The 228,552-nt window shown below is 73.0% G+C and carries 194 protein-coding genes and 1 pseudogene (2 of these 195 cut by a window edge); 89 read left to right on the plus strand and 106 right to left on the minus strand.

The features are described from left to right. Together CNQ36_RS32825 and CNQ36_RS32830 are read left to right on the plus strand one after the other, a co-directional pair. Window positions 1-620, plus strand: partial view of a hydroxyacid dehydrogenase gene (locus tag CNQ36_RS32825; RefSeq protein ID WP_121549352.1) — the 3' portion only. 406 nt of this gene lie to the left of the window's left edge; only the last 620 of its 1,026 coding nucleotides appear in the window; its start codon lies beyond the left edge, outside the window; the stop codon is at window positions 618-620. Then, window positions 617-2,515, plus strand: a complete 1,899-nt coding sequence (locus CNQ36_RS32830) for a DUF2264 domain-containing protein (protein ID WP_121549354.1) — start codon at window positions 617-619, stop codon at window positions 2,513-2,515. Before CNQ36_RS32825 ends, CNQ36_RS32830 begins: the two co-directional genes overlap by 4 nt. Window positions 2,516-2,533: 18 nt before the next feature. Here CNQ36_RS32830 and CNQ36_RS32835 read toward each other — a convergent pair whose 3' ends face one another. Beyond that, the gene (locus CNQ36_RS32835; protein ID WP_121549356.1) at window positions 2,534-3,214 is read right to left on the minus strand and encodes a hypothetical protein; all 681 of its coding nucleotides are present in this window, start codon (window positions 3,212-3,214) and stop codon (window positions 2,534-2,536) included. A gap of 236 nt (window positions 3,215-3,450) precedes the next feature. Here CNQ36_RS32835 and CNQ36_RS32840 point away from each other — a divergent pair, with 236 nt between their 5' ends. Then, window positions 3,451-4,347: a L,D-transpeptidase family protein gene (locus tag CNQ36_RS32840; RefSeq protein ID WP_240659506.1), complete on the plus strand. Its 897-nt coding sequence runs from the start codon at window positions 3,451-3,453 to the stop codon at window positions 4,345-4,347. 24 nt (window positions 4,348-4,371) lie between these two features. On the opposite strand, the gene CNQ36_RS32845 is transcribed toward CNQ36_RS32840, so the two are convergent. The 3 genes from CNQ36_RS32845 to CNQ36_RS32855 form a co-directional block, all read right to left on the minus strand. After that, window positions 4,372-5,841, minus strand: coding sequence for an alpha/beta hydrolase family protein (locus tag CNQ36_RS32845; RefSeq protein ID WP_163013460.1), 1,470 nt, complete (start codon window positions 5,839-5,841; stop codon window positions 4,372-4,374). A gap of 159 nt (window positions 5,842-6,000) precedes the next feature. Continuing rightward, window positions 6,001-6,981: an MASE1 domain-containing protein gene (locus CNQ36_RS32850; protein WP_121549360.1), complete on the minus strand. Its 981-nt coding sequence runs from the start codon at window positions 6,979-6,981 to the stop codon at window positions 6,001-6,003. Between the two features lie 59 nt (window positions 6,982-7,040). Next, complete coding sequence (locus CNQ36_RS32855) at window positions 7,041-7,871, minus strand: PP2C family protein-serine/threonine phosphatase (protein ID WP_121549362.1); 831 nt, start codon at window positions 7,869-7,871, stop codon at window positions 7,041-7,043. Window positions 7,872-8,001: 130 nt separating this feature from the next. Here CNQ36_RS32855 and CNQ36_RS32860 point away from each other — a divergent pair, with 130 nt between their 5' ends. Both CNQ36_RS32860 and CNQ36_RS32865 read left to right on the plus strand, forming a co-directional pair. Then, window positions 8,002-8,352, plus strand: coding sequence for a hypothetical protein (locus CNQ36_RS32860; protein ID WP_040905338.1), 351 nt, complete (start codon window positions 8,002-8,004; stop codon window positions 8,350-8,352). Window positions 8,353-8,502: 150 nt separating this feature from the next. After that, window positions 8,503-10,554, plus strand: coding sequence for a discoidin domain-containing protein (locus CNQ36_RS32865; RefSeq protein ID WP_121549364.1), 2,052 nt, complete (start codon window positions 8,503-8,505; stop codon window positions 10,552-10,554). An 8-nt stretch (window positions 10,555-10,562) separates the two neighbouring features. Here CNQ36_RS32865 and CNQ36_RS32870 read toward each other — a convergent pair whose 3' ends face one another. Both CNQ36_RS32870 and CNQ36_RS32875 read right to left on the minus strand, forming a co-directional pair. After that, window positions 10,563-12,149, minus strand: coding sequence for a glycerol-3-phosphate dehydrogenase/oxidase (locus tag CNQ36_RS32870; protein WP_121549366.1), 1,587 nt, complete (start codon window positions 12,147-12,149; stop codon window positions 10,563-10,565). Next, window positions 12,146-12,754: a TetR/AcrR family transcriptional regulator gene (locus tag CNQ36_RS32875; RefSeq protein ID WP_121549368.1), complete on the minus strand. Its 609-nt coding sequence runs from the start codon at window positions 12,752-12,754 to the stop codon at window positions 12,146-12,148. The genes CNQ36_RS32870 and CNQ36_RS32875 overlap by 4 nt, the downstream gene beginning before the upstream one ends. 74 nt (window positions 12,755-12,828) lie before the next feature. Here CNQ36_RS32875 and CNQ36_RS32880 point away from each other — a divergent pair, with 74 nt between their 5' ends. The 9 genes from CNQ36_RS32880 to CNQ36_RS32920 all read left to right on the plus strand — a co-directional run bounded on the left by CNQ36_RS32880 (window position 12,829) and on the right by CNQ36_RS32920 (window position 21,199). Beyond that, a complete protein-coding gene (locus CNQ36_RS32880; RefSeq protein ID WP_121549369.1) occupies window positions 12,829-14,424 on the plus strand; it encodes an FAD-binding oxidoreductase in 1,596 nt (531 codons plus the stop codon). A 59-nt stretch (window positions 14,425-14,483) separates the two neighbouring features. Then, window positions 14,484-15,365 carry a diacylglycerol/lipid kinase family protein gene (locus CNQ36_RS32885; RefSeq protein WP_121549370.1) on the plus strand — a complete coding sequence of 294 codons (882 nt, stop codon included), beginning with the start codon at window positions 14,484-14,486 and terminating at the stop codon, window positions 15,363-15,365. 158 nt (window positions 15,366-15,523) lie between these two features. Next, on the plus strand, window positions 15,524-15,961 hold the full coding sequence (locus CNQ36_RS32890) for a Fur family transcriptional regulator (protein ID WP_004921575.1): 438 nt from the start codon (window positions 15,524-15,526) through the stop codon (window positions 15,959-15,961). A gap of 33 nt (window positions 15,962-15,994) precedes the next feature. Continuing rightward, complete coding sequence (katG, locus tag CNQ36_RS32895; RefSeq protein ID WP_121549371.1) at window positions 15,995-18,226, plus strand: catalase/peroxidase HPI; 2,232 nt, start codon at window positions 15,995-15,997, stop codon at window positions 18,224-18,226. A 135-nt stretch (window positions 18,227-18,361) separates the two neighbouring features. After that, complete coding sequence (locus tag CNQ36_RS32900; protein ID WP_121549372.1) at window positions 18,362-18,595, plus strand: hypervirulence associated TUDOR domain-containing protein; 234 nt, start codon at window positions 18,362-18,364, stop codon at window positions 18,593-18,595. A gap of 59 nt (window positions 18,596-18,654) precedes the next feature. Next, the gene (locus CNQ36_RS32905; RefSeq protein WP_121549651.1) at window positions 18,655-18,942 is read left to right on the plus strand and encodes a DUF3140 domain-containing protein; all 288 of its coding nucleotides are present in this window, start codon (window positions 18,655-18,657) and stop codon (window positions 18,940-18,942) included. 374 nt (window positions 18,943-19,316) lie between these two features. Next, window positions 19,317-19,565: a hypothetical protein gene (locus tag CNQ36_RS34895; protein ID WP_163013461.1), complete on the plus strand. Its 249-nt coding sequence runs from the start codon at window positions 19,317-19,319 to the stop codon at window positions 19,563-19,565. 79 nt (window positions 19,566-19,644) lie between these two features. Beyond that, window positions 19,645-20,610 carry a YihY/virulence factor BrkB family protein gene (locus CNQ36_RS32915; RefSeq protein WP_121549374.1) on the plus strand — a complete coding sequence of 322 codons (966 nt, stop codon included), beginning with the start codon at window positions 19,645-19,647 and terminating at the stop codon, window positions 20,608-20,610. A 148-nt stretch (window positions 20,611-20,758) separates the two neighbouring features. Further along, window positions 20,759-21,199 (plus strand): hypothetical protein, encoded by a 441-nt coding sequence (locus tag CNQ36_RS32920; protein ID WP_121549375.1) that lies wholly within the window; start codon window positions 20,759-20,761, stop codon window positions 21,197-21,199. A gap of 80 nt (window positions 21,200-21,279) precedes the next feature. Here CNQ36_RS32920 and CNQ36_RS32925 read toward each other — a convergent pair whose 3' ends face one another. Continuing rightward, window positions 21,280-21,702 (minus strand): DUF350 domain-containing protein, encoded by a 423-nt coding sequence (locus tag CNQ36_RS32925; RefSeq protein WP_121549376.1) that lies wholly within the window; start codon window positions 21,700-21,702, stop codon window positions 21,280-21,282. 224 nt (window positions 21,703-21,926) lie between these two features. Between CNQ36_RS32925 and CNQ36_RS32930 the strand changes: the two genes are divergently transcribed. Together CNQ36_RS32930 and CNQ36_RS32935 are read left to right on the plus strand one after the other, a co-directional pair. Further along, the gene (locus CNQ36_RS32930; RefSeq protein ID WP_004921560.1) at window positions 21,927-22,283 is read left to right on the plus strand and encodes a hypothetical protein; all 357 of its coding nucleotides are present in this window, start codon (window positions 21,927-21,929) and stop codon (window positions 22,281-22,283) included. A 167-nt stretch (window positions 22,284-22,450) separates the two neighbouring features. Next, window positions 22,451-23,683 carry a glycoside hydrolase family 16 protein gene (locus CNQ36_RS32935; protein ID WP_121549377.1) on the plus strand — a complete coding sequence of 411 codons (1,233 nt, stop codon included), beginning with the start codon at window positions 22,451-22,453 and terminating at the stop codon, window positions 23,681-23,683. Between the two features lie 81 nt (window positions 23,684-23,764). Here CNQ36_RS32935 and CNQ36_RS32940 read toward each other — a convergent pair whose 3' ends face one another. After that, window positions 23,765-24,892: an acyltransferase family protein gene (locus CNQ36_RS32940; RefSeq protein WP_240659507.1), complete on the minus strand. Its 1,128-nt coding sequence runs from the start codon at window positions 24,890-24,892 to the stop codon at window positions 23,765-23,767. Window positions 24,893-25,051: 159 nt separating this feature from the next. On the opposite strand from CNQ36_RS32940, the gene CNQ36_RS32945 reads away from it, so the two are divergent. Continuing rightward, entirely contained in the window at window positions 25,052-25,609 is a 558-nt protein-coding gene (locus CNQ36_RS32945; RefSeq protein ID WP_121549378.1) for a tellurite resistance TerB family protein, read from the plus strand. On the opposite strand, the gene CNQ36_RS32950 is transcribed toward CNQ36_RS32945, so the two are convergent. Then, window positions 25,586-37,363 carry a non-ribosomal peptide synthetase/type I polyketide synthase gene (locus CNQ36_RS32950; protein WP_121549379.1) on the minus strand — a complete coding sequence of 3,926 codons (11,778 nt, stop codon included), beginning with the start codon at window positions 37,361-37,363 and terminating at the stop codon, window positions 25,586-25,588. The two genes, CNQ36_RS32945 and CNQ36_RS32950, sit on opposite strands and share 24 nt — an antisense overlap. A 134-nt stretch (window positions 37,364-37,497) precedes the next feature. Here CNQ36_RS32950 and CNQ36_RS32955 point away from each other — a divergent pair, with 134 nt between their 5' ends. Beyond that, window positions 37,498-38,949 (plus strand): WGR domain-containing protein, encoded by a 1,452-nt coding sequence (locus CNQ36_RS32955; RefSeq protein WP_121549380.1) that lies wholly within the window; start codon window positions 37,498-37,500, stop codon window positions 38,947-38,949. A gap of 124 nt (window positions 38,950-39,073) precedes the next feature. Then, window positions 39,074-39,793, plus strand: a complete 720-nt coding sequence (locus CNQ36_RS32960) for an FAD binding domain-containing protein (protein ID WP_121549653.1) — start codon at window positions 39,074-39,076, stop codon at window positions 39,791-39,793. A 94-nt stretch (window positions 39,794-39,887) separates the two neighbouring features. Here CNQ36_RS32960 and hypE read toward each other — a convergent pair whose 3' ends face one another. The 14 genes from hypE to CNQ36_RS33025 form a co-directional block, all read right to left on the minus strand. Beyond that, window positions 39,888-40,955, minus strand: a complete 1,068-nt coding sequence (gene hypE / locus CNQ36_RS32965) for a hydrogenase expression/formation protein HypE (protein ID WP_121549381.1) — start codon at window positions 40,953-40,955, stop codon at window positions 39,888-39,890. Beyond that, a complete protein-coding gene (hypD, locus tag CNQ36_RS32970; protein ID WP_121549382.1) occupies window positions 40,948-42,078 on the minus strand; it encodes a hydrogenase formation protein HypD in 1,131 nt (376 codons plus the stop codon). The genes hypE and hypD overlap by 8 nt, the downstream gene beginning before the upstream one ends. Beyond that, window positions 42,075-42,377 carry a HypC/HybG/HupF family hydrogenase formation chaperone gene (locus CNQ36_RS32975; protein WP_121549383.1) on the minus strand — a complete coding sequence of 101 codons (303 nt, stop codon included), beginning with the start codon at window positions 42,375-42,377 and terminating at the stop codon, window positions 42,075-42,077. Before CNQ36_RS32975 ends, hypD begins: the two co-directional genes overlap by 4 nt. Before the next feature lie 42 nt (window positions 42,378-42,419). After that, window positions 42,420-44,798: a carbamoyltransferase HypF gene (gene hypF / locus CNQ36_RS32980; protein WP_121549384.1), complete on the minus strand. Its 2,379-nt coding sequence runs from the start codon at window positions 44,796-44,798 to the stop codon at window positions 42,420-42,422. Next, window positions 44,795-45,490 (minus strand): hydrogenase nickel incorporation protein HypB, encoded by a 696-nt coding sequence (gene hypB / locus CNQ36_RS32985; protein WP_121549385.1) that lies wholly within the window; start codon window positions 45,488-45,490, stop codon window positions 44,795-44,797. The genes hypF and hypB overlap by 4 nt, the downstream gene beginning before the upstream one ends. A gap of 2 nt (window positions 45,491-45,492) precedes the next feature. After that, window positions 45,493-45,888, minus strand: coding sequence for a hydrogenase maturation nickel metallochaperone HypA/HybF (locus CNQ36_RS32990; RefSeq protein ID WP_121549386.1), 396 nt, complete (start codon window positions 45,886-45,888; stop codon window positions 45,493-45,495). Window positions 45,889-45,991: 103 nt separating this feature from the next. Then, window positions 45,992-46,108, minus strand: a complete 117-nt coding sequence (locus CNQ36_RS35895) for a DUF6893 family small protein (protein ID WP_387912898.1) — start codon at window positions 46,106-46,108, stop codon at window positions 45,992-45,994. Continuing rightward, window positions 46,105-46,668: a hydrogenase maturation protease gene (locus tag CNQ36_RS32995; RefSeq protein ID WP_121549387.1), complete on the minus strand. Its 564-nt coding sequence runs from the start codon at window positions 46,666-46,668 to the stop codon at window positions 46,105-46,107. Before CNQ36_RS32995 ends, CNQ36_RS35895 begins: the two co-directional genes overlap by 4 nt. After that, on the minus strand, window positions 46,665-48,074 hold the full coding sequence (locus tag CNQ36_RS33000; protein WP_121549388.1) for a hypothetical protein: 1,410 nt from the start codon (window positions 48,072-48,074) through the stop codon (window positions 46,665-46,667). Before CNQ36_RS33000 ends, CNQ36_RS32995 begins: the two co-directional genes overlap by 4 nt. Beyond that, window positions 48,071-48,709, minus strand: coding sequence for a DUF6084 family protein (locus CNQ36_RS33005; RefSeq protein WP_121549389.1), 639 nt, complete (start codon window positions 48,707-48,709; stop codon window positions 48,071-48,073). The genes CNQ36_RS33000 and CNQ36_RS33005 overlap by 4 nt, the downstream gene beginning before the upstream one ends. Next, window positions 48,706-49,368, minus strand: coding sequence for a DUF5947 family protein (locus tag CNQ36_RS33010; RefSeq protein WP_121549391.1), 663 nt, complete (start codon window positions 49,366-49,368; stop codon window positions 48,706-48,708). The genes CNQ36_RS33005 and CNQ36_RS33010 overlap by 4 nt, the downstream gene beginning before the upstream one ends. Then, entirely contained in the window at window positions 49,365-49,946 is a 582-nt protein-coding gene (locus CNQ36_RS33015; protein WP_121549393.1) for a hypothetical protein, read from the minus strand. The genes CNQ36_RS33010 and CNQ36_RS33015 overlap by 4 nt, the downstream gene beginning before the upstream one ends. Continuing rightward, a complete protein-coding gene (locus tag CNQ36_RS33020) occupies window positions 49,943-51,724 on the minus strand; it encodes a nickel-dependent hydrogenase large subunit (protein WP_121549395.1) in 1,782 nt (593 codons plus the stop codon). Before CNQ36_RS33020 ends, CNQ36_RS33015 begins: the two co-directional genes overlap by 4 nt. Window positions 51,725-51,804: 80 nt before the next feature. Continuing rightward, complete coding sequence (locus CNQ36_RS33025) at window positions 51,805-52,893, minus strand: NADH-quinone oxidoreductase subunit B family protein (RefSeq protein ID WP_121549397.1); 1,089 nt, start codon at window positions 52,891-52,893, stop codon at window positions 51,805-51,807. Window positions 52,894-53,512: 619 nt separating this feature from the next. Between CNQ36_RS33025 and CNQ36_RS33030 the strand changes: the two genes are divergently transcribed. Then, a complete protein-coding gene (locus CNQ36_RS33030) occupies window positions 53,513-53,899 on the plus strand; it encodes a hypothetical protein (protein WP_121549399.1) in 387 nt (128 codons plus the stop codon). Between the two features lie 14 nt (window positions 53,900-53,913). On the opposite strand, the gene CNQ36_RS33035 is transcribed toward CNQ36_RS33030, so the two are convergent. Both CNQ36_RS33035 and CNQ36_RS33040 read right to left on the minus strand, forming a co-directional pair. After that, window positions 53,914-55,392, minus strand: a complete 1,479-nt coding sequence (locus tag CNQ36_RS33035; RefSeq protein WP_121549401.1) for a glutamate-cysteine ligase family protein — start codon at window positions 55,390-55,392, stop codon at window positions 53,914-53,916. Between the two features lie 96 nt (window positions 55,393-55,488). Next, window positions 55,489-55,932, minus strand: coding sequence for an SRPBCC family protein (locus CNQ36_RS33040; protein WP_121549403.1), 444 nt, complete (start codon window positions 55,930-55,932; stop codon window positions 55,489-55,491). Window positions 55,933-56,070: 138 nt separating this feature from the next. Between CNQ36_RS33040 and CNQ36_RS33045 the strand changes: the two genes are divergently transcribed. Further along, the gene (locus tag CNQ36_RS33045) at window positions 56,071-56,514 is read left to right on the plus strand and encodes a DNA-binding protein (protein ID WP_121549405.1); all 444 of its coding nucleotides are present in this window, start codon (window positions 56,071-56,073) and stop codon (window positions 56,512-56,514) included. 16 nt (window positions 56,515-56,530) lie between these two features. Here CNQ36_RS33045 and CNQ36_RS33050 read toward each other — a convergent pair whose 3' ends face one another. Beyond that, entirely contained in the window at window positions 56,531-57,190 is a 660-nt protein-coding gene (locus tag CNQ36_RS33050; RefSeq protein WP_121549407.1) for a lysophospholipid acyltransferase family protein, read from the minus strand. Between the two features lie 452 nt (window positions 57,191-57,642). Between CNQ36_RS33050 and CNQ36_RS33055 the strand changes: the two genes are divergently transcribed. From CNQ36_RS33055 to CNQ36_RS33070, 4 genes are read left to right on the plus strand one after another with little or no spacing between them, the layout of a single operon-like run. Continuing rightward, entirely contained in the window at window positions 57,643-58,056 is a 414-nt protein-coding gene (locus tag CNQ36_RS33055; RefSeq protein WP_121549408.1) for an SRPBCC family protein, read from the plus strand. A gap of 31 nt (window positions 58,057-58,087) precedes the next feature. Further along, complete coding sequence (locus tag CNQ36_RS33060) at window positions 58,088-58,627, plus strand: (2Fe-2S)-binding protein (protein WP_121549409.1); 540 nt, start codon at window positions 58,088-58,090, stop codon at window positions 58,625-58,627. Next, the gene (locus tag CNQ36_RS33065; protein ID WP_121549410.1) at window positions 58,624-59,619 is read left to right on the plus strand and encodes an FAD binding domain-containing protein; all 996 of its coding nucleotides are present in this window, start codon (window positions 58,624-58,626) and stop codon (window positions 59,617-59,619) included. Before CNQ36_RS33060 ends, CNQ36_RS33065 begins: the two co-directional genes overlap by 4 nt. 41 nt (window positions 59,620-59,660) lie before the next feature. Beyond that, a complete protein-coding gene (locus CNQ36_RS33070) occupies window positions 59,661-61,754 on the plus strand; it encodes a xanthine dehydrogenase family protein molybdopterin-binding subunit (protein ID WP_121549411.1) in 2,094 nt (697 codons plus the stop codon). A 45-nt stretch (window positions 61,755-61,799) separates the two neighbouring features. Here the strand turns inward: CNQ36_RS33070 and CNQ36_RS33075 are convergent, their stop codons facing one another. Beyond that, window positions 61,800-62,636 carry a pentapeptide repeat-containing protein gene (locus CNQ36_RS33075; RefSeq protein ID WP_121549412.1) on the minus strand — a complete coding sequence of 279 codons (837 nt, stop codon included), beginning with the start codon at window positions 62,634-62,636 and terminating at the stop codon, window positions 61,800-61,802. Window positions 62,637-62,818: 182 nt separating this feature from the next. On the opposite strand from CNQ36_RS33075, the gene CNQ36_RS33080 reads away from it, so the two are divergent. After that, window positions 62,819-63,790: a pirin family protein gene (locus CNQ36_RS33080; protein WP_121549413.1), complete on the plus strand. Its 972-nt coding sequence runs from the start codon at window positions 62,819-62,821 to the stop codon at window positions 63,788-63,790. Between the two features lie 166 nt (window positions 63,791-63,956). Here CNQ36_RS33080 and CNQ36_RS33085 read toward each other — a convergent pair whose 3' ends face one another. Then, window positions 63,957-65,015, minus strand: coding sequence for an AraC-like ligand-binding domain-containing protein (locus CNQ36_RS33085; RefSeq protein WP_163013462.1), 1,059 nt, complete (start codon window positions 65,013-65,015; stop codon window positions 63,957-63,959). A gap of 294 nt (window positions 65,016-65,309) precedes the next feature. Here CNQ36_RS33085 and CNQ36_RS34900 point away from each other — a divergent pair, with 294 nt between their 5' ends. Next, window positions 65,310-66,005: a hypothetical protein gene (locus CNQ36_RS34900; RefSeq protein ID WP_163013463.1), complete on the plus strand. Its 696-nt coding sequence runs from the start codon at window positions 65,310-65,312 to the stop codon at window positions 66,003-66,005. A 319-nt stretch (window positions 66,006-66,324) separates the two neighbouring features. After that, window positions 66,325-69,060 carry a cation-translocating P-type ATPase gene (locus CNQ36_RS33095; protein WP_121549416.1) on the plus strand — a complete coding sequence of 912 codons (2,736 nt, stop codon included), beginning with the start codon at window positions 66,325-66,327 and terminating at the stop codon, window positions 69,058-69,060. A 26-nt stretch (window positions 69,061-69,086) separates the two neighbouring features. On the opposite strand, the gene CNQ36_RS33100 is transcribed toward CNQ36_RS33095, so the two are convergent. The 12 genes and pseudogenes from CNQ36_RS33100 to CNQ36_RS33155 form a co-directional block, all read right to left on the minus strand. Then, on the minus strand, window positions 69,087-69,764 hold the full coding sequence (locus tag CNQ36_RS33100; RefSeq protein WP_121549417.1) for a CBS domain-containing protein: 678 nt from the start codon (window positions 69,762-69,764) through the stop codon (window positions 69,087-69,089). Between the two features lie 198 nt (window positions 69,765-69,962). Further along, a pseudogene (locus CNQ36_RS35900) lies at window positions 69,963-70,115 on the minus strand (nicotinate phosphoribosyltransferase); the annotation flags it as partial. A gap of 56 nt (window positions 70,116-70,171) precedes the next feature. Next, the gene (locus CNQ36_RS33110) at window positions 70,172-71,002 is read right to left on the minus strand and encodes a universal stress protein (protein WP_121549419.1); all 831 of its coding nucleotides are present in this window, start codon (window positions 71,000-71,002) and stop codon (window positions 70,172-70,174) included. A gap of 126 nt (window positions 71,003-71,128) precedes the next feature. Beyond that, window positions 71,129-71,749 carry a V-type ATP synthase subunit D gene (locus tag CNQ36_RS33115; RefSeq protein ID WP_121549420.1) on the minus strand — a complete coding sequence of 207 codons (621 nt, stop codon included), beginning with the start codon at window positions 71,747-71,749 and terminating at the stop codon, window positions 71,129-71,131. Next, window positions 71,746-73,155: a V-type ATP synthase subunit B gene (locus tag CNQ36_RS33120; RefSeq protein ID WP_121549421.1), complete on the minus strand. Its 1,410-nt coding sequence runs from the start codon at window positions 73,153-73,155 to the stop codon at window positions 71,746-71,748. Before CNQ36_RS33120 ends, CNQ36_RS33115 begins: the two co-directional genes overlap by 4 nt. Then, window positions 73,152-74,909 carry a V-type ATP synthase subunit A gene (locus CNQ36_RS33125; protein WP_121549422.1) on the minus strand — a complete coding sequence of 586 codons (1,758 nt, stop codon included), beginning with the start codon at window positions 74,907-74,909 and terminating at the stop codon, window positions 73,152-73,154. The genes CNQ36_RS33120 and CNQ36_RS33125 overlap by 4 nt, the downstream gene beginning before the upstream one ends. Next, window positions 74,897-75,421: a hypothetical protein gene (locus CNQ36_RS33130; protein WP_121549423.1), complete on the minus strand. Its 525-nt coding sequence runs from the start codon at window positions 75,419-75,421 to the stop codon at window positions 74,897-74,899. The genes CNQ36_RS33125 and CNQ36_RS33130 overlap by 13 nt, the downstream gene beginning before the upstream one ends. Beyond that, window positions 75,418-75,645 (minus strand): hypothetical protein, encoded by a 228-nt coding sequence (locus CNQ36_RS33135; protein ID WP_240659511.1) that lies wholly within the window; start codon window positions 75,643-75,645, stop codon window positions 75,418-75,420. Before CNQ36_RS33135 ends, CNQ36_RS33130 begins: the two co-directional genes overlap by 4 nt. Before the next feature lie 2 nt (window positions 75,646-75,647). Next, on the minus strand, window positions 75,648-76,064 hold the full coding sequence (locus CNQ36_RS33140) for an ATP synthase subunit C (protein ID WP_121549424.1): 417 nt from the start codon (window positions 76,062-76,064) through the stop codon (window positions 75,648-75,650). Continuing rightward, on the minus strand, window positions 76,061-77,563 hold the full coding sequence (locus tag CNQ36_RS33145) for a V-type ATPase 116kDa subunit family protein (protein WP_206278596.1): 1,503 nt from the start codon (window positions 77,561-77,563) through the stop codon (window positions 76,061-76,063). Before CNQ36_RS33145 ends, CNQ36_RS33140 begins: the two co-directional genes overlap by 4 nt. Continuing rightward, complete coding sequence (locus CNQ36_RS33150) at window positions 77,550-78,512, minus strand: V0D/AC39 family V-type ATPase subunit (protein WP_121549425.1); 963 nt, start codon at window positions 78,510-78,512, stop codon at window positions 77,550-77,552. The genes CNQ36_RS33145 and CNQ36_RS33150 overlap by 14 nt, the downstream gene beginning before the upstream one ends. Then, window positions 78,509-78,985, minus strand: a complete 477-nt coding sequence (locus CNQ36_RS33155) for a hypothetical protein (RefSeq protein ID WP_121549426.1) — start codon at window positions 78,983-78,985, stop codon at window positions 78,509-78,511. The genes CNQ36_RS33150 and CNQ36_RS33155 overlap by 4 nt, the downstream gene beginning before the upstream one ends. 449 nt (window positions 78,986-79,434) lie before the next feature. Between CNQ36_RS33155 and CNQ36_RS33160 the strand changes: the two genes are divergently transcribed. Then, window positions 79,435-80,010, plus strand: coding sequence for a CBS domain-containing protein (locus CNQ36_RS33160; protein ID WP_240659513.1), 576 nt, complete (start codon window positions 79,435-79,437; stop codon window positions 80,008-80,010). Between the two features lie 130 nt (window positions 80,011-80,140). Here CNQ36_RS33160 and CNQ36_RS33165 read toward each other — a convergent pair whose 3' ends face one another. Next, window positions 80,141-80,530: an ATP-binding protein gene (locus tag CNQ36_RS33165; RefSeq protein WP_240659515.1), complete on the minus strand. Its 390-nt coding sequence runs from the start codon at window positions 80,528-80,530 to the stop codon at window positions 80,141-80,143. A 454-nt stretch (window positions 80,531-80,984) separates the two neighbouring features. On the opposite strand from CNQ36_RS33165, the gene CNQ36_RS33170 reads away from it, so the two are divergent. After that, window positions 80,985-81,860 carry a helix-turn-helix domain-containing protein gene (locus CNQ36_RS33170; RefSeq protein WP_004921435.1) on the plus strand — a complete coding sequence of 292 codons (876 nt, stop codon included), beginning with the start codon at window positions 80,985-80,987 and terminating at the stop codon, window positions 81,858-81,860. A gap of 24 nt (window positions 81,861-81,884) precedes the next feature. Continuing rightward, entirely contained in the window at window positions 81,885-82,700 is an 816-nt protein-coding gene (locus CNQ36_RS33175; RefSeq protein WP_121549429.1) for an SAM-dependent methyltransferase, read from the plus strand. Window positions 82,701-82,730: 30 nt separating this feature from the next. On the opposite strand, the gene CNQ36_RS33180 is transcribed toward CNQ36_RS33175, so the two are convergent. After that, window positions 82,731-83,711 (minus strand): helix-turn-helix transcriptional regulator, encoded by a 981-nt coding sequence (locus CNQ36_RS33180; RefSeq protein WP_121549656.1) that lies wholly within the window; start codon window positions 83,709-83,711, stop codon window positions 82,731-82,733. 98 nt (window positions 83,712-83,809) lie between these two features. On the opposite strand from CNQ36_RS33180, the gene CNQ36_RS33185 reads away from it, so the two are divergent. Both CNQ36_RS33185 and CNQ36_RS33190 read left to right on the plus strand, forming a co-directional pair. Further along, window positions 83,810-84,388 carry a DinB family protein gene (locus CNQ36_RS33185; protein ID WP_004921427.1) on the plus strand — a complete coding sequence of 193 codons (579 nt, stop codon included), beginning with the start codon at window positions 83,810-83,812 and terminating at the stop codon, window positions 84,386-84,388. Window positions 84,389-84,474: 86 nt separating this feature from the next. Further along, window positions 84,475-85,566 carry a winged helix DNA-binding domain-containing protein gene (locus tag CNQ36_RS33190; protein ID WP_121549430.1) on the plus strand — a complete coding sequence of 364 codons (1,092 nt, stop codon included), beginning with the start codon at window positions 84,475-84,477 and terminating at the stop codon, window positions 85,564-85,566. A gap of 29 nt (window positions 85,567-85,595) precedes the next feature. Here CNQ36_RS33190 and CNQ36_RS33195 read toward each other — a convergent pair whose 3' ends face one another. The 13 genes from CNQ36_RS33195 to CNQ36_RS33255 all read right to left on the minus strand — a co-directional run bounded on the left by CNQ36_RS33195 (window position 85,596) and on the right by CNQ36_RS33255 (window position 101,704). Continuing rightward, on the minus strand, window positions 85,596-86,378 hold the full coding sequence (locus CNQ36_RS33195) for an enoyl-CoA hydratase/isomerase family protein (protein WP_121549431.1): 783 nt from the start codon (window positions 86,376-86,378) through the stop codon (window positions 85,596-85,598). Next, window positions 86,375-87,640, minus strand: a complete 1,266-nt coding sequence (locus tag CNQ36_RS33200; protein WP_004921418.1) for a cytochrome P450 — start codon at window positions 87,638-87,640, stop codon at window positions 86,375-86,377. Before CNQ36_RS33200 ends, CNQ36_RS33195 begins: the two co-directional genes overlap by 4 nt. Window positions 87,641-87,746: 106 nt before the next feature. Next, window positions 87,747-89,093 (minus strand): cytochrome P450 family protein, encoded by a 1,347-nt coding sequence (locus CNQ36_RS33205; protein WP_240659517.1) that lies wholly within the window; start codon window positions 89,091-89,093, stop codon window positions 87,747-87,749. Window positions 89,094-89,152: 59 nt separating this feature from the next. Beyond that, on the minus strand, window positions 89,153-89,755 hold the full coding sequence (locus tag CNQ36_RS33210) for a GTP-binding protein (RefSeq protein WP_004921411.1): 603 nt from the start codon (window positions 89,753-89,755) through the stop codon (window positions 89,153-89,155). Continuing rightward, window positions 89,730-90,104 carry a DUF742 domain-containing protein gene (locus CNQ36_RS33215; protein WP_004921410.1) on the minus strand — a complete coding sequence of 125 codons (375 nt, stop codon included), beginning with the start codon at window positions 90,102-90,104 and terminating at the stop codon, window positions 89,730-89,732. The genes CNQ36_RS33210 and CNQ36_RS33215 overlap by 26 nt, the downstream gene beginning before the upstream one ends. Continuing rightward, on the minus strand, window positions 90,101-90,502 hold the full coding sequence (locus CNQ36_RS33220; RefSeq protein WP_004921409.1) for a roadblock/LC7 domain-containing protein: 402 nt from the start codon (window positions 90,500-90,502) through the stop codon (window positions 90,101-90,103). Before CNQ36_RS33220 ends, CNQ36_RS33215 begins: the two co-directional genes overlap by 4 nt. After that, complete coding sequence (locus CNQ36_RS33225) at window positions 90,499-91,707, minus strand: ATP-binding protein (RefSeq protein WP_004921408.1); 1,209 nt, start codon at window positions 91,705-91,707, stop codon at window positions 90,499-90,501. Before CNQ36_RS33225 ends, CNQ36_RS33220 begins: the two co-directional genes overlap by 4 nt. A gap of 480 nt (window positions 91,708-92,187) precedes the next feature. Continuing rightward, a complete protein-coding gene (narI, locus tag CNQ36_RS33230) occupies window positions 92,188-92,877 on the minus strand; it encodes a respiratory nitrate reductase subunit gamma (protein WP_121549433.1) in 690 nt (229 codons plus the stop codon). After that, entirely contained in the window at window positions 92,877-93,665 is a 789-nt protein-coding gene (gene narJ, locus CNQ36_RS33235; RefSeq protein ID WP_121549434.1) for a nitrate reductase molybdenum cofactor assembly chaperone, read from the minus strand. Before narJ ends, narI begins: the two co-directional genes overlap by 1 nt. After that, entirely contained in the window at window positions 93,662-95,209 is a 1,548-nt protein-coding gene (gene narH / locus CNQ36_RS33240) for a nitrate reductase subunit beta (protein WP_121549435.1), read from the minus strand. Before narH ends, narJ begins: the two co-directional genes overlap by 4 nt. 1 nt (window position 95,210) lies before the next feature. Continuing rightward, window positions 95,211-98,912: a nitrate reductase subunit alpha gene (locus tag CNQ36_RS33245; protein WP_121549436.1), complete on the minus strand. Its 3,702-nt coding sequence runs from the start codon at window positions 98,910-98,912 to the stop codon at window positions 95,211-95,213. Between the two features lie 159 nt (window positions 98,913-99,071). Then, window positions 99,072-100,277, minus strand: coding sequence for a serine hydrolase domain-containing protein (locus CNQ36_RS33250; protein ID WP_121549437.1), 1,206 nt, complete (start codon window positions 100,275-100,277; stop codon window positions 99,072-99,074). Between the two features lie 224 nt (window positions 100,278-100,501). After that, window positions 100,502-101,704, minus strand: a complete 1,203-nt coding sequence (locus CNQ36_RS33255) for a globin domain-containing protein (RefSeq protein ID WP_121549438.1) — start codon at window positions 101,702-101,704, stop codon at window positions 100,502-100,504. A 270-nt stretch (window positions 101,705-101,974) separates the two neighbouring features. Between CNQ36_RS33255 and CNQ36_RS33260 the strand changes: the two genes are divergently transcribed. The 3 genes from CNQ36_RS33260 to CNQ36_RS33270 all read left to right on the plus strand — a co-directional run bounded on the left by CNQ36_RS33260 (window position 101,975) and on the right by CNQ36_RS33270 (window position 105,139). Then, window positions 101,975-103,483 carry a PTS transporter subunit EIIC gene (locus CNQ36_RS33260; RefSeq protein ID WP_121549439.1) on the plus strand — a complete coding sequence of 503 codons (1,509 nt, stop codon included), beginning with the start codon at window positions 101,975-101,977 and terminating at the stop codon, window positions 103,481-103,483. A 78-nt stretch (window positions 103,484-103,561) separates the two neighbouring features. Then, window positions 103,562-104,122, plus strand: coding sequence for a GNAT family N-acetyltransferase (locus CNQ36_RS33265; RefSeq protein WP_121549440.1), 561 nt, complete (start codon window positions 103,562-103,564; stop codon window positions 104,120-104,122). A gap of 144 nt (window positions 104,123-104,266) precedes the next feature. Continuing rightward, a complete protein-coding gene (locus CNQ36_RS33270; protein WP_121549441.1) occupies window positions 104,267-105,139 on the plus strand; it encodes an endonuclease/exonuclease/phosphatase family protein in 873 nt (290 codons plus the stop codon). 5 nt (window positions 105,140-105,144) lie between these two features. Here CNQ36_RS33270 and CNQ36_RS33275 read toward each other — a convergent pair whose 3' ends face one another. Then, window positions 105,145-106,728, minus strand: coding sequence for an MFS transporter (locus CNQ36_RS33275; protein WP_121549442.1), 1,584 nt, complete (start codon window positions 106,726-106,728; stop codon window positions 105,145-105,147). 89 nt (window positions 106,729-106,817) lie between these two features. On the opposite strand from CNQ36_RS33275, the gene CNQ36_RS33280 reads away from it, so the two are divergent. Continuing rightward, the gene (locus CNQ36_RS33280) at window positions 106,818-107,405 is read left to right on the plus strand and encodes a DUF6461 domain-containing protein (protein WP_240659519.1); all 588 of its coding nucleotides are present in this window, start codon (window positions 106,818-106,820) and stop codon (window positions 107,403-107,405) included. A 2-nt stretch (window positions 107,406-107,407) separates the two neighbouring features. On the opposite strand, the gene CNQ36_RS33285 is transcribed toward CNQ36_RS33280, so the two are convergent. Continuing rightward, window positions 107,408-108,739: a family 43 glycosylhydrolase gene (locus tag CNQ36_RS33285; RefSeq protein ID WP_121549443.1), complete on the minus strand. Its 1,332-nt coding sequence runs from the start codon at window positions 108,737-108,739 to the stop codon at window positions 107,408-107,410. A 243-nt stretch (window positions 108,740-108,982) separates the two neighbouring features. Here CNQ36_RS33285 and CNQ36_RS33290 point away from each other — a divergent pair, with 243 nt between their 5' ends. Genes CNQ36_RS33290 through CNQ36_RS33315 form a run of 6 tightly spaced genes read left to right on the plus strand, consistent with a single transcriptional unit; the run spans window position 108,983 to window position 115,401 of the window. Beyond that, window positions 108,983-110,242 (plus strand): ROK family transcriptional regulator, encoded by a 1,260-nt coding sequence (locus CNQ36_RS33290; protein WP_163013489.1) that lies wholly within the window; start codon window positions 108,983-108,985, stop codon window positions 110,240-110,242. After that, window positions 110,229-111,098 carry an ABC transporter permease gene (locus CNQ36_RS33295; RefSeq protein ID WP_004921387.1) on the plus strand — a complete coding sequence of 290 codons (870 nt, stop codon included), beginning with the start codon at window positions 110,229-110,231 and terminating at the stop codon, window positions 111,096-111,098. The genes CNQ36_RS33290 and CNQ36_RS33295 overlap by 14 nt, the downstream gene beginning before the upstream one ends. Continuing rightward, window positions 111,095-111,907 (plus strand): ABC transporter ATP-binding protein, encoded by an 813-nt coding sequence (locus tag CNQ36_RS33300; protein WP_050782305.1) that lies wholly within the window; start codon window positions 111,095-111,097, stop codon window positions 111,905-111,907. Before CNQ36_RS33295 ends, CNQ36_RS33300 begins: the two co-directional genes overlap by 4 nt. Window positions 111,908-111,932: 25 nt before the next feature. After that, window positions 111,933-112,931, plus strand: coding sequence for an aliphatic sulfonate ABC transporter substrate-binding protein (locus CNQ36_RS33305; protein WP_121549445.1), 999 nt, complete (start codon window positions 111,933-111,935; stop codon window positions 112,929-112,931). Between the two features lie 38 nt (window positions 112,932-112,969). After that, entirely contained in the window at window positions 112,970-114,457 is a 1,488-nt protein-coding gene (locus CNQ36_RS33310; RefSeq protein ID WP_240659576.1) for a sulfatase family protein, read from the plus strand. Next, complete coding sequence (locus CNQ36_RS33315; protein ID WP_121549447.1) at window positions 114,454-115,401, plus strand: formylglycine-generating enzyme family protein; 948 nt, start codon at window positions 114,454-114,456, stop codon at window positions 115,399-115,401. Before CNQ36_RS33310 ends, CNQ36_RS33315 begins: the two co-directional genes overlap by 4 nt. A 16-nt stretch (window positions 115,402-115,417) precedes the next feature. On the opposite strand, the gene CNQ36_RS33320 is transcribed toward CNQ36_RS33315, so the two are convergent. The 5 genes from CNQ36_RS33320 to CNQ36_RS33340 form a co-directional block, all read right to left on the minus strand. Next, entirely contained in the window at window positions 115,418-116,035 is a 618-nt protein-coding gene (locus tag CNQ36_RS33320; protein WP_121549448.1) for a TOPRIM nucleotidyl transferase/hydrolase domain-containing protein, read from the minus strand. Between the two features lie 53 nt (window positions 116,036-116,088). Beyond that, window positions 116,089-117,171: a lytic polysaccharide monooxygenase auxiliary activity family 9 protein gene (locus CNQ36_RS33325; RefSeq protein WP_004921375.1), complete on the minus strand. Its 1,083-nt coding sequence runs from the start codon at window positions 117,169-117,171 to the stop codon at window positions 116,089-116,091. A gap of 113 nt (window positions 117,172-117,284) precedes the next feature. Further along, entirely contained in the window at window positions 117,285-118,418 is a 1,134-nt protein-coding gene (locus tag CNQ36_RS33330; protein ID WP_121549449.1) for a glycoside hydrolase family 12 protein, read from the minus strand. A gap of 261 nt (window positions 118,419-118,679) precedes the next feature. Further along, window positions 118,680-119,702 carry a LacI family DNA-binding transcriptional regulator gene (locus tag CNQ36_RS33335; RefSeq protein ID WP_121549450.1) on the minus strand — a complete coding sequence of 341 codons (1,023 nt, stop codon included), beginning with the start codon at window positions 119,700-119,702 and terminating at the stop codon, window positions 118,680-118,682. A 60-nt stretch (window positions 119,703-119,762) separates the two neighbouring features. Then, a complete protein-coding gene (locus CNQ36_RS33340) occupies window positions 119,763-121,439 on the minus strand; it encodes an ABC-F family ATP-binding cassette domain-containing protein (protein ID WP_121549451.1) in 1,677 nt (558 codons plus the stop codon). 199 nt (window positions 121,440-121,638) lie between these two features. On the opposite strand from CNQ36_RS33340, the gene CNQ36_RS33345 reads away from it, so the two are divergent. Both CNQ36_RS33345 and CNQ36_RS33350 read left to right on the plus strand, forming a co-directional pair. Beyond that, complete coding sequence (locus CNQ36_RS33345; protein WP_121549452.1) at window positions 121,639-122,094, plus strand: ribosomal maturation YjgA family protein; 456 nt, start codon at window positions 121,639-121,641, stop codon at window positions 122,092-122,094. After that, complete coding sequence (locus CNQ36_RS33350; RefSeq protein WP_121549453.1) at window positions 122,091-122,321, plus strand: hypothetical protein; 231 nt, start codon at window positions 122,091-122,093, stop codon at window positions 122,319-122,321. Before CNQ36_RS33345 ends, CNQ36_RS33350 begins: the two co-directional genes overlap by 4 nt. A gap of 104 nt (window positions 122,322-122,425) precedes the next feature. Here the strand turns inward: CNQ36_RS33350 and CNQ36_RS33355 are convergent, their stop codons facing one another. The 3 genes from CNQ36_RS33355 to CNQ36_RS33365 all read right to left on the minus strand — a co-directional run bounded on the left by CNQ36_RS33355 (window position 122,426) and on the right by CNQ36_RS33365 (window position 124,300). Beyond that, the gene (locus tag CNQ36_RS33355; RefSeq protein ID WP_004921361.1) at window positions 122,426-122,875 is read right to left on the minus strand and encodes a hypothetical protein; all 450 of its coding nucleotides are present in this window, start codon (window positions 122,873-122,875) and stop codon (window positions 122,426-122,428) included. Between the two features lie 124 nt (window positions 122,876-122,999). Continuing rightward, complete coding sequence (locus CNQ36_RS33360) at window positions 123,000-123,506, minus strand: dihydrofolate reductase (RefSeq protein ID WP_004921359.1); 507 nt, start codon at window positions 123,504-123,506, stop codon at window positions 123,000-123,002. Beyond that, window positions 123,503-124,300 (minus strand): thymidylate synthase, encoded by a 798-nt coding sequence (locus CNQ36_RS33365; protein WP_004921356.1) that lies wholly within the window; start codon window positions 124,298-124,300, stop codon window positions 123,503-123,505. Before CNQ36_RS33365 ends, CNQ36_RS33360 begins: the two co-directional genes overlap by 4 nt. A gap of 195 nt (window positions 124,301-124,495) precedes the next feature. On the opposite strand from CNQ36_RS33365, the gene CNQ36_RS33370 reads away from it, so the two are divergent. Then, a complete protein-coding gene (locus CNQ36_RS33370; protein WP_121549454.1) occupies window positions 124,496-125,317 on the plus strand; it encodes a class I SAM-dependent methyltransferase in 822 nt (273 codons plus the stop codon). Between the two features lie 30 nt (window positions 125,318-125,347). Here CNQ36_RS33370 and CNQ36_RS33375 read toward each other — a convergent pair whose 3' ends face one another. Continuing rightward, window positions 125,348-126,127, minus strand: coding sequence for a DUF427 domain-containing protein (locus CNQ36_RS33375; protein ID WP_121549455.1), 780 nt, complete (start codon window positions 126,125-126,127; stop codon window positions 125,348-125,350). Between the two features lie 220 nt (window positions 126,128-126,347). Here CNQ36_RS33375 and CNQ36_RS33380 point away from each other — a divergent pair, with 220 nt between their 5' ends. Continuing rightward, window positions 126,348-128,414 (plus strand): SpoIIE family protein phosphatase, encoded by a 2,067-nt coding sequence (locus CNQ36_RS33380; protein WP_121549456.1) that lies wholly within the window; start codon window positions 126,348-126,350, stop codon window positions 128,412-128,414. A gap of 31 nt (window positions 128,415-128,445) precedes the next feature. Here the strand turns inward: CNQ36_RS33380 and CNQ36_RS33385 are convergent, their stop codons facing one another. The 3 genes from CNQ36_RS33385 to CNQ36_RS33395 all read right to left on the minus strand — a co-directional run bounded on the left by CNQ36_RS33385 (window position 128,446) and on the right by CNQ36_RS33395 (window position 133,825). Next, complete coding sequence (locus CNQ36_RS33385; protein WP_240659523.1) at window positions 128,446-130,692, minus strand: S9 family peptidase; 2,247 nt, start codon at window positions 130,690-130,692, stop codon at window positions 128,446-128,448. Then, complete coding sequence (locus CNQ36_RS33390; RefSeq protein WP_004921346.1) at window positions 130,668-132,449, minus strand: N-acetylglutaminylglutamine amidotransferase; 1,782 nt, start codon at window positions 132,447-132,449, stop codon at window positions 130,668-130,670. The genes CNQ36_RS33385 and CNQ36_RS33390 overlap by 25 nt, the downstream gene beginning before the upstream one ends. Window positions 132,450-132,634: 185 nt before the next feature. Beyond that, entirely contained in the window at window positions 132,635-133,825 is a 1,191-nt protein-coding gene (locus CNQ36_RS33395) for a carboxylate-amine ligase (RefSeq protein WP_240659525.1), read from the minus strand. Window positions 133,826-134,155: 330 nt separating this feature from the next. Here CNQ36_RS33395 and CNQ36_RS33400 point away from each other — a divergent pair, with 330 nt between their 5' ends. The 6 genes from CNQ36_RS33400 to CNQ36_RS33425 all read left to right on the plus strand — a co-directional run bounded on the left by CNQ36_RS33400 (window position 134,156) and on the right by CNQ36_RS33425 (window position 137,540). Further along, window positions 134,156-134,596, plus strand: coding sequence for an OsmC family protein (locus CNQ36_RS33400; protein ID WP_121549458.1), 441 nt, complete (start codon window positions 134,156-134,158; stop codon window positions 134,594-134,596). 146 nt (window positions 134,597-134,742) lie between these two features. Continuing rightward, window positions 134,743-135,138, plus strand: coding sequence for a hypothetical protein (locus tag CNQ36_RS33405; RefSeq protein ID WP_121549459.1), 396 nt, complete (start codon window positions 134,743-134,745; stop codon window positions 135,136-135,138). Continuing rightward, entirely contained in the window at window positions 135,135-135,752 is a 618-nt protein-coding gene (locus CNQ36_RS33410; protein WP_121549460.1) for a class F sortase, read from the plus strand. The genes CNQ36_RS33405 and CNQ36_RS33410 overlap by 4 nt, the downstream gene beginning before the upstream one ends. Before the next feature lie 101 nt (window positions 135,753-135,853). Further along, window positions 135,854-136,345: an RNA polymerase sigma factor gene (locus CNQ36_RS33415; RefSeq protein WP_121549461.1), complete on the plus strand. Its 492-nt coding sequence runs from the start codon at window positions 135,854-135,856 to the stop codon at window positions 136,343-136,345. Beyond that, window positions 136,329-136,733: a hypothetical protein gene (locus CNQ36_RS33420; protein WP_240659527.1), complete on the plus strand. Its 405-nt coding sequence runs from the start codon at window positions 136,329-136,331 to the stop codon at window positions 136,731-136,733. Before CNQ36_RS33415 ends, CNQ36_RS33420 begins: the two co-directional genes overlap by 17 nt. 45 nt (window positions 136,734-136,778) lie before the next feature. Beyond that, entirely contained in the window at window positions 136,779-137,540 is a 762-nt protein-coding gene (locus tag CNQ36_RS33425) for an IS5 family transposase (RefSeq protein WP_121549462.1), read from the plus strand. Between the two features lie 223 nt (window positions 137,541-137,763). Here the strand turns inward: CNQ36_RS33425 and CNQ36_RS33430 are convergent, their stop codons facing one another. The 4 genes from CNQ36_RS33430 to CNQ36_RS33445 form a co-directional block, all read right to left on the minus strand. Next, complete coding sequence (locus tag CNQ36_RS33430) at window positions 137,764-138,717, minus strand: SGNH/GDSL hydrolase family protein (protein WP_240659529.1); 954 nt, start codon at window positions 138,715-138,717, stop codon at window positions 137,764-137,766. Between the two features lie 661 nt (window positions 138,718-139,378). Next, the gene (locus CNQ36_RS33435) at window positions 139,379-139,855 is read right to left on the minus strand and encodes a translationally-controlled tumor protein (protein WP_163013464.1); all 477 of its coding nucleotides are present in this window, start codon (window positions 139,853-139,855) and stop codon (window positions 139,379-139,381) included. 426 nt (window positions 139,856-140,281) lie between these two features. Further along, window positions 140,282-140,833: a TetR/AcrR family transcriptional regulator gene (locus CNQ36_RS33440; RefSeq protein WP_121549465.1), complete on the minus strand. Its 552-nt coding sequence runs from the start codon at window positions 140,831-140,833 to the stop codon at window positions 140,282-140,284. Between the two features lie 22 nt (window positions 140,834-140,855). Further along, window positions 140,856-141,692 (minus strand): alpha/beta fold hydrolase, encoded by an 837-nt coding sequence (locus CNQ36_RS33445; RefSeq protein WP_121549466.1) that lies wholly within the window; start codon window positions 141,690-141,692, stop codon window positions 140,856-140,858. 153 nt (window positions 141,693-141,845) lie between these two features. Between CNQ36_RS33445 and CNQ36_RS33450 the strand changes: the two genes are divergently transcribed. After that, window positions 141,846-143,300, plus strand: coding sequence for a hypothetical protein (locus tag CNQ36_RS33450; protein ID WP_121549467.1), 1,455 nt, complete (start codon window positions 141,846-141,848; stop codon window positions 143,298-143,300). A 6-nt stretch (window positions 143,301-143,306) separates the two neighbouring features. Here the strand turns inward: CNQ36_RS33450 and CNQ36_RS33455 are convergent, their stop codons facing one another. After that, entirely contained in the window at window positions 143,307-144,347 is a 1,041-nt protein-coding gene (locus tag CNQ36_RS33455; protein ID WP_163013465.1) for a hypothetical protein, read from the minus strand. On the opposite strand from CNQ36_RS33455, the gene CNQ36_RS34905 reads away from it, so the two are divergent. From CNQ36_RS34905 to CNQ36_RS33475, 4 genes are all read left to right on the plus strand, one after another. Then, the gene (locus CNQ36_RS34905; RefSeq protein ID WP_163013466.1) at window positions 144,328-144,480 is read left to right on the plus strand and encodes a hypothetical protein; all 153 of its coding nucleotides are present in this window, start codon (window positions 144,328-144,330) and stop codon (window positions 144,478-144,480) included. The two genes, CNQ36_RS33455 and CNQ36_RS34905, sit on opposite strands and share 20 nt — an antisense overlap. A 674-nt stretch (window positions 144,481-145,154) precedes the next feature. Beyond that, a complete protein-coding gene (locus tag CNQ36_RS33465) occupies window positions 145,155-146,021 on the plus strand; it encodes a peptidoglycan-binding protein (protein ID WP_163013467.1) in 867 nt (288 codons plus the stop codon). A gap of 240 nt (window positions 146,022-146,261) precedes the next feature. Beyond that, window positions 146,262-146,906 carry a peptidoglycan-binding protein gene (locus CNQ36_RS35905; RefSeq protein WP_142167528.1) on the plus strand — a complete coding sequence of 215 codons (645 nt, stop codon included), beginning with the start codon at window positions 146,262-146,264 and terminating at the stop codon, window positions 146,904-146,906. A 138-nt stretch (window positions 146,907-147,044) separates the two neighbouring features. Next, window positions 147,045-148,019: an ion transporter gene (locus CNQ36_RS33475; RefSeq protein WP_121549471.1), complete on the plus strand. Its 975-nt coding sequence runs from the start codon at window positions 147,045-147,047 to the stop codon at window positions 148,017-148,019. Here CNQ36_RS33475 and CNQ36_RS33480 read toward each other — a convergent pair. Together CNQ36_RS33480 and CNQ36_RS33485 are read right to left on the minus strand one after the other, a co-directional pair. Further along, on the minus strand, window positions 147,979-148,479 hold the full coding sequence (locus tag CNQ36_RS33480) for an N-acetyltransferase (protein WP_121549472.1): 501 nt from the start codon (window positions 148,477-148,479) through the stop codon (window positions 147,979-147,981). The genes CNQ36_RS33475 and CNQ36_RS33480 overlap by 41 nt on opposite strands. 77 nt (window positions 148,480-148,556) lie before the next feature. Further along, a complete protein-coding gene (locus tag CNQ36_RS33485) occupies window positions 148,557-149,765 on the minus strand; it encodes a DUF2235 domain-containing protein (RefSeq protein ID WP_121549659.1) in 1,209 nt (402 codons plus the stop codon). 141 nt (window positions 149,766-149,906) lie between these two features. Here CNQ36_RS33485 and CNQ36_RS33490 point away from each other — a divergent pair, with 141 nt between their 5' ends. The 3 genes from CNQ36_RS33490 (at window position 149,907) to CNQ36_RS33500 (ending at window position 154,299) form a co-directional block, all read left to right on the plus strand. Continuing rightward, window positions 149,907-151,010: a P1 family peptidase gene (locus CNQ36_RS33490; RefSeq protein WP_121549473.1), complete on the plus strand. Its 1,104-nt coding sequence runs from the start codon at window positions 149,907-149,909 to the stop codon at window positions 151,008-151,010. A 169-nt stretch (window positions 151,011-151,179) separates the two neighbouring features. Further along, window positions 151,180-153,564: a phosphoketolase family protein gene (locus tag CNQ36_RS33495; protein ID WP_121549474.1), complete on the plus strand. Its 2,385-nt coding sequence runs from the start codon at window positions 151,180-151,182 to the stop codon at window positions 153,562-153,564. 156 nt (window positions 153,565-153,720) lie between these two features. After that, entirely contained in the window at window positions 153,721-154,299 is a 579-nt protein-coding gene (locus CNQ36_RS33500) for a Dps family protein (protein WP_004921323.1), read from the plus strand. A gap of 111 nt (window positions 154,300-154,410) precedes the next feature. Here CNQ36_RS33500 and CNQ36_RS33505 read toward each other — a convergent pair whose 3' ends face one another. Further along, window positions 154,411-154,752, minus strand: coding sequence for an STAS domain-containing protein (locus tag CNQ36_RS33505; protein ID WP_004921321.1), 342 nt, complete (start codon window positions 154,750-154,752; stop codon window positions 154,411-154,413). Window positions 154,753-155,012: 260 nt separating this feature from the next. Between CNQ36_RS33505 and CNQ36_RS33510 the strand changes: the two genes are divergently transcribed. The 6 genes from CNQ36_RS33510 (at window position 155,013) to CNQ36_RS33535 (ending at window position 162,993) form a co-directional block, all read left to right on the plus strand. Then, on the plus strand, window positions 155,013-159,167 hold the full coding sequence (locus tag CNQ36_RS33510; protein ID WP_121549475.1) for a SpoIIE family protein phosphatase: 4,155 nt from the start codon (window positions 155,013-155,015) through the stop codon (window positions 159,165-159,167). Next, on the plus strand, window positions 159,167-159,463 hold the full coding sequence (locus CNQ36_RS33515; protein WP_040905273.1) for an STAS domain-containing protein: 297 nt from the start codon (window positions 159,167-159,169) through the stop codon (window positions 159,461-159,463). The genes CNQ36_RS33510 and CNQ36_RS33515 overlap by 1 nt, the downstream gene beginning before the upstream one ends. Window positions 159,464-159,575: 112 nt before the next feature. Continuing rightward, complete coding sequence (locus CNQ36_RS33520; RefSeq protein WP_240659531.1) at window positions 159,576-160,073, plus strand: hemerythrin domain-containing protein; 498 nt, start codon at window positions 159,576-159,578, stop codon at window positions 160,071-160,073. A gap of 195 nt (window positions 160,074-160,268) precedes the next feature. Further along, window positions 160,269-161,993: a SpoIIE family protein phosphatase gene (locus tag CNQ36_RS33525; RefSeq protein ID WP_163013468.1), complete on the plus strand. Its 1,725-nt coding sequence runs from the start codon at window positions 160,269-160,271 to the stop codon at window positions 161,991-161,993. Window positions 161,994-162,074: 81 nt separating this feature from the next. Then, complete coding sequence (locus CNQ36_RS33530) at window positions 162,075-162,614, plus strand: hypothetical protein (protein ID WP_004921312.1); 540 nt, start codon at window positions 162,075-162,077, stop codon at window positions 162,612-162,614. Between the two features lie 136 nt (window positions 162,615-162,750). Further along, the gene (locus CNQ36_RS33535) at window positions 162,751-162,993 is read left to right on the plus strand and encodes a hypothetical protein (RefSeq protein ID WP_142167521.1); all 243 of its coding nucleotides are present in this window, start codon (window positions 162,751-162,753) and stop codon (window positions 162,991-162,993) included. Window positions 162,994-163,006: 13 nt separating this feature from the next. Here CNQ36_RS33535 and CNQ36_RS33540 read toward each other — a convergent pair whose 3' ends face one another. The 5 genes from CNQ36_RS33540 to CNQ36_RS33560 all read right to left on the minus strand — a co-directional run bounded on the left by CNQ36_RS33540 (window position 163,007) and on the right by CNQ36_RS33560 (window position 167,126). Beyond that, window positions 163,007-164,422, minus strand: coding sequence for an FAD-binding oxidoreductase (locus tag CNQ36_RS33540; RefSeq protein ID WP_121549478.1), 1,416 nt, complete (start codon window positions 164,420-164,422; stop codon window positions 163,007-163,009). Between the two features lie 114 nt (window positions 164,423-164,536). Further along, a complete protein-coding gene (locus CNQ36_RS33545; protein ID WP_050782299.1) occupies window positions 164,537-164,758 on the minus strand; it encodes a hypothetical protein in 222 nt (73 codons plus the stop codon). A 215-nt stretch (window positions 164,759-164,973) separates the two neighbouring features. Beyond that, on the minus strand, window positions 164,974-165,675 hold the full coding sequence (locus tag CNQ36_RS33550; protein WP_240659533.1) for a hypothetical protein: 702 nt from the start codon (window positions 165,673-165,675) through the stop codon (window positions 164,974-164,976). A gap of 150 nt (window positions 165,676-165,825) precedes the next feature. Beyond that, complete coding sequence (locus CNQ36_RS33555) at window positions 165,826-166,923, minus strand: protein kinase family protein (RefSeq protein WP_121549480.1); 1,098 nt, start codon at window positions 166,921-166,923, stop codon at window positions 165,826-165,828. Further along, window positions 166,920-167,126: a hypothetical protein gene (locus tag CNQ36_RS33560; RefSeq protein WP_121549481.1), complete on the minus strand. Its 207-nt coding sequence runs from the start codon at window positions 167,124-167,126 to the stop codon at window positions 166,920-166,922. Before CNQ36_RS33560 ends, CNQ36_RS33555 begins: the two co-directional genes overlap by 4 nt. A gap of 147 nt (window positions 167,127-167,273) precedes the next feature. On the opposite strand from CNQ36_RS33560, the gene CNQ36_RS33565 reads away from it, so the two are divergent. Then, window positions 167,274-167,894: a LysE family translocator gene (locus tag CNQ36_RS33565; protein WP_121549482.1), complete on the plus strand. Its 621-nt coding sequence runs from the start codon at window positions 167,274-167,276 to the stop codon at window positions 167,892-167,894. 30 nt (window positions 167,895-167,924) lie between these two features. On the opposite strand, the gene CNQ36_RS33570 is transcribed toward CNQ36_RS33565, so the two are convergent. Both CNQ36_RS33570 and CNQ36_RS33575 read right to left on the minus strand, forming a co-directional pair. Beyond that, the gene (locus CNQ36_RS33570; RefSeq protein WP_040905258.1) at window positions 167,925-168,560 is read right to left on the minus strand and encodes a CatB-related O-acetyltransferase; all 636 of its coding nucleotides are present in this window, start codon (window positions 168,558-168,560) and stop codon (window positions 167,925-167,927) included. A gap of 110 nt (window positions 168,561-168,670) precedes the next feature. After that, window positions 168,671-169,606 (minus strand): LysR family transcriptional regulator, encoded by a 936-nt coding sequence (locus tag CNQ36_RS33575; RefSeq protein WP_121549483.1) that lies wholly within the window; start codon window positions 169,604-169,606, stop codon window positions 168,671-168,673. A 133-nt stretch (window positions 169,607-169,739) separates the two neighbouring features. On the opposite strand from CNQ36_RS33575, the gene CNQ36_RS33580 reads away from it, so the two are divergent. Then, complete coding sequence (locus tag CNQ36_RS33580; protein WP_121549484.1) at window positions 169,740-170,984, plus strand: MFS transporter; 1,245 nt, start codon at window positions 169,740-169,742, stop codon at window positions 170,982-170,984. 6 nt (window positions 170,985-170,990) lie between these two features. Here the strand turns inward: CNQ36_RS33580 and CNQ36_RS33585 are convergent, their stop codons facing one another. After that, window positions 170,991-171,872, minus strand: a complete 882-nt coding sequence (locus tag CNQ36_RS33585; protein WP_121549485.1) for an alpha/beta hydrolase — start codon at window positions 171,870-171,872, stop codon at window positions 170,991-170,993. A gap of 153 nt (window positions 171,873-172,025) precedes the next feature. Between CNQ36_RS33585 and CNQ36_RS33590 the strand changes: the two genes are divergently transcribed. Further along, window positions 172,026-174,092: an AfsR/SARP family transcriptional regulator gene (locus CNQ36_RS33590; protein ID WP_121549486.1), complete on the plus strand. Its 2,067-nt coding sequence runs from the start codon at window positions 172,026-172,028 to the stop codon at window positions 174,090-174,092. Here the strand turns inward: CNQ36_RS33590 and CNQ36_RS33595 are convergent. Next, complete coding sequence (locus tag CNQ36_RS33595; RefSeq protein WP_121549487.1) at window positions 174,037-174,237, minus strand: type II toxin-antitoxin system VapB family antitoxin; 201 nt, start codon at window positions 174,235-174,237, stop codon at window positions 174,037-174,039. The two genes, CNQ36_RS33590 and CNQ36_RS33595, sit on opposite strands and share 56 nt — an antisense overlap. A 210-nt stretch (window positions 174,238-174,447) precedes the next feature. Here CNQ36_RS33595 and CNQ36_RS33600 point away from each other — a divergent pair, with 210 nt between their 5' ends. The 5 genes from CNQ36_RS33600 to CNQ36_RS33620 all read left to right on the plus strand — a co-directional run bounded on the left by CNQ36_RS33600 (window position 174,448) and on the right by CNQ36_RS33620 (window position 177,474). Next, window positions 174,448-174,945: a flavodoxin domain-containing protein gene (locus tag CNQ36_RS33600; protein WP_121549661.1), complete on the plus strand. Its 498-nt coding sequence runs from the start codon at window positions 174,448-174,450 to the stop codon at window positions 174,943-174,945. A 49-nt stretch (window positions 174,946-174,994) separates the two neighbouring features. Further along, window positions 174,995-175,444, plus strand: a complete 450-nt coding sequence (locus tag CNQ36_RS33605) for a pyridoxamine 5'-phosphate oxidase family protein (RefSeq protein ID WP_121549488.1) — start codon at window positions 174,995-174,997, stop codon at window positions 175,442-175,444. A 149-nt stretch (window positions 175,445-175,593) separates the two neighbouring features. Then, window positions 175,594-176,217: a hypothetical protein gene (locus CNQ36_RS33610; RefSeq protein ID WP_121549662.1), complete on the plus strand. Its 624-nt coding sequence runs from the start codon at window positions 175,594-175,596 to the stop codon at window positions 176,215-176,217. A gap of 328 nt (window positions 176,218-176,545) precedes the next feature. After that, window positions 176,546-176,911 carry a transglycosylase family protein gene (locus CNQ36_RS33615; RefSeq protein ID WP_004921286.1) on the plus strand — a complete coding sequence of 122 codons (366 nt, stop codon included), beginning with the start codon at window positions 176,546-176,548 and terminating at the stop codon, window positions 176,909-176,911. Between the two features lie 41 nt (window positions 176,912-176,952). Continuing rightward, window positions 176,953-177,474: an AAA family ATPase gene (locus tag CNQ36_RS33620; RefSeq protein WP_121549663.1), complete on the plus strand. Its 522-nt coding sequence runs from the start codon at window positions 176,953-176,955 to the stop codon at window positions 177,472-177,474. Window positions 177,475-177,478: 4 nt separating this feature from the next. Here CNQ36_RS33620 and CNQ36_RS33625 read toward each other — a convergent pair whose 3' ends face one another. Both CNQ36_RS33625 and tnpA read right to left on the minus strand, forming a co-directional pair. Further along, on the minus strand, window positions 177,479-178,342 hold the full coding sequence (locus tag CNQ36_RS33625; RefSeq protein WP_121549664.1) for a phosphotransferase enzyme family protein: 864 nt from the start codon (window positions 178,340-178,342) through the stop codon (window positions 177,479-177,481). A 136-nt stretch (window positions 178,343-178,478) separates the two neighbouring features. Beyond that, on the minus strand, window positions 178,479-178,895 hold the full coding sequence (gene tnpA / locus CNQ36_RS33630) for an IS200/IS605 family transposase (RefSeq protein WP_121549489.1): 417 nt from the start codon (window positions 178,893-178,895) through the stop codon (window positions 178,479-178,481). Window positions 178,896-178,922: 27 nt separating this feature from the next. Between tnpA and CNQ36_RS33635 the strand changes: the two genes are divergently transcribed. After that, the gene (locus CNQ36_RS33635; RefSeq protein ID WP_121549490.1) at window positions 178,923-180,170 is read left to right on the plus strand and encodes an RNA-guided endonuclease InsQ/TnpB family protein; all 1,248 of its coding nucleotides are present in this window, start codon (window positions 178,923-178,925) and stop codon (window positions 180,168-180,170) included. A 288-nt stretch (window positions 180,171-180,458) separates the two neighbouring features. On the opposite strand, the gene CNQ36_RS33640 is transcribed toward CNQ36_RS33635, so the two are convergent. The 3 genes from CNQ36_RS33640 to CNQ36_RS33650 all read right to left on the minus strand — a co-directional run bounded on the left by CNQ36_RS33640 (window position 180,459) and on the right by CNQ36_RS33650 (window position 184,641). Continuing rightward, window positions 180,459-181,658, minus strand: coding sequence for an MFS transporter (locus CNQ36_RS33640; protein ID WP_121549491.1), 1,200 nt, complete (start codon window positions 181,656-181,658; stop codon window positions 180,459-180,461). A 134-nt stretch (window positions 181,659-181,792) separates the two neighbouring features. Next, window positions 181,793-183,529 (minus strand): VanW family protein, encoded by a 1,737-nt coding sequence (locus CNQ36_RS33645; protein WP_121549492.1) that lies wholly within the window; start codon window positions 183,527-183,529, stop codon window positions 181,793-181,795. A gap of 155 nt (window positions 183,530-183,684) precedes the next feature. Next, entirely contained in the window at window positions 183,685-184,641 is a 957-nt protein-coding gene (locus tag CNQ36_RS33650; RefSeq protein WP_121549493.1) for a GlxA family transcriptional regulator, read from the minus strand. Window positions 184,642-184,797: 156 nt separating this feature from the next. Here CNQ36_RS33650 and gap point away from each other — a divergent pair, with 156 nt between their 5' ends. Further along, the gene (gap, locus tag CNQ36_RS33655; protein WP_004921274.1) at window positions 184,798-185,808 is read left to right on the plus strand and encodes a type I glyceraldehyde-3-phosphate dehydrogenase; all 1,011 of its coding nucleotides are present in this window, start codon (window positions 184,798-184,800) and stop codon (window positions 185,806-185,808) included. Window positions 185,809-185,833: 25 nt separating this feature from the next. On the opposite strand, the gene CNQ36_RS33660 is transcribed toward gap, so the two are convergent. Both CNQ36_RS33660 and CNQ36_RS33665 read right to left on the minus strand, forming a co-directional pair. After that, on the minus strand, window positions 185,834-186,463 hold the full coding sequence (locus CNQ36_RS33660) for a TetR/AcrR family transcriptional regulator (protein WP_121549665.1): 630 nt from the start codon (window positions 186,461-186,463) through the stop codon (window positions 185,834-185,836). 67 nt (window positions 186,464-186,530) lie between these two features. Then, window positions 186,531-187,271 (minus strand): SDR family oxidoreductase, encoded by a 741-nt coding sequence (locus tag CNQ36_RS33665; protein WP_121549494.1) that lies wholly within the window; start codon window positions 187,269-187,271, stop codon window positions 186,531-186,533. A gap of 271 nt (window positions 187,272-187,542) precedes the next feature. Here CNQ36_RS33665 and CNQ36_RS33670 point away from each other — a divergent pair, with 271 nt between their 5' ends. Both CNQ36_RS33670 and CNQ36_RS33675 read left to right on the plus strand, forming a co-directional pair. Next, on the plus strand, window positions 187,543-188,805 hold the full coding sequence (locus CNQ36_RS33670) for an MFS transporter (RefSeq protein ID WP_004921268.1): 1,263 nt from the start codon (window positions 187,543-187,545) through the stop codon (window positions 188,803-188,805). Window positions 188,806-189,143: 338 nt separating this feature from the next. Further along, window positions 189,144-190,286, plus strand: coding sequence for an amidohydrolase family protein (locus CNQ36_RS33675; RefSeq protein WP_240659534.1), 1,143 nt, complete (start codon window positions 189,144-189,146; stop codon window positions 190,284-190,286). A gap of 55 nt (window positions 190,287-190,341) precedes the next feature. Here the strand turns inward: CNQ36_RS33675 and CNQ36_RS33680 are convergent, their stop codons facing one another. Further along, window positions 190,342-190,875 carry a VOC family protein gene (locus CNQ36_RS33680; protein WP_121549496.1) on the minus strand — a complete coding sequence of 178 codons (534 nt, stop codon included), beginning with the start codon at window positions 190,873-190,875 and terminating at the stop codon, window positions 190,342-190,344. 136 nt (window positions 190,876-191,011) lie between these two features. Between CNQ36_RS33680 and CNQ36_RS33685 the strand changes: the two genes are divergently transcribed. Next, window positions 191,012-191,452 (plus strand): GNAT family N-acetyltransferase, encoded by a 441-nt coding sequence (locus CNQ36_RS33685; RefSeq protein ID WP_121549497.1) that lies wholly within the window; start codon window positions 191,012-191,014, stop codon window positions 191,450-191,452. A 34-nt stretch (window positions 191,453-191,486) separates the two neighbouring features. Here the strand turns inward: CNQ36_RS33685 and CNQ36_RS33690 are convergent, their stop codons facing one another. After that, window positions 191,487-191,963 (minus strand): hypothetical protein, encoded by a 477-nt coding sequence (locus CNQ36_RS33690; RefSeq protein ID WP_121549498.1) that lies wholly within the window; start codon window positions 191,961-191,963, stop codon window positions 191,487-191,489. A 257-nt stretch (window positions 191,964-192,220) separates the two neighbouring features. On the opposite strand from CNQ36_RS33690, the gene CNQ36_RS33695 reads away from it, so the two are divergent. Further along, a complete protein-coding gene (locus tag CNQ36_RS33695; protein WP_121549666.1) occupies window positions 192,221-192,805 on the plus strand; it encodes a TetR/AcrR family transcriptional regulator in 585 nt (194 codons plus the stop codon). A gap of 77 nt (window positions 192,806-192,882) precedes the next feature. On the opposite strand, the gene CNQ36_RS33700 is transcribed toward CNQ36_RS33695, so the two are convergent. From CNQ36_RS33700 to CNQ36_RS33735, 8 genes are all read right to left on the minus strand, one after another. Beyond that, the gene (locus CNQ36_RS33700) at window positions 192,883-195,069 is read right to left on the minus strand and encodes a cytochrome P450 (protein WP_240659577.1); all 2,187 of its coding nucleotides are present in this window, start codon (window positions 195,067-195,069) and stop codon (window positions 192,883-192,885) included. Between the two features lie 62 nt (window positions 195,070-195,131). Beyond that, window positions 195,132-196,373: a serine hydrolase domain-containing protein gene (locus CNQ36_RS33705; protein WP_121549499.1), complete on the minus strand. Its 1,242-nt coding sequence runs from the start codon at window positions 196,371-196,373 to the stop codon at window positions 195,132-195,134. A gap of 31 nt (window positions 196,374-196,404) precedes the next feature. Continuing rightward, entirely contained in the window at window positions 196,405-197,217 is an 813-nt protein-coding gene (locus CNQ36_RS33710) for an SDR family NAD(P)-dependent oxidoreductase (RefSeq protein WP_121549500.1), read from the minus strand. 235 nt (window positions 197,218-197,452) lie between these two features. Continuing rightward, entirely contained in the window at window positions 197,453-198,625 is a 1,173-nt protein-coding gene (locus tag CNQ36_RS33715; protein ID WP_121549668.1) for an anhydro-N-acetylmuramic acid kinase, read from the minus strand. A gap of 37 nt (window positions 198,626-198,662) precedes the next feature. After that, entirely contained in the window at window positions 198,663-200,003 is a 1,341-nt protein-coding gene (locus CNQ36_RS33720) for an MFS transporter (protein WP_040905234.1), read from the minus strand. 395 nt (window positions 200,004-200,398) lie between these two features. Further along, a complete protein-coding gene (locus CNQ36_RS33725; protein WP_163013469.1) occupies window positions 200,399-201,631 on the minus strand; it encodes a hypothetical protein in 1,233 nt (410 codons plus the stop codon). Between the two features lie 42 nt (window positions 201,632-201,673). Continuing rightward, window positions 201,674-202,168: an RICIN domain-containing protein gene (locus CNQ36_RS33730; RefSeq protein WP_050782295.1), complete on the minus strand. Its 495-nt coding sequence runs from the start codon at window positions 202,166-202,168 to the stop codon at window positions 201,674-201,676. Window positions 202,169-202,414: 246 nt separating this feature from the next. Next, window positions 202,415-203,932 (minus strand): MFS transporter, encoded by a 1,518-nt coding sequence (locus CNQ36_RS33735; RefSeq protein WP_121549502.1) that lies wholly within the window; start codon window positions 203,930-203,932, stop codon window positions 202,415-202,417. Window positions 203,933-204,146: 214 nt separating this feature from the next. On the opposite strand from CNQ36_RS33735, the gene CNQ36_RS33740 reads away from it, so the two are divergent. After that, window positions 204,147-205,337, plus strand: a complete 1,191-nt coding sequence (locus CNQ36_RS33740; RefSeq protein ID WP_121549503.1) for a PP2C family protein-serine/threonine phosphatase — start codon at window positions 204,147-204,149, stop codon at window positions 205,335-205,337. 58 nt (window positions 205,338-205,395) lie between these two features. Here CNQ36_RS33740 and CNQ36_RS33745 read toward each other — a convergent pair whose 3' ends face one another. Then, complete coding sequence (locus CNQ36_RS33745; protein ID WP_121549504.1) at window positions 205,396-205,641, minus strand: DUF5133 domain-containing protein; 246 nt, start codon at window positions 205,639-205,641, stop codon at window positions 205,396-205,398. Window positions 205,642-205,923: 282 nt separating this feature from the next. On the opposite strand from CNQ36_RS33745, the gene CNQ36_RS33750 reads away from it, so the two are divergent. Next, complete coding sequence (locus tag CNQ36_RS33750) at window positions 205,924-208,056, plus strand: hypothetical protein (RefSeq protein WP_121549505.1); 2,133 nt, start codon at window positions 205,924-205,926, stop codon at window positions 208,054-208,056. Window positions 208,057-208,078: 22 nt separating this feature from the next. On the opposite strand, the gene CNQ36_RS33755 is transcribed toward CNQ36_RS33750, so the two are convergent. Together CNQ36_RS33755 and CNQ36_RS33760 are read right to left on the minus strand one after the other, a co-directional pair. Further along, a complete protein-coding gene (locus CNQ36_RS33755) occupies window positions 208,079-208,558 on the minus strand; it encodes a GNAT family N-acetyltransferase (protein ID WP_004921220.1) in 480 nt (159 codons plus the stop codon). 57 nt (window positions 208,559-208,615) lie between these two features. Then, window positions 208,616-209,863 (minus strand): PP2C family protein-serine/threonine phosphatase, encoded by a 1,248-nt coding sequence (locus tag CNQ36_RS33760; RefSeq protein WP_121549507.1) that lies wholly within the window; start codon window positions 209,861-209,863, stop codon window positions 208,616-208,618. A 446-nt stretch (window positions 209,864-210,309) separates the two neighbouring features. On the opposite strand from CNQ36_RS33760, the gene CNQ36_RS33765 reads away from it, so the two are divergent. The 6 genes from CNQ36_RS33765 to CNQ36_RS33790 all read left to right on the plus strand — a co-directional run. Then, window positions 210,310-210,858, plus strand: a complete 549-nt coding sequence (locus tag CNQ36_RS33765) for a TetR/AcrR family transcriptional regulator (RefSeq protein ID WP_004921215.1) — start codon at window positions 210,310-210,312, stop codon at window positions 210,856-210,858. A 26-nt stretch (window positions 210,859-210,884) separates the two neighbouring features. Further along, on the plus strand, window positions 210,885-213,053 hold the full coding sequence (locus CNQ36_RS33770) for an MMPL family transporter (protein WP_121549508.1): 2,169 nt from the start codon (window positions 210,885-210,887) through the stop codon (window positions 213,051-213,053). Between the two features lie 239 nt (window positions 213,054-213,292). Beyond that, complete coding sequence (locus CNQ36_RS33775) at window positions 213,293-219,586, plus strand: non-ribosomal peptide synthetase (protein WP_121549509.1); 6,294 nt, start codon at window positions 213,293-213,295, stop codon at window positions 219,584-219,586. 97 nt (window positions 219,587-219,683) lie between these two features. Then, window positions 219,684-227,003 carry a non-ribosomal peptide synthetase gene (locus CNQ36_RS33780; protein WP_240659536.1) on the plus strand — a complete coding sequence of 2,440 codons (7,320 nt, stop codon included), beginning with the start codon at window positions 219,684-219,686 and terminating at the stop codon, window positions 227,001-227,003. After that, window positions 227,000-228,229 carry a cytochrome P450 gene (locus tag CNQ36_RS33785; RefSeq protein WP_121549510.1) on the plus strand — a complete coding sequence of 410 codons (1,230 nt, stop codon included), beginning with the start codon at window positions 227,000-227,002 and terminating at the stop codon, window positions 228,227-228,229. Before CNQ36_RS33780 ends, CNQ36_RS33785 begins: the two co-directional genes overlap by 4 nt. A 28-nt stretch (window positions 228,230-228,257) precedes the next feature. Further along, window positions 228,258-228,552, plus strand: partial view of an MFS transporter gene (locus tag CNQ36_RS33790; RefSeq protein WP_121549511.1) — the start only. It continues 956 nt past the right edge of the window; 295 of the gene's 1,251 nt are visible here — the first part of the coding sequence; it begins with the start codon at window positions 228,258-228,260; its stop codon lies beyond the right edge, outside the window.

Here is a 228,552-nt window from a genome sequence, read left to right on the forward strand (position 1 = left end):
AGACCGCGCGCGACTACCGCGCCTCCCGCACCCGGCCGGACTGGCTGAGCACCCCCCGCACGGTCGGCAACCACCGCCGCACCGTCGGCGTCCTGTCGGCGTCCCTCATCGGCCGCCGGGTCATCGAGCTGCTGCGCCCGCACGACGTCGAGGTGCTGCTGCACGACCCGTTCGTCGACGAGGCCGGGGCCGCGGAACTCGGCGTGCGAAGCGTCGGGCTCGCGGAGCTGTTCCGGCGCAGCGACACCGTGAGCGTGCACACCCCGCTGCTGCCCGCGACCCGCGGACTGGTCGGACGGGAACTGATCGACACCATGCGCCCCGACGCCGTACTGATCAACACCGCGCGCGGCGCCGTCCTCGACCAGGACGCGCTCGCCGACGCCGCCCTGGCCGGCCGGATCCGCGCCGTGCTGGACGTGACCGACCCCGAGGTCCTGCCGCCCGGCCACCCGTTGTGGCAGTGCGACAACGTGCTCCTCACCCCCCACCTCGCCGGCTCCCAGGGCAACGAATGGCGCCGGCTGGCCGGCCTCGCCCTCTCCGAGATCACGCGCTGGGCCTCCGGAGAGGGCTTCCTCCACCCCGTACGACGCGAAAGGCTGGCCTTCCTGGCATGAGCATCCCGTTCGAACTGCCCGCCGACGACCACGACCTCAGCCCCCGCACCGGATACACCCGCGCCCACTGGGAAGCCGTGGCCGACGGCCTCCTCAGGGCGGCCTGGCGACGGAGCACCCCCGGCTGCGCGCTGCTCGACCTGCCGGGCCGGCCCTCCCGCTCCGGTGTGCGCTCCGACGGACTCGAGGGCTACGCGCGGACGTTCCTCGCCGCGGCCTTCCGCGTCGCGGGCTCCGGCGGCGACGACCCGCACGGACTGCTGGAGCGGTACGCGAGCGGACTCGCCGCCGGCACCCGCACCCCGGGCCGCGACGACACCGAGTCCTGGCCGCTGATCCTTGACCACGACGTGCAGGGCCAGCCCATGGTCGAGTCGGCGTCGGTCGCGCTCGGCCTGCGGCTGACCGCGCCCTGGCTGTGGGAGCGGCTCGACCCCGGTGTCCGGGACCGCGCGGAGGAGTGGCTGCGGGGCGCGCTGCGGCACACCCCGGCGCCCAACAACTGGTACCTCTTCCCCTACACGGTCGCCGGGTTCCTGGAGTCCGTCGGCCGCGGCGACGCCGAGACGGCGGCGGCCCGCGACCGGGCGCTGGAACTGCTGGAGGGCTGGTACCGGGGCGACGGCTGGTACGCCGACGGCGACGGCCGCGCCTTCGACCACTACAACGGCTGGGCGCTGCACCTCTACCCGGTCCTCGACGCCCATCTCGCCGGCGACGGCGAGGCGGCGGCCGCCCACGGGGAACGGCTGCGCACCCACCTGGAGAGCTTCGCCCTGATGTTCGGCGGGGACGGGGCGCCGCTGCACTTCGGCCGCTCGCTGACCTACCGCTTCGCCGCCTCGGCCGCCGTCTCGCTGGGCGCGGTCACCGGCCACACCCCGCTCACCCCCGGCGCCTCCCGCCGCGTCGCCAGCGGCAGCCTGCGCCACTTCCTCGACCGGGGCGCGGTCACCGCCGACGGACTGCTGAGCCTGGGCTGGCACGGCCCGCACGAAGCGGGTCTGCAGAGCTACTCGGGTCCGGCGTCGCCGTACTGGGCGTCGAAGGCGTTCGTCGCCCTGCTGGCCCCCGCCGGCCACGCCTTCTGGACGGCCCGCGAGGAGCCGGCCCCGGTCGAGGAGTCCGACCGCGTGCTCGCGCTGCCCGCGCCGGGACTGCTCGTACAGGCGACCCGGGCCGACGGGATCGTACGGCTGCACAACCACGGCAGTGACCATGTACGCCCGCACGAGGGCGAGTCGGCGGCCGAGGACGACCCGTACTACGGGCGGCAGGCCTACTCCACCCGCACCGGGCCCACCGCGGCGGGGAACGTCGCCGACAACCACCTGTCGGTGCACACCGGCGGGCGGCACAGCGTGCGCCGCCGCATCCACCCGCTGGGCGCGGGGCACGGCGACGGGTGGGGCTGGGCGGCCTCGTGGCACCGGCCCGTCTTCGCCGGCGGTCCGCCGATGGTCCCGGGGCTGCGCGTGGAGAGCGTGACGGTGGCGCACGGCGGTCACGAGCTGCGGGCGCACCGGGTGCTGGGGGCGCCGGCGGGCTCCCGTCTCACCCTCACCGGCTGGGCCACCGGCCCCGAGGAGCCCCTGACGTCCGCCCTGTACGGACTGCACGGCTGGTGCGACCCGTCCCCGGACCCGGTCCGCGCGCCCCAGGGCACGGCATGGACCCCCTGGGCGCGGGTACCCCGCCTGACCGGCCGGTGCGAGGGCGCCTCCGTGCACCTCGCGCTGGCGTCCCTCACCGCGGACCAGGGGGCGGTGCCGCTGCCGGAGGCGGTCGACGAGGTGCGGGTGGACGACGGGACGTGCGAGGTGGTGTGGGCCGGCGGCACGGCCCGCACCCGGATCGCCTTCGAGCCGCTGGAGGTGACTCACACGGTGGGGTGACGGCCGGGTGAGGCGGTGTCAGGACCGCGCGTCCCCGCTCCCCTCCGCGGCCTGCCCGGCGGTGTCGGACGCCGTGTAGAAGACGGACGAGCCCTGCTTGCTGCGCTGGGCCTGGTTGCGGGCGACGAGGCCCTCCAGGGTGCTGCGCACGACCGTGGTCCTGACGGTGCGTCCGGGCTGCGACTCCCCGAGCGCACCGGCCACCTCGGCGGCCGAGCGCGGCTCGCTCTGCTCGCTCAGATGCCGGCGGACGAGGTCGACCAGCTTGGGCCGCTCCGTCCCGGCCTCCTCCTTGCGGGGCGTCTGCGCCCTGCTCACGGGCGACTTGCGCGCGGACTTCCCCGACGCGGTGCGCGCGGACGCCTTCTTCGCCCGTTTCGGCTTGTCCGCGGCGGTCTTGGCGCCCGCCCTCCGGCGCGGCGCCGGGACCGTCGTACCGCCCGTCACCGCACCGGCTTCCGGCGTGTCCTCGGGCCCGGACGCGGCCGCGGGCACGGGGGGTGCCGGGGCCAGGCCCAGGGCCTGCTGCATGTTCACCAGGATGGTGTGGTCGTGCTGGAGCACCGTCAACTGCTCCTGCAGCGCGGCGATCTCGGCCGTGACCCGCTCCTGTTCCCCGACGTTGCGCTCCAGGTCGCCCGCGACCTGCGCGGTGTACTGCGATGTGAGATCGGTGGCGGCGGTCGAATTCTCGGACACGGCGGTGCCCCTTTCTTCCTCTTGGTTCCCCGATGGCCAGCCATGGTACGGCCGGACGCGGCTGACCGTTTCTGCCGAGCGGCGCCGGGTTGACGTCCCGGCACGGTGCGAGGGCCCTGGCGTTCACCCGTTCGGGTCCGTGCGCGGGGTGCTCCCCGGCACGGCAGATGGGGGACTTCGCCGGACTCGCGCGGGGAGCTGACGCGTTTCCGGGAAGTCGAAGTCAGGCTGAGGGCATGGTTTCATCGATCGACTGCCCCCGCCGCCCGCCGCATCGCGCCTCCCGCCGCGCCGGACGGTGGGCCGGCGCCGCCGCCCGTGCGCGCGCCCGGGGGGTGCCGGCGGCCGTCGTCCTCGTCGTACTGGTGGCGTTGAGCGCCTGCGGGGCGGGCGGCACCGCACGGGAGGTCCCGGCGGCCGGGGCGCCGGACGCGGCCCCCACCGCGCCCGGCACCGCCGGCCCCGTGCCGGGCACCGCCGACGCCGCGCCCGGCACCACCGGCACCGCCCAGGGCAGGGCCGGCGCCGTACCGCCCGCCCGGCTGCCGGCCCGGATCCCCGGCCTCGGCGCCCGGACCCTGGCCTGGATTCCCGCGAACGCCCGCCAGGTGGTGGTCGTCACCGGGCGGGACAGGGACGCCAACCATTCCGAGGCCGTGCTGTACCAGCACACCGGCTCCGGGTGGCGGAGCGGCCCGGCATGGCCCGCGCGCAACGCCCTCAAGGGCTGGACCGAGGACCACTGGGCGGGTGACCTGCGCTCACCCATCGGCGTGTTCACCCTCACCGACGCCGGGGGACTGCTGCCCGATCCCGGCACCGAGCTGCCGTACGACCGGTCGGACGCATTCGGCGTCGGCGGCACCGGCTTCGAGGGGGAGCCGCTGGAGGGCTCCTTCGACTACGTCATCGCCATCGACTACAACCGCGAACCGGGCACGTCCCCCCTGGACCTCACCCGCCCGCTGGGCGCCGGCAGGGGCGGCGGCATCTGGCTGCACGTCGACCACCAGGGACCCACCCAGGGCTGCGTCAGCCTCGAGGAGCCCCATATGAGGGAACTCCTGCGCACCCTCGACCCGGACCGGCACCCGGTGATCGTCATGGGCGACGCCGCCTCCCTGCGCGAGTGAGGGGCGCCGCCCGGACGGGCGGGGTCAGGGCGCGATGCCGACACCGTCGACGCGGCTCCAGGACTTCTCCTGCGCGGCCGTCATGGCCGGCCAGCTCGTACCGCCCGGCCGCGGCAGGACCCGCGAGGAGTACGACGACGGCCGGTACTCCGGCTCGTAGAAGCACCCGGTGCCGTACGCACGGTCGAATCGCGCGCAGGACGCGGCGATCGACCGAGGGGTCGGCCTGTCCCCCGTGCGCACCCAACCGTCGAGCGCCGCGATGGAATTGGCGTACTCCGACGTGCTCAGCCCGCTGTGCTCGTGCTCGTCGGTGAACGTCTGCACCAGGTTCCGGTCCCGGTGGGCGCCGGCGAGCGCGTCACGGTAGGCGGCCTCGTGCTCGACGAACGCGGTGGGGTCGTCGATGGCGTGCAGGGTGAGCACCGGGATCTTCACCTTGCCGGTGAGGTCGCTGTCGTACGACAGGTCGCGCGCGGCCGCCGGGTCGGCGGTGAACCGCTCCACCCCCGCGTTGAGCGCCTCGTCGTCGTGCGAACCGGAGTACCGCACGCCCGTGTTGGTGAACGGGTTGCGGTCACCCAGCCGCTTGTGCACGATGTCGCGGAACGTGAACACCGAGAACCGCAGGTGCGACTCCAGTGTGCGCTCGGGGATGCCGGTGACGGCGAGGATGTCGTCGAGGTTGCGCTGCTGGAGCGCGGTGCGCTCCGCAGGCGGGGAGGCGTGGCCGGTGCACTCCTCGAGCCGGGCGCGCAGCCCGGTCGCCGTCAGCGTCGACGTGGGGCGCAGCCCCTGCCAGAGCGGGTACTGCGGCTCGTCGGGGCGCGGCAGGTTGTCGCAGTAGTACTGGTAGACGACGCGCAGGTCGACCCGGTAGTCGTAGCCGCGGGAGCCGCCGCCCAGGACCCCGTTGGTGAGCAGCGCGCCGTCGTACGGGCCGTTCGCCCCGCCGTACATCTCGACGGTCTTGGCCGCCACGTTGCCGCCCCACGACTGTCCGTGGAGGTACGTCCGCTGCGGCCGGCCGAACTCCTCGGTGAACAGGCGGCGGAGGTTCTCGGTGTCGGTCGCGGCCATCCGGGTGCCGTAGCCGCCCCGGCGGTACGACGAACCGGCCCAGGCGTAGCCCTGGTCCACCATGACCTGCCAGCGCTCCAGGTCCCCGGTGCTGCGTTCGGGGTCGGAGCCGTCACCGAGGTCGGGGCCGCCGTGGGCGTGCACGACGAGCTTCTTGTTCCAGTGCTCGGGGATCGCGATGGTGTAGTACGCGCCGTTCGTGTCCCGGCCGGTGTAGCAGGTGGCCTTCCCCGCCAGGCCGGAGGGACAGCCGGCGGGCGACGGGGCGGAGTCCCCGGCGAGGGCGGTGGCCGGCGCCTGGGCGAGGGCGCCGGTGACGGCGGCCGCGAGGCACAGGCTCAGCGCGCGCCACCGGCCGCCCCGGCGGGGGCGGGGCGAGCGGGGGGCGCGGGACACGTGACGGGATCTGTTCAAGGCGCGGCTCCTGGTTCGTCGGCGCGTTTTCGCGCATGGCCCGGGATGCTAGGAATCCCGGACCGCGAGGACCATGGACTCGGCCTTTGCGTTCATAGTGTTCGCCCGGCCCATGCCCCGCCCGGAGCCGGAGCCGGAGCCGGAGCCGGAGCCGAGGAGTCACTCGTCCGTGTGACGAGGGGGACGCGCGGGGGCGGATTCCCCGGCGGTCAGGTGCTCCAGCACCTCTACCAGTTCCTGACAGGCCCGTTCCACGGAACGTCTGGTGTTGTGCTGCTCGGTGATCACCGCGGACAGCAGCAGGGCGGTCAGCGCCATCGCCATGTTGAAGGCCTGGAGATTGATCATCACCTGTACTTCCGTCAGGTGCCGGAAGGGTCCGATCCGGTCGGTCGCCGCGGTGGTGGCCATGACGGAGGCGAACAGGGCGCACAGCATGCTGCCGGTCAGCTCGAACCGCAGAGCCGCCCAGATCAGCAGCGGGTAGATGGAGAACAGCACACTGCCCGGGCTGTGCGTCGCCAGCGGCACGAGCACCGCCGCGATCACCGCGAGCCCCACCGCCTCCTTCCACCTCGCCCAGTGCACCGGCGCGCGGGCGCGGTACAGCACGAGCAGCACCGGGGTGACGAGCAGGACGCCCATCGCGTCGCCGACCCACCACGCCAGCCACACTCCCCAGAAGTCGTCCGCCGGGAGGTCACCGGTGGTGAAGAGCGTCAGGGCGCCGGTGGTGGAGCTGATCAGCATGGCCGAGAAAGCGCCGAGGAACACCAGGTAGAGACAGTCGCGTAATCGGGAGAGCTCGATGCGGAAGCCCGCCCTGCGCAGCAGCAGATACCCGCACACCGGCGCGAGGGTGTTGCCCGCCAGGACGCCCAGGGAGGTCCACCGCAGCGAGGTGAGGTGCACGAGGATCAGCAGGGCGCCCAGCGCGATGCCGGCCCAGCACCGCAGCCCGAGGACCAGCAGACAGGCGACGGCCACCCCGGTCGGCGGCCACAGGGGCGAGACCACCGCGCCGCTGACGGTCAGGTCGCGCAGCAGCCCCAGTCGTCCCCCCGCGTAGTAGCAGGCGGCGACGGCCAGCGTCTCGAGCACGAAGACAGCCGGTGTACGAAGATCCTGGCGAGCCACCACACAGCCATCAGACACCGGGCCCGCCGCCTCGGCGAGGCGGGAGGGCCGGGCCTGCGCCCCTATGGCCGAGTGACGGGACCGTCGTGCCCTATCACCAGCACGGCTGCGTCGTCGTCGTGCCCCACCCGCTCCGCCTGCTTGATCACGGCGGCCGCGAGCGCGTCGGTGTCCATGCGCGCGACCGCCGCGATGCCCGCCAGCCGCACCACCTGGTCCAGTCCCTCGTCGAGCCGCATGGACGGGCCCTCCACCACCCCGTCGGTGAGCATCACGAACACCCCGCCCGTGTCGAGCCGGTACCGGGTGACGGGGTAGACCACGCCGGACTGGATCCCCAGCGGCGGGCCGCCCTCGTCCTCGGTCACCCCGGAGCGGCCGTCGGAGGTGGCCCAGACGCACGGCAGATGACCGGCCCGGGCGCTCTCCATCAGCCGGCTGACCGGATCGAGCCGCATGAAGGTGCAGGTGGCGAAGAGGTCCGAGCTCAGGGACAGCAGCAGTTCATTGGTCCGGGCGAGGATCTCCCCGGGGTCGCTGTCGACGGAGGCGAGGGCCCGCAGTCCGACCCGGACCTGCCCCATGAAGGCGGCCGCCTCGATGTTGTGCCCCTGGACGTCGCCGATCGAGAGACCGAGCCGGCCGTCCGGCATGGTGAAGGCGTCGTACCAGTCACCGCCGACGTTGAGGCCCTGGTACGCGGGCGAGTACCGCACGGCCAGCCGCACGCCGTCGGCGACCGGCAGCCCCCTCGGCAGCATGCCGCGCTGCAGGGCGACGGCGAGTTCGACCCGGGAGCGCTGTCCCTCCGCCTGCGCGCGTGCCTGAGCGATCAGCGTCCCGAGCCGGGCCAGCAGCTCGTCGCCGTCGTCCGTGGAGCCGGTGCGGGACATGGATCACTCACTCGGGCGGGGACGCCGCCGCTCGGCAGCCGCCCTCGATGGACAAAGTTCCCATTCTTCTATGAAAAGGATGATAGTCAGAAGGGGTTCGGCCAGGCCAGTCCATGTCTAGGCTGTGCCCATGGAGCAGCGGGAGATCATGCAGCGGGGCGTCGGCATCCTGACCGAGGCCCTGGAGATGCGACGGCGACTCCGTGCGGACCCGGGCGCCGACGTGGCGCGGAACGGGGCCGTCGCCCAGCTCCTGGAGGAGATGCTGCCGCGCATCCAGCTGCCGGCCGACGCGAGCGCGCGCGAGGTGGCGGAGATCGTCACCGAGAAGCTGGGTCCCGCCATCGTGCAGATCACCTCCGCGCTCACCTTCGCCTTCGTCCAGCTCGCCGAGATCCACGACGAGGGCCGCACCGACGTCTCCTCCGCCGACGTCCTGCGCTCCATCTCCCTCCACTACGAGAGGAACGGCGAGGGGTAGCCCGAGGCGCCGCCTCCGGGCCGTACGGGGGGAACCGGACGATTCTCCGTCGTGCCGGCCCGTGCCCTTGACGTGGTGCGGGGGAGTGGCGATCCTCTGGCCATAGCTTGCGCCGGTCATGACAACTCCGTCGACGGAGGGACGTGCGTAATGGCCACGTATCGCGGACGGCGCCACGTCGCCGTCGTCTCGCTGCTCCTCCTGGTGCTGGCCGTGGCCCTCGGGCCGACGCCCACCGCCGCGGCCGGCGGCAACTGGTGGGATCCGGTGGCCCGTCCGGCGCCCGACTCCGGGATCGACGTCACCGGTGAACCGTTCAAGGGCACCAACGCCGCCGGCGAGGTACGCGGATTCGTCGACGCGCACAACCACATCATGGCCAACGAGGCCTTCGGCGGCCGGCTCATCTGCGGCAAGGCGTTCTCCGCGAAGGGGATCGCCGACGCGCTCAAGGACTGCCCCGAGCACTACCCCGACGGCTCGCTCGCCGTGTTCGACTTCATCACCAACGGCGGCGACGGCAGGCACGACCCGGTCGGTTGGCCCACGTTCAAGGACTGGCCCGCCCACGACTCCCTGACCCACCAGCAGAACTACTACGCGTGGATCGAGCGCGCCTGGCGCGGCGGCCAGCGGGTGCTGGTCAACGACCTCGTCACCAACGGCGTGATCTGCTCGGTGTACTTCTTCAAGGACCGCGACTGCGACGAGATGACGTCCATCCGGCTGCAGGCGAAGCTGACGTACGACCTGCAGGCCCACATCGACGGCATGTACGGCGGGCCGGGCAAGGGCTGGTTCCGGATCGTCACGGACAGCGCGCAGGCGCGCGACGTCGTCGCGCAGGGCAAGCTCGCGGTCGTCCTCGGCGTCGAGACCTCCGAACCGTTCGGCTGCAAACAGGTCCTGGACATCGCGCAGTGCGACGAGGAGGACATCGACGCGGGCCTGGACGAGTTGTACGCGCTGGGCGTGCGCAGCATGTTCCTGTGCCACAAGTTCGACAACGCGCTGTGCGGCGTGCGCTTCGACGAGGGGACGCTCGGTACGGCCATCAACGTCGGGCAGTTCCTGTCCACCGGCACCTTCTGGCGGACGGAGCGGTGCACGGGCCCCCAGCACGACAACCCGATCGGCCTGGCCGCCGCCCCGGAGGCGGAGAAGAGGCTCCCGGCGGGCGTGGCGGTCCCGTCCTACGACGAGGACGCCCGGTGCAACGTCCGCGGCCTGACCGCACTCGGCGAGTACGCCGTGCGCGGCATGATGGAACGCAACATGATGCTCGAGATCGACCACATGAGCGTCAAGGCCACCGGCCGGGTGCTCGACCTCTTCGAGGCCGAGTCGTACCCCGGAGTCCTCTCCTCGCACAGCTGGATGGACCTGAACTGGACCGAACGGGTCTACGGTCTCGGCGGGTTCACCGCCCAGTACATGCACGGCTCGGAGGGCTTCGTCGCCGAGGCGGACCGCACCGGGGCGCTGCGCGACGAGTACGGCGTGGGCTACGGCTACGGCACGGACATGAACGGCGTCGGCGGCTGGCCGGCCCCGCGCGGAGCGGACGCGCCCGACGCCGTCACCTACCCCTTCCGCAGCGTCGACGGCGGCTCCGTCCTCGACCGGCAGACCACCGGCGAGCGCACCTGGGACCTGAACACCGACGGAGCCGCGCACTACGGCCTCGTCCCCGACTGGATCGAGGACATCCGGCGTACCGGCGGACAGCACGTGGTGGACGACCTCTTCCGGGGTGCCGAGTCCTACCTCGACACCTGGGGGGCCTCCGAGCGGCACCGGGCCGCGGTGAACCTCGCCAAGGGCGCCCCGGCCACGGCCAGTTCGGCGGAGTGGAACCCGTTCACCAGTTACGCGCCCGGCCGGGCCGTCGACGGCGACCGGGGCACCCGCTGGGCCAGCGACTGGAGCGACGACCAGTGGCTGCGGATCGACCTGGGCGCCACCCGGCAGGTGGGGCGCGTCACGCTGGACTGGGAACGCGCGTACGCCACCTCGTACCGCGTCGAGCTGTCCGCCGACGGCACGGACTGGCGCACCGTCTGGTCCACCGCCTCCGGCGACGGCGGCCTGGACACGGCCGCCTTCACCACCTCACCGGCCCGCCATGTGCGCGTCCAGTTCCTGGACCGGGGGACCGAGTGGGGCTACTCGCTCCGTGAGGTCGGTGTGCACCCCCGCTGACACCCCGCTCAACCGCCGTGTGACGACGCCCGGTCGACGAGCCCGCGCACCGCGTCCAGCGCCGTCGCCCGGTCGGTCGGGACGAGGCCGATGCGGGTACGGCGGTCGAGGACGTCCTCCTCGTCCAGCGCCCCCTCGTGGAGCAGTGACCAGAGCAACTCGGCGCCGGTGACGGGGTACCCGGGCAGCACCGGCTCGCGCAGCCGGGCGTCCCGCGCACCGAGCGCGTGCACGGCCGGGGCCTCGGTGCCGTAGTGCCGCACGAGGCGGCGCGGCGCCGGCAGGGCGGCGAGGACGTGCGGCGGCGCGGCGCCCACCAGGGGCAGGGTCGCGGTGGGGGACGGCCCCGCCCCCAGCCCGCGGACGCGGACGGCGGCGTCGACGGCGTCCTCGGCCATCCGCCGGTACGTGGTGAGCTTGCCGCCGACGACGGTGACGACGCCCTCGGAGGAGGTGAGCACCGCGTGCCGCCGCGAGATGTCGGCGGTCCTGGGCGCCGTGCCGGGATCTCCCGCGGTGGTGTCCAGCAGGGGCCGCAGTCCGGCGAACGCGCCGACGACGTCGGCCCGGTGGACCGGTGTGTGCAGGACGGAGCACAGGACGTCGAGGAGGAAGCCGATGTCCGTCTCCGGAGGACGGGGCACGTCGGGGATGTCGCCGTCCACGGGTTCGTCGGTGAGGCCGACGTAGACCCGGCCGTCGTCCTGGGGCAGGACGAGGACGAAGCGGTTGGTCTCCCCGGGGATCGGGATGTGCAGGCCCGCGGTCAGCGGGCCGAGGCTCTCGGGGCGCAGCACCAGGTGGGTGCCGCGGGAGGGCCGGATACGGACGCCGTCGACGAGGCCGCCCGCCCAGACGCCGGACGCGTTGATCACCGCGCGGGCACGGATCTCGCCCTCCTCGCCGGTGAGTTCGTCACGGACCCTGGCCCCCGTCGAGGTCAGCTCCAGGGCCCGGACCCGGGTCAGGATCCGCGCGCCGCGCGCCGCGGCCGTACGGGCCAAAGCGGTCACCAGACGCGCGTCGTCGGTGAGCCGGCCGTCCCAGGAGAGCAGTCCGCCGCGCAGGCCGTCGCGCCGCAGGGCGGGCGCGAGATGGCGGGTCTCCAGCGCGGAGAGCCGGCGCGGCGGGGGCAGGGTGGCCCGGGCGGTGCGGGCGGCCAGCCGCAGGGCGTCGCCGGCCCGGAAGCCGGCCCGCGCGAGAGCGCCCTGACCGCGCGAGACCAGCGGGGTGAGGGGCAGCACGAACGGCTGGGCGTGGACGAGATGGGGTGCGGTGCGCTCCATCAGCACTCCGCGTTCGACCGCGCTCTCGTGGGCGACGTCGAGCCGTCCGGAGGCGAGGTAGCGCAGTCCGCCGTGGATGAGCTTGCTGCTGAAACGGGAGGTGCCGAAGGCCAGGTCGTGGGCGTCGACGGCGACCACGTCCAGTCCGCGGGCGGCGGCGTCCAGCGCGGCCCCCGCGCCGGTGGCGCCGAGACCGACGACCAGTACGTCGGCGACGGGACCGCCCACGGAGCCGGTCAGCTCACGCGCGCGCCGGGCGGCGGACAGGGACGAGGCGGGGGCGGGGCCGCCCCGGGCGTCGGCGTTCACGGCGTGAGGGTCCTCTCCAGGATGCCGCGCAGTTCGCGGAGGAAGGCCTCGGAGGCGAGGTCGGGGTCGTCCTCGTCGGTCATGGTCCGCAGGGACAGGGTGAAGGACTGCACGATCAGCAGCACCGACCGGGCCTGCCGTTCGGGGTGGCCCTCGCGCACCGAGCCGTCGGCGTGGCCCTCGCGCAGGGAGCCGGACAGCAGCTCCAGCAGGGCCTCCTGGCTGGCGCCGCGGCGGTCCAGCACGTAGGGCAGCAGCAGTTCCGGGTCCACGTCGAGGATCTTCCGGAAGAGCGGATGGGCGCGGAAGGCCCGCACCGCCGTGATCAGTCCCTCGGTGAGCATGTCGCGGGCCGTCGTCCCGGGCTCGCGCGCCGGGATCGCCCCGGTGGCGACCTCGATCCACTCCCGGGTCATCAGATCACCGACCAGCGACCGCACATCGGGCCACCGCCGGTACAGCGTCATCCGCGAGACCCCGGCGCGGCGGGCGACATCGGTGAGCGTGGTGCGGCGGACCCCGACGGCCAGGACGCAGTCCCGCACCGCGTCGAGCACCGTGTCGTTGTCCGAACCGCCGGAAGCGTTGTGACGAATAGGCGTCATGTGTCACAGTGTAACGCCAGGTGAGGCCGTCGGTCGACGGCAGCGCTCCGTTCCGACCGGTGAGGACGACAGCCATGGACATGCTGTGGAGCGGCTGGGGCGACCCGGCCGAGGCGACGCCGCTGCCCGGCACGGTGATCGGGCTGTTGCGCGATCTGCTCGGCGTCCGGCCCCGCGAGACGGCCCCCGTCGCCCTCGACGACATGGCCGTCCCCGAAAGCCCCCTGGAGCCCGCGGCGCGCCGCGCCCTGGTCGCGGCCCTGGGCGGCGACGGGACCCGGGTGCGCACCGACGCGGAGACCCGCGTCCGGCACACGCGCGGCAAGTCCACCCCCGACCTGCTGCGCATCCGCGAGGGCGACCTCGCCGACATCCCCGCGGCCGTACTGCTGCCCGCCGGACACGACGAGGTGCTCGCCGTCCTGCGGGTGTGCGCCGCACACGGCCTGCCGCTGGTGCCGTTCGGCGGCGGCACCTCCGTCGTCGGCGGACTCGCCCCCGAGCCGCGCGGCGCCTTCGTCGCCCTGGACCTGCGGCGCATGGACGCCCTGCTCGACCTCGACCCGGTCTCCCGCACGGCCACCCTGCAGCCCGGACTGCGCGGCCCCCGCGCCGAGGCACTCCTCGCCGAACACGGCTTCACCCTCGGCCACTTCCCCCAGTCCTACGAGTGGGCCACCATCGGCGGCTTCGCCGCCGCCCGCTCCAGCGGCCAGGCTTCCGCCGGGTACGGCCGGTTCGACGAGATGGTGCTGTCCCTCACCCTCGCCACCCCGGAGGGCACCCTCGACACCGGCCGCGCCCCCCGCTCGGCCGCCGGACCCGACCTGCGCCAGCTCGTCCTCGGCTCGGAGGGCGCGTTCGGCGTCATCACCTCGGTGACCGTACGGATCCGCCCTGTTCCGCGGACTTCGGTCCACGAGGGCTGGCACTTCCCCTCCTTCGAGGAGGGGACCACCGCGCTGCGCCGGCTCGCCCAGGACGGGCCCCGGCCCACCGTGCTGCGCCTGTCGGACGAGACCGAGACGTTCATCGGCCTGTCGAACCCGGAGGCCATCGGCTCCGGCGCGCCGCCGGCCGCCGGCTGCACGGCCGTCGCCGGTTACGAGGGCACGGAGGAGGACACCGCGTACCGCAGGGAACGCGCCGCGGCCGTCCTGCGCGACTGCGGCGGCACCCCCCTCGGCGAGGAGCCGGGCCGGCGCTGGGCGCACGGCCGCTACTCGGCCCCGTATCTGCGTGACGCGCTCCTCGACGCCGGGGCGTTCGCCGAGACGCTGGAGACCGCGACGTTCTGGTCCCGCGTCCCCGCGCTGTACGCCTCCGTGCGCGAGGCGCTCACCGACATCCTCACCGGGGCCGGCACCCCGCCGCTGGTCATGTGCCACATCTCGCACGTCTACGAGAACGGCGCCTCGCTCTACTTCACCGTGGTCTCGGCCCAGGGCGAGGACCCCGTCGCGCACTGGAACCGCGCCAAGCACGCGGCCAACGAGGCGATCCTCGCCGCCGGCGGCACCATCAGCCACCACCACGGGGTCGGCACCGACCACCGGGACTGGTACGTCCGCGAGGCGGGACCGCTGGGCACCGGCGCCCTGCGCGCCGTGAAGCGGCGACTCGACCCGGCGGGAGTGCTGAACCCCGGAGTCCTGCTGCCCTCCGACTGACCGGCCCCGGCCGGACCCTCACCCGTTCCCATCCCGTCGGCCCGCCCGGAGGCACACCGATGCGACAGTTCACCGCCGTCGTCAACCCCACCGCGGGAGCGGCCACCGGAGCGGCCGCGCTGCTCGCGCTGGCCCGGCACCTCCGCGAGGCGGGCGCCGAGCTGCGGACCGACTACAGCCACAGCCTGGACCACGCACGGGAGCTGGCCCGCGACGCCGGCCGGCGGGGACGGATCGTCCTCGCCGTGGGCGGGGACGGCATCGCGGGCGCGGTCGGCGGCGCCCTCAGCGGAACCGGCGCGACCCTCGGACTCGTCCCGGCCGGACGCGGCAACGACTTCGCCCGCGCCCTGGGAGTGCCCCGGGAGCCGGAGGCCCTGGCCCGCACACTGCTCCACGGGGAGCCGCGGCCGGTCGACACCGTGCAGGTCAGCTCCGCCGTCCACGACCGCGCCGTCGTTCTCGGCAGCGTGTACGCGGGGGTGGACGCGCTCGCCAACCGTCACGCCAACCGGTCCCGGCTGCTGAGGGGTTCGGCCTCCTACTACGCGGGCGGCCTGCGGGCCGTGACGACCTGGCGTCCGGCCCGCTACCGGGTCACCGTCGACGGCGAGGAGCACCCGCACACCGGGTACACGGTGGTCGCCGCCAACTCCGGCTTCTACGGATCCGGCCGGATCATCGCCCCCGGCGCCCGCGTCGACGACGGCCTGCTGGACGTCGTCATGATCCGGGAGGCGCCCCGGCGGCTGTTCTTCACCCTGATGAACGAGCTCAGGACCGGAGTCCATGTCCGCCGGCCCGAGGTGCGGATCCTGCGGGGCGCCGAGATCCGCGTCGAGGCCGACCGGGACCTCCCCTACGGCACCGACGGCGAGGTCGACGCCACCCTCCCCGTCACGGCCAGGGTCCTCCCCGGAGCGCTGCGCGTCCTGTACTGACACCCGCGCCACGGTGTGGTGGCGGTGTCACCGGCGGCTCGTCGCAGACTCAGCCCCGGACGCAACTCGGGAGCCACCCGCCGTTACCGGACAGGCCCCAAGACTGGACCCGTTCGTTCTCTGGAATTATTCGTGTCTGGGGCTCTAGGCTCACGCCCATGACCGCATCCCGGCCGCCGTCAGGCGCCGAGGAGCTGCGCGGTGCGGGCCTCCGTGCGACGGCCGCCCGCGTCGCCCTCCTCGACACCGTCCGCCAGGGCGGCCACCTCGGAGTCGAGGCGCTCGCCTCCGAAGTGCGCCGGCGCATCGGGCACGTCTCCCTGCAGGCGGTGTACGACGCGCTGAACGCGCTCACCGCGGCCGGCCTCGTACGCCGTATCGAACCGGCCGGCAGCCCCGCCCGCTACGAGGGCCGGGTCGGGGACAACCACCACCACGTGGTGTGCCGTTCCTGCGGCGCCGTCGCCGACGTCGACTGCGCGGTCGGCGACGCGCCCTGTCTGACCGCGTCCGAGAGCCACGGTTTCACCATCGACGAGGCCGAGGTCGTCTACTGGGGCCTGTGCCCCGCCTGTTCCCCCGCCCGCAGTACCTGAACTGCGCGAACCTTTTCGCCCGGAAGGACTTCCATGACCGAGAACCATGACGCGATCGTCACCGAACCCAAGGTGGAGGAGGCAGGTGGCTGCCCGGTCGCGCACGGGCGCGCCGCGCACCCCACCCAGGGCGGCGGGAACCGCCAGTGGTGGCCCGAGCGCCTCAACCTGAAGATCCTCGCCAAGAACCCGGCCGTGGCGAACCCGCTCGGCGGGGACTTCGACTACGCCGAGGCCTTCCGGTCCCTCGACCTCCCGGCGGTGAAGCGGGACATCGCCGAGGTCCTGACGACCTCGCAGGACTGGTGGCCCGCCGACTTCGGCCACTACGGCCCGCTCATCGTCCGGATGGCCTGGCACAGCGCGGGCACCTACCGCATCAGCGACGGCCGCGGCGGCGCCGGCGCCGGCCAGCAGCGCTTCGCGCCGCTCAACAGCTGGCCCGACAACGCCAACCTCGACAAGGCCCGGCGGCTGCTGTGGCCGGTCAAGAAGAAGTACGGCAAGAGCCTGTCGTGGGCGGACCTGCTGATCCTCTCCGGCAACGTCGCCCTGGAGTCCATGGGCTTCGAGACCTTCGGCTTCGCCGGCGGCCGCGCCGACGTCTGGGAGCCGGAGGAGGACGTCTACTGGGGTCCCGAGTCCACCTGGCTCGGCGACGAGCGCTACACCGGCGACCGCGAGCTGGAGAACCCGCTCGGCGCGGTCCAGATGGGCCTCATCTACGTCAACCCGGAGGGCCCCAACGGCAACCCGGACCCGATCGCCTCGGCCCGCGACATCCGTGAGACGTTCCGCCGGATGGCGATGAACGACGAGGAGACCGTCGCCCTCATCGCGGGCGGCCACACCTTCGGCAAGACCCACGGCGCCGGGCCGGCCGACCACGTCGGCCCCGACCCGGAGGCCGCCGGCTTCGAGGAGCAGGGCCTGGGCTGGAAGAACACCTACGGCACCGGCAAGGGCGGCGACACGATCACCAGCGGTCTGGAGGTGACCTGGACCAACACGCCGACCACCTGGGACAACAGCTTCTTCGAGATCCTCTTCGGCTACGAGTGGGAGCTGTTCAAGAGCCCCGCGGGCGCCAACCAGTGGCGGCCCAAGGACGGTGGCGGAGCCGGCACCGTGCCCGACGCCCACGACGCGTCGAAGAGCCACCAGCCGACCATGCTGACGACGGACCTCGCGCTCCGCTTCGACCCGGTCTACGGCCCGATCTCCCGGCGCTTCCTGGAGAACCCGGACCAGTTCGCGGACGCCTTCGCCCGCGCCTGGTACAAGCTCACCCACCGCGACATGGGCCCCAAGTCGCTCTACCTCGGCCCGGAGGTCCCCGCCGAGACGCTGCTGTGGCAGGACCCGCTGCCGGAGCGGACGTACGACCTCGTCGACGCCGCGGACGTCGCCGGTCTGAAGGAGCAGGTCCTCGCCTCGGGCCTGTCCGTGTCGGAACTGGTGTCGACGGCATGGGCGTCGGCCTCCTCCTTCCGCGGCAGCGACAAGCGCGGCGGCGCCAACGGCGCCCGCATCCGCCTGGAGCCGCAGCGCGGCTGGGAGGCCAACGACCCCGACCGCCTCGCGACGGTGCTGCGCACCCTGGAGGGCATCCAGGAGTCCTTCAACGCCGCGCAGTCCGGCGGCAAGCAGGTCTCGCTCGCCGACCTGATCGTGCTCGCCGGCGCCGCGGGCGTCGAGAAGGCCGCCAAGGAGGCGGGCGTCGAGATCGCGGTGCCGTTCACGCCGGGCCGGGTGGACGCGTCGCAGGAGCAGACCGACGTGGAGTCGTTCGCCGCGCTCGAGCCGGCCGCCGACGGCTTCCGCAACCACCTCGGCAAGGGCAACCGCCTGCCGGCCGAGTTCCTGCTGCTCGACAGGGCCAACCTGCTGACGCTGAGCGCCCCCGAGATGACCGTCCTCGTCGGCGGCCTGCGGGTGCTGGGCGCCAACCACGCGCAGACCGCACACGGCGTGTTCACCACGGCCCCCGGCACGCTCACCAACGACTTCTTCGTCAACCTGCTCGACCTGGGCACGGCGTGGAAGGCGACGTCCGAGGACCAGACCCTGTTCGAGGGCCGTGACGCGGCCACCGGCGAGGTGAAGTGGACCGGCACCCGTGCCGACCTCGTCTTCGGCTCCAACTCCGAGCTGCGCGCGCTCGCCGAGGTCTACGCGAGCGACGACGCGAAGGAGAAGTTCGTGGCGGACTTCGTCAAGGCGTGGGACAAGGTCATGAACCTGGACCGGTTCGACCTCGTCTGATCTTCGCGCCCCGCCGCTGATCCGGGCCGGCCCCCGCGGGGGCCGGCCCGGACGTGCGTCGCCCCCGGGATGCGCCCCGGCCGCCGTGGCATCAGGGTGGAACCGGACCGGCCACCACCGAAGGAGGCGCTGGGAATGAGCAAGGGAAGCGACCGCGGAAAGAACCTCCGCGAGGGCGACGAGGTCGCCTGGAGCAGCCACGGCAGTGAGACGAAGGGCAAGGTCGAGAAGAAGCTCACCGAGCGCACCGAGGCGGCCGGACGGAAGGTCGCCGCCTCGGAGGAGGAACCTCAGTACAAGGTGCGCAGCGAGAAGTCGGGCAAGTCGGCGGTCCACAAGCCCTCCGCGCTCAAGAAGAAGAACAAGTGAGCGCGGCGGAGGGCGCACGCCAGGACGAGACCTGGGACGAGTTCCGCGAACTGGTCAACATGAAGCCCGCCGAACTGGAGAAGTGGCTGGGCACGGACGAGTCCCGCGGCGCGGGACAGCACGAGGACGGCGGCGAGTCCACCGGCCACGCGTCCGGCCGCCGCATCGTCGGCATCCTCCGCACAGGGAGGAAGGACCTCTCCGACGACGACTACGCGCACATGCGCAAGGTCGTCGGCTACATCCGCCGCCACCTCGCCCAGCGCCCGTCCGGCGACGTACGCGACACCCGCTGGCGCCACTCGCTGATGAACTGGGGACACGACCCGCTCGGCGACGGGACCTGACACCCCTCCCCACGTGCGCCGGCACCGTGCGGGGGTGGTGCGCGCCGGTGCACCCGGTGCCGTTGTCGTCGGCCGGTGAAACCAACCACCGCGTGCCGCCGCAGTGTTGTGCTCACCGCTCTCACCACGGCGACCGCCGCCGCGTGCGGCGGACGGCGCCGGCGGCCCGCCGCACCCACGCAGGACGAGCCGTCGGGGGGACCGGGCCTGGACCCGCGGACGGAAGTCGGGCAGCAGTGGGGACGCCTCACCTCGTGGCTGCGGCGCCACGCGCCCGCCACCCACGCCCGGCTCCGCCCGCCGGTGACCCCCGAGGCGCCCGCCCGGCACGAGCGGCGCATCGGCAGGCCGCTCCACGACGACCTGAAGGCGTTGTGGGAGTTGAACGAGGGGGCGCCTACCTGTTCGGCTTCCCCGGCTTCCTCGACGGCTGCGCGCCACTGAGCATCGACGGCTCGTTCCTCTGCCACCCGCTGGAGCGCGCGGGGGAGTGGGGCTGGGAACCGGCGCGGGTCCCGTTCGCCTGCGACGACCCGGCCGACCCGTACCCACGTGGCCGACCGCATGTGCGGGCGCGCACCTCCCCGCCGGCTCCGCCACGGCCCCGTGCACGCCCGGTGTGACGCGACAGGAGGTGTGACGGGAGGAAATGGGGCCATCAATGAGGGGAGCAGAACCAGTCGAGGCGAGGAGCGTGCGCCCATGGGAACCGTCGTCCGTGTCCCGCAGACCCGGGACATGATCGGAGAGGAACTCTCCGGAGACGAGGCGTTCGCCGCGCTGCGGCACTACGGGAGCCTGCGGCTGCTGACCGACTCCTTCGCCCGCTTCCGCTTCGCCGACGGTTTCACCAACGCCCGCGCCCTCGCCTTCCAGTTCGTGCTCGGCCTGGTGCCGTGCACGGTGGCGCTGGTCGGGCTCGCGACCTCCGTGCACACCGAGAGCGTGGGCCGCGTCATCGAACTCACTCTCGGCCGGATCGTGCCCGGTACCGGCGCCGGGCTCGTCGAGGACGCCCTCGACGGGACCCGGCGCAGCGCCCACGACGACTTCGCCGGCCCGCTCGCGCTGTGGCTCGGCCTCGGCTTCGCCCTGCTGAACCTCGCGTCCGCCATGGGGCAGATCGAGCGGGGAGCCAACCGCATCTACGGGATCGAACGCGACCGCCCGCTCCCCCGCAAGTACGGCAGGGCCGTGGTCCTGGCGCTCACCGCGGGCCTGCCCCTGGTCCTCGGGTTCGTCGTGCTGGTCGCCGGTGACGCGGTGACCGACGCGGTGGTCGAGGTGGCCGGGGACCCGGACGGCGGCCCGGGGTGGTGGACCGCCCTGGAGCTGCCGCTGGGGCTGGCGCTGGCGTGGGTCGCCTCGGCGGTGATCTTTCGCTGGTCGCCCCGGCGGACCCAGCCCGGCTACACCTGGCTGGCCTTCGGTTCTGCCGTCCACCTCCTGCTGTGGGTGACGGCGACATGGCTGCTCGCCCTGTACGTCAAGGGCAGCGGGGCGTTCGGCGCCCTCTACGGGCCGCTCACCGCCGTCATCGCGCTGCTGCTGTGGGCCTACCTCACCGCCGTCGCCCTCTTCCTGGGCATCGCCTTCGCGGCCCAACTGGAGGCCGCGCGCGCCGGAGTCGGCGAGGCGGTGCGGCCGGACCCGGGACCGGGCGGCTGACCTCGAATCCGGACACGCCGGAGCGGGAACAGGGCGCGCCGCCGACGCATTGTCAGTATGAGGTTGCACAATAATCAGAAAAGGAGATCAACTCCGGGGCCGTGCTGGGTAGACGGTCTGGTGTCCCGGCTCCGGAAAGGTCCTGCTGATGCTCGCCACCGTCGACCGCCCCACGACCCTCGTCGCGCTGCCCACCGCCCGCGGCCGGCGCTCCCGGAGTGCCGCCGCCCCGGTCCCGGCCGTCCGGCCGGCGGGCGCCGCCACCGATGTGCTGCGCATCATCGCCGACCCGCGCACCCCCACCTACGTCACGGTGCACGCGAGCGGCCGCCGCCGGTACAGCTACTGGCGCCCGCTCGACTCCACCACCGGCGCGGGCGGTTGCTACGCCTCCCTGCCCACCGCCGAGTGCGACGCACTGCACGAGGCCGGGCGGATCACCCTCGGCGAGCCCGTGGTGGACCCCCACCGCACGACGTACCGCGTCAGCACGGCCACCCGCGTCCAGCCCGCCCCGGTCCGCGGCACGGCGCGGGAGGGCTCCCGGGTGCGCGAGGCCTCCCGCCGGGAGGGCTTCCGGGTCGCGTAGCGCGTCGACGGGCCGGACCGGGGCGGTACGGTCCGGCGTCAGCCGGCTCGCGACGCCCCGGCGCCCGGGCCGGTAGCGGGTCAGGCGATGGAAGCCGAGATGATCGCCGACACCGCGAGGTTGCAGGACGCCGTCACCCAGACCGCCGGGTGGGGTTCGGGCTCGACCAGCGTGGCGCCCAGGCGCCCCGGCGTGATCAGGTCGACCACCAGGAACGCCAGGGCCATCATCACCAGGCCCAGCAACCCGAACGTCGCGGTCGACGCGAGTCCCTTGCCGAAGTCCTCGTACGTCGTCCAGATCGACGTGAACACGATCCCGCCGATGCCGAGCAGCGAGGAACTGAGGACCACGGCGGCGTTGCGGTTGCGCTCCTGCCAGATCTGCCTGCCGAGTTTTCCGGGCGTCAGCACGTCGACCAGCACGATGCCGAGAACCAGCAGGACCAGTCCGAGTGCGCCGTAGGCGGTGGCCCGGCCGAGTCCGTTGACGATGTCGCACATGGGGTTGCCGGCTCCGTAGCGTTGGGGATCGTGAGTGATCGCGGTCAAGGGCGAGCAAAAATGTAGCGCACCCGTTCGACGCCTTGAGCTGGTGCCCCGTCATGTCCGGCTGCCGGGGGCGTCCGCGGTGGCCGCGGCACGGCCGCGGCGTCGACGGCGAGTCATGCCCGCGCGTATCCGGGGCATCAGGAATCCATCGGACGGACGGAGAAGGGGAACCAGCCATGAGCAGGGGCAGTCGCACTCTCACCGTCATGTACGCAGCCGTCGCCCTCTGGCTCTCCTTCTGCACCGTACGCACCTGGGGCACCGTCCCCGCCTGGACCACCCTCGCCATGGCGGTCGCCTCCCTGGCGCCGGTGATCGGTGTGGTCCGGGAGACCGTCGTCGCCGACGAGCGCCGCACCGTCGCCGTCCTCCGGGAACGGGAGGGCCGTCGCGCGGCGTGGCGCGACGCGGCGGCCGCCGCGCTCGCGCGGGCCGAGGTGGAGGCGGCGTGCTGCGAACGCTGGTGGACCTCGTGTGCGACGTCGCACGACCCCGGCTGCGCACACCGGACCTCCCGGGGCACGACGGCGTGAACCGGGGCTCTGCCCCGGCCTGAGTCCCGGCCGTCGAATCCTGGTACGTACCAGGGTCTTGACGCCCTCTTATCTCACTTCTTAAATCAAGTGGTTGCACCTACTTGCCCCCCACAACCTCGGTCGGCGCACCCGCACACCGGGTCGCCGTACGGAAAGGGAGAGCCATGTCCTCTCCGCGCAGACTCCGCAGATGGCTGATCGCCGCCGTGTCGGCCGCGCTGGTCGCGTCCGCCGCGGCCGGCACCGCGAAGGCGGAACCGGCGGACGCCACCGCCGCGGCGGCCGTGACCTTCTCGGACACCTTCGACGGCCCCGCGGGCGCCGCCGTCGACTCCTCGAAGTGGCAGATCGAGACCGGCGACAACGTCAACAACCACGAGCGGCAGTACTACACGTCCGGCAACAAGAACGCCGCCCTGGACGGCCAGGGCCATCTGGTGATCACGGCCCGCAAGGAGAACCCGGCCAACTACCAGTGCTGGTACGGAACCTGCCAGTACACCTCGGCACGGCTCAACACCTCGGGCAAGTTCACCGCGCAGTACGGGCACGTCGAGGCCCGGATGAAGGTGCCGCGCGGACAGGGCATGTGGCCCGCGTTCTGGATGCTGGGCACTCCGGTCAACTGGCCGGACTCGGGCGAGATCGACATCATGGAGAACGTCGGCTTCGAACCCTCCACGGTGCACGGCACCCTCCACGGCCCCGGCTACTCCGGCTCCGGCGGCATCGGCGCCGGCTACACGCTGCCCGGCGGCCAGGCCTTCGCCGACGCCTTCCACACCTTCGCCGTCGACTGGGCCCCCGACTCGATCACCTGGTCCGTGGACGGGAACGTCTACCAGCGGCGCACCCCCGCCGACCTCGGCGGGAAGCAGTGGGTGTTCAACAAGCCGTACTTCCTGATCCTCAACCTCGCGGTGGGCGGCTACTGGCCGGGCGACCCGGACGGCTCCACCGTCTTCCCCCAGCAACTCCTGGTGGACCACGTGTCGGTGACGACGAGCGACTCCTCGACGGGCGGCGCGATCCGCGGCCTGGCCGGCAAGTGCGTCGACGTCGCGGGCGCCAACACCGCCAACGGCACGCCCGTACAGCTCTACGACTGCAACGGCACCGCCGCCCAGAACTGGACCGTGGGCGGCGACGGCACCCTCCGCGCCCTCGGCAAGTGCCTGGACGTCGCCTCCGGCGGCACGGCCGACGGCACCCCCGTACAGCTGTGGGACTGCAACGGCACCGCCGCCCAGAAGTGGGTCGTCACCGGGGCGCGCGACATCGTCAACCCGCAGGCCGACAAGTGCCTGGACGTGACCGGCAACAACTCCGCCAACGCCACCCGCCTGCAGATCTGGACCTGCTCGGGCGGCGCCAACCAGAAGTGGACCGTGGGCTGAACCCGTGAGGCGCCCCCGCTCGCCGAGCCCGGCGAGCGGGGGCGTCGGCGACCGTCCGGGCGGCGGCCGATCGTCCCCCGGTCAGCGCCTGAACGCCCAGTGCGGCTTCGGCTCGACCGCCCAGTGGAAGACCCGCCTCACCGGCGCCGTGCACAGCACCGTCACGATCACGGCGGCGACCACGGTGACGGTGATCTCGCCGAGCGGGCGGTACAGCCACTCCGGGTCGTACCAGCCCCAGTACTTGCTGACCTGCGCGACGAAACCGTGCAGCAGGTAGCCGTACATCGTGGCCGCGCCGAGGGCCGTGAACCAGGTGCGCCGGCCCGGCACCCAGGCCAGGAAACAGGCGACGAGGACCAGCGCGCAGCCGAACAGCAGCAGCGTCATCAGGGGGCCGTACCAGGCGGGCGCGGACAACTCCTGTGCGCTGTCGCGGTGGTAGAGCCAGCCGGACGTCACCCGGGGGACCGCCCAGTACGCCAGGGCCAGCGCACCGGCGAACACCGGTACGGCCAGCACCCGCACCCGGCGGCGGCGCACCATCCGGAAGTGCTCGGAGCGCAGGCAGAGACCGAGCACGAAGTACGGCAGGAACTGCAGGGTGCGCTGTATGTCCAGGTCCTCGCCGAGCGAGGGGGACACGGTCGCCAGCATGGCGACGACGAGCGCGAGCGGAACCGGCCACCGCACGAGCTTCCACAGCGGCGTGGTGAGCCGCCAGACGAACAGCGCGGCCAGGAACCAGGTCAGGTACAGCGGCTCCAGCAGAGTGACGGGGCGGTCGGGCACGCCGTCCGTCCACCGGGTGAAGAAGGTGTAGGCCGTCTCGAACACGACGTACGGCAGCGCGACGCCGGTGACCAGCCGCTTGACCCGCTCCGGGCTGCCGTCGAAACCGCGCGAGTGGTACCCGGCGAGGACGATGAACGCGGGCATGTGGAACGCGTAGACCAGCAGGTACAGCGCGCTGACGGCCCGGCTGCCGTCGCGCAGCGGCTCCCAGGCGTGCCCCACCGCGACCAGCACGATCGCCAGGTACTTGGCGTTGTCGAAGAACGCGTCACGACGTGGCGCCCGCCGGGAGACGTCGTCGCCGCCGGCGGGCGCCTCCCGCTCCGGCCCGGTCGCGTCGTCGGCCCCGGCGGGGCGCGACGCGGCGAGAGGTCTGGCTGGGGAGGCGGCGGCGGGGACGCGGGGCGACGACATCCCAGCCGCCTCACCCGTCCCGCGGGGGGTTAAACCTGTGATCCGATCGGCAGCTGAGCCGATTTTGCCTTTCTTTTGCCATCGGGGAACCTGGCCGCCACGGTGTCCGTTTGACCGGACGAACCGCGACAGCGACAGCGACAGAAGAGGTGGCACCAAGTGGCGATGTGGGACCGGCTCAAGGAACAGGCCAAGACCCTCCAGCAGTCCCAGGGCGCACGCACCGGGAGCGGCGGTGGCCACCAGCAGGGACAGGGCCCGTCCTCCTCCGGCGGCTCCAAGAACCAGCTGATGGGACTGTTCAAGTCCCAGCTCGCGTCGGCCAAGGCGGAGCTCAAGAGCGGCGCCTACCGCGACGCCAGCATGGCGATGTGCGCGCTGGTGGCCGCGGCCGACGGCCGGGTCGACCCGGCCGAGCGGCAGCGCGTGGAGGAACTGATCGTCTCGAACGAGGTGCTGCAGAACTTCCCGGCCGACCAGCTCCGCAAGCGGTTCAATGAGCACGTGGACCGGCTCACGGCCAACTTCGAGCAGGGCAAGGCCCGGGCCCTCGAGGACATCGCCAAGGCGGCGAAGAAGCCGGTCGAGGCGCGGGCCGTCGTGCAGACCGGCATCGTCGTCGCCGGGGCCGACGGCAGCTTCGAGCCGGCCGAGCAGTACGCCGTCCGCGACGCCTGCTCGGCCCTCGGCCTGTCACCGACGGAATTCGGCGTCTGACGGCGGCTCGGTCCCACCGGCGCCCGCTGCGGGGGCGACGGTGTGACCGAGCAGGTGCAGCGGCGCCGCCGTGATCCCTGCCTCCTCCACCGCGTTCCAGTGCGCCCGTGCCACCGCCGCGTCCACCAGCCCGTGCACCAGCGGCAGCCGGGCGTCGGCGGCCCGCAGCAGCGATTCGGCGCGGCAGGAGGCCAGGGTTCCGTCGATCCAGGGCTGGGCGAGATGGCCGGCCGCCGCCGCGGCCGGGAGGTCGGCGGCGGCCTCCCGGTCGGTACGGCCGACGTGCAGCAGCCCGCCGCCCAGGACCAGGACGTCCCCGCGCTCCCGCATCCGGGCGAGGGCCCGTCCGGTGTCGAAGCAGTGCGGGAACGAGTCGTCGACCACCACGGCACCCGGCCGCAGCCGGTCCACGTCGAGCACCGCCGTCGCCCCGCTCACCGCCGTCACCAGCAGATCCGCCCGGTGGACGGCGTCCGGCAGCATCCGCTGCGCCTCGGCGATCTCCACCTCGCCGGCCAGCCCCCGCTCCCGCAGCCGGCGTCCGAGTTCCGCCAGCCGGGGCGCGCTGCCGCGCACATCGCACAGCAGCAGCCGCCGTGGCGGGCGGGCGGCCAGCGACAGCAGCAGTTCGAGCGACGACGCCCCGATCGACCCGAGGCCCGCGAACGCCACCTCCAGCTCCGCGAGGTCCCGCCCCGTCGCCTCGAGCGCGGCGTGCACGGTCTTCACCACCGACACCACCGTCGCCGCGTGCCCCGTCGTCACGGCCGCCGGGTACTGCCGGTGACGCAGCACGTCGAAGCCGTACCCGGTGAGCGAGGGGATCATCCCGGCCAGGGACACACAGCGCGCGCCCAGCGAAGCCGCCAGCGACACCGCGCGGGCGGTGTGCTCCACCAGACCGTTGCCCCGCCCGAGTTCGTCGGCGAAGAGCGGCACGCACACGAAGCCCGACCGGCCCAGCGGTGTCCGCACCGTCTCCAGCAGCCGCGGACGGCCGTCGGGGAACAGCAGCTCCCGCACCTCGGCCCGGGGCAGTGCGGACTCGGGCATCCCGGCCAGCCGCGCCAGATGGGCCGGAGCGGGCAGATAGCCCACGAGGGCCGCGTCCATCGTCTCCCGCCGCCTCCTCGGCGGCGGCACCACGATCCGCGGGCTCTCCGCCGCCCGCACCAGACGGCCGCGCACCGCGCGGGCGAAGTCGTCCAGCGAGTCCGGCGAGAACGCGGCGGCGGAGCCGCGGACCGTGACCCGCAGCCCGCCGCCGGCCGGCCGTACCGCCAGGAACAGGTCCGTCGCGGACGACGGCGGCAGGAAGGTGCTGTCCCCGTCCTCCCACGACACCCTCAGTGCGCCGTCGCCCCGCGGGGCGAGCGCGGCGAAGTCGAGGTGGGTGAAGAAGAACTGCGACGTCATCGGCAGACCGTCGGCGTGCCGCGGCACCACGTCCTCATGGGCGCGCGCCTCCTCCGCCTCGGCCGCGACCCGGCGCAGCGCGTCCGTGAACTCCCCGTCCGTGAGGGGCTCGTCGGCCGCCCCGGCCGGCCGCACCGGCACCGCGGTGGCGAACGGGCCGAAGACCAGGTGCGCGTCGGGCAGCGTCTGGTCCCGTCCGCTCACCGCGAGGCCCACGACCAGATCGGGACTGCCCGTCACCGCCGCCAGCTCCTGGTAGTAGGCGGTCAGCAGCGGCGCGTACAGCGTCGTCCCCGCGCGGGAGGCGACCGTCCGCAGCGCCGCCGTCACCTCCGCGTCGAGCGTGAACTCCACCGACCCGAACCCGGCGTCGCCGTCCGCGGCGGTACGCAGCACCGGCGGCCGGTACGGAGCGCTCAGCCGGGCGGCCCGGGCCACCCGCTCCACCGTGGCGGGGGTGCCGGTGCCGGAACCGGCCCGCGCCAGGGCGTGGTCCCGGAAGCGGCTCCGCGGCCCCGGCGTCGCGGGCGCGGCACCACCGGCCAACCGGTCGTAGGTCTCGGTGAGTTCCCGTATCAGCAGGGCCGAGCTGTATCCGTCGCCGATGAGATGGTGCGCGTGCACCAGCAGGACGTGGTCGTGCGGGGCCAGGGTGAGCACCCGCAGACGCAGCAGGGGCCACGCCCAGGGCTCCAGGCGCCGCTCCGCCTCGGCCGCGGCGTGTGCGTCCACCTCGGCGGGGCCGGCGGCCTTCTCGAAGTCGACCGGCAGCCGCAGCGACCGGGGCAGCTCCTGCTGGACGGGTGGCCGGGCGCCGGCCGGGAAGACGGTGCGCAGCATGCCGTGACGCTCCACCAGCAGGTCCACCGCCCGCTGGAAGAGGCCGGGATCCAGCGGCCCGGTGAGCCGAAGCCGGGCCAGCCACGTCCCGCCGCCCGGTGAGAGCGCCTCGGCGAGGAGGAAGCCGCGCTGGCCGGGGGTGACGGGGAACGGGCCCTCGGCGCCGTCCCCGACGGCGTCCCGCACCTCTTCCTCCACCCCGTCCCTGACACCGTCCACAGCGGGCGGAGCGGCGGCGGCCGCCCCCGCGGGGCCGGGGTCCGCCGCGGCGGCGTCCACGGCCTCGGCGAGCGCGGCGAGGGTGCGGTGACGGTAGATCACCGTTGGCCGGGGCAGCGGTCCCGCCCGGTCGTCGAGCCGGGCGAACACCTGCAGCACGAGCAGTGAGTCGCCGCCCAGCTCGAAGAAGTCGTCCTCCCGGCAGACGGAGGCCACCCGCAGCACCTCGCGCCAGACCGCCGCCAGCCGCCGCTCGGTCGCCGTCGCGGGGGGAGTCCTCCCCGCCTCACCGGCCGGAACGCCGGGGACGCCCCCGGTGTCCACCGGCAGCGCCGTCCGGTCGACCTTGCCGGTCCCGGTCAGCGGCAGCGCGTCGACGAACGTGATCCGCGCCGGGACCATGTACGCCGGCAGCAGCCCGGCCAGCCGCCGGCGCAGCTCCCCGGCCGCCGGCCGTACGGCCCCGGCCCGGGTGGTGACGAAGGCCAGCAGCCGCCCCTCGTGCGCGAGCACCACGGCCCGCGCGACACCCGGGCAGGTCTGGAGCGCCGCCTCGACCTCCCCCGGCTCCACCCGGTTCCCGCGGATCTTCACCTGGTCGTCGATCCGGCCCAGGAACTCCAGGACGCCGTCCGCCGACCGGCGCACCCGGTCCCCGCTGCGGTACCAGCGCCGCCCCTCGCGGAGCGTGAACGCCCCTGCGGTCAGCTCCGGTTCGCCCAGATAGCCGGGGGTAAGACCGGTGCCCGCGATGAGCAGTTCGCCGGTCTCGCCCGCCCCGCACACGGAGCCGTCGGCACCGATGACCTCCAGCAGGGCGCCGGCGGCGGGGAGCCCGATCGGCAGCCGCCGCACCTCGTCCCCGGGGCGGGAGTCGATGATGTGGCAGGTGGCGTTGATCGTCGCCTCGGTCGGTCCGTACAGGTTCGCGATCCGCGTGCCGCTCCCGAACAGGTCGAACCAGCGGCGCACATGGTCCACCGGCAGTGCCTCACCGCCGACGTGCACCCAGCGCAGCGCCGACAGGTCCACCGGATCCCCGCCCCGTGCGGCCCGCGCCTCGGCGGCGGACAGCAGCTGCTCCCACAGCGTCGGAACGGAACTCCACACGGTCACCCGCGTCCGCTCCATGTGCGCCAGCAGCAGCTCCGGGTCGCGCAGCAGCGGCCTGGGCACGGTCACCACCGTGCCGCCGGCCAGCAGCGGCGCGAGCAACTGGCGCACCGAGGCGTCGAAGCACGGCGACGCGGTCTGCGCGAGCCGGTCGCCCGCGCCGTAACCGAAGGTGCCGACCGCCCAGTCGAGGTAGTTCTCCATCGCCCGGTGGGTGACGGGAACCGCCTTCGGGCGTCCGGTCGACCCCGAGGTGAAGATGACGTACGCGATCGCCTCGGCCGCGGAGTGCACGGAGACGGGCACGGACGGGCCGGTGGTACCGCCGTCGTCCTGCGGGCTGTCGGCCGCCACCGCCCGTACGCCGGTCAGGGCGTCCGCGAGGTGCCGGGTGGGGGAGTGGCACACCACCACGGCGGCGCCGGTACGGGCCAGCTGACCGTCGAGCCGGGCGCGGGGGTGCTCCGGGTCCAGCGGGACCCAGCCGGCGCCGGCGCGCAGGACGCCCACCACGCCCACCACCGTGTCCGGGCCGGGTTCGGTGAGCAGCCCGACCAGGTCGCCCCGGCGGACGCCGTGCGCGCGCAGCCGCGCCGCGAGGGCGGCGGAGGCGCGGTCGAGCGCCCCGTAGGTGAGGGACGCCTCCCCGGCGTCGACGGCTGTCGCACCGGAGCGCGTGCGGAAGGTTTCGAGCAGCCGGTCGACCAGGGAGCCGGCACCGCCTGTTCGCGGGGACGGCGCCGGGCCGGCCGGCGGGGGCGCGAGGGCGGCCAGTTCCGCGCGGAACTCCTCGTCCAGACGCGCCACGGTCGCCGAATCGAACAGTGGGGCCGGATAGTTCCACGACATGCGCAGCACCGGACCGTCCGCCCAGCACAGCAGCGTCAGCCGGGTCGCGGCCGACCCGGTGCCGGCCGCGGTCGCCCGCACCTCCACGGGACAGCCGGCGGCCGAGGCGGCCGGGAAGCGGGCGAAGCTGAAGCCCGCGGGGCTCACCGTGCGGGGGCCGGCACCGGTGCCGGGCAGCATCCGGGCCAGGTCCAGGCTGCTCACCCCTGCGTGCCGCTCGCTCTCCAGCCACAGCCGCCGCAACCGCTCCGCCAGCGCCACCGCCGGCTCGTCGCCGGTCACCTCGCACAGCAGGGGAAGGGTGTCGGCGAGCGGCCCGACGAGTCGCTCGACACCGTCGAAGCGGTCGTCGCGGCCGGCCCTGGCCACGTTGACCGCGACGTCCGGGCGGCCCGTCCACCGCGCCAGACAGCGCGCGTACGCGGCGAGCAGCAGATGGAACAGGGACACGCCGTGCGCGGCGGCCAGCCGTTCCAGCCCGGCGGCCGACTCCGCGTCGAGTGCGCCGTGATGCTGCACGATCGGTCCGCTCGCGGGCGCGTCCGGATCACCGTCGTAGGGCAGCCGCGGGGGTTCACCGCGCCCGGCGAGACGCTCCGCCCAGTGACGTCGTACGGCGTCCGGCACGCCGGAGCGCCGGGTGCTCGCCGTGTACCGCGCGAAGTCGGGGGCCGGCGCCCCCGCCGCGGGCTCCCCGTGCCACAGCGCGGTGTACGCGGCCCACAGCTCCTCGGCGAGGACGCTGAGGCTGTATCCGTCGGCCGCCGCATGGTGCACGACCAGCAGCAGCTGGGCGAGTCCCGGCTCGTGGCGCAGCAGCACGGCGCGCACCGGCGGCTCCGCCGTCAGGTCGAAGGGCCGGTTGCAGACCGCCGATTCGACATCGGCGACGTCCTCGGCGGCGCAGTCGAGCACCTCGTACCAGTCCGTCACCGGAACGGGCGCAGCCACCCGCTGGACCGGCTCCCCGCCGGTCTCCGCCACCCGCAGCCGCAGCATCCCGTGCCGTTCGGCCAGCGACGACAGCGCCCGGCCGAGGAGACCGGTGTCGAGCGGCCCGCGGACCGTCAGCCGCAGATGGCCGCGCGCCGGGACGTCCGGGTGGAGCCGGCCGCTGGTGTACAGCGCCAGCTGGACGGGCGTCAGCGGGAAGGGCGCTCCGTCCGGGCCTTCCGGTGCCCCGCCGTCGAGGTGGGCGGCGAGTTCGCGCACCGTCCGGTGCTCGAAGAAGAGCGTGGTGGGCAGGTCCCGCCCGAGCGTCCGCTCCAGCCGCTTGACGAGGTCGACGGCGCCCAGGGAGTCCAGACCGAGGGTCAGGAACGGCGTGTCGTCGTCGACCGACGCCTCCGGGACGTCCAGCGCCCCCGCCAGCAGCTCCCGCAGCACGGCGGCCGTGCCGGACGGGGCAGGGGCCGGCGCCGCCGGACCGTGGGGCCGCTCGACGGCCCGGGACGGGACGCCGGCCGTGGGGGGAACGGCGGCCGGCGGGGCCGCGGGCTCCGTATCGGCGAGGACCAGCTGTGCCACGTCCACCCCGCACGCGGACCGCAGTGCCGCCAGCGCGGGCCCCGTGGCGAGGGGCCTGCCCGCGCCGCTCGCGACGGCGGCTGCGCCTCCGGCGGCCAGGCCCGTGTCGCGGAACGGGCCGAGGTTCACCGACAGCCACGGCCGGCCGGCCGCCCGCTCGGCCCCGGCGAAGGAGTCGAGGAAGGCGTTGGCCGCCGCGTACGCGCCCAGTGCGCCGGCCAGTCCGGAAAGCACCGACGACACCGACGAGAACGCCACGCACACCCCGGGGCGCTGTCCGTGCCGGTTCAGCGCCTCGGCCAGCAGGACCGTGCCGAGCGTCTTCGCGCCCAGCGCGTCCACCGTCTCCGGTACGTCCGTCCCGCGCAGGGTGCCGGGCCGGGCGACTCCGGCCGCGTGGAAGACGGCGTCCAGCGGCGGCAGCCCGGCGACGAGCCGCTCGACGTCCTGCGGCGCGGTGAGGTCGGCCGGGACATGACGGGCGTCGGCGCCGAGAGCGGCGAGCTGCTCCAGGAGCCCCTGGGGCGGCTGCGGGGAGCGTCCCGCCAGGACGAGGGTGGGACGGCCCCGGGCGGCGAGGTCCCGGGCCAGGGCCGAGCCGATGCCTCCGGCGCCGCCCGTGATCAGGTACGTGCCGTCGGCGGGCAGCGGGTCCGCGCCCGGTGCCGCTCCCGCGGTCCGCGGCACGACCACCCGCAGCAGGCGTTGCCCGGCCCGCCGGGCGAGGGCGCCCTCCGCCTGCGGTGCCGCCGTCTCGGCGGCCAGCGCCCGCAGCCGCTCGTCCGGGTCGTCGAGGGAGGACAGGTCCACCCAGTTGGCGGTCACCCCCGGTGATTCCCGGGGGACGGCCAGGGCCAGGCCGCCGAGGACCGCCTGCGCCGGGTTCGGACGTTCCCCGGTCCGGCCCGTGACGTGCGCGTCCTCGGTCACCACCACGAGCCGCCGGGCGCCGGTGCGGTCGAGGAGCGCGAGGGCGTCGCGCATCGCCGTGACGGCTTCCCGCTGGTGCCTGCCGAGGTCCTCCGCCGTGTCCGGCCGGGTCGCGTCGCCGAGCAGGACGACGGTTTCCGGGGACCCGGCGTCGTCCGACGCCGTGACCGCGGGTACGCCGTGCGCGGTGAGCCGGTGCGCCAGCCGGCGTGCCGCCGCCGGATCCGCGCCGGTCACCACGACGCCGTCCCCGGCCCGTCCGGGCGAGGGCGCCGGCCGCCACACCACGTCGTGCAGCAGGGCGTGCGGAGCGGGTTCGGGCCAGTACGCGCGCCGCTGGTACGGGTAAGGGGGCAGCGGTACCCGTCGGTGGTCTTCGCCGGGGGCCGCGCGGTGCACGGGTACGCCGCGCGCCCACAGCCGGGCCACCGTCTCCAGCAACTCGCGTGCCCCGCCTGGTGCGGCGGGCGCCGGGACCGTGAAGGGGCCGCCGGCCGCCGCGGCGGCGCGGATCGGGCCGAGCTCGACGAACGTGTCGTAGCCCTCCTCCACGAGACGCTCCACCGCCCGGCCGAACAGCACCGGCCGCAGGGCGTGTTCGCGCAGGTGGTCGGGGTCCATCGGCGGGTGCCACGCGGCGGTGAGCGTGCTCATCACCGGCGTCGTGGGCGCCTTCGGGTCCAGTGCGCGCGCCGCGTCCGCCAGGGCCCGCGCGACCGGCTCCATCAGCGGGGAGTGGAAGGCGCGCGACACCCGCAGCGGGCCGACCGCCGCGCCCAGCCGGACGAGCCGGCGCGTCGCTTCCCGGACCGCGTCCGGGGTGCCGGAGATCACCGTCCGGCCGGGGCCGTTGTACGCCGCGACCGCGAGGTCACCGCCGGCGGCTTCGACCAGGGCGGTCACCTCCCGCTCCGACGCGCCCCGCACGGCCGCCATGGCGCCCGGCGCGGTCGACGCGCCCATCAGCCGTCCCCGTTCCGCCGCGAAGGTCACCGCCTCGCGCAGCGACAGCGTCCCGCCGGCGCAGGCGGCCGCCAGTTCGCCGACGCTGTGCCCGACGAACGCGTCGGGCCGTACGCCCCAGGCGGTCAGCTGACGGGCGAGCGCGACCCCGTGCGCGACCAGCAGCGGCTGCGCCACCTCCGTGGCGGCGAGGTCGTCCTCGGACGCCCCCTCGTCGGCGCACCAGTCCGCCAGCTCCCGCCCGTTGATCCTCCCGGCCGCCGCCGACGCCTCGTCGATCGTGGCGCGGTACACCGGTGCCGTGGCGTACAGCGCCCGGCCCGGCCCCGGACGCAGCCCGCCCTGACCGGGCAGGACGAAGACGGTCCGGGGGCGGTGCGTGACCGTCCCGGTGACCGCGCCCCGCCCCGTGGCGCAGGCCGCGGCGAGCCGCTCCCGCAGGTCGCCGTCGGCCACGACCGCCAGGCGGTGGGGCCGCTCGTCCCGTGCCGCGGCGGCCGCGGCGCACACGTCGGCCTCGTCGAGCTCCGGATGCTCGCCGAGGTGCTCCGCGAGCCGCGCCGCCCACGCCCGCAGCCCCTCCGCGCTGCCCGCCGAGAGGGTCAGCAGACGGGGACCGCCGACCACCCGGCGCGGTACGGTCACGGGGGCGGGCGGGGCCTCCTCCAGGACGGCGTGCGCGTTGGTGCCGCCGAAGCCGAAGGCGTTGACGCCCGCCCTGCGCGGCCCGGCCGACTCCCAGTCGGTCACCTCGGTGACCAGGGCGAACCCGGACTCCGCCACCGCGGGCGAAGGCGGCGTGTGATGCAGGGAAGCGGGCAGCCGGCCGTGTCCCAGGGCCAGCACGACCTTCACCAGCGAGGGCAGCGCCGCCGCGTTCAGCAGGTGACCGATGTTGGTCTTCACCGAGCCGAGCAGCCGGGGCCGGCCGTCCGGGAGGGGCGGGAAGGCGTGCGCGAGGGACCGCAGTTCTATCGGGTCGCCGACGGCCGTGCCGGTGCCGTGCGCCTCGACGTAGGTCACCGACCCCGGGTCGACGCCGCAGTCCCGGTGGGCCCGGCCGATCACCTCCCGCTGGCGCAGCGGGTTGGGCGCCAGCAGACTCAGCGACGTCCCGTCGTTGTTGACGGCGGTGCCGCGCACCACGGCCAGCACCGTGTCGTCGTCCCGTCGTGCGGCGGCCAGGGGCCGCACGACGAGGGCAGCCCCGCCCTCGCCGGGCACGAACCCGTCGGCCGCCGCGCCGAAGGCACGGCTGCGTCCGGTGGGGGAGAGGGCCCGCGCCGCCTCCAGCGACCGGTGCGCGGCCGGGGTGAGATGCAGGTTGACGCCGCCGACGACGGCGAGGTCGCACTCGCCGTCCGCGAGGCTGCGCCGGGCCAGGTGCAGGGCCACCAGACCGGAGGAGCAGGCGGTGTCCACGGCCAGCGCCGGGCCGTCCAGGTCCAGGCAGTGCGCCACGCGGGCGGCGACCAGGTTGGGAAGGTTGCCGGTCAGGGCCGCCTCGGCGGGCGGCGCGCCGCCGGGCGCCGCGTCGGCGAGGACCTGCCGGTAGCCGCTGTCTCCGACGGCGGCGAAGACGCCGATCCGCAGGCCGCGGCGGCGCGGCCCGGCGTAACCGGCGCGTTCCAGCGCCTCGTGGGCGAGTTCGAGGAAGACACGCGCTTGCGGGTCGAGGGCGCGTGCCTCCTCGGCGCCTATCCCGAAGTGCCCGGCGTCGAAGGCCGCGGGGTCGTCCAGGAACGCGCCCCAGCGTCCGTCCTCCGCCGTCCCGTCCGTGCTCCAGCGCCCCGCGGGCGCCGCCGTCACGGCGTCACGGCCGGCCGTGAGCAGCTCCCAGAACTCCTCCGGCGTCCCGGCTCCGGGGAACCGGCACGCCATCCCCACCACGGCCGTCCCCGGTCCCCGCGGAGACGGCGGAGCGCCGTCCGCGGCCCGGGGCTCCGGTCTCCCCGCCGTGCCCTCCAGCGCGGCCAGGAGGTGATCGGTGAGAGCGGCCACGGTGTCGTCGCGCATCACGGCCGGCCCGAGCGTCACGTCCAGCGCCCGTTCCAGCTCGGCGAGTACCTCCATCGCCTTGAGCGAGCCGCCGCCCAGCCCGGCGAACCGGTCCCGGTCCCCGAACGACGGCTCCGGCACCCCCAGCACCTTCGCCCAAGCCTCCCGCACCACGCCCCGCACGTGCGCACGGGAGCGGGGCACCGGCACCGGTTCCCCGGACCGCTGCGGCGTCTCCCGGCCGGCCGCGCCCGTCCCCGCACCCGAGGACGCCGTGGGGCGGTACGCCCCCGCCTCGTACCGTGACCGCATCCGCTGCCGCTGCACCTTGCCGCTGGTCGTCCGCGGGAAGGCGGACGGCGGCAGCGCGAACACCCGTACGTCGTCGTGGCCCAGCGCCGCCCGGACCCGGCCCGCGACCCGGTCCAGCACCCCGGCCGCGGAGCGCGGCGGCCGGGGCCAGGCGACGAACACCACCACCCGCTCGCCGCCCGTCACCGGATCAGGCGACCCGATCACCGCGGTCGTGCCGGACGGCACGCCCGGGGTGCCCGCCGCGACCTCCTCCATGTCCGGGGCGTGGAACGTGCGGCCGTTGACGAAGAGCACGTCCTTGTGCCGGCCGCTGACACACAGCCGGCCGTCCCTGAGGAAGCCCAGATCACCGGTGCGCAGCCAGCCGCCGGTGAAGGAGGCGGCCGTCGCCTCCGGCAGACCGTGGTAGCCGCGGGCCACCTGCGGACCCCGCACCTCTATGTGACCCACCCGCCGGTCGCCCAGCGGGCGGCCGCCGTCATCGGTGATCCGCACCTCGCAGCCGGGCACCGGCCGCCCCACGTCCATCAACTCCACGACGTCATCGCCCGGTTCGGTCTCCACCGCCCGCCCGCGGCTGAGCGCGGAACGTTCCAGCGCCACGGGCACGGCCACCTCGCCCGGCGGCGGGAAGGTCACGGCCAGGGTCGCCTCGGCCAGTCCGTACACGGGCGTCGCCGCCCGGGGGGCCAGGCCGGAGGGCCGGGTCCGGGCGGCGAAGTCCCGCCACACCGTCGCGGAGATCGGCTCGGCGCCCACCAGGAGCAGCCGTACCGTGCTCAGGTCGAGCCCGGCGAACACCTCCTCGGGCACCCGGCGGACGGTCAGCGCCAGCGCGAAGTTGGCGGCGGACAGCAGTGTGGCCCGGTGCGCGGCCGCCACCTCGACCCACAGCCGGGGGTTTCTCGCGAACGTCAGCGGGCCGATCCTCACCTGCTTGGCCCGCGCGGCGAGCGGCGCCAGATGGGTGCCGATGAGCCCCATGTCGTGGAAGTACGGCATCCAGCTGACCACCACGTCCCGGTCCGTGAGCGCGGCCGCCGCGGTCAGCTGCCGCAGATTGGCCAGCACGGCGGAGTGGGTCAGCTCCACGCCCTTGGGCGCCCCGGTGCTTCCGGAGGAGAACTGCAGGAACGCCAGGTCGTCCGGGCCGACCACGGCGGGCGCCCCGACGGCGGCGGACCCGCGCAGCACGTCGAGCCGCAACACGGCGCAGTCCTCCCCGAGTTGACCGGCGACGTCCGCGCAGGCCGCGTCCACCGCGACCGGCGGACGGCCGAGGTGCTCCCACACGGCGCGCACCCGCCGCACGTCGGGCGCCAGCGGCACCGGCACCAGACCGGCCGCGAGCGCGCCCCAGAACAGCGCCTGGAAGTCCTCGCCCCGGTCCGCGACCACCGGCACGGGGGTGCCGGGCCCGACTCCCGCGTCGCGGTAGCCGCCCGCCACGCGCAGGGACTCCTCCAGCAGCATGGCGAAGGTGACGGGGACTTCCCGGCCGTCCCCACGGACGTGGACGACCACCTGGTCGGGGGCGCGGCGGGCGGCGTCCAGCAGGACGTCCAGAAGCGTGGTGGCGTTCATGTGTCCGTTCGTTCGTCCGGGGCGGCCGAGAGATGGCGGGGAGCGACCGACCCCATTGTCAGTGGCTGCGCCTACGGTTCGATCAGTAGGACCCGGCGGAGCGGCCGCGGGTTCCGTCCGGGAAGGGGTTCGCCATGTCTGCCGGGTCCGCGGTGTCGACGACGTATCTGGAGCTTTCGCAGGAGGGCGAGGGCGCTCACAAGTTCTACGAAGTGACCGTCGACGCGGTGACGGTGACGGTCCGCTACGGCCGGATCGGCGCGGGGGGCCAGACCCAGACGACGACGTTCCCCTCCGCGGCGAAGGCACAGGCCGCCGCGGCGAAGAAGGTGGGGGAGAAGGTCCGCAAGGGCTACGCGCCCGCGGTGCGGGGGCAGCGGGCGCCGCGCTCGGTGACCCGCCGTCAGGTGACGTCCGCGCCGTCCACCGCGCGCGCCGTGGCGCCCGTGCTGTGGCGATTCGGCACCGGCTCCTCGGCGTTCGGCATCCACGTCGACGACGACCGCTGCTGGGTCGGCAACCAGTCCGGCGACGTCTTCACCCTGGACCACGAGGGCGAGGTGCTGGCCCGCTTCAGCCTGCCGGACGGAGTGAAGTGCCTGGTCGCCGACGACTTCTGGATCTACGCGGGATGTGACGACGGCCGGGTCTACGACCTGTCCTCGAAGCTCCCGTTCGCCGCCTACGACATCGCCGCCGACGTCGACATCTTCTGGCTGGACATCCACGAGGGCGTGCTGAACGTCTCGGACCGCGCCGGCCGCCTCACTGTCATCGACCACGAGGACGAGCACCAGTGGACCCGCCGCAGCCAGGGTGAGCACGCCTGGATGGTGCGCGCCGACGACCGCGCCGTCTACCACGGCCACCACCGGGGCGTCACGGCCTACGCACCCGACGGCGGCGGCGAGTTGTGGCACACCCCGACCCGCGGCGGAGTGCTGTTCGGCTGGCAGGAGGACGACACCGTCTACGCCGGGACGGCACACCGTGTGGTGCAGCGGCTGTCGAAGGCGACCGGCGCCGTCGAGGCAACCTACGCCTGCGACAGCGCCGTCTACTCGTGCGCCACCTCCCCGGGCGGGCGGTTCGTGTTCGCCGGGGACGCCGCCTCGTCGGTCTACTGCTTCGACCGGGACGGCACCCGGCTGTGGAAGCTCGGCACGGGCGGCGGCTCGGCGCTGTCGATGCAGTACCGCGACGAGCGGCTCTACCTGGTGACCACGGACGGTTCACTGGTGTGCGTGGACGCGAGCGAGGCGGCCGTCACCGCGGCGCAGCAGGGCTCCGTGCCGGTGGTGCGGGACGTCAAGCTCGCCGCCGCCCTGCCGACCTACGCGCCCGCCACGGCGGCGACCGCGGTGGCCACCGTCGCGCAGGCGCCGTCCGGCGCCGTCGTCGTCGAGTGCGTCCAGCAGCACGGCCGGATGCGCGTCCACGTCGTCTCCGACGGCTACGACGGCTCCTGGAACGTGCAGTTCCCGCGGGCGATACGGGAGCCGGGGGCACGCTACGTCGTGGACGCGCTGCACCCGGCCGCCGGCGGCTTCTACCGGGTGCGCGGAGAGATCCGCCGCCTGCTCTGACGTCCCGCCGCGAAACCGTGAGCCCTGCACGCGCCCCCGGCTCCGCACGGACAATGCAGTGCCCGTGATCGCCCCGCCGAGTGCCGTGTTCCCCGCCCCCGTCGAGGAAAGCAGGTCGAGCGTCGTGCTGTTGCGTCTGCCCACGTCACTGTCCGAAGCACAGCGGTATCTGGCCGAGGGGGCGGTGCCCGTCGGCGGAGCCACCCTCGTCTGGGCCCTTTGGCAGCGGGAGGGCTTCCCCGAGCAGGCGATGTCCCTGCGCCGGCTCCCCCAGGCCAACCGCCTGGAGCCCGGGGAGCTGGGCGCGGCCGTCCTGCTGCACCAGCTGGACGACCGGGTGCCGGACGTGCTGCACCGCGCCGCCGCCACGGTCGGCACTGGCGCCGTGCGCCGGACGGCCACCGTCGGCGGCAACATCGTGGGCAGCACCCTGCGCTGTCTGCTGCCCGCCGCACTGGTCCTGAACGCGCGGGCGACCGTCCTGGACCCCGACGGCGCCTACGAGACGGATCTGGCCGAAGTCGTGGCCAAGCGCCCCCTGCTGCTCGGCCTCCGCTGGAGCGACCCCGTCGCCAGCGGTTACTACAAGGCGCCCGGCGAAGCCGGCGGGCCGCCGCCGCTCGTCGTCGCCACCGCCGTGCACGCCGGGAGCGACGGCCGCCGCCGCCTCGACGTGGCCGTCCGGGACGGCTACGAGGTGACCGGCGAGACCACGCCCTGCGACACCGGGGCCGAGCGGGTGCTCGAGGAGCTGGGCCGTACCGGCCTGGGATCGCTCCCCGTGGAGGCACGGGACGAGGTGCGCCGGGAGGTGACCGGGATACTGGACCGCACCGCCGGCTGACCCGCCCCGGTGTCCTCGACGGCCGCCCCGGTGCCCTTGAAGGCCGCGCCGTCCCCGGCGGCCCGCCACCGGGGACGGCGCGCGGCGGTCCGCGTCAGCAGATCCGCGGCAGTTGCTCGCCCATCGGCAGGTCGACCACCCGGGTGCCGCCCAGCCCGGTCCGCGCGACGACCATGCCGGGGTGCTCCGCGACCGCCTCACCGATCACGGCGGCCCCGGCGCCCAGCGGGTGTGCCCGCATCGCGGCCAGGACCGCGTCCGCGTGCTCCCGGGGCACGAACGCGACGAGCTTGCCCTCGTTGGCCACGTACATCGGGTCGAGCCCCAGCATGGCGCAGGCCCCGGCCACCGCCGGCGGCACCGGGACGGCACGCTCCCGGACGACGACCCCGCACCCCGACGCCACGGCGATCTCGTTCAGCGAGGCCGCCAGCCCCCCGCGGGTCGGATCGCGCAGCACGTGCAGGTCCGGGGTGACCGCCAGCATCGCCTCGACCAGCCCGCCGAGCGGCGCGCAGTCGCTCTCCACCTCGGCCTCGAACGCCAGGTTCTCCCGCTTGCTGAGGATGGCCACACCGTGCACGCCGACGGCCCCGCTCACCAGGACGACATCGCCCGGCACCACCCGCTCCGGGCGTAGGTCCACCCCGGCCGGGACCAGTCCGATGCCCGACGTGCTGATGTACACGCCGTCACCGTGGCCGGCCTCCACGACCTTGGTGTCGCCCGTCACCACGCGCACCCCGGCGGTACGGGCCGCCGCGCCGAGCGCCTCGGCGACCCGGCCCACGGTCTCGATCTCGACGCCCTCCTCCAGGATCAGGCCGCACGACAGGAACGCCGCACGGGCCCCGCTCATCGCGAGGTCGTTGACCGTGCCGTTGACCGCGAGGTCACCGATGCTGCCGCCGGGGAAGAACAGCGGCCGCACCACGAACGAGTCGGTGGAGAACGCGAGCCGGGCGCCGTCCAGTTCGACCACGGCGGAGTCGGTCAGCGCGGCCGGCGCCGCCGCCCCGAGCCCCGGCAGGACGACCTGCTCGATCAGTTCGGCGGACAGGGCGCCGCCCCCGCCGTGGCCCATCACCACGCGGGGCCGGTCGCGCAGGGGCGCCGGGCAGGACCAGGAGAGCATGTCGGGGGCGGCGGTGGTGTCAGACAACGGAGCTCTCCTGCCGCCGCGGGCCGGTCACGTCCAGTTCCAGCCGCCGGTACAGGTAGTACGCGGCGCAGGCGCCCTCGCTGGACACCATGGTCGCCCCCAGCGGCGTGCGCGGGGTGCAGGCCGTCCCGAAGGCCTCGCACTCGTGCGGCTTCAGCAGCCCCTGCAGCACCTCGCCGCTGCGGCACTCCGCCGGTTCCAGCGTGGCGATGTCCCCGACCTGGAAGCGGTGCTCGGCGTCGTAGTCCCGGTAGCGCGCCGACAGCCGCCAGCCGCTGTCCGGGATGACGCCGATGCCCCGCCACGCCCGGTCGGTGACCTCGAACACGTCGTCGAGCATGGCCCGCGCGGCCGGGTTGCCCCCGGCCCGTACGGCGCGCGGATAGGCGTTGTCGACCGTGTGCTCGCCCCGCTCCAGCTGCCGCACGGTACGCCGTACGCCCTCCAGGATGTCCAGCGGCTCGAACCCGGTCACCACGATGGGCACCCGGAACCGCTCGGCGAGCGCCGGGTACTCCTCCGTGCCCATCACACTGCACACGTGTCCGGCCGCCAGGAACGCCTGCACCCGGCAGTCCGGGGACTGCATGATCGCCTCGATCGCCGGGGGCACCCGGACGTGCGAGACCAGCAGACTGAAGTTGCGGATGCCGCGTGCGCGGGCCTGGTGCACCGTCATCGCGTTGGGCGGCGCGGTGGTCTCGAAGCCGATGCCGAAGAACACCACCTCACGGTCCGGGTTCTCCTCCGCGATCCGCAGCGCGTCCAGCGGTGAGTACACCACCCGCACGTCACCGCCCTCGCCGCGGACCTGGAACAGGTCCCGGCCCGTGCCCGGCACCCGGAGCATGTCACCGAAGGAGCAGAAGACGACGTCGGGCCGCGAGGCGATCGCCAGCGCCTTGTCGATCACCTCCAGCGGCGTCACACAGACCGGACAGCCCGGCCCGTGGATCAACTCCACCTCGTCGGGCAGCAGTTGATCGATGCCGTGCCGGATGATGCTGTGCGTCTGACCGCCGCACACCTCCATCAGCGCCCACGGCCGGGTCACCGTGGCCCTGATGTCGTCGAGCAGGCGGGCCGCCAGCTCGGGATCCTGGAATTCCTCGACGTACTTCACCGCCGTACCTCCCCGCTCAGTTCCTCGCCGCCCGCCTGCGCGGCCTGTTCCCACGGATCGCCGAACTCCTCCTGGAGCATGCCGAGGCTCTCGAACAGCTCCAGCGTCCGGCGGGCCGACTCCTCGTCCAGCCGCTGCAGGGCGAAGCCGACGTGCACGATGGCGTACTCACCGACCTGGAGGTCGGGCAGGTACTCCAGGCACACCTCCTTGACCACCCCGCCGAAATCGACGGTGGCCATCCGGGTTCCGTTCCGTTCCTCGACGCCCAGCACTCTGCCGGGTACCGCCAGACACATGCGGATCTCCTCACTCGTCGCGGGCGGGGGCGCCCGCGCCCGTCATCGGCTTCCGGCTCCCGCCCGCCCGGCCACGACCAGCTGGCCGAGGGCGAGCCCGCCGTCGTTCGGCGGGACGTCGCGGTGACGCAGTACGGTGAAACCCGCGGCGCGCAGCTCACGGGCGCAGGCCGAGGAGAGCAGCGCGTTGGAGAACACACCGCCCGTCAGGGCCACCGTCCGCAGTCCCGCCGCCGCTCGGGCCGCCCCGCACACCTCCGTCACCAGCCGGGCGACCGCCAGGTGGAAGCGGGCGGCGATCACGGCCGGGGGAACCCGCCGCCGTACGTCCTCGACGACCGCCGCCAGCAGCGGTCCCGGCAGCGCGGCCAGCGGTCCCCGCCCGTCCGTGAGACGGAAGGCGTAGCGCGGGTCGGGGGGCTCGCCGTCACCGGCCCGCACCGCCGCCGCCTCCAGTTCGATCGCGGCCTGCGCCTCGTACCCCGCGTGGTGGCACACCCCCGCCAGGGACGACACCGCGTCGAAGAGACGCCCCATGCTGGAGGTCGGCACACAGTTCAGTCCCCGCGTCAGCTGTGCGCGCAGCACGTCGAGTTCGCCCGGCGGGCAGGCGGCGGCGCACGGCAGGTCGGGGTCGAGGGCGAGGCCGGCGGCGTACAGATGCGCCAGCGCCATCCGGTACGGCCGCCGCACCGCCGCGTCACCGCCGGGCAGCGGCACGTACGCCAGGTGCGCGAACCGCCGGAAACCGTCGTAGTCCGCGAGCAGGAACTCGCCGCCCCAGACCGCGCCGTCGTCCCCGTGCCCCGTGCCGTCGAGGGCGACCCCGATCACCCGGTCGCCCTCCGGCACCCCGTTCTCGGCGAGGACGGAGGCGATGTGCGCGTGGTGGTGCTGGACCCGCAGCACGGGACGGTCCCCGGCGTGCCGCCGGGCCCACGCCCCCGACCGGTAGCCGGGATGGGCGTCGGCGGCCAGCAGCGCCGGCCGCACACCGGTCACGGACTCCAGATGGCGCTCGGCGCGGCCGAACGCCTCCTGCGCCGCGAGGCCGTCCATGTCGCCGACATGGGCGGACAGCCAGGCCCGGCCGCCCTCCCCGAGACAGAACACGTTCTTCAGGTCGCCGCCGACCGCGAGCGCCGGCACCACCTCGACCGGCAGGGTGACCGGCAGCGGCACGTAGCCGCGTGAGCGGCGCAGCACCAGCGGCTCGCCGTCGCAGACCCGGACCACCGAGTCGTCGCACGGCACCTGGACGGGCCGGTCGTGCGTCAGCCAGCCGTCGGCCAGCCCCGCCAGCCGCTCCAGGGCCTCGTCGTCGTCCGTCACGATGGGCTCCCCGGACACGTTGCCGCTGGTCATCACCAGCAGCCGGGGTGCGCCCGGCGCCCCCAGCAGCAGATGGTGCACCGGCGTGTACGGCAGCATGACACCCAGGTCGGGGCTGCCCGGCGCGACGGCGTCGGCGGGGACGGGCGCTCCCGGGGCCGGCCGGACATCCGGACGCCGCCGCATCAGGACCACCGGCCGCACCCGCCCCGTGAGCAGTTCCCGCTCCGCCGCGCCCATGCGCACCAGATGTCCGACGTCCGCGGCGTCCCGGGCCATGAGCGCGAACGGCTTGTCCCCGCGGGCCTTGCGGCGCCGCAGTTCGGCCACCACCTGCGGCCGGGTGGCGTCACAGGCCAGGTGATAGCCGCCGAGGCCCTTCACGGCGAGCACACCGCCCGCGGCGAGCAGCGCGACCGCCGCGCCGACCGGGTCGCCGCCGGGGTCCGTGGACGGGCAGCGGGGCCCCGCGACGAACCGCAGCCGCGGACCGCACGCGGGACAGGCCACGGGCTGCGCGTGGAAACGGCGGTCGCCGGGGTCCCGGTACTCGCGGTCGCAGTCCGGGCACAGCGGGAACCCGGCCATCGTGGTGTGCTCACGGTCGTAGGGCAGACCGGTGACGACGGTGAAGCGCGGCCCGCAGTGCGTGCAGGTGACGAACGGGTGGCGGTGGCGCCGGTCGCCGGGGTCGCCGAGCTCGGCCAGACAGTCGTCGCAGGTCGCGGTGTCGGGGGCGACGAGCGTGCGCACCGGTCCGTCGGAGCGGGAGGCGACGATGCCGAAGCCGGTCTCCCGTGTGACGGGCAGTTCGCGGGTTTCCACCGACTCCACCACCGCCAGCGGCGGCGCGTCGGGCGCGACCCGCGCGCAGAACCGGTCGACGGCCGAGGACACCCCCTCGACCTCGACCACCACACCGTCACCGGTGTTCGTCACATGCCCCGCCAGCCGCAGCTCGCCGGCCAGCCCGTACACGAACGGCCGGAAGCCCACGCCCTGCACCACACCCCGGACGACGACCCGGACGCGCCGCACGGGGCCGGCGTCCGGCGGCGGCGCGGGGCGGACGCCGGGAGCGGTGCTCACGCCCGGGCCCGCGCCATCACCGGCGCGTGGACTGTCTCCCCGTCGGCCGCCCCGAGCGCCCGGTCCACCAGGACTCCGGCGCCCTCACCGGTCCGCACCGACGTCAGCACCACCTCCACACCGGGGTTGACCCGCTCCACATGGGCGCGGAAGGCGGCCTCGTCGAACGCGGCCGGACCGGCCAGGTCGGACTTGGTGACGACCACCAGCTGGGCCGTCCCGTAAGCGGTGGGGTACTTGAGCGGTTTGTCCTCGCCCTCCGTGACCGAGGCCAGGACGACCCGCAGCGACTCGCCCAGGTCGTAGGCGGCCGGGCACACCAGGTTGCCCACGTTCTCCACGAACAGCAGCCGGGTGGCGCCGGGCAGCCAGTCGTGCAGGTGCCCGGCGAGCATGTCCGCCTCCAGATGGCACAGCCCGTCGGTGAGCACCTGCTTGACCGGGACGCCCGAACGGGCCAGCCGGGTGGCGTCGTTCTCGGTGGCGAGGTCCGCGGTGAGGGCCGCGGTCGCCACGCCGCGTTCCCGCGCCAGCAGCAGCTCACGCTCCAGCAGGGCCGTCTTGCCGCTGCCGGGGCTCGACAGGAGGTTGATCACCGTCGTCCCGCGGGCGGTGAGTTCGGTGCGCAGGACGTCTGCCGCCCTCGTGTTCTTGGCGAGCACGGCCTGCCGGAGGTCGACGGTGCGGCACATGGTCAGCTCTCCTCGGGTTGCGGTACCGGAGTGGGGTCGGGTGCGTTTGGGGGCGCGGACCAGTGCACCTCCGAGATCCGCAGTTCGCGGCCGGAGAGCAGTTCGGTGGCGCCCCCGCGGCAGGCCGCGCAGATCATGTCCGGCGGCATCCCGGTGTCCCAGGCGCGCCCGCACGGTGCGCAGCGGGCCCGGGCGGGCACGGAACGGGTGACGAGCTCGGCGCCCTCCAGCAGCGTCCCGGCGCAGGCGAGTCCGAAGCAGAAGGAGAGCGAGTCGGGCACGACCCCGGCCAGTTCACCGATGTCGACCGCGACCCGCCGCACCCCGGGCGCGCCGCCGGACCGCGCGGCCCGCTCCACCTGGTCGACGACCGACAGGGCGACGGACATCTCGTGCATCGCCGCTCCGTCCTGGGCCGGGGGTGGGGTTCGCTGCCATTAGAGGCGCGGCCGGAGCGGCCGGCGGCCCGGCGCGCCGGGCCCGTAGCCCGATCGGCGGGCGTCACATGCTGCGGATGCGCAGGTAACGCCGTACGTCCGGCCAGACGTTCGCGGCGACCGCCACCAGTGCGGACATCGTGAGGACGGCGGCGGCGCCGCCGATGAGGCGCTTGCTCATGGTGCTCTCCGAAGGGGTGGGAGTGAGGTGTGGCCGGGCCGGGCGACGGCTTCGCCGCCGACCGCTTCGCCGAGCAGTTCGCGGACCAGGCGGACCGCCCCGGGTACCGCCGCGGCCACCGGCGGGCTGAGGCCGATGCCCTCCTCGACGGTGGCGGGTTCGCAGCCCACGACCAGCGTGCGCCGCGGCGGCACCGCGCCGGTGCCCGCGCACAGGGTGTCGAGCAGGGCGAGCACCGCGTCGGGCGACATGCGGTGGCCGTCCAGGGCGACGGCGTCCGGTGGCCGCCGGCTGCCGGGCTCCGCCGCGTCGATCACGTACAGGGTGCCCGGCTCCGCGCCCCGCGCCGTCGCGTCCAGGACGACGAGCGTGTCGTAGCCGTCGAGGAGCTGGTAGGCCAGATGGACGCCGCGGATGCCGATGTCGGCGACCTCGACAGCCTCCGGAAGCGCCTCCCCGGCCAGCGCGCGGGCGGCCTCGACGCCGAAGCCGTCGTCGCCGAGGAAGATGTTGCCGACCCCGGCGACCAGGGTGCGCGGGAGCGCGGCGCCGCTGGTCACAGCGCCTCCACGTCGATCTCGTCGGGCTGGAAGTAGAGGTAGCGGCCCTGTTCCCGGCGGATGTCGGCGCCCGGGTCGTCGTCGACGGTGACCGCGAGGTGCACGCCCCCGTCGACGTCGTGGAGGACCGCCTCCACCTGTGCGCGCCGCCCGGCGAGGAACAGGTCCTGGGCGTCGGTGTGCCGCAGCCCGGGCCGCAGGACGACCCGGCTGCCCGCCCGCACCTCCCGCCCGTCGACCAGGACGTGGTCGTGGGCCGGGTCCACCGAGGCGTCCGCGCCCGGATCCCACCAGGGCGCGTCGGGCCGGAGGGGGCCTCCCCGCGCGTCACCGGGCACCGCGGGAGCGGGCGCGGTCACCTCGCGCAGGCCGCGGACCGCGCCGTGCAGCCGCTCCAGCACCTCGGCCGGCATCGACTCGGTGAGGTCGATCACCGCCGCCGCCCGGTCGTCCGTGCCCCTCGCCTCGCGCTTCTCCTCGTCCGTGAGGGCCGCGGTGCGCAGGGCGAGGATCTCGTCGATCTCCGTGGCGTCGTACAGGGCGCCCGGGCTCTCCGGGGCGATGGCCGGATGGTCCTCCAGGATGATCGGGGAGGAGAGCACCAGGTCCCGGGAGTCCGGCTCGCCGGCCAGCACGGGCCAGGTGTGCAGATTGCGGCAGGCGGCGGTGGGGCCCTTCGCCCACTCCGGAGGGTCCGTCAGGGACAGGAAGCGTCCGGCGTCCAGGTGCAGCAGCGTGTGCGTGGCGACCAGGGAGCGGGAGAGCGCCTCGTCGCGGCCGGAGCCCTCGCCGGGCAGCCACTCCCCGGTGTTCTCCACCACCACGCTCAGCCGCTGTGTGGCGTACGGGCCGTCCAGCGGGCTCGCCGACAGGCGCACGACGCCGTCCAGCGCCTCCCGGCGCCGTACCAGCCGGCCGACGGGCGCCCCGCCGTCGTCCGTGACCGGCTCGGTCTCCTCGCCCGCGGGCCGGCCGAAGCGGACCACGGTGCCGGCGTCCGCCAGTTCCTCCACCGGGACGGTGAGGCGGATCCGTTCTTCCCGGCCCTCGTCCCACGGCACGATCACCCGGTCCGCGAGGCGCAGTTCGCCGACGGTCCGGAAACCGCCGTCCGGCAGGACCCGCTGCACCGTACGCCGCTGGGCGTGCAGGAAGCGCACCTCGACCGAGAGGGTGGCGCCCCGGCGGGGCTCCATCAGCAGCTCGGTGCGCTGGACGTCGTGCTCCGCGGCCGTCGCCGTCCAGGCCGGGGGCACCAGCACCCCGAACTGCCAGCGCAGCCGGTTCTTGGCGGCCGACGCGCGGTACGGGTAGAGCACGTACCCCTCGAACAGCACGGCGTCGGCGACGTGCCGGGCCACCGCCAGGCGGGCCTCGGCCCCGGAGGTGAACGTCGTCGTGGTCATCGTGTCCTCTCACCCGCCGCGTCCAGCAGCCGGCCGACGGTCTCCTGCCACGACGGCAGCGCCTCGCGGGACCGGTAGGCGAGCAGCGCGTCCATGGCGTCCCTCGGCAGCCGGATCCAGCCCGAGCCGGGGAAGTGCTGGTCGACCATCTCCCGCCAGGTCTTCACCGGCATCCGGAACACGGCCTCCTTGTCCCAGGGGACCGGCTCGACCCGGAATCCGCCGGCTCCGGTGAAGGCGGTGCCGGAGAACAGCATCCGCAGCGGCACCTCCCCGTCCGCCAGGGCGTGGAAGTAGCGGGAGGAGGCGATGTCCATGTCGTAGGTGCAGGGCACCACCACATCGGCCTCGGTCTCGCCGGTGAACCCCCGCACCATCACCGGGACCTGGGCGAACTCCAGGGGGTTGAGGGTGCTGCCCCAGCGGGACCGCTCCCCGAACAGGTCGGTGAGGGCCGCGGCCTCGGCGCCGTCGTACCCCCGGCGGGCGGGCTCGATACGGAGCTGGCAGCGCAGCGCCAGCGCGTGCACCCGGGCCTTCGGGGAGGCGGTCACGCGCAGCCGGAACACCAGCGTCGGACCCGCCGCGTACGGGTCGGCGCGCACCCCGGTGCACGCGAAGCCGAACTCGGTCACGGCCGGCCCCCGTGGATGTCCCGGGCCCGCTCGCGCACCTGGGCGAAGAAGGCCGTCAGATCGGCGCGCGCCTCGGCGCCCCCGTCGAACCCCTGCCAGCGCAGTCGCATACGGCCCACCAGTTCGTAGCAGATGTCGATCGGTACCAAGTGGCACTCCACGCCGCCCTCGTGGCGGCGCAGCAGCAGCGCCTCCACATCGGGTTCGAGGAGCCCGGCCAGCGGGGTGGCGTCCAGGACGGACTGCCAGGACTCCGCCTCCAGTTCGCTCTCGGTCGCTCCGGCCGGGCTCGGATACAGCGCGACCAGCCGGCCGAGGGCGGAGTTGCGGAAGAAGAAGGCGACGCCGACGGGGATGCGCAGCCGCTCCCAGGCCGCCTCGTCGAGGCCGTGCGCGGAGTCGCTCAGACAGCGGCCGGGCACGGTGCGGAACCGGCCCGTGTCCCCGCCCTGCCCGGTGAGGAGCTGTGCGCAGGGGTCGCAGGCGCAGGCCAGCGCGCGGTTCTCGGTGTCGACGAGATGCCGGTGACCGGGGTCGGGCAGCGCGGCCGCGCACAGCTCGCACCGTTCCTCGCGGGCCGGCCGGGGCCCGGTGAACCGGGACAGGCCCCGGCGCACCGGGGCTCGCCGGGTGTCCGGTCCCGGCGGGTGGGCGCTCATGGCGCCGTGGTGGCCGGCGGGCGGCCGTCCGGCGCGGACGGGGACGCTCCGGGCGGGCCGGAGCCGATCTGGAGCAGCACCGGCCCGGGGGCGTCCGCCTCCACCGTCACGGCCGCCACCTCGGGCGCGAGACACGCCAGCGTGTCACGTGCCGCCTGCTCGACGGCCTCCCGGGAGTCACCGCAGCCGCAGCCCCCCGAGCCGAGGAGCCGCAGCCGCAACTCGCCCGTGGCCGGGTCGAATCCGGTGCTCTCCACGGACTGCGGGAGGGCGTCGAGGGCGTGGGCGATCCGGGCCGGGACGTCCTCCGGGTGCAGTCCGTGCAGCACCAGCAGGCCGCCGACCAGTTCGTCACGGAGCAGCGCTGCCACGGCCTCGCGGGCCGGCCGGTCCGGGCCGTGCCTGAGCAGATCCATGGCACGGGCGAAGGCGGCGCCGTAGAACTCCATGAGCACGCGCACGAGTTCCTCGGCGGACTCGCACGCCGCGCGGTCGCCGGCGGAGGCGATCCGGTCGAGGACCTCCTCGACCATCCGGCCCGCCGTCTCCGCGTTCGGCCCGGCGCCCCTGCCGCTCATCCGGCCAGACCGCTCAGGCCGGTGGGCACGTGCATCGACTTCACCGTCCGGCCGTCACCGACGTACATGTGCACCCCGCACGGCAGACACGGGTCGAAGCTGCGCACGGCGCGCATGATGTCGATGCCCTTGAAGTTCTCCGGGGAGTTCTCCTCGAAGATCGGCGTGTTCTGCACCGCGTCCTCGTACGGGCCCGGAGTGCCGTAGGTGTCGCGGGTCGAGGCGTTCCACGGGGTCGGCGGATACGGGTGGTAGTTGGCGATCCTGCCGTCCCGGATGACCAGGTGGTGCGAGAGGACCCCGCGCACCGCCTCGGTGAAGCCGACGCCGATCGACTCCTCCGGCACCTCGAACTTCTCCCAGGTCTGGGTGCGTCCGGCGCGTACCTCCTCGAGGCCCTTCTCCGCGAAGTGCAGTGCCACGGCGGCGGAGTACGCCTGGAAGTAGGTGCGGGCGCGGTTGCGCTCCAGGGCGTTGGACCACTGCGGGATCTTCCACTCGAAGGTGGTCTCCGGCTTGGTGAGCGTACGCGGCAGGTTGATGACGACGCTGTGTCCGGTCGCCTTGACGTACCCGACGTCGACGAGCCCGGACAGCGCGGTGGACCACAGCCGGGCGAGGGGGCCGCCACCGGTGTCCAGCGGCAGGTGCTCCTTGCCGTCGAACCAGCGGGGGGACATCACCCAGCTGTACTTGTCGTCGAAGTTCCGCTTCTGCGGGGCGGGGACGGTGTGCTGGTTCCACGGGTGGCGCGGGTCGACCGGGTTGCCGAGCGGGTCGTGGGTGACGAACTGCTCCCGCCCCTCCCAGTCCTCGTAGTACGAGCTGCCCAGCAGGATGCGGATGCCGAGGTTGATCTCGGTGAGGTCGTTGGTGACCAGTTTGCCGTCGACGATCACGCCCGGGGTGACGAACATGCGCCGTCCCCAGTCGGTCATGTTGGCGTAGGTGAAGTCGCAGTACTCGGGGTCGTTCAGCGCGCCCCAGCAGCCGAGCAGCACCCGGCGGCGGCCGACCTCCTCGTAGCCGGGCAGCGCCTCGTAGAAGAAGTCGAACAGGTCGTCGTGGAGCGGCACCACCCGCTTCATGAACTCCACGTACCGCATGAGGCGGGTCATGTAGTCCGTGAAGAGCTGGACCGAGGCGACGGTGCCGACGCCGCCCGGGTACAGCGTGGAGGGGTGCACATGGCGGCCCTCCATGAGGCAGAACATCTCCCGCGTGTACCGGCTGACCTGGAGCGCCTCCCGGTAGAACTCGCCCTCCAGGGGGTTGAGCGAGCGCATGATGTCGGCGATCGTGCGGTAGCCGTGCTCGGCCGCGTGCGGCGCCTCGGTGCGCTCGGCGAGTTCGAGGACGCCCGGGTTGGTCTCGCGGACCATCTTCTCGCAGTAGTCGACCCCGACCAGGTTCTCCTGGAAGATGTTGTGGTCGAACATGTACTCCGCGGACTCGCCGAGGTTGATGATCCACTCGCCGAGGTGCGGCGGCTTCACCCCGTACGCCATGTTCTGCGCGTAGACGGAGCAGGTGGCGTGGTTGTCACCGCAGATGCCGCAGATGCGGCTGGTGATGAAGTGGGAGTCGCGCGGGTCCTTGCCCCGCATGAACAGGCTGTAGCCGCGGAAGACCGACGAGGTGCTGTAGCACTCGGCGACCCGCTTCTGCTTGAAGTCGATCTTCGTGTGGATGCCGAGGCTGCCCACGATCCGGGTGATCGGGTCCCACGCCATCTCCACCAGGCCGGTGCCGTCACCGGTCGTCGTCGAGGTCGCCATCGTGTCTGTGCTGCCCTTCGGTCGTTCGGGTCGGTGAGCGGGTCACGGGGCGGCGGTCCGCCGGGGCGGGGGAGCGCCGGTCACCAGGGCGGCCGGTAGCCGGTGGTGATCTTCCGGCCGGTGTGCCGCCACTTGGGCTCCTTGTCCACCGTCCGCGCGGTGATGTCCCGCAGCTTGCGCACCACCGCCCCGTAGGCGCCGCTGGCGGTGCTGGAGAGCTTCGCGCCGGGCGGCTCGTCCATGAACGGCATGAACTTGTCGGGGAAGCCGGGCATGGTGCAGGCGATGCAGATGCCGCCGACGTTCGGGCAGCCGCCGATGCCGTTCATCCAGCCGCGCTTGGGCACGTTGCACTTCACCACGGGTCCCCAGCAGCCGATCTTCACCAGACACGTCGGGGAGTCGTACGCCGTCGCGAACTGGCCCTGCTCGTAGTAGCCGGCCCGGTCGCACCCCTCGTGGACGGTGGCCCCGAACAGCCAGGTGGGGCGCAGCTTGTCGTCCAGCGGGATCATCGGCGCGGAACCCGCCGCCTGGTACAGCAGATAGGTGAGGGTCTCGGCGAAGTTGTCCGGCTGGATGGGGCAGCCCGGCACACAGACGATCGGGATGCCGGCCGCCGACTTCCAGTCCCAGCCCAGGTAGTCGGGCACGCCCATGGCGCCGGTCGGGTTGCCGGCCATGGCGTGGATGCCGCCGTAGGTGGCGCAGGTGCCGATGGCCACGACCGCGAGGGCCTTGGGCGCGAGCCGGTCGATCCACTCGCTGGTGGTGATGGGCTGGCCGGTCTCCGGGTTGTCGCCGAATCCGGACCAGTACCCCTCCTTCTTGATCGCCTCGTTGGGGACGGACCCCTCGACGACGAGCACGAACGGATCGATCTCGCCGCGCTCGCCTTTGAAGAACCACTCGATGAACGTGTCGGCCCCGCCGACCGGCCCGCACTCGAAGTCGATGAGCGGCCAGTGCACGGCGATCTTCGGCAGGCCCGGCAGACCGCCCAGGGCGATCTCCTCGATGCTGGGCTGCATGGCGGCGGTCAGGGCGACCGAGTCGCCGTCGCAACTCAGCCCGGCGTTGATCCAGAGGATGTGGATCGGCTTCTCGTCCGTGCCGATACCGCCGGACGTGTCCGCCTCGGCGTGTGCGGCCGGGGGTGCTGCGTTCATCAACGCCTCCTGGGGAGGAATGCGGCAGTGCCGGTGTCTCGGCCCGGTTCCTTGGGTCAAGCGTCGGCCGGTCCGGCCGGCACCGCAGGCGGGGCGGCCGGTGGTTCGCTGCGCACGGGCGTCGGCGCACCGGGGTCGAGGAAAATCCTGCGTGTGTGCGCGCGTTCCCGCTCGCGCACCGCCGCCGGCGGGGTGACGGCCCCGCGGCGCCCGCTCCCGGCCGCCCTCGCCACGAGCCGTGCGCGCGTCCCGGAGGAACCCGCTGGACGCTGCGCCGACCGGGTGACCTCGCGCGGCCGGCCGTACCTCCGGCGCGGGGCGCGGCTGCCGGGGACGCTGAGCAGGACGCGCATGACGAGGGCCCTTCCGGGGATGCTGCGGCCGTCGGTGAGGGGCGGCCCGGATGAATGTGATCGTCGGACATACCGGACCGTGAGCGTGGACACGAATCCCGCTCGTCACCCTCAGGTGTGACTCTTCGGGGCACCTGGCAGGCGGCCGGCCGTGGCGGGCCGAACGCCACCCCACCCGATATGCCCTCTTCTGCCACGAGTGGGAGGCTTTTACTGCCGGGGCGCCGAGGGACGTGCCCCACGAAAGCGGACAGGTGGGCCGACACATGCCCGAAGACCGTAAGTCTCCGCAGCCGTCACGGGGCCAGGGGCCGAGCCGTCACCGGGGGAGCGAACAGCACGGCTGGTCCCCGGACGTCGACGACACACGGCAGGAGGAGAACCCGAGCGCGCGCAGGTCCTTCCACGCGGAGGAACACGCGCCGTCACGCGGAGCGGGCCGCGAGCCCGCCAAGGAGGAGCGCTCCTCCGTCCCGGGGGATGTGACGCGCAGTGACGCCCGGCGGGGCGAGGAGTACGCGGACCAGGAGGAGGAGGGCAGGCGGGGTACGGGCCGCCGGGGCCGCTCCGGGCGTCCCGGCGGAACGAAGGACGAGTCCGCCTTCACCGGGGTCGACCCCGACGACTCCGACACCGGGCGCCGGCCGGGCTGACGCGCCCGCCCGCTTCAGTCGACGGGCCAGGTGTGGACCGGGGCGTTGAGGTGCATGTAGTCGATGTACTGCTGGGTCATCCGCCGCAGCGCCTCGTGCCGGCCGCAGTGCGCGACGGCCTCGATGTGATGGAACATCTCCTTCTGCCACACCGCCCCGTTGCGCCCGGTGACACAGCGCTGCTCGATGACGCCCAGCAGCGGCTCCCGCCAGGCGTCGTCCATGCCGGAGCGTTCCAGCCCGCGGTGCGCCAGCGGCAGCAGCCGCCGCAGCACCAGTTCGGACGCGGGCACCTCGCCCATCCCCGGCCAGAACAGCCGGGCGTCGATGCCGTACCGGGCCGCCGTCCGCAGATTGTCCTCGGCGGCCGAGAAGGACATCCGCGACCACACCGGCCGGTCCTCCTCCACCAGGGCGCGGGTGAGCCCGTAGTAGAAGGCGCCGTTGGCGAGGGTGTCGGCGACGGTCGGGCCCGCCGGCAGCACCCGGTTCTCCACCCGCACATGCGGTGCGTCGTGGGCGACGGCGTAGACCGGGCGGTTCCAGCGGTAGATGGTGCCGTTGTGCAGGGTCAGTTCGCCGAGTTCGGGGGTGTCGCCGCGCTCCAGCGTCTCGGCGGGGTCCTGGTCGTCGCACAGGGGGAGCAGGGCCGGGAAGTAGCGCAGGTTCTCCTCGAAGAGGTCGAAGACGCTGGTGATCCAGCGCTCCCCGAACCAGACCCTGGGCCGCACCCCCTGCACCTTGATCTCCTGCGGGCGGGTGTCGGTGGCCTGCTCGAACAGCGGGACGCGCGTCTCGTGCCACAGCTCCTTGCCGAACAGGAAGGGCGAGTTCGCCGCGAGCGCGACCTGGACCCCGGCGATCGCCTGCGCCGCGTTCCAGTAGTCGGCGAACCGCTCGGGGGACACCTGGAGGTGGAACTGCGTGCTGGTGCAGGCGGCCTCGGGGGTGATCGTGTCCGCGTACGTCCGCAGCCGCTCGATGCCGGTCACCTCGATGTGCAGGTCCTCCCCGCGCGCCGCGAAGATCTGGTCGTTGAGCAGCCGGTAGCGCGGGTTCTCCGACAGCGATCCCTCGCCGACGTCCTCCTGGCGCAGGGTGGGGAGGATGCCCGTCATGATCAGGCGCGCGCCGACCGACCCGGCGCGCCGCTCCGCGTGGTTCAGCGCGGCACGGATCTCCGCCTCCCAGGCGTCCGGGCCGCCCGCCGTGAGGCGCCGGGGCGGGATGTTGATCTCGAGGTTGAACCGGCCCAGCTCCGTCGACCAGGCCGGGTCCGCGATCGCCTCCAGCACGTCGGTGTTGCGCATCGCGGGCTCGGCCCGGTCGTCGACCAGGTTCAGCTCGATCTCCAGGCCCACCTGGGGCCGCTCCGCCTCGAACCGTGACTCGCGCAGCATCTGCGCGAACGTGTCGAGGCACTCCTGCATCTTGATCCGGTAGCGGCGGCGGTCCTCGCGGGTGAAGGTGAGCGCCGGGACGTCCCGTCCCATCGGTCTCCCTCCAGGTCTCGTCCTCGGGCACCTGTCCACCCCAGCGTCGCACCGGCGGACGGGTCCGACCACGCGGGGCCGGGCGCGCCGGGCGCCCTACGCGCCGTCGGCCAGATAGGCGGTCAGGCTGTCGAGGAGCATGGTGCTGCCCTGCTCGGCCATGTCGCGTTCCTCCGCCGTGTCGCAGGTCTGGCGGAGCGCGATCCGCGTCCGGCCGCCGTCCTCGCCGAGTTCCACGGTCATCGCCGACGGCTCCGGCTTGCCGGGCACGTCCATCCCCACCACCAGCCGGCGGTTCTCGTCGACCTCGAGGTAGGACCCGGTCAGCGGGAACCGGTCGCCGTCGGGCGTGAGCATGGTGGCCTTCCAGGCGCCGCCCGGCCGGACGTCCATCTCGACGGAGCCGGGGGCGGCGTACGCCCACCGGGCGTACTGGCCGGGCGTGGTCCACGCCTGCCACACCCTGGCCGCGGGGGCGTCCAGCAGACGGGTCAGGTGGTAGGAGAACTCGTTGTCCGTGATGGTCCGCTCGGCGCTCATGGCGTCGTCCCCTCGTCGTGGGTCCGGGTCGGTGGGTGGGGCTTTCGCATGGTGGACGTGCGGCGGCGCCGGAACTCATCGAGCGTCCGTGAAAATATTTTATTGACAACAAACTGTTCATGCTGCGATTCTCCCCGCATGGCACAGAACACCCCCGAAGAGCCCGACGACCCCTTCACCCGGCCGAGTTCGGACGCCGCACGGGTGCAGCGGACGCACGCCTCCCTGTTCCGCATCGCCGAGCGTCACGCGGCCACCGACGAGCAGCGCCGCCGCCAGGTCCACCCCGGTGTCATCGGCCCGCACGAGGCCGTCCGGCTCGTGGCGTTCCTGCTCAGCGGCGCCGCGCTGCCCCAGGACGGCGAGCCCGAGGTGGACCGGGCGGACATCACCGCCGCGCTGAGCCTCGTACCGCGGGCCCGCGCGGAGATGGACGAACTCGAGGCCGGCCTGCTGCAGATGGCACGGGGACGCGGCATGACCTGGCCGGAGATCGCCTTCGGCCTGGGCCTGCGCAGCCCGCAGGCCGCCCGGCAGCGCTACGAACGCCTCGCCGACCGCACCGAAACCACCGAGGGATAGCGGTGCCGCCGCGTGGTCAGCCGCGGAGGGCCGGCTCGCCCACCGCGCGGGCGGCCCGCTGCCAGGCCGCGCCGACCGCCCGGTGCGCCGTCGCCGTCCCGGTCGCCGTGTCCGGCGGAAGGTGCACGGGCCGGCCGATGTGGACGTGCAGACGCGGACGGCGCAGCGGCGCGGTGAGCACACCGGCGAGTTGCTTGGCGGCCGTTCCCGAGGCCAGCCGCCGGGCCCCCGCCTGCCCCACGGGGACCACCGGCGCGCCGGTGGCGGCCGCCAGCCGCGCCAGACCCGTACGGAACGGCCGGGGCGCCGCACACGCCGCGTCCAGGCGCGACGGCAGGCCCCCTTCCGCGTAGATCAGCACATGACGTCCCGCCCGCACCGCCTCCGCCGCGGCCTCGAGCGCGTCCGCCGCGCGGGCCGATCCCCGGTGCACCGGAACATGGCCCTCCCTCGTCAGGGCACGCCCCAGCACCGGCACCCGCCACAGCCCCGCCGTCGCCATGACGACCGGGGTCACGCCCACCCGGCGCAGGGCGGCCAGCACCAGGGCCGGATCGGCCGTCGAGTCGTGGTTGGCGACGAAGACACTCCCCGCGGGAAACGGCCCCTCCGTCTCGCGGGTGACGGTGAGCCGCCCGAACAACGGCAGCAGGGCGGCGGCGGCACGGCTGAGCAAGGGACGTCCTTCCGGCAGACGGGATTCCTGCCGGTCAGCCTCCGACGCCCCCGGCCCCCCGCGCCTGAGTACGCCTACTCGGATCGGCTGCGCCGCCTACTCGTGCCGGCCGTGGACCGGGGCTGAATCACCTCCCGGCGACCGGGTACCCGCCGGATCCCCGCGCGGACCTGCCGCGCCGCCCCGTCACGGGAGGGCTGCCATGACCGACTCCGGGCCGGCCGGCCCCCGGAAGGCGCTCGACGGCGCCGGCCGCGCGCCGGCCGCGCACCCCCCTCGGTGGCGGGGAGCGAAGGCGCGACCGACACTCACGACAGGAAGCCGGCGCAGACCGGCGGCGAGCACTCCGACGGCCCCGGCCAGGCGCGGAGGATGGTCCCCGGCGACGAACGACGCCATGCAGCCGGACCGCCCCCGACCGCCGGACACCCCGACCCAGGAACGGCACCGCGATGACCGAGTACGAGCGTGCGCACACCATGCCCGCACCACCCGAGCACGTCTTCGACCAGGCGGCCGACATCGGCCGGATGGGTGAGTGGCTCCCCGGCGACCTGCATGTGCACGCCGGGGAACCGCCCGCCGTCACCGTGCACGAGGACCGCACCGACGAGGACGTCTCCGCCCTCTTCCGCGCCCGGCGGGACCAGATGCGGCTCGAATGGGGCACCCGCGAGCAGGGTGGCTACACCGGCTGGCTCCAGGTCGCCGGCATCGACGGCGGAGCCAGTGAGGTCACGGTCCACCTCTCCTTCTTCGACGACAGCCACGACCCGGGCGAGCAGACCGTCGGCGACGCCCTCGACACCAGCCTCCGGCGCCTGGAGGACCAGGTGCGGCTGCGCGTCGACAACGCCGCCGGCTGACCGCCCGCCCCGCCCGGAAGGCCACCACCGCATGAGCAGCGAGTCCCCCCACGAGCACCGCTCGGAAACGACCCTCAGGGTCAACGGCAAGCCGCACACCCTCGTCCTCGACCACCGGAGGGTCCTGCTGGACGTCCTGCGCGAGGACCTCGACCTCGTGGGCGCCAAGAAGGGCTGCGACCACGGCCAGTGCGGGGCCTGCACGGTCCTGGTCGACGGCCGCCGCGTCAACAGCTGCCTGCTGCTGGCGGTCTCCCTGGACGGCGCCGAGGTCACCACGGTCGAGGGCCTGACCGACGGAGCCGACGGACTGCACCCGCTGCAGCAGGCCTTCCTCGACCGGGACGCCTTCCAGTGCGGCTACTGCACCCCCGGGCAGATCTGCTCCGCCGTCGGCGCCCTCGCCGAAGCCGCGGCCGGGCACCCGTCCCACGTCACCGACCCCGCCGCCCCCTCGGGACGGCCGCTCCCGCTGGACGCCGCCGAGATCCGTGAACGGCTCAGCGGCAACCTGTGCCGCTGCGGCGCCTATCCGCGCATCGTCGAGGCCGTGGAGGACGTGACCCCGTGAAGCCCTTCGGATACGTACGGGCCCGCACCGTCGAGGAGGCGACCGGGGCGCTCGCCGCGCACCCGGGCGCCCGCTGTCTCGGCGGCGGCACCAACCTCGTCGACCTGATGAAACTGGGCGTGGAACGCCCCGACGTCCTCGTCGACGTCGGCCGCCTGCCGCTCGACGCGGTGGAGGAACTGCCCGACGGTTCCGTGCGAGTCGGCGCCACCGTCCGCAACAGCGACCTCGCGGCCCACCCCCTGGTCCGCGACCGCTATCCCGCGCTGTCCCAGGCGCTCCTGGCCGGCGCCTCCGGACAGCTGCGCAACTCCGCCACCACCGGCGGCAACCTCCTCCAGCGCACCCGCTGCCCCTACTTCCAGGACCTGTCCAAGCCCTGCAACAAGCGGGCGCCGGGCAGCGGCTGCGGCGCCCTGGAAGGCACCGACCGCGACCACGCGGTGCTCGGCCACTCCGAGCACTGCGTCGCCACCCACCCCTCGGACATGGCCGTCGCCCTGGCCGCCCTCGGCGCACGCGTGGAACTGCTCGGCGACGAGGGCGCCCGGGACGTCCCCGCGGACCGGTTCCACCGGCTGCCCGGCGACCATCCGGAACGGGACACCGAGATCCGGCCCGGCGAGCTGATCACCGGCGTGGTCCTCCCCGCCACCACCGCGTCGCTGCCCTCCGCCTACCGCAAGGCCCGCGACCGCGCCTCCTACGCGTTCGCCCTGGCGTCGGTCGCCGCCGTGCTGGCCACGTCCGAGGACGGCACCGTCGCCCATGTGGGGCTCGCCTTCGGCGCGCTCGCCCACAAGCCGTGGCGGGCCGAACGCGCCGAGGCCGCGCTGCGGGGCGCCCCCGCCACCGCCGACACCTTCGCCCACGCCGTCGACCTGGAACTCGAGGCGGCCCGGCCGCTGCGGGAGAACGGCTACAAGGTGCCCCTGGCCCGCAATCTCGCCGTGGACGTCCTGACCCGGCTCGCCCGGTCCGCCCGGACCTGAACCATCGGCCCCGAACCTTCGGCACCCCCACAGGAGGAACCATGACCGGCACCGCGCTGGGTGCCCCGGCCGTACGCCGCGAAGGACGCCAGAAGGTCACCGGCGTCGCCCGGTACGCCGCGGAACACCCGCAGCCGGACCGCGCCCACGCCTGGCCCGTCCCGGCGACGGTGGCCCGCGGCCGGGTGACGGCCGTCGACACCTCCGCCGCCCGGGCCCTGCCCGGCGTCCTGACCGTGCTCACCCATGAGAACGCCCCCCGGATCGCCGAGCCCGACGACCCCACCCTGGCCGTGCTGCGGGACGAACGGGTGCCGCACCGGGGCTGGTTCGTCGCACTCGTCGTCGCCCGGTCCCCGGAGGAGGCCCGCGCCGCCGCCTCGGCCGTCCGGGTCGAGTACGCCGTGGAGGACCACGACGTGACGCTCCGCGCGGACCACCCGGAGGCGTACGAGCCGGGGACCGCCAACGGCGGCCATCCCGCCCGCCGCGAGTACGGGGACCCCGACGGCGCCTTCGCCACCGCCCCCGTCCGGGTCGACGTCTCCTACCGGGTGCCGCCGCTGCACAACCACCCGATGGAACCCCACGCCAGCACGGCCCGCTGGGAGGGGGAGCGCCTCGTCGTGCACACCTCCAGCCAGGGCGGCACGGCGGTGCGCGCCACACTCGCCGCGCTGTTCGCGCTGCCCGAGGACCGCGTCACCGTCCACACCGCCCATGTGGGAGGCGGCTTCGGCTCCAAGGGCACCCCGCGCCCCGACGTCGTGCTCGCCGCCATGGCCGCCCGCGCGACCGGCCTGCCGGTGACCGTGGCCCTGCCCCGCCGTCAGCTGCCCGCCGTCGTCGGGCACCGCGCCCCCACCCTGCACCGGCTGCGGCTCGGCGCGGGCACCGACGGCCGGCTGACCGGCCTGACCCACGAGATCGTCACCCACAGCTCCCGCATCAAGGAGTTCGTGGAACAGGCGGCGGTCCCCGCACGCGTCATGTACGCCACGCCCAGCAGCCGTACGCTGCACCGCGTGGTCCGCCTGGATGTGCCGAGCCCGTCCTGGATGCGCGCACCCGGCGAGTCACCCGGCATGTACGCCCTGGAGTCCGCGATGGACGAACTCGCCGCCGCCCTCGGCATGGACCCGGTGCGGCTGCGCCTGCTCAACGAACCCGAGCGGGAACCGGACAGCGGAAAGCCGTTCAGCAGCAGGCATCTCACCGAGTGCCTGGAGGAGGGCGCGCGACGCTTCGGCTGGGAGCACCGGGACCCCCGCCCCCGCTCCCGCGCGGAGGGACACCTCCTCGTCGGCACGGGCGTCGCGGCGGCCACCTACCCGGTTCTCGTGCAGCCGTCCACCGCCGAGGCGCGGGCGCTGCCCGACGGAACGTTCGTCGTACGCGTCAACGCCACCGACATCGGCACCGGCGCCCGTACCGTGCTCACCCAGGTGGCGGCGGACGCCCTCGGAGTGGCCCTGGACCGGGTACGGACCGAGATCGGCGACAGCGACCTGCCGTCCGCGTCGCTGGCCGGAGGGTCCTCCGGCACCGCCTCCTGGGGCTGGGCCGTGCACGACGCCTGCACCGCGCTGGCCGGGAGGCTGGCCGGCCGCACCGCCCCGCTGCCCGACGAGGGCGTCAGCGCCCACGCCGACACGGCCGGCCGGGCGGACGCCGAGAGCCCGTACGCCCGGCACGCCTTCGGGGCGCACTTCGCCGAGGTCACCGTCGACTCCGTCACCGGCGAGGTCCGGGTGCGCCGGCTGCTCGGCGTCTTCGCCGCCGGACGGATCCTCAACGCCCGCACCGCACGGTCGCAGTTCGTCGGTGGCATGGTCATGGGGCTCGGCATGGCGCTGACCGAGGGCAGCACGATGGACGCCGCGTTCGGCGACTTCACCGAGTCCGACCTGGCGTCGTACCACGTGCCCGCGCACGCCGACGTGCCCGCCGTGGAGGCGCACTGGATCGACGAGGACGACGCCCACCTCAACCCCGTGGGAGGCAAGGGCATCGGCGAGATCGGCAACGTGGGCACCGCGGCCGCCATCGGCAACGCCGTCCACCACGCCACCGGCGTCCGCTTCCGCGACCTCCCGCTGACCCCGGACAGGATCCTCACCGGGCTGCGCGGCTGACGCCGGCCCCGGCGCCCGGCCACGTACGCGGGCCGGAGCGGACGCCTACCAGTGAGGCGGCCGGCCCAGGGAAGCGGGGAGCGTGGTCGCCGCGTCCCCGCGGGCCGCGTTGAGCTGCGCCTGCGTGAGGAAGAGGGCGCCGGTGAGGTCGGCACCCCTCAGATCGGTGTCGCGCAGGTCGGCGCCGATCAGGTCGGCGTCGCGCAGATCCGCCCCGCCGAGGTCGGCGGCGACGAGGAGGGCACCGCGCAGGCTCGCCCCCCTGAGGTCGGCGCCGGCCAGCCGGGCGCCGGCCAGATCGGCGCCGCGGTGGTTCTTCCGGCGCCCCGGGACCCGGGCCCGGGCGAGCTCACTGGCCCGCAGCAGCAGCGGGTTGACCTCGCCGCGCAACGCGTTCACGTCCAGTGCGGTGATCGACTCGGGGCTGCCGAGGGTCAGGCCCTCGATACGGGCCAGCGCCCGCCGCAGCTCCTTGTGGACGGGCCGGGCCGCCGCCAGGCCGAGGGCCTCGTCGACGTACCGGAGCAGCTCGTGCAGCTGCCGCATCACGGGGAACACCGCGAACATGGCGCGCGCCGACTCCGGCGCCCGGCGCCAGTCCGTGCCGCCGAAGGTGACCTGTGACACCTTCTGCCCGGCGCCGAAGCAGTCGAAGACGGTGCAGCCGCGATAGCCCTCGTCGCGCAGCCGCTCGTGGATGCCGCAGCGGAAGTCCGTCCGGAGATGGGAGCACGGCCGTCCCGCGGCCTTGTCGACCGCGAAGTCGGCGGACCGGGCGAACGGCAGGGCCGCACAGCACAGGCCGAAGCAGTCGGCGCAGTCGGCCTGGAGGTCCGTGCGGCGGCCCTCCGCGGAGCGGGGGGCTTCGTGCTGTGGCGACACCGTGCGTGCTCCAGTGGTTGCGACGGGCACCGTACATCCCCGGCGCTCCGAGACGGGGCCGCCATTCTCGCAGACGGCCGGTGCCGGACGTCTCACGGTTGCCGCGCGACCCTTGTGGATACGGGGCCGGCATCGCGATAAGTTGAAAGTGAAACATTCTTGGTGGTGGAAGGATCAAGCGCATGAGCAACACGGAGACCCACCCGACCGAGTCGGTCTGCGGAGCGGACGTGGACGGACCGCCGCCGCCCGGCATCGAGATCCTCACCCCCAGGGACGTGCCCCTCGGCGGCCCCCGGGCCATGCGGGTACGGCGGACCCTGCCCCAGCGGGCGCGCACCCTCATCGGCGCCTGGTGCTTCGCCGACCACTACGGCCCCGACGACGTCGCCGAGTCCGGCGGAATGAACGTACCCCCGCACCCGCACACCGGGCTGCAGACGGTGAGCTGGCTGTTCAGCGGCGAGATCGAGCACCGCGACAGCCTCGGCAGCCACGCCTTCGTCCGGCCCGGCGAACTGAACCTCATGACCGGCGGGTACGGCATCAGCCACTCCGAGGTCTCCACCCCCGCCACCCGCGTCCTGCACGGCGCACAGCTGTGGGTGGCCCTGCCCGAGGAACACCGCCACACGGCCAGGGACTTCCAGCACCACGTCCCCGCCCCGGTCGCCCTCGACGGCGGCGAAGCGCGGGTCTTCCTGGGCACGCTGGCCGGCGACACCTCGCCCGTGCGCACCTTCACGCCGCTGCTCGGCGCGGAGATCGTCCTGGAGCCGGGCGCCGCCGTGACCCTCGCCGTGGACCCCGGCTTCGAGCACGGCGTACTCGTCGACAGCGGGGACGTCCTCCTCGCCGGCACGGCCCTGAAGCCGGCCGAACTCGGCTACGCGCCCCCCGGCCACGCCTCCCTCACCCTGGCCAACGCGGGGGAGGAGCCGGCCCGCCTCCTCCTGCTGGGCGGACCGCCCTTCCAGGAGGAGATCGTCATGTGGTGGAACTTCATCGGCCGGTCGCACGACGACATCGTCCAGGCCCGAGAGGACTGGACGACGGGGACCCGCTTCGGCGAGGTCCACGGATACGACGGCGCCTCACTGCCCGCGCCCGAGCTGCCGAACGCGCCCTTGAAGCCACGCCGACGGATGCGCTGACCTGCGGAAACGTGGGTCTTGAGCCAAGGGGGTCAGGATCGCTGCCACGCCCGTCCGGTGACGTGGCCGTCCCCGCGGTGAAGCTGGCACTTCGGTGATCCGGTTCGTCGGCCCGTCGGGTCGACTCCACCCCCGAAGCGGCGCGTTCGAGACGTTCCTCAGTCACCTACTTGTCGTTCAGCGCTGCCGACGCGCCTCCGGCTGACGTGAGCGCCGTATGCCGGAACTCTCCTGGCGGCATGCCAAAGGCTGCGCGGAAAGCCCGGCTGAAGTCGGCCGGATGGCGGAATCCCCACCCGAGGGCGATCTCCCCGATCGTCCGGTGGCGCAGGCGCGGATCGGTGAGGTCGGTCCGGCAGTGGTCCAACCTGCGTCGACGGATCGCCGCGGAGACGGTTTCCGGTCGCTCCTGGAACAGCGCGTGCAGCATTCGCACAGAGATGTGGTGATGTTCGGCGATGTCGGCCGGCCGCAGGTCTGCGCTGCTGAGGTTGCGCTCGATGAAGGCGTCGATACGGGCGAGCAACGCCTGCTTGCGATTTTCCGACGGGACGGTGCGGGCAATGTCCAGCAGGCCGGCGAGGAACGTCACCGCAAGGTCGGCCGCAACGGATCCCAGCCTGGGCAGCTCGGCCGGGCCGCACTCCTGCGCGTGCTGCAGCATCCCGGACAGATAACGGTCAAGCAGCGCCCCCGACGCTGTGCGAGAGGAGAGACGCTCGGCAAGCAGTCGGTCTACCGTGTCGAAGGGCAGCGGAAGCAGCGTCCTGGGCAGGCGGATCATCTCGACGCGAGCCCCCCGGCCGCCGCGGAATTCGGCTTCCAACGGCCAGGACGTGGAGTACAGGCCCAGGTCGCCGACGCGCAGCCAGGAGGTCCTGCGGTCCTGTTCCAGGCCGATCTGGCCTCCGCGGACCGCGAACAGGTAGTAGTCCTCCGGATCGTGCCGCCGTATGTGCGCGTGCGTCCGCACAGCTGACGACGCTGAGAGGTACAACGCCGAGACCTTGGTGGACGGACCGCCCTCGATGCTGTCAACTCCCGCGTGAAAGCGTGCGGGACGCTCACTCGTCATCGACACCGCCATGACCTCGTCCCGCATCAGCCGTCCCCACCACTCGAACCGGTCTCCGGCAGGCACGCCATCGGTGGATACGGACACCAACCCGGCCGGCGAACAGGAAAGTTGTGATGCCGCAGTCATCTCCGTGCGTGATCCAGACACGCAAGGATGGTCTCGCTTGCACGCCCCTCCAGGACAGCGGTGCACAGGCCAAGTCTGTGACGCTCGGCGAGAGGTATGCCCGATCGTGCTCACGGACCTGGGACCAGCGGTAGCCGTGATCCTTCGTGCGGGGCTCGCTCCCTGAAGTGAAGCGCCTGTTGCCAAGCATGTTTGCACTCTGCGCCAACGACATATGAGCGCCGCAGGCGGCACAGTGATTGCCCGGCAAGTCACCTCCGCGCCGCGTACGGGCGTCTTCCGCCCTCGATACGGGGCCCGCATGAAGGAGTAGAGATGAGACGATCGACCATCGTCCGCGCCATGGGCTGTCTGGCGGCCGCGTTCGGCCTGACGGTTGGCTTCACCGGCCAGGCGTCCGCGGTCACCAACTCGCAGATCACCTACACGGACAACGTCAGGTGCGTCTCGGGCTTGTCCGAGACCAGCGCGGGCTCCAACGGCGGCGGTTTCTCCAAGAGCTGGACATTCGGCTACAACCGCCTGAGCAACGGGTACTGCCAGATCGCGGATCAGTACACCGGCTGGCTCTCGGTGGAGCGGCATCTCCTTGCTTTCAACATGTCCACCGGAGTGTGGTGGAAGTGCGCCGGCTACGGGCCGGCCCGCAACCTCGCGCCCGCCGCCGGGGTGGGGCTGGAGGGGAACTTCAACCGGCTCTGCGGCGGAGATGTCTGGTACGCAACGAATACGGCTGCGTACGGCTGGGACGGCGTCGCCTGGCGCGGAAACTGGGTCGTCTCCGGCAACCACTGGGTGCCCCGGGTCGGCCTGGCCGGGAGCACCTCGTTGCCTCCGGCCCCGAAGATCAGCGCAGCTGAAGCCATCGCACGCGGCGAGGTCCGCTTGGGCAGTCCCACCGGCCCCAAAGCCGGAGCCGCCCAGCTGCAGGCCCCGCCCCGCGTTCCCGGAACGGCCCCCGTCGTGCCGCCATCCGTCCCGGACGGCTCGTACCGAACGATCACCCGATGACCGCAGTGGACGCGCGAGCCGAGTCCAGCGCAGCAGGACCTGGCCTTCGGCGGACAGGAGCAGCAGCGGGCCGGGTCACAGGTTGACGTCGTCCCCCGGGGTGGGGCAGGGCCGGATGGCACTCCGGGCGTTCCCCTCCGGCCCATGGGCCTGAGCGGCGGGGTACTCGAGTCTGGTCAGCGGAGCAGGCAGCCCCGAGAGGCGGCCGCAGGGCCTTTGCCCTGCCGCTTGCCCTCGTCCCTACGGGAGAGGCGTGACCATGACGAAGCCGGCTACGACCGCAGGGGCACGGCCGGAGGTGGGCGCCCAGCCGCCCCCGATGGGCGCGGAGGCCTGTGGACTGCCGGCGGAAGACGTCGTGCGACTTCTCCGCGTCGACCCGGGCAACGGGCTGACCGCGGGCGAGGCCGCCGCGCGGGCCGCCGTCCACGGGCCCAACCGCATGGCGGAAGCGGCCCGGCGGCCGGAGTGGCTGAGGTTCCTGGACCAGTTCCGCAACTGGCTCATCGGTGTTCTGCTGCTCGCGGCCGTGGTGGCGGCAGCCGTCGGTGAGGTCGAGGACGCCTTGGTGATCACCGTCGTCCTGCAGATCAACGCCGTGCTCGGCTACCTCCAGGAGCGTCGCGCCGAGCGCAGCCTGGAGTCGCTTCGGCGGATGCTCGTACCGACCGCGCGGGTCCGCCGCGACGGCGTCGAGCACGTGGTCGGGGCGGACCTGCTGGTGCCGGGGGATGTCGTGCTGCTGGAGGCCGGTGACCGGGTACCGGCCGACGGGCGGCTGATGGTCGCGGAGTCGGTGGAGGCCGCCGAGGCGGCGCTGACCGGTGAGTCGCAGCCGGTTGCCAAGGGCACGGCCCCGGTCGGGAACGACCACCCGGAGAGGGTCCCGCTGGCCGAGCGCACCAGCATGCTCTTCATGAACACCGCCCTCACGCGGGGCCGCGCCGAGGTGATCGTCACCGCCACCGGCATGCGGACCGAGCTCGGTGCCATCGCCCACGCGTTGCGCACCGGCGCCGAGCCGCCGAGCCCCCTGCAGGTCCAGCTGGACAGCCTGGGCCGCCGGCTCGCGCTGCTCAGCGGGATCGCGGTCGTGGCGTACGCGCTCACCGGGCTGCTCCGCGGCGAGGGGCTGTCCGATCTCGCGCTGCGGGCAGTGGCCCTGGCGGTCGCCGCGATCCCCGAAGGGCTGCCCGCCGTACTCGCCCTCACCCTCGCGCTCGGCGTTCACCGTATGGCCCGGCGCGGCGCCGTCGTCAAACGCCTCGCGGCGGTGGAGGCGCTGGGCTCGGCCACTGTCGTGTGCAGCGACAAGACCGGCACCCTGACCCTGAACCAGATGACTGCTCGGGCGGTGTGGGCAGGCGGACGGCTGTACGACGTCACGGGTGAGGGCTACGCCACCGGCGGCACTCTGCGCACCGGGGTGACCGGCGGTGGCGACAGCGACCTGCGGCGGGCGCTGCTTCCCTTCGCGGTCTGCAACGACGCGCACCTGACCGGCGGCGGTGACGAGGCCGGGGGAGACGGCTTCGTCGGCGACCCCACCGAGGCCGCGCTCGTCGTCCTCGCCGCCAAGGGCGGGCTGGACGCGGACCGGCTGCGCACCGAACTGCCCCGCACCGGTGAGCTGCCCTTCGACGCGGCCACCAAGTACATGGCCACCTTCCACGCCGAACCGGACGGCCGCACCCGCGTACTCGTCAAGGGCGCCGTGGACGTCCTGCTGGATCTCTGCCGCGCCGTCCTGACCGAGGACGGCGAACGGCCCCTGGACGACGAGCGGCGCCGGGCCGAGGTCCTCGCCGTGACCGAGCGGCTGAGCGAGGCCGGACTACGGGTGCTGGGTGCCGCCGAAGCGCTGGTGGACGGGCCCCCGTCCGCGAACGCGTTGTCCGGTCTGACCCTCCTGTCGATCGCCGGGCTCGCGGACCCGCCCCGCCCACAGGCGGGCGAGGCGATGGCGCTCTGCCGCACGGCGGGCGTGAGCGTGAAGATGATCACGGGCGACCACGCGGGGACGGCGGCGGCCGTCGCGCGCGAACTCGGCATCCAGGGGGACGTCGTCACCGGCGCCGAACTGGACGGGATGCCGGAGGAGGAGCTCGCTGAGCGGGTCGACGGCATCGGTGTCTTCGCGCGTGTGGCACCCGAGCACAAGGTCGCGATCGTGCGGGCTCTCTCGAGCAGGGGGCACGTCGTCGCGATGACCGGGGACGGCGTCAACGACGCGGCCGCGCTGCGGGCCGCCCACATCGGCGTCGCGATGGGCGTCACCGGCACGGACGTGGCCAAGGAAGCCGCCGACATGGTCCTGACCGACGACGACTTCTCCACCATCGTCCGGGCCGTCCGTGAAGGGCGGGCCATCTACGGGAACATCGTCAAGTTCGTCCGCTTCCAGCTGGCCACCAACATCGGCGCCATCCTGACGCTGCTGGGCTCGGCCCTCGCCGGCCTGCCCGCACCGCTCACCGCCGCACAACTGCTCTGGGTCAACATCATCATGGACGGACCGCCGGCCATGGCCCTGGCCGTGGACCCCGCCCGCGACGACGTCATGCGCCAACCGCCGCGCGACCCCGGCGAACGCATCCTCGACGCGAGGCGGCTGTTCGCCGTCGGCCGGGCCGGTGCGGTCATGGCCCTCGGTACCGTGGTTCTCCTCGCCGTGGCCCGTTCGCACGCCGACGCGCGGACCGCCGCGACCATGGCCTTCACCACGTTCGTGCTCTTCCAGCTCTTCAACGCCCTGAACGCCCGCGCGGACGACGGGCCGCTGCTGAGCCGCTACCAGCTGCGCAACCGCACACTGTGGCTGTGCCTGACGGGTGTGCTGGCGGTCCAGGTGGCCGCCGTCCATCTGCCGCAGGCGCAGAACGTCTTCGGGACCGTGCCGTTGGACGCGGCGCAGTGGGCCGTGTGCCTGGGTACGGCCTCCACCGTGTTGCTCGCCGAACTGTTCTGGCGGGCCGCCGTCGGCGGGCGCACCGGCGGGCATCGAGCGGGCCGAGGGCGACTGCCACGCCGAGTCGTCTCCGGATGGTCCGGTTGACCTCGAAACTCACCGGCAGCACCAGGTTACGACGTATCACTTGACCCGGTGGTCGGGGTGGACTCCCCGGTGAGCTGCGGTTCGACGCCCACGACACCCTCCACGGCGCGGATGAGCCGGACGGCAACCGGGACGAGTGAGGTGTCGCGGATGTTTCCGCGGAGGGTGACGACTCCCTCGTGCACGTTCACGTGGATGGCATGACTGAAGGCCGGAAAGAGGTAGGACACCACCGTACGGCGTACCTCCTCCTCGATGTCCTCGTCCGGCCGCAGGAAGACCTTGAGGAGGTCGGCGCGGCTGACGATCCCCTGGAGCATGGCCGACTCATCGACCACGGGCAGCCGTTTGACGTGGCGGACAGCCAGGATCCTCGCGGCCTGAGCCAGGGTGGCGTCGGAGTGGACCGTCACGGCGGGTCTGCTCATGAGATCCCCGGCCGTCACCGCACCGGCCCTGACGACGTCGGACGGGCGCCGACGCTCCTCGACCGGGGTCGGATCACTGTCGCGGAACTCCTCTTTGGGGAGGAGGTCGGCCTCGGAGACGACTCCGACGACGCGTCCCTCGCCCTCGAGCACCGGCATGGCACTGACCCGCCACTGTTCCATGGTTCGGACGATCTCCTTGAAGGGCGCGTCGCGTCCGACGGCCACGACCGTCCGGGTCATCACATCGCTCACGATGTGCGGGGTTTCCGGCACCGTTCACCTCCTGGTCTCTGCGAGTACCGGACCGTGCGGGCTGCGGCCCGCTGGGTGCACTCCGGAGCTGACGGCGGTGCCGTGCCCCGGCCGGGCGGCAGGTCGGCACCACGCCGGCCGGACGAGGGCGGCTAGGCCGGGATCGCCGGGGTGCTCTTCGCAGCCAGGTCGGCGGCGAGCCTGTCCCCGCACTCGCCGCTCGCCGGCGAGACCGGTCGCGCAGGCGGCACCGGGCCGACGGAACACCTGCTTCCGCCCGGGCGCCGGCACTCTGGCCGACGAGAGTTTCATGACCGGTCGCCCTCCGTACTCCACCATTTTGTACGCGGAGTCCGGAGACGGCGCGTCGGCCTGGCCCTCTGGGCTTCGGTGCCGGCCCTCGGCTCGGCTCCCCGGCCGCGCGCTGTTCACTTCCGCGGTACGACCATGACAGGACACTGTGCGTGGTGGAGCAGCACGTGGTTGATCACGCCGAGTTGCAGGCCGGGACGGCCCTGCCGTGCACCGGCGCCGACGACCAGCAGATCCGCTTCCGCCGCCGCGCCCAGCAACGCGCTTCGCGCGGGCCCCTCGACCGTCCGTGGCGACACCACGACGTCCGGGTACCGCTTCGCAGGGCCGCGCAAGGCGTCGTCGAGCACCTGCGCGGGCGGGCGGCGGTGGGCTTCGAGCGCGTACCACGACCCGGGCGGAGGCTCGGGAAGCGCACCGAGCGGTGCGTTCCAGGCATGGACGGCCACGAGCTCGCATCGCCTCACGTGAGCCTCACGGAAGGCGTACTCCACGGCCCTGTCGCTTTCCGTCCCGTCCTCCACTCCCACCACGATCCTCCTGAACCGGCCGGACCGGTGCTCCTGCGAGCCACGGACGACGACGACCGGGCAGTCCGCCCGCGCCGCCACGGCGAGGCCGACGGAGCCCAGGAGCAGTCCGGTGAGCTCCCCGCGCCCTGTGGCCCCGACCACCAGCGCGAAGGCCTGACGTCCCTTGCCGATCAGGGCCGACACCGCGTCCTCGCGCGGCACTTCGCTCGACAGCCGCAGGCCGGGGGAGACGTTCGCGGCCCGTTCGGAGGCCGCGGTGACCGGACCGGACGGGTCCGCACCCGGGCCCGCCGCGTGCACCAGGTGAAGCGGCCTGGTGTGCAGGGCCGCATCCCGGGCGGCCCAGTCCACCGCGTCGTCCAGGCTCGGTTCCGATCCGTCGACCCCCACCACCAGGGGCATCGCTGCAGCCATCTCTGATCCCTCTGTTCCGAGAGGCTTACCCGGTCACCACCGTTCCAGCTTCGTACGAGACGGAGGCGGGTGCCATGGGACTCGGCCGCGCCGATCCGGGCTTCCCACGGCGCCGGACGCGAGCGGTCACCGGCCGTCGGCGCCGGCGGCCCAGCGCCGGCGGACGCCGTCCTCCTGCTCGGACTGTTCCAGGGCCAGGCCCGCCCGGTGGAGTTCCTCCCGCAGACGGGGAATCCAGTGGCGCCGCAGGGCACGGACCCGGTGCCGGGTGCTGACGACCTCCGAGCCCACCAGCTCGGCGGCGGCGCGAGCGGCCGCGTACTCGGCTGCGGCGCGCACGGCTCCGGCGTAGGCCGCCTGGGCGTGTACCAGGGCCGTGTTGGAGGGCGCGGCGGCAGTCGCCGGGCGGGGCGGTACGGACACGGAGGCCGACACGGGGCGGCGCACACCCATGAAGACGCTCCAGCCGACCGACACCTCGGCGAGGGCGGTGCCCGCGGCAGCCGAGTCGAGGGCCTGCTCCCCTCCCAGCAGCAGCCCCCGGAGCAACCATGTCTCGGCCCCGGACAGCAGATTCCGCCAGGTCCGGCCGGCCGCCTCCGCCACGCGCAGCAGCCGCTCGTGCTCGGTGCGGAGAATGCGCAGCTTCTGCTCCAGCAGGTCGGCTCCGCGTTCGGCGACATCGAGGCTGTGTCGCAGACGAAGCCGTCCCGCACGGCCGGGCGGGGTACGCCGGGCGGTCGTCATCGCGGCACCTCACCGTCAGGATCGGCGAGGTCTTTCGCACCATGGGCGTCCAGCAGCCGTGCCGGAAGCATGGAGAGCTGACCGCGGGGCAGGACGAGCAGGGCCCGCCAGGCGCGTTCCAGTGCGGTGTCGAGGTCGCGTGGTGCGTCGCTGCGCTGGTCGACGAAGTCCCGCAGGAACGTCTCCTCGAAGTCCAGGTACCGGCGGTCCGTCGGGCTCAGAGCCGCCCGGCCGACGAGGTCCGCGAGGTCGCGGACCTGCCTGGCCCGGGCGACTGCGGCCAGCAACTGGGCCGCGACGTCGAGGTGGTCCTCGCGGGTCCGGCCGGGTCCTGCGCCCTTGCGCATCAGCCGGGACAGGGAGGACAGCGCGTCCAGCGGCGGATACACGCCCCGCGCGTGCGTCTCGGGCGAGAGCACGATCTGGCCCTCGGTGATGTACCCCGTCAGGTCCGGCACCGGGTGCGTGATGTCGCCCGCCGGCATGGTGAGCACCGGCAGCACGGTCACCGAGCCCGGCCGTCCCCGGATGCGTCCGCAGCGTTCGTACAGGGAGGCCAGGTCGCTGTAGAGGTAGCCGGGGTAGGCGCGACGGGCGGGGATCTCACCGCGGGCGGCGGAGACCTCCCGCAGGGCCTCGGCGTACATCGTCATGTCGCTCATCACGACCAGGACGTGCCGTCCCCCGGTGAAGGCGAGGTGCTCGGCGACGGTGAGCGCGATGCGCGGCGTGAGGATCCGTTCGATCACCGGGTCGTCGGCGGTGTTCAGCAGCAGGACCAGTTCCCCGGCGGCGGACCGTTCCTCCAGGGCGTCACGCACGAAGGCGGCGTCCGCGTGGGTGAGGCCCATGCCGGCGAAGACGACGCTGAACGCCGCGCCGGAGGTGGTGGACTGGGCGGCGATCTGCGCGGCCAGTTCCAGATGGGGCAGTCCGGCCGTGGAGAACACCGGCAGTTTCTGCCCGCGTGCCAGCGTCGTGAGGGTGTCGACGGCGCCGACCCCGGTGAGCACCGGCTCGGACGGCGGCTCACGCCGCACCGGGTTGACGGGAGCTCCGCCGACCTCGGCGTGGTGGGAGCCGAACACCGGTGGGCCGCCGTCGAGGGGATCGCCCCGGCCGTTGCAGACCCGGCCCAGCCAGTCCGTGCCGACGGGAACGCGCAGCGGGCCGCCGGAGAAGGCCGCCCGCACACCCGACGGATCCATCCCCGACGTACCCTCCAGCACCTGGACGACGGCCAGGCCGCGGTCGGCGTCCAGGACCACGCCGTGACGCACCTCGCCCGAGGCCAGGGTGATGCGTACGTCCTCGTCCCAGCCGATTCCCGACAAACCCCCGACGACCGCGAGCGGCCCGCGCAGCTCGCGCACCGTCGTGTACTCGATTCCGCCCGACGAGTTCATGGTCGTACGTCCCCCAGCCGCGCGAGTACCGCCTCGAGTCGCGCCGCCACCCCGGCGGCGTCGTGCGGGCCGGTGTCCTCACGGGCGCGCAGCAGCGGACCGAAGTCGATCTCCTCGACGGTGGACGCCGGGACGCCCGCGTCCACGAGTTCGCGGCAGCGGTCGGTGATCGCGAGAACGGCGTCGGCCAGGGCGGCCGTCTTCTCGTGGCCGCAGTAAGCGTCCCGCTCGGACAGGGCACTCTGCTGAAGCACTCCTTCGCGGACCAGCCTCCCCGCCAGCACGCTGACGCGTTCCCGCGCGGGCAGGGCGGCGATGCCGATCAGGTCGACGAGATCGGACAACCGGTCGGCCTCCGCCAGCACCGACCCGACCCGGTCGCGGCGCCCCGCCCACGCCGGATCACCGGCCGCCCGGTGCCCGGCGGTCAGCACCGGCACGTCCCGGGAGAAGGACCCCGCCCAGGAGACCGCCGGGTAGTGGCGGGCGTAGGCGAGGTCGCGGTCAAGGCTCCACAGGCAGCGCACGAAGCGTTCCGTGTGAGCGGTCACCGGTTCCGTCATGTCCCCACCGGGCGGGGAGACGGCGCCGATCACCGTCACCGATCCGGGGTCCCCGCCGAGGGTGGTCACGGCGGCGGCCCGCTCGTAGAAGGCGGCGATGGCGGACGCCAGTCCGGCCGGGTACCCCTCCTCGGCGGGCAGCGCGCCGGTACGGGAGGCGAACTCGCGGAGCGCCTCGGCCCACCGGGAGGTCGAATCGGCGATGACGACCACGTCCAGCCCCATGTCCCGGAAGTACTCGGCGACCGTCATGCCCGTGTGCACGCTCGCCTCCCGGGCCATCATCGGCATGTTGGAGGTGTTGGCGATCACCACGGTGCGGTCCGCGAGACGCCCGCCCGTGCGCGGGTCCCGGAGCTCCGACAGTTCACTGATGACGTCGGCCATCTCGTTGCCCCGCTCCCCGCAGCCGACGTAGACGATGACGTCCGCGTCGCACCACTTGGCGATCTGCTGCAGCAGCATCGTCTTGCCGGTGCCGAAGCCGCCCGGCACCGCCACCGTGCCGCCCCGGGCCACGGGGAACAGCAGGTCGATCGCCCGCTGCCCGGTGTGCAGCGCCTCGCGGCTGCCGACGCGTTCGCGCACGGGGCGCGGCCGGCGCACCGGCCACAGGGCGCCGGCTGTCACCCGGGTGCCGCCGACCACGGCCACCACGGAGTCCTCGGAGTACTCGCCGGCACCGGCGACCTCCTCGACCGTGCCCCTACAGCCGGGCGGCACGAGGACCTTCAGCCGCGCCGGACCCGTGTCGCCGAGCGCGCCGAGCGCCTGCCCCTCGACCACGTGCTCGCCCTCCGCCACCAACGGGGAGAAGACCGAAGTGCTCTCCCCGGCCGCCTGGCCGTGCGTGCCGGGCAGCAGCCAGTCGCCGGCGGCGGAAAGAGGGCGCAGCAGACCGTCGAAGACGCCGCCGAGCAGTCCCGCGCCGAGGCGCACCGACAGCGGACGGCCCCGCGGCAGCGCGGGATGCCCGGGAGCCAGCCCGCCCGTGTACTCGTACGCCTGGATCGTGACCACGTCCCCCCTGATCGCCACGACCTCGCCGGGCAATTTGGCTGGGCCGACCGACACCAGGTCGTACATGGCGACACCGCCCGTGTACTCCGTTTCGACCAGTGGCCCGGTGACGCGCAGGATCCGGGAGGCCGGCAGCCGGGCCCTCCCGAGGTCGTCCGTCAGGTCTCCCACAGAGTCCGCACCTCCCCTCCGAGCCGGTCCAGCGCGCGCCCGGCCAGCGCGGGCAACGACAGGTCGGCCACTTTCCCCGGCGCCCGTGCCACCACGCCTCCCTCGGGATGTTCGGTCACCTCGGCGTCGGGGCCGAGCAGTGCACGGGCGCGGTCATCGAGCCGCTCCAGCAGGTCGGCGTAGCCGTCGGTCCGGCGCAGGGCACGGACCCGTGCGGTGACCTCCCGGCGCAGTTCGGCGTACGACTCCCGGCGCGCGGCCAGCGTGCGGGACCTGGCCTTCCGCCGGGCCCGGACGAGGAGATCGCGGGCGGCGTCCGCGCCGTCGGCCTCGCCCTGGCGGTGGGCCTTGTCCAGGACGGCCCGCGCCTCGGCGCGGGCCCGGTCCAGCAGGGCGGCCGTCTCCTGCTCGGTGCGGGCCAGCAGCGCTTCGGCGTCGGCGTGGGCGGCCCGCAGCAGCTCCGCCCGCACCGGGTGGAGTGCGTCCGCCGTCCGGTCGGGCACCGGGCTCATGGCGGCATCACGGTGATCAGCGGGGAGTGGCCCGGGGGAGCCGCGGGGCCGGACCGAAGCGCCTCGGCGGCAGCCGGGGTGAGGATCACCAGGTCGGTGTCCTCCGGCAGGTCCCGCCAGGCCCGGCGTGCCGCCTCGGGGCTGTCGGCGACGAGGACGACCGCTCCGGCCAGGGCCAGGCCGCCAACCCGGGTCTGCTCACCGATGGCGGCGACGCGGCCCACGGTCAGGCCTTCCCGATGAGGATGACCGCGACGACCAGCCCGTAAATGGCGATGCCCTCGGCGAGACCCACGATGACCATGGCGCGGCCGAAGAGTTCGGGCCGTTCGCTCAGCGCCGCCAGCGCCGCCGCACCCGTGTAGGCCACGGCGATGCCCGCCCCGATCGTCGACGCGGCCACCGCGATCGCGGCACCGATCAGCGCCGCGGAGCCCGAGCCGGTGTTCTGCGCGGCCGAGGTCGCGGCCTGCGCGGACCCTCCACCGGCCGCCAGGGTCAGCACCACGGTGGCGGCCACGAGCAGCACGGCGTCGGCGCCGACCATCCACCACAGGGCCGTGCGGCCGGACCGCCGCAGCACCAGGCGTACGGCGACGAATCCCGCCACGAGGACGGGCAGGGCCAGAAACCAGGTGATCACACTTCCTCCTCCCTCGCCGGACCGCGTTCGGCGCCCGCCCGCGCCGCGGACGCCTCTGCCCCGACGGCCGGGGCCGTGAGGCGCAGTACGGGCAGATGCCAGGGTCTGAAGGGGCGGCCCTCACTCTCGAAGAGCCGGGAGAACAGCTCGTAGAACTCCAGACGCAATGCCTGGACCCCCGCCACCAGCGCCTCCAGGGCGAAGGCCAGCGCGTTGCCGAACAGGAAGATGAGCACCGCCGCGGCGACGCCCGCCGCACCCCGGTCCGCCAGTGACGTCGTACCGTCCCAGACGACGGCCCCCAGGGCCGCGTGAGTGAGACCGAAGGCCGCCAGCCGTGCGAACGACACGACGTTGGAACCGATCCGCACCACCACGTCGAACAACTGCACGCCGGTCTGCACGACGCCACCCGCCCCGCCCGCCGTACCCGCGTACACGCCCACGCCCGCGAGGCCCAGCCCGACGGCGGCGACCGAAGCGCCCACGATCCCGTACGCGGCCTGCCCCAGCCACACACATCCGGCGAGGGCGGCGAGACCGAGGTAGACCGCTGCCCCGGCGACGCCGGACGTCGCGTACAGAGCGGCCGAAGGTCCGCCCTCCCGCCGGCGGTTGACGATCCCCGCGCCGTACGCGACGGCGAGCAGTACGGCGCCGAGCCCCACGGCGGCGGCCAGCAGCCGCGTGGGCTCCTCCATCGGCGCCAGCCACAGCACGGGCAGTACACCGGTCGGGCCGAAGAACTCGCCGTACGCCACCCCGGCCAGGGTGGCGGCCAGCCCGGCCGCGGCGACGAACGGCCACAGCGGGCGCAGCGCCGCCGCCCGGCGCGGCCGTCCGGCCCGCAGCACCAGCGCGAGGGCGAGCAGCAGCAGCCCGTGCCCCGCGTCGCCGAACATCAGGCCGAACATCACCACGTACACGATGCCGGCGGGCAGGGTGGGGTCGAGGTCGGCGTAGGGAACCGTTCCGTACGTGGTGACCAGCGGTGTGAAGGAGCGACGCACGGCCCGCCGCTGCCGGTGATTCGGGGGGCGTTCCGCCGCGCCGGCCAGCAACGTGGGCGGATCCACGCCGCGCGGGGTCCGAAGCGGCACCAGCGCACCCCCTGCCCCCGCGACGCGCGCGGCCGTCGCTCCCACCTCCGCCTCCGGGCACCACCCGGCCAGAGCCGCGACCGCACCGTGCCGCACCGCGCTGCCGAGCCGCTCCTCCAACTGCGCCTCTCCCTCCAGCAGGTCCGCGCGGCCCTCGTGCTCGAGCGCGTCCAGGTCCGGCGGCGCCGCGCTGAGGACGGCCCGGCCGGGCCGGGCACGCAAACGCTGCAGCCGCGCCGCGGCCGGTCCGCGGACGTCCGGCCCGCCGTTGCCGGCCAGGTCGATCTCGACGAGCCCCGCCTCGGCGATCCGCACCAAGGTCTCCCGCAGCGCCGGCTCCGGCGCCACAACGGCCACCCGGCGCATCCGGACCGGAACCACCGACTCAGCCCGGAGCATCGAGCACCTCCGCCGGCCGGTCCCCCCGGCCGCCGCGAACGGCCAGCTCCAGCGCGCCACGCGTGCGCCACGTGTCGGCCGACAACAGGGCCACGGCTCCCACGACCGGCCCGGGACCGAACCGGGAACGGCGCAGCAGGTCCCGCGCGTCCCGTTCGACGGCGTCCCACCACCGCGCCTCGGCGCGCCACAGATCCGCAGCGTCGTCGACGTCCTTGAGCAGCCATCCCGCGGTGTCCGGCAGCGCCTGCCGGAAGTCGGCGTACGAGCTCGCCTCCGTCGCACGGGGCCCGAGCAGGCGCGCGGCCCGGTGAACGGAGACGTCCGGGAGGCGGTGGCCCACGACGAACACCTCCCTGCCCAGCAGCAGGGCGAGCCGGGCCGCCGCCCAGCGCGCCGCGTCGGGCACGGCGCCGGAGAGCCGTACGGCGGCGGAGACCCGCATGCCGGTGGCGACCGCGGCAGGGGAGTCACCGCCGGGGTCGCCCCAGGCCGAGGCCGTCAGCGCGCCGCGCAGCTCGGCCGGTGTACGGGTGGAGGAGAGCCGATTCCAGGCGATCGCCAGCGCGCCCAGGCGGTAGGGGGAGGCACGGAGACGGTCCGGGCCGGATGGTGACGCGCCGGTCACGAGGGCGCTCAGGTGGCGTTCCGCGTTGGAGATCTCGAATCCGGCGGCCAGCGCGCGGACCGCCTCCGTGCCGGCGGCCGGCTGCCAGCCGGCGAGGATCCTCAGATGCCACAGCAGGCTCGTCGTGATCGCCCGCTGGGCTTCGGCGAGAGAGGCGCCGGCCGTGGTGAGGCGGCTCCTGTAGGGAGTGGCCGCCAGATAGCGCAAGGCGTCGTCGAGCGTGCGGCACCCGGCCACCTCCTGGACTCCCCGGGCACCGAGGCACCTGGCCCGCAGAGCCCGGGCCCGGGTCACGCCGGCCACCCGTCCGGCGTCGGTCACGGCCCTCCCTCCTCGTGATCCTCCCGATCGGGTGGCCGGTGCCCCTGCGCCCCGAGGTCCTCCAGCACCAGTGCCACAGCACGGCCTGCGAGCACGGGCATCCGGTCCCTGGCCCGGCCGTGGAGAGCGGCAGCCTCACGATCCGCTTCGGCGAGCAGCGACACCGCTCTGCTCTCGGCTGCGCGCAGCACCTGTTCGGCGGTCCGTGTCCGCACCCCGCGGGCCTCGTGGCGAGCTGCGGCCACCAGTGCCTCCGCCTGCCGCTCGGCTTCATGACGGCGTGACGCGGAGGCTTCGGCGGCCTGCTCACGTACGCTCCGCGCCTCCGCCTGCGTCCGTTCGAAGAGGGCGAGCGGCGGCGCGAGTTCCGCGCTCAGCTCCGCTGCACGGTCGGCGGGGACACCCGTCGGTGCGGCCCGGCCGGGCGAGGCGGCCGGCCGGAACCGTGTCAGAAAGTCCCGGAAACCAGTCACGGCCTTCCCTCCAGACGGTTCCTGTCGATCCAGCTTCCCAGTCTTCCCGTAATGCGGGGATATGTCGTGTCACGTAGGGCCGTCCCTCCCCCGAAGCGCTGTCCTCCGGCCCGCAGGACTCTGCCCGGGATCGATGCGACACTGACGGCAGAGGTGAACGCAGTCCCCCGGAGGCAGCCGTGAGCGGCTTCGAGCACAGCTCCGCTGAGAGGGAGGCCCGCAGTGCCACGCCGGGCCGTCACTGGACACCCCGCGAGGAACCACGCCAAGAGGCACTGGGCCGCTATCTGACCGCGGTGTCAGCCGCCGCGTCAGCCAGGGGCACCGAGGAGCCCGCTCCCACGACGGCGGAGTCCGGACCGCCGTCCGCGCGCCCCTCGGGCGAGGAACAAACGATCCTCCGAGTACGGGACGTCATGCGGGTACCGGCCGTCTCCGTGCCAGGTGACATGCCTTTCGTGGAAGTGGCCCGCACACTTGCCCGCGAGCAGCTGAGCGCCGTACCGGTGGTGGACGCCGGCGATCACGTGATCGGCGTAGTCTCCGAGTCGGATCTGCTGGCCAAAGCCGCCGTCATGACGGAACCGCACCGGCACGGCCCTGTCGGCAGGCTGTGGCAGCACCGCCTGTACGACAAGAGCCACGGTGATACGGCGGCCACGCTGATGACCTTCCCGCCGGTCACCGTCCACCCGGCGGAGCGTGTGTCGGACGCCGCCTGGGCCGCCGCGCACGCGCGGCTCAGGCGACTGCCCGTGACCGACCATCGCGGCCGACTCGTCGGCGTGGTGAGCAGGCGCGACCTGCTGCGGGCCCTGATCCGTGACGACGCCGAGATCCGGGCCGAGGTCGACTCGCTGATCGGCCGGCACCTCGCGGATCCGCGTGCCCTCCGGATCACGGTGGCGAACGGCGTGGTGACCGTGACGGGCACGCTGGACAAAGCCGTCGCCCCCCAACTCCTCGCAGCGGTAAGGGACATCCACGACGTGATTCAGGTGCAGGACGACACGGTCGAGGACTGAACGGGTACCGCGGCGCAGGCCAAGGCAAGCGGCTCCGCCGCGTGTGCTGCGCCGGGCCGCTCTGCTCGCTCACCGCGAGGCGTACCCGTCCGGTCGCCGGCACATGTGAGCGCGCCCGCTCCGCACGGGTTCAGGCGCTGCCGGAGGGCGGGTGCCCCTGCGGGCGAAGCCGGGGGCCGGGGTCCGTGCCGTGCGGCGTCGTGACCAGTTCCGCCCAGACGACGCGTCCGGGGCGGCCCGGGGGGCGGGTGACCGCCCAGTCGCTGCTCAGGGTGTCGACCAGGAGCAGCCCGCGGCCGTTCTGGTCGTCGGGGCCGGGACGGCGGAGCATGGGCAGGCCGGGACCGCGGGCCTGGTCCTCGACCTCGATGCGGATCCGGTCCGCCAGCAGACGCAGCCGGCAGACGATCCGGTCACCGGCCGCGTGGGTGAGCGCGTTGGTGACGAGCTCCGAGGTCACGACGACAGCGTTGTCACGCACGTCGTCGTCGACCGCCCACGCGGTGAGCAGCTCACGCACGCCGCCGCGGGCGGTACGGACCGAGGCGGGCGTCGCCGGCAGGTCGAACGTGCGGAGCCCGGAGGCGAGACGGCCGGGGCCGTCCGGCTGGGGGAGTGGAGCCGCTGGCTCGCCTCCGGGCGGTCTGGGGCAGGAAGGCTCGTGTCCGGCGTGGTGCAACGGCCTGGGTAAGGGGGGCCGAACCATCTCCGTGGGCCTTTCTTCCACCTGCGCGCATGGGGGGTCCGTCACCTTCCGGCAGCGGTCGACTGGCCGGTCCGGCGGGGCCCTTCGGCGGGCCGGGGGACGGTGCGAACACTCTGGCACCCGCCAACGGCAGCTCGCAACAGGCAAGTTGAAAATTGCAACCCGCTGCGTGCATGCTGCTTCCGCCGACGAGTGACGAGAGCTGTCCGTGCCGCGGGCGTCCGCATGAGACGGTGGGCCCGGAACACCCGACGCGAGGGGGCGAGGCGTGACCGCCGAGACCGACTGGGGCGGTGCCCCCTCCGTACTGCGCATCATCCTGGGCAGACGGCTGGAGGAGTTACGGACCCGGGCCGGTCTGACCTACGAGGAGGCAGCCACGGCCATCGGGGTCAGCCACTCCACGATCCGCCGGATGGAAGCCGCCAAGGTGGCCCGGCTCCGCCTGGCCGACGCCGAGAAACTGCTCCGCGTCTACGGGGTGACGGACCAGCAGGAGATCGACACCTTCCTCAAGTCGGCCCGCGAGGCCAACAAGCGGGGCTGGTGGCACACCTACCGCGATGTCATGCCGGACTGGTTCGCCGCCTATCTGAGCCTGGAACAGGCGGCCCTGCAGATCCGCGCCTACGAGAGCCAGTTCGTCCACGGGCTGCTGCAGACGGAGGCCTACGCCCGCGCGCTGCTGAGCGCCGGCAACCCGCACGCCCCCGCCGGGGCGACCGAGCGCCGGATCGCGCTGCGGACCCGCAGGCAGGAACTGCTGCGGCGCGAGACACCGCCGAGGGTCTGGGTGGTGATGGACGAGACGGTGCTGCGCTGGCCGGTCGGCGGCCCGGACGTGATGCGCGCCCAGATCGACCACCTCATCGAACTGCACCGACTGCCCCAGGTGACCCTGCAGATCATGCCGTTCACTGGAGGCCCGCACCCGGCGATGCGCGCCGGATCCTTCCAGCTCTTCCGCTTCCGGGCGCGCGAACTGCCCGACGTCGTCTACCTCGACGGCCTGGTCGGCGCCGTCTACCTGGACAAGGGCGACGACGTCATGGTGTACCGCGAGGCCCTCGACCGGTCCGGTGCCCAGGCGACGCCCTCCAGAGCCACCGAGGCCGTCCTGAACCGCATCCGCAAGGACCTCTGACCCACGACTCCAAGGAGACCCCAAGTGCCCGAGAACGGATGGCCGGCCGACCGCATCGACACCGAGAACGCGCACTCCGCGCGGATCTACGACTACATCCTCGGCGGCAAGGACTACTACCCGGCGGACCAGGAGGCCGGCGACGCCATGGTCCGTGAGTGGCCCGCGCTGCCCGTGCACATGCGCGCCAACCGGGACTGGATGAACAGGGCGGTCCGCTGGCTCGTCGAGGAGGCGGGGATGCGCCAGTTCCTCGACATCGGAACCGGCATCCCCACCTCCCCCAACCTCCACGAGATCGCCCAGTCCGTGGCCCCCGAGTCACGGGTGGTCTACGTCGACAACGACCCCATCGTCCTCACCCTCTCCCAGGGGCTGCTGTCCAGCACGCCCGAGGGCAGGACGGCGTACATCGAGGCCGACTTCCGTGATCCGGCGAGCATCCTGGACGCCCCCGAACTGCGGGAGACGCTCGACCCGGACCGGCCGGTGGCCCTGACGGTCATCGCCATCGTCCACTTCGTCCTCGACGAGGACGACGCCGTCGGAATCGTCCGGCGGCTGCTGGAACCGCTCCCCCCGGGCAGCCACCTCGCCATGACCATCGGCACCGCGGAGTTCGCCCCCGAGGAAGTGGGGCGGGTGGCGCGCGAGTACGCGGCCCGCAACATGCCGATGCGGCTGCGCACCGCCGGCGAGGCCGGGGAGTTCTTCGAGGGCCTCGAACTGGTCGAGCCGGGCATCGTCCAGGTGCACAAGTGGCACCCGGACGGAACCGGCGAGCAGGGCGTCCGCGACGAGGACATCGCGATGTACGGAGCGGTCGCCCGCAAGCCGTAGCGCCATGCCTCCGGGCCGGGGCCGTGCCGTCTACTCGGCGGCCCCGGCCGCGGCACGGGCGTAACGGCGCGCCAGGAGCGCGAAGGCCTCCCTCAGCTCCGGCGGGCCGACGACCTCGATACCGGCGTCGAACCGCCCCACGGCGGCGGCCAGGGCGGGCCACGACCAGGAGCCGAGGAGCAGCCGGCAGCGGCCCGGCCCGAGTTCCTCGACGACGGCGTCGTGCGCGTGGCGGGAGACGGTGGCGGCGGGCAGGTCCAGGATCACCTCACCGCGGCAGGGCCACTCGCCGGTGCCGTCCGCCCCCCGGAACCTGCCGTTGACGAAGGCGGCCACGTCACCCCCGGGCAGCTCGCGCGGGGCGAAACGGGGGCCCGCGGGGGAGCGCGGGGTGATCCGGTCGGCGCGGAACGTGCGCCAGTCCGCCCGGTCGAGGTCGAAGGCGACGAGGTACCAGCGCCCGCCCCGGCTGACGAGGTGGTGCGGCTCCGCCCGACGCGGCGGACCGGCGGCCGCCGACTCGGCGGAGGCGTAGTCGAAGCGCAGCACCTCGCGGGCGTGGACGGCGGCGCTCAGCGTCATGAGCAGCGCGCCCCCGACGGAAGGACGCGGCCCGGCGGCGGACGGCTCGACGGCGGTGACCCGGACGGCGTCCACGCGGTGCCGCAGCCGCGCGGGCATCACCTGCCGGACGGTGGCCAGCGCGCGGGCCGCGTCCTCCCGGATGCCGGCGCCCGTGGCGGCGGCGGTCCGCAGCGCGACGGCGAGGGCGACGGCCTGCCCGTCGTCGAACAGCAGCGGCGGCAGCCGGCTGCCGGCGTCCAGCCGGTAGCCGCCGTCCGGGCCCTTGAACGCCGCGATGGGATAACCGAGTTCACGCAGCCGGTCGACATCGCGGCGCACGGTCCGCGGGCTCACGCCCAGCCGCTCCGCCAGCAGTGCTCCCGGCCAGTCACGGCGCACCTGGAGCAGGGAGAGCAGGGACAGCAGTCGCGCGGAGGTCTTCGGCATGCCGTCGATGCTGCCCCAGGAAGAGGACACATCCTGACCGCTTCCCCTGAGACGGTTCTGCCGTGTCCGACCACGACGACCAGAAGGACCCGATCACCGTGACAGCCACCCCTACGCCCCGACCCGCCCCCGACGCGGAGCGGACCGACCTGCTCGCCGCGCTCGCCGCCGCGCGGGCCGCCCTCACCACGACCACGCGAGGACTGAACGACGAACAGGCCGCCGCCCGCCCGACGGCGAGCGCGCTCTGCCTGGGCGGGCTGATCAAGCACGTCGCGGCCATGGAGGAGTCATGGATGGCCTTCGTCACCGAGGGCCCGTCGGCGATGCGCCACGACCTGCCCGACGGGGTCACCTGGGCCGACCTGGCGGCCGGCACCGCCCGCGAGATCCCGCAGTGGGTGATCGACCACCAGAACGACTTCCGGATGCTGCCCGGCGACACCCTGGACGGCGTCCTCGCCCGCTACGCTCGGGTCGCCGCCCGCACCGAGGAGATCGTCGCCTCCGTTCCCGACCTGTCACGGACGCGACCGCTGCCCGAGGCGCCCTGGCACGAGCCGGGAGGAGTGCGCAGCGTGCGCCGGGTCCTGACGCACCTCGTCGCCGAGACCGCGCAGCACGCCGGCCACGCCGACATCCTGCGCGAGACGCTCGACGGGCAGACCTCCACCTGACCGCCGCCGCCCGCCGGACGGACGGAGCACCCCCGTCCGTCCGGCGCTCCTGCCCTCCCCTCACGCCCGCCGTCGAAGAGATCCGGATGCCACTCCTCACCACCCGGGCGCTCAACCGCGCCACACTCGCCCGGCAGTCGCTGCTCGACCGCGCCGGGACACCGGTCCTGGACGCCGTCGGTCACCTCTGCGGACTGCAGGCGCAGGAACCCCAGGAGCCCTTCGTCGGGCTCTGGTCCAGGCTGGGATCCTTCGACCCGGCGGAACTCTCGGCCCTGCTGACCGGGCGACGCGTCGTGCGGACCCACCTGATGCGCCGCACCGTGCACCTCGTCACCGCCGGCGACGCCCTGGCCTGGCGCGCCCGGCACGACGCCATGCTGCGCCAGCGGGTCCTCGGCGTGTACCGCCGTGAGCTCGACGGAGTGGACCTCGGCGAACTCGCCGCCGCGGGCCGCGCGGTGCTGGCCGACGGCGAGCCGCGCTCCATGGGCGACCTGGGACGCGCGGTCGCCGGGCGCTGGCCGCGGCCGACGGCGCGGGCGCTGGGGGAGACGCTGGTCGGCGCGCTCGTGCCGGTGGTGCAGCTGCCGCCCCGCGGACTGTGGCGGACCAAGGCGGGCGCGCGCTACGAACTGCTCTCCTCCTGGCTGGGCCGCGAGATCGACCCGCTGCCGGCGGACGCCTCCGACCCCGTGGGCCAGACGCTGGTACGCCGCTATCTCGCCGCGTTCGGCCCCGCCGCCTCGGCCGACCTGCGCGCCTGGTGCGGCCTGGCCGGGCTGCCGGCCGCCGTCGCCGCCGTACGGCCGGAACTGGTCGCCTTCCGCGACGAGCGGGGCCGCGAACTCCTGGACCTCCCCGACGCGCCGCGTCCCGATCCCGGAACCCCGGCTCCCGTGCGGTTCCTGCCGGCCTTCGACAACGCGATCCTCGGCTACCAGGACAGGAGCCGGATCATCGACGACGCCCACCGCGGACTGTCGGTCGCCGGTGAGCGTGTCGTCCTGGTCGACGGCCGGGTCGCCGCCACCTGGCGTGCCGACGGCGGTGCCGTGACCGTCACTCCGCTGGGCCGGCTGTCCCGTGCGGAGCGGACCGACGTGGCCGAGGAGGGGCGGGCGCTGGCCCGCTTCCTCTCCGGCGGCGGCAGTCCGCCCGTACGGATCGGCGGCTGACCGGGTCCGGCGGACCCGGCCGGGAGCGGTCAGCGGGCGTGCTGCTGCTGGGTGAGGACCGCAGCCAGGAGCTCGGGGTCGAACAGCGAGGTGTCGGCGAGCCGGGTGGTGGCGGTGAGCGAGTTCAGCATGGCCTTGGTGACCCGCAGGGCGGAGGCCGGGCGGCGCAGGACGGGCTTGGCCCAGGCCATGACGGCGTCGTCGAGCCCGTCCGGCGGCACCACCTTGTGGAGGACGGACAGACCCAGGGCCTCCTGGGCGTCGAAGACGCGTGCGGTGAGGATCAGCTCGCGCACCCGGGCGACCCCCACCTCACTGATCAGACGGGGGAGCAGCCCGCCCCAGGCGGGAGGCAGACCGAGGGCGAGCTCGGGCAGCCGGAAGGTGGCGCCCTCGGCGCCCACGCGCAGGTCGCAGGCGAGCGCGAGGCCGACGCCGGCGCCCACGGCCCGGCCCTGGACGCGGGCGATGGTGAGGGCGGGATGGGAAGTGAGGGCCTCGCAGACGCGCAGGGCCTTCGCCCCGTTGGCGCGGATGCCGCCGCCGGCCGGGTCCTCGGCGAGGTGCCGGGGGAACTCGCGCCGGTCGCCGCCGAGACAGAACTCGTCGCCCGCCGCGGCCAGCACCAGGACCCGTACCGCGGGGTCCCGCTCGTCGAGGACGGTGAGGAGGTCCTCCAGCATGACGTCGGTGACGGCGTTGCCCTCTTCGGGGACGTTCAGTTCGACGGTGAGGAGGGGACCCTGCCGGTAGGTGCGCAGGGTCTTGAGTATCCGGTCGACGGGGAGATCGACCCGGGGCGGGGTGCTCATGTCGTTACTCTCAGTGAAGTGATGCGGCGGAAGACGAGCCGGGAGACGTCGTAGGCGGGGGGCGCGGCGGGCCGCAGGGTGGGGAACCGTTCCAGCACCTGGGCGATCAGCTCCCGGGCCTCGGTGCGCGCCAGGGCCGCGCCGAGGCAGTAGTGGGCGCCGCTGCCGAAGGTGATGTGGCCGCCGCCGCGCAGGATGTCGAAGACCTGGGGGTCCGGGTTGCGCCGGGGGTCGTGCGCCGCCGAACCGTAGAGGATGTGGACGGTGGTGTCCTTGGGCATGGGGGTGCCGGCGAGGACGGTGTCGTCGGCGGCGACATGGGAGTTGAGCCACACCGGGGGGTCGTAGCGCAGGCTCTCCTCCACCAGGTCCTCGATGTGCTCCGGGTGCGCGCGGAGCCACTCCGCCCTGGCGGGGTCCTCGGTGGCGAACCGCACCGCGTTGGTCAGCAGCACCGCGCTGGTCTCCAGGGAGGCGATGGTGATGAACATCGTGAGGTGGTAGATGACCCGTTCGGCGGCGGCCGGGTCGTCGGGGTACTGGGCGTCCCAGTAGTGGATCCAGCCGGTGAGGACATCGTTGCCAGGCCGCGCCCGGCGGTCGCGGATCAGCTCGGAGAAGAAGGCCCGCATCTCCAGCGTGGCCTGGGCCGCCTGGGCGAGTTCGTCCTTGCTGGGGAACAACTCCTGCGCGTAGGCCTGCCGGTGGGTGAAGTTCAGGATGTGCGGGATGTGCTCCTCGGGGATGCCGAGCCACTCGCAGACCGTGCGGACCGGGAGGAGTTCGCCGACGGTGTGGACGAAGTCGGCCTCCCCGTCGGTGCGCAGACGGTCCTCGAGGTCGTCCAGCAGGACGGAGGCGAAGGCGGCGATCCGGGGACGCAGGTCCTCCAGGGTGGCGCGGTCGAACGGGTTGCCCAGTGCCCGTCGCTGACAGGTGTGCGCCGGCGGGTTGAGACGGGAAAGGGTGCCGCTGAGCTCCTGGGTGGCCAGCTCGTGCCATCGCCTCGGGTCGGGCTGCCGCTCCTGCCAGGCGAAGTCCGGCACCAGCCAGTCCCTGCTGCGCAGGACCTGGCTGCATGCCTCGAAACTGGTGACGAAGTAGCCGCCCCAGGGGGACGGTACGACGTCCCCCAGGGCGCGCAACTCCTCCCAGAACGGGAGGGGGTTGGCCTGCCCTTCGGCCGAACGCAGGCGGCGGAAGAGCGAGATGACGGCTCGGCGGTGGCTGGTGGTCCCGCGTATGTCGCCAACGGCGGTCACGCAGAGCTCCTTTTACTGGATGCTATTGATCAATACCGCCGGAACCTACCCTTCCACCTACCCGTGTCATGCACCCCTATGTGTTGCTCCTGTCACATGCCGTGTGTCAGACACGGAAGATGTCCAGGAAACTGCTCCAGAATCCCTTTCGCCGCGCCGGCTCCGGCCGGGCCGCGGCGGACGAGGACGACGCGAGCGGCTGCTGCGCGCCCGGCGCCGAGGCACGGTCCTGGAGCGCGGCCGCCATCCGGGTGGCCGGCGTGGGGCTGAACGTCACCGGCAGCGCGACCAGGGCCCGGTGGAACGGTCCCGGCCGCCACTCCAGGTCCTTCTCCGGCACGGCCAGGGTGAGGTCCGGCAGCGCGTTGAGGAGCCGTTCGATCGCGGTGGTGGCGATGACCTGTGCCGGGTCCTTCGCGGGGCAGGCGTGCGGCCCGGCCCCCCACGCCAGATGGGCGCCCTTGCTGTGCTTGCGGCGGGCCTCGGCGAGCGCGGGGTCGCTGTTGGCGCCCGCGAAGGAGATCACCACCGGGGTGTTGGCCTCCGCCACATGGCCGCCCAGGTCGACGTCCTGCACCGGGTAGTGGGTGGCGTAGTTGGCGATCGGCGTCTGGTTCCACAGCACGTCGTCGAGGGCTTCCTCGATCAGCATGCCGCTCTGCCGGCCGCCCGCCCCGGAGAGCAGCGGCACCAGGGCGCTGCCGATGAGGCTGCGCTCGGGCTCGATGCCGGCGCCCATCAGCAGCACCAGCTGGTCCTTGAGCTCCTCGTCGGTCAGCCCGGCCGGGTGCTGGATCAGCCAGGAGGTGACGTCGTCACCGGGCTGGCGCCGCTTGAGCGCGATCAGCTCCATGAGGCAGGCGGTGAGATCCTCGTTGGCGCGCAGCGCGTCCTTGCCGTCGAATATCGCCGACAGGGCGATGGTGATGGTGTCACCGATGTCCGCCGGGCAGCCGAACAGCCTGTTGAACAGCAGCAGCGGCAGCAGCTTGGCGTAGTCGTTGAGCAGATCGGCCCGGCCGCGCTCGCTGAACTGGTCGATGAGGTAGTCGGCGATCGGCTCGACGTCGCGCCGGATGCGCGTGGTGCTGAGCCGGGCCAGGCTGTCCACCACGGCCTTGCGCAGCCGCAGGTGCACCGCGCCGTCGGTGAACAGGCAGTTGGGCCGGTACACCATCATCGGCAGCACCGGGTTGTCCATGCCGATCCGGCCCTCGTTGAGCGCCTTCCAGCGCCGGGCGTCACGGGCGAACAGCTCGGTGTTCTGCAGCACGCGCAGCGCCATCTCGTGCCCGACGACCAGCGTGGCCTCGGTGCCGGGGGCGAGTTCCACGGGGCCCGCCGGGGCGTGGGCGCGCAGCCGGTCGTACACCTGCTGGGGGTCGGCGGCGAACGCGGCGTCGTGCATGGGGCATCTGCCGGCGCTGGCCGCAGACGGGGTGTGAGGATCCATGAAGTCTTCCTTAGTGATCCGGGAAACCGCTGTTCCCGGTCCGGGAGGGCGCGGAGCGGTCAGCCCGCGCGCTCGAGCAGATGTCTCACCAGGGCGATCAACGCCTTGGCGGACGACTGCTGGTCGCGGGCGTCGCAGTAGACGACAGGGGTGTCCGGGAGCAGGTCCAGCGCCTCGCGCACCTCCGCCTCGCTGTAAGTGGCGGACGGATCGAAGCAGTTGACGGCGATGGCGTACTCCAGGCCGTACCGCTCGATGAGGTCGATGACGGGGAAGGTCTCCTCCAGCCGCGCCGGGTCGACCAGGAGCAGCGCCCCGAGCGCACCGCGCGCCATGTCCTCCCACAGCTGCATGAAGCGCTGCTGGCCCGGGGTGCCGAACAGGTACAGCACCAGGTCGTCGCTGAGGGTGAGGCGGCCGAAGTCCAGGGCGACCGTGGTGGTGGTCTTGTCCGTCACCCCGCGCAGGTCGTCCACGTGGACGGACGCCTGGGTCATCTTCTCCTCGGTGCGCAGCGGAGTGATCTCCGACAGCGAGCCGATGAGGGTCGTCTTGCCCACGGCGAAATGGCCGACGACGAGGATCTTGGCGGCGTTGGTCACCGCGCTGGAGACGTAGATGGACCTCTGCGCCGTCTCAGCCGATGAGGGATTGGAGTCCATTCAGAACCTTCTCGAGGGTCGCTCTGTCAACGTTCTGGGCCCGGGGCGGCTCGGCCCGGCGCAGCAGGTGCCCCTGTTCCGCTAAATCGGTGAGCAGCAGCCGGGCCACTCCGACGGGCAGGCCGAGGTGGCCCGCCACCTCGGCGACCGACAGGTAGCCACCCGCGCACAGCTCCCAGATGGCCCTGACCTCGGGCCCGGCCCCCAGCGGAAGCGTCCGCTCGGGAGCCAGGGTGACCAGGGTGTGCAGTGCCAGTTCGTCCGAGGACGGCAGGCTCCGCCCGCCGGTGATGACATAGGAGCGGACGAAGTCGCTGGTGACGGACGCTTCCTCGCCGGGGGTCGTCATGCGCCGCCGCCATGGTCGGAGCGCGGGGCCACGCTCATCGCCTTGCTCAGCGCCGTCACCGTCTTCTGCATCCGGAACGACATGGCCTCCATGTCGACGTCCAGCGCCGCCGAGACCGCGAGGTAGGCACCCTGCCCCGCGGCGATCAGGAAGATCCAGCCGCCGTCGTACTCCAGCAGCGTCTGCTTCCAGATGCCGTGCCCGGCCCCCACGAAGCCGGCGACCGCCCGGCTGAGGGACTGCATGGAGCTCATCGCCGCCGCGTTGGTCTCCGCGTCGTCGCGTGAGATGTCGTCCGAACGCTGCAGCAGCAGGCCGTCGCCCGAGACGAGGACCGCGTGGCGGGCTCCACGCACCTCGAGCACGTCGTTCAGCACCCACGACAGGTCGGTGTTCACTGGTGGTCAGGTCCTTCCGTGGTGTTCGTGTTCCGCCCGAGCTGGGTGCCGCGCGCGAACGCCCCCAGGCGTGACGCGGTCACCTCACCGGCCGACTCGGTCGTCTGCTCCTCGATGGCGGGCTCCGACGGGGCCGGCACCACCGAGATGGGTCCCTGACGCCTGCGGCGCTTGGGCAGCCCGCCGGTGGTCGTGCCCACCACGTGCGACGGTCCCACCGGGACGGGGGCAAGCCGCTGCGGCGCGCTCTCCTGGATCTCGGCCTCGGGCTCCCGCGCCGGTTCGGCGGGGGCGACGGCCTCGGCCGCCAGGAGACTCTCCGGGACACGGATCACTGCACGCACTCCGCCGTAGGGGGACACCGAGCCGACGGACACGGCGAAGCCGTACCGGGCGGCGAGCATGCCGCACACCGCGAACCCGAACCGGGGCGGGTCGCCGAGGCCGGTGATGTCGACGTGACCGTCGGTGGACAGCAGCGTCGCCGCCCGGTCCTTGGTCTCCTGGTCCATGCCCAGACCGGCGTCGTCGACGATGAAGCACACACCCGTCGGCACGGCCTGGATGTTGACCTCGACCGGGGTGCCCGGAGCGCTGTACGTGGTCGCGTTGTCCAGCAGCTCGGCGAGGACCATGGCCACCGGCTCGACCGCCTTGCTGGCGACGGCGACACTGGCCTGGGCGTGGATGCTCACGCGGTTGAAGTCCTTGATGCGGCCCTGCGCGCTGCGGGCCACGTCGTAGACGGTCGCCACGCCCTCGCGCCGGCCCAGCCATCCGCCGCACAGCACCGAGATGCCCTTGGCCCGGCGGCTGAACTGGCTGCCGGTGTGGTCCACCGACATCAGGTCCGCCAGCACCTCGGTGTCGTTGCCGTACTTCTGCAACAGCCCGTCCAGCAGCAGCTGCTGCTCCTCGGCGAGTGACTGGAGCGTACCCATCGCAGACTTCAGCACCGCCTTGGTCGACGACTCCGCGTCCGCGCGGACGTCCGCGAGGCTACCGCGGTGCTGGGTGTCCATGGAGGCGATGTGCCCCTGGAGCTGGTCGATCCGGCCCCGGGCCTGGCCCAGACCGGTCTCCAGATCGGTTTTCGTTCTTCGGAGCGCCAGATTGGTTCTCCGGGCCCGCTGCACTGCGAACACCGCAGCGAGGAGCACCACAAGCAGGATCCATAGCAGTGGATCCCCGATCAATGACGTCATGAGACTCTCTTCAAGTCGCATCGCGCCGGGATTGCTGCCGGTCCGCGCATGCGTGGGACGGGTCCGGGCCGTGGAACGGCACGGGCCTACGGCGGACCAAGCCTCAACTCCTCAGCGATGGGGCCTTAGAGACTGTCCCCCGTACGCGTTCATGACGCGCCGCCAGCCTGCTGAAAGTTTGATGATCTTATCAGGTCGGTCGTGGTAACCCGTCGCTTCGGGGCTCCACTTGGCGACCCTCACGAGACCCACACACCACACGGCCCGACGGCCTCCGCCGCGGAACCCGGGCCGGGCCAACGGGACTTCGCCACCGCATGGCCGCCGGGGAAACGGGCGTCGGCGCGCACGCACGGGCCACCCCCCGGCCGCTACGGCAGGCCGCTCCACCACGTCCAGAACCGGGTCAGCACCAGCTCCAGGGCGGCACGTCCGCGCCGGGGCAGCGGGATGACGCCGTCGCCGTGCCGCCCTCCGCGCTCATACCGTCCGCCGCCGGTAGACCAGGTAGGGGCGCACCAGGTAGCCGACCGGTGCGCTCCACACATGGACGAGCCGGGTGAACGGCCAGGCGGCGAAGAGCAGGCAGGCGGTGAGCGCGTGCAGCTGGAACAGCAGCGGGGCTCCCGCGATCGCCCCCGGCTCCGGGGACAGGGTGAACAGCCCCCGGAACCATACGGAGACGGTGGAGCGGTAGTCGTAGCCGGCGCCGAAGACGTTGTGGGCGGCGGTGGCGGTGATGCCGAGCAGGACGGTCGCCGACAGCAGCGGGAAGAGGACCTTGTCGCTGCGGTCGGTGCGCAGCCGGATCCGGCGGCTCAGCAGCCGGCGTGCGCACAGCATGCCGAGACCGACGACCATGGCGGCCCCGGCGAACGACCCCGCCCATACGGCGGTGGTGTGGTAGGCGTGCTCGTCGACGCCCGCCGCCTCCGTCCAGGAGGCCGGCACCGCGAGGCCGGCGGCGTGTCCGGCGATCACCAGGAACGCGCCGAGGTGGAACAGCGGGCTGCCCCAGCGCAGCCAACGGTGCTCCAGCAGCTGGCTGGTGCGGGAGGTCCAGCCGAACTGGTCGTGCCGGTACCGCCAGACGTGCCCGACGGCGAACACCGCGAGGCAGATGTAGGGGACGGCGACCCAGAGGAGCAGGTCGGCTCCGGAGGTGTTCATCAGCGGCCTTCCATGCGGTGCGCGGCGGGCGGGGGAACGAGGGTGGGCGGGGCCTGTTCCGGCGGGACGAAGGCGTCCGGCGGCGCGAACTCGCCGTCTCCGTACGGGTCGAGCCCGACGTCCTCGTCGGGCGGGCCCTGGGCGGCCAGTTCGGCCACTGCCCGCAGGTCGGCCGCGGTCGCCGGCGGCAGCAGCTCGGTCAGCGCGGCGAGTACGTGCCGGTAGGGGGAGCCCGCGTCGGTCAGCGCGTGGTGGATCAGCCGGATGCCGCGTCGGTGCTGGCGCAGCGGGGCCTCGCCCCTGCCCGGGCCGGTCAGTGCGGCGAACTCGAGCACCACCGGCAGGTGGTCGGGGAGTTCGCCGCCGTCGGTGTCCCAGCCGGCCGCGCGGTAGCGCCGGGCGAGGGTGAGCAGGGCCATGCCGCGGCGGCGGGTGTCGCCGTGCAGGTAGTAGGTGAGGTAGAGGCCGCTGCGGCGCCGCAGGTCGAACGTCTCGACGTAGTGCCGCTCCAGGGCGTCCGGCTCCTGTCCGGTGAACCAGGCGGTGAACTCGGCCAGGTGGCCGGCCGCGGGCGAGGGCGGCAGCGCGCCTACGGCGTCGGCGATCTGCGGCCGGGCGGTGGCGAGTTCGGCGTCGGGGTACTGCAGCAGCAGCGACATCAGGCGCAGCAGCAGCGCCCGTCGCTCCGTCTCCCCGGGGCCGGGCGGCGCGGTGCGGGCCGGGCGGCGCAGCGCGGCCCGGACCCTGGTGCGGACGATCGCGGGCACGGTGGCGGGCAAGGGGGTCACGGCCGGCCTCCCGCGGGGGCTCCGGGGGAGCGGCGGCGCAGGGTGGGGAAACCGAGCATCACGCGACGGCCGCCGTCGGAGGGCTCCGGGCCGCCGGAGGACTCGACGGGGCAGCGGTTCTCCATCGCGGTCAGCGCGGCGGCGTCCTCCCTGTGCGCGGCGGGGACGACGTAGCGGTCCCCGTACTTGGCGACCGCGAGCAGCCGGTGCAGGTCCCCGGCCTCCCGCGCGGTCAGTCCGACCGCCTCGACGAGGGCCTCGTCGCCCTCCTCGCCGAGCGTGATCCCGCGCATGTACGAGCGCAGCGCGGTGAGTTTCATCAGGACCCCTCCGACGACGTCGGTGTCCCCGGCGGTGAACAGCTCCGCCAGATACTCCAGGGGGATGCGCAGCCGGGTGACCGCCGCGAAGACGTGGTCGGGGTCGTCCTGGTCGCCGCCCGCCGCGTCGACGGCGTCGAGCACCGGGGAGAGCGGGGGCACGTACCAGACCATCGGCAGCGTGCGGTACTCCGGGTGCAGCGGCAGCGCCACCCGGTACTTCGACACCAGGGCGTACACCGGGGAGCGGCGGGCCGCGTCCAGCCAGTCCTCCGGGATGCCCGACGCCCGCGCGGCGGCGACGACGTCCGGGTCGGACGGGTCGAGGAAGACCCCGCGCTGGGCGTCCAGCAGGTCCTTCTCGCCGGGTGTGGCCGCCGCCTCGCCGACCCGGTCGGCGTCGTACAGCACCAGGCCGAGGTAGCGCAGCCGGCCGACGCAGGTCTCGGAGCAGACGGTGGGCTGGCCGGCCTCGACGCGGGGGAAGCAGAAGGTGCACTTCTCGGCCTTGCCGGTGGTGTGGTTGACGTACACCTTCTTGTACGGGCAGGCCGTCACGCACATCCGCCAGCCGCGGCACTCGTCCTGGTCGACAAGGACGATGCCGTCCTCCACCCGTTTGTACATCGCGCCGGACGGACAGGCCGACACACAGGCCGGGTTGAGGCAGTGCTCGCACAGCCGGGGGAGATGGAAGAGGAAGGTCTGCTCGAACTCGAACCTGACCTTCTCGGCCCACTCACCGCTGAGGTTGGGATCGTGGCCCGCGTTCTCCGGGGCGCCGCCGAGGCCGTCCTCCCAGTTGGCGCCCCAGGTGATCTCGGTGGGCTCGCCGGTGAGGACCGAGCGGGGCCGGGCGACGGGCATGTCGGGCCCGGCGGGGGCGCTGATGAGATTGTCGTAGTCGTAGGTGACCGGCTCGTAGTAGTCCTCGAGAGACGGCAGGTCGGGGTTGGAGAACAGGGACAGCAGCCGCCTGATCCGGCCCCCGGAGCGGAGCATCAGCCGTCCGCGTCCGTCGAGCGCCCAGCCGCCCTTCCACTGTTCCTGGTCCTCGTAGCGGCGGGGGTAGCCGACACCGGGCTTGGTCTCGACGTTGTTGAACCAGGCGTACTCGACACCGGTGCGGTTGGTCCACGTCTGCTTGCAGGTGACCGAGCAGGTGTGGCACCCGATGCACTTGTCGAGGTTCATCACCATCGCGATCTGGGCCATGACCCTCATGTCAGTACTCCACTCGCTGGCTGCGCCGGCGGATGACGGTGACCTCGTCGCGCTGGTTGCCGGTCGGGCCGTAGTAGTTGAAGGCGTAGGTCAACTGCGCGTAGCCGCCCGCCAGATGGGTCGGTTTGAGCAGCAGTCTGGTCAGCGAGTTGTGCATGCCGCCCCGCCTGCCGCCGACCTCGGTCCTCGGCACGTTCACGTTGCGGTCCTGGGCGTGGTACATGTACACGGTTCCCCGGGGCATCCGGTGGGTGACCACGGCCCGGCAGGCGACGACGCCGTTGCGGTTGTACGCCTCGATCCACTCGTTGTCCCTGACGCCGATCGTCTCGGCGTCCTCCAGGGACATCCAGACGACCGGGCCGCCGCGGGACAGGTCGAGCATGTCCTTGTTGTCCTGGTAGTTGGAGTGGATGGACCACTTCGAGTGCGGGGTGAGGTAGCGGACCGTGACCTCCGCCCTGCCGTCCTCGTGCAGCCGCTCGTCTCCGTAGTGCCGCGGGGTGTTCAGCGGCGGCCGGTAGACGGGCAGTTGCTCGCCCAGCTCGGTCATCCAGTCGTGCTGCACGAAGAAGTGCTGCCGTCCGGTGAGGGTGTGCCAGGGTTTCTTGTGCTCGGTGTTGATGACGAACGGGGAGTAGCGGCGCCCGCCGGTCTCCGAGCCGGACCACTCGTAGGAGGTCATCACCGGGCGTGGCTGGGCGCGGGTGTCGGCGAAGGTGATCCGCTCTGCCTCGCGTTCGGAGGCGAGCTCCACCAGGCCCTCGCAGCCGGTCTGCCGCTCCAGCTCACGGAAGCCCTCCGTCGCCAGCCGGCCGTTGGTGGTTCCCGACAGGGCCAGGATCGCCTCGCACATGTCGGAGGCGGTGGCCAGCGACGGCCGCCCGGCGGCCACGCCGTCGCGGACGGTCCCGCAGCGGCGCCGCAGGTCCTCGATCTCCCGGTCGGGGTGGACGGTGACGCCCTTGGTGGTGGTGCCGAGGGTGTCGAGCAGCGGACCGACGGCCCGCATCTTCTGCGCGACGGCCGGGTAGTCCCGTTCGACGACCACCAGCCTGGGCATGGTGCGCCCGGGGACCGGCTCGCAGTCGCCGGTCCTCCAGTCCCGCACCACCCCGCCCGGCTGGGCGAGTTCGTCGGGGGTGTCGTGCAGCAGCGGCACCGCCAGCACGTCGGTCCGCCTGCCCAGGTGCCCGGCGGCGAGTTCGCTGAACCGGTCGGCGATGGTGAGGAAGCCGTCGTAGTCGGTGCGCGCCTCCCAGGGCGGGGCGATGGCCGGGGTGAAGGCGTGCACGAAGGGGTGCATGTCCGTGCTGGACAGGTCGTCCTTCTCGTACCAGGTCGCGGCCGGCAGGACCACGTCGGAGAGCAGACCGGTGGAGGTCATCCGGAAGTCCATCGTGACCAGCAGGTCGAGCTTGCCCTCGGGCGCCTCGTCCCGCCACACCACCTCCTCCGGCCGTTTCTCCGGCGGGGTCTCCTCGGAGCGGACGGCCGCGTCCGTGCCCAGCAGGTGCCGCAGGAAGTACTCGTTGCCCTTGCCGGAGGAGCCCAGCAGGTTGGCCCGCCACACGGTGAGCACCCGCGGGAAGTTGGCCGGGTCGTCGGGATCCTCGGCCGCGAACCGCAGCCGTCCCGCCTTGAGTTCGCCGACGACGTGCTCGGCGACCGGCCGGCCCGCCGCCCTCGCCTCGTCCGCCAGGTCGAGCGGGTTGCGGTTGAAGCCCGGATGCCCGGGCGTCCAGCCGAGCCGCACGGCCTGGGCCAGGCAGTCTGCGAACCCCTTGCCGGCGAACCGCCCTCGCCCCAGCGGGGAGGCCAGCTCGTCCGGCCCGAACGCCTCGTACCGCCACTGGTCGGAGTTGAGGTACCAGTAGGAGGTGCCTGCCATGTGCCGGGTGGGCCGCTGCCAGTCGAAGGCGAACGCCAGGTGCTGCAGGCCGGTGACCGGGCGTACCTTCTCCTGGCCGACGTAGTGCGCCCAGCCGCCGCCGTTGACGCCCTGGCAGCCGGTCATGGTGATCAGCGCCAGGAACGCCCGGTAGATGGTGTCGGAGTGGAACCAGTGGTTGGTGCCCGCCCCCAGGGCGATCATGGAACGCCCCTGGGTGCGCTCTGCGTTGCGGGCGAACTCGCGGGCGATGCGGGCCGCCTGCGCGGCCGGCACCGACGTGATCGTCTCCTGCCAGGCCGGGGTGTACGGCTCGTCGGCGTCGTCGTACGACTCCGGCCAGCTGCCCGGCAGACCCGGCCGCCGCACCCCGTACTGGGCCAGCATCAGGTCGAAGACGGTGGTGACCCGGCGTCCGCCGACCGTACGGACGGGCACGCCCCGGACCATGACGGTGCCGCCCTCGGTGGCGCCCTCGTCGAAGCGGGGCAGCACGACCTCGGCCGTGTCCCCGGCCCGCTCCAGCAGGGTCAGTTCGGGTGTCACGTCGCCGAGGTCGAGGTTCCAGCGGCCCTGCTCGCCCTTGGCCCAGCGGAAGCCGAGCGAGCCGTTCGGCACCACGGGATCGCCCGTGGCCGAGTCGAGCAGGACCGTCTTGGAACCGGCGTTCTCCTCCTCGTGGCCGAGGTCCGCGGCCGTCAGGAACCCGTCCGGGACCAGACCGCCCCCCGCGTGCTCGCGCAGGGTGACCAGGAACGGGGCGTCGGTGAACTTCCGCAGGTAGTCCCGGAAGTAGGGCACCTCGCGGTCGACGAGGAACTCGCGCAGGATCACATGGCCCATCGCCATGGCGAGCGCGCCGTCGGTCCCCGGGTGCGGGGACATCCACTCGTCGGCGTGCTTGACGTTGTCGGCGTAGTCCGGGCTGACCGCGACGACCTTGGTGCCGTTGTAGCGGGTCTCCGTGAGGAAGTGCGCGTCGGGTGTCCGGGTGACCGGGATGTTGGAGCCCCACATGATCAGATAGCCGGCGTTCCACCAGTCCGCGGCCTCCGGCACGTCGGTCTGGTCGCCGAACACCTGCGGGGAGGCGACCGGCAGGTCGGCGTACCAGTCGTAGAACGACAGCAGGGTGCCGCCGATCAGCGACATGAACCGGGCCCCGGCCGCGAACGACGCCATCGACATCGCGGGGATGGGGGAGAAGCCGGCCACCCGGTCCGGGCCGTACCGCTTGACGGTGTGCACCTGTGCGGCGGCGACCAGCTCGGCCACCTCGTCCCAGCCGGCCCGCACCAGTCCGCCCTTGCCGCGCGCCCGCTTGTAGGCGCGGGTCTTCGCCGGATCACCGGTGATCTCGGCCCAGGCCGCCACCGGGTCGCCCAGCCGCTCGCGGGCCTCCCGCCACAGCTTCAGCAGCGCTCCGCGTACGTACGGGTGGCGGACCCGGCCGGGGGAGTAGGTGTACCAGGAGAACGACGCACCGCGCGGGCAGCCGCGCGGCTCGTACTCGGGGCAGTCGGCGCCGACCGACGGGTAGTCGGTGGCCTGGTGCTCCCAGGTGATGATGCCGTCCTTGACGTACACCATCCAGGAGCAGGAGCCGGTGCAGTTGACGCCGTGGGTGGAGCGGACCACCTTGTCGTGGGACCAGCGGTCCCGGTAGAACCCCTCCCACTTCGGGTCGCCCTCACCGAACACCGCGCGCCCGTCGGACGAGACCTCACGGCGGTTCAGCAGTCTGCGCGCGGCCAGCGGCCAGGTCCCCGGGGCGGGCTTGTGACCGCCGTCTGCGCTCTGATCGTTCTCCATGGTCAGGAACCTAGGCTGCCGCCGGGGCGGTGGCCTTGGGCCGAACGGCCCCCGCCACCCGTCCTACCGGCCCGGTCGCGGGACGCGGCACGCGCACGGAGCAGCCGGCGGGCTGGGAGCGGCCCGTGCCCCGGCCGTGCGGCCGGGGCACGGAACGGGTCAGCGGCGCGTGACCTGGGGAGCGATGTCCTCGGTGAAGCCGCGGGCCGGGACAGCGGACTTGGCGGTGGCCGGGCCGGAGCCGCAGAACGCCGCGTCCAGCGTGGCGCCCAGCGTGGTGTTCACGGTCCCGTTGTTGGAGGTGTTCGCCAGGGAGGTCATGCTGCGGGCGCCGTCGCCGGTGGTGAAGGCGTAGGTGTAGTAGCCCTGGACGGTGCCGGTGTGGCCGTAGACGGTGGTGCCGCAGGACAGCTTGCGGGCACGCAGGCCCAGCCCGTAGGACTGCTTCCCGTCCGCGGTGACCGGGATCATGGTGGTCATCGCATCCAGCTGTTCGGCGGGCAGCAGCTCGCCGGACAGGAGGGCGGAGAAGAAGCGGTTGAGGTCCTTCGCGCTGGAGATGACCGCTCCGGCGGACTGCGCCCAGGAAGCGGTCTGTTCCGTGGAGTCGACCAGCGGCAGGGCGGTGTCGTCCGGGCGGAGGTAACCGCGGGCGTAGGAGCCCGAGAGGGTCGTCCGCGGGTGGACGTAGGAGGTGTTCCGCAGTCGCAGGGGCGCGAAGACGCGCTGCTGGTACTGGGTGGCGATCGGGGTCCCGGTGAGGTGCTCCACGAGCTGCCCCAGCACGACGAAGTTGGTGTTGGAGTAGCTGTAGGCGGCGCCCGGTTCGTTGTTCGGGGGGCGCGCGGTGGACAGGTCGATGAGCTCCTGGTAGCTGAAGACCTTGTTGCGCACCGCCTCGAACCCCGGGACGGTGTCGTAGAACATGTCGTTGGTGTAGTCGTACAGTCCGCTGCGGTGGCTGAGCAGGTGCCGCACGGTGATGCGGTCGTCGGGCAGCGGCTCGGGCAGATAGCGGTTGGCCGGGGCGTCGAGGTCGACGCGCCCCTCGGCGGCGAGCTGCAGCAGCACCACCGCGGTGAAGGTCTTGCTGACACTGCCGACGCGGAACCGGCGGCCGGTGTCCATGGCGGTGTGGGCGCGGGTGTCGGCCTCCCCGGTCGCGACGTGGTACCGGACGAAGCCCTCGTCGATCCGGGTGAGTGCTCCGGGAGCACCTTGCGAGAGGGCCGTCCGGTGCACGGTGCGCACGGCGGCGAGGTCGGGGGAGGGGAGGGAGGAACCGTCCGCGAGGGCCGGGGAGGCCCCCAGTGTGACGAGCAGGGTGGAGCCGGCGAGCACCAGGCTCACGTCTTTGATCCGCATCCGCATCTTTCTGATGGTGGGGAACCGGAGGGGCGCCCACGACCAGGGAGCGGCTCAACTCCCCGCGCGTACGGGTGAGTTCGCTCAGTCACCTGCGGCCGGAGCGGCACCGCGGGCATCGTAGTGCAGATCGGCTGCCCGCCGGGGGACGCCACGGCCGCAGGGTGCCGCGGTGCCGCCCCCCGGCGGACGGGCCCGGAGCCGGGACGGAGCGGCGGTCGCCGTTACTTGCTCAGCCAGAGGTCGGGGCCGAACACCTCGTAGTGGACGTCCTTGGGGCTGAGCCCCTGGGCGAGCAGGTCGCCGCGGACGGCCCGCATGAACGGCAGCGGGCCGCAGAGGAACGCGCTGACACCCTCCCGCAGCGCCAGCCGGGTCACGTCGGCCCGGCCCGTGCGGACGTGGGGCGTGAGCGGCTCCTCCGCCGTCTCGTACCACAGGTGCAGCGCGGCGTTCGGCAGCCGGCCGACGAGTTCCTCCATCTCCAGGCGGTGCGCGTGGTGGGCGGCGGAGCGGTCGGCGTGCACGACGGTGACGTGACGCCCGGCCGCGGTGTCGACCAGATGGTCCAGCATCGACAGCATCGGGGTGATGCCGATGCCGGCCGAGGCCAGCAGCAGCGGGCTGTCGCCCTCGGGAAGCACGAGGTCGCCGAAGGGGAGGGAGACCTTCAGCAGGTCGCCCGGCCGGGCGTGGGCGTGCAGCCAGGACGACACCTCTCCCTCCGGCGCCCGGCCGTCCGCGGACCGCTCCCGCTTCACGGTGATCCGCCAGGTCTTGCGGCCGGGAGCGGTGGAGAGGCTGTACTGGCGTATCTGCTGCGCCCCGTCGGGCAGTTCGACCTGGACGCTGACGTACTGGCCGGGGGTGAAGGGCTCGGTGGGCCCACCGTCGGGCAGGCGCAGTTCGAAGGAGGCGGCGTCGAGCGACTCCTCGACACGGTCGGCGATCTCCATGTCCCGCCAGACGGCACCGTCCTCGACCCCCGCCCCGGCGTACAGCCGCGCCTCCATGGCGATCAGCGCGTTGGCCATGAGCCAGTACACCTCGTCCCAGGCAGCCGCGACCTCAGGCGTCACGGCCTCCCCCAGCACCTCCCCGACGGCGCCCATCAGATGCCGTCCCACCAGCGTGTACTGGTCGGAGGTGATGCCCAGTGAGGCGTGCTTGTGCGCGATGCGGCCGAGGACGGCGTCCGGACGCTCACCGGGGCGTTCCACCAGCGTGGTGGCGAAGGCCGCGACCGCTCCGGCAAGGGCTTCGCGCTGTGCGCCGCTCGCCTGGTTCGCCCGGTTGAACAGCGAACGCAGCAGCTCCGGGCGCTCCTCGAACATGCGGCGGTAGAACAGTTCGGTGATGCTGCCGAGGGAGGCGCCGACGGCGGGAAGCGTGGCGCGGACGACGGGCATCGACTGGGTGGAGAGCATCCTGGGGCTCCTAAAGGGAGTTACTCATGTGCTTCGTTGATCGCACACCAGCATGCTAGTTAATTGGCATCTCAGATACCTATTTAAGGGCGTGTGATCTGTGCGACTCGGTCGCATGCGGGGAGGTGTCTCAGCGAGGGGGGGGTGTCGGCCCCCGGACCCTTGACGCACGGGCGTGCTGAAAATATCTTTCAGCTCCAACCGGGAAGTGCGAAAGTAAATTTCGTCCCACGCGACAGCCGCACCCTCACAGCAAGGCATGACCGCACCATGAGCGAAGAGAACAAGCATCACGCCACCGCTGCCGCCATCCTCCCGCTCGTCGGCGGCGCGCGGAACGTGACGTCGGTGGCCCACTGCATGACCCGCCTCCGGCTGGGGCTGCACGACCGCTCCCTCGTACAGGACGAGCGCATCAAGGCTCTCCCCGCGGTCATGGGGGTCGTCGAGGACGACACGTACCAGATCGTGCTGGGGCCGGGGACCGTCGCCAGGGTCACCCCGGAGTTCGAGGCCCTCGTCGACGCGGAGAAGTCCGCGGCCGCCCCGGAGTACGGGCCCGAACCGGTGACGGCCGGGGAGCTCGCGGCGCAGGGAGCGGCGCTCAGGGCGGAACGGAAGGCCAGGAACGCCACGCCGTTCAAGCTGTTCCTGCGCAGGATCGCGAACATCTTCGTGCCGCTGATCCCCGCCCTCATCGGCTGCGGCATCATCGCGGGTCTGAACGGCCTGCTGGTCAACCTGCACTGGCTGCCGGGACTCACCCCGGCCCTGACCGCCATGGCGTCCGGGTTCATGGCGCTGATCGCCGTCTTCGTCGGCTACCACACGGCCAAGGAGTTCGGCGGCACACCCGTCCTGGGCGGCGCCGTCGCGTCGGTCATCGTCTACGCCGGGGTCGCCGACGTCGAGGCGTTCGGCCGGCACCTCTCACCGGGACAGGGCGGTGTGCTCGGCGCCCTAGGCGCCGCGTGGCTCGGGGTGTACGTGGAGAAGCAGTGCCGGCGCCGGGTGCCCGAGGCCGTCGACGTACTGGTGACGCCCACCGTCACGGTGCTCGTGGCCGGGCTGGCGACCCTCTTCGGGCTGATGTTCCTCGCCGGTGAGGTGTCCACCTGGATCGGTGACGCAGCCGACTGGCTGCTGTCGCACGGCGGCGCGGGCGCCGGGTTCCTCCTCGGCGGGCTCTTCCTGCCGTTGGTCATGCTGGGACTGCACCAGGCCCTGATCCCCATTCACACCACCCTCATCGAGGGAGCGGGCTTCACCGTCCTGCTGCCGATCCTGGCGATGGCGGGCGCGGGACAGGTCGGCGCGGCGATCGCCATCTACCTGCGGCTTCCCCGCAACACCTCGATCCGGACCACCATCAAGTCCGCGCTCTGGCCCGGATTCCTCGGCGTCGGGGAGCCCCTCATCTACGGTGTGTCCCTGCCCCTGGGCCGCCCGTTCGTCACCGCCTGCGCGGGCGGCGCGTTCGGCGGCGCCTTCGTCGGTCTCTTCAACCAGCTGGGCACCGACGTCGGTTCCACCGCCATCGGTCCCTCGGGCTGGGCGCTCTTCCCCCTCCTCGACGGCAACCACGGCCTGGGACGGACGGTCGCCGTCTACGCCGCCGGCCTGCTCGTCGGCTACGCGGCCGGCTTCCTCGCGACCTACTACTTCGGCTTCACCAGGACCATGCTCACGGAACTCAACTCGGCGCCCGCCCCCGCGCCGCAGGAGCGTCCCGCCTCCGTGGAGCGGGCCGCCGAGAAGGCCGGAACCCCGGGGGCCTGACGGGTCATGACGGAGCGTCCTCATGGAAGGCGAGGCAACTCGGCGGCGGTCGCGGGGAAGCTGTGCTTGCATTCTGCGGTGACCCACAGGAGCCCCGACGCCACGCACACCGCCGCCCCCTCGATCCGCGACCGCACCGGCGACGACCTGGAGGAGTGCGTCAGGGTGCTCGGCGAAGTCCACCGCAGTGACGGCTATCCGGTGAACTGGCCGGAGGATCCCGCCGGATGGCTTTCGCGCGGTTCCGAACTGGGCGCCTGGATCGTCGAGGCCGACGGCCGAGTCGCCGGGCACGTGAGCCTGGCCCCGGGTGGCCCGGACGACGTGGCCCCCGGCGTCTGGAGCGAGCACGGCGCCGGGAGGGCGCCGGATCGCACCGCCGTGCTCGGCCGGCTGTTCGTGGCACCGCGGGCGAGGGGGCGCGGAGTGGGCGCGCTGCTGATCGGCCGGGCCGTCGAGCGGGCCCGGCACGCCGGCCTGCATCCCGTGCTCGACGTCGTGTCCACCGACACCGCGGCGATGGCCCTGTACGAGCGTCTCGGCTGGCAGCCGATGGCCACGGTCCAGCGGCAGTGGACCCCCGGCCGGACGGTGACCGTCCACTGCTACGGCGCGCCGCCCGGCGTCCCCGCGCCGTGAGGCGGCCCGCCCGCCGCGTGAAATTCCCGGAACTGCCGCCGGTATGACGTTCCGTCGGCCCGGCGCCGGTCGCACCATGAACAGACCACGCCGCCGCTGACCCCCGTTCAGTGCCGGCCCCGTCCCCGTCCGACTGGAGAGCGCATGAAGCCCAGATCCGTACGCCCCGCCAGGGCCGGCCGCACCGCCGCCGTGCTCGCCGCCGTCCTGCTGGCGACGACCGCACCCGCGACGGCCGCCGCCACCCCGGGAACCGCCGCCCCGGCGGTCCCGCTGCGGGTGGCGACGTACAACATCCACGCCGGGGCCGGCGAGGACCAGGTCTTCGACCTCGACCGCACCGCGGCGGCCATACGCGGTCTGCGCGCCGACGTGATCGGCCTGCAGGAGGTCGACGTCCACTGGGGCGCCCGGAGCGACTTCGCCGACGAGGCACGCGCACTGGCCGACAGGCTGGGCATGCGGGTGTTCTTCGCCCCCATCTACGACCTGGACCCGGCCACCGCGGACGGCGAGCGCCGGCAGTACGGAGTCGCCGTGCTGAGCCGCCACCCGGTGCTCGCCGCCGAGAACCACGAGATCACCCGGCTCTCCACCCAGAGCTCCGACCCGGTGCCCGCCCCGGCCCCCGGCTTCGCCGAGGTCGTGGTCGGCGTGCGGGGCGCGCGGGTGCACGTCTACACCACACACCTGGACTACCGGGCCGATCCCTCGGTCCGCGAGGCCCAGGTGGCGGACATGCTCGAGGTGCTCGCCGCCGACCGCGGCCCGAAGGTCCTCGTCGGCGACTTCAACGCCGAGGCGACCGCCCCCGAGCTCTCCCCGCTGTGGGGGAGGCTGCGGGACGCCGCCCCCGCCGCCGGCCCGACCTATCCGGCGGCCGAGCCGGTCAAGCGGATCGACCTGATCACCGTCTCACCCGGCATCGGGGTGAGGGACGCCCGCACGGTGGCGACGGAGGCGTCGGACCACCGGCCCGTGGTGGCCGACCTGACGATCCACCGCCGCGGCCGCTGAACCGTTCACTCCTCGCCGGAGACGGTCCGCTCCTCACCGGCGGCTTCGGGCGCGCTGCCGCCCTGGAGACGCTCCAGGTCGGAGGGGCGGACCTGAATGGCCAGCACGGCGATCAGGGCGGCGAGCACGGCGAAGGCCGCCGCCATGACGAAGGCCGCCGAGACACCGTGGGTGAGGACCTCGTCGCCCCAGGGCGAGGGCAGTTGCCCGGTGCGGCGGAACTGCGTGAGCTCGGCGGGGTTCGCCTGCCGCAAGAAGAGCGGGACCTGTTTCGCCGCCTCGTTGCTGCTCGCCGTGCCGTAGACCGTGACCAGGATGGACAGGCCGAGCGAGCCGCCGACCTGCTGGGTGGCGTTGAGCAGACCGGACGCCGCGCCGCTCTCCCGGACGCGCACGTTGGACAGCGCCATCAGCGTCAGCGACACGAACTCCATGCCCATCCCGAGGCCGAAGACCAGCATCGGGCCGAGGACGCTGCCCGCATAGGTGGAGTGCACGTCGGTCAGGGTCAGCCAGGCCAGGCCCGCCGCCGCCAGCACCCCGCCCCCGACCATGAAGGGCTTGGGGCCGTACACCGGCAGGAACCGCGAGGCCAGCCCGGCCCCGACGGCGATGACCGCACTGACCGGCAGGAAGGCGAGTCCGGCCCGCAGCGGACTGAAGTCGAGCACGTTCTGCACGAAGAGCGTCAGGAAGAAGAACATGCCGAACAACGCCGCGGCCAGGCACAGCATGATGCCGTACGTGCCCGCACGGTTGCGGTCGGCGAACATGTGCAGCGGGGTGATCGGCTGCCGGGACCTCCTCTCGACGAGGACGAACACCACGAGGACGACGACGGCCGCCCCGAACGAGGCCATCGTGAGCGCGTCCCGCCAGCCGTCCTGCGCCGCCCTGATGAACCCGTAGACCAGCAGCACCATGCCCGCGGTGGAGGTCAGCGCGCCGGTGATGTCGAAGCGCCCCGGATGGCGCTCGGACTCCTTGATCCAGCGTGGTGCGGCCAGGGCGATGAGGATGCCGATGGGGACGTTGACGAAGAGCACCCACCGCCAGTTCAGCCACTCGACCAGCATCCCGCCGGCGAGCAGCCCGATCGCGCCGCCGCCCGCCGACACCGCGGCGAACACCCCGAACGCCCGGTTGCGTTCCGGCCCCTCGCGGAAGGTGGTGCTGATCAGCGCCAGCGACGTCGGGGACGCGATGGCCCCGCCCACGCCCTGGAGGGCGCGCGCGGCGAGGAGTTGGCCGGAGTTCTGGGCGAGCCCGCCGAGCAGGGACGCCACCACGAAGAGCAGCACGCCCACGATGAAGACGCGCCGTCTGCCGAGGATGTCACCGGCCCGGCCACCGAGCAGCAGCAGACCGCCGAAGGTGAGGGTGTAGGCGTTGACCACCCACGACAGACTCGTCGTGGAGAAGTCCAGGGCGCTCTGGATGTGCGGCAGCGCGATGTTCACGATGGTGATGTCCAGCACCACCATCAGCTGGCACGACGCGATGACGAACAGGGCCATCACGTTCCCGCCGCCCTTGTCACGGGCGGCGTCACGCGGTGCGGCGGCCGAACGCGGACTGCTGCGGGTCATGCCTGGTCGCCCTTTCGGGAGTCCACCGTTCGACCGTACGCGCACCACCCCCCGCCCACCACTCGGGCTCCCGTGCCAGCATGCCGGGCATGAAGCATGCCGACGGGGACCGCGGACTCGACCACTTCCGCCTGCGCGACGTGCCCCTCTACACCCTCACCTTCGCCAGGGGACTGGCGCCCGGAGAGCTGCTGACCCGCATGGGCGTCGACCCCGACACCCTGGCGGTGTACGACTCGGAGGAGCTGGAGGACGAGTTCGGCGACACGCTGTTCGACGAGGACGAGCCCGTGGTGACCACGGGCACCGACGGCCCGTGGACATGGGCCTGGGAGTGGGGCGGCCGCCACGGGCTGGACGAGCGGATCCTGCGCGCGGTCTCACGGGGCACGGAGGCCGTCGCGCTGCACTACAACGAGAAGCCCATGCACGGGTTCCGGTACGCGGTGGACGGCGACGTCGTGGTCGGCTTCGACACGCTCCGGCCCGTCGCGCCCACCGGCCTGGACCCGTGGCGCCTCGGCCCGTACATGCGCCCGCTGGGTCTGACCGCGGGGCAGGCCGCCGGGCCGCACGCCGTCCTGGCCCTCGCGGAGAACGCGTTCGGGCTCCGCGTGACCCCGGCCGGTGACGGCGAGCGGCGCTGGGGCGGCAGCCTGCGCGCGCTGCCCGCCTGAGGTCAGCCGGTCGCGCGGCGCTCGACGTACAGGCGGCCGTCCTTCCGGCCGGTCCACTCCAGCCGCACCACCCCGGGCACGGCGGCGTCGCCGACGCGCTCCGGGTGCTTCCAGTGCCCGGCGGCCGGGTTGCGGAAGAACGTCGCCCACAGACGGCCCTGGTGGTCCTCGAAGAAGTTGTTGTGCCCCGCGCCCACGCCCGCGGTCCACCGCTCGGAGTACGGGCCCTCGAAGCGGTCGGAGACGGCGACGATCGCGTCGTACTGGTACTGCACACGCCCCGTGCCGGGCGGGTCGTAGGCGTTGCGGGTGCTGCCGTAGGCGTCGACCGAGGTACGGTCCCACGCGGCGTGGACCAGGTAGTACCTGCCCTGGTACTTGAACACGTAGGCGCCCTCGAGATACGGCTCGGGGGAGTAGGGCGTCTGCCGGAACCTGGGGAGGTCCGTCGTCGTGACGATGTCCTCCATGTCGTCCCGGAACCTGGCGTACAGGTCGTTGTGCAGCACCAGCCAGGCGGCGTCGCCCTCGCTGTACAGACCGCCGTCGATGTGGTGGTAGGCGCCGGGCTCGATGAAGCCCGGCCCGCCGATGAAGGAGTCGCCGAAGGGCTTCTCCAGATTCCCCTTGATCAGCCGGTACGGCCCCTCGACGCCGCCCTCGCTCACGAGCATGAACGAGCCGACCTTGCGGGAGTGGTCGCCCATGCACGCGACGATGTACCACTTCCCCTTGAAGTGGTGCACCTCCGACGCCCACACGTTGCCGCGTTTGCCGAACTGCTCGTCGTGCCAGTACTCCTGCCAGGGGGCGACGACGGTACGGCCGGGCCGGTTCTCCCCCGCGAACTCGGGCGACCACACCTTGCCCTTCTCGGCGTCCGGCCGGATGCCGGTCGTGTCGGCCAGCCGCCACGGCCCCTCGAGTGAGGGAGCCACCCACACGAAGATGCCGTCGTTCCAGGGTCCGGCCGCTTCCAGCCCGGGCACCCGGGTGGTGCCCGTGGCCACGTAGACGGGGCGCCCGCCGACGACGAAGTAGTTGACGTAGGTGTCCCGCATCCACACCCGGCCCAGTTCCCGGTCACGGGGGCGCGGCTCCAGCGGGAGGACGAAGGAGTTGTCCTCCCGCGGCCACAGGTCCAGCCGGGTGTCCGCGACACCGTAGGGCTCGGGATCGGGCCAGTTCGACGGCCGGCGCCGTGACGACGCGGCGTGTGACGGCGCGGGCGGGGCCGCCTGCGCGGTGGACGCGGGAAGGGCGGCAGCCGTTCCCAGGCCGGCGGCGCCGGCCAGCAAGGAGCGGCGGCGCACACGGTTCTCGGCACCGGTCATCAGTCGCGTTCTCCTTCGTCGGCCCCGCCGGAACCCATCGGCGGCTCAGGGCGGAGCCGGGTGACGGGGGTGTGCGGCACAGCATGCGAACGCCGGTGCATTTACGTCAACAGGGCGGACGAATAATCCTGGAAACCCAGGCAGCTGGGCGCGAGCCGATCAGCACGTATGAACGCTTCATTGCAATTTTCTGTCGGAGTGTTGACGGAATAATCCGGTCTCCCTACGTTGACCGGCATGCAGATGCCCAGCGGAGTGCACGCACTGGTCAGGCGTACCCATGAGGAACGCGTCCTTCGTGCGCTGCAGGAGAACGGCGCCATGAGCCGCGGCGAGATCGCCCGCGTCGTGGGCCTGTCCCGCACGACCCTCTCCGAGATCACCGGACACCTCCTGCAACGAGGCGCGATCGTGGTCGTGGACACCGACGCCTCGAAGCGGGAGGGCAGCGGCCGGCCCGCCGCGCGGCTGGCGCTCGATCCCGCGTCGGCGCAGTTCATGGGCGTCGACTTCGGCCACCGCCGGGTCCATGTCGTCGTGGCCGACGCCTCGCACGAGGTCATGGCCTCGGGAGCGGCCCGGTACGACGACACGACCCCCTGGCAGGAGCGGACCGGGCTCGCCCTCGGGCTGGTCGAGCGGCTCACCGCCGAGGCCGACGTCCACTTCGGCGCGCTCCAGGGCATCGGCATCGGCGTGCCGGGGCCCTACCCGGCCCCGGAGGGCTCGGCCCCGTCCCGCGCCACCCCCGTGGGGACGGTCCTGCGCCCTGCCCCGGAAGGCGTCGACGTCGCCTTCGCGGAACGCTTCGACGCCCCGGTGATCGTCGACAACAACACACGTCTGGCCGCCCTCGCCGAGGCGATCACCGGCGCCGACAGCGTCGCCGACCTGGTGTACGTCCGCCTGTCGGACGGCGTCGGCGGCGGCCTCGTCGTCGGCGGGCACCTGGTGACCGGCTCGTCGGGGCTGGCCGGCGAGCTCGGGCACGTGACCGTCGAACCGGCGGGCCGGCCGTGCCGGTGCGGCAAACGGGGCTGTCTGGAGACGGTCGCCTCGGTCCCCGCGATCCTCGCCGCCTGCTGGGAGTTCGGCCTGCCCCTGGAGAACCTGCGGGACCTGGCGGACGCCGTCTCCCGTGCCCACCCGGTCGTCGACCGGGTGCTGCGCGAGGCGGCCGCCGCGCTCGGCCGCGTCGTCGGAGCCGCGACGATGACCCTCAACCCGGCGAAGGTCGTCATCGGCGGCGAGATCACGCAGCTGGCGCCCGTCATCGTCGAGCAGGTCGCCGCCACCCTCGCCGCCGACCTCTTCCCCACCGCGTCGGCCGGTCCGGCCGTCGAGGCCGCGCGGCTCTCGGACGACGACGGCGCCATCGGCGCCCTCGCCGCGGTCTTCCACAACTCCCCACTCCTGGCGCGGTACCCCGAGACCACCGATGTGACGGCAGGTCCGGGGACCGACGATCCCACCATCGAAGGAGCCGTCCATGTCCGTCCTTGACAAGCGGCGAGCCGGACCGCGCCACCCCGCCGGCGGGGAGACGACCCCGGCCGCGGACGACACCGGGCCCCCGGACGCCAAGAAGACCGCGGCGGAGCGTCCGGGAACCGGCCGGCGCGGGCTTCCCCTGGCCCTCAACGCCGTGTCCGTCGCCCTGGGCATCGCACTGTGGTGGGCCCTGGCGTCCGCCGGGTTCAAACTGCCGACGCCGCCGGAGGTCGTCTCCCGGGCGGGGACGCTGATCGAGGACGGGACCCTCGGCGAGGACGTCCTCGCCAGCCTCACCCGCGTACTGATCGGCTTCGCGCTGGGTACGGCCGCGGCCGTACCGGTCGGCTTCCTCATGGGCTGGTACGGCATCGCCCGCGGCCTGATGGAACCCTGGATCCAGTTCTTCCGCACCGTCCCGCCGCTGGCGATCATCCCGCTGGCCGTGGTCGTCATGGGCATCGACGAGACCCCGAAGATCTTCGTCATCTTCCTCGCCGCGTTCCTCGCCTGCGTGATCTCCACGTTCCAGGGCGTGGTGAACGTCGACCGCACACTGATCAACGCGGCACGGGTCCTGGGAGCGAAGGACGCGGTCATCTTCGCCCGTGTGGTGGTGCCCGCCTCCACCCCCTTCATCCTCGTCGGCATGCGGGTCGGCCTCGGCTCGGCCTGGGCCACCCTGGTCGCCGCGGAGCTGATCGCCGCCCAGGAGGGCCTCGGCTACCGCATGCAGAACGCCCAGCTCTACTACGACCTGCCGACCATCTTCGTCGGACTGATCTCGATCGGGATCCTCGGTCTGCTCATGGACCGCATCCTGCTCCTCGCGGAACGCAAGCTCACCGGATGGCAGGAACGCCGATGACCAGCAAGCCGGCCAAGATATCCGTCCAGGGCGTCACCAAGACCTTCGCCCTGGGCCGCGACACCTTCACCGCCCTGGACGACGTCTCCCTCGACATCGCCGAGCACGAGTTCGTCACCGTCGTGGGCCCCTCGGGCTGCGGCAAGAGCACACTCATGAACATCCTCGCCGGCCTGGAGACCCCCACCGCCGGCCGTGCCCTGGTGGACGGCGCGACCGTCTCCGGACCGGGCCCCGAACGAGGCGTGATCTTCCAGCAGTACGCCCTCTTCCCCTGGCTCACCGTGCGCCAGAACGTCGAGTTCGGGCTGCGGACCACGGGCGTGCCCAAGGCCGAACGCCGCGCCCGCGCCGATCACTTCATCGAGCTGGTCGGACTCGAACGCTTCGCGGACGCGCTCCCCAAGACCCTGTCCGGAGGCATGCGCCAGCGATGCGCCATCGCCCGCGCCTACGCCGTCGACCCCTCGATCCTCCTGATGGACGAACCCTTCGGCGCCCTCGACGCCCTGACCCGGGTCACACTCCAGGAGCAGCTGCTGGAGACGTGGAGCCAGGACAGACGCACGGTGCTGTTCATCACCCACGACGTCGACGAGGCCGTGTTCCTGGCCAACCGTGTGATCGTCATGGCGGCCCGCCCCGGCCGCGTCTACGACGTCATCGAGGTCGACCCCGCGATCGAGCGCGACGAGGCGTTCCGCCTCAGTCCCGAGTTCGCCGCGCTGCGCAACCGCGTGTGGCACTCCGTCTACCACCAGGAAGGCCGGACCGCCGCCCCCGCGGCCGCCGGCTCCGCGACGACCTGAAGCACCCGGAAAGGGACCAGCAGCCATGCCACGCTCCATCACACGCAGACACGTCCTCGCCACCCTCGCCCCAGTGGCCGCGACGGCCCTGCTCACCGCCTGCGGCGGCAGCTCCTCCGGCGGGTCGGACGACACGGTGCGCTTCGGTTACATCGGCGACTTCAACGGCGCCAGCCTCATCGCCGTCGCCGACGCCAAGGGCCTGTGGAAGAAGCACGGACTGAAGGCGGAGAGCAAGGTCTTCACCAACGGGCCGCTGCAGATCCAGGCACTCGGCACGGACAACCTCGACTTCGGCTACATCGGACCGGGAGCCATGTGGCTCCCCGCCTCGGGCCAGGCCAAGGTCGTCGCGATCAACACCCTCGGCAACTCCGACCGCGTCATCGCCCAGCCGGGCATCACCTCGATGCGGCAGCTCAAGGGCAAGACGGTGGCCGTTCCCGAAGGCACCTCCGGCGACATGATCCTCACGCTCGCCCTGGAGAAGGCGGGCATGACCAAGAGCGACCTGAAGATCGTCCCCATGGACCCGTCGACCATCGTGTCCGCGGTCTCCTCCAAGAAGGTCGACGGAGCCGGCTTCTGGTACCCCGCGACGGCCACCATCAAGAAGCAGATCCCCGACCTGCAGGAACTCGCCAAGAACACCGACTTCGAGGACGAGATCTCCTTCCCCACGGCCTTCGTGGCCGGCAACAAGCTGGTGGCCGACAACCCGGAGAAGGTCAGGAAGGTCCTCGCCGTCCTGCGCGAGGCCATGGAGTTCCGGGCCGCGCACACCGACGAGGCGATCGCCCTCACCGCCGACAAGCTCAGGATCCCCGTCGAACAGGTCGAGGCCGACGCCGCCAACAACAAGGTGCTCGACGTCGGGGAGCTCGACAGGCTGACCGAGGACGGCACCATCGGCACGTGGCTGAAGGGAATGAACGACTACTTCGTCGAGGCGGGCAAGCTCGAGCAGCCCGTCGACCCCGAGAAGTACTACACCGGCGACCTCTTCATCGGAGCGGGCAAGTGACCGAGTCCGGCACGTCCAGGAAGAACATCCTCTTCCTCATGACCGACCAGCACCGGGCGGACACGCTCGGCGCGTACGGCAACCCGCTCGCGCACACCCCGGAGCTCGACGAACTCGCCGCCACGGGGACCCGCTTCGACCGCTGGTACACCCCCACCGCGATCTGCACCCCGGCCCGCGCCAGCCTGCTGACCGGCCAGGCGCCCTTCCGGCACAAGCTGCTCGCCAACCACGAGCGCAACGTCGGCTACCTGGAGGACCTCGCCGAGGACCAGTTCACGTTCTCCCGGGCGCTGCGGGAGAACGGCTACAACTGCGGTCTCATCGGCAAGTGGCACGTCGGCACCCGCCGGACGGCGGCCGACTACGGCTTCGACGGCCCCGAACTGCCGGGCTGGCACAACCCGGTGGACCACCCGGACTACCTCGCCCACCTCGCCGAGCACGGGCTGCCGCCGTACCGGATCAGCGACCGCATCCGCGGCACCCTGCCCAACGGCGGCCCCGGCAACCTGCTCGCCGCCCGGCTGCACCAGCCCGTCGAGGCCACCTTCGAGCACTACCTGGCCACCCGCGCCATCGAGAAGCTCGAACAGTACGCGGCGGACTCCCGGGAACGGGACCAGCCCTTCTTCCTCGCCCTGCACTTCTTCGGACCGCACCTGCCGTACATCCTCCCCGACGAGTACTTCGACCTGGTCGACCCGGCCGACGTGGAACTCCCGCGGTCCATCGCGGAGACCTTCCACGGCAAACCCCCGGTGCAGCGCAACTACAGCGCCCACTGGACCTTCGACACCATGCCGATCGAGACCACCCGCAAGCTCATCGCGGTCTACTGGGGCTATGTGGCGCTGATCGACAGACAGATCGGCCGGGTCATGGAGGCCATGCGGCGTCTCGGACTGACCGACGACACCGCCGTGTTCTTCACCTGCGACCACGGCGAGTTCACCGGCTCCCACCGGCTGCACGACAAGGGCCCGGCGATGTACGAGGACATCTACCGCACCCCCGGTCTGCTCCGCGTCCCGGGCGCCCCCGGCGGCGTCGTGCGCGACGAGTTCGTCAGCCTGCTGGACTGCACGGCGACCGTGCTCGAGCTCGCGGGCATCGACCCGAAACCGGCGGTCGACTCGCGCAGCCTGCTGCCGCTCGTGCACGGCGAGGAGGCGGACTGGGCGGAGGACATCGTCTGCGAGTTCCACGGCCACCACTTCCCCTACCCGCAGCGCATGCTGCGCGAGGACCGCTACAAACTGGTCGTCAACCCCGACTCGGTCAACGAGCTGTACGACCTGTGGACCGACCCGGACGAACTGCAGAACGTCCACGACCATCCCGAACAGGCGGAGGTCCGCTCCCGGATGACCCGCCGCCTGTACGAGCTGCTGCGGGAGCGCGGCGACAACTTCCACCACTGGATGACCTCCATGTACGACGTCGGCGAGGTGGGCCACGACCCCACCCTGAGCGGCCTCGACGAGTCCACGTACCGGCCGGCCGGCCACCCGGACTCGCCATGACCGGGCCGCACGCACCCTGCTGTACGCCGTCCGGCGCACCGGTCGCCGTCACCGCGCCGGCGCCCCTGCCCGCCGCGGGGAAGCGCTCGACCCGCGGGCAGGTCCGCCTGCCCGGGGGCGAGTTCGCCATGGGCGACGCCTTCGGCGAGGGATACCGGGCCGACGGCGAGACCCCCGTCCACCCGGTGCGCCTGACGCCCTTCCACATCGACGAGACCGCCGTCACCAACGCCCGGTTCGCCGCCTTCGTCAAGGCCACCGGCCATGTCACCGACGCCGAACGCCACGGTTCGTCCGCGGTCTTCCACCTGGTGGTCGACGCCCCTGCCGCCGACATCCTGGGCAACGCGGCCGGGGCGCCCTGGTGGATCAACGTCAGGGGCGCCCACTGGCGCCGTCCGGAAGGCGTCCGCTCCGACGTCACCGGCCGGCAGAACCACCCCGTCGTCCACGTCTCGTGGAACGACGCGAGCGCCTACGCCCGGTGGGCGGGCAAACGCCTGCCCACCGAGGCGGAGTGGGAGTACGCGGCACGCGGCGGCCTGGACGGGCGCCGCTACGCCTGGGGCGACGAGCTCACCCCCGACGGCCGCTGGCGCTGCAACATCTGGCAGGGACGCTTCCCCCACACCAACACCGCCGAGGACGGCCACCTCACCACCGCACCGGTGAAGTCCTACCGTCCCAACGGCTTCGGGCTGTGGAACACCGCAGGCAACGTGTGGGAGTGGTGCGCCGACTGGTTCTCACCCGCCTACTACGCCCACTCCGCCCCCGAGGACCCGCACGGCCCGGACACCGGCACCGCACGGGTGCTGCGCGGCGGTTCCTACCTCTGCCACGACTCCTACTGCAACCGCTACCGGGTTGCGGCCCGCTCGTCCAACACCCCGGAGTCCTCCTCGGCCAACCTGGGCTTCCGCTGCGCCAACGACGACACGTGACACGCCCGCCCGCCGGTCAGAGGCGGGCGAGCAGGTCCTCGAGCGGCGCCGGTACACACTCGGGGCGGAGCGCCTCCACGAGCACCCGGCCGTAGTGGATCTTGCGGCCCTTCTTCGTGCCGAGGAACCGCCGCAGCTGCTGCTGAGGCGTGCGGTCCCGCTGCGCGGGCTGGCTGAGGAAGGTCCGCAGGGGGCGCAATTCTCCCTGCGCCCGGACGAGCTCCTCCACCCGCGTCACACCCAGCGCGCGGATGAGCTCGTCCTCCAGGTCCGCGGCGCAGACGAAGAACTCCGCCCGCCCGGCTCCGGCCCGCTCCAGCCCGCGGGCGTAGAAGCCGCGCTCCCGCTCGTCGCACAGCCCCGTGAGGCGGAGGTCCAGGCCGGGCGGCCCGAGCACACGGGCGAAGTGCCCGACGTTCATCGCGCCTCCCATCGGCATGACGCAGATTCCCTCGGCCGCCAGGTCCCTGCCGCGTCCCGCGGCCAGCGCGCCGACCGCCGCGGCGTCGCTCAGCCCTTCGAGCAGCACCACCGTCCGGACGTCGAGCCGCGCCGCCAGCTCGCGCGCCGGACCGCCGGGGCCGCCGGCCGCCCACGCGGTGACCGCGTCCCGGAAGGAGTCCATGTCCGCCATGGCAGCAGTCTGCGCCCTTCCGGGGCGGTCCCGACAGGGAATTTCCGCCGGCGCTAGGGTGCCACGCAGCCGATCGTGCCCACCGGGAAGTCGTTCCCGGACGACGTGGCCGTGAAGCCGAACGTCACGCTGCCGTCGGGTTTGATCACACGGTTGTGATCGACGTTGCGCACCGTCACCGTGCCGTCCGAAGCGGTGGACAGGGAGCCGTTCCACGCGCCGCCGATCGTGGTACCGGAGCCGGGCTTCCAGCGCACGGCCCAGCCGTCGAGCGGCGACGTCCCGTGGTTCATCACCTCGACGGAGCCCTGGAAGCCACCGTTCCAGGAGTTCACCACGTTGTAGACGGCCATGCAGGAACCGGTGTGGTCCGGGGGATCGGTCGGATCCGGCGTCGGGCCCGGGGTGGGCGTGCCGCCCGAGCCGCGGATGCCCGTCACCTCGCCGTTGCCGCCGTCGAAGACGACGTCCGAGCAGGAGAAGAAGTTCTCCTGGCTGTCCGAACGCACCCACTGCATGAAGATCAGCGCGTCCCCGCTGCGACCGGAGGGCAGCTTCAGGTCCCAGTAGTAGTGGCCCCCGTTGGTGCCGGGCGAGCCCTGCTGGGGCGGGTTGGTCACGGTCTGGACGAGGTCCAGGTCGGACCAGCCCAGCCGGGACGTGGGCGACCAGCCGGGCTTGGTGACGTAGACCCGGAAGTCACCGGGGTGGGCGGCCCAGTTGCTGTACTGCACCTTGACCGTCGCTCCGGACGTCAGGTGCGTCCGGGGCCAGTCCGCCCGAGCCGCGTTGTACGCGGAGAAGTCGTACGGGGACCGGTCGCCGGCGCTGCACAGTGTGCCGTCCGGCACGTATCCGGCGCCCCGCCCGGCGGCCTGGGAGTCGAGGACGGCGAACCAGTTGTACAGGGCCGACGCGCCGCTCTGGTTCAGCGCGTTGCGGCACGCCGGATTGGTCGGGTCGAGTGCGCCGGTTCCGGTGATGGCGTCCAGCTGGCAGAGGTAGGTGCGCGAGCCGGGCATCATCGCCACGCCGTGCGCCTGCGCGTCGTTCTGCCAGAGGAAGCTCAGGCCGAGACCTCCGAGGAGGGTGGCGAGGACTGCCGCCAGGGAGACGAGTCTGCGTCGTAAGGCCATGGGGTCTCCTGTGCCGTGTGTGGGGGTGGGAGGGACGGGGGAGTGGAGTCCCCGCCCGTCCGGGGAGACGTGCCGACCGGACGGGCGGGGGGAACGGGAGGCAGCCGGCCGCGTCAGGCGGTCCTGCAGGCGGTGCCGTTGAGGCTGAAGCCGGCCGGCTGTGCGAAGGCGCCGCTGTAGCTTCCCTGGAAGCCGAAGCTCTGGCTTCCGCCGGGCGCGATCCGCGCGTTGCTGCTCAGCGCGCTCGCAGTGACCGCGCCCGAGGAGGGGGCGACGGACGCGTTCCAGGCGTGGGTGACACGCTGCCCCGAGGGCAGGGTGAAGGCGAGGTCCCAGTCGTCGACGGCGGACGAACCCTCGTTCCGCACGGTGACGTTCGCGGTGAAACCGTCCTGCCAGACGTTCGTGGCGTACGACACCGTGCACGCCGCGGGGCCTCCGGGCTCGCCGGGACCGCCGGGGGTGCCGCCGGTGTTGATCGTGGACGAGAAGGAGTTCACCGCGAGTCCCGCGCCGTTCTGCCAGGGTTCGAAGCCGGCCTGGACGCTCGTCAGGTACCAGTCGCTGCCCGCCATTCCGCGCGCGACGGTCTCGCGGACGAAGTCCATGACGTCGAAGCTCCAGCTGCTGATCGCGGACGGGGCGACGAACGACAGCACGTCGTTGGTGCCGTTCCCGCCCGACCACACCTGCCAGCTGCGCCCGGCCACGGTGGCCGTGCCGACCTGGGAGCCGATCGGCTGGATCGGGCCCACCTTGTTCAGCCAGATCATGATCTCGGTCCGGTTCACCCCGTCGGTACGGGGCGTCGGGTCCAGCCAGATGTCGTACGAGGCGTTGTACACGGCGTCGCTGACGTAGCCGTACGAGATGCTGCTCGGCGCGCCGGAGATCGAGCTGATCCGCGCGGGGAGGGCGGTGCCCGGCGAACAGTTGGTGTAGTGGCAGCCGTTGAAGACGGACGGGTACGACTTCGGGGCGCCGTTGGTCGGTACCGAACCGTCGGCCCGGGTGAGGCGGAAGCCGGTGTCCGTGGCGGTGACGCACTGGGTGGCGCTGCTGCCCCAGCGGTTGTTCTGGACGACGTAGCGCCCCTGGATGGTGGTCGATCCGTACGTTTCGCAGATCGTGGTGTCGGCCTGTGCCGGAGGCGTCGCGGTCATCAGCGCCGCGACCACGGCGAGAACGGTGAGCAGCGCAGCTGACAGGCCGCGCGGGGCCCGGAGTCGGTGCGGTAACCGTCGCATGGGGGGACCTCTCCAAGAGGGTGCGGGGGCGACCGGCGGGAGCGCCCCCTTCTCCCCAAATGATGGGAGCGCTCCCAATGGTGTTCGGGACGGGACTGTAGAAGCCGCACATGTCCCTGACAAGGCTGTGCGCGAGAAACTGTCGAACCTGTTTCGAAGCCGCTGGTCAGTGCGTTGATCCGAAAGGGGGGACCCGTGTCGGGAGCGCTCCCGAAACATTCGGTGACCCCGTGGTGCGTGGGACGGGGAACACCGGAGGAGTCAGGCGGAGCCGCGCAGCACCAGTTCCGTGCGGAGGATGACGTGCCGCCAGGCCATGGCGGGCTCCTCCATCTCCTCCAGGAGCAGCCGCACCATCGTCCGGCCGATCTCCTCCAGCGGCTGACGGACCGTCGTCAGCTTCGGATCGGTGTGCTGGGCGAGCGGGAAGTCGTCGAAGCCGATCACCGCGACGTCCTCCGGTACCCGGCGCCCCGCCGCCCGCAGGGCGTTGAGCGCGCCGGCGGCCATGGTGTCGGACGCGGCGAACACGGCGTCGATCTCCGGGGCCCGTTCGACGAGTTCGGTCATCGCCCGGTGCCCGCTGTCCGCCGAGAAGTCGCCCTCGGCCGTCCAGGAGGGCCTGGCCGCGGCGCCCGCCCGTTCCAGCGCCTCGCGGTACCCGCGCAGCCGGCACTGGGCCACGTACATGTCGAGCGGCCCGGTGATGGTCGCGATCGCGCGGCGGCCGGTGCCCAGCAGGTGCGCCACCGCGCTGCGGGCCCCGCCCGCGTTGTCCGCGTCGACGTAGGTCACGCCTTCGTCGCCCGAGCGCCGCCCGAGCAGGACGGTGGGCAGTCCCACCTCGGCCAGCATGTCGGGCAGCGCGTCCTCGGCGTGCACGGACATCAGCATGACGCCGTCGACCCGGCCGCCGCGCGCGTACTCGACGAGGCGCCGCCGCTCGGCGTCCGTGCGCACCAGGGTGAGCAGCAGCTGCACCTTGGTGTCGGTCAGCGCGTCGCCGACGGCGCGGACGATCTCCGAGAAGAACGGCTCGCCGAACTGCCGCCAGTCCGGCTCGGTCATGACCAGCGCGACGGCGTCGGCACGCCGCCCCGCCAGCGAACGGGCGGCCAGATTGGGCACGTACCCCAGTTCGGCGATGGCGCGCTGCACGGCACGGCGCGTCGAATCCTTCACGCCCGCCGCGTTGTTGATGACACGGGAGACGGTGCCCCGCCCGACACCGGCGAGCGCGGCCACCTCCTCCAGCGTCGGTGAGCCGGGACGCTGCCTGCCCATGACCACCCCCAGGAGATCACTAGATCTTACGGCTCCCGCCGCGGCTGCCGCGCCGTGCCGTCACCCCGCCGTGCCGTCACCACTCGTGCCGTCCAGCCGCAGGTGCGGCCAGTCCGCCAGGTCCCGCAGGAGCTGACGGTCGTGGGTCGCGACGACCACGGCGGCGCCGGTGCCGCGGACCGCCGCGGTCAACTCGTCGACCAGCGGCGCCGACAGATGGTTGGTCGGCTCGTCGAGCAGGACCAGCGTGGGCCTCCCGGACAGCGCCAGCGCCAGGTCGAGACGGCGCCGCTGCCCCTGCGACATCCGCCCGACCGGCGTGCCCGCGGCGTCGGGGTCCAGCAGGCCCAGGGAACCGAGCGGCACGGCCTCGGCGTCCCGGAGCACCCCCTGGGCCACCAGCCGCCCGACGTGCCGGTCGTACACCTCGCGCGCGCCGAGCCCGGGGTCCTGCCCGGCGGTCTCCTGGGTGATCCGGACGACCCGCGCCCCGCTCGCCGTCCGGACGTGCCCCTCCGTGGGCTCGAGGGCGCCGGCCAGCACCCCCAGCAGCGTGGACTTGCCCGCGCCGTTGGGCCCGGTGACGAGCAGCCGGTCGCCCCCGTCGAGGGTGAGGTCCACCGGTCCGGACAGCCGTCCGCGGACGGCGACTCCGTGCGCCCGCAGCTGCGGCGCACCCGGCCGGACATCCGGTTCGGGCCACCGCAGCACCGGCGGCGGGGCCGGAACGTCGACCCGGTGCGCCTCCAGCGCTTCCCGCTGCCGGCCGAAGGCCTGGACGACGCCCGCCGCCCGGGACTGGCGCTGGTGCCTGCCGGTCCCCTTCTCCGGCCGCCAGCCGGTGGAGAGCCGGTCACGGGCCTTCGCCACCGCGTCCTCCAGCCGCCGGCGCTCCGTCAGCTGCTGCGCGTGGTCCTGCTCCCAGCGCTCCCGCTCCCGGCGCCGCGCGTGCTGCCAGGCGTCGTAGCCGCCCGCGTAGTGGCGCGGCCTTCCGTCGCGCGCCGGGTCGAGGTCGACGAACCGGTCCGCGACGTCGCGCAGCAGCGCCCGGTCGTGGCTTACGACGACGAGACCCCCCTCGTGCTCGCGCAGCCTGCGGGTCAGGAACTCCAGCCCGCCGGCGTCGAGGTGGTTGGTCGGCTCGTCGAGCAGCAGCACGTCGTGCCACGCGCCGAGCAGGCAGGCCAGCCGGACGCGGTAGCGCTGCCCGACCGACAGCGTCGACAGGGGGCGTTCCCGGTCGGCGCAGGCGCCGAGGGCGCCGAGGGCCACGTCGACGCGGCGTTCGGCGTCCCAGGCGTCGAGCCGGGTGGCGGCGTCGAGCGCGGCGGCGTAGCGGTCCCCGGCGGCGGGGTCGCCACCGGCCATGGCGGCGGACGCCTCGTCGAGCGCGGCGAGGGCCGTGCGGGACGGGGCGAGCGCCCGGGAGGTCAGGGCGCCGACCGTCTCACCGCCGGCCGCGGACAGTTCCTGACGGGCCAGGCCGACCGTGCCCGTGCGGTGCACGGCGCCCTCGTCGGGCACGACCAGTCCGGCGAGGACGTGCAGCAGCGTCGTCTTGCCGCGGCCGTTCTCGCCGACGACGGCGATCCTGGACCGGGCGGAGACGGTGACCGAGACGTCGTTCAGGACTCGCCGGGATCCACGGCTGACGATGACGTTCTCGGCGCGGACGTGGGCGCTGCCGCCCGCACCGGCGTGGGCGGACGGGGTTTCGGGGGCCGGGGTGAGGTTCAACGGGTGCTCCGCAGCTCGCAGTGGAGCCGGGCAGCACGGAACGGCCGCCCGGCGGGAACCGGGACGGCGAGCGCGGATTCAGCAGGAAGGGCGCCGCCGTCAGCGGGCGGAGCGGACCTTCTGCGACCAGATGCCTCGTGCCATGCGGAACATGCTACCGGCCCGTCGCGTCCCTCCCGGCTCGCGATAGAAACGCCTCATGGCGTACCTCTTCGGATTCATGACCCGCGCGGGCGGGGACACGGCGCGGACCCGTCTCGCGGCCGCGGTGGCCGCCCTGCTGACCGTCGGCGCGGGACTGGGCCTGAGGGCCACGGCGTCGGGAGACGTGGCCAAGTACGGCGGGGACGCCCTGTACACCCTGCTCCTCGTCGCTTTGGCCGTCGTGGTCGCGCCACGGCTGACACCGTCGCGGGCCGCGGCGGTCGCCCTGGCCGTCAGCTGGGCCGTGGAGTTCTCACAGCTCACCGGTCTGCCGGCGGAGCTCTCCCGGCGGAGCACCGTCGCCCGTCTGGTCCTCGGTTCCACCTTCAACGCCCCCGACCTCCTCTGGTACGCGGTCGGCGCGGCCGTGGGCCGGCTCGTCCTGCGGCGATGCGCGCGGGGCGCGGCCGGGGTGCGGGCGGATGCCGCCCACCGCACGCTGGGGACATGACGAACGAGCGGCCCGTCGTGATCTACCCGCCCGGTGAGGACGGCGGCCGGCGCGTCCGCGCGGGCGTGCGCTTCCTCGGGATGGCGTACGGGCTGCTGGACGTGGTGGAGTTCCTGCGTCTGGCCGGGCTGGAGGACGCCGACGACGACTGGCTGCGCGGGTCCGCGATGGTGGAGTGGCGCGGTGGCGGCCCGGACGCGTGGCTGAACGGTCCCCGCGGTGCATGATCTCAACCTTCACGGCGCCACCCGGTTCCCCTGAACCGGACGTCTCCCGGCAGTCCCCGGCGGGGAGTCGTCCACTCCCCGCCGGGGCTTTCAGGAGGCGCTGCTCAGCGGGTGAAGGTGACCCGGTGCTCCTTCAGCGCCGCGCAGTTGGAGCCGTAGACCTGGACGTACACGTTGTTGATGCCGCCGCCCCAGTCGACGCAGTGGCCCTTGCCGTAGACGTAGGTCGGTCCCGCGTACGAGGTGAAGCGTCCGTCGTCCTGGTCGCCCGCCTCGGTGTCGGGGACGTAGATCCACGCGGACATGTCCAGGGCGGTGCCCGGGTTGTTGCGGATGGTCGTGACGCAGTTGCGGCCGTTGGTGGAGTTGTACGTCAGGTAGACGGTGCCGAGGGATCCGACGGCCGCCGAGTTCACGGTCTTGTAGCCGCTTCCGCAGACCTTCTGCGGGGTGGTGTTGGGTGCGGCCGAGGCCGGAGCGGCCAGGGCGGTCGTGGCACCCACGGACAGGGCGGCCAACGCGGAGGCGGTCAAGACGGAACGGGTGAATCTCATATTTCCCCCTTGCGACTCTTGGAGCGATTGCTCCTCACCGGTGTGACCCGCGGGCCGCGCGAATGGTTGTGCCGCGTCCCGGCGGAAACGCCACCGGGCGCGCGCCGGACCGTCGCCGGGCCGGTCACCGTGTGTATCGGCGGATCCGGTAACGCAGGCCGGACGTGGAGATCCGCGGGCCCGAGTCCTCGGCGACCTTCCATTCCGCGTCCGGCACGGGGGCGTAGGTGTCGCCGCTCACCGGCGTGTCGACCTCGGTCACGGAGAGCGTGGTGGCGTACGGCAGGGCGGCACGGTAGATCTCGCCGCCGCCGATCACCCAGGCCGTGCCGGCGGGCGCCGCCGGCTCCGGCGTCCGGGACGCCAGTTCCAGCGCCTCGGCGACGGACCCGGCGCGCACGGCGCCCTCGGCCGCCCACCCCGGATCGCGCGTCACCACGATGTTGCGCCGGCCGGGCAGGGGACGGAACCGCGGCGGAAGGGAGTCCCACGTCCTGCGCCCCATCACCACGGGATGCCCGAGGGTGACGGCCTTGAAGTGCGCCATGTCCTCCGGGAGCCGCCACGGGATCGCGTTGCCCGCCCCGATCACACCGTCGGGGGTCTGCGCCCAGACCAGCCCGACGTTCACACCGCCACCGGGGCCTTGATGGCCGGGTGGTGCCGGTAGCCGGCCACCTGGACGTCGGAGTAGGAGTAGTCGAAGAGCGAGTCGGCGCGGCGCAGCTCCAGCGCCGGGAACGCGAACGGCGTGCGCGAGAGCTGCTCGGTCACCTGCGCGACGTGGTTGTCGTAGATGTGGCAGTCCCCGCCGGTCCAGATGAAGTCGCCCGGTTCGAGACCCGACTGCTGCGCCACCATGTGGGTGAGCAGGGCGTAGCTGGCGATGTTGAACGGCACACCGAGGAACAGGTCGGCGCTGCGCTGGTACAGCTGGCAGGAGAGCCTGCCGTCGGCGACGTAGAACTGGAAGAAGGCGTGGCAGGGGGCGAGCGCCATCTTCGACAGCTCGGAGACGTTCCAGGCGGACACGATCATCCGGCGGGAGTCCGGATCGCGGCGCAGCGTGCCGAGGACCTCTTCGATCTGGTCGATGTGCCTGCCGTCCGGGGTCGGCCAGGAGCGCCACTGCGCCCCGTAGACCGGGCCGAGGTCACCGTTGTCGTCGGCCCACTCGTCCCAGATGGTGACGCCGTGCTCCTGGAGCCAGCGGACGTTCGAGTCGCCGCGCAGGAACCACAGCAGTTCGTAGACGATGGACTTGAGGTGCACCTTCTTGGTCGTGACCAGCGGAAACCCCTGCGACAGGTCATAACGCAGCTGGTGTCCGAAGACACTTCGGGTACCGGTGCCCGTGCGGTCGGCCTTGGCCGTTCCGGAGGTGAGCACCAGCTGCAACAGGTCTTCGTACTGGGTATCCGCCACAGGCGTCGAGTCTACCGGCCGCCCGTCGGCGCACTCCCGCGGCGTGCCTCGGCCGCGCGGCCGGCCGGCGGCCCGAGGATCGAGGGGCCGGCAGTCGCCTCCTCGGCAGGCACCGCCCGGCGCCCCCCACCGCATCGCGAGAGGACCGGCCATGGCACACATCGACGAAGGCACCCCGCGCACCGGGCCGGCGACGTGAACGCGGCCGGCCGCGGCGACGCCCCGGGCAGCGGCCGCTACGGCGAGGCGGTCTTCCGGCCCGGGCAGCCCGACGAGGGCGGGCGCGTCGACCTGGGCGCGCTCGCCTACGACGACATCACCCTGGCGCGGCTGCGGGCACTCGGGGCCGGCCCCGGGTGGCGCTGCCTCGACGTGGGCGCCGGCACGGGCACGGTCTCCCGCCGGCTGCTGGACGAGGCCGGCGTGACGAGCGTGCTCGCCGTCGACCGCGACGTGCGCTTCCTCACCGGGCGGCCCGTGCCGGGACTCGACGTGCTGGAGGCAGACGTCACCGCCCCGGACTTCGACCCCGGCCGCTTCCGGCTGGTCCACGCGCGCTTCGTGCTGATGCACCTGCCCGAACGCCTCCGGCTCGTCACGGCACTGGCCGGACTCGTCGAACCGGGCGGTGTGCTCGTGCTCGGCGACGCCGTGGACCTGACCAGCGACCGGGCGCCCGACAACCCGTACGCCCGCGTGATGCGGGCGATGTGGCAGGGGCTCCGGGACGCCATCGGCACCGATGTCACCTGGGTGCCGTCCTGCCCCCGCCTGCTGCGCGACGCGGGGCTCGCGCCCGTCGCCGCCGAGATCCATGTGCCGCCGCTGCAGCCCGGCAGCCCCATCAGCCGCTTCTGGGTGGACACCTGGGAGCGGAGCCGGGAGGCGATGCTGGCCACCGGGCTGGTCGACGACGCGGCCGTCGACGCGGCGATCCGCTACCTGGACTCCGACGCGTGCGCGGCGCTCTCCGCCGGCCTGCTCACCGCCTGGGGACGGAAACCCGCGGAGACCTGAGCGGTCCGCCTCCCGTGCCCGGTCCCGGAGTCACCCGTCGGCCCGCACCGCGGGCCGGGGCAGCGGGGTGCCGTCGACGTGGAGGTCGACGCGCTCGTTGAAGAACGCCACCATGCCCGCGACGGGGTGCGCCTGGACCGTCGGGAAGTCGTACGCCCAGGCGATGTCCTCCTGGGTGCCGGCATCGCCGTCGAACGACCAGTAGCCGCTGGTCGTCCCCTTGTACGGGCAGCGGGTCACCGTGTCCGAGCGGCGCAGCCGGGTCAGGTCTACGTGCGCGCGGTCGAGGTAGTAGCGGGTCGGCAGACCCGTCTCGAACAGCTTCACGCAGTGCGGCGCGTCCGCCAGCACGACTCCGTCCAGCTCCACCCGCACACCGCTGGACGAGCGCAGCGCGTCCACCCGCGCGTAGGGGCTCCTCGGGTGGACGAAGACCGGCTCGTCCTCCTCGAACCAGGAGTCCAGCGCCGCCCACACGAAACGCACGGTGCCGTGCAGGGCCTCCGGAGCGCCGTCCTCCCAGACCCACGCCGCACCCTCGCGGACATCCGGGCCGACCCGCAGGGAGTGCCGCCGCGCGGGCCCCGCGCCCCGCTGCTCGACGTGGTCCTCAGCCGTCAGCACCCCCTCGGCCAGGTCCCCGAGCGGGATGCTGAACTGCGGGTAGGCGCGCCGCTCCCACACGTACAGGGCGCGCCGGGTGTCGAAGACGACGCGGCCGCCGATCGTCCCCCGGACCCGCCTGGGCACCGGCTCGACGTGTCCGACCGGGACGATGAGCCCCGGGTGCAGCACGCTCTCCTCGGCCACCGCCGCCCACCTCGTTCCCTCGTTCGCGGTGTGCCCCCGTGCTCCTCGTGTGCGAGCGTAGGCGGGTCCGCCGGCCGTCGCGCGTGCGGCGCGGCCGGTGTCCCGCCACCGCTCGCCGGTATCTGGATGCCACCCCGGAGAGTTCGGCGTAGTGTCCGTTTATGGGCGACGTTCGGCAGCCGGGAACCGGGGTGCCGCCGCGGTTCCGAGAGGACGCCTGATGGACGCCGCGATGAACGCCGTGGTGCGGGAGAGCGGCGCCTTCGCCGGGCTGCTGTACGTGCTGCCCCCCGGCGGGAACGCGCTGTGGCTGGTGACGGTGACCGGGGTCCCGTACGAGTTCGCGGCTCCGTGGAGCCGGGTCGCCCTGACCGATCCCATCCCGGTCGCCGACGCCGTGCGGGAGCGGAACCTGGTCTGGATCGCCACCCAGGAGGAGATGGCACGCCGCTACCCACGCCCCGCGCTCGTCCTGCCGTACGAGTTCGCGCTGTCGGCGGCGCCCGTCACCTCCGGCCCGGAGCTCCACGGCGGACTGGTGCTGCTGTGGCACGGGAACCGGGAGGCGCAGCCGAGCGCCCACGAGCGCGACGCCGTCGTGCGGGGCTGCCGGCGTCTGGGCGGTGCCCTGCGACGGGCCGCCGACCGGGGCGAACCGCTGCTGCCTCCCGGACGGCCGCGCACCCTGCCGCCGTCCGCCGGGCGGGACCACTCCCGCGCCGAGGCCGCCGCGGCCGCCGCCTTCGTCGACCGCCTGCCGGGCGGATGCTGCGCCCTGGACGTGAACGGCCGCATCACCTACGTCACACCGGCCGCCGCCGCTCTCCTCGGCGCCGACGAGGCCGGCCTGCTGGGCGCCCTGCCCTGGGAAGCGTTGCCCTGGATGGACGTCCCCCAGGTCGAGGACCGCTACCGCGCGGCGATGATCAGCCGTCGGCCCCAGGCGTTCACCGTGCTGCGCCCCCCGGACACCTGGCTGGCGTTCGAGCTCTACCCGGACCTCTCCGGCGTCAGCGTCCGCGTCATGCCGGGCCACCCGGCCGAGGACCCCCTCGTCGCGCTGCCCGAACCGACCGCCGCGGGCCCCAGCCGTGCCCCGCTGCTCTACCAGCTGATGCATCTGGCCGCCACCCTGACCGAGACCGCCGGTGTGCACGACGTCGTGGAACGGACCGCCGACCAGTTGCTGCCCGCGCTCGGCGCGCAGGCCATGGTGGTGATGACCGGCGAGGACGGGCGGCTGAGGGTCCTCGGCCACCAGGGCTACCGCGACGCACTCGTGGAGCGCTACGACGCCATGCCGCTGAGTGCGGCCGTTCCCGGCAGCCGGGTCCTCACCACCGGCGTCCCGGACTTCTTCACCACCTTCGCCGACCTCCGGCGTGTCTACCCGGCCATGGTGCACGAGGACGGGATGGCCTCCTGGGCCTTTCTGCCGCTGATCGCGTCCGGCCGCCCCATCGGCTCCCTGATGCTGGCCTACGCACGGCCGCACACCTTCCCGCCCGGCGAACGCGCCGTGCTGACGTCCCTGGCCGGCCTGGTCGGGCAGGCCCTGGACCGCGCCCGGCTCTACGACGCCAAGGACCGCCTCGCCCACCGCCTGCAGACTTCCCTCCTGCCGCGCGCCCTGCCCAGGATCCCGGGCCTGAGGGTCGCCGCCCGTTATCTGCCGGCCGCCCGGGGCCTGGGCATCGGCGGCGACTTCTACGACCTCGTCCGCCTCGGCGGACGGACCGCGGGCGCCGCGATCGGCGACGTCCAGGGGCACGACGTGGACGCCGCGGCCCTCATGGGGCAGGTGCGCACCGCCGTCCACGCCCACGCCGCCGCGGGCGCGTCGCCCAGCGACGTCCTCGCCGGCACCAACCGCCTGCTCACCGACCTCGACCTCGGACGCTTCACCAGCTGCGCCTACGTCCACCTCGACCTGGCCACGCACCAGGCGTGCGTGGCCGTCGCGGGCCATCCGCCGCCCCTGCTGCGCCATCCCGGCGGACGCACCGAACTCCTGCGCGTCCGCCCCGGGCTGCTGCTCGGCGTCGAACCGGACACGCGCTACCCGGAGCTGCAGTTCCGGCTGCCGCCCGGCTGTGTGCTCGCCCTCTTCACGGACGGCCTCGTGGAGGCACCCGGGGTCGACATCGAGGACGCCATGGAGGCCCTCGCCGGGCTCCTGGAGCACGAGAGCCCGGACGACCTCGACGCCATGGCCGACTGTCTCGTCCAGCACGCCCCCGCACCCGGCGACGACATCGCCCTGCTCCTCATCAGCCCCGGCGGATAGCGAGTGACGCGAGGGCCCGCGCCCCGGCCGTTCAGCCGTTCAGATGCCGCTCCAGCCAGTCCGCGGCGGCACGGCGGAACAGCCGCCTGTTCTCCGCGCGCAGGAAGTCGTGCCCCTCGTCGCGCAGGGTGAGCAGCTCGGCGGTGCGGCCACGCTCGCGCGCGGCCCTGACGAACTGCTCCGACTCGCGCGGCGGGACATTGGTGTCGTGCTCCCCGTGCACCGCGAGCACCGGTACGCGCAGCGCGTCGATCCGGTTCATGGGGGAGAGGGAGCGCAGCAGTTCGCGGTCGCGTTCGGGGTGACCGTACTTGTGCGCCGCGGACTGCGCGATCCACGGCTCGGTGCCCTCGAAGAAGGTCGCGAAGTCCGACATCCCGCAGACCGCCACCCCGGTACGGAACAGGTCGGGGTGCCGGACCAGCGACGCGAAGGTGAGATAGCCGCCGTACGAGCGGCCCATGACGGCCAGCCGTGACGGATCGGCCGGGCCGGCCAGCACCGCGTGCCCGGCGCAGTCCGCCACGTCGTCGAGGGCGGCGAACCGGCCCGTGCCCAGGTCGGCGTCGACGAACGACCGCCCATGGCCGGACGAACCGCGGACGTCGGGCGCGAAGACGTCGAGCCCTCTGCGCAGGATCTCGTGGTAGAGCGGGTTGAAGACCGGCCGCTCCTGTTCCTCCGGGCCGCCGTGCAGATGGATCACGCACGGGGCCGGCTCCGCGGGACCCCGGCCCGGCGCACGGTAGTACCAGCCGCTCAGGGGCAGACCGTCCCGCGCGGTGGGCCGCAGCGCGACGGGACGCACGGGCGGCGGGCCGGGGGGTACGGCGTCCTCGTCCCTCGACGACCACGGGGTGCGCAGCAGCGACACGCCCCCGGAGAGCCACCACACGCCGGGGCGGCGCTGGGAGCCGGAGAGGGCCAGCACCAGTCCCGCCCGGCCGGCCGGCGCGATCCGGGTGACGACCTCGTGCGGCAGGGGCACCGAACGCGGCGGCCCGGTGACGGCCCCGTCGGCACCGGGCGGGAAGGTGTCGACGACTTCCAGGTCGCTCGCGCCGCGGACGTTCCACGCCAGTACGGCGGTCCGGCCGTCCCGCGCGAAACGCAGCAGCTCCAGGTCGCGGCCCTCCCGCTCCGCCGCGACGGTCCACCCCTGCGGCCGTCCCCCGCCGTCGAGGGAGGCGGCGGTGAGCGCCGCGAACTCACGGCCGGCGTCGCTCCGCAGCCAGACGGTGTCCGCCCGGGGCGAGAACCTGCCGATCCACGGATCGCCGTCGGCCACCGGCACGACCCAGGTGGTGGCGTGGTCTGCGGTGCGGACGACCACCGCCTCGCGCCGTCCGCGCGGGCCGCGGCGCAGCAGCGCGAGCCGGCCGTCGCGGCTCAGATCGCACACCCGCAGCGTCGCGGCGTCCGACTCGGAGGCCAGCAGGACGGGCGCGGCCGGCCCGTCGGGATCGATCAGATAGGCGGACAGGCCGTCGCCGAAGTCCGCCCGGGGGTACGTCCGGCCGTGCCCCGGACCACCGGACGCCGCGATCCCGTCAGCGCCGGCGGGGGGCGCGGCGCCCCGCTCGCCGCCGGTGACCCCCGGCGCGCCGAGGAGTACGGCCCCGCCCTCCCGGCCCGGCCGGCCGGCGGCCGGCGCCCCGGCATCGTCCGGGAGCCCTGCGGTGTCCTGCGCCGCGGGCGGCGCGGCGGGGGCGGTCGGGACGGCCACCGTGACCGCGACGGCCGAACCGTCGTGCGCCCAGCAGCCCAGGTAGGCCGAGGTGCCGGGCTCCGCACCCGCCAGGACGTGGCGGCCGGTGCCGTCGGGGCGCACGCACAGCACCCGCTGGTGCTCGCCGCCGCCGGGGGCCGTCGTGTAGGCGATCCAGCGGCCGTCGGGCGACCAGGACACCTCCCGGACGGGGTCCGGTCCGGAGTCGAGCAGCCGTACCCCGGCCCCGTCGACCGGACCGGCCCACAACTGGGGCACACCCCCTCGGTCGCAGATGAACGCCACCCGCGCCCCGGCCGGGTCGGCCGAGGGGTACCAGCAGCCGTGCGCGGTGAGCCGCGCCCTGACGTCACGCGGTCCGGCGGCGTCGGGCAGGGCCACCCGGGAGGGGGCGGCGTGCGGCGAACCGCGCTCGTCCGCTTCCCGGGCCGCCGGGCCGGGGCCCCGTACCCGCTCGGGAGTGGCTGCCGGTGCGGCGGCCGCCGCACCGGCGCCGTCCGCTCCGTACGGGGCGCGCGCGTCGGTCAGATTCCGTGTGTCTGAAGCCATATCTCCAACAGGGCCACTTGCCACAGGGCGTTCGCCCCGCGGTTCGTTCGGTGGGCGCCGGGCGCCTTCAGCAGTCCGGCGACACAGGACTCGTCGAACAGGCCGCGACGTCTCGCCTCCGGAGCGCGGAGCGCCTCTCGGACCCGCTCCAGGACGGGCCCGGCCATATGGGTGATGGCGGGGACCGGGAAGTAGCCCTTCGGGCGGTCGACCACGTCCTGCGGCAGCAGTTTGCGGCCGGCCTCCTTGAGCACGCCCTTGCCGCCGTCGGCCAGCTTGAGATCCGGCGGGCAGGCGGCGGCCAGCTCCACCAGCTCGTGGTCCAGGAACGGCACCCGGGCCTCCAGGCCCCAGTCCATGGTCATGTTGTCGACCCGTTTCACCGGGTCGTCCACGAGCATGACGTGCGTGTCCAGCCGCAGTGCGGCGTCCAGCGCGGTCTCCGCGCCCGGTACGGCCATGTGCTCCCGGACGAAGCGGCCGGAGACGTCCTCCGGCGCGCGCATGTCGGGCTGCAGCATCCGGGTGAGATCGGCGTGCGGCCGGTCGAAGTACGTCTCGGCGTACCGGTCGGGTTCCCGCTCCCGGGCGACCGAGGCCAGCCGCGGATACCAGTGGTAGCCGGCGAACACCTCGTCGGCGCCCTGACCGCTCTGGACGACCTTCACATGCTTCGCCACCTCCTGGGACAGCAGATGGAAGGCGACCGCGTCATGGCTGGTCATCGGCTCGCTCATTGCCGCGACCGCCCCCTCCAGGGCCGTCGACACGCGCGCGGAAGGAACCGTCAGCCGGTGGTGGTCGGTGGCGAACTCCCCGGCGATCAGGTCCGAGTACCGGAACTCGTCCCCCTCCTCGCCGCCCTCCGACGCGAACCCGACGCTGAACGTCGCCAGGTCCCGCTGTCCCTCGTCGGCCAGCAGGGCCACGATCAGACTGGAGTCCAGGCCGCCCGACAGCAGGACGCCCACGGGCACGTCCGCGACCATCCGCCGCCGCACCGCGGTGCGCAGCGCGTCGAGGACCGCGTCCCGCCACTCGCTCGGACCCATGTCCGCGTACTCGGGGCGGCGTGTGTACGACGGCTGCCAGTAGTGGCGGTCCCGGTGGCTGCCGTCCGGTTCGACCACGCGCACGGTGGCGGGAGGGAGCTTGCGCACCCCGGCCAGCACGGTGCGGGGCGCCGCCACGGTCGCGTGCCAGCTGAGGTACTGGTGGACGGCCGCGGGATCCAGCGAGGTGTCGACGTCCCCGGCCGCGAGCAGAGCCGGAAGGGAGGAGGCGAAGCGCAGCCGCCCGGGGGTACGCGCCAGGTACAGCGGCTTGATCCCGAGCCGGTCGCGGCCCAGGACGAGCCGGCCGGTGCGGTGCTCGACGAGGGCGAAGGCGAACATGCCGTGGAAGCGGTCCACGCAGGCGGTGCCCCACTGCCGGTACGCCTTGAGGATGACCTCGGTGTCGGAGGTGGACCGGAAACGGTGGCCGAGGCCCCGCAGTTCCTCGCGCAGGTCCCGGTAGTTGTAGACGCAGCCGTTGAAGACGCCGGTGACCTCCTGCTCGGCGTCCGTCATGGGCTGGGCGCCCAGGCCGGAGAGGTCGATGATCTTCAGTCGCTGATGCGCCAGCGCCACGGCGTCCCTCGCCCAGATCCCGTGTCCGTCGGGACCGCGGGCGGCGAGCCGGTCGCTCATGCGCCGTACGGCCGCGATGTCGGGCCGCCCGCCGTCGAAGCGTATTTCCCCGCTCAGACCGCACATCGGGCGCCACCTCCCCCCTGCGCGTCGGCGGTCCGCGCACGGGGTGCGCGCGCGGGCCCGCCGGTCGGAACCCGGTGCGGGCTGGTGGCCATGGGTCTTCTTCTCCTTCGGAACGGGGACAGGTGCGGGAGGGAGCCCGGAGGGCATCCGTCCCTGTGACCCGGTGGGCGGGGCACGACTCCTTCTCAGCGTCCGGGCACCCTGGCCGGACGGGTACGGGAGTCCTTCGCGCCCACCCGGCCGGGCGGGAAGTCCATGGCGGTGGGCCCGGTGAGCCGCCGGTGCCCGCGGCCGCCGCCCCGGGTCTCGGCCATCAGCAGATCCGTGCAGGCCCGCAGGTCCTCGCCGTGGGCGGTGCGGCGGATCCGGCGGGCGGCGCTGCCCTCCGCCAGGGCCTCCTCGGCGAGTGTCCGGACGGTCCCCCAGTCCCCGTGCGCCCCGAGCTCCGGGCGCACCTTGTCCAGGAGGCCGCGCACGACGTCGGCCGCCGGCGACTCACGGCAGGTGCGGGGGTCCACCAGGCCCCCTTCGAGGCCGGACCTGGCCGCCCGCCAGGCGGCGGCGCGCAGCCACTCGTGCCGGGTCCCGCACCGCGCGGACGGCCGGGCCTCCAGCCGCCGGCGCGCCTCGGACACCAGGGCCCGGAAGAGCCCCGCGATGAGCACCACCGTCTCGGCGCGCGGGCAGGAGTCGGAGATGCGCAGTTCGAGGGTCCGCTGGTGGTCGGAGGGCCGGACGTCGTAGTAGATCATCCCCGCGTCGCTGATGACCCCGGAGTCGATGAGGCCGCGCACGGCCCCGTCGTACTCGGCGGCGTCCGCGAAGCATCCGGCCGGTCCCGCGGTGGGCCAGCGCTGCCACAGCATCGTGCGCCAGCTCGCGTATCCGGTGTCGCCGCCCAGCCAGAACGGGGAGCTCGCGGACAGGGCCAGCAGCGCGGGCAGCCACGGTGACACCTCGCACATGACCCGTACCGCGGTGTTGCGGTCGGGGACGTCGACGTGGACGTGGGCGCCGCAGATCAGCTGCTCGTCGGCGACCTTGCGGTACTCGTCGACCATGCGGCGGTAGCGGGCACCGGCGGTGGGCGGCACACCGCCGGGGCGCGGCAGCGGCACGGTGCCCGCGGCCACCACGGCCAGCCCGTGGGCGGCGGCGGCCGCGTCAAGCCTCCTTCTGGCGCCGGTCAGGTCGGCGTACAGATCGTCCAGGGACGTGTGCACCCCGCTGTTGGACTCCACGGCCGCCTGTTGCAGCTCGGTCGTGAAGAGGTCGCCGGGAAGTCCTTCGAGCACACTGTCGGCACGTGGTTCCGGCAGACCGGTCTCCACGTGCACGAGGTGGAACTCCTCCTCCACGCCGATGCGAACGCTCACTACGACTCTCCCAGTGGTGGCGGACGGACATCCGTGCCGGTCGCCCGGGCCCGGCATCCCGCCTGCCGGGGACGACAGGAGGACGCTGCTCACCCCGGAGTTCCCACATGCCGCCCTAATAAGCGCGGGGCGCTCCCGAGTACTGCCCGCACCGCAGGTCCCGCCCGTCCTGCTGGAGTTGAGCGCGCATTTCTCCGGATACGGGATCACGGTGGCGAAGGGGGAGCGGGGCGACCACTCGCAGCACCTCTCCGGCGTTCCGTTCCCCTCAAACAGGAGCATGGCGGTCTCCTCGGCCGGCGCGGCGGGCCGCGGCGCTACTGTCGGCGTATGAGCGAAGACTCCCGGCGTTCCGTCGTCATCGACCGCACCGGCCCCGGCCACTTCGTCGCCACCAACGCCCGCGGCGGCACGATCCGGTTCAGTACCGCTTCCGGTGACGACCGGGGCGGCGGCTTCACCCCGGTCGAACTGCTGCTGGCCGCGATCGGGGGCTGCACGGCCGCCGACGTCGACGCGGCCACCGGCCGGCACGCCGAACCCGCGCGGTTCTCCGTCTCGGTCACGGGCGACAGGATCAGCGACGAGCTGGGCAACCGCATGACCGGCCTCACGGTCACCTTCGGCGTCACCTTCCCGGACGGCGAGGGCGCGGACCGTGCCCGCGCGATCCTTCCCCGCGCGGTCAAGGCGTCGCACGACCGGCTCTGCACGGTCAGCCGCACGGTCGAGACCGGCACACCCGTCACCGTGACGGTCGAGGACGCCTGACCGCAGGGAACGCGCTCCCCGGCCGGCCCGACGGGGCTTTGCCTTCCCTTTACAACCCGTGCCACCGCTCTCCCGTCTCTTCGCACGATCCATGACCCAGCCCGCCGGGTCGACCGTGCGGGCCGACCGACGAAAGAGAGCGATCCATGCGCCGAACCGTCCTCAGCGCCACCGCGCTTGCGTGCACCGCCGTGCTGGCGAGCACAGTGCCCGCCTTCGCCGACGGGCCGTCACCCGTCCCCGCCACCACGGCGGCCCCCAGCGCGTCGCCGGTCCCGGCCGAGACGGCCGACGCGAGCCCGGTGCCGGCCGAGACCGCGTACCAGAGCCCGGTCCCGGCCGAGGGCGGCACACCGGCCACGACGGCGGCACCCGGCGAGGTCACCGTCGTCCCGAGTGGCGCGCCCGACACCGGCGTCGCCCCCGCCGCGGCTGAGCCCGGAGCCGGTGGCGCCCTGGTCGGCGGCGGCGCCGCGGCGGCGCTCGCGGCCGGAGGCGCGGCGGTCCTCCTCGTACGCCGCCGGCGGACGACCGCACGATGAGACCGGTCTCCAGGCGCGCCCTCGTCACCGCGTTGACGGCCGCCCTCCTCGCCGGTTGCGGCGCCGGTCACGGGACCGGCCGTTCCCCGTCCGGAGAGCCCGGGCGGACGACGACGCCGGACCCGCGTCCCTCCGCCGGCCGGGCGCGCGTGCCGGGCCCTGGGGTTCCGGTCCGACTGGAGATACCGGCCATCGGCGTCGACACCCCCGTCATCCGCCTCGGGCTGGCCCCGGACCGCACCGTCCAGGTGCCACCGGTGACGGCACACGACCGGGCGGGCTGGTACCGGCACTCACCGGCGCCCGGCCAGGACGGCCCGTCGGTGATCCTCGGCCATGTCACGGTCGGGCCGTACGGGGACGGTGTCTTCCGTCATCTGGCACGCCTGCGCCGGGGCGACCGGATCGTGGCACGCCTGGAGAACGGCACCGCGGCGGAGTTCGCCGTCGACTCCGTCCGGAGGGTCGCCAAGGCGGACTTCCCGACGGACGAGGTCTACGGGAGGACCGGCCGTCCGGAACTGCGGCTGATCACGTGCGGTGGCCCGCGCACCGGCGACGGCTACCGCGACAACGTGATCGTCTTCGCGGTGCCGCCCTCCGCGGGACCCTGATCCGCCACCGGGTCCCGGGCCGGCCGGCCCTCGTGCCGGCCGCCCCGGGCCCGTGCCCCGCACGACCGCGCGCCCCGGTGCGGCCCCGACCATGGAGAGCATTGAAACGGTCCCGACAGCAGGCAGCGTCCGAACTCTTCGCCGCTCTGTACCCCCGCCTCGCCGGCTGGTGCCGCCGTCTCGTCGACGACGACGAGACGGCCCACGAGATCGCCTCCGAGGCGTTCACCCGCCTGTGGGCCCGCTGGACGTCGGTGGCGGAGCCGCGCGGCTTCCTCTACGTCACCGCGGCCAACCTCGTCAGGGATCACTGGCGCACACTGGAGCGCGAGCGCAAGGCCGTGCGCCGCGTCACCACCGAGACGGCCGTCCGCCCGCACACCGAACAGTCCGACCCGTCCGTACGGCTGCTCGTGCAGTCGCTGCCGGAACGGCTGCGCGTCCCGATCCTGCTGCACTACTACGCCGACATGCCGATCCGGGAGGTGTCCGCGGTGACCGGACGCAAGGAAGGAACCGTCAAGGCCGACCTCCACGCGGCCCGCGAGCTGCTCCGCGCCCACCTGAGGAGAAGTCTTGATCACACACGCTGACGAGGGCCCGGAGTTCGAACCGGACGATCCCCTCGCCGTCATCCTGCGGCCCGGCGACGACTACCTCGGTCCGCCTCCGGGACGGTACGAGGCGATCCGGCGCCGCGCGGTGCGCCGCCGGCTGGTTCGCGCCGCGGCCGGCGCCGGGCTGACGTGCGCCGTCGCCGTCCTCGTCGCCCTCCCTCTGCGGTCGGCGGCCCCCGGTGAGCCGGCGGCGCCGACGGTCCCCCTCGCCCCGCCACCGGTGAGCAGCCCGTCGCACACGCCCACTCCGGCGCACACGCCCACTCCGGCGACCACACCCGTACCGGCCTCACCCGTGCCGGCCGAGTCCCCGCCTCCCGCGGCCACGAGCCCGCAGGTGCCTCGGCCGACCCCCTCGCCCTAGGCCGTGTATCGAAAGTGGATCTTGGACTGTGAATGATCACAGTTCATGGCGCGAGGAGATCTCACGGACGGGCAGTGGGCGGCGCTGGAGCCGCTGCTGCCAACGGGGACGAAGGCGGGGCGACCGCCAGTCTGGCCTCGGCGGCAGCTGATCGACGGCATACGGTTTCGGGTCCGTACCGGTGTGCCATGGCGGGACGTGCCAGTCGAGTACGGTCCGTGGGGCCGGGTCTATGACCTTTTTCGGCGCTGGCAGCGTGCCGGCGTCTGGCATCGGATCCTCACCCAGCTCCAGTCGCTGGCCGATGCGGCATCAGCACGCGGCCGGTGCCCGCAAGCGGGGCGACCTGCAGAAGGAGTCGCCGGGCTCCATTTGGCCGTTGAGCAGAGGCAAACGCCTATGTCGGTCGTCATCACAGCCGGGCAGCGCGGGGACTCGCCTCAGTTCGAAGCTGTACTGGAGAAGGTCCGCGTGCCATGCGTTGGGCCAGGCCGGCCACGCGTCCGCCCTGTTCGGGTGCGTGCTGACAGGGCGTACGCCTCCCGTAAGAACCGCGCTTACCTGCGCCGTCGAGGGATCCGCTGCACCATCCCCGACAAGGCCGACCAGACGCGGAATCGCAAGAAGCTCGGCTCCTGCGGTGGCCGGCCCCCGCGCTTCGACCCGGCCGATTACCGCGAGCGTCACGCGGTCGAATGCGGGATCAACCGCCTCAAGAGAAACCGGGCTGTCGCAACCCGGTACGACAAGCTCGCGGTCCGCTACGAAGCGACCGTGCTCATCGCGGTCACCGGTGAGTGGCTGTGATCGGCGGGACGCGCGCGGGGTACCTCCTCTCTGGTAGAGGCGGGGAAGCGAGCATCGGGTCGACCAGGTCGCGGAGCCTGATCGCGCCTCGGGGGCTCGGGGACGAGCGGCTGGAAGTGCCCGGCCGCCGAGGAGCGATGCTCCTTTTACCGGGCGGCCGGAACGCCCCGGGCGCCGCGTTCACGGAGCGCCGGGGCCCAGGATCGTCGCAGTGGTGTGGCGGTCAGCGTTCGAGGAGGGCGATGCGGATGGCGCGCTCGACGTGGGCGGCGGTGTTGGCGTGTCCCTGGGCGTTGGGGTGTACCAGGGTGACGCGCTTGTTGATGAGGCCGCAGTTCAGGAGGGTGCCGGGGAGGCTGGAGGGCCAGTAGTCCTCGGCGTCGCCGCAGATGCCCTCGACCCACTTGGTGTCGGCGGGCTGGCAGGCGTCGTGGCCGACGCTGGAGGAGTACACGTCGACGTAGCGGTCGCCGAAGAACTGCGCGGCCCGCTGGATCGTGCTGTTCAGCTGCTTGAGAGCGTTCTCGCGCAGCCAATCGACGTCGGTGTGCTTGATCGAGCCCAGCTCGGTCAGGGCGGGGCGGTTGCAGGTGCTGCCTTCCTCGGGCAGGACGGCCGGGTAGCCGACCGTGATCACCTGGGCGTTGGGCGCGGCCTCGTGCACGTTGGCCAGCATCTGGATGTACTCGTCCTGGACCCGGCCGAGCCTGTCCTGGATGCTCTCCTCGCCCTCGGGCGGGTTGGTGTAGTACTCCTGGCAGGTCTGGCCGGGGATCGCGCCCAGTTGCAGGCACTTGAGGAGCATGCCTCCGAACGGCAGGCTGTTACCGCCGACGCCGATGGTGACGATGTCGGTCTGCTCGCTCAGCTTGGCCCGCTTGATCTGCGTGTCCACCGCGGACCACCCCTCGGCGGGGGGCTGGACCGGGCTGACGGGCATCTGCCTGGTCTCGACGATGTCGGCGATGGTGGCGTTGCTGCAGCTGACGTTGGTCAGCTGGACGGACTTGCCCGGCGGGAACTCCTCCAGCTCCCGCTCGACGACACCCGGATAGGCGTCGCTGGTGCGGTCACAGCCGTCGCGCGACGAGTCGCCGAGCGCGGTCTGCGGCTCCCCGACGAAGCCGCCGGCCGTGTACGAGTCGCCCAGCGCGGCCCACTGATACTGGTCAGCCACACCGGCGGAGCCCGAGGGCACGAGCGCGGACGTCGCCAGCGCGAGTCCTACGGCCAGAACTCGCGTGCGCAGGCGGGAGACAGATGTCGCATGGATCCTCCAGAATCGGCGGAAGACGACCCGGGACCGGAACGTGCCCCAGGCCGGAAGGCACCTCGGCCAAGATCATCCAGGCGATTCCGTAAGCCCTTCATAGGAATTGGACCTATAACCCCCGATCGAGCTAAATGGTCAGACTTTTGCGCCGCCGCCACCTGCTGCCGCCGCCCCACTCCACCCCGCCCGGGGGGCGTCCACCCCCACCACGCCCGTGTCCTGTGACAGCGAATCTGGATCGATTGCCGGCGAAGCTGGACCGACGGCCGTTTGTGACAGCGAAGATGGATCGCCGCAGGTCAGGGCCGAGGCGTCGCTACTCGCGGAGATCGTGGGCGATGCAGCGCCTCACCGGCCAGGATGATCCCGTGGTTGCTTCGGGAACGGCAGAGCACCGAACCGCCGCTTCGAGGTTCATGCAGCACGCCAGCCTGCGGCAGTCCGTCTTCGGCAGCGATCCAGATTCAGCCCGAGATGGCCAACAGCCAGGCTGTTTGGCCGCGATGAGCGCCCGGTCCGCACGTGTTCGCACGTCGGAGGCGCGGCAGGAACGCAGGTCGAGGTGTCAGTACGCCTCGGCCCTGAGCCCGTGGCGAATGTAGTAGAGGAACGGGGTCTTGCCGTCCTTGCCGGTCCTCATGAGGACGACCATGGCCTCGGGGTCCATGCTCTCCCCGGTGAAGAACTGGTAGCTGTCGAAGTCGGCAAGGACCTGCTCGATCCGCTCCTGTGCCTGCTGCTGCCAGGCGATCCGCTCGTCCGCGGGCAGGCGCTCCGTGATCCGCTTCAGGTACGCCTTGATGTGGCCGGTGTAGTTCTTCTTCTCGTACGTCGTCGCGACGAGGCGGTGCGCCTCGGCAACATTGAGCACCGTATGGCCGATCGAATCGGCCTCCTCGCCGTCCGTGCCACCGATGTCGAGCAAACCGGCTGCACGGGTGGAGTGCTTGCCCTCGACCACGTAACAGATGCCGTCCTCCTTGATCGGGAACGAGTCGGACAGCAACTCATCGCCGCTGAAAACGTCCTTGTAGACCTTCATGGGGGTCTCCATCACTTGGGAATGCCGGCGACCCACCCTACCGATTGCGTAGTCGAACAATTACTTAACGTTATCGAACTTGCGGGCCCAACACCGGGCTTCGCCCCCCTCGGCCTGTGATCTGTGACGCTCAACCTGGATCGCTGCCGAAGACGGACTGCCGCAGGCTGGCGTGCTGCATGAACCTCGAAGCGGCGGCCCGGTGCTCTGCCGTTCCCGAAGCAACCACGGGATCATCCTCGCCGGTGAGGCGCTGCATCGCCCACGATCTCCGCGAGTAGCGACGCCTCGGCCCTGACCTGCGGCGATCCATCTTCGCTGTCACAAACGGCCGTCGGTCCAGCTTCGCCGGCAACCGATCCAGATTCGGTGGCACGGGGCAGCCCGCCCAAGATCACCTTCGACACACGCCCTAGGAGCGCGTGCTCATTCGCCCGGGCCGCCACCGAGGGCGCGCAGGCCCCGGTCGGCGAAGGTGATCAGCCAGGTGAAGCTCTCGTCGACGTCGGTGCTCCACTGGAAGCCGCCCGCCGCCTGCAGCGTGGCGTAGCCGTGGCAGAGGCTGCGGAGCATGCGCAGGACGTGGGTCACCTCGCGCTCGTCGATCGCGTAGCCGTGCAGTACGGCGGTGAACGCGGCGAGCAGCCGCGTGCTCGCGGCGGCCAGCGGGTCGTCGGGGCCGGTGGGTTCCAGCCCGACGGTCGCGCCGTACCGGCCGGGGTGCTCGAGGACGAAGGCGCGGAAGGCACGGGCCGCGGCCGCGAGGGCGTCGCGGCCCGCGTATCCCTGGACCGCGCCGCCGACGGCGTCCGCGGCCTCGTTCATCGCCAGTACGGCGATACGGCGGTTGAGGTCCTCCTGGCCGCCGACGTGTTTGTACAGCGACGGTGTGCGCACGCCCAGCCGCTGGGCGAGCAGCCCCATCGTCAGGCGGGGGAGGCCTTCCTCGTCGGCTAGGGCGGCCGCGGCCGCGACCACGGCCGCAGTGTCGAGGCCCGCCCTAGCCACGGGTGGCCTCGGACCGGAGGAAGTCGAGCACGAGCGAGACCACCCGGTCGGGGAACTGGTCGTGCGGGTAGTGCCCGGCACCCTCGATCATCTCCAGGCGTCCGAGCCCGAACGGCAGGGCGTCGACGACTGCCGATCCCTCGGCGTGCGGGTCGGCCCAGTCGGGGTCGAGCGTGCCCATCACGATCAGCACCGGGCAGCGGACGCCCGCGAGCTGCGCGTCGGCGTCACCGGGGGCGCTGCGGCCCATGTTCTGCAGGGCCTTCATCCGTCCGGGCTCGCGCAGCATGGCGTCGACGCGGTCGAGCCTCTCGGTCCAGTGGGCCGGCTTGTCGCCGGGGTAGGCCACGTCGAAGTACGAGCGCCACATCCGGACGCTGCCGAACACGCCGGTGCCGAGCAGCCGCAGCATGCCCCGCCTGAAGCGCTTCACCTTCAGGTCGCCGAGCCGGACCGACTGCTTGCGGGTGAACGGCGCCAGCTCGACCACGGCGCTGACCAGTGAGGGTTCCCGTGCCGCGGCGATGGTGGCCGCGCCGCCGGAGAAGGAGTGGCCGACGAGCACGGCCGGGCCGCCCAGGTGGCGGATCAGGGCGAGCAGGTCGCCGGCGACGGCGGCACGGCTCCAGTCCGGCCAGTCGGTGCCGGACTCCCCGCAGCCGCGCAGATCGACCGCGGCCACCCGGTGTCCCGCCGCCACCAGCCGGGGGATCACGGCACGGTACGAGGCCCGGCTGTCACCCATCCCGTGCGCGAGAACGACGAGCGGTCCCGCTCCCGCCACCTCGTAGGCGATCACGCCGTCGTCGACGGTGAGGTACTCGGTCATGACATCCCCTGTCTGGCTAACTCCGTTAGCTAAAAGCTAATCCTATTAGCCGCATCTGTCAACGGCGGGGCGCCGCCCCGGACGCGGTCGCGGGCGGGGGCAAACGGGGGAGTCCCGGGTGCGCGAGGCGGGCTCCGGTTCGAGTCTGTGGGCATGAGCATCCGTCCCTGGATCATCGTGGAGCCGCCGGACGGCCGCGGTCTCCGGCGCGTCACCATCGGCGGTGAGGCGGCGGGGAGCGTCTGGTCGCGGACCGGGCTGCGCAGGCTGCTCGGCCGGCTCGGCTACCCGGAGACCATGGATCTCGACGATCCGGCGTCCGTGTACTGGCGTGGGGGTGACAGCGGGACGTGGCCGGACCGCGCGTTACGGAGACGCTCGGTCACGGCGCTCCTGGTGGCCGGGCTGCTCGTCTCCATGGTGTTCAACGCGGTCATCGGATGGCCGGACGCCTCGGGAGCCCTGACCTTCGCGCAGCGCATCACCGGAGTGCTGTTCGTCCTCTCGGGCGTGATCCTCGGAGCGGCGGCGATCGCGGCACTCGACTACGGAGGAAGGCGGCAGTTCAGGGCCTCCGGAGCCATCGTCCTGCTCGGGGTGATCATCGCCCTGGCCACCGACGGCCTGCTTCTGCTGCTCTGGTTCGAGGAGAGGGAGTACACCCGCCATCTGCTGATCTATGTGCCCTCCCTGTGCTGGTCCGTATGGGCGCTGTTCCTCCTTGTCCGCAGAAGATCCTGGAAGGGAATACCGCAGCCCAAGAAATTCGCGGCCGGGGTGGTCGCCACGGCCCTCCTGACGGCCGTCAGTCTTGCCTATTCCACTATGTACCAGCCTGCCGCCGCTCCCATGCACTTCACTCTGAGGGCGGAATTCGGAAAGGCGTGGGAAGACCGCGACCTCTCCTTCGTGCACGTCCCGCTGACTCTGTACATGAAGAACACCGGAGGGATACCGGTGTACATCGTCAATGACATTTACACGGTGCGCGGCAGGGTCGCACTCTATTCCAAGGGTGAGGAGGACCTGGCGGAGGAATGGAGGGCGAGCGTGGGAAAGCAGGGCTCGAGTGAGGGGGAGGCGGAGCTCTACGTCGACGGGCTCAGATACACGACCATTAGCAGTGGAAGGTTCTACGACGCCGGCAGCTCGCTCGACGTCGGACAGGAGTACGCCCTGAAGCACGTCTTCCAGCTTCCCAAGGACACCGGATTCGACATCCTGAGCGTGGAAATGCAGATCTCGTACATGAGAAAGGACCGGGGGAGGCTCGACGTGGAGGAGTTCAGGTCGTCGCATGCCTCGTGGAACGAATATGACCGACGCTATCACTGCGAACCGGCAATTTGCGGGGGTCAGCTCATATATCGTGGCAGAGTGCTCCACAACAACAATCTCATCAACGTGACACGTCAACCGCGCTATGTGACGGCCGTCTGGTCTCCGGGAGGCCAGTACCTCTCCTCCATCTCGTCCGTCCCTTTCAATTTCCACGGGCTGGGCGACTACGCGGAGGAAAGGAGGGAGCTGGAGAGATACGGAGCCGCCAAGGCCCGGGCCGACGCGGAGATATCCGTGGCCGAGGTGCTCAGCTCGGCCGGGGTCTGACCTCGGTCACGTACCGCTCCTCGTGAGCCAGGTGCCCGCCGTGACCCCGTACTCCTCGTCGAGGTACTTGGCGGTCTGCTCGCAGGACAGGGCGGAGCCTCCCAGCGTCCCGAACAGCTTGTCGTGCGGCACCAATTCGGCGAGTCCCGTGATGAGCGGCGCGACTTCGAAGGGGCCGTGGGCGCGCTCGTCGTTCCGCAACTGGGCGAGGACGTCGAGTGTGTCGTCGCTCTTCTCCTCCGCCTTCCAGAAGTCCTTGACCCCTTCGTCCTGCCACTGCGAGGGGCCCAGTTCCTTGAGCCCTCGCATGAGAGCGGATTCAGGTGTGGAGTCGAAGATGGCGCTGGTGCAGACCGCGGCTGCCTTGCTCAGCGACTCCTCCGGCCGTTCCTGGGCGGAGGCGGATTCCTCCTGCTGGTCCTTCATATGGGAGGTCTTGTCTTCCAGTTCCCTCCTCGCGTCGGACCGCTCCGCCTGCGATGTCTTGGGGTCGCTGATCTTCCGCAGCAGCGCGCTGACCTGTGACGTGATCTTCGCGAGCTGTTCCCGCTCCTTCGGCGGAGTCCTCCGGTCCTGCACTATCTCCTCGGAGGAGCTCGCCGTCAGCGTGTTCGGGGGTTCCCGGCTCCCTCCCTCGCCCCCCGGGGAACTCGCGCTCTCACCCGCCGGGCTGGACTGCGCCACGCCCTCGCGCCTCTCCGCGACGTAGGTCAGGTCCTTCACCGTCGCGATCATCTGATCCCGCAGGTCTTCCGGGGTCTTGGGGTCGCAGATGAGCTCCAGGGTGGACGTCGTGCGCTTGATCACCAGGACGAGCGTGGACCGTTCCTCGGGCGGCACCCGAGGGTCGCCGACCACTTCGAGGGCCGAGGTCGCCTGCTTCACGATCTCGGTCAGGTCCTCCCGCAGTTCGGGAGGTGTGTGCGGGTCACTGATGGCCGCCAGCGCGGTGGACAGATTCTCCGCGCTCTCGATGACCCCCTGCCGGTCCTGGGCCGGGGTCGACGGATCGGCGACCATGCCGACGATGTCGATCAACTTCTCCACGGTCGGCGCGAGTTCCTCGGGCACGCTGTCCTTCGCCTCGGCCAGGCTCGTGGTCGTCCTGTCGAGCTGCGTGTTCTGCTCCGGCGGGGGCTCGGTCGTGTCCCCGTCCGTGTCGCCGGTGTCCGGCGGCTGAGTGGTGTCGGACGTCCCGTCCGGCGTGGACGAGGGCTCCGTGGGTTCCGTCGGCTCGTCCGGTCCGGTGTCCGACGGCGTGTCGGGCGGTGTGACGGGTCCCGAAGGCCCGTCCGGCTCGGACGGCGGAGACGGCGGGGGCTCCGTGGCCCGAGCCTCCGCCCTCGTGCTGCCCTCGCCCTGACTCCGGGAATCCGCCGCGGCGGTCGACAGACCTGCCGGCAACGCGAGCGTTGCGGCGAGAAGGGATGCGCCGGCCGCGTGAGAGAAGTGTCGCCGGGAGATTCTGGCCATGATCATTCCCGATGCGCTTGGCGCCGTGCTGTTCTTCGCGATGCTGCGCGCCCGGTGGTTCAGGCGGCGAAGATCGAGGGGGAGCCGCGGCGCGTACCCCCGATGGTGCGCCTGCCCTGTGCGGACCACGGTCTCACCGGTCCTCCGGGAACCACGTTACGACGCCCCTCAGGGGGCGGCAAGCGTGGCCTCGCGCCGGCGCACGCCGTAGTCCAACGCCCCGATGAACAAAGGCGATAGCAGGCATGCGTCTCCATCGCCCCTCGGTTTGCCGGGGACTGCCGGCGGACGCATCGTGGGAGACGGGGGAGGGCCCGTCGCACGGCCCGTTGTCCGTCCGGCGCCCGCTTCCCCCTTCCTTCGCAGCTGAGGAGATCCACCATGCCCCAACCATGGATGCCCCAAGCACTCAAGGCGGACCTGGGAGACCACGCGCCGTGCGACCCGGAATTCCCGCCACGGGCGATCGCGCACATCACGGCGGACAGGAAGGCCACCGCCGAAGCCCCCCTGGATCTGGTCCCGTTCGCCAATCTCAAGGGATTCTTCACCGGCGGCGGCAAGGGGCAGGCCCCGCACATCCTCTGGGACCCCTTCACCGGTGCCTTCGCCCAGTTCTTCCCCGCCACGTCCCGCAGCAAGGCGCTGGCCGACGTGGCCGGCGGCACGCGGACCAACCGGGCCGGCAGGGTCGTCATCCAGATCGAGGCCCTGTTCTTCCCCCACTGCCGCGTCAACGGGAAGGTGTTCGCGAGGCTGGTCGACACTCCCTGCGCGGGCTGGGCCGATCTCCACGCGTGGATCAGCTCCTGGGACGTGCCGGACGTCTGGCCCATGGGCCGTCCGACTTCCCTGACCCGCATGACGTGCCCCGCCGACAAGTGGAGGTCGCAGGGCGGCTGGTACGCCCACGCCCATGTCCCGGAGAACGACCATGTCGACCCCGGATCCTGGCCGGAGTTCGTGCCCGCGCCGACCGGCCCGTCCACCGCTGCCCACTTCGAGCCGTTCCCCGGCACGTCGTTCTTCGAGGCGGGACGCAGGTCGCCCGTCATCGCGGGCATGCACGGCCGGCTCGTCGCCGAGGACTGCGACCGCTACACGTCCGGTGACGGCAACGACGTATGGGGAGCGGGCGACATGAGGTCGTACAGGGCCTGGCAGCAGAAGCTGGGTCTCGAGGGGGACGCGGCCGACGGCGTCCCCGGCCGGTTCAGCTGGGACCGGCTGAAGGTCCCCGACGTCTGAGGCTCTCCGGGCGGTTCGGGCGCCCTGAAGCGGCGGCCGGACCGCCCGTCAGAAAAGCCGTGTGCCGTCGCAATTCCGGGTTTGCGAGCGACCGGCATCGGGCGCATGGTGGAACGTGAGGCGACGGTGACCGGCCGGTGGCGGCACGGTTCCCGCGTCCGGCACCGGTGTGGTCACCTCTCGCACGTTCGGCAGGCCGATCCGGCTCGTGATCCGGCCCCTTACGGAAAGGAGAGGGCCATGCCCGCGTTGGCGCCATTTCCAGGAACGAAGTTCTTCCACAAGGGACAACGCAGCCCCGTGATCGCCTCCATGGGCAAGCGCCTGGTGGCGGAGGGATGCGGCAAGTACGCGGAGGGGCCCGGCCCCGAGTGGACGGACACCGACAAGCAGTCGTTCGCCGCCTGGCAGCACAAGCTCGGGTTCGAGGGTGCCGACGCCGACGGCATCCCGGGCAAGACCTCCTGGGACCGGCTCCGTGTCCCGACATCGGCGCCGGTCTCCGGTGCCCGTGTCGCCTCCCCCGTACCGGGCCACGGCGTCACGACCGCTCACCGGGTCAAGGGGCCGCACTGGAGCCTGGGTTACCACACCGGCGCGGACTACGCCGCCCCGAACGGCACACCCTGCGTCGCGGTGCTCAACGGGTCCCTCGTCCGCAACGGCCATGACCGCAGTTTCGGCAACTACCTCGTGCTGCGCGCGGGCGGTTTCGACTACTGGTACTGCCACCTCTCCGAGCAGACCGTGAAACGGGGTTCGGTCAAGGCCGGCCAGAAGATCGGCGAGGTCGGTTCGACCGGCAACGCCACCGGCCCCCACCTCCACTTCGAGAAGCGCCCGGCCGGTGGAGGCTTCGGCTCCGACGTGACTCCCAACTGGTAGTCCCGCTGCGTGGTTTCAGGGGTGCCCCGCGCCCCTGAAACTACAGTGCTGTAGAAGAATCCTCCGGAGCATGATCGTTCAGCGACGTCCGGTCCGCCGGGACGGTCGTCGCAGGCACGGAGGAGACCGGGCAGCAGGATGCCGCAACACCGAGACCACACAGCCGAGTTCACCACCCCGTCGGGGCGCCTCCGACTCGCGGAGCACTGCCGCGGCATCACCGAGGCCCGCTGGTTCGCCCTCACCGTCTTCGCCGTGATCCTCGTCAACGCCGGGCTGCTGGGGGTGGAGACGTACTCCGGGGTCGTCGCGGAGTGGCACCGCTGGTTACGGCTCGCCGAACACCTCTGCCTGGTCGCGTTCAGCGTCGAGATCGTGCTGCGCATGGCCGCCCACGCCGACCGCCCCGCGGACTTCTGGAAGGACCCGTGGAACCTCTTCGACCTCGCCGTGGTCCTGAGCACCTTCCTGCCCCTCGTCCGCGAGAACACCACGGTGCTGCGACTGCTGCGGCTGGCCCGGGTCCTGCGCACCGCGCGCTTCCTGCCCCAACTGCGCATCGTGCTCGTCGCCGTGGCCCGCAGCCTTCCCGGCACCCTGAGCTTTCTGCTGGTCGGCGCCCTGCTGCTGTACGTGTACGCGATGGTCGGCTGGGTGTTCTTCGGCCGCCACGACCCCGGGCACTACGGCTCCCTAGGCCGTGCCGTCCTCACCCTCTTCCTGCTGATGACCCTCGACGGCATCGGCGACGCGGTCCACACCGGCCTGCAGATCTCCCGCTGGAGTCTGCTGTACTACGCCTCCTATGTGCTGCTCGCCTCCTTCGTCCTCGTCAACGTCCTCATCGGGGTCGTCATCACCTCACTCGAGGAGGCGCGGGACATGGACGAGCGAAGGGAATCCCCCGACGCGCAGGGCGCGGCGTCCGCACCGGGGGACCGGCAGCTGCTGCTCCGGCGCATCGAGACCGCCCGCCGCGCCCTGGACCACCTCGAGCGCGACCTCCACGGCGCGCACGCGGCGGCGTCACTCGCGGCCCCGGAAAGGGACCGGGCCGTGCCGAGCGGCCCGCTCACGGAAGATCCGGCAGCTTCGTCCACTCGTCCCAGCTGATGTCCCGGCCGATGAAACGAGGCCGCTCGAAGGGCCAGTCCCCGGCGATCCAGCGCGGCACGAACACATCGAGAGCCCGCTCCAGCGGACCGCCCACCTCGTCGTCCACCACCCACCACGAGATCTCGGCGTCCGCCCCCTGCTTTTCCGGAGGATCGATGTAGACGCAGCCGCGCAGGGCGGTGCGGTCGGCGTTCTCGATCGTGTAGTTGAACGACTCGTGGGCCTCGATCTCCGCGGCGTGCCGCTCCAGGTCGGCGAGGTTCGCCTCGTACGACATCGTGGCCGACGGCCAGCCCCACGCGGGGCCGAAGACCGACCACAGCCGCTCCCGCGACCCCATCACCGCGGGGTAGTCCAGCGGCGCGTCCGCGCCGCTGATCGGGCGCAGCCGGTGGCCCCCGCCGCCGGGTACGGCGACGTGGAGGGGGTGGACGAAGTCGTGCGGGAGCCAGGTCATGGGCGTGAGCCAACCACGCGGGAAAACGCCGCGCAAAGAAATATGCCGGGGCTGCCCCGCCGCGGCCGGTCGCGACGTCACCCGGCGCGGTGGAACCCGTCGTGCCTGTCGGCCGCCGTCCCCGGGCCCGGTGCGGCCTGGGGCATGGGCGGCAGGCCCGCCGGGAGGCCCGGCAGCAGTACCGGCTCCAGCCGGATCCGCTCCTGCCGGCCCAGGTAACGCCCCAACTGCGGCGGCCGGTAGCCGGCGTCCCGGTCGTGGCGCTCCTTTGCGGGCACCGCCAGGAACTCGTTGCCGTCGGGCTCGCCCTCGCCGGTCACCGCCTCACCGAGCGGCCGGTGCAGCGGCCTGGACAGCCGGTACATGCCCGTCCGCGAGGCGTGCAGAGTGCCCGAAACGTCGGGCCGTACGCGGAAGTCGACGCTCTCCCGGGGACGCATCACCCGGGGCCCCTCCGCGCTGAGCGTGTCCGCGTCGAACTCCAGCCCGTGCCTGCGGGCCTGGTCGACCATCCACAGCAGGGCGATGTCCGACAGCCCCGTCTCCTTGTAGCCCCCGCCGACGTCGCAGTGCACCCCGGCGAACCACACCTGCTTCAGCTCCTGCCCCCGCGCGGCGGAGCCGGGACGCAGGTGCCACAGCGCCGGCCGGAACGCCGAGCGCTGCTCGTCGACTGCCAGCGCGTGGAACGCGGCCCTGATCCAGCCGCTCAACTCGGTGTCGTGGAACGCCCACTGGTGGTTGAACCGGTTCGCCGCCGGCTGCAGCCACGCGGCGTCCGGCACCGGGACGCCCAGCGCGCCGACCGTGTCCCACACCCCGACGAACCCGATCTCCGTCTCGTACGCGTACGAGCGCCGGAACAACGTCGCGGCGGCGCCGTTCGGTTGCTCGATCCGGTCCCGGTACAGCGCCCACGCCTCCGGGATGCGGCCGGCGTGACGCCTCCGCAGGATGCCGCTGTTGCGCACCAGTCCCGCGAGGCTGCGGGCGGTGAACGCGCCCCGGCTGAAGCCGAAGAGGAACAGCTCGTCACCGGGCTCGTACGTCTCGACGAGGAACCGGTAGGCGTCCACGATGTTCCGCGACAGCCCCGCACCGAACGCGCCGCCGCGCAGACGGTCCCGCCGGTGGGTGCCGACACCGCTGTGGTAGTAGACGCGCTGCTCTCTCCCGGCGGCCGACACGGGGCGCACGGACAGGGCGACCTTGGCGACGTTGGTCTTGCTCGGCTGGTCCGCGAAGTTCCATGTGCCGTCACAGCAGACGACCAGATGCTTGGCCATGTCCATCCCTCCTCACGAGAGCGCGGAACGGCGCACAGCACCACTTCCAGGATCGCACCGTGAGGCGGGCAGCGCGAAGCGAACGGCCACTCGGCACCCGCGCCGCGACGGTGACGTACCGGCGGCGTAGCGTTCGGCCGTATGGAACCACTGGACCCCGGCCACTCGGCACCGGACGCCCGGCCCAGGGCGCGTGACCTCGGCATCGTCGTCGGAGAAGCGGCCACCGGACCCCTGAACGCGATCACCGACGTGCCCGGAGTCCGCGTCGGCCACACCACCGTGCGCAGGCCGCCGGGAGTGCACAGCGGGGTCACCGCCGTCGTCCCCGACGCCGTCGGTCCCCACACGCCGCTGCCCGCCGGGGTCTTCACCGGCAACGGCTACGGCAAGCTCATCGGCACGACCCAGCTCGCCGAACTCGGCGCGCTCGAGACGCCGGTACTGCTCACCTCGACCCTGTCGGCCTTCCGCGTCGCGGACGCCCTCGTCGGCTGGATGCTCGAACGGCCCGGCTGCGAAGAGGTGCTGAGCCTCAACCCGGTCGTGGGGGAGTGCAACGACGGGGTCCTGTCCGACATCCGGGCCCGTCCCGTCCACGAGGAGCACGTCCGCGCCGCCCTCGACACGGCGTCCGGCGGGCCGGTCGCCGAGGGCTGCGTCGGCGCGGGAACCGGCATGGTCGCCCTGGGGTTCAAGGCCGGCGTCGGCACCGCCTCACGCACCCTGGACCTGGCAGGACGGCCGTTCACGGCGGGCACCCTGGTGCAGGCGAACTTCGGCGGCACCCTGCGGGTCGGGGGCCGCACCGTCACGGCCCGGTCCCTGGGCCTCGCGGCGGACGGCCCGGAGCAGGCGGCGGAGACCGGCTCCTGCATGATCGTGGTCGCCACCGACGCCCCTCTCGACGCCCGCCAACTCACCAGGGTCGCGCGGCGCGCGGTGTTCGCGCTGGCCCGCACCGGCGCCGCCTACAGCCACGGCAGCGGTGACTACGCCGTGGCCTTCGCGACCCGGCCCGGCGCCGGCGCCCCCGTCGCCGGCGCCCCCGTCGCCGACGCCGACCTCGGACCGCTGTTCACGGCGGTTCTCGACGTGGTCGAGGAGGCGGTGCTCAACTCCCTGCTCGCCGCGACGACGACCACGGGCCACCGCGGCCGCACGGTCCCCGCCCTTCCGGCCGACCGCCTGCTCGCCGCCCTCGGCGCGCCCGCGCCGTCACCGGCCCCCGGCAGCGGGCCGTGACCGCGCCTCCGGCTCCCTCCGGCAGGGAGCCGGAGCGCCCGTGACGGCCACGGGGGTGAACCGGCACGGTCCGGTCGGCCCTACCGGGTACCCGGCGGGGAGGAAAGGGTGGGGACGTACGGACCCGCACGCGCCACCGACCGCACCGCGACCCGGAAGGGACCCCTCGATGTCCGTCGACACGCACCAGGCGTCCGCCCCGCCGACCGACGAGGAGCTGAGGACGCTCGACGCCCACTGGCGGGCGGCGAACTACCTCTCCGTCGGCCAGATCTACCTCATGGCGAACCCCCTGCTGACCGAGCCGCTGCGCCCCGAGCACATCAAGCCGCGGCTGCTCGGACACTGGGGCACCTCTCCCGGGCTGAACCTGGTGCACACCCACCTCAACCGTGTCGTCCGCTCCCGTGGCCTGGACGCCCTGTGCGTCTGGGGTCCCGGCCACGGAGGCCCGGCGGTGGTCGCCAACTCCTGGCTGGAGGGCTCGTACACCGAGACCTACCCCGACGTCACACGGGACGAGGCGGGCATGGCGCGGCTGTTCAAGCAGTTCTCGTTCCCCGGCGGCGTGCCCAGCCACGTCGCCCCGGAGACACCGGGCTCCATCCACGAGGGCGGCGAACTCGGCTACTCCCTGTCCCACGCCTACGGGGCGGCCTTCGACAACCCCGGCCTGCTGGTGACCTGCGTCATCGGCGACGGCGAGGCGGAGACCGGACCCCTCGCCGCTTCCTGGCACTCGAACAAGTTCCTCGACCCCGTCCACGACGGCGCGGTCCTGCCGGTTCTCCACCTCAACGGCTACAAGATCGCCAACCCGACCGTGCTCGCCCGGCTCCCCGAGCAGGAACTCCGGGCGCTGCTCGAGGGCTACGGCCACGAACCCCTGTACGTCACCGGCGACGACCCCGCCGCCGTCCACCGGACCATGGCCGCGGCGATGGACACCGCCCTGGACCGCATCGCGGCGATCCAGCGGGCCGCCCGCGAGGAGGGCGCCACCGAACGGCCCCGGTGGCCGGTGATCGTGCTGCGCACCCCGAAGGGCTGGACCGGCCCCGCCGAGGTCGACGGCCTGCCCGTGGAAGGCACCTGGCGCTCCCACCAGGTACCGCTGTCCGCGGTCCGGGACAACCCCGAGCACCTGAGGCAACTGGAGCAGTGGCTGCGGTCCTACCGGCCCGGGGAACTGTTCGACGAAGCGGGCGCGCCCCGGCCGGACGTCCTCGCGTGCGTCCCCGACGGCCCCCGCAGGCTCGGAGCCACCCCGTACGCCAACGGGGGGCGGCTGCTGCGGCAGCTGCCCCTGCCCCCGCTGGAGCAGTACGCCGTGCCCGTCGACCAGCCCGGCACGACCCTTCACGAACCCACCCGGGTGCTGGGCGGACTCCTGGAGAACGTGATGCGGGGCACCGCGGGCCGACGGGACTTCCGCCTGGTCGGCCCCGACGAGACCGCCTCCAACCGGCTCCAGGCCGTCTACGCGGCGAGCGGCAAGGCCTGGCAGGCCGGGATCCTCGACGTGGACGAGGACCTCGACCGGCACGGCCGGGTGATGGAGATCCTCTCCGAGCACACCTGCCAGGGCTGGCTCGAGGGCTACCTCCTCACCGGTCGCCACGGGCTGTTCTCCTGCTACGAGGCATTCGTCCACATCGTGGACTCCATGGTCAACCAGCACATCAAGTGGCTGCGGGTCAGTCGCCGCCTGCCCTGGCGCGCCCCCATCGCCTCCCTCAACTACCTGCTCACCTCACATGTGTGGCGGCAGGACCACAACGGCTTCTCCCATCAGGATCCCGGCTTCGTCGACCACATCCTCAACAAGAGTCCCGAGGCCGTACGGGTCTATCTGCCGCCGGACGCCAACACCCTGCTCTCCGTCGCCGACCACGCGCTGCGTAGCCGGGACTACGTCAACGTGATCGTGGCCGGCAAGCAGCCCTGCTTCGACTGGCTGACGATGGAGCAGGCCGAGGCGCACTGCGCCCGCGGCGCCGGTGTCTGGCAGTGGGCCGGCACGGAGACCGGCGACCGGGAGCCGGACGTCGTGCTCGCCGCCGCCGGCGACGTCCCCACCCAGGAGGTGCTGGCCGCCGCCCAGCTGCTGCGCGGCCGTCTGCCGGACCTGGCGGTCCGGGTCGTCAACGTCGTCGACATCGCCCGGCTGCTGCCCAGCGAGGAACACCCGCACGGCATGACCGACTTCGAGTACGACGGCCTCTTCACCCGGGACAAGCCCGTGATCTTCGCCTATCACGGCTATCCCTGGCTGATCCACCGCCTGGCCTACCGCCGCACCGGCCACCGGAACCTGCACGTGCGCGGCTACAAGGAGGTGGGGACGACCACCACGCCCTTCGACATGGTGGTCCGCAACGACCTGGACCGCTACCGACTGGTCATGGACGTCGTCGACCGCGTGCCGGGCCTCGCGGTACGCGCCGCGAACCTGCGCCAGGAGATGGCGGACACCCGGCTGCGCCACCACGACTGGATCCGTGCGCACGGAACCGACCTGCCGGAGGTCGCCGAATGGTCCTGGCACGGCTGACGGCGCCGGGCCGCACGCCCTCGCCGCGCCTCCGACCCCGCCGCCACTGCTCCAGACCGGTGAGATGCGGGGGACTGGGCCACGGTGAACGGTGAAAAAGGCGGACAAGCAGCTTATCTGGATGTTCCAGCGCCACCCGATGCAAGGAGCACCACCGTGCCGTCACAGCCTCAGGGCCCCTCGTACACCGTGCCGGGCATGAGACCTCAGGACAGCCAGCGGATCATCGCGCTGCTGCAGATGCGTCTGCACAGCCTCAACGACCTCCACCTGACGCTCAAGCACATCCACTGGAACGTCGTCGGACCGCACTTCATCGCCGTGCACGAGATGATCGACCCGCAGGTCGACCAGGTCCGCGCCATGACCGACGACGTCGCCGAGCGGATCTCCACCCTCGGCGGCGAACCCAACGGCACCCCCGGCGCCCTGGTGCGCGAGCGGACGTGGAACGACTACTCGATCGGCCGCGCGGAGGCGATCGAGCACCTGGGAGCCCTCGACCTGGTGTACACGTCCGTCATCGAGGACCACCGCGAGGTGATGCGGGAGACCGAGGAGCTCGACCCGGTCACGCAGGACATGCTGATCGAACAGCTGCGCGGCCTCGAACTCTTCCAGTGGTTCGTCCGCGCCCACCTGGAGTCGAGCGGCGGCCGGCTCAGCACGCGCGGCGCCACCACGGAGACGGGCGCCGCCGGCCAGGCCGCCGAGCAGGCCCGCAAGCAGCCCTGACCGGACCCTCGCGCCCTGCACGACCGCCCGTGCCGCCCCCCTCGGCGACCGCGGCGTGCGGGGCTCGGTCGCGTCCGGCGGCCGCGTACCGGCCGTGTCCCCGGCCGGGCGTCACGTGGCTGCGCCGCCGGGACGGAAGGTGAAGACCTGGTCGAGGCCGACCACCTGCAGCACCCGCATCTGGTCGGGATTGACCCCGGCCAGAACGAGCGGTGAGCCGGCGGCCTGCGACTTCTGGTGGGCGGTGATGAGCACCGTGATGCCCGTGGAGTCGCAGTAGGTCAGTCCGGACAGGTCGAGTATCACCCCGTGGTCGTCGAAGGGGGCCTCGTTGACGGCTTCGGACAGGAAGTGGGCGGTGTGATGGTCGAGCTCTCCCACGACGTCCAGGACATAGGGGCCCGAGGGAGTCACACGGGGCGTCACGGTGAGGATCTGGTCCGAATCGGTCACGAGTTCTCCTTGGTGCGGTTCTCGGAGTCTGCGGTGCGGGCGGGGCGAAGACCGGGGTCTGCTCGTCGTGCAGCGCTCGGCGTCATCCTCGACCCGTTCCCCGATCACGTCCGTCCCCCGCGGTGGTAGCAGAGCGGCTGACCTATCCTACGAACTTGTCGCGCTCCGCCGTGCGCCCGCGAGCAGCGACGATTCGTGAGCGGTTGGTGACCGGAGCCGGCGGCCGCCGTGCCGGGCGGGCGTGAGGGAAGGGGTGGCCAGTGGAGCGCGCGCACGACGCCGCGCAACGGCCCGCGACAGCGGCCGGGGCCGATGTGTTCGCCGCCGACGCGGAGATCGGCCGGGATCTCGCCCGTGTGGACTGGACGGCGACTCCGGTGGGCCCTCCGGAGCGGTGGCCGCAGAGCCTGCAGACCGCGGTGAGCATCCTGCTGTCGTCCCGGTTCTCCATGTGGATGGCGTGGGGCCCCGAGCTGACGTTCTTCTGCAATGCCGCGTACCGGCGCGACACGCTGGGCGGCAAGTACCCATGGGCGCTGGGACGGCCGGCGCGCGAGGTCTGGGCGGAGATCTGGCAGGACATCGGCCCGCGGATCGACACCGTGACGACCACGGGAGAGGCCACGTGGGACGAGGGGCTGCTGCTGTTCGTGGAACGCTCCGGCTACGTGGAGGAGAGCTACCACACCTTCAGCTACAGCCCGCTGCGCGACGACTCCGGCGCGGTGGTCGGCATGTTGTGCGTGGTCAGCGAGGAGACCGAGCGCGTCATCGGCGAACGCCGGATGGCGACCCTGCGCGACCTGGGCTCCGACCCCAGCGCGGTCCGCACCGAGCAGGAGGTGCTGGTCTTCGCCGACCAGCAGCTGCGCCGGAACCCCAAGGACCTGCCCTTCACCCTGACCTATCTGCTCGATTCCGACGGCTCCGCGCGCCTGGCGGGCGCCACCGGACTGCCCGGTGGGCACCCGGCCCGCCCCGGCACGCTGCCGGCCGACGGTTCCGGAGTGTGGCCGGTGGCGGCACCGGCACAGGGCGAGTCCGTGCTGGTACCGCTCGACGCCGCCCCGTTCACGGACCTGCCGGCCGGGGCCTGGCCGGAACCGCCCACGCACGCGCTGACGCTGCCCCTGCTGCGGCAGGGCGGCACCCCCTACGGATTCCTGGTGGCGGGCCTGAACCGGTACCGGGTCCTGGACGGCGCCCACCGCGGCTTCCTCGAGCTCACCGCGGGGTACCTGGCGGCGGGCATCGCCAGTGCCCGCAGCTACGAGGCGCAGCAGCGGCGGGCCGAGGAACTGGCCGAGCTGGACCGCGCCAAGACCACCTTCTTCTCCCACATCAGCCACGAACTGCGCACTCCCCTCACCCTGATCATGGGGCCGGTGGCGGAACTGCGTACCCAGCTGGCGGGGGCCGATGCCCGCGTAACGGACGAACTGGACGTCATCCACCGTAATGGTCTGAGACTGGGCAAGCTGGTCAACTCCCTGCTCGACTTCTCCCGCATCGAGGCCGGCCGGATGCAGGCGCGCTACGAGCCGGTCGACCTGTCCCGGACCACGGCCGACCTGGCCAGTGTCTTCCGGTCCGCCGTCGAGAAGGCGGGGCTGGACTTCCGCGTCGACTGCCCCCCGCTCCCGGAACCGGTGTACGTCGACCGCGGGATGTGGGAGAAGGTGATCCTCAACCTGCTGAGCAACGCGCTGAAGTTCACTTTCGACGGCTCGATCCGGGTGACCGTGCGCGCCGGGGACACGCACGCCGTGGTGACCGTCGCCGACACCGGCGTCGGAGTGCCGCGGCAGGAGATGCCACGGCTGTTCGAACGGTTCCACCGCGTCGAGAACGCCCGCTCCCGCTCCCACGAGGGCAGCGGCATCGGACTGGCACTGGTCAAGGAGCTGATCGCGCTGCACGGCGGCACGATCACCGCCGACAGCACCGAGGGCGAGGGCACCCGCTTCGACGTCCGCCTGCCGTTCGGCGCGGCCCACCTGCCCCAGGACGCCCTCGTGCCCGCCGAGCACGTCCGTGCGGTGTCCGCCGACCCCTACGTCCAGGAGGCACTGCGGTGGCTGCCGGACGAGGCCGCCGCCGGGACACGGCCCGCGGTCGCGGTCGCCGGCGCGCCGGACGCCGCCGGCCGCGCCGCCCCGCCCGGACGCCTGCTGGTCGCCGACGACAACGCGGACATGCGCGAGTACCTCGCCCGCATCCTCGAGGGAGCCGGCTACCGGGTGGACACCGTCCCGGACGGCATGGCCGCCCTGCGGGCGGTCCGCACCGACGTCCCCGACCTGGTCATCAGCGACGTGATGATGCCCGGCCTCGACGGACTCGGCCTCGTGGCGGCGTTGCGCACCGATCCGCGGACCGTGTCGGTGCCGGTGGTGCTGCTGTCCGCCCGGGCCGGGCCCGAGGCGTCGGTCGAGGGCCTCCAGGCCGGCGCCGACGACTACCTGGTCAAGCCGTTCGCCGCGGCCGAACTGCTCGCGCGGGTGAGGGCCAACGTGGAACTGGCGCGTCTGCGCACCCGGCAGTCGCGCTGGCGCACGGCCCTGGTAGACTCCCTGCAGGAGGCATTCTTCGTCTGCGACGAGGAGGGCGCCGTGGTGGAGGTCAACGCGGCCTTCACCGACATACTCGGCTACCCGCCCGAAGGCCTGCCCTACCGGCCGGTCCATCCCTGGTGGCCCGACGCCGGCCTCGACCCCGAGGCCCACCGCCAGGTCAGTGAGGCGTTCACCGAGCTGCTCGGCGACTACAAGGGCTTCCGCACCATCCCGGTCACCCACCGCGACGGGCACCGGCTGTGGGTGACCGTCACCTGCCACCCGGCGCAGGACCCGGACACCGGGCGCCGCGTGACGGTCGGCACCTTCCGCGACGTCACCGCGGAGCACCACGCCGTCCAGCGCAAGAGCGCCCAGGCCGCCCTGGGCATGCGGCTCACCCAGGCGACCAGCCTCGCGGAGACCCTCGAGGGCGCCCTGGCGGAACTGGCGCACCTCTGGCACGCCGAGAGCGTGCTCGCCGTCGTCTCGGGACCCGACCAGGAACCGTCCGTGACGGGCACGGGGGCCGGGCCGCGCTGGGAGGATCTGCCTCCCGGACGCCGCGACCAGTTCACGGCCTGGCTCGACGAGCCCGTCCTGACGCCCCTGGACGGTCCCGCCGGGGCCGGTATCACCGTCAACCATCCCGAGGGCCCCATGGTGGTGTGGATCGACTTCGGGGACCGGCGTCCCTTCACAGGGGAGGACCAGCTGCTGCTGTCCCTCCTGGCCGGCCAGCTCGCCCAGGGCCTGGCCCGCGCCCACCAGATCGACCAGCAGCGCGAGACGGCCCTCGCCCTGCAGCGCGCCATCCTCGGCCCGGCCGAGCTGCCAGGGGGCTTCGCCGTACGTTATGAACCGGCCACCCGGCCCCTGGAGGTCGGAGGCGACTGGTACGACACCATCCCCCTGCCCGACGGCCGCATCGGGATCGTCGTCGGCGACTGCGTCGGACGCGGCCTGAAGGCCGCCGCCGTCATGGGGCAGCTGCGCAGCGCCTGCCGCGCACTCCTGCTCCAGGACCCCCGGCCCGCCCGGATCCTGACGGCCCTGGACCACTTCGCCGCGAGCGTCCCCGGCGCGCGGTGCACGACGGTCTTCTGCGGAGTCCTCACCCCCGGCACGGGCCGGCTGGCCTACTCCAGCGCCGGGCATCCGCCGGGCATCCTCGCCCACACCGACGGCACCGTCCGTCTCCTCGACGAGGGACGGTCCGTACCGCTGGCCGTGCGCCCCGGCGACAGCCGTCCCGAGGCGACGTGCACCGTGCCCGCCCGCGCCACCCTCCTGCTGTACACCGACGGTCTCGTGGAACGCAGACGCCGCCCCCTGACGGACGGCATCGACCGGGCCGGCGAGGCCGTCCAGGCCGGCCGCGACACCGCCGTCGGTGAACTGGCCGCCCGGATCATGGTGCGGCTGGCGCCGGCCGGCGGCTTCGACGACGACGTGGCGCTGCTGCTCTACCGGCACCCGGGGCCGCTGGAGATGGCCTTCCCCGCTGATTCGTCGCAGCTCGCGCCGGTCCGCAAGGCCCTGCGCGGCTGGCTCGAACAGTGCGAGCTCCCCCCGCGTACGGCGCAGAACATCCTGGTGGCGGCCGGGGAAGCCTGCGCCAACGCCATCGAGCACGGACACCGGGACTCGCCCGGCGACCCGGTCCGGCTCCGTGCCGAGGCGCGCGCCGACGGCCTGCGGCTGACCGTCGCCGACTCCGGGCGGTGGAAGGCGCCGCAACCCGAGAAGAACACCCACCGAGGACGTGGCGTGGCGCTGATGCGCGCTCTGATGCAGCAGGTCACCATCACGTCCGGCGCAGCCGGCACCACTGTCGACATGCACACGAGGATCGCCTGATGACCACGCATCTCACCCTCACCCCCGGCCGGCGGCCCGACGGCCGGGCCCTGCTGACGGTCGCCGGCGAGATCGACATGAGCAACACCGACACCCTGGACACGGCCATCGCGGCCACCGAGGGACCGCTCGTCATCGACCTCACCGCCGTCGAGTACCTCGACAGCGCCGGCCTGAGCGTGCTCTTCCGCCACGCCGACCGCGTGGAGCTAGTCGCCACGCCGCTGCTGGCGCCGGTGCTGGAGATCTCCGGGCTCGCCGGCCTGACCACCGTGCACGGTCTCGACGGCACCTGACGACGGCGTCGGTGCCCCGCCGGCCGACGGGCGCGCCGGCCGCCCGCGTCTCACCGGTGAAAACCGGGGTATGCGCGGGACGGATCACCGTAGCCGAGCGAGAAGAGTCGCAGTGTCGTCCGTCGATGTCGTCGAACTCATCCTGCAGGACCACCGCCGCATGGAAGACCTCTTCCGCGCCATGCGCAACGTCGAAGCCGACCGCTCCGCCGCGCTGGCGGAGCTGGCCGGCCTGCTGACGGCGCACTCCCTGGCCGAGGAGGACGAGGTCTACCCGGCCCTGCGGCGGTACAAGAACGTCGACGGCGACGACGTCGACCACGGCGTCCACGAGCACCGGGAGGCCAATGAGGCGCTGCTCGCCCTGCTCGAGGCCGGCGACACCGCGTCGCAGGAATGGCAGGAGAAGCTGGAGGACCTGGTCACGGCGGTCAACCACCACGTGGACGAGGAGGAACGGACGCTGCTGAACGACGCCCGGGAGAACGTGGCCGACGATCGTCGGGCCGCCTGGGGCAGGGCGTTCCGGGAGGCGCGCGCCCGGCACCTGGAGAACGACTGCGGTAGCGTGGAGAACGTCCGCAAGCTGGTGGCGGACACCAAGGACTGACGTCCCGGGGGCGGGCGGGTGCGCCGGGACCGTCACGGCTCATGGCGCACCGTCGTCGGCGCGGCCTGGTGCGGTCGTGTGATGATCTGAGGATGCCAGGCCCTGTCTCCCGGTCGGTCGCCACGTTCCACTCGAGCGCACGGAGCCGTGGGGCCGGCGACGATCTGTTGTACGACTGGGCGGTGAGGCGGGGACATGGTGGCTGCAGCGGGAGCCCCGGACGGCGAGCGGTCCGGGCCCGCCCCCGGCAAGGCGGTCGTCGAGATGCTGTCGGCCCTCGGTACGGGCGCCTACGTCGTGGACGCGAGCGGCAGCATCATGGCCGTCAACGCTGCCGCCGAGCGGTTGCTGGGCCGCTCCTCCGCGGAACTCGTCAAGGGGGACGCGCACGACCTGCTGCACCGCAACTCCGAGGGAGAGCCGATTCCCCGGGTGCGGTGCCGCATGCGCCCGGCCTTCATGGCGGGCAGTCCGGCGCAGGCCGACCTGGAGTGGTTCGAGCGGGGAGACGGCTCCCTGCTCTCCGTCTCCTGGTCGCTCACCCCCTTCGACGCCGGCGGCGACGACAGCCTCGTACTCGTTCTCTTCCACCCCCGCGGGGAGTTCCCGCTGCCCTCCGAGCAGCCGGCACCGGAAGGCGGCCTGCTGCAGGAGCTCGAGAAGCTCGCGCTCCTGGCGGAGATGACCACGCAGCTGACCTCCACCCTGTCCGCCGACGAGGCGCTCCAGCGCCTCGTCGGCCTCGTGCTGCCGCGCCTGGCGGACTGGGCGGTGATCGACCTGATCAGCGAACGCGACGAGGTGTGGCGCAGCAAAGTGGTGCACATGGACAACGGCAGCCTGGTCTCCCGCCGCGACCTCGAGGGCCCGATGGCGCCCGTGCCGGCGGAGTCGCCGATGCCGTTGTCGCGGGCCCTCCGGGGCGTGGCCTCGACCATCGCCGAGCCGCAGACGTACGAGGGGTCACCCGACACGGGCATCGCGGTCGAACAGCGGCGGCTCTTCGAGGCCACCGGGATGCACTCGGCGGCCATCGCGCCGATCCGGGGGCTGCGCGACGTGCTCGGCGCCCTGACCCTGGGCCGGTCCGCGCGCCCCGAGAAGTTCACCGCCGCCGATCTCACCCTGCTGGAGGACATCACCCGGCGTGCGGGGCTGGCCCTGGACAACGCCCGTCTCTACCAGCGGCAGCGCAAGGTCGCCGAAACCATGCAGCGCTACCTGCTGCCGCAACTGCCGCGCGTGGCGGGGCTGGAGATGACGTCCCGCTACCTGCCCGCGCCGGACGCCTCCCATGTCGGCGGTGACTGGTACGACGCGTTCACCCTGTCCGACGACGCCACCGCCCTCGCCATCGGCGACGTCTCCGGTCACGACCTCGACGCCGCGGCGGGCATGTCCCAGCTGCGCAACGTGCTCCGCTCCTACGCCTGGTCCCAGAAGGAACCCCCCAGCCGTATCGTCGAACGCGTCGACCGGGCGGTGCTGCGCATCACCGACGTGCCCATGGCCACGCTGGTGTTCGCCACCCTGGCCCCGGACGACGAGGGGCGGTGGACGCTGCGGTGGACCAACGCGGGTCATCCGCCGCCGCTGCTCGTGACGCACGAGGGCGTGGCCCGCTACCTCACGGAGGGCGGCGGCATACTCCTGGGAACCGGCACGGACCGGCCGCGCTCGGACGCGTCGGAGGTGCTGCCGCCGGGTTCCACCCTGGTGCTCTACACGGACGGGCTCATCGAGTCGCCCAGTCATCCCATCGACGAGGGTCTGGAACGGCTGCGCCGGCACGCCGCGGCCCTTGCCCACCGCCCGGTGGAGGCCTTCACCGACGAACTGCTCAGCAGGGCGCGGCCGGACGACAACGACGACGACGTCGCCCTCCTGGCACTGCGGATCGGCGCCCTCGCCCGCCCCTGACACTTCGTCATGCGCCGCCGCGCAGGGGGTACTCGGGAAGCGCCAGAGCAAGTCCGTCCGCTTCACGGGGAGATATCTGCCATGCGCGCCCTGAAACGCCGCCTCGACCGCAGTCTGACCGCGCAGGCCGTCCTGATATTCGCGCTGGGCGTGGGTGTCACCGCGCTGTTCCGCCCGGAGGGCCCGCCGATCCGGTGGCTGGTCAACAGCGGGATCTACACTGCCGTCGCCCTCGTCTTCCTGGTGGTGCAGCGCCGCCGGACCAGCCGTGCGACGGGGGCCGACGCGAGCGAGGTGGCGGACCTCAACCGGGAGATCAGGCACGGGGAGGTGCCCGGTGACCCCGACAGGCGGGCGACCATGCGGAGGCTGGTCGACGGACATCTCGACCAGATGGAACGGGCCGCCCGATGGCTGCCGTACTGGCTGGGATTCATGGGCCTGATCGCCGTCGGCATGCTGGTGCTCGGCGTCACGACGGGGTCACTGACCTACTCGCTGCTCCTCGCGGCGGGCCTGATCGTGCTCTGCTGCGGTGTGCTGTGGATGCGGCGCCGCTCCCTGGACCGCCTCCGGCGCATGCGTGAGCTGCTGCGGAGCCGGAGCGAGCAGGTGGCGTGAGGATCGGCGTTCGCCCCGGGGGAAGTCGCACGGCCGGCCGTGAGAACGGCCGGATCCCGTGCGGTGAAGTGGCGTGGCGTGGGTACCAGGCAGGCACCGCGTGATGTCAGGGCTCGGGAGGGCGACGTTGAATAAGATGAGGCAGTTGCGACAGCTCAGGGCCGTGTACGCGGGAGGTGTCGTCGCGTGGACCTTCTGTCTGTTGCTGAACGCGGTGCAGGGCGGAGGGTCGGCGCGGCAGGCGGTGGTGCTGCTGGGGCTCCTCGCCGCCTTCCTCGTCCTGCTGCTGTGGTCGACCTGGTGCCTCTGGGAGGCCGGCACACGCCGCCCGGCGGTGCGGACCCCCGGCGCGGCGCCCGCGCACGCCGAGCAGTCCTGACCCCCGGGCCACGTCACGGACGCCGCGCGGCCGACCGGAACAGGCCCTCCGGGTCGTACGCGGCACGGGTGCGCGCCAGCCGCTCCTCGTGCGAGCCGAAGACCGCGCCGCGCAACTCCCCGGCGTCCTCGCCCAGTCCCGCGAAATTGACGTACGTGCCCCCGCTGGAGAACGGCTTCATCGCGTCCCAGGACGAGCGTGCCCAGCCGATCGCGGTGCCGTCCGTCGCCGGGTCCTGCCAGCCGGCGTCGATGCTGACGTTGAAGCGTGCGGACCGGTGCGCGAACGCGGTCTCGTCGGGGCCTACGCGCGCCACCGCGCCGCCCAGGGTGCGGACGACGATCAGGCTCTCCGGAGTCGGCCGACGGGAGTAGCAGTTCAGGAGCGTTCCGATCGCCTCGTCGCCGAGTTCGTCCATGAAGTGCGACTTCATGAAGTACCGCTCCCCGTCGGGGAACCGCCAGGTGTTCGCGCTCTGCAGCGCCACATAGGGCACGGTGCCGCTCAAGTCCATCAGCGGCGGCCCCAGTTCGCGCTGCGGAGCCAGCGCCTCGGCGGCTCCGGCTCCCGGCGGACCGCCGTAGACGGCCCCGACCATCACACAGTTCGCGCGGTGCATGTCCGGGGGGATCGCGGGGTCCGGGGGGACGCTCCAGAGCAGCAGTTCCGGTGTGATCGTCTCCGGCGCCACGGCCGCGGCGTCCCGCCAGGCCCGCAGCAGCTCCTCGGCACGCTCGTACGGATGGAGGGCCAGCACGGCGGTCACCTCGGGGCCGAGCGGATGGAGACCGAACTCGAACGAGGTGACGACGCCGATGCCCCGGCCGCCGCCGCGCGCCGCCCAGTACAGTTCGGGCTCCTCCTCCGGGCCGGCGGTGCGGACCGTGCCGTCCGCGGTGACGACCGTCAGGGAACGGACGTTGTCGCAGCTCAGACCGAACGTCCGCATCAGGAAGCCGAAGCCGCCGCCGAGGGTGAGGCCGGCGATCCCGGTCGCCGAGATCTCCCCGCCCGGTGCGGCCAGCCCGTACAGCTGGGTCTCGCGGTCGAACTCGCCCCAGGTCGTACCCGCCTGGGCCCGAGCCGTGCGCGCGGCGGGGTCGACGTGCACGCCCTTCATGGGCGACAGGTCGATCACCAGCCCGTCGTCGCAGACCGCGCTGCCCGCCACCTGGTGTCCGCCGCCGCGGACGCTGACGACGGGACGGTGTTCGCGCGCCGCCCGTACCGCCTCGACCACGTCCGCCGTGCCCGCGCACTTGGCGATCACCGCGGGACGTCGGTCGATCAGCCCGTTCCAGACGGCCCGGGCGGCGTCGTAGCCGGGATGGCCGCGGTCGATGACCTCACCCTGCAGCGAGGAGCGCAGCTGGTCCACCAGGGCTCGCTCGGAGACGGCCCCCGACATGGTTTCCCGGGTGTCCGGCATGGGCGTCACCTTCCCCTGGTGCGCGCTGCTGACTGCCGCCGACGCTCTCCAGGCTAGTGCCGGCCCGGCGGCCCCGCACGCGGGCCCGGTGCCCCCGCGGGGTCCGGACGGACTTCAAGGGTGCTGTGGGCGCGCGCTGTTGCGCAGCCGGTTGACGGCGGCCTGCAGATCGTCGAAGGCGCGCTGCTCATGACGCGGAGTGGTGCGCGCCCCCGGCAGGACGCTGTCGCGCGCCGCCCGGGCACGGGCGTAGGCGTCGAAGCGGGTGACGACCTCGTGGAGGAGATCCAGGGGTGGGGGAGGGGGCACGTCGGGGACGTCGTCGTGGGACGGCATGGCGGATCATTTCGGGGCAGAGGGGGCGAGGGGAGGGAAGGAGTGGAGCGGGCACGGCACGCGTGGCCGCGCATGTCGCGCCGAACCATACGCAGGTGCGTCGAGCCGTGGCACGCGGAGAGGTCGGCAGCCTGGGGTGCCGCCAAGTTGCCGGGGCCCGGCAGGGTCGCGGTGCACGACGGGCCCGGCACACGCCCGTCCGCCGCGGGCGGCCGTCAGGGGGGACCGGCGGTGCCGGTCGAGGGGGACAGACGGTACGACCGCACGACCGCGACGAGACACCCCGCGACGAGGGCGGCGGCCAAGCCGCCCAGCTCGGGCAGGGAACCCGAACGGGCCGCTCCGGACGCCACACCCTGCGGCGGCACCCGGCCCTCCGAGTCGTAGACGACGGCGAGGGCGTCGCCCGGGCGGGTGGACCGGCCGCAGCCGCGCCACACGCGGACCTCCAGCGGTACGCCGTCACGACGGGACACCGAGCAGAGATAGCGACGCTTGCCGGACGCGGTCTCCGGCGCGCCCTCCACCGAGGTCACCAGGGTGGGCGCCACCCGTCCGCGTGCGGCCAGCACGAGGTCCACGGCGGCGTGGGGCGCCAGCAGGGCGAGGCAGACGGCGAGCACGGCGACCGTGCCGACCAGCGCCCGCCCGGCTCGCAGCGCCCATAGATAGAGGGTGACGCCGGCGGCGCACACGAGGCCGCCCTCGCCGTCCGCGAGCACGGGGAGCCCGTACCAGGCGCCGGCGAGCGCGGAGCCGGTGATGGCCGCCGCCGCCAGGCACCCGGCGAGGAGCCCCTTGGCGGTCAGCCACCACGGTGGCAGACCCACGAATTCGGCCGGTCCCCACACCGTGTTCCGCAGGTGCGCCATCAGATGGCGGTCCGGTGCCGTCGGGGGGCGGTGCCGTCGGCTCATGCGCGTCCTCGCCTCCCGGCGTCCCTCGGTGCGGTCATGCCCCCACCCTGACCGACGCATCGAACAGCCCACACTGCCCCCGACCGGACGAACACCCCCACCCCACGCTGCCGACGACAGGCAACGTGACGAGCGCGCCCCTTCTCCGCCTCAGAGGGAGGAGCCGCCGCGAGGCGTGTCCAGGAGGGCGGCCCGGCGGAGCGCCTCCAGCGGATAGGGGGTCGTCCGGCTCTCCTGCCGGAATCGGCGGAAGAAGTCCCCCATCACGGCGGCGACCGGCGCGTGACGCACCAGGACTGCCGCGATGGCCGCCGGAACGTTCCCCGGGGGGACCTCCCCTTGGGCGCAGGAGCGCACGAACGCCCCGCGTTCTTCCGGCTCGTATCCGTACAGGGCGAAGGCCAGCCAGTTCACCAGGTGCGTGGCGGCGTAGCACCGGTCGTAGCCACGGTGCCGGTCGAGGAAGGCGGCCTCCTCCGGGGTGAGTGCGAAGCGGGAGGAGAGGGCGAGGCCGTAGTCGGTGAAGAACAGCCGCCGGCCGTCCGTGAGGATGTTCTCGAAGTGGGCGTCGAAGTGCAGCAGACCGCGGGCGTTCATGAACGCGATACCGGCTTCCAGCTCGCCCGCCACCATGGCGCAGGCCCGCTCGGCCGCGTCGCCGCCGTCCCCGATCCGGACGCCCAGCCAGTCGTGCAGACTCTGCGGGATGTACTCCAGGAACAGCATGAGGCTCGCCGAGGATTGCTGGAGGGCCTCGATCCTGCGGCGTATCCCCTGTCCGCCTCCCCAGTAGGCGACGGCCCGTTCGACATCGGCGAGCTCCTCCGGAAGCGGTCGTCCGGGACCCGGCAGTACCCGCCAGTGGTGCATCAGCGGGAACCCCTCGTGGTCTCCCGCGATCACCCAGTTCGTCGTCATGGTGTGCGCGGCAAGTTCGCGCCATGCCCCGAACCCGGGGCCGCCGATACTGCCGACCCCGTACTGGCAGAAGGCAGGCAGCTCGAACAGATTGGCCGTGGAGCGCATGTTCTCCGGCCGCCGTTCCAGATCGGTCAGCGGTACCTGCTTGACGAACACCGGGGTGCCGCCGACATCCAGCAGCGCGGTCGTCCCGCCGATGCCGGAACCGGCCGGCGCGGCGGCGTCCACGAGCTCGCGCAGCTCGCGATCACTGCACAGCGCCAGTGAGGTGGAGACCGTGGAGTGGGCGGACAGGCGTGTGTCGCGGGAGATCTCGCCGCCGGTCACCTGGCGTCCCGTAGGGGGACCGAGAAGGCGACCTCTCCGCCGGGGCGCTCCCGCGAGGGGCGGACGTATGTCGCGCCCCAGTCGGTGAAGCGCGGCAGGGGCACCCTGCCGTCGTCCTGGTGCCATGCGCGCGCCGCGGCGGCCGCCACGACCTGGATCCGGCGCTCATGTGCGACGCAGGCGTGCCAGTAATCGACGGCCATGCAGGCCCCCTCGTTCGGAGCACGGGCCCCCGCCCGCGCGCGGAGCGAGCAAGCCTATAGGGCGCTGGGAGAAATGACTTGGCTGGCGTCCGGCCAGGTGGTGAGGGCCCTCGTGAGGGTCGGGCTGACCGGTGCGAGACTGTGCCCATGTTCGTTCAGCTTCTCGCGGCCACGGGTGTGCTCGCCGTTCTGACCATGGTTCCCGGACCGGACATGGCCGTGGTGACGCGGCGGGCCCTTGCGTCCGGCTGGCAGGACGGGTTGCGCACGGTCGGTGGCATATCGGCGGGACTGCTGATCTGGGGTGCGCTCACCGTGGTCGGCCTGGCGGCCGTCCTGGCGGCGTCCGCCACGGCGTACACGGTCGTCAAGCTCGCCGGAGCCGTCTACCTCTGCTTCCTCGGTGTCCAGGCGCTGCTGCAGAGCCGCGCCGGCCGTTCGGAGACGCCGGTGGCGGGCGCCCCGGTCCCGGCAGGTAACCCGTGGCGCACGGGACTGGTCAGCAACGTCTTCAACCCGAAGGTCGCGGTCTTCTACACCGGCCTCCTGCCCACGCTCGCCCCGTCCGGGCTCCCGCCGCACCTCGGGATGACCCTGCTGGTCCTCGTCCACACGGCCCTGACCCTCGGCTGGCTCGGCGGCTACGTGCTGGTGCTGGCCAAGGCCCAGGCGTTCTTCGGGAGGCCCGGCGTGCGCCGCGCCATGGACCGCGTCACGGGTGTCGTGCTGATCGGCTTCGGCGTCAAGGTGGCCGCCTCCCAGCCCTGAACACGGTACGGAGCGCCCCGCTCCCGGTCCCTAGGGAGCGGCGGCTTCCAGGTCGGCGACGCCGCCCGACATGATCGTCCGCACATGCGCGGTGATGTGCTCCGCGGGCCAGTCCCACCAGGCCACCGCGAGCAGCCGGGCGATGTCGTGGTCGTCGTAACGGGTGCGGATCAGGCGGGCCGGGTTGCCGCCGACGATGCCGTAGTCCGGCACGTCGCCGGTGACCACGGCTCCGGCGGCGACGATCGCGCCGTGCCCGATCCGCACGCCCGGCATCACCGTGGCGCCGTGACCGAACCAGACGTCGTTGCCGACGACGGTGTCCCCCCGGTCGGGCAGGCCGGTGAGCAGGTCGAAGTGCTCGGACCACGAGCCGCCCATGGTGGGGAACGGGAAGGTGGAGGGGCCGTCCATACGGTGGTTGGCGCCGTTCATCAGGAACCGCACACCCGTGCCCAGCGCGCAGAACCTGCCGATGATCAGCTTCTCCGGCCCGTAGTGGTGGAGCACGTTGCGCGTCTCGAAGGCCGTCGGGTCGTCAGGGTCGTCGTAGTAGGAGTACTCCCCGACCTCGATCAGCGGGGACGTCACCAGCGGCTTGAGCAGCACCACCCGGGGCTGGCCGGGCATCGGACGGAGGACCGTCGGGTCGGGAGGCACATGCATGGAGGCGGAACTCCTCAACGGTGGCGGGCGCGGGTCCGAGCCATGATCGCGGAACCGGGCGGCGGGGGACACCGGTTTTCCGCCCGCACTCCCCGCCCGCTCGCCGTGCGTCAGCGCGGAGTCACCCAGCCGGGCGTCCAGGTCCCGGCGGTGTCCTGGCCGGCCACCGTAGTGGCGAGATGGGCGCGCAGGACGGCCAGCGCCGGGTGGGGATTGTCCCGGCGCCACAGCAGCGAGTGCGGGTAGACGAGCGTCGGACCGGTGACCGGGATCCGGCGCAGGTCGTGGCCCGCGGGCCAGACGAGGCGGGTCAGCTCGCCCATGAAGGTGGCCAGGGCCGGGGTGTCGGCCACGGTGTCGAGGAGGGCGTCGGAACCGAAGTTGGGGCCGGTCGCCTCGATGGTGAGACCGAACTCCGCGACGAGGTCGGCGTAGTAGGCGCCCCACTCGCTTCCGGGGACGATGCCGGGCATCCAGATGCGGTGCCCGGCGAGCTCGGCCACCGTCACCGACCGGACGCCCGCCAGCGCGTGCCCCGGACCGGTCAGCAGCTGGAGCGGCTCGTCGAGGACCCGGACGGACTCGATGTCCTCGGGCAGGGGCAGACCCGGTGCGGCGACGGCACGGAAGGTCGCGTCGATCGCACCGGACCGGACGGCGGCGAGGGCCGTCTCGATGGGCGGCAGCATCACCACGTCGAGTTCGATCTCGGGGTGCGCGCGGTGGAAACCCCGCATCAGACCCGTCATCGCGCCGCGCGAGGCGAGCACGTCGACGCGCAGCGGGCGGCGGCCCGGACGCACGGAGGAGACCGCGCGCTCGGCGACGCGCAGCAGCTCGCGCGCGTGGGGCAGGAACGCCTGCCCGTCGATGCTCAGCTCGGCGCCCCGCGAGGTGCGGGTGAACAACCGCACGCCCAGGCCGCGCTCCAGCGCGGCGATGCGCTTGGAGACAGCCTGCTGGGTGACCGCCAGCTCGTCGGCGGCCTCCTGGAACCGCCCCGCGTCGGCTGCGGCGACGAATGTCCGGACACTGTCGAGGTCCATGGCGACAACCCTACGGCCACAACCGCTGGTTGTGGCCGGACGGTCCCGCGGTTGTTTGATCCCCGGATGCGGTGCTCGCTTTGATGTTCCCGATCGCGGAACGGTTGTGCGGGGGAGTGGCGGGGATGGCGGCATGAACGGCGGGCACCGGCTGGGGCGGCGGTTCGGGTGGCTCTGGGGGGCGTACGGGACCAGCGCGCTCGGCACCTGGCTGGCCTTCGGCGCGTTCCCGCTGATCGCCATCCGGGTGCTGCACGCCGGGCCGGCCGAGGTCGCCGCGCTGTCCTCCGTGGGAGCCGCGGTGGGCGCGGCCGTGGCGGTGCCGCTCGGACCGTGGGTCGAGTTCCGCCGCAAGCGGCAGGTGCTGATCGCGACGGACCTGGTGCGGTGCGCGGCGCTGCTGACCGTGCCCGCCGCGTACGCGTTCGGGGTGCTCACCCTCGTACAGCTCCTGCTGGTCTCGGCCGCCGTCGCGGCGGCCGACATCACCTTCCGCGCCGCCTCCGGCGCCTACCTCAAAACGCTGCTGCCGGCCGAGGACCTGCTCGTCGCCAACGCCCGGCTGGAGTCCACGTCCTGGACGCTCACGATCGTCGGACCGCCGCTGGGCGGCGCGGCGATCGGCCTGCTCGGTCCGGTGGCGACGGTCGTGGCCGACGCGGTCAGCCACCTGCTCTCGGCTCTGGGCATCCGCGCGACGGGCGGGGACGAGCCCCGGCCCGAGCGGCGGAAGGCCGCGCCCCCGCGGGCCGGGGACCTGCTCGACGGCTGGCGGTACATCCTCGCCGACAGGACACTGCGGCCGCTGTTCTTCAACACGGTCCTGTTCAACGGCCTGGTGATGGCCGCCCAGCCGCTGCTGGCCGTCCTGATGCTCGGGCGCCTCGGCTTCACGCCCTGGCAGTACGGCCTCGCCTTCGCCGCGCCCTCGGTCGGCGGGCTGCTCGGTTCGCGGCTGGCCCGGCCGCTCGCCGACCGGTTCGGGCAGCACCGGGTCCTGGTCGCGGCCGGGACGCTGCGCGCCGTCTGGCCCATCGGCCTGGCCTTCCCGGGACCGGGCACCGGCGGGCTGCTGCTGGTGATCGGCGTCGAGTTCGGGCTCATCCTCTGCTGCGGCGTCTTCAACCCCCTGCACGCCACCTGCCGCCTGCGGCGCACCGCCACCGACCGGGTCACCCGCACGCTCTCCGCCTGGGCGGTGACGACCAAGGCCGGCACCGCGCTCCTGACGGCCCTCTGGGGCGTGCTGGGCACCCTGCTGGGCGCGCGCGCCGCCATCGCGCTGGCCGGCGCGCTGCTGCTGACGACCCCGCTGCTGCTTCCCCGCCGCGCGGCGGCGCACAGCCCCGGGCGGGGGCAGGCGCCGCGAAGCCCCTGACAGCTCTCAGCGGTCGCCGAGGGCCCTGATCTCCCCGGTGACCAGCGCGGGGTCCTCCTCGGCCATGAAGTGGCCGCAGGAGACCGTGCGGTGCCGCAGGTCACCGGCCCAGGCGCTCCACAGCCCCTGGGCGTGGTAGCCGAGCGCCGCGCCCCAGTCCTGCTGGAGGACGGTGACCGGCATCGCCAGCCGGTTGCCCGCCTCCCGGTCGGCACAGTCGTGCTCCACGTCCACGCCGGCGGAGGCGCGGTAGTCGGCGACGATCGACGGCACGGCCGCCGCGGAGGCAGCGAGGTAGTGCCCGCGGACGTCGGCGGGCATCGCGTCCGGGGCGTGGGTCCAGGCGTCGAGGAAGTGACCGAAGAAGGCGTCCGCGGACGCGCCGATCAGCTGCTCCGGCAGGCCCGGCGCCTGAGCCATCAGGTACAGGTGGAAGCCGACCGCGCCGGACACACCGCGCAGCGCGTCCCACATGTCGAGGGTCGGCAGGACGTCCAGGAAGAGCGCGCGGGACACGGCGCCCGGGTGGTCCATCGCGGCACGGAAGGCGACGAGGGCGCCGCGGTCGTGGCCGGCCAGGGCGAAGCGGTCGTGGCCCAGCTCCGCGGCGAGGCGGACGACGTCCCGCGCCATGGTGCGCTTGGAGTAGACGTCCCGGCCGCTCCCGGCGGGCTTGTCGCTGGCGCCGTAGCCGCGCAGGTCCGGGCAGATGACGGTGTGGTCGGCGGCGAGGTCGGCGGCGACGTGCCGCCACATCAGGTGGGTCTGCGGAAATCCGTGCAGCAGCACGACCGGGGCGCCGCCGCCCCCGACGGCGGCGTTCAGCGTGACGCCGTCGCCGACCGGTACGCGGTGCTCGGTGAATCCAGGGATGCTCGGGTGTGTCACAGCGACTCCTGCGGCTCGTGGCAGAGTGGACGTTCCGGACCTGGCGGTCCGGGCCGTCCGGGGACGTCCACCAGGTTGCGGGCCCCGGATCAGCGATCGATGAGTGGACGCGCGGCACCCCCGGGGACGGCGCCGCCCTGAAGGGACCGTGCCGTGGGAGTGGAGTTCGGACTGCTGGGGCCGGTCACCGCCCGGGACTCCGACGGGGCCTGCCTGCCGCTCGGCGCGCCCCGCCACCGTGAGGTGCTCGGGCGGCTGCTGATCGCCCGGGGAAGGGTGGTCCCGGCAGGCCGGCTCGTGGCCGACCTGTGGGAGGACGAACCCCCGGCCGGCGCGATCGGAGCACTGCGCACCTTCGTCGCGGCGCTGCGCCGCGCCCTGGAACCCGGGCGCCCTCCCCGGCAGCCGTCCCGGCTGCTGGTCACCGACGGTCCCGGGTACCTCCTGCGCGCCGGACGCGAGGCGGTGGACGCCTGGAGGTTCGAGGACTCGGCCGCACGGGCCGCCGAAGCGCCACCGCACGCGGCGGTGGCCCTCTGGGACGAGGCACTCGCCCTGTGGCGCGGGCCGGTCCTCGCCGACTTCCCGGACGCCCGGTGGGCCGCCGCCGAGCAGGCCCGGCTCGAGGAGCTCCGCCTCGGCGCGGTCGAGCGCCGCGCCGACGCCCTGCTGGCCACCGGCGCGGCCCGGGACGCCGTCGTCGACCTGCGGGCCCATGTCGCCGCGCACCCGGGGCGGCAGGACGGCTGGGCGCTGCTCGCGACCGCCCTGGACCGCTCCGGCCGCCGCGGAGAGGCCCTGGAGTCCCTGCGACACGCCCGCCGGGCACTCGCCGGCGCCTACGGAACCGGCACCCCGGCCGTCCTGGCCCGCACCGAAGCCCGCATCCGCGGCGGCACCACCGGCTCCGCGACCGAACCGGCCGGGGCGGCGGACGGCGTCTGGGACCGTACGGCCGCCGCGTGGGACCGCTCGGTGCCCGCCCGCTCCCGGGCCCGGCTGCACGCCACCGCCGGTCTGCTGCGGGACCTCGCGGTGACCGGCGCCGACGGCCTGGAGGAGGCGCGCGCACACCGGCGGGAACTGGTCGCCGCGGCCGAGACGACCGGGGACACCGAGCTGGCCGCCAGGATCATCGGCTCCTACGACGTCCCGGCCGTCTGGACCCGGGCCGACGATCCCGACGACGCCGGGAACCTGGTCCGCGCCGCCGCCCGCGCCGCCGCCCGGCTCGGCCCCGACGGCCCGCCCGCGCTGCGGGCCCGGCTGCTGTCGGTGGTCGCGGTCGAGTCACGCGGCGACGCCGCCGCGGACGCCCCGCTTCCACGGGCGGCCGCCGCCCCCGCCGCCGAACCGTGGCGGCTGCGCGCCGAACGCGCCGCGCAGGAGGCCGTACGCCTCGCCCGCCGTCTCGGCGACCCCTCGGCGCTCGCGTTCGCCCTCAACGGCGCCTTCATGCAGTCCTGCGGCACCTGCGGATCGGCCGCCCACCGGAACGCACTCGGCGCCGAACTGACGCGGCTGGCCGTCGACCACCACCTGCCCGGCCACGAGGTGCTGGGCCGTCTCGTCCGCCTCCAGGCACTCTCCGGACTCGGTGACTTCACGGCGGCCGACGCGGAGGCGGAGGAGATCGACCGGCTGGCACACCGCAACGAACGGCCCCTCGCCGGAGTGTTCACCTCCTGGTACCGGGCCCTGCGCACCTGCGAGACCGACGGCTGGACGGCCGCCCGCCCCCACTACGCCGGGCTCCTCGCGGAGACCGCGAACCACGGCATGCCCGGCCTCACCCGGGGAGCGGCCGTCCTCGTCGCGCTCGTGCCGGTCATGCGGGACGGCACCCTGCCCGACCCCGACGACTTCGCCGGTCTGGACGCCGGCCCCTACCGGCCCTGGCTCGACCCCCTGCTGCTCGCCGCCTCCGGCGACACCGAGAGGGCCCGGCACGCACTCGCCGATGTTCCCCGCCCGCCCCACGACCTTCTCCAGGAAGCACTCTGGTGCGTACTGGCCCGCACGGCCGCGGCCGTGGGACACGAGGACGTCCTGCGCCGGGCCCACGACGAACTCGCCGCCGCGGACGGCGAGTCGGCCGGCGGCGGCAGCGGCCTGATCTCCTTCGGCCCGGTCGCCCACCACCTTCGCGCCGCCGACGCGGCCCTCAGCCCTGCGGCTCCTGAGGCTTGGCGTCGACCTCGCGCAGCGCCTCGTCCTTGAGCTCGGTACGGGCCTCCGTGCGGTGGCCGCGGGCGATGTAGTCCCGTACGACCGCCTCGACCGCGTCCTGAGGGGACCCGACCCCCGCCAGGACCATCACCTCCACCACGAGTTCCGCGTCGAGACTGATACTGACCTTGGCCACCGCGCCCCCCTTTTTCCCGTCGCCCCGGCACTTTAGCCGCCGAGGGCCCCCTGCGACGAGGCCCGGCGCCGGCTCGGAAACCGGCACCCCCCTTGGGCCGACCGGCCCTCGTTTCACCCCCGGTCAGCCCATGGGACCTCCGTCAGGACCGCCGGATACTCGACACAGGAGCAGATCCCGGGCCCGATGGCCCCGGAGGAGGTGCACGTCATGACCGGTACCGTGCTGATCACCTATGGATCCACCAACGGATCGACCGAGCGGATCGCCGAGACCGTCGCCGGAGTCCTGCGCGAGGACGGGCTGACCGTCGAGACCCTGCCCGCCCGCTCGGTCCGGGACGTGGCACCGTACGACGCCGTCGTGGCCGGCGGCGGACTGTACGCCGGGCGCTGGCAGAAGGACGCCCGCCGCTTCCTGCGGCGGCACCGCCGCGCACTGGCCGAACGCCCGCTGTACCTGTTCAGCAGCGGGCCCCTGGACCCCTCGGCCTCCGAGCGGGACATCCCGCCCGTGCACGGAGTGCGGAAGGCGGCCACCCGGCTCGACGCCAGGGAGCACATCACCTTCGGCGGCTGCCTCGAGGAGGGCGCGAAGGGACGGGTCGCCGGAATGATCCTCCGCAACGGCAAGGGCGGGGACTACCGCGACTTCACGGCGATCGAGTCGTGGGCGGCCCATGTCGCCGACGAACTGACCCAAGGATGAGAGCGGGCCGTTCCGCGGAACGGCGGCACCACACGAAGGAAGGGCGGCGATGTACCCCAGTGACGGATTCCGCGAACTCGGGCGGCAGGAGTGCCTGCGGCTGATGGCCCGGGTGCCCGTCGGCCGCATCGTCTTCACACGCCGGGCCCTGCCCGCCGTGCTGCCGGTCAACTTCCGGCTGGACGCCGACGGAGCCGTCCTGCTCCGTACCGCGGCCGACTCGGAACTGGTGCGCGCGGTCGACGGTGCTGTGGTCGCCTTCGAGGCCGACGACATCGACCCTGACCGGCACGCCGGCTGGAGCGTCGTGGTCACGGGCCCCGCCAGGGTGGTGACCGACACCGCCGAGCAGCGGCGGCTCGCTGTCACCGGCCCGGTGTCCTGGGCTCCTTCGGCACGGGAGGTCTTCGTCCGCGTCGAGTCCGAGCTGGTCTCCGGGCGCGAACTCGTCGCCGGACGCAGCCTGTACGGGGTGAGCCTGGCGATCACGAAGAGCTGACACGTCGGCAACGGGCCACAGAAGTCGGGACGTTGGACCCACTGACCGGGCCCTGCGGCCCCTCTCCCGGCCACCGGCGACGCGAGACGGTGAAGACGCGCCGAGAGGAACTCACCTCTCGCCCGCACCACTTGGAGGGGATGAGCGTCATGGCAGTCCACGATCACCCGCACCGTCGTCCGGGGTGGCACGTTCCGTTCCCGCACCGGACCGGTACAGCGCCCGCGTCCACCGGCCCGACGACCGCGGCGGCCGCCGCCACCACCGCGCACGTCTTCGCCGGCCTGCGTCTGCTGACGGGCTTCGTCTTCCTCTGGGCGTTCCTGGACAAGGCGTTCGGCCTCGGCTACGCGACCCCCTCCGGCAAGGGGTGGATCGACGGAGGCTCGCCGACCAAGGGATTCCTCAGCGGAGTCGCCGCCGGACCGATGGAGTCCACCTTCCACGACTGGGCCGGAGCCCCCTGGGCCGACTGGCTGTTCATGCTCGGTCTGCTCGGTATCGGCCTCGCCCTGATCGCGGGGATCGGCCTGTGGCCCGCCGCGATCGCGGGCACCGCCATGATGGCGCTGATGTGGATCGCGGAATGGCCGCCGGCCCGGCACCTGTCGGACGGAACGCCGAGCATGTCGACGAACCCGTTCGCCGACTACCACTTGATCTACGCAGTCGTCCTGGTCGCCCTCGCCGCCGCGGGCGCCGGCGCAACCTGGGGACTGGGCGGGGCCTGGACGCGGCTGTCCCTCGTCGGCCGGCACCCGTGGCTGCGCTGACGGCGTCAACAGGGCGCCCCCGCCCACCGGGCGGGGGCGCACTACGATCAGTGCGTGGGCAGCAAACGGGGGACCGCCTCACCTCATCAATGCAAGTGGTGCGACCGCCCGCTGACAGAGCGCCGGTGGCGCCGATACTGCAACCGCAGACACGCGGTGAAGTGCGGCGTCATGGACTTCATCAGCAACCTGTTGAGCGGGATGGTGTAGAACTCGCCTCGCCAACACCTTCTTCTCCGGCCGGTCGTAGGACACCGCGTACCCCGTCCGGGGCAAGCAGACGGTCACCGGCGCGCCATCGGGCGGTGGCATGGTGTAACTGTTTCCTATGATCTCTGGACGAAGTACGCAGAGGGACGACGGGCGGAGTTCGCGCGTGAGTGCGAACCGGACAGCCCTGATCGTCCTGGTCGCCGCGGCTGCTCTGGGCACGACCACCCCAGCGATGGCGTCCCCGTCCGTCCCCCGAGGGACCGACTGGGACGCCATCGCCGCATGTGAGTCCAGCGGCAACTGGCAGGCGAACACCGGCAACGGCCACTACGGCGGCCTGCAGTTCACGCAGTCGAGCTGGGAGGCGGCCGGCGGGCTCAAGTACGCCCCACGAGCGGACCTCGCGACCCGCAAGGAGCAGATCACCGTGGCCAGACGTCTGGCCAGGATCCAGGGCATGTCGGCCTGGTCCTGCGCCTGAACCACCCCGACGCCGCGCACCCGCCCGCTAGCGTGGGCCCGGTGATCGTATGGCTCAACGGAACCCATGGCGCAGGCAAGACGACGACCGGTCCGCTCGTGCAGCAACTGCTCCCCGATTCACGGGTGCTCGATGCCGAGAAGGTCGGTGAGACGCTCATGGACATCACGCCCGGACTGCCCGGGACGGACAACTTCCAGCACTGGCCCCCGTGGCGCACCCTCGTCGTCGAGACCGCCCGCCGTGTCCTGGAGTACACCGGAGGCACCCTCGTGATGCCCATGACCGTCCTGGTGGAGCGGTACTGGCGCGAGATCAGCACCGGGCTCGCCCAGCACGCCATCCCCGTACGGCATTTCGTTCTCCACGCCGATCAGGACACCCTCAGGGATCGCATCGAGGGGGACACCGTCCTCGGCCCCTCGTCGTTCCGTCTCGCCCACCTCGAGCCCTACGCGGAGGCGGCCCGCACTTGGCTGCACCGCGAGGCGGAGGTCGTCGACACCACACACCTCACGCCCGCCCAGGCCGCCCTGCGGATCGCGGAAGCCGTCAAGGGCTGAGGAATCAGTCGCCCGGGGTGAAGACGCCGTCCGGGCCGTCCTGGGCGAGTGCGGTCCGGATCTGTGCGAGCCACTCCGTGCCCAGACGGCGTCCGTCCGGAAGGCGGTCGTCCCGATCCCAGCGCCATGTCGTGATCATCGCCAGTACGAGGATCCGGCACTGGCGCAGCAGGACCTGATCGACACCGGGACAGTGCTCGGCGACTTCTTCGGGCGCATGGGCGAGGTCGAATTCGACGGGGCCCCGGCAGGCCGTTTCGAGGTCGATGAACACCGGTCCGTTCCTCGTGGCGAGCACGTTGCCCGGGTGCGGCTCGCCGTGCAGCAGCTGCTCCGCGCCGAGGCGCTCGCCGATCACTCGTCGCAGGCCGCGCAGCGTGTCACCGAGCAGTTCCCGGTCCGCGTCGGCCAGCGCCGGAGTGCGGTCGCGGTCCGCCACGAGCCGTTGCGCCTGCTCGACCCGGTCGGTGAAGTGCGGGGTCGGGAGGTCGAGTCCGCGCATCCCGGCATGCAGACGCTCGAGGGCACTGGCGTAGTCGGCGGGCGGGACCTCCCGGGGCGTCACGGGCTCGTAGTAGGTCCACAGCGTGACCACGAAGCCGTCACGCTCATACGGGCGGGGTTCCACTCGCGGCTCGAGGACGGCCACGGGGCACCCGGCTGCCACGAGCCGCCGAGCGAGACCGACCTCGAACTCCGCGACCTGGTCCGTCACGGGTGCCACCCGGGCAAGGACGTCGCCGGGCAGCAGACGCAGCGTGAGCTTGTTCGAATCATGGAGAACGGTCACGTCGTCGGCCGGCAGGCCGAGGGACGAGGCGATCGACCTGGCCGCGGCCACCGCGCGCGACACTTCCGAGGCCCGCACCGTCACCTTCCCCCTCCCCGGAGCACCGCCGGCCTCTCCCGGCGGAGCAGACCGTGAACTTTACCGGGACTCTTGCAGAAAGCCCCGGCGTTCACGCCGGGGATGAATGCATCTCAAGACTGCTTTGACGTGGACTTCAGAGCGGACGTTTTTGCTGCTCGATGTACTGGCGGACGATCGTCAACGGTGCTCCGCCGCACGATGCGGAGAAATACGAGGGTGACCACAGGTGCCCATGCATGATGGCGGGGTTGCTCTGGCCGGTGAGCTCCTGCCGTATTCGGCGGGCGGAGACCCCTTTGAGGCTGTTGACCAGCTTGGAGACGGCGACCTTGGGTGGGTAGTGCACCAACAGGTGGACGTGATCGCGTTCCCCGTTGAACTCCTTCAGCTCCGCCTCGAAGTCCTCGCAGACCTTGCGCATGATCTCTTCACAACGTGTCAGCATCTCGTCGTCGAAGACCCCGCGCCGGTACTTCGTCACAAAGACCAAGTGCACATGCATCGCCGAAACGACGTGCCTGCCACGTCTATAGTCGTTTTCCTGATCCATGAGACCAATCGTAGTAACGTCTTGGGTGTGCAGCTCCGCTACAACTACCGGGCCTACCCCAACGCCGCTCAGCGCCGCGCGCTGGCGCAGGCGTTCGGGTGCGCCCGCGTGGTGTGGAACGACTGCCTGCGCGACCGGAAACAAGCGCACGCTGCCGGGCTGCCGTATGTGACGTCGACGGAACTGTCCCGGCTTCGCATCACCCAGGCCAAACGCACCGAGGAACGCGCATGGCTCGCCGACGTCTCAGCGGTCGTCCTGCAACAGTCCCTGCGGGACCTGGACGCCGCCTACAAGAACTTCTTCGACAGCCTGAGCGGCAAACGGAAAGGCCGCAAGGCAGGTCCTCCCCGCTACAAGTCCAAGAAGGACACCCGGCAGTCGATCCGCCTCAACACCAACGCTTTCACCCTTCAGGACGACGGCACGGTGTATGTGGCCAAGGTTGGCCATCTCAAGGTCGAGTGGTCGCGCCGGCTCCCGGCCGCACCCACGTCCCTGACCGTCACCAAAGACAGCTGCGGCCGGTACTTCCTCAGCTTCGTCGTGGACACCAAGCCGGACATCCTCCCCGAGGCGGAGACCGAAACCGGTATCGACCTCGGACTGTCCGCCTTCGCGGTCCTGTCCGACGGGACGAAGATCAGCACCCCGCGCTTCCTGCGCCGGGCCGAGAAGAAGCTCAAGCGTCTGCAGCGGGATCTGTCCCGCAAGCAGAAGGGGTCGAAGAACCGGGCCAAGGCCCGCATCAAGGTCGCACGCCAGCACGCCCGCGTCGCCGACCGGCGCCGGGACTTTCACCACCAGGCCTCCACACAGATCATCCGCGACAACCAAGCGGTGTACGTGGAAGACCTTGCGGTGTCCGGTCTCGCACGCACCCAGCTCGCCAAGTCCGTGCACGACGCGGGATGGTCCGCGTTCGTACGGATGCTGGAATACAAGGCTGTCAAGCACGGCCGCGCCTTCAGCAAGGTGGACCGGGCCTTCCCCTCCTCTCAGGTCTGCTCGGCCTGCGGATTCCGGGACGGCCCCAAGCCCCTGCACGTCCGGCAGTGGACGTGCGGCGAGTGCGGCACCGTGCACGACCGCGACCACAACGCTGCCCGCAACGTCCTGTTCGAAGGACGCAGAATCGTCGCCGCCGGACGGGCGGAGACGCTAAACGCCTCGTGGAGCGCCGGTAAGACCAGGACGAAAGTCCCGGCACAGCGCGGTGAAGCAGGGAGCCCCCGGAAGGGTCAGCCGACCCAGGCCGGAATCCCTGGACTTTAGGCCAGGGAGCACGTCAACAAGTGCCCCTCTGGGGGGTGGGGTGACTGTCCGCGGGCCGCCCGCGGATACTGACTTCGAACAGTTGCAGACGAGTCTCCCGCCCGGCAAACAGCACGAGCTGAAGGAACGGCAGTCGGTGCTGGTCCTGCCGGACAACGAGGACGACGGAGCCCCGCCGAACCGGACGACGCTGGACCTGACCGCGGGGACTGCGGTCGTGCGGATGCCGCGGCCCGGGCACTACGACCGGCGCCCGGCGCGGAGCGACGGCCGCGAGGCGGCCGAGCGTCAGGAGGAGGCGCCGCGCAGGGCGGGAGCCGTGCCCCTGCCGAAGGCGCGCATGGCGAGGGCACCGGCGAGCGGGCCCGGCGCGAGCAGGAGGAAGGCGTACTCCCAGCCGATGGCCTCCGCCAGCAGCGGGGTGAGCTGGATGCTGACCACGGTGAGGGCGAAGCCGATGGCGGTCTGGCCGGTGAGCGCCGTCCCGATGTAGCGGGGGTCGGCGACCTCGCTCAGCGAGGTCGAGAACACCCCCGAGTCCGCGATCACCGCGGCGCCCCACAGCGCGCAGAAGGCGAAGAGAAGCGGCGGCGGAGCGTGGAAGAAGAAGGGGGAGAGCAGACAGCACAGGCCGCTGAGCACGAGCGCTGCCAGGGCGGCGGGAGGGCGGCCGAAACGGTCGGCGCCCCAGCCGCCGAGCAGGCAGCCGGCCGCTCCGCCGAGGCCCATGGTGAGGAACACCGTGACCTCCACCGAGCCCGGCAGGTCTCGCGCGGCGGATGCCGCCAGGAGGAAGGACGGGATCCAGGTCCACAGGGCGTAGAGCTCCCACATGTGCCCGAAGTAGCCGAGGTTGGCCAGCCGTGGCCCGCGTTCGGTGAACATCGCCAGCGCGTACCCGGGGTTGCGGGCGGGAGCGGCCGGCGCCGCGTGGGGGCCGAGCCGGACGACGACCAGCGCGATGACGGAGCCCCCGAACCCTGCCGCCGCCGCGGCGAGCAGCACACCCCGCCAGGGCAGGGACCCCAGCCCCGCGATGAGGTGGGGCAGCGTGGAGCCGAGGGTGAGGGCGGCGATGAGCACGCCCATGGTCCTGCCCCGTCCGGCGCTCCCGGCCCACGAGGCCATGAGCTTCATACCGGTGGGATAGACCCCGGCCAGGAACATCCCGGTCATGAAGCGCAACGGGACGGCGACGGCCGGTCCGTCGGCGACCAGGGCCAGCACCACGGTGCAGACCGCGGCGGCCGCGGCACTGGCGGCGAGCAGACGCTGGGGCGGCACACGGTCGGCCAGGTTCAGGCCGGTGGAGGCCACGGCCCCGGCGACGAAGCCGAACTGCACGGACGCCGTCAACCACACGGCGCCCCCGGCCGTGAGCCCCCAGTCGCTCCGCAGGCTCGGCACCACCGCCGACATGGAGAACCACACGGCGAGCCCGAGCACTTGGACGGCGGCGATCGCACCACGCTGCACACCGGTGTTCACAGATGTCCCCCCTGGGGCCAGGCACTAACTCTTGCGGCCTCCCGCGTCATGGCCGGAACCCGACCCTAATCACCCCCGGGCCGTGGCCTCGATCCGCCCCCTCAGCGCCGGGAAACGGGGCGCTCCCCGGACGCTCAGGGCGTGGTGGGCGCCGCTTCGCAGGTGACCTCGTCACGCGGGGTGTAGTGCGTGCGGAACGGTTCCCGCTTCACTTCCCGGCCGTCGTCGTGGAAGACCCGCTCCACGGTGACGTCGAAGCCTTCGAGCGGCGTCTGCGGCACGCACTGCTCGTCCGTGCTCACCTTCGCCCCCGGCTCCCGCACCTGGGTGCGCGGCCCCTTGACCGACGTGATCTCGTCGTACTTCTTGGTGCCGAGGAAGCTGATGGTCACCGACGTGTCGGTGGACTCGGCCTGGATGTAGAGGGCCTTGCCGGAGTCGTTGGTGAACCTCAGGTCGAGGCTCCCCCAGGCGACCGTCGCCTCGCGGCCCTCGGGGTAGCGCTCGATGTAGAAGGAGTGGGCGCCGTGCTCGACGGGCTTGACGCCCGCGAAGAACATCGCGTTGAAGACAGTGGTGGCCACGGCGGAGACACCGCCGCCGGGCGCCTTGGTGTACTTGTCGTCGAAGATCATGATGCCGTCGGTGAAGCTGTTGGCCTCGGTGCGCTCGCCGACGGTCCTGTTGAAGCTCCAGGTCTCGCCCGGACCGACGACGGAGCCGTTGATGAGTTCCACGGCCCGTCCGACGTTCGTGGTGCGGTAGGCGGCCGGTTCGAAGTTGACGGTGAAGGAGGACATCTTCTCGGTCAGCCCCAGGCGCGCCGCGTTCTCGCGGGTGACCTCCGGCTGGATCTTCCGAGTCTCGACCTCTCCGCTGCGGGCGTCCCCCGACTTGGTGAGCAGGGGCAGGACGGCCTTGCCCAGGGCCTTGTCGGTGACCTCCACGCCGGTCCTGGCGTCGGCGGCCACCACCACCTTGTCGCCGTCGAGCCCCAGCCGGGCGTTACGGGGTGTGGTGGGCAGGCCGTTGAGGGCGCCGGCCACCGCGGGCGCGGCACGCAGGCCCTTGCCGTCGAGCTCCGGTGTGAGCCGGCCGGCGTCGTCCGGCCGCATCGTGAGGTGCTCGCCCAGCACGGCGGGGGAGACCGTGAACCGCTTACCGCCCGCGGTGAGCGTGACCGGTGCCGACATCGCCGGCCGGGCGAACTCGCGCACTGCCCGTCGTACCTCTTCCGAGGTGACCTCCGGCTTGGCCTCGCGGGCCGGCAGTGCCGTGACCGGGCCGGCCCCGCCGCGCAGGAAAGCGGTGCGCAGGGTGCCGATCGCGGGGTCCACGTCCAGCGCGTACCCGGTGCGCGGGGCGGTCTGCGCGACACGGCCGCCGTCGAAGGAGACGGCGCCGTCGACGACCTTCTGGTCGAGTGTCCTCGCCAGTTCCCCGAGGGTCGCGCGGGCCCTGTCCTCGTCGACCCGTACGACCGGCTCGATGTCACCACCCCTGCGGAACAGCCCGCCGATGACGCTGACCGGATCGGCGCGGGTGGAGGCCGCTCTGTCGAGCGTCGCCGGTACGTCGAATCCGATCCCCGCCTGCCGCGGATCGACGGTGCCCGCGCGCTCGCCGACCTTCACCCGCAGCTCTCCCGGGCCGGCCGCCGGCAGGTCCCGCTCCAGCTTCCGGGCGGCTTCCTCGTGCGTCAGACCCCCGATGTCCACGCCGCGCACCGTGGTTCCGGTCTCGATCTCACCGCCGGTGATCAGCAGCCCGGCGAGATAGAGGCCGCCGAACCCGATGGCCAGCGCACCGCCCGCCAGGGCGGCGGGCGGGAGGGAGGGTGTGCGGGGGACGGAGGGTATTCGGGGGCGCATGGGTCTCCTGAACGTTCGAATGTGACGTGCGCCCGACGCCGCACCGGTGTGCGCAAGCAGTCGGCCGAGCTACGCACAACCGTGCACCAAAGGGTATATCGCAGGTCAGGTCGGACGTTCCGGATCATGGTCCGTCGTGGCGAACGCAACAGGGCCTAGTCGGGCTGGGAGAAGGTGCGCCGGTACTCGGTCGGTGTGGTGCCCAGGACGCGCTGGAAGTGCAGACGGAGATTGGCGGCGGTTCCGAGCCCGACGTCGGCGGCGATCTGCTCGACGCTGCGCCGTGAGCGCTCCAGGGACTCCCGGGCCGCGTCGACGCGGGCGCGCATCACCCACTGCATTGGCGTGTATCCGGTGTCGTCGACGAAGCGCCGCGAGAACGTGCGCGGTGAGACCGCCGCGTGCCGGGCCAGCGCCTCCAGGGTGAGCGGTTCGCCGAGCCGGTGCAGCGCCCATTCGCGGGTGGCGGCGAAGCGCTCGCCGAGTTGCTCGGGCACGCTGCGCGGCACGTACTGCGCCTGGCCGCCGCTGCGGTAGGGCGCCGCGACCAGGCGCCGGGCGGCGTGGTTGGAGGCGGCGACTCCGAGGTCGCCGCGCAGGATGTGCAGGCACAGGTCGATGCCCGAGGCCGCGCCGGCCGAGGTCAGCACGCTGCCCTCGTCGACGAACAGGACGTTCTCGTCGACGCGGACGGACGGATGCCTGGCCGCGAGGGCCCGGATGTAGTGCCAGTGGGTGGTGGCCCGTCTGCCGTCCAGCAGGCCCGTGGCGGCCAGCGCGAAGGCGCCGGTGGAGATGGCCGCGAGCCGAGCCCCTCGGTCGTGGGCCGCGACCAGGGCCTCGACGACGGCCCGCGGCGGATCCTCGCGGTCCGGGAACCGGTAGCCGGGGATGAAGACGATGTCGGCCCATTCCAGCGCGTCGAGCCCGTGGGCGACGTGGTACGCCAGGCCGTCGCCTCCGGTGACCAGCCCCGGGGCCGCACCGCACACCCGCACCTCGTAGGGCATGCTCGCGCGAGTCGTGAACACCTGTGCGGGGATGCCGACGTCGAGCGGTTTGGCGCCTTCGAGGACGAGGACACAGACGCGGCGCAGGCGGGAAGCGGGCACGAGGAAGAGGGTAGGCGACCTCGTCGCCGCCCCGGACCGGGCCGTGACGCGGCGGACCGCTGCTCCTGGCGTGATCCTTGCGAACCATGGCGTTTGTGCCACTGTCAGCGGGCCGACGCCGAGCGCGATCCTTTCGGTGACGAAGGGACACCTGACATGACGCGTATCGCCATCAACGGATTCGGCCGCATCGGACGCAATGTGCTGCGGGCGCTGCTCGAGCGCGACAGCACGCTGGAGGTCGTGGCGGTCAACGATCTGACGGAGCCCGCCACCCTGGCGCGGCTGCTCGCCTACGACACGACCGCGGGCCGGCTCGGCCGGCCGGTCACAGCCGACGGCGACGCCCTCGTCGTCGACGGCCGGCGCATCGCGGTGCTCGCCGAGCGTGAGCCGGCGCAGCTGCCGTGGGCCGAGCTGGGCGTGGACATCGTCCTGGAGGCGACCGGCCGTTTCACCGCCGCCAAGGCGGCCCGCGCCCACCTTGACGCGGGAGCGAAGAAGGTCCTGGTCAGCGCCCCGTCGGACGGTGCGGACGTCACCCTGGCGTTCGGCGTCAACACCGATGCGTACGACGCGGAGCTGCACACGATCGTCTCCAACGCGTCCTGCACGACGAATGCGCTCGCGCCGCTGGCCGCGGTCCTCGACGACCTCGCCGGCATCGAGCACGGCTTCATGACGACGGTGCACGCCTACACCCAGGAGCAGAACCTCCAGGACGGGCCGCACCGCGACGCCCGCCGGGCCCGCGCCGCCGGCGTCAACATCGTGCCGACGACGACGGGCGCGGCCAAGGCCATCGGGCTGGTGCTGCCCGGTCTCGACGGCAAGCTGTCGGGCGACTCGATCCGCGTACCCGTCCCGGTGGGTTCGATCGTGGAACTGAACACCACCGTGGCGCGCGACGTGACGCGCGAGGACGTCCTGCGCGCCTACCGGACCGCCGCGGAGGGGCCCCTCGCCGGGATCCTGGAGTACTCGGAGGACCCGCTGGTCTCCTCGGACATCACCGGGAACCCCGCATCGTCGATCTTCGACTCGGCCCTGACCCGTGTCGACGGCCGGCACGTCAAGGTCGTCGCCTGGTACGACAACGAGTGGGGCTTCTCCCACCGCGTGATCGACACGCTGGAACTGCTGGCAGCGGGCAGCCCCGCCGCCTGAGCACCGCCGAGGGGGCCGGCCACCGTCAGCCGGCGGGAGCCGGCCCGCCGCGGACCCCGTCCAGGAGGTTGTGCACCAGGGCGGTGACGAAGTCCTCGGTGACGGGCTCGTCGGGTATGAGCAGACGGTGGTAGACGGCGCCCCAGAGCTGGTCGACGAGGACCTGCACGTCGACGCCCGCGCGGATCTGACCGACTTCCTGGGCGCGCCGCAGGCGTTCGCCGGCCAGCCGGCGGCGGTGCCCGGAGTACAGCCGCCGGTAGGCGTCGGCGAGATCGGCGTCGGTCTGCGAGGCGCCGATCAGCTCGGTCAGCACGCGTCCGCCCGGCGTGCGGGTCATCAGACGGGCGAAGGCGTGCAGCTGGGTGAGCAGGTCCGCGCGGACGTCCCCGGTGTCGGGGAAGGCGAGGGTGTTCTCCACGGCGTGGAAGTAGCCGTCCAGGGCGAGCGCCCCTTTGGAGGGCCACCATTTGTACAGGGTGGTCTTGCTGACGCCGGATGCCCTGGCGACGCGCTCGAACGTGAACGGGGCCATGCCCTCGGTCAGCAGCAGCTCGCCGACGGTGCGCAGGACGTCGGCCCGCACCTCGTCCGCGGGCCGCCGTCCGCGCCCCCTGCTCACCGGGGCCGCCGGGCCGTTCACGTCGTCTGCCACGTGGTGCTCCTGCTCGGTTGCGGCCGGGGGCATGCGTTCCCCCGGTGTGAGAGGCGGCTGCGCGGCGTCACGCGAGGCCGCCGTTGGCGTAGAGGACCTGGCCGTTGACCCAGCGCGCGGGGCCGGCGAGGAAGGCGACGACTTCGGCGATGTCCTCGGGGTCGCCCAGTCGCTCCAGCGGGGCCGCCTGCGCGAGCCTGTCGACGGTCGCCTCGTCCTTTCCCTGGAGGAAGAGGGGAGTGGCGGTGGGGCCGGGGGCGACGGCGTTGACGGTGATGTCCCGGCCGCGCAGCTCCCTCGCGAGGACGAGGGTCATGGCCTCGACCGCCGCCTTGCTGGCGACGTAGGCGCTGTAGGCGGGCAGCTGGGTGCGGACCACCGAGGTGGAGAAGTTGATGAGGGCGCCGCCGGGGCGCAGGGCGCGGGCGGCCTGCTGGCCGACGACGAAGGTGCCGCGGATGTTGGTGCGGTGCATCCGGTCGAGGTCGGCGAGGTCGAGCGTCTCGACGGGCGCGAGGATCATGACGCCCGCGGTGTTCACCACGACGTCTAGGCCGCCGAAGGCGGACCGCACGCTGTCGAAGGCGAGGGCCATCGCCGTCTCGTCGGCGACGTCGCCGGCCACGGCGAGTGCCCGGCCGCCGGCGGCTGTGATCGCGGCGACGGTCTCCTCGGCCCTGGCCCGGTTGCCGGCGTAGTGGACGGCGACGGCGAACCCGTCGCGTGCCAGCCGCTTGGCCGCGGCGCGGCCGATGCCGCCGGAACCGTCGGTGACCAGGGCGACGCGGGTGGTGGTGGGGGTGCTCATGAGGTCTCTCCTCGGTGTCCGCACGTGACGCTCTTATGGACGGCGCGTTCATATAACCATGAAATGAACGAGCAGTCCATATCGTGCCGGGGAGCCTGGTGACGGACGGGCCGAGTGGATCTGACAGGCTGGTCATGCGGTTACCGCCCGGACGACGACGACCGGCGCCGAACCGCCCGTACCGCCCAGGCACCGCAGCACCGGCCGTGACCGGTGACGCGGTGCCCTGCCGGCACCCCACCAACCCCTACTGGGAAGGCTTTCCCCTGCCATGCCATTGGCTCTGCTGGCCCTGGCCGTCGTCGCGTTCGGCATCGGCACGACCGAGTTTGCCACCATGGGGCTGCTGCCCCAGATCGCCGACGGTCTGGACGTGTCCGTGCCGCATGCGGGCAACCTCGTCTCCGCCTACGCGCTCGGTGTCGTCGTCGGTGCGCCGCTCCTGACGGGGATCGGCGCCCGCATACCGCACAAGCGGCTGCTGCTGATCCTCTCGGCCGTGTTCTTCGTGGGGAACGCCGCCTCCGCGCTCGCCCCCAACTTCGGCCTCCTGTTCGCCGCGCGCGTCCTCGCCGGCCTTCCCCACGGCGCACTGTTCGGTGTGGGCGCCGTCGTCGCCTCCAGACTGGTCGCGCCCGACCGGGCGGCCCGCGCGGTCTCCACCATGTTCCTCGGCCTCACGGTCGCCAACATCGTCGGCGTCCCCGCCGGAACCGCCCTGGGCCAGCAACTCGGCTGGCGTTACGCGTACGCGGCCGTGGCCGCCATCGGCGTCCTGGCCTTCGTGGCCCTGGCACTGCTGATCCCGCACCAGCCGCGCGGCACGCACTCCGGCGTCATGCACGAACTGCGCGCCATGAAGAACAAACAGGTGATGATCGGCCTGGCCACGGCGGTCGTCGGGTTCGGCGGCTACTTCGCCGTCTACAGCTATCTCGTGCCCATGCTCACCCATCTCACGGGCATCTCGGACTCCTCCACCACGCTGGTCCTCGCGCTGTTCGGAGTCGGGATGACACTCGGCACCCTCATCGCGGGCCCGCTCACCGACCGGGCGCTGCGTCCCACGCTCTACGGCGGGTTCGCCCTGCTCGCCGCTGCCCTGGTGGCGCTGCACTTCACCATCGAGCACCTGGTTCCCGCGCTCGTGGTCATCACGGTGATCGGCGCCCTGAGCGCGCTGATCACCACTCCCGTGCAGATGCTGCTGATGACCAAGGCCCACGAGGCGCCGACGATGGCGGCGGCCTCCAACCACTCGGCGTTCAATCTGGCCAACGCGGGCGGCGCCTGGCTGGGCGGCCTGGTCATCGCGGCCGGCTGGGGCTGGTCCTCACCCACCCTGGTGGGCGCCGCCCTGGCCGTGATCGGACTCGGCCTCGCCGTGACCGGCGGGTACCTCGACCGGGACTCGCGTGTCTCCAAGGTCGTCACCACCTCCGCGCCCGCCCCGGCGGGGGAGCGGAGCTCCCCGGCTGCCCCCGCCCAGGATCAGGCATCCCCCTGCCGCCAGGGCGGCACCGGCGGCGGCTGACGCGGTCAGGGCCGGGAGGGGGTCAAGGAGGCGACCTCCCTCCCGGCCCTGTCGTAGAGGGTGACGCCGTTGACCCGGAGGTTCTCGGCGAGGGGTTCCGAACAGACAGGGTGGAGGGCGCCTCTCCACCCCTATTAACGCCGCCCGTCCCACGTTCCGATGACACGATCCGCAGCCCGATTCCGGACGAGCGGCTCAGTTGTCCCACGCCGGGGCGGCACCCGACTGCTCCGCACGGCGGTATTCGTCCCTCCGATGACGTCGCCCCGCGAGCCCACGTTCCCGCGACAGGGGCACCGTGGTGCGGCAGGGGGACGGCGCGACGAAGGGAAGCGCGGATGTCGAACCCAGGGCGGCCCCTGAGCCGGCGCGGCCTGCTCATAGCCGGTACGGCCATGGCCTCCGCAGCCGGCACCGTGCAGCAGTCCCGTGCTCTTGCCGGGGGCGGGGACGGCCCGGGCGGCACCGGGGGAGACGACGACGCTTGGCACGGGAAGATCGACGTGCACCACCACTTCACCGCTCCGCAATGGGTGGACTGGGCGGAGCGCGAAGGCCTGGTGCGACGGGAGGACCTGCCCTGGTGGTCCCGCTGGGACGCGGATGCCACACTCGCCCTCATGGACCGGGCGGGAATCGCGATTGCCGTTCTCAATCCGACGATGCAGGACCGCTACCGCTCCGCGGCGCAGGCCAGGGAGGGTCTTTCCGTCGTCTTCGAGGCGCTGACCGACTTGGTGCACGAACACCCGGGACGTTTCGCCTTCCTCTGCCCGGCCCTCCTGGATCACCCGGAAGTCACCACGTGGGCGCTGCGCCGCGCCTTCGACGAACTCGGTGCCGTCGGAGTGAGCGTGAAGGCGAGCTACAACGGTGTCTACCTGGGTGATCCCTCGTACGACCGCTTCCTCGCCGAGGTCGACGAACGTTCCGGTGTGCTCATCACCCACCCACTAGACCTTCCGGGAAAACCACCGGGGGTGCCCACGGTTCCCGGCATCCCGAACTTCATGTGCGACTTCCTGCTGGACACCACGCGCGCCGCGGTGAACCTGATCCGCACGGGAACACTCGACCGGTACCCCCGGCTGTCCGTCGTCCTGCCCCACGCCGGCGGATTCCTTCCGCAGATCGCCACTCGCCTCGAGGCCTTCGGAGACTTCTGCGACCCACCCGTCGACGCGGCACGTGTGCGGGAGGGGCTCCGCCGTTTCCACTACGACACGGCGGGCCCACTCGCTCCGGCATGCACCCTGGTGGAGACGGCCGGCGCCGACCGGATCCTCTTCGGCACGGACTGGCCTGCCGCCTCCGCCGAGATCATCACCGGCTACACGGTGCCGGCCGTCGAGGCCGACCACGCGTTCACCGAGCACCAGCGTCGCGGCATCTACCGCGACAACGCACGGCGACTCATGCCCGCCCTGAAGCGCGCGGACCACACCGACCGCCTGAGCGGCTCCGGTTCGCGGCGGACGTAGTCCCCACGCGACTACAGACGGCCGGCCGGTCTTCGTCAGCTCTTGCACACCCGGGTCAGTCAGCCGTCCTGACGGGTGCGCTGCTGCGTCCCTGGCGCCGGCCGCTGAGTTCGGCGTCGAGTGTTTCCTGCGCCACGCGCATCCCCTCGGCGTACACGGGCTCCCGCAGGCGCTGCCACATCACCTCCTCGGCGACGTCCTCGACGTGGCTGAGGACCCACCAGATGTTGCCGAAGGGGTCCTTGATCCGTCCTCCGCGCTGTCCGAAGGCGTTGTCCGCCAGGGCGGTGACGACCTGGCCGCCGGCCGCGAGGGCTTCCGCGAACGCCTCGTCCGCGTCGGCGACGAACACACGCAGCAGACTCGGCATGCGGGGCCAGTCGGCGCGTCGGTCGAAGGCCAGCACGACGGTGTCGCCGATCCGGATCTCACCGTGCCCGACCGAGCCGTCCTCGGTCCGCACCCGCGCCAGTTCCTCACCGCCGAACGCCCGGGTGACGAAGTCGAACAAGGCTCCCGTGTCGTCGGTGACGACCCAAGGAGCAACGGTGGTGTAGCCCTCCGGCGCGGTGCTGGTCTGCTCGGGCATCGTGGTCCTTCCGTCGGTGTCGGCCGGTGACAGCGACGCTAGGCACCCACTAGGACTGTCGCCGTCCTAGAGGAACGACTCGTCCGCCCGGCACAAACGAGTTGACGCCCGTGGCGTGTTCGGGTCTCCTGCTGCGATGTCTGATCTTCACTTCCGGCAGCCGGACGACGACGCCTCGCTCAGGGACTGGCAGCACGTCCACAACGAGATCATCCCCACGCATCTGCTGTCCCTGGACGATGTACGGGAGCGCGCACGGCGCAACCACCTGGAGGTGGCGTACCTCGACGACGTCCTCGTCGGCTGCAGTACGGTCCGCCCTCCCTCGGACGACACGCTGACGGCCACCGTGATCGCCCGCGTGCTCGCTCCCCACCGTGGGCAGGGGTTCGGCGAGGAGCTCTACGCGCGCGGGCTCCGACGGGCGCGGGAGTCGGGCGCCAAGGTGATCGAAACAGTGGTCCTTTCCTCGAACGAGGACGGCTTGCGGTTCGCGCGCGAGCACGGGTTCACCGAGACCGAGCGGTATCTGCTGCCCGGAGACACCATTCCCTGGATCGACCTGCGCCTTGCCTGACCGACTCGCCGGGGGCCCCGCGGTCCACGGCGCGCTACTCCATCACCGCCCGGGCCGCGTCCAGAAACGCGAGCCGGTTGTCCTCCAGGTAGTCCCGCACGCTCTCGCCGTCGGGCAGGCCTTCCCACACCGTCCGGTTGAGGTCGAGGAAGTACGCGCGCGCCGCGTCGTGCACGGGCAGGGGGAACTGGATGCGGATGAGCCGCTCCGCGACCCAGAGCCTGTTCATGACGTCCCGGGTGGTGAGGAACCAGTCGTGGGTGTCGTCCCACTCGGAAGGGCGGCTGAAGGCGGATCGTTCGGCCTCCGCCGCCACCTCGACGAACCGCTCCAGCAGCGTCAGCCGCTCCGCTCGCCGGGCCTCCGACAGGGAGATCCGCTGCCGTCGCTGTTCGGCCCGCTCCGCCGAGAGCTGCGTCCTGTGCTGGACGAGGTAGGACAACGAGCCGCCGAGGACGACGCCGCCCAGCGATATGAGTGACACCCAGACCTGACCTGACATGGCCGGCATCGTCCCACGCGGTCGGCCCTCCGGAGCGTGCGGGGACCGTACGTCAGCGAGGGATGCGCCCCTTGCTGAGCATCGCCCGGCGAGGCGTAGGCCGCCCGCCCGGCCGCCCACCGCCCGGGATGCTTGCGGCCGCAGACGGCCGGGACCGGCGCGCACCCCCTCGGCACTAGACTGCACCGGCAGTGCCGTACCGCCGCGCCGACCGCCCAGGAGTGTCCCGTGACCCACCGCTTCTCCTTGTGAGCCAGGGGACCCGCATGGCAGCGAACCGAACGTCCAAGAGCGTCGCCACCCGTCAGCGATTCGTCGACGAGGCCCTGCGCCTCTTCAAGGAACAGGGCTACGAACGCACGTCCATGGCCCAGATCGCGGCCGCGGCCGGCAGCAGCCGGGCCAATCTGTACCTGTACTTCAACAGCAAGTCCCAGATCATCAGGGCCCGCATGGCGGAGATCGAGGCCGAGGTGGCCGAGCTCTACGTCGCACTGGACGGGATGCCGAGGCGGACCCCCGAGGCCCTGCGGGAATGGCTGGGCACGGCCAGGGAGATGTGGCTGCGGTACGCCACCGAGTTCGAGGCCGTCAACCAGGCCATGGCCATCGACCCGGACGTACTCGAGGAATGGCTGGGCCTGATCCGGCGCGTCTCGTCGGCCCACGCCTCGCGCCACCTGGACGACGCGCCGGAGGACCGCCGGGTGGAACGCGAAGTCCACATGACCACGCTGATGATGAGCCTGGAACGCAACTTCTACTTCCTGTACATCCGCGGCCACAAGGAGCGGGAGGAGCAGATCCTCACCTCGCTCGCCCGGCAGTGGTCCCGGTTGTTCGACGACTGACCGGACGCGTGACTCCGTCGGGAAACCCGGCGAACGGGCTTCCCGACGGAATGGGGGAGCGGGGGAACGGTCCGGGGTCAGCCGCCCAGCACCAGGCGGGGGCAGCCGGCCGCGGCCCGGGACACACAGATCAGCATGGTTCTGTCGGCCTCCTGCTCGGACGGGGTGAGGATGGAGTCCCGGTGGTCGGCCCGGCCGGAGACGATGGGCGTCTCACAGGTGCCGCACGTCCCGGTCTTGCACGAGGAGACCACCGGGAGCCCGGCCTTCTCCGCGGCCTCCAGGATCGTCTCGTCCGCGCCGACCTCGACGACCGTCCCGGACCCGGCGAACTCCACCTCGAACGGCGTGTCGGGGACGGTCCGCACCACCGGCTTCGGAGCGAACCGCTCCAGGCGCAGCGAGTTCTTCGGCCAGTGGGCGGTGTTCTCCTCCACGGCCCGCAGCAGCGGCTCGGGCCCGCACGCGTAGACGAGCGTCCCCTCGCGCACCTCGCCGAGCAGTCCGGGCAGGTCGATCAGCCCGAGCTCGTCCTGCGGGACCACGGTCACGCGCCCGCCGTGCACAACCAGTTCGTCACGGAAGGCCATCGACGTCTGTGTGCGCCCACCGTAGACGAGTTCCCACTCGGCGCCGGCCCGCTCCGCCTCCCGGATCATGGGCAGGACCGGCGTGACACCGATGCCGCCCGCGATGAACAGATAGCGGGGCGAGGGCAGCAGCCGGAAGTTGTTGCGCGGCCAGGACACGGTGACCCGGGACCCGGCCGTCAGCGTGTCGTGCACGGCCGCCGAACCGCCCCGGCCGTCCTGCTCCCGCAGCACGCCGACACGGTAGGAGGTGCGGTCCTCCGGGTCGGAGCAGAGCGAGTACTGGCGTACCCGCACTTCACCGTCGCCGCCCGGCACATGGACGTCGATGTGGGCCCCGGCCTTCCACGGCGGCAGTTCCCCGCCGTCCGGATGGCTCAGGGTCAGCGCGACGACGCCGTCGGACGCCTCGGTCCGCTCCGTCACTTCGAGGTTGAGCGTACGCACGGTCCGCGTGCGGGACCGTTCGACGTCCGCGACGTCCCAGCGCACCCGCAGCGAGCGGCGCACCGGGAGCAGGGCCATGCGCAGGAAGTCGAGCGCGTCGGTGTCGTCCGGGCGCAGTGACGGCAGCCGTTCGAAAAGCACCCGCAGTCCCGTGGCGCCCTGGACCCGGGCCAGGGGGTTGCCCAGACAGGTGTGCCGTCCGGCGGTGAAGGCCAGGTGGTCGGTGGGATCGGGACGGTGGATGTCGAACTCGAAGGGCCGCTCGACGTGTCCGGGATCGGTGTTGGCCGAGGCCAGCGCGACCCAGACCATGTCACCGGCCGGGATGCGCACACCGGACAGTTCCACGTCGCGCGTCGCCCGGCGCGAGGTGAAGGTCGAGGACGGGCGCCGCCGCACCGTCTCCTCGAAGACCCGGGGCCAGAGCTCCGGTTCGGCGAGCGCGTCCTCGAGCGCCCCCGGGTTCCGGGCCAGGAACAGCACCGCGTTGGTCATGGCCTGGGCTGTGGTGTCCGTGCCGGCCGCGGCGAACTCGGAGACGTGGAGGGCGATCTGGGGCGTGGGCAGCGCGTACGAGCCGTCCTTCGCCCGCGCCGACGCCATCACGGAGATGATGTCGTCGGCCTCGGAGTCGCGCCGCTCCTCGACGATGGCACGCAGCTTCAGGTTGGCCTCGACGAAGCGGTCCCACACCTCGGAGCGCGCCGGCTCGGGCAGCGGCTCGTGCGCGGACGACAGCACGGCGAACAGGTCGTCGCGCAACTGCCGCATCATCGCCTCGTGTTCGTAGCCGAGGCCCAGCAGCGCCATGATGGTCTGGGTGGTCAGCTCCAGCGAGTACTCCTCGAGCAGGTTCGCGGAGCCGTTGTTCTCGAACCGGTCGATGATGCGGTGCGCCCTGGCCTCGATCTCGGGCTGCAGCCGGTCCATGCGCTCCTTGACGAAGCCGCGCTGGGCCACGGAACGCGTCTCGGTGTGCCCGGGCGGGTCCTGCCCCACGATCATCTTCGCCACGAGGTCCGGCGGGTAGACCTCCCGGTGCTTCGCCGGCACGTCGGCGGCCGAGTTGGCGGCCGACGAGTACGTCTGCCAGTCCGACAGGACGGTGAGGCAGTCCTCCCGGCGGGTGACGATCCAGGCGTTCAGGTGCGGATACCAGAACACCGGCGAGGTGTCCCGGACCGTGGCCAGATGACCGGCAGGGTCCCGGTAGTAGTCGTCACCCATCGCGTCGAAACCGTGGGCGACGGGGCAGCGGCCCACGGAACGGGCCTCGTCCTGAGGTGACTTCACGAACCTGCTCCCTTCGCGGGCCGGACGGAGGTGACGGCCGCGGAGGCGGCGATCGAGGAGAGCTTCTGGAAGCGGGCGACGTTGTCGCCCTCGTCCATCACTCCGGAGGAGAGGAAACAGAAGGACATGCCCGAGACCGGATCCACCCACAGCAGGGACGAACCGGCGCCGTAGGAGCCGAAGGTGCGCGGCGAGACGAACGGCCCGAAGAAGCGGGCGTGCGTCCCCGTGCCGGCGAGGGCCATGCCCAGGCCCATGTTGCCCGGGGGAAGGTCCCACTTGCGGGCGGCGGCGACCATGCCGTAGAGGTCGTTGATCTGTTCGCCGGTCTGGTTGGTGGTGGCGAAGTCCAGCACCGACTCGCCGATGAGCTGCTCCCCGGAGGCGGTGCGCCCCTTGTTGCGCAGCAGTTCGGTGAAGGCGAAGACGTCGTCGATGGTGGACACCGCGCCGACCCAGGGCATCTCGGCGTCCTCGCGGTCGATCACCCCGTTGAGGCACTCGATGTCCTCGGGCTTGAGCCAGGAGTCGTTGGCGACGATGACCTTCAGCGGTACGCCCCGGTCACGCCATTCGGCCGGCATCCCGAACCTGGTGTGCGTCATGCCGGCGGGGCCGAAGACCTTCTCCCGCATGAGCTCCCGGAACGAGTCGGCACCGTAGGCGCGGCGGGCCATCTCGCCCATCAGCGCGTGGTTGATGGCCGCCGAGTAGTTCAGGTTCGTGCCCGGCTCGTGCACGACGTCGACGCCGGCCAGCGCCTCGATGACGTCGGCGAGCACGGCGAAACCCTCCGGGCCCAGACCCGGGTTGGGCGTCGCGGGCATGCCGGCGCGATGGGTGAGCAGGTGGGCGAGGTTGATCCGGTCCTTGCGCGCCGCGCGGAACGGCTCGGTGCCGAAGAACTCGGGGACGAGGTCGACGACGCGGGTCGACAGCATCAGCCTGCCCTCGCTGAGGGCGCGGAGGACCAGGGCGTTGGTGAAGCCCTTGGACATGGACAGGATGCGGTAGACGTCGTCGCGCCGGGTCGGGCGGCCGGTGTCGACGTCGGCCACTCCGTAGCTGCCGCGCAGTGCGATCTCGCCGTGACGGGCCACGATGACGTTCGCCCCGTGGTACGCCCCGCTCTCGATGTCCGCGCGGATGGTGTCGTCCAGGACCTCGAGGAAGCGGCGCTCGACGCCGGGTGTCTCGGTGAGGACGACCGTGGGCTTCGGGGCCTCGGTGTGCTGCACTGGATGTTCTCCGTCAGATGGTCGAAGGGGGTCAGAGCATGAGGGCGCCGCCGGAGGGCGCCAGCGTCTGACCGGTGTAGTGGCCCGCCGCGTCGGAGGCGAGGAAGAGGACCGTGCGGCCGATCTCGTCGGGCTCGGCGAGGCGCTTCAGCGGCTGGAGGGAGAGCAGTGCCTGCACGTGGTCGTCGCCGGACGCCGTGAGCATGGCCGTCCTGATGCCGGCCGGGGCCAGCGCGTTGACCCGGACGCCGAAGGGGGCGAGCTCCGCCGCCACCGCCTTGGTGAGGCCCACGACCGCGGCCTTGGAGGCCGGGTAGTAGGCGGGCATCGGCAGTCCGATGAGCCCCGCGACCGAGGCGAAGTTGATGACCGAGCCGCTGCCGCTCTGCTTCATCAGCGGTACGGCGGCACGGATCGTGTAGAAGGTGCCGTTGAGGTTGATCGCGACGACGCGGTCGAAGTCCTCGTCGGAGATGCCGTCCAGGAACTCGGGGTGGTAGGGCTCGCCGCTCTTGAACGACTCGGTCATTCTGTGGTTGATGCCGTCCACCCACGCCTGCTTCGCCCTGTTCGGTGTGGCGACGCCTGCGGCGTTCACGAGGACGTGCAGGCGGCCGTGGTCCTCCCGGACCCGGTCGAAGACGCGGTTCACCGCGGCGGAGTCGGAGACGTCCGCGGCGTGGCCCCGGACCCGCTCAAGACCGGCGAACTCGCGGTCGAGGTCCTCCTGCCGCAGATCCATGCCGTAGACCGTTGCGCCGGCTCCCGCCAGGGCTTTCACGGCGGCCAGGCCCATGCCCGAAGCCGCACCTGTGACGACCGCGATCCTGCCGTCGAGTTCCATGGTCGATCCCCTCGTCGTTGAGGTGTGACCCGCCGCTTCAGGGAAAGTCCTGCCTGCCGGCGGTGAAGTCCGGTCAACCTAACCAAGAATTTGACACCTGTCTAGGTTTGGTTTCGCGGACGGACCGGCCGCTCCACGACGGCATCGAGTCGGCATACGGTGGGGCGCGTCAACGACCTCGCGGTCGGCGTGGGGAGGGCCGGGCCGACGGCGGTGACTTCCCGGAAAGGGGATCTCAGGCGGGTACCGTGCGCAGGCGCACGGGAGCGGTGGCGGCGGGCTCCGGCAGGCGCAGCCCCCCGCTGCCGGGCGTGATCGAGCCCAGGACGCTGGGGCGGCGGGCGCCGGTGCAGGCCGGGACCGTGCCGGCCAGCCCGTGCGCGGTCAGGTATCCGAGGACGGCGAAGGCGTAGGCCTCCTTGGCCTCTGACGGCAGCCCGAGGTCGTCGGAGGTCCGCAGCGGGATGCCGTGCAGTGCGGTGCGCAGCATGGACATCAGCGTGGGGTTGCGGGTTCCGCCGCCCGAGGCGATGACCTCGGTCGCCCCGGCCGCGCGGACCGCGTCGGCGACGGTGCGGGCGGTGAGGTGGGTGACGGTGGCGACCACGTCCTCGACCGGCAGCCGGTCACGGCCGGTCAGGAAGGTGTGCAGGTAGGGCCAGTGGAACAGCTCCTTGCCGGTCGTCTTCGGCGGCGGCTCCGCGTAGTACGGCTCGTCGAGGAGTGCCCGCAGCAGAGCGGTGTCGACCCTGCCCCGTGCGGCGAGCGCTCCGTCCCGGTCGTACTCCAGCCGGCCGTCGGTGAGGGCGTGCGCCGCCGCGTCGACGAGGGCGTTGGCGGGGCTGGTGTCGAAGGCGACCGGATCACCGGCCGCGCCGGCCACCGTCAGGTTGGCGATCCCTCCGAGGTTGAGGGCGGCGGGCACACCGGGCCGCCCGCGCAGCCACATCACGTCGACGACGCTCACCAGGGGCGCGCCCTGGCCGCCCGCGGCGACATCGCGCGTACGCAGGTCGGAGACGACCGGGCGGCCGGTGGCCTCGGCGATCCAGGAGGGCGAGCCGATCTGCAGGGTGCCGTGCACCCGGCCCTGCTCGACCCAGTGGTAGACGGTCTGGCCGTGGGAGACGATCAGATCGGCGCGCCCGTCGCAGAGTTCCCGGTCGGCCCGGGTGGCCAGCGCGGCGAACGCCTGGCCGATGCGGGTGTCGAGCCGGCACACGTCCCTCATCGTGGTCGACGCCGGCGGCAGCGCCGCCGTCAGCGCGGACCGCAGCTTCTCCGGATAGGGGGCGCTCACCATGCCCAGGGGCGTCAGCAGCAGGCTGTCCCCTTCGAGGACCAGGTCGGCCGCGGCGGCGTCGACCGCGTCGTGTGACGTGCCCGACATCAGCCCGATGACCCGCATCCGCATCCTCACACCTCTTCCACGGTCCGTACGGCGGTCAGTCGCGCAACGCGCGACGGTGGTCGTCGCCGCGCAGGGTGAGCAGGGCGAGCGTGCTGACGGCACAGGTCACGACCACGTAGTGGGCGGGGATGTCGATGTTGCCGGTCCGCTTGATCGCCTCGGTGATGATCAGGCCGGCGCATCCGGAGAAGACGGCGTTGGACAGCGCGTACGCCAGACCGAGTCCGGTGTAGCGGACGCTGGTGGGGAACATCTCCGAGAGCATGGCGGGCCCGGGCCCCGCCATCAGCCCGACGGCGGCACCGGCGACGAACACCGCGAGGCTCTTGGAGGCCGTCGAGGAGCCGGCGTCCTGCAGCAGATGCATCAGGGGGAACGCCAGGACGGCCACGAGGACCGCGCCGGTCACCATCACCGCACGCCGGCCGATCCGGTCGCTCAGCGCGCCCGCCGGGAGGATGGAGGCCGCGAAGCCCAGGTTGGCGAGGACTGTGGCGACCAGGGCCTGTTGGAACGAGGCGTTGAGCGTGCTCTGGAGGTAGGACGGCATGACGACGAGGAAGGTGTAGCCGGCCGCCGACCATCCCATGAGCCGTCCGGCGCCGAGGACGATGGCCTTGGCCACCTCACGTGCGGGGGCGGGTGGCGGCGTCACCGCCGGCGGGCGGCCCTCCTTCTCCGGGGGCCCGGTCCGCGTCCGCCGGAAGGACGGGGTCTCCTCCAGCTTCAGCCGCAGCCACAGGGCGGCGAGCCCCAGGGGCAGGGTCAGCAGGAACGGCAGCCGCCAGCCCCAGTCGTCGAGCTCCGGCCCGGTCAGCACGGTGGCCAGCAGCGCGGCCATGCCCGCTCCGGCGAGCAGTCCGAGCGCCACGGTGAAGGACTGCCATGCCCCGTACAGCCCGCGCCTGCCGGGCGGGGCGAACTCGGTCATGATGGAGACGGCGCCGCCGAACTCGCCTCCCGCGGACAGACCCTGGACCACGCGCAGCAGTGTGAGCAGCCAGGGTGCCGCCGCGCCCAGAGTGGCGTACGTCGGAAGCAGACCGATCAAGGTCGTGGCACCGGTCATCAGCAGGATGACGACGATCAGCGTGGGACGGCGCCCCATCCGGTCGCCCAGGCGGCCGAAGACGGCCGCGCCGACCGGACGGAAGAAGAAGGCGAGCGCGAAGGACGCGTACGTCTTGACCAGCGCCTCGACATCGCTTCCGCCGTCGGGTGTGAAGAAGTTGGCGGCGATGATGGTGGCGAAGTATCCGTAGACGCCGAACTCGTACCATTCGATGAAGTTGCCCACCGAGCCGGCCACCAGCGCCCTGAGCGGCCGGCGCGGTGCGGCGGTTCCCTCGACCGGGTCGTGCACGGGGGTGGTCATACGGCGCCCTCTCGACGTCATGGATGCCAAGCGGACGGAAGCCTTCCTTGGTTGGAAGTTAGTTTCAAGAGTTCGGCCGCCACTTGCCGAAAACTTTCACCAGTGGGCGGGCTCCGGCACGCCGCACGTCAGGTGGACGAACCCGACGAGGGTGCGGAGTGCTGCCCGGAGCCCGCCCGGTTCCACGGTCAGACCGCGGGCGCCGTCACACGCACAACCGTGTGGGGCTCCGCGTGGACGTATGCGTAACCCGCGCCGCACATATCACCCACCGCGCTCGGAGCCAGTGGCGCGGCTGTCGCCGGCGCCGCGGCGAGACCGAGCGCGACCGCACCCAGGGCGACGCCACTCCATAACCGCCGAATACTCATTCGTGCCCGGAATGGCGGCCGAAATCATTCCCTCTCGCCAGGGCCCGCCTGGTGCGCCCCCGAGAATGCGACGGAACCGACCCAGTCCGTGGATCCCGTCACGACAACGTGATATCGCGCCGTCGTCCGCCCCGCGTCCCATGTCGAGTCCAGGGTGACGCGCGCCGTCACATTCGAACCGGCGGGCACCTTGATCTGAAGCCAATTGACATACCTGCTCGCCCTCGACTCCGCCACCACCTCGTCGGCGCCGTCGAGGAGTTCCACCGTGTAGCGGTCGGTGATCTCCGGCGCCGGCTTCCAACTCGTGGGCAGGTGGAAGACGTTGCGGATCAGGACGTCCTCGGTGTCGACCGCGGCCCCGTTCGGGAGGACCCCCAGGGCCGGGTAGACGCCGCACGGGTGGAAGCCGTGGACGTTGAACATGCAGGAGAAGTCGGCGAAGCCCCGGTCCGGTACCACCGTGACCGTGACGAACTGATCCTCGGCCGACGTCATGGCGTAGTCGTTCGGCAGGCCGGGCGTCGTGGCGTCGGTGGCCATGAACGAGGTGTCGAGGGCGACATCGGCGGCGCGGGCACGGCCGCCGGGATACATCTCGACGAGTTCGTACATGCGCCGCTGTCCACCGCCCCAGGGCGCCGCGCCCTCGACCCTGGTGACCGGCCTTCCCCGCTCGAAGTACCGGCCGTCGGCCGGATCGAGGAGTCCGCCCACGTACACACCGCCGGCCTGGAGCTGCCCGGAGACTCCGCTGATCGCGGGCAGATCTTCGCAGTAGGCCTCCTGGCCGACCGGACCGGTGGGACCGAGCGGTCCGGACTCGTCCAGGACCGGCCGGGCGACGATGCCCCAGGTGTCGAGCAGCGACGCGAAGTACGGGTGGTGACGCAGGTGGTCGAGTTGCGTTTCCCAGTACGCGCTCGCCTCTCCGAGGGGCCCGTACCGGCCGAGCGGCCCCCAGGGACCGAGCGGCCCCAGGTGCCCCAGTGGTCCCACCGGGCGCAACAGCGCCTCTCCGGGCTCGCCGTCCGCGTACACGGCAGGGTCGACCGGCGGCTGAAGGGATGTCATCAGCGGCTCGGCACGGTCGTCCGCGTCGCCGTCCATGGTCAGCTGCCGCTCCACGGTGGTCGCGCCGGCCCACGTCCAGTCGGGCATGGCGGACGACCCGTCGACGACGCAGGGCCGCTCGGCCGGTGTTTCCGCGGACGCCGGCCGAGCCGCTCCGAACAGCATGCCGAGGCTGCTCAGCACGACAAGCGCCCGCCGATGCCGGTCGGGGGAGTGGTGCGTCTGTCAGCCCGCGTAGTCCCAGTGCTGCTCGTCCGAGCCCAGGCAGTTGTAGATGATCACCTTGGTGCCGTTCGCGGTGCCGCCGCCGCCCGCCGTCGACATGCACTTGCCGGCCTTCGTGTTGTACCACTGGTGGGCGCCCGAGTAGTCCCACCTCTGCTCGGCGGCGCCGTTGCACGTCCACAGGATCACTTCGGTTCCGTTCGCGGTACCGCCGCCACTCGCGAGAGAAAGGCATTTTCCGCTCTTGAGGTTCCGGATCTCGCCCGAAGGGGTGGCGTGGAACCAATACTGCTCGTACCCGCCGTTGCAGCTCCAGATGATGGCGTTGGTCCCGTTGGCCGTGCCGCCGCCGCCCTCCAGTGAAAGGCACCGTCCGCTCTTGTAGTTCACCAGGCTCGAGTAGACATCCACCGCGTTCGCGGAGGGCGACCCCACCGCCAGGGTCGCGACCGCCAGGGCACCCGTCGCGAACGCGGCCCAAGACTTCTTGTGCATGGGAGAGAACCTTCCGTCCTGCGAGTCGTACCAACGTGGCGATCTTGACTCACCGAACAGATTCCTGACCATGACCCTTCTGGTCATTCACCATCGAAGTACGGATGAAAACCAGGTGAACCCGAGATTGCCGGAATTCCCCCACGGGACGGTCGCTTGATTTGTTCGCCCCGAGTTGGGTGAAAGATTCAGCCGACGGCGCTCGCATCGGCGCAGCGGGAACAGTGGCAGGAAATACTCATCCGCTCAGCACTGCCGGGCGTGCACGGGGCTGTTCGCGACCTCTTCGGGACACTTCTTGTGCGGCTCGCGCGTCCGACGGTCGCGCCGCCAGTCGTACGCGGCCAGGGCGAGCGACGTCAGCATCATGACGAGGGCGACGCTCAGCGCGATCACCACGGCACTCTGATAGTCGTCGTTCTGGTCGAGCACCAGATAGAAGAGGCCCGGCAGCGCCGCAGTACCCACCGCGGCGCCGAGCCGCTGCCCGGTCTGCAGGGCCCCGCCGGCCGCGCCCGCCATCCGGACGGGTACGTCCCGGAGGGTCATGGTGATGTTGGGGGAGACCACGAAGCCTCCGCCGACGCCGCCGATGAACAACACCGGGGCGGCGATCCAGGGAGCGGTGTCCGGCGGCGCGAAGCGCAGCAGCAGAGCGGTCCCGCCCAGACCGGCGATCACCCCCGCGAGCCCGCACACGGTGAGCAGACGGCCCAGCCGGTCCACCAGCCGGCCCGCCACGACGGCCGCGCCCGCCGAGCCCAGGGCGAACGGGGTGACGGCGAGGCCGGAACGCAGGGGCGAGAAGTGGAGGCCGTGCTGGTAGTAGAGGGCGAAGACGAGCCAGACGCCGCTGAAACCGATGAAGTAGAGCGTGCCGACGCCGGCGCCGACGGCGTAGCCGCGCACCGTGGTGAACAGCCGCGGATCCAGCAGCGGCCTGGCCCCACGGGCGACGAGACGCCGCTGCCGGCGGACGAAGACGGTGAGGACCGCGAGGCCGACGAAGAACATCCACCACAGGCGGGCCAGTCCGCCGGCCTCCGCCTGGACCAGCGGATACATGAGTGCGAAGACGCCGAGCCCGAGGAGCAGCACGCCGAGCACGTCCACCTGCCCCTTCGCCGAACGTCGTGTGCGGGGCAGCAGGCGGTGAGCGAGCAGGACGGCGAGGATCCCGATGGGAATGTTGACGTAGAAGATCCAGCGCCAGCCGTTCTGGGTCTCGGCCAGCGCGAGGATCGTGCCGCCGACGAGAGGGCCGGAGGCCGAGGAGATGCCGACCGTCGCACCGAAGTAGCCGAAGGCGCGCCCGCGTTCGGCGCCGCGGAACAACTGCTGGATGAACGCGGAGTTCTGGGGTGCCATGAAGCCCGCAGCCAGCCCCTGGGCGAGGCGGGCCACCACTAGCAGGGTGATGTTCGGGGCGGCACCGCAGGCGGCGCTGAAGAGCACGAAGCCGCAGAGGGCGAGCAGGAAGATGCGACGGCGGTCCAGGGCGTCGCCGAGCCGGCCCGCGGTGACCAGGGCGAGGGCGAAGGTGAGGGCGTAGCCGGAGACCACCCACTGGACCTGTGCGGCGGAGGCGTGCAGGTCGTTCTGGACGGTGGGCAGCGCGACCGCCACGATCGTGACGTCCAGCAGACTCATGAAGCCGGCCACCAGGGTGACCCACAGGGCCCGCCACCGGTGCGGGTCCGGCTCGTACTCGTCCTCCCGGGCACCGGGGTCCCGGTCGCCCGCTCCTGACACCGACGCTGTCACATGTGGTCCTCTCGCAGGGCCCGACCCGGGCGAACAGGTTCCCCGGTGGCGGCGCGTGCACACCCGGCCGCCTCCCATTGGGCCATGTGCCGCACCACGGCGTTCGCCTGTGTGCCTCACCGCCGGCCCGAGGCCCCGACCAGGAAGGACGGGCGTTTCGGGTGAGATCGCGGGATCTCGGGGAAAACGCTGCGGCAGCCGACGGGAGGTTGCTGTGAAGGGTGGAGATGTGGAACTGGGCGAGTTGCTGGCCGCCGCGGAGGGGGCACCGCCCGGTGAGTCGGTCGACGTCGTGTCACGCGATCTGCGCAAGCGGCTCGGTGCGGAGGGGGTGTCCTTCCTGTTCGTCGACCTCGTCGGCCAGCGCCTGGTACGGCTCACCGCGACAGGAGGGGAAGCCGCCGACCTCGACGATCCGATCGCCCTTCAGAACAGCGTCTACGACCGCGTGCTGCAGAGCCAGCGCCAGCACGTGGAAGCCGACGGCCAGGGCGGACGGCGCGTCATCACACCGGTCTCCAACCGGGGCGACTGCATCGGCCTGCTGGAGCTGACCCTGCAGTCCGCCGACGACACCGTGCTCCGGCAGGTCCGCGACGCGGCCCACGCGCTGGCCTACATCATCGTCACGGACCGGCGTTTCACCGACCTCTACCATCTGGGCCGGCGCACCACCGAGACCAGCCTGGCCGCGGAGATCCAGCACCAGCTGCTTCCCTCGGCGCCGTGCTGCGAGGCCGCCCAGTTCACCCTCGCGGGCGGGCTGATCCCGGCCGACGACATCGGCGGCGACACCTACGACTACACCCTCGACCGCGACACCCTGCACCTGTCCGTCACCGACGCCATGGGCCACGACACCAACTCGGCACTGCTGGCCACCCTGCTGGTCGGCGCACTGCGACGCGCACGCCGCAGCGGCTGTGACGCCCTGGCACAGGCCAACCACGCCCACCAGGCCCTGCTGAGCCACAGCCGGGGTCTGGCCACCGGGCAACTGCTGTGCGTGGACCTCGAAACCGGGCTCTGCGAACTGGTCAACGCAGGCCATCCCCGGCCGATGCGGTTGCGCGACGGCACCGTCGAAGAGGTCGAACTGGCGGTCAACCTGCCCTTCGGCGTGGTGGCACCGAGCCCCTACCGACTCCAGGAACTCCAACTGAGACCCGGGGACCGCCTGATCCTGCTCACCGACGGCATGCAGGACCGCGGCGCCGCCGCCGTCGACCTGCGGGCGCTCGTCCACGACACCGGCACGCTGCATCCGAGAGAAGCCGTCCGAAGCCTGACCGCCGCGGTGCTCGACGCCTGCCACGGCAACCTCAAGGACGACGCCACGGTCCTGATACTGGACTGGTACGGCCGGCGCGGCAGCTCTCCCGAAACCGGGCCGGCGCCGCGGTGACGAACCCACCGCGGTGGGCCGTCACCAGGGCGCCGGCCCGGTTTCGGAAGAGCGTGCGTCACGCGGCGAGTGTCTCGTCCTCCTGGGAGAGGTTCACACGGCCGGCGCCGTACTGCTCGAGCAGCGCGTCGGCCGTGCGCAGAGCCTGCTCGACGGTGCGGGCTCCGGTCATCACGCACAGCGTGTAGGACGAGTCCTCGAGATCCCGCCTGGTACGGCCCGTGGGGCGCACGTCGTGCTCGATGCGCGCCTGGGCGAAACGGGCCAGTACAGCGCGCAGTTCCTTCTCCGCCGGAAGGATCATGGTGATACCTCTCCCCTCAAGGCCATCTCGCGGGCCGGTCGACCGCACCGCGACACAGTGGCTTCACTCACGGCGTCCGGCCCCACCGGGCAGCGCCGAGCAGATCTTCAGGTGCCCCGGATCAACAGCCCTATGCCCTCGTGCCGGCCGTGCCGCAGAAACCCGTCGTACGGGCCGAGCGGCTGCGAGGCGCGGGACCACTCGGTAAATTGGGAGACGGGCACGGTGTCGGACTTCCACCGGATGCGGGCGCGTCGGCCGTTCCGACAAGGAGCCGAAATCATGGCCAAGTCCGTCCGTCTCGGCATCATCCGGGTCCGGCACGACACCACCGTGCCCGTCATCCCCGACCCCGCCTGCATCACCACGCTCATGACCGGCGACCACGCCCTGCTGCGGTTCTGGGAGGACACCAGCCTCGGTCACCTCGACTTCGTCGACTCGTCGATGTTCCCGTGGGTCGACATGACGCTCGGGGCCGACACCTCCCGGGCCGCCCAGGCCCGCGCCGCCGTCGACGCGCTGCGTGCCCGGTTCCCCGACCCCCCGGAGTGGCCCGGCCTCAACGGTCTGATCGTCATCACCCACCCGGGACAGCGGGCCGTCCCGAATCCCCAGGCGGGGCAGCCCGGCCAGCCCGCCACGATCACCCAGGGCTTCGACGGCGGCGCGACCTCGGTCGACGGGCTGCCGGTCGCCGTGCTGCCGGTGATGTCCAGCGACCTCACCTTCATGTGCCACGAGGTCGGCCATGTCCTCGGCCTGGACCACACCTTCGGGCTCGACAACAACGGCACCGACTGGGATCCGGCCGACGCCACCGTCGTCGTCGGCCAGGAGTACGGTTCCCCCTACGACCTCATGTCGTCGGCCACCTTCGCCGGCCGCTTCCTCGGCCCGGGGCCGTTCTACTCCGGCCTGCCCACCTTCACCGGACCGCCGGTCGCCGGCTGGCCCAACCCCGGGGCGTTCGCCATGGGGCCCCACCTCTCGCGCGCCAACCTGCACCTGTTCATGCCGGACGCGCTGACCGGCCGGGTGATCGAGGCGCCCTTCCCCCAGCCCGGCGCACCGTTCACCGCGCGCATCGTGCCGGCGTCCGCGCCGAACGGCAGGTGCCTGCTCGTGCTGCGTCCTCCCGGCGAACCGGCCGACGGGGTGGGCCGGGTCTACGTCGAGTACCGCGTCCCGGAGGGCTGGGACGCCGGCATGGACCCCCTGGGGCCGAGCCTCTCGCGGGAGGGAGTGGTCGTCCACTCGGTCGTCGGCATCGCAGGCAAGGGGCCGCGCGCCTGGTACCGGGGATCGGTGCCCACGGCGTCGCCGGACACCGATGTCGCCGTCGCGACGACACCGCTCGTCGTGCGCACCGTGGCCGTCGATCCCGGGCGGCAGTGGGTGGACCTGTCGGTCACGGCGGGCGCGGCGAAGGCGGTCGAGATCGTCCGGGGACTCCAGACCGACGACGTGGTCGGACCCGTCGGCGAGGTCCGGGAGACCACGACGCCGTGCGGCGACACCGTGCGCCGGGGCACCTTCGCCACCTCGACGACCGCCCGCCTCGGTCTGCGCGCCTCCGGCTTCGGCGGCAGCGGTGAGCCCGTCGACCCGCAGCCCACGATCGCCTGGACCGTCGGCGGCGTGCCGCTCGCCGCGCCGAGCGGCAACGTCGGCATCTCCGTGGACGGCAACGCGTTCACGCTCGACTACTCGATCGAGCCGGTCATGTCCGAGCTCACGCTCACCTCCCGGGGCGGGGAGCGCTACGAGGCGCCCGCGGTGGTCACGGTCGGCGGGGACGGGACGACGGCTTCCGCCACCGCCGTGTTCACCGCCCAGGGGTGGGCCGAGGGAATCCACCCCGAGGACGTCGAGAGGTTCGGTGACTGCCTGCGCCGGATCACGGAGCGGTACTGGCGTGTGCCCGCGCCGTTCCGCAGGCCGTCGCCCGAGCCGTGGAGCGATCCGGCGACGCGCCGGCTGGCGGAACAGGCCTGGCTGAGGCAGGCGTTCAAGCTGATCGCCCAGCCGCCGGACCTCGACGCCACCGGCCGCGGCGAGCTGAGCCGGCTCCTCCAGGTGCAGGCATCGCCCACCGCGTTCATCGACGCGCTGAAGGAAGGGGCCGTCGACCACAGCGTGTCGGAGGCGGACCTCACCGACTGGCTCCGCAACCCCGAGTTCACCCCCTATCCGGCCCTCGCCCAGTCGCTGCTGCTGAGGCTGGACAGCACACGGCTGAAGCGTCCGGTGTTCCTGGACGTCATCGCGTTCAACTACGAGAACTCGCCGGGTGAGCCGTCGCCGCGTCTGCTGGAGGACGTGGACACGGGCGTCCTGGAGGCGGCCGTGGTCGAGGGATGGAACGTCCGGTACGGCGAAACGGCGTCCGAGTTCGGTGACTTGCTGACGTGAGGGTGCCGGGCGCGCCGGGGGGCTAGGCGATCGGGAACTCCAGCTCGGGACGATCCCACGCCACCGCGGGCGGGTTCGCGGAGACGGTGCCGGTGAGCAGCGCGCCCACACTGCGGTAGAAGCCCTCGGCCGGAGGATGCGACACGACGCGGACACGGTCCAGCCCCGCAGCACGCGCCTGGGACCTCATGTGCTCGACGAGCAGCCGCCCGATGCCGCGGCCCTGCGACCCGTCGGCGACGAAGAGCAGGTCCAGCTCCGGCGGCGCCAGGACCAGGGAGTAGAAGCCGAGCACCCGGCCCGCGGGATCACCGGTGTCGACGGCCACGAAGACCCGGTGGGACTCGATGTAGTCGGGACCGACCCGGTAGCCCGCGACCATCGCCGCGTACGGTCCCCCGTAGGCGCGTGAGCCGCGCACCAGCCGCGTGAGCCGCTTGGCGTCCCCCGCGACGGCCCGTCGTACGGCGGTCGCTCGGGGCGTGGGCGTCATCCTCGGCATCGTGCAGAGGGTACTACGCCCCATGGCCGCCCCGGGTGCTCGCCCCCCGCGCGGCAGTCACAGACGTACGACGACCAGGGCGATGTCGTCACGGCCGCCGCCGGCCAGTCCGAGACGGGCGAGGAGACTGTCCGCCAGTAGCTCCGGGGCCAGATCGCCGCACTGCCCGAGGGCTTCGGTCAGCCGGTCGATACCGGCGTAGATGTCCTCGTACCGGCGTTCGATCAGGCCGTCGGTGTAGAGGACGAGCGTGTCGCCCGAGCAGTAGGTGGCACTCGCCTGCGGCCGGGGCACGTGCTGGGGCCGGACGGCGAGCGGCGGGTCGGTCGCCTGGTCCAGCAGGGTGCTGGTGCCGTCCGAGCTCAGCAGGATCGGGGGCGGGTGGCCGGCGCTGCTGTAGATGATCAGACGGCTGGTGGGATCCACCAGCGCCTTGACCACGGTCGTGTTGAGAGCGCCCTCGACGGAGCGGGAGTACAGACCCAGTACCTCCAGCGCCTGAGCGGGTCGTTCCAGGGCCCGGACGGCGGCGCTCAGGGCGCTGCGGAGCATCCCCATGACGGCGGCGGCCTCCAGTCCGTGCCCGACGACGTCGCCGACCGCCACGGAGAAGCGGCCGTCGTGCAGGTCGACCAGGTCGTACCAGTCGCCGCACACGTTCAGCGATCCGGTCGCGGGCAGGTACCGGACCGCCACGTTGTCGTGCCGGGCCAGGTCGGGTGCCTGGAGCATGGCCTCCTGCAGGGCGACGGCCACCTGGCGTTCGCGGGTGTGTGCCTGGCGGAGCTCCTCATTGAGCAGTTGCAGCTCGCGCGCCCTGGCGTACAGCTCGGCCTCCAGGGTCTCCCGTTCGGTGAGCACTGACAGCAGGTGTGTTTCGGTGCCGCCGGCGCGGGACTGCACGAACGCGGTCACGTCCTCCACACGGTGGATGATCCAGTGCACGTTCCCGTCGGGGCCGAGGATCGGGGTGTTGATCGGGGACCACCAGCGCTCCTCGAAGGACCCCGGCCGGCTCATGACCGGGATGTCGTACCTCTGGAGCGCCATGGTGTCCGGGGTGCGGGAGGTGAGCACCCGGTGCAGGGACGCACCAAGATTGCGCACCCCGTCCGCGTCGGGATCGGCGGGGTTGTCCGGGAACGCGTCGAAGACGAGCTGTCCGATCAGGTTGTCCCTGGTCCGCTGCGTGGCCTCCAGATAGGCCTGATTGACCTCGACGATCACCAGGTCGGGATCCAGTACCAGGTAGGGGCTGGGCGTGGCGGCGAACAGCGCGGCGTAATCGATGCCTGGCACGGTCACTGTCCCCCTCCTTCCCTTCCGGGCACGCGAGCGCCACGGCACTGTGGTGAATTCCGGACCGGCCGCGCCGCTCCGCCGGGGGCGAGGCGGCCGGGATCCTCCGCGATGCCGGGCGGGAGGCCGCCGACCTGCCCCTCCGGGCCGCGTCGCCCCCGAGGCCCACCCGAGGGCGGCGCCGAGTCCGGCCGACCGCCGCCCGGACATGAGGGAGGCGTCGCTGCGTTTCCCGGTCCATGGGTGCTCCTCGGGGCACTGCTCCTGACCTCCAGGGTCGCGGAGCTTCGCCCGGGCCGCACGTCGGCCGGGCGCGGCCCGTCCCGGACCGGCGCGCGGCGGACCACGCCCGCGCCCCGCGCAGCCTTCGGGCGCGGGAAGGATGACACACGTCACAGCGACATGCTGTCCGATCGGTCAGAACTGACCGATCGGACAGTTATGGTGAGCGCATGGCACGTTCCGCCTCCGCCATGCGCGGCCAGATCCTCGAGTCGGCACTGCGGCTGTTCGCCGTGCACGGCTTCCGCGGCACCTCGCTGCAGGACATCGCCTCCGACGCGGGCTGCTCGAAGGCGTCACTCCTCTACCACTTCGCCGGCAAGGAAAAGATCCTCACCGAGCTGCTGACCCCCGCCCAGGACGCCCTCGCCGCGCTGCTGGACCGCGTGGCCGGGCTGGAGGGCGGCCGGCTGGTGGAGGAGACCGTCGTCGGGTACGTCGACCTGACGCTGCGGTTCCGCGGCGAGGTCAGGCTCCTCTTCGAACACGTCGCCGAGATGTCCTGCCACCAGGACCTCAACGTCGTGGAGCTGGCGGACGGGCTGCTGGACGCGCTGGCGGGCCGCTCGCCGCAGGCACCGGCCCGGGTGGCGGCGTGGATGGTGGTGGGCGCCGTCTTCATCACCAGTGCCACCCACGACGAGGTGGCGCCGGACGAGGTGCTGCGTACCGAAATGATCCGCAGTGCGCTGCGGACGCTTGACCACACCCCCAGTTGACCCCCTAACGGAAAGACCTCTCCTCCATGGCGACCTTGCTGTACCGGCTCGGGCGGTTCTCCTTCCGCAGACGAGGCCGAATAGCCGCGGTCTGGCTGCTCCTGCTGACCCTGCTGGGAGTCGGAGCCGCCACCCTGATGGGCCCGACCAGCGACAAGTTCTCCATGCCGGGAACCGAGTCCCAGCGTGCGCTGGACGACCTCGACCGGCAGTTCCCGCAGGCCGGCGGAGCCACCGGCACCATCGTCGTCGCCGCGCCCGAAGGGACGAAACTGGACCCCGCCGCGGTGGCACCCGTGGTGAAGGAGGCCTCCGGGATCGACGGCGTCACCGCCGCCATGGACCCGTTCCAGGTCGGCTCCGTCTCCCAGGACGGCCGCTACGCCCTGATCCAGGTGCAGTTCGACAAGCCGGCCGACGAGGTCCCCGACGAGCAGAAGGCGGCCTACGAGGAGGTCGGCGCCGACGCCGAGGGCCTGCGCGTCGAGCACGGCGGCGAGGTCATGGGCGGTGAGGTGGAGATCGGCTCCACCGAGGCGCTCGGCGTCCTGGTCGCGGCGGTGGTCCTGGTCGTCACCTTCGGTTCGCTGGTCGCCGCGGGCATGACCCTGCTGAACGCGCTGATCGGAGTCGCCGTCGGCATGGCCGGCCTCTTCTCCCTCACCAGCGTCATCGAACTGACCTCCACCGCCCCCGTCCTGGCACTGATGCTGGGCCTGGCCGTCGGCATCGACTACTCGCTGTTCATCACCTCCCGCTACCGCCAGTACCTCGCCGAAGGCCTCCAGCCCGAGGAGGCGGCCGGCCGCGCGACCGGCACCGCCGGCTCGGCCGTCGTCTTCGCCGGTGTCACCGTCGTCATCGCCCTCGCCGGACTCTCCGTCGTCGGCATCCCCTTCCTGAGCGTGATGGGCCTCGCCGCGGCGGGCACCGTCGCCGTCGCCGTGCTGGTCGCCCTCACCCTGCTGCCGGCCTTCCTCTCCTTCGCCGGACGGAAGGTCCTCCCGCGCAAGCAGCGCCATGCCGACGGACCCCCCACCGAGGAGGGCACCGCCGCCGAGGGCTTCGGCTTCACCTGGGGCAGGCTCGTCACCAAGCTGCGCGTCCCGCTCCTCGTCGTCGGCATCCTCGGCCTGGGCGCGCTCACCCTGCCGGCCCAGGACATGCGCATCGCCCTGCCGGACGCGGGCACCGCCGCCGAGGGCTCCGCCGCACGCGAGGCGTACGACCTGACGTCCGAGGGCTTCGGCGAGGGCTTCAACGGCCGTCTCATCGCCGTCGTCAACGGCGAGGACGCGCAGTCCACCGGGGCGGCCGCCGAGAAGGCCACCGCCCTCATCAAGGAAACCGACGGCATCCTGACGGTGGCCCCGCCGCAGCTCAACGAGCAGGGCACCACCGCCCTGCTGGCCATCATCCCCGAGGCCGGCCCGACCGCCGTCGCCACCGAGGACGCCGTCCACGACATCCGCGACCGGGTCGCGGGCATCGAGGGCGCCGACATCGCCCTCACCGGCGCGACCGCCCTGGGCATCGACGTCTCGGAGAAGCTCGCCGACGCCCTGCCGCTGTACCTGCTCCTGGTGGTGGGCCTGTCCATCCTGCTGCTCATGCTGGTCTTCCGGTCGGTCCTGGTGCCGCTGAAGGCGGCCCTGGGCTTCCTGCTCACCGTGGGCGCGACCTTCGGCGTCACCGTCGCCATCTTCCAGGAGGGCCACCTGGCCGGCCTGGTGGGCGTCGACACCCCCGGCCCGCTGGTGAGCTTCCTGCCGATCCTGCTCATCGGCATCCTGTTCGGCCTCGCCATGGACTACGAGGTCTTCCTCGTCTCCCGCATGCGCGAGGACTTCGTCCACGGCGCCGACCCGCAGGCGGCCATGGTCAGCGGCATGGGCCACAACGCCCGCGTCGTCACGGCCGCGGCGCTCATCATGACGTCCGTGTTCGGAGGCTTCGTCCTGATGGACGACCCGATCATCAAGTCCATCGGGTTCGCCCTCGCCGTCGGCGTGGTCATCGACGCCTTCGTCGTCCGCATGGCGCTCGTCCCGGCGGTGATGTCGCTGCTCGGCCGGGCCGCCTGGTGGCTGCCCAAGCCCGTCGACAAGGCACTGCCCGACCTCGACATCGAGGGCGAGAAGCTGAACCGGCAGCTGGCCGCGGAGACTCGGGACGAGACCCTGATCCCGGTCTGACCCGCACCCGGTCGCACCTGCCCCGAGAGGACGGGACCCGCAAGGGGTCCCGTCCTCTTCGGTTTCCCACGGGCGATCTCTCCGGTTTCCACAGGCGACGCGGAGGGGCCTCTTCCGGAGCCGGGGGACCAGCGCCTCCACGAGCGCGGCCGGCTCTGCTCGCGGTGCTGCGTCTTCTTCCCTATGGGCCCCGCGCCACCGGCGGCAGTCTGCTGCAAAACACCGCTTGGAGGCTCACAGTGACAGCAGGACCGGCCCACGACAAGGCTCCGAACGACGTCGACGCCGACACGGCATCCTTCGCGCAGCGCCGCCTGTGGTTCCTGGACCAGTTGGCCGGTTCTTCCACCGGATCCATGCTCCCGCTGGTCCTGCGACTGCGGGGCCCGCTGGACGCGGACCGGCTGGAGCGGTCGCTGTCCGGGATCGTGGCGCGGCACGAGGTGCTGCGCACCCGGTTCCGCGCCGTCGGCGGCGAGCCCGTGCCGGTCGTCGACCCGCCCCCGGACGTCGCACTGGAACGGGTCGGGGCGGACGGGCCGGAGGACCTGTTCGCGCGCCGCCTGGGACGCCCCGTCGACCTGTCCGCGCAGCATCCGCTGAGGGCCGTGCTCGCCCGCGTCGCGCCCGACGAGCACCTGCTGCTCGTCGAGGTGCACCACATCGCCGTGGACGGCTGGTCATGGGGCGTCCTGCTGGACGAACTCGCCGCCGGCTACCGGGGCGAGCAGATTGCCCCGCCCGCCCTGCGCCACGCCGACCACGCCCGCGCACAGTCCGAACGGCTGAGCGGCGAACGGCTGGAACGCCTCCTGGGCCACTGGCGGGAGCGGCTGAGCGGTCTCACCCCGCTCGACCTGCCCACCGACCGGCCGCGTCCGCGGGTCTGGGACGGCTCCGGCGACGTGGTCCGCTTCGACCTGCCGGCCGACCTGGTCACCGCCGTCGACGCCCTCGCCCGCTCCCGGCGCGTCACCCGGTACACCCTCCTGCTCACCGCCTACCAGGCGCTCCTCGGACACTGGGCGGGCCGTACCGACGTCGCCGTGTGCAGCACGCTCGCCGACCGGGCCCGGCGCGGCACCGAGGGGCTCATCGCGCCCCTCGTCAACACCGTCGTGCTCCGCGCCGACCTGGCCGGCAGGCCCGGCTTCGGCGCCCTGCTGGACCGGGCCCAGGGCCGCGTGCCGGTGGACCTCGCCCACGCCGAGGCCCCCTTCGACCTGGTCGTCGCCGCCCTCGGCGGCTCCCGCGACCTGTCCCGCCACCCGCTCGCCCAGGCCTCGTTCACCCTGCTCAACGCTCCGATCCGGCCGGTACGGATGCCCGGCCTCGAGGTGACGCTCGTCGAGCCGCCGCTCACCGAGACCCCGCTCGACGTCTTCCTGGACCTCACCCTGCGGACCGACGGCAGCGTCGCCGCGGTCCTCCAGTACGCCACCGCGCTCTTCGACGCGGCCACCATGCGCGCCTTCGCCCGTTCCTACCCGGCCCTGCTCAGGGCCGTCCTGGCCGACCCCGGGACACCCGTGCAGGACCTGCTGCGTGCCCTGCCCGAGGGCCCCGCCGGCCGCGGCCGCCCCCGGCCCGACTGGCACCGGGCCCCCGAACACCCCGCGGCGCCGGCACCGCCGGTCGCCTTCACCGGTGACCCGGCCGCCACCGCGCTGCGCTGCGGCGAGGACAGCGTCAGCTACGCCGGCCTCGACACCATGACCGGCGCGCTGGCCGCCGCGCTGCGCGCCGCCGGGGTCACCGCGGGCGACCCCGTGGGCGTGCTCCTGCGCCGCGGACCGTGGTCGGTCGCCGCCATCGAGGGCGTCTGGCGGGCGGGAGGCGCCTATGTGCCCCTCGACCCGGAACTGCCCGCCGAGCGGCTGCGGTACATGGCCGAGGAGGCCCGGCTGGCCTGCGTGGTCACCGAACCCGGCACCGCCGGCGCCGCCGCACCGCTCGCACCGGTCACGGTGGACGTCACCGCGCTCCCCCCGGCCGCGGACGCCCCCCGGCACCGGCCGCACCCCCGTGAACTGGCCCATGTCATCTTCACCTCCGGCTCCACCGGCCGGCCCAAGGCGGTCGGCGTCGAGCACGCCGCCCTCGCCTCCCACGTCGTCGCCGCCCGGCAGCGCTTCGGGATCACCTCCGCGGACCGGGTGCTGGCCTTCGCCTCCTTCGCCTTCGACGCCTCACTGGACCAGGTGCTGCCCGCCCTCACCTGCGGCGCCACCGTCGTCATGCGGCCCGACGAGCCCTGGCTGCCCACCCAGGTGCCCGAGATAGTCCAGCGGCACGGCCTCACCGTCGTCAACGTGCCTCCCACCTACTGGTCGGAGCTCACGCTCTCCCTCGACCGGCGGCTGGCCGCCGCCCTGGGCTCCCTGCGGCTGCTCGTCCTCGGCGGGGAGGCCGTCCCCGCCGACACCCTCGCCGCCTGGCGCGCCGCCGTCCCCGGAGTGCGCGTCTGCAACGCGTACGGGCCCACCGAGACCACGGTCACCGCCACCACCCACGACGCCGCCGGCCCTCCGGGGGACACCGTGCCCATCGGCCGGCCCCTGGGCGACCGCCGGGTCCACGTCGTCGACGCCGACGGCGAGCCGGTCCCGGTAGGCGTCGGAGGCGAACTCCTCATCGGCGGCACGGAACTGGCCCGCGGCTACCTCGGGCGCCCCGCCCTCACCGCGGAGCGCTTCGTGCCCGACCCGTACGGTCCGCCCGGCGGGCGCCTCTACCGCACCGGCGACCTCGTGCGCTGGACGCCCGACGGCGAACTGGAGTTCCTCGGCCGGCTCGACGACCAGGTCAAGATCCGCGGCTTCCGCATCGAACTCGGCGAGGTGGAGACGGTGCTGCGGGCCTGCCCGCTGGTCGCCGCTGCCGCCGCCCGCCCCGACCGGGCCACCGGACGAGGCCTCACCGGCTACGTCGTGCCCGCACCGGACGTGCCCGCCGCGCCCGGCCGGGCCGAACTGCGCGCCTGGTGCGCCCGCTACCTGCCGCACTACGCCGTACCGTCCGAGTTCGTCGTCCTGGACGCCCTCCCGGTAGGCGTGTCCGGCAAGCTGGACCGCTCCGCCCTGCCCGACCCCGCGCACACCCGCCCCACCGACGACCCCGGGTACACCGCGCCCCGCGACGAGACCGAGCGGATCGTCGCCGAGGTGTGGGCCGACGTCCTCGGCCTGGACCGGATCGGCATCGACGACGGCTTCTTCGACCTCGGCGGCCACTCCCTGCTCGCCACCATGGCCGTCTCCCGGATCGCCCAGCGCCTCGGCCGGGAGATCGAACTGCGCACCGTCTTCGAGCACCCCACCGTCCGCGGCTTCGCCCCGCGGGTGGCGGCCGCACGCGTCGGCGGCGCCGCCGAGGTCGTCCCCGTCGACCGCGCCAGACCGCTGCCGCTGTCCTTCGCGCAGGAACGCCTGTGGTTCCTGGACCGCACCTCCGACCACGGCGAGTCGTACCTGCTCCGGTACTGCTGGCGGGTGCGCGGCGGCCTGGACCGCACCGCGTGGCAGGCCGCCCTGGACGACCTGGCCGAGCGCCACGAGGTGCTGCGCACGGCCCTCGTCGAGATCGACGGCCGCCCCGTGCAGCAGGTCTGCGACCCGAGCGCCGTACCCCTGCTCTGGGAGCGGGCGCCGCAGGCCCCGGACGAGCGGGCCCGCACGGAGGCCGTACGGCGGCTGGCCGTGGCCCACGCCACCCGCCGCTTCGACCTCGACCGGCCGCCGCTGCTGCGGTCCGGCGTGTGGGAGCTGGCCGACGACGACCACGTCGTCCTGCTCGCCTTCCACCACGCCGTCACCGACGGCTGGTCCAAGGGCGTGCTGCTGGAGGAACTCGGCCGGCACTACGCTGCCCGCCGGTCGGGCGGGCGTGCCCCGTCCGCACCGCTGCCCGTGCAGTACGGCGACTACGCCGTGTGGCAGCGCGACCGCGCCGAAAACGGCGCCCTGGAACCGCAACTCGCCTACTGGGAAAGGGTCCTCGAGGGCGCCCCGGTACTGGAGCTGCCCACGGACCGGCCCCGGCCCCCCGCCTTCACCGGCCGGGGCGGCGCCGTCGAGATCGACCTGCCGCACGCCCTCCTCGACCGCGCCGACGCCCTCGCCCGCGAACGCGGCGCGACCCGCTTCATGGTGCTGCTGGCCGCCGCGCAGACGGTGCTGGCCCGCTGGAGCGGCCAGACCGACATCTGCGTGGGCACACCCGTCGCCGGCCGCGGCCGGCTCGAACTGGAGCCGCTCATCGGCTTCTTCGTCAACACCGTCGTCCTGCGCACCGACTTGTCGGGGCGGCCCTCCTTCGGCGCCCTCGTGGACCGGGTACGCGATGCCGTCCTCGGCGCCTTCGACCACCAGGAAGTGCCCTTCGAACAGGTCGTGGAGCGGCTGCGCCCGGAGCGCGACCTGTCCCGCAACCCGCTGTTCCAGGCCATGGTCGACGTCCAGGAGACCTCCGCGGCCGGCAGCGGCCTGCCCGGTCTGGAGACGGCCGACTTCCCACTGCCCTGGGGGTCGGCCAAGTTCGACCTGACCGCCACCTTCCTGGTCCGGCCGGACCGTTTCGCGCTCAACGTCGAATACGCCGCCGACCTGTTCGACCCGGACACCGCGACCCGGTTCGCCCACCACGTGGGCCGCGTCCTCGAGACGCTGCTGGCCGACCCCGCCGCCCGCGCCGACGAGGCCGCCCTGCTCTCGGCGGACGAGCGGCGACACCTCCTCGCGGACGCCGGACGGGACGCGGAGCCCGCGCCACCGTTCGAGGTGACGGGCGCGCCGGGCGCCCCGGCCGTCGTCTGCGGGGACACGACCCTCGACCACGCCCGCCTGGACGCCCTCACCGGCGGTCTGGCGGCCGCCCTGGTCCGCGCGGGCACGGTCCCGGGCGACGCGGTGGGCGTGTGCGTCGGCCGCGGAGTGTGGTCCGTGGCAGCGATGCTCGCCGTCTGGCGGGCCGGCGGCGTCTACGTCCCGCTCGACCCCCGGCTGCCCGAGGAGCGGCTGCGGTACATGTGCGAGGAGGCCGCGGTACGGCACCTGGTGTGCGACGCGCGCACCCGGGACCAGGCCACCGCCCTCGCCACCGGCACCGTCGATGTCGACGGAGTCCTCCCCGACCCGGCCGGACCCCGCCACGCCCCCCGCCCCGACGACCTCGCCTACGTCATCTTCACCTCCGGCTCCACCGGCCGCCCCAAGGCCGTCGGCGTCGAGCACCACGCCCTGGACGCCCATGTCGCCGCCGCCCGCGAGACGTTCGGGCTCACCGCGGGGGACCGGGTGCTGACCTTCGCCTCCACCTCCTTCGACGCCTCGCTCGAGCAGATCCTGCCCGCGCTGAGCACCGGGGCGACGGTGCTGGTGCGCCCGGACCAGATCTGGACGCCGGAGGAACTGGCCGCGTACGTCGCCGCCGAGCGGGTCACGGTCATGGAGCTGACCCCCTCCTACTGGACGGAACTGGTGGCCCGCCTGGACACGCTGGCCCCCCGGCTGGCCACCCTGCGGCTGCTGGTGACCGGGGGAGAGGCGCTGCCCGCCGACCCGCTGGCGCACTGGTTCGCCCACCTCCCCGGCGTGCCCGTGGTCAACACCTACGGCCCCACCGAGACGGTGATCTCCGCCACCGCGCACACCGTCGCCGGGGCCCCGGCCGGCCGGGTGCCGATCGGCCGGCCCCTGGGCAGCCGCCGCGCCTATGTGACCGACCCGCTCGGCGAACCCGTACCGGCCGGAGTGCCCGGCGAACTCGTCCTCGGCGGCCCCGAGACGGCCCGCGGCTACCTCGGACGGCCCGCCCTCACCGCCGAACGGTTCGTCCCCGACCCGTTCGGCACGCCCGGCGGCCGTCTCTACCGCACCGGCGACGTCGTACGCCGACTGCCGGACGGGCAACTGGAGTTCCTCGGCCGCAACGACGACCAGGTCAAGATCCGCGGCTTCCGCGTCGAACCGGGCGAGGCCGAAGCGGTGCTGCGCGCGCACCCCGGGGTGAGCGGTGCGGCCGTCGTGGTGCGCACCCTGGGCGGCGAGAAGTCCCTCGTCGGCTACGCCGCGGGCGGCGGGCTGTCCGAGGAGTCCCTGCGCACCCACTGCCGGGCCCGGCTGCCGCACTACCTCGTCCCGGCCGCGTTCGTCCTCCTGGACGCCCTGCCCCTGACCGTGCAGGGCAAGCTGGACACCGCCGCGCTGCCCGAACCCGAGGCGTCCGCGCCGCACTCCGGTGTCGCACCGCGCACCCCGGCCGAGACGGTCGTGGCGCAGATCTGGTGCGAGGTGCTGGACCTGCCGAAGGTCGGCGTCCACGACGACTTCTTCGCCCTGGGCGGCCACTCCCTGCGCGCGGTCGCGGTCGCCTCCCGCCTGCGGACCGCCTTCGACTGCCCGCTGCAGGTCCGCGACCTGTTCGAGCACCCCACCGTCGAACGGCTCGCCGCCGAGGTGGAGCGCCGTCTGCTGGAGCTCATCTCGCAGATGAGCGACGACGAGATCGACCTGTCCCTCACGGCCGACCTCTGACACCCGGCCCGGCGGTCCGCACCCGCCGCCCCGCCGCCCCCGCGAAGCCGCACCCCATCGACTTCCTCCCCCTCCAGAACCGAGATCGGAGCGCCCCATGACCACACCCGACGTGCGTCCCGGCCCCGTCACCACCACCGGCGGCACCCTCACCCCGGCCGCCCGGCGCCTGCTGGAACAGCGGCTGCGCGGCCGGTCCGCCGCCCGGGAGACCGGCCCCGTCCCGGTCCGGCCGCGCCCGGAGCGCATCCCGCTGTCCGCGGCCCAGCAGCGCCTGTACTTCCTGGACCGGATCGACCCCGGCGCGCCGACCTACCTGCTTCCCGCCGCCTGGCGTCTGGCCGGCCCGCTGGACGTGCCGGCCCTCACCGCGGCCGTCGCCGACCTGGTCGCGCGGCACGAGCAGCTGCGCGTGGTCTTCCCCGAGCACGAGGGCGTCCCCCACCAGCGGGTCCTGCCCCCGGGCGACACGGTCCTGGACGTGACCGAGGTGACGGGGGAGGACACCGGGGAGCGCGAACGCCGGCTCGCCGCCGCCGTGCACGCGGCCGCCCTGCGCCCCTTCGACCTCGCCCGCGAACCCGCCTTCCGCGCCACCCTCGTACGCGCCGCCGCCGAGGACCACGTCCTCGTCCTCGGCATGCACCACATCGTCTCCGACGGCTGGTCCCTCGACATCCTCGTCCGCGACCTGACCGAGCTGTACCGGGCCAGAACCCGCGGACGCGCCGCGAGGCTTCCCGAACTCCCCCTGGACTACGCCGACTACGCGTTCTGGCAGCGCGAGGTCGACCAGTCCGCCGCACTGGAGCACTGGCGCACCCGCCTGGCCGGGCTCACCCCGCTGGAGCTGCCGGCCGACCACCCCCGTCCGGAGACCCCCTCCGGACGGGGAGCCGTCCACCGGGTCACCCTGCCGACCGCCCTCACCGGGGAGCTCGCCGCACTGGGCCGACGCGCCGGCACCACCCCGTACATGACCGTACTGGCCGCGTTCCAGGCCGCGCTCTCCTTCCACACCGGTCAGCACGACGTCGCCGTCGGCACCGTCGTGGCCAACCGGGAACGGGTCGAGACCGAGCAGCTCGTCGGCTTCTTCGTGAACACCCTCGTGCTGCGCGGCGACCTCGGTGACGACCCGACCCCGGCCACGCTGCTCGCCTGCACCCGGAACCTGGTCCTGGAGGCCTTCCAGCACCAGTCCCTGCCGTTCGAACGGGTCGTCGACGCGCTCAGCCCCGACCGCGACCTGGCCCGCAACCCGCTGGTGCAGGTGCTCTACACGCAGTCCGGCGCCGCCGCCCCCGGCATCACCCTGGGCGGGGCCGGCGGGACGCCGTACCCGATCGGCCTGACCACCGCCAAGTTCGACCTCACCCTGGACCTGCGCGACGGCGAGGACCGCACCGAACTGGCCTTCGTCTACCGGCCCGACCTCTTCGAGGAGGCCACGGTCGCCGCCCTCGCCCGGCACACCGTCGCCCTGCTGGAGGCGTTCTGCGCCACCCCCGACACCCCGCTCAGCGGCATCGACCCGCTCACCCCCGCCGAACGCGGCCACCTCCTCGGCGCCGACGGCCCCGCCAACGCCGGCGCCGACGTCGCTCCCCAGCCGCGGACCGCCCCCGACCGGTTCGCCGAGCACGCCGCCCGCGCCCCGCACGCCCTCGCCGTCACCGGCTCCGGCCGCTCCCTGACCTACGCCCGGCTCGACGCCCGCGCCTCCGCGCTGGCCCGGCGGCTGCGCGCCGCCGGGGTGGCCCGCGGCTCGCTCGTCGGCGTCTGCCTCGACCGCACCCCCGACCTGGCGGCCGCCCTGCTCGGCATCTGGCGGGCCGGCGCCGCCTACCTCCCGCTCGACCCCTCCCACCCGCGGGCCCGGCGCGAGTTCACCGTCACCGACGCCGGCATCGACTGGATCGTCACCGACACCGCCACCCGCACCGCCGTGGACGACCTGCCCGCCCGCCTCATGCTGCTCGACGCCCCCGGCCAGGAGCACGCCCAGGACGACGGCGGTGACATCCGCCCCGCCCCCGACGACCTCGCCTACGTCATCTACACCTCCGGCTCAACCGGCCGGCCCAAGGGCGTGGAGGTCACCCACGCCAACCTGGCCTGGCTGCTCGCTGCCGCCGACCACCACTTCGACTTCGGCCCCGCCGACGTGTGGACGCTGATGCACTCGCCCGCCTTCGACTTCTCCGTGTGGGAACTGTGGGCGCCGCTCACCGGCGGCGGACGCGTCGTCGTGCTCGGCGCGGACGAGGTGCGCGACCCGGCGGCCGTGCACCGCGTGCTGCGCGAGGAGCGCGTCACCGTCCTCAACCAGACCCCCGCCGCCTTCAAGGGCCTGCGCGCCCACCTCGACGCCGCCGGAGCGGACTTCGGCGACCTGGCGCTGCGCACGGTGATCTTCGGCGGCGACGCCTTCGACGTCCGCGACTACCGCGACTGGTTCACCGCCCCCGGGCGCCGCCCCGCCCTGGTCAACATGTACGGCATCACCGAGACCTGCGTGCACGTCACGATCCACACCGTGACCGGGGACGACGTCCGAGGCACGGTCCGCTCGCCCATCGGACGGCCCCTGGCCGGACAGCACGGATACGTCCTCGACCCCTGGGGCCGGCTCGTCCCGCCCGGCACCGTCGGCGAGCTGTACGTCTCCGGCGGCGGCGTCGCCCGCGGCTACCGCAACCGGCCCGAACTGACTGCCGAACGCTTCCTGGACGACCCCTTCGGCGCCCCCGGCGCCCGCATGTACCGCACCGGCGACCTGGTGCGCGTACTGCCCGACGGCCGACTGGCCTACGTGGGCCGCGCCGACCACCAGGTGAAGATCCGCGGGTACCGGATCGAGCCCGGCGAGATCGAGACCGCGCTGCGCGCCCTGCCCGGCGTCCGGGACGTCGCCGTGGTGGCCCGCTCCGACGGCGGCACGGCCCGGCTGGTCGCGCACGTCGTCACCCCCGAGGCCCGCCCCCTCGACCCGCCCGCCCTGCGCGAGGGACTGCGGCTGAGCCTGCCCGACTACATGGTCCCGGCCCTGTTCGTCCGCCACGAGCGGCTGCCGCTGACCGCCAACGGCAAGGTGGACCGCGCCGCGCTGACCGCCGTGGACGCCGGGGCCGCCGGACACCGCACCCACGTGCCGGCCGAGGGACCCGTCGAGCGGACCCTGGCAGGGGTGTGGAGCCAGGTCCTCGGCACCGAACACATCGGCCGCGCCGACAACTTCTTCGACCTCGGCGGCGACTCCATCCTCGCCCTGCGCCTGGTCGGCCTCGGCCGTCTCGCCGGGCTCGCCTTCACCGTCGCCGACGTCTTCCGCGCCCGCACCCTGGCCGACCTGGCCGCGCTCGTCACCGACGCGGTGGACGTCCCGGAGCCCGTCGCCCCGTTCTCCCAGCTGGACCCCGCCGACGCCGGGCGGCTGCCGGACCACCTCGCCGACGCATACCCGCTCACCATGCTCCAGGCGGGCATGCTGCACGAGATGCTCGCCGACCCCCGGCGCGGCGCCTACCACAACGTCACCGACCTGAAGATCACCGTCCCCGAGGGCTTCGACCTCGACGCCTTCCAGGCCGCCGTGGACGCGGTGGTCGCCGGCCACCCCATCCTGCGCACCTCCGTCGACCTGGTCACCTACCGCGAACCCCTCCAGCTCGTCCACCGCACCGCCCACCTCCCCGTCGGCTACACCGACCTGCGCGGGCTGCCGCGCGAGGAGCAGCGGACGCGACTGCGCCGCTTCGTCGACGAGGAGTTCGACCGCCGCTTCGACCTGGCCGCCGCCCCCCTGGTCCGCATCCACCTGCACCACGTCACCGACCACGACCTGAGGCTCGTCCTCACCGACTGCCACGTCGTCCTGGACGGCTGGAGCCTGACCTCCCTCGTCGCCGACCTGCTCGCCCTGCACCGGGACGCCGTCGCCCACCGCACCGCCCCGCAGCCCCCGAACGCCCCGCCGTTCGCCGAGTACGTCGCCCTGGAACGCGCCGCGGTGGAGAGCGAGGAGTCACTGGCGTACTGGCGCGACCGGCTCACCGAGCTGCGGCCGGTCACCTTCCGCCGCCGCACCGACGCCGCCGCGCAGGACCACCCGCCGGTCCACGAGGTCCGCCGATCCTACGCCCACCTCGCCGAACGCATCGGGCGGCTCGCCAGGGAAGCCGGCGTGCCGCGCCGCACCGTGCTCATCGCCGCCTTCCACCACACCATGAGCCTGTTCGCCGGCCGCGACGACGACGTCCTCGGCCACAGCATCGGGCTGGTCACCAACGGCCGGCCCGAACTGCCCGGCGCCGACAGGATGCGCGGACTGTTCCTCAACACCGTGCCGTTCGGCGTCGCCCGCCCGCGCGGCACCTGGCTCGCCTACCTGCGGGACGTCTTCCGGGCCGAGCAGGGCATGCTGCCGCACCGCAGGGTCCCCCTGGTCCGCATCGCCCGGCTCCGGCCCAGCGAACCGCGGCTGACCGACGCCGTCTTCAACTACGTCAACTTCCACCGCCTCTCCCACGACTCCTGGGACGACTCCCTGGAGATCGCCCGCACCATGTTCCCGCTGCTGGTCAACGCCAGTGTCAACGCCTTCACCCTGGACGCCGACCCGGAGTACGTCGCCCCCGCCACCGCAGAGCAACTGGCCGACGTGTACTGCGCCCAGCTGGAGGCGATGACCGCGGGACCCGACAACCGCGTCACCCGGCCCGCCCTCACCGGGGCAGCCCGTGCCACCGCCCTCGACGACTGGGCCCGCGGCCCCGTCGTCCCCTCCTCCCCGCTGCTCCTGCACGAGCACATCGCCGGCCACGCCGCCCGCACCCCGGACGCCACCGCCGTCGAGCACCTCGGACAGCGGCTCTCGTACGCCGAACTGAACGAGCAGGCAGAGCAGTTGGCGCGTCGGCTGCGACGACTCGGCGTGGGCCCCGAGACCGTGGTCGGCATCTGCGCCGAACGCGGCCCCGACCTGGTGCGCGCCGCCCTCGGCGTGCTGCGCTCCGGCGGCGCGTTCCTGCCGCTGGACCCGAAACTCCCCACCGAACGGCTCGCGTTCATGGCGCAGGACAGCGGGATGCGGGTGCTGCTGACCCAGCGGCCGCTGGCCGGCGCCGTGCCGTTCGACGGCCCGGTCGTCCACCTCGACGCCCCCGCCGAACACCAGGAGCCCGTGCCGGGCGGCCCGGAGGCGGACGCCGACACCCTCGCCTACATCATCTACACCTCGGGCTCCACCGGCACCCCCAAGGGCGTCGGCATCCCGCACCGCGGCCTGTCCAACATGCTCGAGGGCCAGCGCGACCTGGTGGACGCCACCCCCGAGGACCGCGTCCTGCAGTTCGCCTCCTTCGGCTTCGACGCCTCGATCCTCGAACTGACCTGGTCGCTCTCCAACGGCGGCTGCCTGGTCACCGCCCCCGCCGACGACCTGCGCCCCGGACCCGACCTGGCGCGCACCCTGCGCGAGACGCGCGTCACCGCCGCCATGCTGCCGCCCAGCGCCCTCGCCGTCCTCGGCGAGGACGCCTTCCCCGGCCTCAAGGTGCTCCAGGTGGCAGGCGAGGCCTGCCCGGCCGAACTCGCCGACCTGTGGTCGCGCGGCCGGCGCTTCCAGAACGTCTACGGCCTCACCGAGACCTCCGTCTGGTCCCTCGCCGCCGAACTGCGGCCCGGACAGGGCCGCCCGCCCGTAGGCACCCCGATACGCAACACCCGCGTCCACGTCCTGGACGACGACCTCCAGCCGGTACCGGCCGGAGCCCCCGGCGAGATCTTCCTCGGCGGCGACGCCGTCGGCCGCGGCTACCTGGGCCGGCCCGCCCTGACCGCCGCCACCTACGTCCCCGACCCGTACGGCGCCCCGGGCGACCGCCTCTGCCGCACCGGCGACCTCGGCACCCACCGGCCGGACGGCTCCGTGGAGTGGCTGGGCCGCCGCGACTCCCAGGTCAAACTCCGCGGATTCCGCATCGAACTGGGCGAGATCGAACACGCCCTCAGGCAACTCCCCGAGGTCCGGCAGGCGGTGGTCCTGCACCGCACCGACCTGCCGGGCGAACCGGCCCTCGTCGCCTACCTCGTCGTCTCCGGGGCGCGACCGCCCGCCCCCGAGGAACTGCGCGGCGCCCTGCGGGCCTCCCTGCCCGGCTACATGGTGCCCGCACGGTTCGTCGTCCTCGACGAGATGCCCGTCAACAGCAGCGGCAAGACCGACAAGCGGGCGCTGCCCCTGCCGCCGGCCGAACTCGACCGCACGGACACCGAGTACGTCGCTCCCTCCGGCGCCGCCGAGAAGATCCTCGCCGAAATCTGGCGCGAGGTCCTCGGCCTGTCCCGGATCGGCGTCCACGACGACTTCTTCCGCATCGGCGGCAGCTCCCTGTCCACCGTCCGCGTCTCCCTCATGGCCGCCGCGCGCGGACTGCCCGTCTCCGTCGGCGACCTGATCGAGCACCCCACCCTCGCCCGGCTCGCCCGGCACGCCGTCCGCGCGGCCGGCGAGGGCCTGCCCGCCGCCGTCACCTCCGAGGTGCGGCTGCGCGAGGGCACCGGGGAGCCCCTGTGGTGCGTGCACCCCACCGGCGGCAGCGCCGCCTGGTTCGTCCCGCTCGCCCGCGCCCTGCCGCCCGGCCGTCCGGTGCACGCCTTCCAGGCGCGAGGCCTGCTCGGCGGCACCGACCCGGGCACCGTGACCGGCATCGCCGCCAACTACGTCGCCGAGATCACCGAACGCGGCGGCACCGGCCCGCACGCCCTGCTCGGCTGGTCCATGGGCGCCAACATCGCCCTGGAGATGGCCACCCAGCTCCACCGCGCCGGACACACCGTCGCCCCGCTGGTCCTCATCGAGCCCTACCTGCCCAACCCCGCCGCCCGCGACCGGCTGCTGGGCGTCACCCGGGACCTGCGCGAGGCCCTGCGGATGCGCGACCGGCTGCGCGGGCTGGCGCCCTCACCGCAGCGCGACCGGGCCACCGCCGAACTCACCGCCACCCTGCTCGGCGCCGGCATGAGCCCGTCCGAGGCCGCCCTCGTCGAGGGCGCCCCGATCGAGGTGTGGCACTCGCTGCTCGCCGCCCTCGCCGCGTACGAGGTCCGCCCGTACCCCGGCCATGTGCACCTGGTGGTGGGCAGCGAGGCCGCGGAACTGCCGCGCGGCCGCACCATGCCCGGCCTCGACGTCGACTACGACACCTACGTCGCCCGCTGGCGCGAGGTGGCCGGCGGCGGACTCACGCTGCACATCAGCGACGGCGACCACATGTCGATGATGGCCGAGCCCCGGGTGCGCGGCATCGCCGGCCTGCTCACCGGCATCGAGGGCCCCGGCACCGCGGAGAACCTCCGGGCCGCCGGACCCGACGCCACCACCGGCCGCACCGCGACGGGAGAGACCCGATGACCACCCATGCCCCCGCCCTCACCGAGCGCTACCTGCTCTCCCCGGACATGATCGCCGACCCCTACGGCCACCTCGACGCCCTGCGCGACCACGCGCCCGTCCACTGGAGCCCCCTGCACCACGCCTGGCTCGTCACCGGCTACGACCAGGTGATGCGCTGCCTGCGCGACCCGGCGGTCTCCGCCGACCGGGTGCGGCCCCTGATGGACGCCGTCCCGCAGGGCGCCCGCGACGACGCCGAACGGGCCTTCGGGATCCTCTCGCGCTGGATGGTCTTCAACGACCCGCCCCGCCACCGCAGACTCCGCCAGGTCTTCCAGGAGGCGTTCGCCGCCCGCGCCGTGGCCCGCTACCGCGCCTTCACCGAGAAGGCGACCCGCGCCGTCCTCGCCCGCAAGGCCGCCCCCGGCCGCACCGGCGACCTCCTGGCCGACGTCGCCAAACCGCTGCCCGCCCTGGTGTTCGCCCGCTGGCTCGGCATCCCGCCCACCGACGGGCCCTCCTTCTGGTACTGGAACACCCGCGTCGCCGACCTCGTCCTCGGCACCGCCCAGGAGGAGAGCGAGTACCGCGCCTCCCTCCAGGCGCTGGTGAGCCTCGACGACTACCTCGGCGCCCTCGTCGCCCGGCGCCGCGCCGAACCCGGCGACGACCTGATCAGCCAGGTGCTCCGGGAGGGCCGGGTCGGCGACTCGGTCACCGAGGAGGAGTTCACCGGGATGCTCACCCAGATGGCGTTCGCCGGCGGGGAGACCACCAGCAACCTGATCGCCAACACCGTCCTGGCCCTGCACACCCGGCCCGACCAGCTGGCCGCCGTACGCGCCGAACCCGAACTCGCCCAGGGAGCGGTGGAGGAGACCCTGCGCCTGGACGGCCCGTCCAAGATGTCCATCCGCACCGCCGCCCGCGACCTCGACCTCGACGGCCGCACCCTGCGCGCCGGGGACCGGATCTTCCTCGTCACCGCCGCCGCCAACCGCGACCCGGCCCGCTTCCCCGACCCCGGCCGGTTCGACGTGCGCCGCTCCGGCGCCACCCACCTCGGCTTCGGCTTCGGCGCCCACTTCTGCATCGGCGCCGCCCTGGCCCGCCTGGTCGCCGTCGCCGCCGTCCGCACGCTGGTGTGCGACCACCCCGGCCTGACCCTCACCGACCCCGGCCGCCCGGCCTGGCAGCCCTCCCTGCTCAACAGGGGCCTCACCGCCCTGCCCGTCCGCTACTGACCGGACCAAGTCCGACGAAAGGCACCCCATGGCCACCACCCTCGCCGACGCCGGCCCACGCCTGTGGGCCCCCGTCCGGCACCGGTCCTTCCGGCTCCTGTGGACGGGGCAGGCGCTGTCCCTGCTGGGCGACGGCTTCAGCGTCGTCGCGTTCTCCTGGATCACCCTCGGCCTGACCGGCTCCACCCTCGCCCTCGGCTACGTCCTGGCCTTCCAGGCCGTCCCGCGCGCCCTGTTCACCCTGGTCGGCGGCAGCCTCGGCGACTCGATGTCCCCGCGCACCCTGATGGTCGCCTCCAGCTGGACACGGGCCGTACTGATGG

This window comes from Streptomyces fungicidicus (assembly GCF_003665435.1).
GTDB lineage: Bacteria > Actinomycetota > Actinomycetes > Streptomycetales > Streptomycetaceae > Streptomyces > Streptomyces fungicidicus.

What these genes read in the sequence shown, in the direction of transcription:
- CNQ36_RS33605 (WP_121549488.1), top strand. Translation starts at nt 174,995, where the DNA reads ATGTACCCCAGTGACGGATTCCGCGAACTCGGGCGGCAGGAGTGCCTG.
- CNQ36_RS32930 (WP_004921560.1), top strand. Translation starts at nt 21,927, where the DNA reads ATGAGCAGGGGCAGTCGCACTCTCACCGTCATGTACGCAGCCGTCGCC.
- CNQ36_RS33110 (WP_121549419.1), bottom strand. Translation starts at nt 71,002, where the DNA reads ATGGCTGCAGCGATGCCCCTGGTGGTGGGGGTCGACGGATCGGAACCG.
- CNQ36_RS33670 (WP_004921268.1), top strand. Translation starts at nt 187,543, where the DNA reads ATGCCATTGGCTCTGCTGGCCCTGGCCGTCGTCGCGTTCGGCATCGGC.
- CNQ36_RS32955 (WP_121549380.1), top strand. Translation starts at nt 37,498, where the DNA reads ATGTCTGCCGGGTCCGCGGTGTCGACGACGTATCTGGAGCTTTCGCAG.
- CNQ36_RS33755 (WP_004921220.1), bottom strand. Translation starts at nt 208,558, where the DNA reads ATGCCGAGGATGACGCCCACGCCCCGAGCGACCGCCGTACGACGGGCC.
- CNQ36_RS33000 (WP_121549388.1), bottom strand. Translation starts at nt 48,074, where the DNA reads ATGACCACGACGACGTTCACCTCCGGGGCCGAGGCCCGCCTGGCGGTG.
- CNQ36_RS33435 (WP_163013464.1), bottom strand. Translation starts at nt 139,855, where the DNA reads ATGAAGGTCTACAAGGACGTTTTCAGCGGCGATGAGTTGCTGTCCGAC.
- CNQ36_RS32900 (WP_121549372.1), top strand. Translation starts at nt 18,362, where the DNA reads ATGAGCAAGGGAAGCGACCGCGGAAAGAACCTCCGCGAGGGCGACGAG.
- CNQ36_RS33545 (WP_050782299.1), bottom strand. Translation starts at nt 164,758, where the DNA reads ATGCCGTCCCACGACGACGTCCCCGACGTGCCCCCTCCCCCACCCCTG.
- CNQ36_RS33715 (WP_121549668.1), bottom strand. Translation starts at nt 198,625, where the DNA reads ATGCGGGTCATCGGGCTGATGTCGGGCACGTCACACGACGCGGTCGAC.
- CNQ36_RS33040 (WP_121549403.1), bottom strand. Translation starts at nt 55,932, where the DNA reads ATGAGCGCCGAGCGGACCATCACGGACAACGAGTTCTCCTACCACCTG.
- CNQ36_RS33205 (WP_240659517.1), bottom strand. Translation starts at nt 89,093, where the DNA reads ATGGATCCTCACACCCCGTCTGCGGCCAGCGCCGGCAGATGCCCCATG.
- CNQ36_RS33045 (WP_121549405.1), top strand. Translation starts at nt 56,071, where the DNA reads ATGGCACAGAACACCCCCGAAGAGCCCGACGACCCCTTCACCCGGCCG.
- CNQ36_RS33410 (WP_121549460.1), top strand. Translation starts at nt 135,135, where the DNA reads ATGAGACCGGTCTCCAGGCGCGCCCTCGTCACCGCGTTGACGGCCGCC.
- CNQ36_RS32915 (WP_121549374.1), top strand. Translation starts at nt 19,645, where the DNA reads ATGGGAACCGTCGTCCGTGTCCCGCAGACCCGGGACATGATCGGAGAG.
- CNQ36_RS33580 (WP_121549484.1), top strand. Translation starts at nt 169,740, where the DNA reads ATGAACGGCGGGCACCGGCTGGGGCGGCGGTTCGGGTGGCTCTGGGGG.
- CNQ36_RS33575 (WP_121549483.1), bottom strand. Translation starts at nt 169,606, where the DNA reads ATGGACCTCGACAGTGTCCGGACATTCGTCGCCGCAGCCGACGCGGGG.
- CNQ36_RS32990 (WP_121549386.1), bottom strand. Translation starts at nt 45,888, where the DNA reads ATGCACGAGATGTCCGTCGCCCTGTCGGTCGTCGACCAGGTGGAGCGG.
- CNQ36_RS33685 (WP_121549497.1), top strand. Translation starts at nt 191,012, where the DNA reads ATGTCTGATCTTCACTTCCGGCAGCCGGACGACGACGCCTCGCTCAGG.
- CNQ36_RS33210 (WP_004921411.1), bottom strand. Translation starts at nt 89,755, where the DNA reads ATGGACTCCAATCCCTCATCGGCTGAGACGGCGCAGAGGTCCATCTAC.
- CNQ36_RS32925 (WP_121549376.1), bottom strand. Translation starts at nt 21,702, where the DNA reads ATGTGCGACATCGTCAACGGACTCGGCCGGGCCACCGCCTACGGCGCA.
- CNQ36_RS33485 (WP_121549659.1), bottom strand. Translation starts at nt 149,765, where the DNA reads ATGGCCAAGCATCTGGTCGTCTGCTGTGACGGCACATGGAACTTCGCG.
- CNQ36_RS33020 (WP_121549395.1), bottom strand. Translation starts at nt 51,724, where the DNA reads ATGGCGACCTCGACGACGACCGGTGACGGCACCGGCCTGGTGGAGATG.
- CNQ36_RS33310 (WP_240659576.1), top strand. Translation starts at nt 112,970, where the DNA reads ATGACCGACCAGCACCGGGCGGACACGCTCGGCGCGTACGGCAACCCG.
- CNQ36_RS32860 (WP_040905338.1), top strand. Translation starts at nt 8,002, where the DNA reads ATGGAGCAGCGGGAGATCATGCAGCGGGGCGTCGGCATCCTGACCGAG.
- CNQ36_RS35905 (WP_142167528.1), top strand. Translation starts at nt 146,262, where the DNA reads ATGCCCGCGTTGGCGCCATTTCCAGGAACGAAGTTCTTCCACAAGGGA.
- CNQ36_RS33290 (WP_163013489.1), top strand. Translation starts at nt 108,983, where the DNA reads ATGCCCAGCGGAGTGCACGCACTGGTCAGGCGTACCCATGAGGAACGC.
- CNQ36_RS33450 (WP_121549467.1), top strand. Translation starts at nt 141,846, where the DNA reads ATGAGCATCCGTCCCTGGATCATCGTGGAGCCGCCGGACGGCCGCGGT.
- CNQ36_RS33350 (WP_121549453.1), top strand. Translation starts at nt 122,091, where the DNA reads ATGACGAACGAGCGGCCCGTCGTGATCTACCCGCCCGGTGAGGACGGC.
- CNQ36_RS32840 (WP_240659506.1), top strand. Translation starts at nt 3,451, where the DNA reads ATGGTTTCATCGATCGACTGCCCCCGCCGCCCGCCGCATCGCGCCTCC.
- tnpA (WP_121549489.1), bottom strand. Translation starts at nt 178,895, where the DNA reads ATGGATCAGGAAAACGACTATAGACGTGGCAGGCACGTCGTTTCGGCG.
- CNQ36_RS33745 (WP_121549504.1), bottom strand. Translation starts at nt 205,641, where the DNA reads ATGATCCTTCCGGCGGAGAAGGAACTGCGCGCTGTACTGGCCCGTTTC.
- CNQ36_RS32865 (WP_121549364.1), top strand. Translation starts at nt 8,503, where the DNA reads ATGGCCACGTATCGCGGACGGCGCCACGTCGCCGTCGTCTCGCTGCTC.
- CNQ36_RS33250 (WP_121549437.1), bottom strand. Translation starts at nt 100,277, where the DNA reads ATGCGGATCAAAGACGTGAGCCTGGTGCTCGCCGGCTCCACCCTGCTC.
- CNQ36_RS33425 (WP_121549462.1), top strand. Translation starts at nt 136,779, where the DNA reads ATGGCGCGAGGAGATCTCACGGACGGGCAGTGGGCGGCGCTGGAGCCG.
- CNQ36_RS33305 (WP_121549445.1), top strand. Translation starts at nt 111,933, where the DNA reads ATGCCACGCTCCATCACACGCAGACACGTCCTCGCCACCCTCGCCCCA.
- CNQ36_RS33540 (WP_121549478.1), bottom strand. Translation starts at nt 164,422, where the DNA reads ATGCCGGACACCCGGGAAACCATGTCGGGGGCCGTCTCCGAGCGAGCC.
- CNQ36_RS33120 (WP_121549421.1), bottom strand. Translation starts at nt 73,155, where the DNA reads ATGAACTCGTCGGGCGGAATCGAGTACACGACGGTGCGCGAGCTGCGC.
- narH (WP_121549435.1), bottom strand. Translation starts at nt 95,209, where the DNA reads ATGAGGGTCATGGCCCAGATCGCGATGGTGATGAACCTCGACAAGTGC.
- CNQ36_RS33515 (WP_040905273.1), top strand. Translation starts at nt 159,167, where the DNA reads ATGACCACGCATCTCACCCTCACCCCCGGCCGGCGGCCCGACGGCCGG.
- CNQ36_RS34900 (WP_163013463.1), top strand. Translation starts at nt 65,310, where the DNA reads ATGAGACGATCGACCATCGTCCGCGCCATGGGCTGTCTGGCGGCCGCG.
- CNQ36_RS33275 (WP_121549442.1), bottom strand. Translation starts at nt 106,728, where the DNA reads ATGACCCGCAGCAGTCCGCGTTCGGCCGCCGCACCGCGTGACGCCGCC.
- CNQ36_RS33385 (WP_240659523.1), bottom strand. Translation starts at nt 130,692, where the DNA reads ATGGCTTCAGACACACGGAATCTGACCGACGCGCGCGCCCCGTACGGA.
- CNQ36_RS33645 (WP_121549492.1), bottom strand. Translation starts at nt 183,529, where the DNA reads ATGCGCCCCCGAATACCCTCCGTCCCCCGCACACCCTCCCTCCCGCCC.
- CNQ36_RS33400 (WP_121549458.1), top strand. Translation starts at nt 134,156, where the DNA reads ATGAGCGAAGACTCCCGGCGTTCCGTCGTCATCGACCGCACCGGCCCC.
- CNQ36_RS33070 (WP_121549411.1), top strand. Translation starts at nt 59,661, where the DNA reads ATGACCGGCACCGCGCTGGGTGCCCCGGCCGTACGCCGCGAAGGACGC.
- CNQ36_RS33060 (WP_121549409.1), top strand. Translation starts at nt 58,088, where the DNA reads ATGAGCAGCGAGTCCCCCCACGAGCACCGCTCGGAAACGACCCTCAGG.
- CNQ36_RS33680 (WP_121549496.1), bottom strand. Translation starts at nt 190,875, where the DNA reads ATGCCCGAGCAGACCAGCACCGCGCCGGAGGGCTACACCACCGTTGCT.
- CNQ36_RS33530 (WP_004921312.1), top strand. Translation starts at nt 162,075, where the DNA reads ATGCGCGCCCTGAAACGCCGCCTCGACCGCAGTCTGACCGCGCAGGCC.
- CNQ36_RS33560 (WP_121549481.1), bottom strand. Translation starts at nt 167,126, where the DNA reads ATGGCCGTCGATTACTGGCACGCCTGCGTCGCACATGAGCGCCGGATC.
- CNQ36_RS33010 (WP_121549391.1), bottom strand. Translation starts at nt 49,368, where the DNA reads ATGAGCGCCCACCCGCCGGGACCGGACACCCGGCGAGCCCCGGTGCGC.
- CNQ36_RS33035 (WP_121549401.1), bottom strand. Translation starts at nt 55,392, where the DNA reads ATGGGACGGGACGTCCCGGCGCTCACCTTCACCCGCGAGGACCGCCGC.
- CNQ36_RS33330 (WP_121549449.1), bottom strand. Translation starts at nt 118,418, where the DNA reads ATGCGACGGTTACCGCACCGACTCCGGGCCCCGCGCGGCCTGTCAGCT.
- CNQ36_RS33030 (WP_121549399.1), top strand. Translation starts at nt 53,513, where the DNA reads ATGCCCGAAGACCGTAAGTCTCCGCAGCCGTCACGGGGCCAGGGGCCG.
- CNQ36_RS32935 (WP_121549377.1), top strand. Translation starts at nt 22,451, where the DNA reads ATGTCCTCTCCGCGCAGACTCCGCAGATGGCTGATCGCCGCCGTGTCG.
- CNQ36_RS33480 (WP_121549472.1), bottom strand. Translation starts at nt 148,479, where the DNA reads ATGACCTGGCTCCCGCACGACTTCGTCCACCCCCTCCACGTCGCCGTA.
- CNQ36_RS33215 (WP_004921410.1), bottom strand. Translation starts at nt 90,104, where the DNA reads ATGACGACCCCCGGCGAGGAAGCGTCCGTCACCAGCGACTTCGTCCGC.
- CNQ36_RS32975 (WP_121549383.1), bottom strand. Translation starts at nt 42,377, where the DNA reads ATGTGTCTGGCGGTACCCGGCAGAGTGCTGGGCGTCGAGGAACGGAAC.
- CNQ36_RS33690 (WP_121549498.1), bottom strand. Translation starts at nt 191,963, where the DNA reads ATGCCGGCCATGTCAGGTCAGGTCTGGGTGTCACTCATATCGCTGGGC.
- CNQ36_RS33255 (WP_121549438.1), bottom strand. Translation starts at nt 101,704, where the DNA reads ATGCTCTCCACCCAGTCGATGCCCGTCGTCCGCGCCACGCTTCCCGCC.
- CNQ36_RS32920 (WP_121549375.1), top strand. Translation starts at nt 20,759, where the DNA reads ATGCTCGCCACCGTCGACCGCCCCACGACCCTCGTCGCGCTGCCCACC.
- CNQ36_RS35895 (WP_387912898.1), bottom strand. Translation starts at nt 46,108, where the DNA reads ATGAGCAAGCGCCTCATCGGCGGCGCCGCCGCCGTCCTCACGATGTCC.
- CNQ36_RS33665 (WP_121549494.1), bottom strand. Translation starts at nt 187,271, where the DNA reads ATGAGCACCCCCACCACCACCCGCGTCGCCCTGGTCACCGACGGTTCC.
- CNQ36_RS32830 (WP_121549354.1), top strand. Translation starts at nt 617, where the DNA reads ATGAGCATCCCGTTCGAACTGCCCGCCGACGACCACGACCTCAGCCCC.
- CNQ36_RS33345 (WP_121549452.1), top strand. Translation starts at nt 121,639, where the DNA reads ATGGCGTACCTCTTCGGATTCATGACCCGCGCGGGCGGGGACACGGCG.
- CNQ36_RS33260 (WP_121549439.1), top strand. Translation starts at nt 101,975, where the DNA reads ATGAGCGAAGAGAACAAGCATCACGCCACCGCTGCCGCCATCCTCCCG.
- CNQ36_RS33335 (WP_121549450.1), bottom strand. Translation starts at nt 119,702, where the DNA reads ATGGGCAGGCAGCGTCCCGGCTCACCGACGCTGGAGGAGGTGGCCGCG.
- CNQ36_RS33465 (WP_163013467.1), top strand. Translation starts at nt 145,155, where the DNA reads ATGCCCCAACCATGGATGCCCCAAGCACTCAAGGCGGACCTGGGAGAC.
- CNQ36_RS33770 (WP_121549508.1), top strand. Translation starts at nt 210,885, where the DNA reads ATGGCGACCTTGCTGTACCGGCTCGGGCGGTTCTCCTTCCGCAGACGA.
- CNQ36_RS33270 (WP_121549441.1), top strand. Translation starts at nt 104,267, where the DNA reads ATGAAGCCCAGATCCGTACGCCCCGCCAGGGCCGGCCGCACCGCCGCC.
- CNQ36_RS33320 (WP_121549448.1), bottom strand. Translation starts at nt 116,035, where the DNA reads ATGGCGGACATGGACTCCTTCCGGGACGCGGTCACCGCGTGGGCGGCC.
- CNQ36_RS33280 (WP_240659519.1), top strand. Translation starts at nt 106,818, where the DNA reads ATGAAGCATGCCGACGGGGACCGCGGACTCGACCACTTCCGCCTGCGC.
- CNQ36_RS33095 (WP_121549416.1), top strand. Translation starts at nt 66,325, where the DNA reads ATGGGCGCGGAGGCCTGTGGACTGCCGGCGGAAGACGTCGTGCGACTT.
- CNQ36_RS33025 (WP_121549397.1), bottom strand. Translation starts at nt 52,893, where the DNA reads ATGAACGCAGCACCCCCGGCCGCACACGCCGAGGCGGACACGTCCGGC.
- CNQ36_RS33730 (WP_050782295.1), bottom strand. Translation starts at nt 202,168, where the DNA reads ATGCACAAGAAGTCTTGGGCCGCGTTCGCGACGGGTGCCCTGGCGGTC.
- CNQ36_RS33700 (WP_240659577.1), bottom strand. Translation starts at nt 195,069, where the DNA reads ATGGGTGACGACTACTACCGGGACCCTGCCGGTCATCTGGCCACGGTC.
- CNQ36_RS33405 (WP_121549459.1), top strand. Translation starts at nt 134,743, where the DNA reads ATGCGCCGAACCGTCCTCAGCGCCACCGCGCTTGCGTGCACCGCCGTG.
- CNQ36_RS33550 (WP_240659533.1), bottom strand. Translation starts at nt 165,675, where the DNA reads ATGAGCCGACGGCACCGCCCCCCGACGGCACCGGACCGCCATCTGATG.
- CNQ36_RS33055 (WP_121549408.1), top strand. Translation starts at nt 57,643, where the DNA reads ATGACCGAGTACGAGCGTGCGCACACCATGCCCGCACCACCCGAGCAC.
- CNQ36_RS33615 (WP_004921286.1), top strand. Translation starts at nt 176,546, where the DNA reads ATGATCTCTGGACGAAGTACGCAGAGGGACGACGGGCGGAGTTCGCGC.
- CNQ36_RS33780 (WP_240659536.1), top strand. Translation starts at nt 219,684, where the DNA reads ATGACCACACCCGACGTGCGTCCCGGCCCCGTCACCACCACCGGCGGC.
- CNQ36_RS33315 (WP_121549447.1), top strand. Translation starts at nt 114,454, where the DNA reads ATGACCGGGCCGCACGCACCCTGCTGTACGCCGTCCGGCGCACCGGTC.
- CNQ36_RS33565 (WP_121549482.1), top strand. Translation starts at nt 167,274, where the DNA reads ATGTTCGTTCAGCTTCTCGCGGCCACGGGTGTGCTCGCCGTTCTGACC.
- CNQ36_RS33115 (WP_121549420.1), bottom strand. Translation starts at nt 71,749, where the DNA reads ATGACGACCGCCCGGCGTACCCCGCCCGGCCGTGCGGGACGGCTTCGT.
- CNQ36_RS32905 (WP_121549651.1), top strand. Translation starts at nt 18,655, where the DNA reads ATGAAGCCCGCCGAACTGGAGAAGTGGCTGGGCACGGACGAGTCCCGC.
- CNQ36_RS33490 (WP_121549473.1), top strand. Translation starts at nt 149,907, where the DNA reads ATGGAACCACTGGACCCCGGCCACTCGGCACCGGACGCCCGGCCCAGG.
- CNQ36_RS33080 (WP_121549413.1), top strand. Translation starts at nt 62,819, where the DNA reads ATGAGCAACACGGAGACCCACCCGACCGAGTCGGTCTGCGGAGCGGAC.
- narI (WP_121549433.1), bottom strand. Translation starts at nt 92,877, where the DNA reads ATGAACACCTCCGGAGCCGACCTGCTCCTCTGGGTCGCCGTCCCCTAC.
- CNQ36_RS33295 (WP_004921387.1), top strand. Translation starts at nt 110,229, where the DNA reads ATGTCCGTCCTTGACAAGCGGCGAGCCGGACCGCGCCACCCCGCCGGC.
- CNQ36_RS33720 (WP_040905234.1), bottom strand. Translation starts at nt 200,003, where the DNA reads ATGACCACCCCCGTGCACGACCCGGTCGAGGGAACCGCCGCACCGCGC.
- CNQ36_RS33475 (WP_121549471.1), top strand. Translation starts at nt 147,045, where the DNA reads ATGCCGCAACACCGAGACCACACAGCCGAGTTCACCACCCCGTCGGGG.
- CNQ36_RS33245 (WP_121549436.1), bottom strand. Translation starts at nt 98,912, where the DNA reads ATGGAGAACGATCAGAGCGCAGACGGCGGTCACAAGCCCGCCCCGGGG.
- katG (WP_121549371.1), top strand. Translation starts at nt 15,995, where the DNA reads ATGACCGAGAACCATGACGCGATCGTCACCGAACCCAAGGTGGAGGAG.
- CNQ36_RS32890 (WP_004921575.1), top strand. Translation starts at nt 15,524, where the DNA reads ATGACCGCATCCCGGCCGCCGTCAGGCGCCGAGGAGCTGCGCGGTGCG.
- CNQ36_RS33225 (WP_004921408.1), bottom strand. Translation starts at nt 91,707, where the DNA reads ATGACGTCATTGATCGGGGATCCACTGCTATGGATCCTGCTTGTGGTG.
- CNQ36_RS32940 (WP_240659507.1), bottom strand. Translation starts at nt 24,892, where the DNA reads ATGTCGTCGCCCCGCGTCCCCGCCGCCGCCTCCCCAGCCAGACCTCTC.
- CNQ36_RS34905 (WP_163013466.1), top strand. Translation starts at nt 144,328, where the DNA reads ATGTCGATCAACTTCTCCACGGTCGGCGCGAGTTCCTCGGGCACGCTG.
- gap (WP_004921274.1), top strand. Translation starts at nt 184,798, where the DNA reads ATGACGCGTATCGCCATCAACGGATTCGGCCGCATCGGACGCAATGTG.
- CNQ36_RS33610 (WP_121549662.1), top strand. Translation starts at nt 175,594, where the DNA reads ATGGCAGTCCACGATCACCCGCACCGTCGTCCGGGGTGGCACGTTCCG.
- CNQ36_RS33710 (WP_121549500.1), bottom strand. Translation starts at nt 197,217, where the DNA reads ATGGAACTCGACGGCAGGATCGCGGTCGTCACAGGTGCGGCTTCGGGC.
- CNQ36_RS33600 (WP_121549661.1), top strand. Translation starts at nt 174,448, where the DNA reads ATGACCGGTACCGTGCTGATCACCTATGGATCCACCAACGGATCGACC.
- CNQ36_RS33535 (WP_142167521.1), top strand. Translation starts at nt 162,751, where the DNA reads ATGAGGCAGTTGCGACAGCTCAGGGCCGTGTACGCGGGAGGTGTCGTC.
- CNQ36_RS33570 (WP_040905258.1), bottom strand. Translation starts at nt 168,560, where the DNA reads ATGCATGTGCCTCCCGACCCGACGGTCCTCCGTCCGATGCCCGGCCAG.
- CNQ36_RS33525 (WP_163013468.1), top strand. Translation starts at nt 160,269, where the DNA reads ATGGTGGCTGCAGCGGGAGCCCCGGACGGCGAGCGGTCCGGGCCCGCC.
- CNQ36_RS33765 (WP_004921215.1), top strand. Translation starts at nt 210,310, where the DNA reads ATGGCACGTTCCGCCTCCGCCATGCGCGGCCAGATCCTCGAGTCGGCA.
- CNQ36_RS33355 (WP_004921361.1), bottom strand. Translation starts at nt 122,875, where the DNA reads ATGAGATTCACCCGTTCCGTCTTGACCGCCTCCGCGTTGGCCGCCCTG.
- CNQ36_RS33190 (WP_121549430.1), top strand. Translation starts at nt 84,475, where the DNA reads ATGCCACTCCTCACCACCCGGGCGCTCAACCGCGCCACACTCGCCCGG.
- CNQ36_RS33180 (WP_121549656.1), bottom strand. Translation starts at nt 83,711, where the DNA reads ATGCCGAAGACCTCCGCGCGACTGCTGTCCCTGCTCTCCCTGCTCCAG.
- CNQ36_RS33285 (WP_121549443.1), bottom strand. Translation starts at nt 108,739, where the DNA reads ATGACCGGTGCCGAGAACCGTGTGCGCCGCCGCTCCTTGCTGGCCGGC.
- CNQ36_RS33325 (WP_004921375.1), bottom strand. Translation starts at nt 117,171, where the DNA reads ATGGCCTTACGACGCAGACTCGTCTCCCTGGCGGCAGTCCTCGCCACC.
- CNQ36_RS33675 (WP_240659534.1), top strand. Translation starts at nt 189,144, where the DNA reads ATGTCGAACCCAGGGCGGCCCCTGAGCCGGCGCGGCCTGCTCATAGCC.
- CNQ36_RS33145 (WP_206278596.1), bottom strand. Translation starts at nt 77,563, where the DNA reads ATGCTCCGGGCTGAGTCGGTGGTTCCGGTCCGGATGCGCCGGGTGGCC.
- CNQ36_RS32950 (WP_121549379.1), bottom strand. Translation starts at nt 37,363, where the DNA reads ATGAACGCCACCACGCTTCTGGACGTCCTGCTGGACGCCGCCCGCCGC.
- CNQ36_RS33495 (WP_121549474.1), top strand. Translation starts at nt 151,180, where the DNA reads ATGTCCGTCGACACGCACCAGGCGTCCGCCCCGCCGACCGACGAGGAG.
- CNQ36_RS32880 (WP_121549369.1), top strand. Translation starts at nt 12,829, where the DNA reads ATGGACATGCTGTGGAGCGGCTGGGGCGACCCGGCCGAGGCGACGCCG.
- CNQ36_RS33380 (WP_121549456.1), top strand. Translation starts at nt 126,348, where the DNA reads ATGGACGCCGCGATGAACGCCGTGGTGCGGGAGAGCGGCGCCTTCGCC.
- CNQ36_RS32875 (WP_121549368.1), bottom strand. Translation starts at nt 12,754, where the DNA reads ATGACGCCTATTCGTCACAACGCTTCCGGCGGTTCGGACAACGACACG.
- CNQ36_RS33445 (WP_121549466.1), bottom strand. Translation starts at nt 141,692, where the DNA reads ATGACCGAGTACCTCACCGTCGACGACGGCGTGATCGCCTACGAGGTG.
- CNQ36_RS33390 (WP_004921346.1), bottom strand. Translation starts at nt 132,449, where the DNA reads ATGTGCGGTCTGAGCGGGGAAATACGCTTCGACGGCGGGCGGCCCGAC.
- CNQ36_RS33160 (WP_240659513.1), top strand. Translation starts at nt 79,435, where the DNA reads ATGCCTTTCGTGGAAGTGGCCCGCACACTTGCCCGCGAGCAGCTGAGC.
- CNQ36_RS33785 (WP_121549510.1), top strand. Translation starts at nt 227,000, where the DNA reads ATGACCACCCATGCCCCCGCCCTCACCGAGCGCTACCTGCTCTCCCCG.
- hypB (WP_121549385.1), bottom strand. Translation starts at nt 45,490, where the DNA reads ATGTGCCGCACCGTCGACCTCCGGCAGGCCGTGCTCGCCAAGAACACG.
- CNQ36_RS33015 (WP_121549393.1), bottom strand. Translation starts at nt 49,946, where the DNA reads ATGAGCGGCAGGGGCGCCGGGCCGAACGCGGAGACGGCGGGCCGGATG.
- CNQ36_RS33695 (WP_121549666.1), top strand. Translation starts at nt 192,221, where the DNA reads ATGGCAGCGAACCGAACGTCCAAGAGCGTCGCCACCCGTCAGCGATTC.
- CNQ36_RS33300 (WP_050782305.1), top strand. Translation starts at nt 111,095, where the DNA reads ATGACCAGCAAGCCGGCCAAGATATCCGTCCAGGGCGTCACCAAGACC.
- CNQ36_RS32885 (WP_121549370.1), top strand. Translation starts at nt 14,484, where the DNA reads ATGCGACAGTTCACCGCCGTCGTCAACCCCACCGCGGGAGCGGCCACC.
- CNQ36_RS32855 (WP_121549362.1), bottom strand. Translation starts at nt 7,871, where the DNA reads ATGTCCCGCACCGGCTCCACGGACGACGGCGACGAGCTGCTGGCCCGG.
- CNQ36_RS33750 (WP_121549505.1), top strand. Translation starts at nt 205,924, where the DNA reads ATGGCCAAGTCCGTCCGTCTCGGCATCATCCGGGTCCGGCACGACACC.
- CNQ36_RS33195 (WP_121549431.1), bottom strand. Translation starts at nt 86,378, where the DNA reads ATGAGCACCCCGCCCCGGGTCGATCTCCCCGTCGACCGGATACTCAAG.
- CNQ36_RS33130 (WP_121549423.1), bottom strand. Translation starts at nt 75,421, where the DNA reads ATGAGCCCGGTGCCCGACCGGACGGCGGACGCACTCCACCCGGTGCGG.